Consider the following 226,491-nt stretch of genomic DNA (forward strand, 5'->3'; position numbering starts at 1 on the left):
TGGCTGCTGGTCAGAACGATGGTCGCCGTCCGGCGTCCGGCAGCCATTGCCCTCCTTGATGCGGTCCTGCAGTGGCGGAGGATAGGGGATTTGAACCCCTGAGGGCTATTAACCCAACCCGCGTTCCAGGCGAGCGCCATAGGCCACTAGGCGAATCCTCCGTCGGTCATGGTAGCGGACTGGACTGGGTGCTTATGTCCACCACCGGTTTGACCGGCCCCGATGCACGTCGTGAGCTGGCCACGAGAGCTGCTCCGCCGATCAGCGCGGCCACCAGGATGCCCAGTAGTGGACGGAATCCGAGGGCATGTGCCAGGTAGGGGGCCGAGCTGGCGCCCAGGAAGACGGTGAATCCGTACAGGGCGGTGCCCGCACCCCGCCGCGGAGCGGCTCGATCGCCGAACATAGTGACCATCGCGGTGGAGGAAACAGCGATCCCGGCGACAAAGATGTTGCTGCCGGCGATGATGATCGGCACCGAGCCGGCACCCAGGGCCTCAACGGCAAGCCCGGCCGCGGCCAGCAGGTAGCCGACCAGTGCCCCGGTTTCGGTACCGACCCGGCCCACCCATGACCCCACAAAGGGGGCCACCAGCATGCCGGGAACACCGGCCAGCCGGATGGTGGTGCCCATGGATTCGGGTAGGTGCAACGCATCCACCAGCTCGGTGGCCAGGCTGGTGTACATCGCGACGAACGACAACATGAGTACGAAGACCGCGACCAGCGGAACCGCGATGTCCGCGCGGGCCAGCAGACGCGCCTGGGCGGCGAAACCGGACACCACCCGCGTCGACGGGTCACCGGCGCGCTCCTCATGCATGACGAGTGCCAGCAGCGCCACATTGACCGCGAGCCCGGCCGCGCTCAGCCAGAACAGCCACTGCCAGCCCCATGCCTGAGTGATCACCGACGCCATCACCTGCCCCAGCACCCCGGCCATCAGGTACGCGGTGGACACCGCGCCGATCGCGGTAGTGGCGGCACGGCGCGGCAGCGCCTCCCCGAGATAGCTCAGTGCAGACGGCGAGAATGCGCCTCCGGCGAAACCCTGGATTACCCGGAACAATCCTGAGAGCACGGGTGTCGGGGCAAAGGGCACCAGAAAGGTGAGCACGGCCATCACTGCCACCCCGGCAAGTAGCACACGCCGCCGTCCGAACCGATCGGTGACGGGACCGAACAGCAGAAAGCCTGCCGCATAACCGAAGAGCGCAGCGGACAGCGCGGGCGTCATGTCCTGCCCGCCGTAGGACGCGGACACGATGTCGTGGATCGGGATCCACACGTAGAGCTGCATGGTGACCTGCAGCGCACACAGCACGATCAGGACAACCCGTGTCATCTCTGCACTATTGGCCGGTCACCGGGACGGTGGCAATGCTCGGCGCCATTGTCCGTCACGTTGTGGGGCGCCCCCGCATACCGCAAGATGTGTGCATGCGCGCCGCCTATATCCAACAGCGGGGACCAGCCGAAAACATCCGGTATGGAACACTTTCCGAACCTGTCGCCCAGCCAGGCGAGGTCATCGTCCAGGTTGACGCGGTGGCGGTCAATCCGGTCGATACCTTCGTCCGGTCTGGTTCGTACCCGACCGAGATCCCGCTGCCGTTCGTGGTGGGACGCGATCTGGTGGGCCGGGTGGTACACGGTGCCGCGGGGTTTCAGGCCGGCGAAAAGGTCTGGTGCGGCAGCCTCGGGTACGACGGAAGGCAAGGTGCCACAGCAGAATTGGTTGCTGTTCCGGCCGAGAGGCTGTACCGGCTGCCTGTGCAGGTAGATCCATTGGCGGCCGTGGCGGTGCTTCATCCCGCCTCGACCGCGTATCTGGCGACCGTCGAATACGGCGAAGTCAGGTCAGGGGAAACGGTATTGATCCTCGGTGCGGGTGGAAACGTGGGATCGGCTGCCGTCGCCCTGGCCGTCGGGTCCGGCGCGATGGTGATTGCGGTGGCGTCGCGCCGTAGCCTGGACAGGTGCGCGCAACTGGGCGCACACGAGGTGTACGACTACACCGCGGACTGGGTCCCGCAGGTCAGCAAGGCCCACCACGGCGCCATCGATGTCTGCATCGATACCTCGGGTGTCAACGACGTCGCCATGGCGGTGGATCTGCTTGCGCCGCACGGCCGGATCGTCTTGCTCTCGGGCGACGGCACACCGGAAACCCAACGTGCGGTGCCGCTGGGACCGCTGTACCGCAAGAGTGGTTCCCTGCGAGGGTTTGTCATGTCCAGGGCGACGGTCCGCCAGCTCACCGATGCGGCTCAACGCATCGCGATGTTGCTGGGTACCGGCGAGATCACACCGAATATCATTGATTTGATGCATTTTTCGGAGACGGCGCGGGCACATCGGCGTATCGAAACCGAGGTAATGGGCGGCACCCGCCTCGTGTTGCTCCCCGCCTGATTTCTCGGCCGCAACCAGGCATTTACCGGCACCAGTGCACCGACTTGACGGACCCGAAAACCAACTTGACGGACCGTCCGCGGATACATCGCTGCCCCCTATTGGCCGGTGCCAGCCTGTGATGCGTGACCCTCTTCGAAATCGAAACCAGCGCCTTCTGCACCGCATCCCCCGACGAGCTGTACGCCTTGGTCAGCGACCTCCCCGAAAGCGGCCGATGGAGCCCTGAATGCATTGGCGGACAGTGGATATCCGGCGAACCTGGCCAGGTTGGCGCCCGCTTCCGCGGAAACAACAACCGCGCGACCGATGTCGTCGCCTGGGCGCCGGTGGTGCGTGGGGGCTGGCAGACCGAGAGTGAGATCGTCGCCGCCGAAGCGCCAAGACAGTTCAGCTGGTCCATCCTCAACCGTTCGGGCGAACTGCAGGAGAGCGTTTGGAGCTATTTTGTGGAACCGGTCGAGGGCGGATCTACCCTGCGACACCACTACCGGATGGGCAAGCCCACCGAAGGAATCACCGAGATCATGTCGCACCTCGACGAAGAGGGCAAGCAGCGCTTCGTCCGTGAATGGGGCGACAAGCTTCGGGCCGATATGCAGGCCACCGTCGATGCGATCGCGCGTATTACCCAGGAAGCGGGCGTTCCCCAATGATCCTGCAGCGCATCGGAAACCGCGGTATCAAACTCGGTACGCTGTTCGAGCGCGCGGCCCGGCGGCACCCTGACAACACCCTGACCCTGGATCATCGGCCGTCGCTGGCCCCTCAGCTGGAGGGCACCGCGACCATCGCCGCGGTGGCGTCCGCCGTCGACGACATCGCGCGGCGGCTGCGGGCCGCCGGAGTTGCTCCCGGTGAAAAGCTGGTCATCCACAAGTCGGACGGTTTCGACATTACCCTGGCGGCATGCGCCGCCGCGCGTGTGGGCGCGATACCAGTGCTGTTGTCTCCCAAGCTCGATGGTTCAACGGTGGCAACGCTGATCGGACGGGTGGGCAACCCTGCGCTGCTGACCGACGCGGCCAAGCTCGACGGCGAACTGGCCGACGAGCCCATCGCCGAGATCACCTCGCGTGTTCTGCTCGCCGAAGGCGTTCACCCACAGGCGGTGACACTTTCGGCGCTCACCCCCGCGTGCCCGGCACCGGCGGTCATCCCCAGCCCCCATGATCCTGCGCTCATCACGCACACCTCAGGTACCACCGGAGTGCCCAAACTGGCAGTGCACACCAACTTCACCTTCGAGGCGAGATATCGTCCGCAGGCCGCCGTCGCCGCACTGGTGCGCCGCCGCGAACCCATTGTCATCCATGTCTCGTTCGTGCATTCGCGTCTGGTAACCGCGTTGGCCATCGCCATCTTGCGCGGCTTCCCCGTGGTAGTGCTTGTCGACGACGCACCTGAGCGCGCCGCGGAGATCTTCCTGCGCGTTAAACCGGGAATCCTTGAGGCTCACCCGAATACGTTCATCAACTGGGAGGTATTGGCCGAGGACCCGCGTCGCCCGCTGGCCTCGGTGAAGTACTTCAGCAGCACCTTCGACGCGATTCACCCGCGCACGGTGCGCACACTGCTCGCCGCCTCGCAGCGCCGACGCCCGCTGTTCGGCCAGCTGTATGGCCAAAGTGAGGTCGGTCCCATCGTGGCGCGTGGTTTCAGCCGGTTCCGCTCCGCGGACTCCGATGGTCGTTGCGTCGGCCATCCGTTCCCGGGCATGACCGACGTGCGGATCGTTTCGCGTAACGGACAACTGCCTTCTGCGGACAATCCCGGGTACATCGAGGTGCGCACCGATGGCCGGATTCGCACGTATCTGGGCGAGCAGGAACGCTACGAGAAGCAGCTCGACAACGGCTGGTGGCGGATGGGTGATGTCGGCTACCGCACCCGTTGGGGATGTATTCACCTACTGGACCGCGAGGTCGATCTGATCGACGGTTTCGGCAGTACTCTGGCGGCCGAGGATCGCTTGTTCCTAGCGGTCGATGAGCTCACCGAGGTGATCATCGTTGCCGGCCCCAACGGACTTGCCCAGCCGGTCGTCTGCACGAAAAACAATGTGCCGCTGAATCGTAACGCATGGGATGCCGCTGCGGCGAAATTGCCGCCGATGGCGCCGCCACTGCACCTACGCCTCGATGAACTTCCGCAGACCGCCACCACGAAGATCAAGCGGCTGGAACTGTCGGCACGTATCGGAGCGGGGTCCCTCTGATGAGCCGGCTCATCGTCATCGGTGGAGGCATCGGCGGATTGGCTGTCGCACTGAGCGTCGCCGCGTCCGGTAACGAGGTTGTGGTGTTGGAGCGGGCGCGCGAGTTCGCCGAGATAGGCGCCGGTATTCAACTCGCTCCCAACGGGTTACATGCTCTCAAGCTACTGGGCGTGGGCGACAGGGTCGCCGGCATCGGCGTGCAGGTGGATTCACTGCGGTTGTTCGACGCCACCGTCGATCGCTTGATCAACACCATGAGCCTGGGGGTGGACTACCAGCATCGGTTCAACAGTCCGTATCTGGTGGTGCATCGGGCCGAGCTACACAGAATCCTGGTCGACGCGTGCGCCGCCGATGAGCGCATCGAACTGCGCAGCCGCAGTGAGGTGATCGGGTATCAGCAGGATGCGTTGGGAGCGCGTGCCCAACTTGCCGACGGCTCCAGTCTCGGGGGTGACGGGCTCGTCGGCGCCGACGGCATCAATTCCACCATCCGGCGCACGCTGCTTGCCGACGGCCAACCGCGAGTATCCGGGATCACGGTGTATCGCACCACGGTGCCCATCGAACAGGTCGATGCGAGCCTGCGATCCAACTCGGTTACCTGGTGGACCGGACCGGGATGTCACCTGGTGACCTACCCCATCGCCGGAGGCTCACTGCTCAACCTGGCGGCGAGTCGTACCGATGGCGCCACGGAGGCGTTCTCGGGAGTTTCGGTGAGCGAGGCCCGGGTGCTCAGCGAGTTGGCGCCGTTGCGCGGCACGGCACGTGCCCTGCTGGAACTGGGCAGGGATTGGAGATCCTGGGCGCTGGTAGACCGTGACCCGGTGCGGCAGTGGTCCGATGGCCGCGTCGTGCTGTTGGGCGATGCGGCGCACCCCATGCTGCATTACGCGGCGCAGGGCGCTAGCCAAGCGCTCGAAGACGCTGTCGTCTTCGGCGCAATCATCGGCACCGATCCCGACCGTGTTCCGGGCCGATTCAGCCGCTTCGTGGAGGCTCGATGTGACCGCACCGGTGACGTGACATTGGCGGCCCGGGCCAGCATCGGTCTGTGGCACGCGGCCGGGGAAGCAGCTGTTGAACGCAACGAGAAGCTGGGCGCGATGCGCGATTCCGATCTACACCAGGCGCTGGCCTGGATGCACGGGGACACCGATTTCGGGCTGGCCTCGGTGACGTCGGCGGTGGGGGTGCGGTAGATGTCCGATCACCAGATTTGCATCATCGGCGCGGGGCCGCGTGGGCTGGCGGTCCTGGAGCGCCTGTGCGCCAATGAACGCCACGCACCCAGCGCGGACCGGATTGTCGTGCATGTGGTGGATCCCTACTCGCCGGGAGCCGGATCGGTGTGGCGCACCGATCAGTCCTGGCACCTGTTGATGAACACTGTCGCATCACAGATCACCGTCTTCACCGACGACAGCGTGGCCATCGACGGGCCCATCGAGCCCGGGCCGACGCTCTATGAATGGGCGCAAAGCCTTGCGTTGCTGGGAGATCCATCGCACAGTGGGCCGCGGGCGATCGAAGAGGCGCGAACATTGCGCCCCAACTCCTATCCGACGCGCGCCCTCTATGGGCACTATCTCAGCGATAGCTTCGCGCGCGTTGTCGGCTGGGCGCCCGAGCATGTGACCGTTCGCGTGCACCGCTCGCGTGCGGTGGCACTGGCCGACACCCGTGGCGACATCGAGGGGCCGCAGGGCGTTCGGCTGGAAAATGGAACTCGGCTGCACGATCTGAAGGCCGTTGTTCTTGCCGTCGGACATGTGCCGGCCGGGCTGCGCCCCAGCGAGGCACGGGCTGCCTCGCTGGCCCGTATCCACGGATTGACCTACGTGACGCCGGCCAATCCCGCCGATATCGACTTATCTGCCATCAAACCGGGTGAGCCGGTGGCGGTACGTGGACTGGGCCTGAACTTCTTCGATTACATGGCTCTGCTGACGGTGGGCCGCGGCGGAAGGTTCGTGCGGGCGGGCGCCCGCCTCGTGTACCAGCCTTCGGGCCAGGAACCCGTCTTGTACGCCAGCTCGCGGCGCGGCATCCCGTACCACGCGCGCGGGGAGAATCAGAAGGGATCGGCCGGTCGTTACTTCCCACGGCTACTCACCGTGGAGCGTATCAACCGGATGCGCGAGGATCTGGGTGCTCTGCTGCAGTTCCGCCGCGACCTCTGGCCGCTCATCGCGCGTGAGGTGGAATGTGTCTACTACGAGCGGCATCTGGCCCAGCGTGGAGTTTCCGTCGAGGAATTCGCCGAGTGCTACCTCAATGCGGCACCGGAGGAGCTGCCGTCCATCCTGTCCGAACATGGTCTGGTCGATATTGCCTGGAAATGGGACGATCTCGATCGCCCATGGGGTGATCGCAGGTTCACCGGCCCCGATGATTTCACCGCCTGGATCCTGGCACACCTGCGCGCCGATGTCGTCATGGCGAGGGAGGGCAATGTCGACGGGCCGGTCAAGGCCGCGCTGGACGTGCTGCGCGACTTACGCAATGAGATCCGCCTCGCGGTGGACCACGGTGGCCTGGACGGAAAGTCGTACCGGGACGAGTTGGAGAGCTGGTACACGCCGCTGAATGCCTTCTTGTCCATAGGTCCTCCGGCGCAGCGGATCGAGGAGATCATCGCGCTGGTGGAGGCGGGCGTCATGCATTTGGTGGGGCCGCAGATGCAGGTGCGCTTCGACACCCAAGATCCGGCGGTGGTGGTTGAGTCGCCGCTGGTGCCGGGGTCGGCGGTGCGTACGCGCAGTCTCATCGAGGCACGATTGCACGAACCCGACCTGCGCCGCAGTAACGATCCGCTGCTGATCTTCCTGCAGGAGACTGGGCAGTGCCGCCAGTACGAGATTCCGACGGGAGACAACAAGACTTACCAGACAAGGGGATTGGCGGTTACCGCGCGCCCGTACCGATTGATCGGTGCCGATGGGCGGGCGCATCCGCGCCGGTTCGCCTATGGGGTTCCCACCGAATCCGTGCACTGGGTGACGGCGGCGGGTATCAGGCCCGGCGTGGATTCGGTGACACTGGGTGACGCCGACGCTATTGCTCGTGCCGCCCTGGCGAGTGCGCCCACTGCGGCTGCGGATGTGGGCGATCACGGGGTGCTGGTGTGAGCGGTTACGTGGACACCGGGCTGCTGTCTCCGGTCAGCGCGGGGACAGCAGCTGAGGCGGAACTGAGCGATGCGGCGTGGTTACAGGCCATGCTCGACGCAGAGGCCGCGCTGGCCGCTGCCCAGGCGGACATCGGTGTACTGCCGAGGGCGGCGGCAGATGTCATCGCCAGGGCGGCAGCCGGGCACGGCATCGACGTCCGTGCGGTGGCGCTGTCGGCGCGGGAGACGGCCAACCCCGTCGTCGGGCTGATCAAAGAACTGTCCCGCGCCGTGGATGAGATCGAGCCGAGTGCAACAGATTACGTGCATCGCGGATCAACCAGTCAGGATATTCTCGATACCGGCGCGATGATTGTGGCCAAGCGGGTGCTGGGGATCGTCGCGACGGATCTGGGGTACACGGCCGATGCCCTGGCAGAGCTGGCGGGCGCGCATAGCGGCACCGTGATGGCGGCCCGCACGCTGGCGATGCAGGCCGTACCGACGACGTTCGGGCTCAAGGCGTCCGGATGGCGTCAGCTGATCTTGGAGGCACGCGCGCGTGTGGTCGCGCTGGCGGATGCGCTGCCGGTATCTCTTGGTGGGGCGGCCGGAACTCTTGCCGGATACCTGGAATATGCGGGGCAGCACGGAGCCGATCCGGCAGTGTTCGTCGAGAAGCTGAACGCGGCATTCGCACACAGGACAGGGCTGGCCGCGTCCGGCCTGCCGTGGCATGCGCTGCGTACTCCGATAGCGGATATCGGCAGTACGACGGCATTTGTGACGGGTGCACTCGGGAAGTTCGCGGTCGATGTGCTGACGTTGAGCCGCACCGAGATTGCCGAGGTGGCGGAGCCGGCTCCGCCGGGGCGTGGGGTGTCCTCGGCTATGCCACATAAGCGTAATCCGGTGTTGGCGACAATGATCCGGTCGGCAGCGCTGCAAGTCCCGTCCCTGAGCGTTGTGCTGACGCAGTCGTTGATGAGCGAGGACGAGCGGTCGGCCGGAGGCTGGCATGCGGAATGGCTGGTGCTGCGGGAGTGTTTGCGTCTCGCCGGGGGTGCGGCACAGACCGCGGTCGAGCTGAGCCGGGGGCTACAGGTGCGTGCCGACCGCATGGCGGAGAACCTTGCGCTGCTCGGCGGTCAGCCGTCGGCGGAGCGACTGGCGGCGGCGCTCGCGCCGCGGCTGGGCAAAGGCCCGGCAAAGGCCGTGGTCACCAACGTGGTGGATCAGGTGATTGCACGTGGCCTGAGTTTGCGCGAGGCGACTCGGGCGCGACCCGAGATCATCGCGTGGTTGAGCGAGGCCGAGATCGATGAACTGCTGGACCCTGCCACCTACACAGGAGCAGCAGGTCAGCTTGTTGAGGAGGCCTTGACGCACCTCTCCTGAGCGAGTCACCTGCGCGAACTTTCGCTCGGGTTGATTCTTTGCGAACTGTTCGCGCGTAAGAGTCTTGACGGTGCCTTACCCCGCCCTTAGCGTTGCCACGCACACACGGCAGACGGGTAGTTGGTATTGACTGACATTCAGGTGGGCGGGGCGCGCGAGGGGGTTCCCAGCGCGGGCCCCTCAGCGCTATCCGTGCTGCGGCTACTCGCGTCGGGGACGGCTCCCGACGTGTTCGAGGCCCGTCTGAAGGAAATGGCACGGGAATCCTCGCCGCCGTGGAGCGCCGCCGACCTGCACCGTGCCCGCGGATACGCTGAGCGCATTTATGGTCTCATCGAAGGGCAAAACCAGCGCGAGGCGCGTCTTTCCAACCTGGTCGGCATCGGCATCGACTTACTCGGCTGCCACGGCCTCGACGAGGCGTCCACGACATTGGTCAAACGCGCACGGATCATGCTCGACGCCGATTTCTCGTTCATCTCGGTGCGCGATGATTCGGAGCCGGAGACGCGGCATCACGTCCGGTACGTCGATGGGCCCACGACCGCGATAAACCACGGGCTCTACTTCCCGATCGGTGACGACGTCGGGCTGGTCAGTTTGTACCGGCCGGGGCAAGGGCCGGTCTGGACAGCGGATTACCCGTCCGACACCAGGTTCAGCCGTGCCAGCGATGGTGATGCCGCCATGCGTTCGGAGGGCGTACACAGCTTGATGGTTATGCCGATGGAGCATGAGGATCAGCACTTCGGCAACCTGTACGTTGGATCACGCACGGTGCGCAGCTTCAGCGCCGCCGAGCGGTCCTTGTTTGCGAGCCTGTGTTCGTTCGCGGGCATCGCACTGGCACGGGCCAGCGAATTCTCCAGTAACACAGAACAAATCAGCGCTCTGGAGCGTCGTCTTGAGCTGCGGTCCATACTTCTGGATACCGGGGCCGGCCCGGGTGGCATGGACGGCTTCGTACTCACCGCAGGCGAACAGCTCGGCGTCGCGATGCGTGTGACCGGGCACGATGGATCCGAGATCGCCTCCTACAAATGGGAGCCTGACACACAGAATATCCTGACCACTGCCTTGACCGTGGGCGACGACTATCACGGCGAGCTATCCGTGGCCAGTCTCGACGACCAGCCAGTTTCGGTGTACCCATTGAAGATTGAGGATCTTGCCACTACTGCCGCGGTGGTCATGTGCGGTGACAACCGGATGTCGCTGTCGGTCTCGCAGCTGCGTAACGACCTGCTGCATGACGTGTTGGACTACCGCCAGCGCGACAGCCGATTGGTTCAGATATACGCCCGGCGTTTGGCTTTGGATCTCAACCAACCACATGTCGTGGTCATCGTGAGGCCAGAACGCGGGGGGCTGGATCGTGCGTCGCTGTGGTCGGCGTCATTCGCCTCACGGGTGGGCGGGCTGCGGGCCACTCAGGACGAGGTGGTGGTGCTGCTCATCCCGGGATCGGACGCGGGGCGCATCGCTCAGACAGTGTGGGACGAAACCACCGCACATCTGCGGATGCCGGTCACGGTGTCTTCCGCCGGACCGTCGGAACGGATCGAGTCCATCGAGGACACCTATCAGGACGCGATGCGTTGTCTGGATGCGATGAGTGCACTGGGTGCACTCGGAACAGCGGCTGCTGCACATGAACTCGGCTTCTTGGGGGTGCTGTTATCGCGCCACCAGGATGTGGAGGGTTTTGTGAGATCGATGGTCGGGCCCGTCATCGATTACGACGAGGACCGCGACACCGATCTGCTTCAGACACTCGACGTGTACTTCTCCGTCGGCGCCAGCCCCACCCGGGCAGCGAAGATCCTGCACACACACCCCAACACGGTGGTGCGCCGTCTTGACCGGGTGAACGAACTACTGGGTGACGGGTGGCAGGACGCCGAGCGCCTCTTGGACACGCAGCTCGCCATCAAGCTGTGGAAAGTGAGAGGCTCGCTGCTCACTCGCCAGACCGGGTGACACCAGGCAGCCCACCGTCGCCGCGATGGACACCAGGGTGGAGTGCCGATGCCACCCGGTGAACGACCGTCCCGCGAAGTCCTGCATACCCATGCGATTGGCCAGGTGCAGGTATCCCTGTTGCACGTGATCGGCCAGTGCCACCTGGTGTGCCTGCGACGACGTGGAAAACTCGGGATCGTTGGTCAACCAGAGTTCGGTGCGGGCACGCGGGTGATCCAGGGGCATCATGCCCACCAGAGTCAGGGGTGTCCGCGGCCGGGCCGCCGCCGGATCGGCCAGCTGGACCTTGGCAATACTGATCAGGTGGCGGCGTCCCTGATAGACGTACTGCTCGGTGCGCCGTGAGCCCTTGGTGGCCTGCACAATCTGCGCGGCGGGAAGTACCCGCCCCTGGTAGCCGGCGAAGGCCGGGTCAATGACCTGAAGCTGTAGGTCGCTGGGCACGCGCGTGGTTGCCACCTGATGGGTAAGTGTCCCGAACACCTGCGCGAGGTCCGCGGCACTGGCGCCCAGTAGGTCGAAGATGACAGGCGCCTTGGCCGGGCGCGCGATCCGGACGAACTCCTGGAACGACGAAAGCGCGCAGCCGCTCACCGATTCCAGCGGGTAGTCCTCGGGGATCGACGTCTTGGACTTCTTGGTGGCGGATTCCAGCCAGGGCTGGGACAGGTGCAGCCGCCAGCTCACCGGCACCGCGAAACCGTCGGCAGCGAGCCACACGCTCAGCGCCAGCTGGCCGTTGACCGCGCGACCGGCACGAGGGCAGTAGCGCCGGTCCACACCCACCGAGTGCACGCCGGCCTTGGGGATCAGCATCGGCGTGACCACCCATGCCGCCGGGTGGTGGGCGCTGGTGAGGTACGACGTCAGATCCCGGCGCACCGCCCACCAATCCCAGGTGGAGCTGTTCACGAAGTGATGCAGGTTCTGCTCGCTCACCTCCCGGCCCATCGATTGCCCCATGGTGGCCGCCATGTTGCGTGCCGACTTACGCCCGCGCACCTTCAGCAGGCCGGTCACATAGTCCTCACCCTTGGCGCGCTGATCGCAGCGCGGCAGCGATCGCAGCACTTCCGGGCATACGTGCGCGGCTACGGACGCCATGGCGTCGACCGAACTGACACGCGGGCGCGTATCGAACAGCTCGGTCGCGGCCCGGGTCTTGGTCGCAGAAGTCATGCTGAAGCACCTCGATGAATTAGCGGATGTTCAATGTCGACCCAAGAATGGGCGAGATGCGGGCCGGAGAACAGGTATTGGCGCCACACAAAGTGACGGACTATGCGGGTGCCCCGCTACACCCGGATTGGTGGACTAATAGGAGATGACCGATTGGTAAACAACCCGCTGACCTGGGCAGTGCATCTCTTGGCTCGAGTGCGGAGGTGGCGCAATGGGGCCTCAAGCGGGCCAACCTGACGGATTGTCTCCTAACTGACGAATTGAATTCGCGATTGTTTGGTGCTCGATGCCGCATCCCGAAGATAGAGAGGTGATCACCCGGCGGGCGTTGCTAGGAACAACTTTTGCGTTGGCTGGCGCCGCAGTGCTTGCCGGGTGCGGCTCACCGGCCCGCGCCGCGGACCCGCAGGTGTCGGTAACCGGCGGGGCGATCCGCGGGACGACCGCAGGCAAGGTTCACGTGTTCCGCGGCATCCCCTATGCGCAACCGCCGACAGGAGAGAATCGCTTCCGGTCGCCGCGGCCGGTGAATCCGTGGGGAGGCACATTGAACGCCACCCGGTTCGGGTCCGACTTCATACAGCCCGCCGGTGGCGATCCAGCGCGTCAGGAAGACGCGCTGTACGCCAATGTGTGGACACCGTCGGTGGACGGCGGCGCCAAGCTGCCCGTGATCGTCTATATCCATGGCGGCGGCTGGTCCCGGGGTGCGGGCAGCCTTCCGGTCTATGACGGTGCCGCGCTGGCCGAACGTGCCGGTGCCGTCGTCGTCAACTTCAACTACCGACTGGGTGCCTTCGGCTTCAGCGGTCATCCGGCCCTCGAAGACCCCACCACCGGACTGCACACCAACTGGGGCCTGCAAGACCAGATTGCCTTGTTGCATTGGGTTAGTGACAACGCCAGGGCATTTGGTGGCGATCCAAAGAACATCACTCTGGTAGGGACCTCGGCAGGAGGTGCCAGCACCTGGCAGCTGTCCTTGCTACCGCAGACGCGTCCGCTGCTGCGCCGGATTATCAGCATCAGCCAGGCGCATGTCTGGAGCCCATATCTGAGCCTGACTCAGGACGACGCCACCGCGGTGTTCGATGCACTGGCCGCGGCCCAGGGAGTCTCCGTGAAGGATCTGAGAAAGGTACCCGCGGATCGGATCCGTGATTGGTGGGTCGCCCAGTTCGCGCAGCCCCGGCAGCAGCGGGTGGTCGGCAGCGGTCGTCAATATCGCGGCCCGGTGCGGGATCCGGTGCTGCTGCCGGCCTTCGATGTCCATCAGCCCTTACCGGATATCCCCGCCATCTCCGTCTACACCAGCACCGAGGGTTCGTTCTTCACCGGACCCAACGCACCCGAACCACAGGCGCCGCCCACCGACGGTGCCTCCCTGCACGCCGCCTTCCGTGACATCCTGGACCAGGGGATGCCGTCGGTATCAGATTCTACAGTCTCCGATGCCGTTGCCTTGTATACGGATTCGGCGAAGCGGGAGGGTAGGCCGAGCGATCCGCTGGCGCTGTGGACGGAGCTATGGGGCGATGCTCTGATCCGCCACGACATCCTTGCCTTCACCCGGCGTGCGGCCGCCCAGCGGCGCGCACCGCTGTATCTGATGGAGTACGCACACCCGGTGAAGTCTCCGTACTTTGGGGTGCCGCACGAGTCGACATCGCCCTTCCTGTTCGGCACTTACGCTCATCCGGCCAATGTGGCCAAGTTCGGCGATGGGTCGAAGGAACGGGAAACCTCGGCCGCCTTCATGGACCTGGTGGCTGAGTTCGTTCATGGCAGGCCGCCTGCGAGTCCACGGTTGCCGCAATGGGATCCGGTTGGTCCAGACCTGCGACAGCTGGTGTTGCGTGACGGATCCGGAACGATCACCACACCTACCAAGACCACACAGCTGGGCGTTCTCGACGCGGTCCAGTGGGGCAAGTGAATCAGAAATCAAACGAATGGAGATCACGGGAATGACTGCGCCATCACTGCTGCTCGATACCGGACGCGCTGTGCAGCAGCCGGTCTGGGAGAACCATGTACATCTGGAGCGGGTGCGCTCCGAACTCAGCGAGCTGCCCGCGTTGGTCGGTGCGGACGAGATCAGGACCCTGCGCACATTGCTGAGCACCGTCGCTCAGGGCCGCGCCACCATTATCCAGGCGGGCGACTGCGCCGAGGATCCGCAGGAGTCCACGCCCGTGCACGTGGCCCGCAAGGTCGCGTTGCTCAATATCCTGGCCGGCGCCATGCGTATGAAGACGCACCGGCCGGTGCTGCGGGTCGGCCGTATCGGCGGGCAGTACGCAAAGCCGAGATCCAAGCCCACCGAGATGGTTGGCGGTGTTGAACTGGCCTCCTTCCGTGGACATCTCGTAAACGGTCCGCAGCCGCATCCGGTGCACCGCCGCGCCAATCCGGACCGGATGCTGGCCGGATACTGGGCCGCGAACCGGGTGATGGGTCACTTGGGATGGCGGGTGCCCTCCTCGCTGTCGGTCATCGAGCCACCCGTGTGGACGTCTCATGAGGCGCTGCTGCTCGATTATGAGGTGCCTCAATTGCGTCGCGACGGTGAGAACCGCATGGTGCTCACCTCGACGCACTGGCCCTGGATCGGCGACCGGACGCGGCATCTGGATGGCCCGCACGTCGAATTGTTCTCTCGGATCGCCAATCCCGTCGCATGCAAGGTGGGGCCGTCGATGACGACCGAAGACCTCCTCGCGCTGTGCGAGAAGCTGGATCCGCAGCGGGAGAGCGGGCGGCTCACTCTGATCGCGCGGCTGGGCGCGGCGGCGGTGCGGTCCACGCTGCCGGAGCTGGTCGCGGCGGTACGCGACTCCGGCCACCCGGTGATCTGGCTGTGCGATCCGCTGCACGCCAACACGGTGTCCACCGATTCGGGCTACAAGACCCGTCACGTGCAGACGGCGATCGACGAGGTGCGCGGCTTCCGGGCGGCACTCGAAGAGGCCGGCGTGCACGCGGGCGGGCTGCATCTGGAGGCCACACCGGACGACGTGGTCGAATGCGTCTTCGATAGTTCGCAGAACGATGAAGTGGGCCAGCGGTATTCGACGCTGTGCGATCCCCGTCTCAACACTGCGCAGGCCACCGAGGTGGTGTCGGCATGGTAGCCGTCGTCACCGGCGCCGGTGGGGGGGTTGGGTCGCGGGTGGTGACCACCCTGGCTCGCCGGCACGAGCGGGTCGTTGCGGTGGACATCGACGAGGTGGCCATCAAGCAACTCGTCGAATACGCCGCCGATGAGGGGCTTGACGTTATCGGGCAGATTCTGGATATCACCGACGACACCGCCGTCGCGGTGGGAGTGTCCGATATCGAGTCGAGAGTGGGACCGATCACCGCGCTGGTCAACGGCGCGGGGGTGTTGAGGACCGGTGCGGCAGTGGAGTTCTCTGACGCGGACTGGGCACGTACCTTCGATGTCAATGTCCGTGCGCCCTTCGTGCTGAGCCGAGAGGTGGCCCGGCGTATGATTCCGCGCCGCGCGGGATCCGTCGTGACGGTCGCCTCCAACGCCGCCCTGGTGGCGCGCAAGGGCATGACGGCCTACGCGGCATCCAAGGCCGCCGCCAACGCCTTCACCAAGAGCCTCGGCCTCGAGCTGGCCGAGTACGGAATCCGTTGTAACGTGGTGGCTCCGGGATCCACCGACACACCCATGCTGCGGGCAATGCTTGGCGATTCCTCCGACGCCGGACTGGTTGCCGGAAGCCTTGGCGACTACAAGCCCGGCATCCCCCTGGGGCGTGTCGCCCAACCACAGCACATCGCCGATGCGGTGGCCTTCCTGCTCTCCGACCAAGCCGCTCACATCACCATGCACACGCTGGTGGTCGACGGTGGCGCGACACTAGGAGTCTGAACAATGACGACCGCCACTCGCGGTATTCCCATGATCGCCGAATATGACTTGCCGACAGTCGACCTGCTGCCGTCTAACACGGCAACCTGGCGGATCGACCCCGACCGGGCCGTGCTGCTCATTCACGATATGCAGCGCTATTTTCTGGAGCCACTTCCGGTTTCCTTGCGCCAGGCATTGGTGCGTAACGTCGCCGCCATCCGTGATCGCAGCGTGGCGGCAGGTATCCCGATCGCCTACACAGCGCAACCCGGCAGCATGACCCAGGAACAGCGGGGCCTGCTCAAGGATTTTTGGGGCCCGGGGATGCGCGTTGACGAGGAGCACCGTCAGATCGTCGATCCCATCGCTCCGGACGCGGGTGACTGGGTGTTCACCAAGTGGCGCTACAGCGCATTCCACCGCTCGGCGCTGCTGGAGCGCATGCATGCTGCCGGGCGCGACCAGTTGGTGATCTGTGGCGTCTACGCACATGTCGGTGTGCTGATGACGGCGGTAGACGCGTTCACCCACGATATCGAGACCTTCTTGGTCGCCGACGCGATCGCGGACTTTGACGACGAATCACATTGGATGGCATTGGAGTACGCAGCACGGCGGTGTGCCGTGCTGACCGTTGCCGGAGAGGTGCTGACATGAGCGATCTGCTGGGGCGCGTGCTGGCCGGAGGCGCCGGACCGTTCGCGCTGCTCTACCGGCCGGAATCCGGTGCGCCCGACACCGTCGACGTCGTGAGCGGTGCGGTGACCGCCGTCGAGCGGATTGCCGACCTGCCGCTTCGAGATGCGCACCCTGGGCATGATCTATTGGCCTTGGTGCCGTATCGGCAAATCGTCGAGCGTGGATTCGTAGCGCCTGACGACGGTGCCCCGCTCTTGGCCCTGGTGATCGAGGAGCAGGAGTCGGCGGCACTGTCCGATGTGCTGGACCGTATCTCCGAACATCCGGTAGTGGTGGGACACAGTGATTTCGATATTGATGACGAGGAGTACGCGCGGCTGGCCTCAGGGATTATTTCCGAGGAGATCGGCCAGGGCGCCGGCGCAAATTTTGTGCTGAAGCGGAACCTGCTTGTTCAGCTGCATGATTACTCGATCGACACCGCACTGACCCTGTTCCGCAGACTGTTAGAGCGCGAGAGGGGCGCGTATTGGACCTTCTTGGTGAGCACCGGGAACCAAGTATTCATCGGAGCCACACCGGAACGCCATATCAGCGTGCAGGATTCGCTGGCGGTGATGAACCCGATCAGTGGCACCTATCGCTATGACGCCAATGGGCCGAGTCTGGATGCCGTCATGGAATTCCTTGCGGACACCAAGGAATCCGATGAGCTCTACATGGTGGTGGACGAAGAACTGAAGATGATGGCTCGCATTTGCCCCGAGGGTGGCCAGGTCCAGGGACCGTATCTCAAGGAGATGGCCCGGCTCGCCCATACCGAGTATCTGATTTCGGGTGTGACGGATCGCGATCCACGAGAGATCCTGGCCGAGACCATGTTCGCACCCACCGTGACCGGAAGTCCGCTGGAGAACGCGTGCCGCGTGATCCAGCGATACGAGCCCAAGGGCCGCCGGTACTACAGCGGGGTAGCGGCGTTGATCAGTGCGGATTCGGCCGGCGTGCGGCAGCTGGATTCGGCGATCCTTATTCGTACCGCGGAGATCTCGGCGGACGGTGCGCTGACGGCGGGTACCGGCGCCACCATCGTCCGGCATTCCAATCCCGCGAGTGAGGCAGCCGAAACCCGCAGTAAGGCAGCGGGATTGCTTTCGGCGTTGACGACGCGCCGTGAGTTGCGTAGTCATCCCCGGGTGACGGAGGCTCTCGCCAGTCGCAACACCGGCATCGGCTCCTTTTGGCTGGGGCATGGGTCCGGGGAGAGTGCCGCGAACTTGGCGGGCCGCACCGCGCTGGTGATCGACGCGGAAGACACCTTTACGTCGATGATCGGATTACAGCTGCGGGCCCTGGGATTGCGGGTGGACATCCGCCGGTTCGACGAGGAGATCCATCCCGGATCGCATGATTTCCTGGTGCTCGGTCCCGGTCCTGGGGACCCGACTGCGATCGATATGCCCAAGATTGCCGCGCTTACCGCATTGACGAAGGCGGCACTGACGCAGCGTGTGCCGTTCTTGTCGATCTGCCTGAGCCATCAGGTGTTGTGCCGTCAGCTCGGTCTGCCCATCCGGCGCAAGGAGCAGCCGAATCAGGGCGTACAGCGGCAGATCGATTTGTTCGGTACCGAGCGGCACGTCGGGTTCTACAACACCTTCGCCGCCGTCACCGGCAGCGAATGGCTGGATACGCCGGCGGGCCGGGTGCAGATCAGTTCGGACGCGGTGACCGGTGAGGTACATGCGTTGCGTGCGAAGCGATTTGCCTCGATTCAGTTCCATGCTGAGTCGATCTTGACCCGCGACGGGGTGGGGATATTCGCTGAGCTGCTCACACCGCTGGCAACGGGCGTTCCGGTACTAGCATGACAAGTGTGCGCATCGACATTCACGCTCACCTGTGGTCCGATGAGTATCTTTCGCTGTTGGACGGCTACGGGCGTCCCGCCACCGATGTCCATCGTGGGCTCGGCGCAGGGGCCACGCGTGACGATCTGGATGGGCGTTTCGAGCTGATGGATGAGGCGGGGGTTGACTTGCAGATCCTCACCGCGACACCGGCATCGCCGCATTTCGAGGATCAGGCGGCGGCGGTGGCGAGCGCCCGTTTTATCAATGACGAGTACGCGAAGCTCTCGAGTGAGTATCCGGGGCGGTTCGGGGCGCTGGCGTCCTTGCCGCTGCCGCATGTGCCGGCTGCACTGGAGGAACTGGCACGGGCTATCGACGAACTGGGTATGTATGGCGCCTCGATCACCACCTCGGTGCTCGGTCGATCCATTGCCGATCCGATCTTCGATCCGTTGTATGCGGAGCTGAACCGCAGGCGGGCAGTCCTTTTCGTGCACCCCGCGGGGTGTGGCGCGGAATCGTCGCTGATCACCGACCACTCCCTGACGTGGTCTATCGGGGCGCCCATCGAGGACACCGTCGCGATCATGCACCTCATTGTGGCGGGTGTTCCATCGCGGTATCCGGATATGAAGATCGTGACGTGTCACCTGGGCGGTGCGCTGCCGATGGTGTTGGAGCGTGCGCACCGACAGGTCACCGAGTGGGAGGCGACGCAGTGTCCGGAGGCGCCGAGGGATGCCGCCCGCCGGCTCTGGTACGACACCGTCGGGCATGACCACACGCCCGCACTGCGCGCGGCGGTTGCTTCGTTGGGGGTCGACCGGCTGATTTTCGGTTCGGACTTTCCGTACCAGGCAGGCCCCAGGTACGTCAGTTCCGCGACCTATATCGAAGAAGGCCTGTCGGCTGAGGATGCGTCGGCGATCCTGGACCACAACGGCGCCGAGTTGTTGGGATTGACCGGTGTTTAGCGGCCCGCGCTGACGCCGTCGATAATCAGGTCGACGAGTTCGTCCAGCGCGAGGTCATCTGCTGTTTGGCCTAGATGTGCGGCCCACAGGTGTACGTAGCCGCCAAGGGTCAGCACGACGGTGCGTGCGTCGACGCCGGGACGCACCTCGCCGCGGACCAGGGCACGCTGCACGATCGCCTCGACGGCAGTCAATCGCCGGTTCCAGAATTCGCGGCGTGCCTCGGCGACCTCAGGATCGTCGCTTACCTGGACGGTGCCACGCATCAGGGCATCACCATGGGGCGTCTCCAGAAACTGCGCCAAACCGCGGGCCAGGCTCATCAGGTCTTCGCGGAGTGAGCCGGTGTCGGGGATGGGGATGTCCGCGTCGATGTGAATGATCAGCGCGTCCGCCAACAGTCTCGGCAGCGTTTTCCAGCGCCGGTAGATGGACGTCTCATGAACCCCGGCCCGGGCTGCGATCTCGGCGATCCGTGTTTGTTCGATGCCGACGGCTTCTATCTGAGCGAGTGTCGCGGCGAGCACGGCGCGCTCAAGATTTACGCCGCGGATCTGTGGTTTCTTCTCGGTCGACACCTTCCAATTATCGCAAACTGACTTGCGTTGTCGATGCGACAAACGTAGTGTCCCCATATCGCAAGTCGACTTGCGATATGGAGGTGAGGGTCGTGGACGTCGTCGTTCATCGAGATATTCGCTATGCGCATGCCGCGCGGTTCTGTCCACCCGAGCCGTGTGCTGCCGGTGAACGTGGGCAGGTGGCGGGCATCGCGCCGCAGAATCCGTCGCGCTTGGAGACCGTGATGGGACGTCCTGAGGTGCGACCGATGTCGGAGGACTGTCTCGGGCTGACGATCACCGCGCCGGCCCGGCCGTCGCCGGCGGGCCACCCGGTGCTGGTGTGGTTGCACGGTGGGGCTTATGTGACGGGCAGCGGTTCATGGTCCTGCTATGACGCGAGTCGGCTCGTGGCAGAGACGGGGATTGTTGTCGTCGCGGTCAGTCATCGCTTGGGTGTGTTGGGATATATGCGCGCACCGGGCATTTCCCAGGGCAACCTAGGATTGCGTGATCAGATTGCCGCGCTTGAGTGGGTGCGGGAAAACATTGCTGAATTCGGTGGTGATCCCCAGGTGGTCACCGTTGCCGGACAGTCCGCAGGCGCCCATGCCGTCGTGGCCATGCTATCAATTCCGGCTACCCGTGGCCTTTTTCGCCGCGTAATCCTGCACAGTGCTCCGCTCGGCTTGGCCTACCAGGCGGTTGCTGACGCCGAGCGGGTTGGGGAAGTCGTGCTGCGTCATCTGGCTGTTCCGATAGGGCAGGCTTCCGTTGAAGAGATCCTACGTGCCCAGGGGGCGGCGGCGTCCGAACTCGCTGCTTCTGGAGTGCCATTCGCTCCACCTTTCCTTCCCATCGCTGGTGTCGATCCGTGGCCCTCCGAAGGTGCGGCAGAGCCGTGGGACGGTGTGGGCGACCTCGACGTCATGCTGGGCAACACCACCGACGAGTTCGCGGCATTTCTCGGTCGACGTACTGGGCCGGAGTTCATCGACGGATTCTTCGACAGCGCGACAACGCGGTTTGCCGACAAGCTGGCGGTCGCGGGAGCAAGGGTCTTTCGGTTTCGGGTGGGCGAGCTCGACCCGGGTGCGCCGTTGGGCGCCTGCCATTGCATTGATCTGCCGCTGCTATTCGGGGATGAGGCGGCATGGCGCAATGCACCCATGTTGAGCCCGCCAGGCGCAGCGGCCGCGATTCAACTCGGTACGTCGATGCGCGCCGATTGGGCAGCGTTCGCACGGTCGGGCGTGCCGGAGAGCGAGCGCTGGTCGGTACACCGACCGGGCCAGGCAGCGTTTGCCCAACTTCCTTGAAGCGCTGAGAGAAACGGGAGCGGTATGAGCAGCGGGCACGCCGAGGTGGTCGGCGGTGGAATTGGTGGCCTCACGGCTGCCACTGCACTGGCGTTGCGGGGATGGACCGTGCGCCTGCATGAGCGCGACACCCGAATCCGGACGGTAGGCGCTGGGATCTATGTGTGGGACAACGGCCTTGAAGCACTTGACACCATTGGGGCGGCGGCAGAGGGGCTTGACGATGCATATGAGGCACCGGCGATCACGGTTCGCGCATCCGATGGCAGACCGTTGTACCGCATTGACGTCAATCAGCCGGGAGGTGCGCGGTGCGTGACATTGTTGCGTGACCGGCTTATCGGCGCGTTGCATGTGGCGGCGGAACATGCGGGCGTCGAGGTGTGTACAGGATCGGCGGCTGTCTCCGCCACTGCGGACGGCACTGTCGAATTCAGCACGGGTACAAGCACCCGAGCCGATCTGGTGGTTGCGGCGGACGGCGTGCACTCGCTGCTACGTGATCGGCTCGGAATCTCGTATCGGCGCATCCGCATGCGTCAGGGCGCCGCACGCGTCATGGTGTCGGGGGAGAGGCCATTCATCCCAGGGATGGACGTCGATCAACATCACGAGTTCCTAGGGGGCAGAAGACGTCTGCTGTACACGCCGTGCACGGCCACACAGACATATTTGGCGTTTGTTGCCGACAATGACGATACCGCGACCGTCGGCCCTGAACTGGACCTTGCCGCTTGGGCACGAGCATTCCCCCTTCTTGTGCCGGTGTTCGACGCAGCCCGCGGCCGCGCGTTGATCCGTTGGGACAATTTTGAACTCATCAGATTGAGCACCTGGTCCCATGGGCGGGTAGCTGTACTCGGTGACGCCGCCCATGCGCAGCCGCCATATGTGGGCCAAGGTGGTGGGACCGCGATGAATAGCGCCGTGGGCCTGGCCGCCGCCGTATCAGAGAGCGCCGATGTCGAGGACGGCCTGAATCGGTGGGAGCAAGCACTTCGTCCGCCCATCGAGAAGGCTCAAACCACTTCGTACCGAATGCGTCTCATCGGCTCCGTACCGGAGGTGCTTCGTGGGCCGCTGCTGGGCGCACTGGGCCGCAGCCGCAGTTCCGCGACTTCCCAATTGATCAAGAAAAGGAGTGCCGCATGATCACCACAAAGACTGTCAATGGCGTGCAGATCGCCTTCGATGACCAGGGGCATGAACCAGGCCCGGTGTTCGTCACGCTGAGCGGTTGGGCGCACGATCTTCGCGCGTATGACGGCATGCTGCCGTATCTACGGGCAGCGCAGCGGACGGTCCGCGTATGTTGGCGCGGGCATGGGCCCGATCGGAATCTAGTTGGCGACTTCGGTATTGACGAGATGGCGGCAGACACGATCGGCCTGCTGGATGCGCTTGAGGTGGACAGTTTCGTACCAATCGCCCACGCGCACGGTGGATGGGCGGCGCTCGAGATCGCTGATCGGCTCGGCGCTCAGCGGGTCCCGGCCGTGATGATCCTCGATCTCATCATGACGCCAGCACCGCGGGAGTTCGTTGCCGCGCTGCACGGTATCCAGGATCCAGAGCGCTGGAAGGAAGGGCGTGATGGCCTCGTTCAGTCGTGGCTGGCGGGGACCACCAATCAAGCGGTGCTGGATCACGTGCGATACGACAGCGGCGGTCACGGTTTTGACATGTGGGCTCGTGCTGGCCGGGTGATTGACGAGGCCTACCGAACCTGGGGATCGCCGATGCGGCGCATGGAGGCTCTGGCGGAACCGTGCGCGATCCGGCACGTGTTCTCACATCCCAAGATCGGGGAGTACGACGCACTTCACGACGATTTCGCCGCCCGCCATCCATGGTTTAGCTACCGTCGTCTCGGGGGCGAAACACACTTCCCCGGCATTGAGCTGCCTCAACAGGTGGCGGCCGAAGCGATCGATCTGCTTGCTGGCGCGCGCATCTGAGTGTCGGCGATGGCTGTCGGTGACAGTCGTTGGTGTTCGAACATGGGTTCGATTGGGGTGGTGGAGGCGGCGGTTGATGCTGTCTGCGCTGAGTCGATCGAGGATTTGATCGCCGGTGAGGCGGCTGCACCCACCCAGGCTGCCACGTCCCCGGATACCTCTGCGAGGCCCACCACATCACCGAATGGGCCCACGACGGCCCCACCGACATCGACAACCTCACCTTCGCCTGCGCACCGCATCACCGTCTCCTCAACCACGGCTGGACCACCCGAAACACCCCAACGGCGCCACCCAATGGATACCCCCACCACAGTTAACGCTGGGGGAGGAAAGGCAGCTGACCCCGTCCTATTAGACTGGGAGGCCGGACCCCGCGCGGCGTCCATCCTGTGAACTCCCCCAGGGCTGGAAGGCAGCAAGGGTCAACGGGCTCTGGCGGGTGCGCGGGGTCCCCTTTCCGAAGATCGCGCCTCCGGATGCCCCACTGGGACGAATAGGGGAAAGCCGTGTCATTCCTGTCGCTCGGTTCCGACGAACTCGCAGCTCAGCATCGCTTGCAACAGGAGAACTACAGTCAGCTCAAGGCCAAGGGCCTATCGCTGGATCTCACCCGAGGCAAGCCCGCGCCCGAGCAGCTCGACCTGTCCAACGGTCTGCTGGCGCTGCCTGGTGAAGGCGACTATCTCGACGGCAATGGCACCGATACGCGCAACTACGGCGGCGGCAACGGCCTACCCGAGCTGCGGGCCATCTTTGGTGAGTTACTCGGTATTCCTGCGCCCAACCTGATCGCGGCCAACAACGCCAGCCTCTCGCTGATGCATGACGTGATCGTGTACTCGCTGCTGCACGGCAACGTCGACTCGCCGCGTCCTTGGCGCCAAGAGTCAACACTCAAGTTCTTATGCCCAGCCCCGGGCTACGACCGCCATTTCGCGATCACCGAATCCTTCGGCATCGAGATGATTCCCATCCCGCTGCGCGAGGACGGCCCCGACGTCGACCTCATCGAGGAACTGGTCGCCGCCGATCCTGCGATCAAGGGCATGTGGACCGTTCCCGTCTTCTCCAACCCGACGGGCACTGTCTACTCGTGGGAGGTCGCCCGTCGGCTGGTTCAGATGAATACAGCGGCACCGGACTTCCGATTGTTCTGGGACAACGCCTACGCCGTGCACACGCTCACGCACGACTTCGTCCGGAACGTGGATCTACTGGGGCTTGCCGAGACTGCGGGACACCCCAACCGTCCGTTGATCTTTGCTTCCACCTCGAAGATCACTTTCGCTGGTGCGGGAGTCAGTTTCTTGGGCGGATCGTTGGCCAACATCGCGTGGTATCTGCAGCACGCCGGCAAGCGCAGTATCGGGCCCGACAAGGTGAACCAGCTGCGGCACCTGCGCTTCTTCGGTGACGCCGAGGGTGTCAAGCTGCATATGCAGAAGCATCAGCAGATCCTTGCGCCTAAATTCCAACTGGCACTTGAGATCCTGGACGATAGGTTGAGTGAGAGCAAGATCGCGTCGTGGAGTGAGCCCAAGGGCGGATATTTCATCAGCCTCGATGTGCTCGACGGCACCGCCAAGCGCACGGTTGCGCTGGCCAAGGAAGCCGGCATTGCGCTCACCGAAGCGGGGGCCACGTTCCCGTATCGAAACGACCCAGACGACAAGAACATTCGTCTGGCACCCACGTTTCCGCCGCTGGAGACAGTTGGCGCCGCCGTTGACGGCCTGGCGACCTGCGCGCTGCTAGCGGCGACCGAAAAGCTTTTGGAGCGTGGCGCTTAGGGTGCGTTCTGCACCTTGGCAACCTGCTTGTTGAGCAGTGTCAGCGCCAGTTTGTCATCGTCACTGGACCACGGCTCCATGGCGCGTAGGACTTTGACGGTCACCGTGGCGCCGCGCGGATGCGCTGTGAGCGTCTTGATGGTGATTTCGACGGTCTGCTCACCACCCAGGCCCAGGCCTCCGCTGAAGACGGATTCGGTCGTGTCTACGGTGGCCCCGGAAGCCTTCCCCATCTTGACACTGCCCGTCCCCTCAACTCCGTCGAGATCCAGGGTGACGGACTTGCACCGCCCGGCCTTTTCTTCCAGTGCCGAGAACGAGTCGGTGATGCCCTTGCCGACCACCACGTCCACCCGGATGGCTCCATCCTCGTATTGCGCGGCGGCCTGCTCGAAGGGCACGGTGTCGTGATTGACGAAAATATTGCACTCAACCGGGCTCACGCTGGGGCCATCGTCGCCGGGCTGCTTGAGCACCTCGTAGGTGCCGGCACCGGCCGGAAAGTCTTCGCGCGGTAGGAGCAGACTTTCCGGGTCGCCGTTGGGCAGGCCGGGCGAGCCGTCTGTCTTCGCCTCGCCCTCCACGACGCTGGTGCACGCCGAGACGATGATCAGCGCAGCGGATATCGCGCCGATGGGCAGTATGCGCGTCACAGGACTTCCCCCAACTTGTGTGCAGACCGGCTTACGGGGCGTTCTGAACCTTGGTGATCTGCTTGTTGAGTAGATCCAACACCAACGTGTCTTGTTCGGGTGTCCACGGATCGATGAACCGGTCGACTTCGATCCTGACGGTCGTTCCGCGAGGATGCGCGATCGCGATATGCGATTCGACACCTATCTGGTCGCCGTCGGGCCCGAGAAGACCGCCGACCTTGACCAATTTGGACGCCACTGCGGCCCCGGGTAAATCAGCGATGGAGACCTTCGCTTTCATCGCCACCCCATCACCTTCCATCTGAACCGAGGCGCATTCTTGAGCACGCTGGGCAAGCTCGTCGAACGATTGCTTGATCCCCAGCCCGACGCTGCTCTCCGCCATCACGGTGTCGGCGTCGTACTTGGCGCGCGCCCTGTCGTAATCGCCGTCGCCCTCGGAAATGAACTCGTAGCACCCGGGCGGATCGACCTTCTCCGGCTTGGATTTACCAGTTTTTTCCTGGTCCAACTTGGGCTTGTCCTCGATGGTGAACGTGCCATTGCCGGCGGGGAAGTCTTCCCGGGTGAGCAGCAATGCGGTCGCCGGGCCGATGGGCAGTTTTACGGTCGGTTCGGCCGACTGTTGCGAACTCGACGACGATGCCGCCGGATCGTTCGGCGTCTCCCGGGATTCCCGGGAGCAAGCGGCGGTGAATGCGAGCGCGATGACACTCGCGCCGACCGCTAACGCAGTGCTCATATCAACGCAAGGTGTCTTCATGCGCGGACTTTAACGAAGATTACCGCCGTCTACGGCGCTTCTTGGACTTTGGCGATCTGCTTATTGAGCAGGGCCAGCGCCAGGGCGTCATCCTCGGCGGTCCACGGCTCGGCGGTCCGAGTCACCGATACCTTTACCGACGTCCCGCGAGGAAAAGCGCCGAGAATGCTGCTTTGGATGGGAACCTGCTGCCCGGCGGCTGTCGCGTGGCCCACCAGCACGAGCTTCTTGGCTTCCACCGCTGCCCCGGGAACATCGGCGAAGGTCACAGTGGCGTTGACGGTGATCCCGCTCATCTCAAAGGTCACTGTGGGGCACTTCTTCGCGCCCTCTTCGGCTTTGGCGAAAGAACCGTCTGTGCCGAGCGCGACTGTGCTGTCCGCATCTAGGGTCTCGGTCGAATACTTGGTGCGCGCCTCGTCGAGCTTGTCATTCTTCTTGTCCTCGTTGACCACATCAGCGCAGATGGCCGGGGTGACCACCGGGTCGGGCCGCTCCGCATCGTCCTTCTGGATGGCCGCCTTGTCCTGGACAAGGAACTTGCCGTTCCCTTCGGGGTAGTCGGTCCGCGCGAGCATGAGACTTTCCAGCGCGGCGGTAGGTAACTTCGCCTCGAGTGTGGACGCAGTCGGAATACTCGTCGAAGGCGAACTTTCTGTTGGCTGTCCATCGGTTGAGTCATGAGAACAAGCCGAGGTAAAGGTCATGACTAGGGCGGTTGCTCCGGCGGCCAGCACAGTTGTGGCGCTCACCTTATTGGTAGGCATGAGCGGACACTAGCAAACAATATGACCGGCGGCGACCGCTGGGCTCATGGCGGGCGCACGTAACCGTCTGTGGGCGCCGGTACCCTTGCTCTCCGTGGCCCTGTACCGCAAGTATCGCCCGGCGACCTTCGCCGAAGTCGTCGGCCAGGAGCATGTCACCGGACCGTTGACCACTGCCCTGGATGCCGGCCGGATCAATCACGCCTATTTGTTCTCGGGGCCCCGCGGTTGCGGCAAGACGTCTTCTGCCCGCATCCTGGCCCGCTCCCTGAACTGTGTGCAGGGACCCACCTCGACGCCGTGCGGAACGTGTGAATCCTGTGTCGCGTTGGCGCCCAACGGTTCGGGCAATGTCGATGTCATCGAGCTCGACGCCGCCAGCCACGGCGGTGTCGATGACACCCGTGAGCTACGCGACCGTGCCTTCTACGCGCCGGCTCAATCGCGCTACCGCATCTTCATCATCGATGAGGCGCACATGGTCACCACGGCGGGCTTCAACGCGCTACTCAAGATCGTCGAGGAGCCGCCCGAGCACCTGATCTTCGTCTTCGCCACCACCGAGCCGGAGAAGGTGCTGCCCACCATCCGGTCGCGGACCCACCACTATCCGTTCCGTCTGCTGGCACCCAAGACGATGCGTACGCTCGTCGAAGGCATCTGCGCGCAAGAGAACGTGTCCGTTGACGACCCGGTGTACCCATTGGTGATCCGGGCCGGCGCCGGCTCTCCGCGTGACACCTTGTCGGTACTCGATCAGCTGCTTGCCGGGGCCGATGAGGAACGCGTCACCTATCAGCGGGCACTCTCGCTGTTGGGTGTCACCGATATCGCGTTGATCGACGATGCGGTGGATGCGCTTGCCGCCGGTGACGGCGCCGCGGTGTTCGGTGCGATTGAGGGTGTGATGGATGCCGGGCACGATCCACGCCGGTTCGGCACCGATTTGCTTGAGCGCTTCCGCGACCTGATTGTGCTGCAGGCTGTTCCGGATGCGGTGGAGCGTGGGGTGGTGGATGCGCCGCAGGATGTGCTTGAGCGCATGCGTGAGCAAGCCGAGCGCATCGGTCCCGCCACCTTGACCAGGTATGCCGAGGTGTTGCATGCGGGTCTGGGGGAGATGCGCGGTGCGACAGCGCCGCGGCTGCTGTTGGAAGTGGTGTGTGCGAGGCTGCTACTGCCCTCGGCTACCGATGCGGAATCGGCGGTGCTGCAACGTGTCGAGCGCATCGAGAAGCGGCTGGACATGTCGGTGCCGGAGGCGGACGGCGCCAGCGCCGCGCCACGCTTTGTCCGTAAATCTCAAGCGGCTGCTGCCCCGGCCGCGGAAACTGCTGCGTCACCCGCTCCGGCGCCCCAACCTCCCCGCCCGGCCCCTGAACCACCCGCGCCGATACCCGGCCCGGCGCCTGAGCCGCCCGCGCCACGTCCGGAACCCGAGCCGGCCCCTGAGCCCGAGCCGGCTCCGGAACCCACGCCAATCCCTGAGCCACCCGCGCCGGAACCAGCTCCCGAGCCAGAGCCGGAGCCGGCCCCAGTACCGGAGCCCGAACCTGCTCGTGAACCGCGTCAGCCCGGTGCGCTGGACACCACCGCTGTGCGCAATGCCTGGGCGGAGATCCGCGCCAAGGTGCGGGATCGGAGCCGCACCACCGAGGTCATGCTGTCGGGCGCCACTGTGCGCGCCATCGATGGCAACACCCTTGTGCTGTCGCACGATTCGCCGCCACTAGCCAAGCGCATCACCGAGTCGCGCAATGCCGAGGTCATCCGCGAGGCGTTGAGGGATGCGCTCGGTGTCAACTGGGAGATCCGCTGCGACGTGGGCAGCGCCGAGGCCGCCGCGCCCGCTGCGTCGCGTCCCGCCAAGGCCGCCCCACGCGTGGTGACGCGGCCCAGCCGTCCCACGCCCGATCCCGAGCCGGTTCCGGAGCCTGAGCCCGAGCCGCCGTCGCCCGAGGACGAGGAGGAGCAGATGCTCGCCGAGGCCGGGCAGAGCGAGGCTGGGCCTCGGCGCGATCCGGAAGAGGTCGCGCTGGAGCTACTTCAGAACGAGCTGGGCGCCCGTAAGATCGACCCCAATTAGGGCTGCCACCATGGGCGCAGCGGCAACTCGGAGCCGCCTCGCTCGTCGAGTTTCGTGGCCAGCACCTGGTGCAGCTGAACCACGTTGCGCTCGAAGCCCAGCCGCGACCCGGCCATGTACAGCCCCCACACCTTCGCGGTGGCCTCACCCACTTCGGCAACGGCCTCATCCCAATGCTCGACGAGGTTGGCGCACCACTCCTTGAGCGTCAGTGCGTAGTGGTGGCGCAGGTTCTCCTCGTGCAGCACCTCCAGCCCGACGTTCTGTATCTCGGTGATAATCCGCCCAGATCCGGTCAGCTCCCCATCAGGGAATACATAGCGATCAATGAAATACCCTGCGACGGCAGATGTTCGATTGTCGGGCCGCGTGATGCAGTGGTTGAGCAGCAGACCGCCGGTCTTCAGCCGTGACTGCAGAAACCGGAAGTACGCGGGATAATTCGCGATGCCGATGTGCTCCGTGAGGCCGATCGATGAGACGGCGTCGAACTCACGCTCGGTGGTGTCGCGGTAGTCGGCGTGACGAACTTCGGCCAGGTCCGCGAGGCCCTCGTCGGCGATGGCTTTCTGCGCCCAGGCCGCTTGCTCGGCCGACAGCGTGACACCGGTGGCCCGCACACCGCGCCGGGCCGCGTACCGGACCATCGACCCCCATCCACAGCCCACGTCCAGTAGCCGGTCGCCGGCCTTGAGTGCCAGCTTGTCGAATACCAGCCGGTACTTGTTCTCCTGCGCCTCTTCCAATGTGGCCTCGGCATCGGGGTAGCAGGCACACGTATATGTCATCGACGGGCCAAGCACCCACTCGTAGAACGTGTTTGAGACATCATAATGGTGGTGGATGGCTTCGGAATCGCGCGTTTTGCTGTGCCGGAAGCCCTCGACCATCCGCCGCCAACGGGGCAGGGCCTCCTGTGGCGGCGGGGCGATGGGGCGCAGATGCTCAAGTCCTATCGATCTGACGATATTGGCCAGCACCCGTGCCGGTGGGCGCTTGAAGTCCAGCCGCTCGGCCATGGCCTTCAGCAGCTCGTAGGGGTCTCCGGGGTGTACCCCCTGCATTTCGATATCACCGGAGACATATGCGCGTGCCAGCCCTAGATCCCCGGGTGCTGTAGCCAGATACGTTGTGCCGCGCGGCGTCAGCAGGTCGAGCCCCAGTTCGGCGTTCTCGGGCCCTGCGGTGCTGCCGTCATACGCGCTGAAGCGCAGCGGCAGGTCACCGGCTGCCATGAGTTCCAAGATTTCGGCCAGCGAAAGCTTGCCGTTTTCGCCCCGCGCATTCTTGGCCTGTGTCGTTGTCATTGTCGCCGCACCGCCTTCGCATAGAGATCCAGCAATCGGTTATCCGGGTCGTACGTCTTCTTCAGCGTCTGGTAGTGCTCGCCACCGTAGAGGGGCTCGAATTCATCGCGTGTATAGAAGGATTCGGAATACAACGACTTGTGTCCTCCTAACTCACTGACCTTGCGTTCGATGAGCCGATTAGTCGCTCCCTCGACGGCGCCCGCGGGCACCGATGACCAAAACCCGATGTTGACATATGTCTGCCCCGGCCGTATCGGGTACAGCGGCCAGCCTTCGCTGTCACGTAACCGCAACGGACACACCCACACCGGTTCGATCGGTATTTCATCGAGGAACCAGCGCAGAAACTCCGGGGTGCGCGAGATCGGTACCTCGACGTCCTGAACCACACGTTCCCGGGCGGGTCGCCCGTTAAACCTCTCGATACGGTCGGCGATGTCATAGCGCTGGTCCAGGGCGATCAGCTTCCAGTACACGCTGCTGCGCCGGTACTTCCGCGGCCACAGCCGGCGGATACCCGGATTCTGCGCCCCGAAGGCCCGGGAACACCAGAACCAGTCGGTATCCCAGCGCCATAGGTAGTCGTGAATTGTCAGGCGGTCGTTGCTGATTCCGTCGGGGTGCTGAATGGATCGGTAGTAGACGCGTTGCCCCGTGTAGTCGCTCACTGGGCCTGGCGCAGCCGTCAGAGCACCTAAGGATAGGTAGCACTCGTCGGCGGCGAACACCACGCCATCGAGATAGTCCACGGACTCGCCCTCGTAGGCGGCGGTGTTCACGATCGATTCCATGACCGACACCAGTTCTTCGAGGCTGTGGAATCTTATGTGCCGCAGGGCCACGAATGGCTTGACGGGTTCTAGTTGGATGCGCAGGCGCACCGAGTAGCCCAGTGTGCCGTATGAGTTGGGAAATCCCCGGTACAGATCCGCCAGACGATCCGGTGCTGCCGTGACTATCTCACCGGAGCCGGTGAGGATGTCCATCTCCAGAACCGACTCGTGTGGAAGCCCATTGCGGAAGGACGCCGATTCGATGCCGAGTCCAGTTACCGCTCCGCCCAGCGTGATCGTCTTGAGTTGCGGTACGACCAGTGGTGAGAGTCCGTGGGCAAGCGTGGCGGCCACCAGGTCTTCGTACGTGCACATGCCGGCCACCTCGGCCGTCCTGTTGACGGGGTCCACGTCGATGACACCGGTAAGCCCCGAAGTATCCAGGCCCGGTGTAGTCGGCTTTGCCCTTGCGCGGAACAGATTTGACGTGGGCTTAGCCAAGCGGACAGTCGCCGTCGTGGGAATGGCCCGGTAACTTCGCAGTAGCCGGTTCACTCCCTCGGCGTGCGCCGATCCCGATGCGATAGGCACAGTTTCTACGCTAGCCCGCTTCGGGGCGGTCCGCACCCGAGATCTCGATTAGGCGACCAAAACGTGCCTAGCCGAGGGACAATCGTCCTAGCCGAATCGGTGCTCCGCCAAGCTGTTCGTCGATGCGGAGCAGCTCGTTCCACTTGGCGGTGCGTTCGGATCGGGTGATGGAGCCCACCTTGAGTTGCTCGGCTCCCCATCCGACCGCCAGGTGCGCGATGGTGACATCCTCGCTTTCGCCGGATCGCGCGGACACGATGGTGTCCCATCCGCAGTCGTGAGCGGTGTCGTGTGCGGTCTTGGCGGCACTGAGCGTGCCCGCCTGATTCGGCTTTACCAGTAAGCCGTTGCATGCGCCGGACTCGGTTGCTCGCCGCACCCGGCCGGCGTCGGTCACCGTGAAATCGTCTCCGACAACCAGGACACGATGTCCCACTGCTTGAGTGAAGGCTGCCAGCGCTGCCGGGTCATCCTCGGCTAGCGGGTCCTCGATGGAGGCGATCGGGTACTTATCGATCCAACCGATCAGAACCTCCGACCATGCGTCGGAGTCGAGCTCGGTGCCATCGAGCCCCAGGCGGTAGCGGCCGCCGCTACCGAACTCAGTCGACGCGATATCCAGGGCGATTGTGGCCTGGGTCCCCGGCTGCAAACCAGCGCGTTCGATGGAGGCCACCAGTAGCTCCAGGGCATCCTCGTTGGAGTCCACCATCGGCCACCAGCCACCCTCATCGGCAACGCCGGCGAGTCTGCCTCGGTCGGAAAGTATTGCTCCGCAGGCGCGGTGAATCTCCGCTAGCCAGTTGAGGCCTTCTTCTATCGTGTTCGCCGCAGCGGGTACCACCATGAAGTCCTGGACGTCGGTCCGGCGCGCCGCGTGCGCGCCCCCACCGATCACTTGGATCTCGGGCAGCGGCATCGCGGCCGGTTTGTCACCGATCAGATACCGCCACAACGGGATTCCGTGTGATGCGGCCGCGGCGTGGGCGGCCGCCATGGACATCGCCACCGCGGTATTGCCGCCGATGGCTGCGAACTCGGCCGATTGGTCGGCAGCCGTCAGCGCCGCATCCACGGCCTGCTGATTCGCGGCGTCGACGTCTACCAGATGGTGCGCCAGCCCGCGGGCCGCGGCCACGGCCGCTGTCACGTCGTACCCCGCGAAAGGCCCGCCGCCGTCCCGTAAATCGGTAACCTCACCGCTGCCGCGGGACGCGCCTGCCGGGGCGATTGCGCGCCCGGTACTGCCGTCGCTCAGCAGCAACTCCGCCTCGATGGTCGGACGCCCCCGGGAGTCCCATACTCGTCGGGCGTGGACTCTGCTGATTCGTGTTCCGGTCATAGCCCTTCCAACTGTTGTGCGACGGCCAAGGGGTCCGTGGCCGATTCGTGTAGCGCCCTCCCGGCCCGTGTACGCAATGATTCACGTTGCGCGGTAGACAAGTAGTCCACGGGTGAACGCCCGTCGATACGGGCGAGCGCCAACGCGGGCAGCAACCGCGCGATGCGGGCGGCCACCGCATCTGGCGGCTCCCAGGAAACGCCTCGCAAGTACGCGGTGAGCAGCCGAGTGCTCGTTTCCTGTAGTAGCGCACGGTGCTGTGGCTTCCATATCCGCTTGAGTAGTAGATGATTGAGGCAGAACGCGAGATCGAAGGCGGGATCTCCGTACCAGGCGCATTCGGCATCGGTGAGCACCGGTCCGTCGCGGGTCACGATGATGTTCTTTGGGCTGACGTCTCCGTGGACGAGCGCGATGTGTGTATCCGCTAGATCGTGCGCGAGCTCCGACAAGGCGGCAGCGTGCGCGGGGGAACGCACTGCCGAGTAACGCAGATACGGCTCGATCCGCAATGCCTCGAATAGATGGTCTGACGCGAATTCGCGTGCTGTCGAGTCGTTACCGGCGGTTTGGGCGTGTATCGCGGCAAGGCGGTCACCCAGCACGGCGCCCACGTCCGCATCGACGCGGCCGGCCGCCAGATCATCTCGCCAGGACGGAATTGGGCCCAGATCGGTCATCGCGAACGCGTGCAGATCGTCGTCGGCCACCACGATCTGCGGGGCGAATGCCGGAACGATCGTGGCGGCGGCTGCGAGGTAGCGCGCCTCGAAGGTATTGCGCTCCAGCGGAACCACCCACTGCGCTTGCACGCGTAGCCGTTCGACGGCGCGCTTGACCACCACCGATTCCCCAGAGCTGAGCCGGACCCGCCATACCTCAGAGGACACCCCTCCGGTCAGTGGCTGGGCCTGCACTGGCGTGAGTCCGGCGCGGGACAGAAGTGTGACCACCCAGTCAGGTAGCGCCATGGGCGCCTTCGGATTTCCACCACAGCGCGTTGAACCAGATGCGCGCCAATGTGTCGATGGCCTCCTCGTCGGTGACCGCGCTGCGCCCTCTTTCGCCGCCTTCCACCAGCCAGACGTAACAGAAGTAGTCCAGCATCGCTCCGATCGCCGAGGCAGTGATGTCGGGATCCATGCCGGGGCAGTACCCGCGCGCCTGCAGGTGTCGGATGTTGTTGGCGATCATCGTGCGTGCCGGTGCCCGCAGGTTGCGCCAGTAATCCACGAATGTGGGGTCGACCTGTGCCGCCTGGAACACGCCGGAGAGGACCGGTGCGTGCTCGCGATAGGTGGTCCAGTACACCGTCACGATGTCCCTGATCACCTCATGGGGCGGGCGATCACTGGTGGCCACCGTGTCCCCGCGCGCATAGGCGTCATCGCGGAACTCATCGACCATGGTGCGCAGCAACTCGGCCTTGTCGGTGAAGTAGTTGTAGAAAACTCCGACGGATTTCCCGGCCTCGGTGGTGATGTCGATAACCCGCGTCTCGGCGTACCCGACTCTGGAGATGACCACGCGCGCGGCGTCCATCAAGGCACGTCGGGTACTGCGGCCGCGTTGTGTCGACGGCTGATCGGGGCCGGAGGGTGGGATCGATGAATCGCTAGACATCACCACGCCGCCAAGGCTACATTAAACCTGAATCGTGATTCAGTTTCGGTCCGATCGCATGTCATCCACTAATGATTGCGCAGGTTGCGAGGTTTTGATGACGAGTTCGACAGCAGTGCAGCCAGATGCCGTACAGCGTGCGCGTGAGCTCGCTCCGGCGATCGCAGCCCGGGCGCTGGAGGCCGAGCGGCTGCGTCGAATGCCCGATGAGACCATCGCCGAGTTGTCGCGATCGGGACTGTTCAGTTTGATGGCGCCGCGGCGATACGGTGGCGATGAGGCAAGCCTGGAGACCTTGGTCGGTGCGGTCATCGAGGTGGGCAAGGTCTGTGGATCGACCGCCTGGACCTTCTGTATCTACGGGATTCACAACTGGCTGGCCGGACTGTTTCCCGAACAGTTGCAGGACGAGATGTTCGGCTCGGTGCCCGCCGGCTCTCCCTTGCTGTTTCCGGGCAGCTGGTCGCCCTCGGGTATCGCCACCCCGGTCGAGGGCGGCTACAAGATAACGGGGCGTTGGCAATTCGGCAGTGGTGTCTGGCACTCGTCGTGGGCGTCCGTCGCGGCAGTCGTCCAACACGAGGAGCCGCCGAAGTATCCGGACCTGCGTACCTTCATGATCCCCAGGTCTGATCTGGAGGTCATTGACACCTGGTTTACTTCCGGCCTGCGAGGCACAGGAAGCATGGACATCGCGGTCAACGATGTCTTCGTTCCAGAGCACCGGGTGCAGGAATTCGGCCCACTGGCACGAGGGCAGTCGCCGTCCGCGGAGCTGCACGGTTCCGCTATTTACCGGATTCCGTTGTTCTGCGCCTTGTCCAATGTCGCCGCCGCGCCTGCGGTGGGTATGGCTCTGGGCACGGTGGAGCTGTTCACCGAGAAGATCAAGACCCGGGTGATGCGGTACTCGATGCAGGAACAGTCCAAGCTCGCTACGGCGCATAGACGGATGGGACATGTTGCGGCGCAAGCAGAGTCGGCGCGCACCCTACTGCTACAGACCGTGCGTGACGTAGAGGACAAATTACGTTCCGGAGAGGGACTGACCACCGGGGACCGGGTGGCGGTACGCCGCAACTGCGCCTACATCGTCGAGGTATGCAAGCAGGCCATCGGTGAGGCGGTTGAGGCGTGTGGGGCCTCCGCGCAGTACGAGGATTCGCCGCTGCAGCGACACCTGCGCGACGTGAATACGTTGTCCACTCATGTTGTCTACGACACAGATTCGGCTTACGAGCTGTACGGGCGGGTGGAACTCGGGCTGCCGCCGGGATCCGTCGCGTTCTGATGGGTGTCGGCTCGTGAACGCTGGGATACCGGAGCTCACCGGGTTGCGTTGTGCGCTCGATGACCGGGTGCTGACGGTCCTGTTCGATCACGGCCAGCTCAATCTTCTTGACGGGCCGCTCATGTCGAGCCTGTCGCGGCTTGCACGGTGGCTTTCTGGGAGCGACGACGTGACCGTGGTGCTGTTCGGCAGTGCCAACCCGGATTTCTTCATCGCTCACCTGAATGTCGAAATCCTGCAATCGGCCACGGCTCGTACGGCGGAATCGGTCGCGTCCTTCCAGCGCCTGGTCGGCAGGTTTCGCGCACTGCGGCAAGCCACCATCGCCCTGGTGGAGGGCAGGGTCGCGGGTGGGGGCAGTGAGTTCCTGCTGAACCTGGACATGCGGTTCGCGGTACGCGGCAAGGCCCTCTTCAACCAGGTGGAGACCGGCCTGGGCATTGTGCCCGCCGGATCGGGCCCGCAACACCTGGTTCAGGGCATGGGGCGGGCGCGGGCACTCGAGGTGATTTTGGGTCATGAGGATTTCGGCGCCGACCTGGCGGAACGATACGGCTGGGTGAACCGCGCCCTGAATCCCGATGAGGGGTGGCGGTTCGTGAATCGGCTCGCCCGGCGTATCGCTGCCAATCCACTCGACCTGATCGCGGGGGTCAAGAACACGGTGGACGCGCTGGCCAGCGACCTGGAGCCGGGGCTGGCCGCTGAGCGGGCAGCGATCGTTGCCGCGTTCGCCGATGAACACAGCGCCCGACGAATCGCACACTTTCTACAGCGCGGCGGTCAGACTGTAGAGGGGGAACGCCGCCTGGGCGATCTGGTGAGCGAGCCCTAGACTGCGACTACAACCAGTAGTAGAACCAAGTAGTAGCGAGGGAGAACTCATGGGTCAGGTCAGTGCGTCCAGTTCGGTGTTGATCGACGCGGCGCCGGAGGCAGTGCTCGCCGCGGTCGCCGACTACCAGAATGTGCGCCCGCAGATCCTGTCCAGCCACTACCGCGACTACCAGGTGCTCGAGGGCGGTCAGGGTGAGGGCACGGTGGCGTCCTGGAAGCTGCAGGCCACCGAGTCGCGCGTGCGGGATATCAAGTCGGCCGTGAGCGTGGCTGGGCATACCGTCATCGAGAAGGACGCCAACTCCACCCTGGTGACCACGTGGACTGTGGCACCCGCCGGGCCCGGCTCATCCGTCACCACCAAGACCGCGTGGACCGGTGGCGGCGGCATCAAGGGATTCTTCGAGAAGACCTTTGCCCCGTTGGGACTCAAGAAGATTCAGGCCGAGGTACTGGCCAATCTCAAGCAGGTGGTGGAAAAGGGTTAGCCGCCGGCGGGCGCGGCCTCGGGCGCCGGGGCCGCGGCGGGCGCCGTACCGCTGAGGTACGCGACGATGCCCTGGACAACGGCTTGCGCGTACTTTGACCGGCCCTCCGGGCTGGTCATCATCGCGGAGTCCTGGGCGTTCTTCATATTGCCGAGTTCCACGAGCACCTTCGGGTGCTGGGCGAGGTTGAGACCCGCCAGATCGGAGCGGCCGTAGAGTCCGCCGGTGCCGATGTATGTCGCCGGGGTGAGGCCCGCGGCCTGCAGGCTGTCGCGCATGGTCTTGGCGAAGCGCAGTGTCGGCTCACCCTGCACGGCGTTCACGGGAGGGTTCGAGTAGTTGACGTGGAAGCCGTGGCCGCCGGCCGGACCGCCGTCGGCGTGGATGCTCACCACCGCGTCCGGGTTGTAGCTGTTCTCGATCTCCGCGCGCTTGTCGATGCAAGGGCCGAGCTTATTGTCGTCTCCGCGTGTCATGGCGGTACGCACGCCCAGTTGGGTCAGCTGCTGCCGAATAAGCAGCACGGTGTTCCACGTGAAGGTGTGCTCGGGGTATCCGCCGTCGGTGGCGGTGCCGCTGGTCTGACAGCTCTTGGTGCCACCGCGGCCGTCGGGCACCTGATTGTTGATCGAACTGTCATTGGCGCCGTTGTGCCCGGGATCGAGCACAACGATGCGTCCGGCGATACCGGGTGCCGCGCCTGCGGTGAAGGTGGTAGGTGCCGATGGCGTGGCGACCGGCAGCACCGTCACCGATGCCGCTGTTAGTAGCGCCGTCCCAGCTAGACCCGCGGCGCGCCAGAAACTCACTCGCACGTCGCCACGGTAGCCCGCACGGCGGCTACCCTTGTTGACGACCCGCCGAGGCCCGGCGAGCGTGACCAAGTTGATACCCGCCTGTTAAGGAGACACATGCAACCCGGAGGCGCCCCGGATATGTCGGCCCTGCTCGCGCAGGCACAGCAGATGCAGCAGCAGTTGATGGCTGCTCAGGCGCAGATCGCGGCGGCCGAGGTCACGGGGGAGTCCGGCGGCGGTCTGGTGCGGATCACCGGCAAGGGCAGCGGTGAGGTGACCAGCGTCCAGATCGATCCCAAGATCGTCGACCCGGAGGACGTGGAAACCCTGCAGGACCTGATCATCGGCGCACTTGCCGATCTGACGTCGAAGACCCAGGAGCTGGCAAGCCAGCGGCTGGGCCCGCTGGCGGGTGGTCTCGGCGATCTTGGCGGAGGGCTGGGATTGCCCGGTGTTTGAGGGCCCGGTCCAGGACCTCATTGACGAGCTGGGCAAGCTGCCCGGGGTAGGGCCCAAGAGCGCGCAGCGCATCGCATTCCATTTGTTGGGTGTCGAGGCGCCCGATATCGATCGACTGACCGCTGCACTGACGAGGGTGCGCGACGGCGTTCAGTTCTGCGAGGTGTGCGGGAACGTCTCCGATAAGGAGCGTTGCCGCATTTGCGCTGATCCGCGCCGTGACATCGCGCTGGTCTGCGTTGTCGAGGAACCCAAGGATGTGCAGGCGGTCGAACGCACCCGTGAATTCCGGGGCCGCTACCACGTGCTCGGCGGCGCGCTGGATCCGCTCTCGGGAGTCGGGCCCGATCAGCTTCGGATTCGGGAACTGTTGACCCGCATAGGAACCGAGGAGGATGGGGTGTCCATCTCCGAGGTCATCATCGCTACCGACCCGAATACCGAGGGCGAGGCCACCGCGACCTACTTGGTGCGGATGCTGCGCGACTTCCCCGGGCTCACCGTCACCCGATTGGCCTCCGGCCTACCGATGGGCGGAGACCTGGAATTCGCCGATGAGCTGACGCTCGGACGTGCCCTCTCGGGTCGCCGCCCCCTCTGACTTCTGGGGCTCAGGGGACGATCAGGAACTGTGCTTGACCCGGATTGCCCTGCGCTCCCGACACCGCCACCGAGGTCCCAGGATCGCCTGGTGAGCCCGGATTGGGCTGAGGCCCGGGCCCGCTGCAGTCTGAGGAGGACGAGAAAACCCCCGTCGTCGCACCGTTGGCGCCCACCGATCCGCCTCCTCCGCCACCGCCGCCTATCCCACCATTGCCGCCCGTGCCGGCCGACACGTCCATCGGGTGGGTGCCCAGGGACAGGTCGTGCTGGCATTTGACGAGGATGGCGCCGCCGTTGCCGCCGGTACCGGCGAAATTTCCGTCTCCGCCGCGCCCCCCGGTGCCGCCGTTGCCGCCGGTTCTGCCGAATTCGCAGTCGTCCCCGTCGCCGCCTTTGCCGCCGGTGCCTCCGGTTCCGCCTGCTCCTCCGTGCCCGCCGTTGCCGCCGCGGCCACCCTTGGCTTGCAGCGTCACGCCATCCATGAAGGTTTCCACCTCGAAGTCGATCACGCCGCCGTGGCCGCCGGGACCGCCAGCACCCCCGGGCCCGCCGTTACCGCCGGTCCCACCCGTGCCACCTCGGGTGGCGCAGTCGTCGTCAATCCAGTTGCAGTTGGCCATCGCCCCTGCCGCGCCGGTGGCTCCTTGGGAACCTTGCGCACCTGTCGCTCCGGCGTCGCCGTCGGGACCATTGCTGATGATGTTCGCCATGGTTCTACTCCTTCTGCTTATGCCAGATTGCCGCGGACGGATGCGGCACGGATTTTGATGTAGCCGGAGGTGATAACGAGTCGACCCCCGGAATGGATACGGATATCGTTGGCCCATAGGCTCTTTGCCTTCGAGCTCAATGTCAGCGTGGCGTTCTTCCCGATCTCGATGTCTTTGAACAGCACGATTACCAGCGGTATCCGGGTTACGTGGACGGCGAATCGTTGGGTGAACGAGTGGGTGATCTTCGCCTGTAGGCTGTCGGCCGTAAGCGGCACCCCAAGCGCATCACCAACGGCGCGTGAAAGATTCGTATGCATCGCCGGGCGGATTTCGCGGTAGAGCCGACCGAGCCGCACTGGATAACTCGCTCGGCTGTCGTTCTTGCTCGCGCACGGTGCGCAGCACGAATCTTCGGCATCGGCGTGCCGGTCGCCGGTTTCAGCTATGCGGCGGGCGATTTCGCGTGCCTCGGTGTCGTCGGCCGCTATGGCTTGCCGCGCGACGCGCTCTTCCAAACGCTCTGGGACCAAGCGCAGCGCCTGCAGGTCGTCGAATCCGGTGATTTCCAGGCGATGTGTCACGCCCGCCCATTCGCGGTCGCCGGGTTCGACTATCACTGATTTATCTTCCGGCACAGTAATACTGCGCTGCTCGGCCTTTAAGAACCGTGCTACGGATTCGCTTGTCACAATCGCTCCTTTGGGCGTTCGGCGTTCATTTTGAATGCCCACGGAACGTATTGCGGGTATGGCCGGACCCGCGTGAGTAGTGAACTACTCGAATAGGGACCGGCGGGTGCGCTCTAGGAGTCCGAGCTGGTCGCGAGCCGCCGCAGGAGAACGTGCGTGCAGATCAAGACTTCAGTCGTTCCCTACGCAGCCGCGCTACCTCGTCCAGGTCCAGCGGGGTCAGCTCAGGCACGTTCATGGCGCGTGCCAGCAGTAGGTCGGCCAGCTCGGGGTTGCGTGCCAGACACGGGCCGTGCATGTAGGTGGCGATCACGCTGCCCTGCACCACGCCGTCGCTACCGTCGCCGGTGCGGTTGCCGGCTCCGCGTGAAACCCGGGACAACGGTGTCGCAGCGGGTCCTAAAACTGTTCCCCCACGGTGATTCTCAAACCCGGTCAGGGTGTCCTCAAGCTCGTCCATGATCGGCACACCGGCTAGTTCGCCGATGGTGCGCTGGTGCTGGGGGCTGGTGGTGACGTCCAGCAGCCCCACACCCTCGACGCGCTCTCCCGAGGAGGTTTCATACCAATGTCCCAGCACTTGGATGGCCGCGCAGATCGCCAGCACCGGCGCGCCGCGCTCGGCGGCACGCTGCAACCCCGGGTGCGCGATGAGGTGGCGGGTGGCCAGACGCTGGGCATAGTCTTCTGCACCGCCCAGCGTGTAGACGTCGAGGGAATCGGGCACCGGGTCGGCCAGGGTGGTTTCCACGATCTCGGCGTCGATACCCCGCATTCGCAACCGCTGCCGCAGTACGACGGCGTTGCCCGAGTCGCCATAGGTGCCCATGACGTCGGGGAGGACCAGGCCTACGCGGACAGTGGATTCACTCATGCCGCACCGCCTTTGGCCAGCGCTCGATTCAGATTCAGAAAGGCCGTGTAGTTCGCGATCACATCGACCCTGCCGGGCGGGCAGGCCTTGATGGCCTGGACCGGGTCATGCTGCAGGGTGTGTGTAACGCTGGCGTAGGTGAGCCGGACCGCCAAGTCGGTGCCGCGCTCGCCGGCCGCGACGACGGGAGGCACCGGCGATTCCCCGTTGTCGCAGGCGAAATGCTCGAAGTTGACATCCCACAGCCAGGACAGGTCTTCGCCATCGGGCACTTGGCCGTTCACCGCGATGACGAGCCCGTCGGCGTCGGTATCGACCATCGACAGGGCCTCCTGCCAGCCGGCCGGATTCTTGGCCAGCAGTAGCCGAATGGTGTGGTCGCCGAGGTTGATGCTGCGATAGCGGCCCGCCACCTGGTCGACAGCCGATACCGCGTCGACGGCCGGACCCGGACGGGCGCCGAGTTCAACGGCGGCGGCGACCGCCAGCGTGGCGTTGCCGCGATTCGCGGTACCGGGCAGCGTCAGCGACATCGGCAGGCTGATTCCGCTGGGGCCGTAGATGCGGTCGTCGTCGAACCACCAGTCCGGATCAGGCCGTGCGAAGTCGGTTCCCGTGCTGTACCAACGGTTTCCGTCGCGCATGATGAGCTCCCCGCTGCGTGGACAGCTCACCGAGTCGCCGGCCCAGCCGCCGCCCGCCGCCACCCAGACCACGTGGGGGCTGTCGTAGGCGGCCGATGCCATCAAGACGTCATCACAATTCGCGACGATCACCGCATCGCGGTGGCGGGCCAGCCCCTTGCGCAGAGTGCGTTCGATGTTGTTGATCTCACCCACGCGGTCGAGCTGATCCCGGCTGAGATTGAGGAGCACGATGACCGCCGGGTTGACCGCGTCGGCGACGTGTGGCACGTGCATCTCGTCGACCTCGAGCACCGCGACGTCGGCCTCTCGGGTCCCGGCCAGGGCGGCAACCAGACCGGCGTCCATGTTGGAGCCCTCGGTGTTGGTTGCCACTGGCCCCACGGTCGCCAGGGCGGCGGCGGTCATCCGGGTGGTGGTGGACTTGCCGTTGGTGCCGGTTATCAGGACTGTCCGACGACCTCGGCCCAGCTGCGCCAGCACCGAGCCATCCAGCTTGAGTGCGATGAGCCCGCCGATCATGGAGCCCGCGCCGCGACCGCTGATCCGGGATGCCCACCGCGCGGCGGAGCCTGCGGCGAGTGCGATCCGGCCACGCGGCGATAGATGCTCGATGGGCATCCGCGCAGTTTATGGGAGGCGATGGATCGCCCGTGCGGCTGGAGGGGAGGGCCGCATGGGCGATCCGAGCCGCACTCAGGCGACGGCGCTCTGTAGCGACCTTTTGACGTCGTTGACCGTGGCCAACAGGGTGGCGCCGGCCTCGGCCAGTTTTTCCTTCTGCTCGTCGGTGCCGGTGATGGCGATAACCCGCGCCAGGCCGGCGATCTCCGCCAGTCCCGAGCGGAGCTTGAGAACGTTGACGAGCTTGGGGAAGACCTTGGCGCGGAGTGCCTGTGCCGTCTGGCTGGTGATGCCCCGCTTCGCGAGCACCTTCCGGCCGAAGTCGGTCAGGGTGGCCACGCCGTCTTCTGTCGTGACGACGCCCTTATGCGCCAGCCGCTCGAGGACACGTTCTACGACGGGCTCCGGAAGCAGGATCTCGTCCTCGGTTGCGTCGGAGACGCGTTGCACGATCTGCGCGGCACTCGCCGGGCCGTCGAGCAGCAGCGATGCGGTGACGGCGCGCTTGATTCGGAGGCCGAACCCGGCGGGCCCTCCTGGGCCCAGTCCGGGCCCACCAAAACCGGGCCCGCCAAAACCGGGCCCACCAAAACCGGCCCCGCTAAATGCGCCGAAACCGGAGCCGGGACCTTCGAAGCCTGCGAATGAACCAGACATCTAACTCTCCTTTTCTGATGATCAGGCAGTTGGCCTGTCGCCGACTGAACCTGTATCAATTTCCTTGATACCTGCGCCGGATCGGACATGTCAAGGTTCTTGATATGAGGCTGCTGAGAATTGTCTATGAGTTGGTAAACCATTGCCGTGCAACGGATCGGTCCTCGGGTGACATCGAATCGATCGACCGTGTTCCGGCCATGGGTTTCTGCACGCGCGCTGGAACGTTCATGCCAGGATGCTTGCGATGAGTGAATCCGATGAGATCGAGCCGCTCGGTTACCTGATGTTCCGGGCCGGGGCGGTGATGCGCCCACGGGTTCTTGCCGTGCTGCGGCCGCTGGGGCTCGGGATGCCGGAGTTCATGTGCCTGCGGATGCTCAACGAGAACCCCGGCCGTACCAGTGCGGAGCTGGCGCGCGAGAACAACGTCTCGGCGCAGGCGATGAATCAGGTGCTCAACGGATTGCAGAACATCTCGCTGGTTTCCCGGCCGGCCGTGCCTGCCTCGGGGCGGGCGTTACCGGCGAAGGTCACCGCCAAGGGCAAGGCGCTACTCAAACGTGTGGAGTCGGCCATTTGGGCAGCAGAGGATGAGATGTTCAGCCGGCTGGGCGTCGATGATCAACGAGAGCTCCGCCGGATACTGGGCCGCCTTATCGACGCTGCCAGCGAAAACGAGTGAGGATCCCCACCCAACCAGTCGGTTGGTTAAACGGTTAGGGTGAGTGCTGTGTCACAGTCGACCGGCCAATTCCGCGCTCATCACCAGAGCACGTCGCAGGATTGGGCGGCGCTCTCGGCCTGGGTGGCGCGGCAGGGGCACACGCTGGAAACGTCCGGGGCCCGGCAGTTCGCCGGCGGCAAGGCGAACCTCAACTACTTGGTGGTCCTCGACGGGCAACCTGCCGTGTTTCGCCGCCCGCCCGCGGGGCCGATCGCCGAAGGCGCCAACGACATGGCCCGCGAGTGGCGGGTGCTGTCCCGGCTGGGCGATGGCTTCGCGCTGGCGCCGCGCGGGCTGTTGTACTGCGACGACCTGGATGTGCTGGCAGCCCCCTTCCAGTTCCTGGAGTACCGCGAGGGGCTGGCAATTGGCGGAGAGCTACCGGCGGGCTTGCCCGTCGATGCGCCGTCACGCATCACAGCGACTCTCATCGAGGCCATGACCGCCCTGCACCGGGTGTCACCCGAGCGCGTGGGACTGGGCGAGCTCGGCAGACCGGAGGGTCTGCTGGAACGTCAGCTCACCGGCTGGACGCGCCGTGCTCACGTGGTCTGGCCTGATGGTCTGCCGGACGTCGTCACGTATCTGACCTCGCGACTCGCGGAGGAGATCCCCGAGCCCTCGGCAATCTCCTTGCTCCACATGGACCTCAAGCTCGACAACATGCTGATCGATCAGGAAACGCTGTCGCCCAATGCGATCATCGATTGGGACATGGCCACTCGCGGCTGCCCGCTGTTCGACCTGGCGATTCTGGTGTCGTACTGGATGGAGCCCGATGATCCGGCCGGCGTGCGCGCTGTCAATCAGATGCCCACTACAGCACAGGGTTTCGGGAAGCGCGCGGATGTCATCGACTCCTATTTCGCTGCGGCCGGGATGCCGCCGCGGCCTCTGCACTGGCATGTGGCCTGTGCGCGCCTCCGTCTCGCGGTCGCCTGGATGCAGTTGTACCGCAAGTGGCAGTCCGGCGACCTCATCGGACCCGGATACGCAGATTTCGAAAACATTGCCATGTCCGTCCTTGACTGGGCAACAACACAATTCACCGAGGGAGAAATATGATCGACTTCAGCATTCCGGAAGAGCTGGCCGCGAAGGCGCAGCGGGTGCGTGAGTTCGTCACCGAGACCGTGATTCCGTACGAGCGCGATCCTCGCCTGACCGCGCACGGACCCACCGAGGAGCTGCGCGACGAGTTGGTCGGTAAGGCCAGGGCGGCCGGTCTGCTGACCGTTCAGGCGCCAGAATCCTATGGTGGGTGGGGTCTTTCGCACATCGGCCAGGCGGTGATCTTCGAGGCCGCGGGCTGGTCGACCCTGGGGCCCATCGCCATGAACTGTGCGGCACCCGATGAGGGCAACATGTTCCTGCTCGGCAAGATCACCAACGAGGAACAATCCGAGAAGTTTCTGCGTCCCGTCATCGAGGGGTATCAGCGCTCGGCGTTCGCGATGACCGAACCCGACGGGGCCGGTTCCGATCCGTCGCAGTTGAAGACCTCGGCGACCTTCGACGGGCAGAATTTCGTCATCAACGGCCGTAAATGGCTCATCACCGGAGCTCGCGGCGCCAAAACGTGGATCATCATGGCCAACCTGGAGGCCAACGATCACCTGCCGGAGGGGCCGACACTGTTTCTCTGCGACGGCGAGACCGAAGGCATTGTGATCGAACGCATCATGAACACCATGGACCGCAACTACGCCGAGGGGCATGCCGTGGTGCGGTTCGACAATCTCACCCTGCCGCGGGAGGCGTTGCTCGGTGAGACCGGGCAGGCGTTCCGATACGCGCAGCTGCGGCTGGCCCCGGCCCGGTTGACGCACTGTATGCGCTGGCTCGGTGCCGCCTCCCGGGCCCAGGACATCGCGGTCGACTATGCGCGAACCCGGACCTCGTTCGGTAAGACGATCGGCGAGCACCAGGGGGTTTCCTTCATGCTCGCCGACAACGAGATCGCGTTGCATCAGTGTCGACTGACCATCTGGCATGCCTGCTGGATGATGGACAACGGCGCCAAGGGCCGGCACGAAAGTTCGATGGCGAAGTCCTTCGTGTCCGAGGAGTTGTTCAAGGTGACCGACCGGTGTGTTCAGGTGCTCGGCGGCATCGGCATCAGCGATGAGACGCCGGTGGAGATGATCTTCCGTGATATGCGCGCCTTCCGTCTGTACGACGGTCCCACCGAGGTGCACAAGTACGCCATCGGACGCCAGGTGCTTCGGACTCCGCGCGCCTAGGGCGGGTTGTCGGTCCCGCGTGCCATCCTTCAGTCATGCCGATCTGGGGGCAGACGCCCGACCACAGCCCCAAGTGGGTGGTGGTTGACCTGGAGACTTCAGGTTTCCAGCCGGGGCGGGCGCGTGTCATCAGCGTTGCGGCATTGGCGATGGATGCCGACGGGACCATCACCGACAGCGTGGTGAGTCTGCTCAACCCCGGTGTCGATCCGGGCCCCACGCACGTCCACGGCCTCACCCCGGAGATGCTGGAGGGCCAGCCGGAGTTCTCCGATATCGCGCCCGATCTGATCGCGCTGCTGCGCGGGCGGACGTTGGTCGCGCACAACGTCGGCTTCGACTACTCGTTCCTGGCGGCCGAGGCCGAGCTGGTGGGAGCCGAACTGCCCACCGAGGCCGTCATGTGCACCGTCGAGCTGACGCGCCGTCTCGAACTGGACACACCCAACCTGCGCTTGGAAACCCTTGCCGCGCATTGGGGTGTCGAGCAGCTCAAGGCTCATGACGCTTATGACGATGCGCGGGTGCTGGCCGAGGTGCTGCCGAAGGTGCTGGAGCGCGCCCGCGAGCGTGGCACCTGGCTGCCCATCCGCGAGACCACACGTAAGCGCTGGCCCAACGGCCGCGTTACGCACGATGAGCTGCGTCCACTCAAGACACTGGCGTCGCGCCAGCCGTGCCACTGGCTCAACCCCGGCCCGTATACCGCGGGCCAGCCGCTCGTGCAGGGCATGCGTGTGGCATTGAGCTCGGAGGTCTCGCGCACCCACGAAGAGCTGATCGAGCAGATCATGCAGGCCGGTCTCGCCTACGCCGATGCGGTCGACGAGGACACCTCGCTGGTGATCTGCAACCAGGAAAACCCAGAGCAGGGCAAGGGTTTCCATGCCCGCTCATTGGGCGTACCGCTGCTCGATGACCGGACGTTCATGACCGAGGTGCGCCGCGTTGTCGGTGGCACCGATATCGAACAATTCACGGTTCCCAGTCGTGCCGGAGCTCAGTACTCGCTGTTTTGATGAGTCCAGCCTGATGCGCCGAATCCTCGCTGTAGTGCTGACGATTGCGCTGCTGGTCAGCGCATGCGGGAAGCACTCGGCGATCGTGGTGGCCGAGCTGGATCCGCAGACCACGGCCAAGCTGGACTCTGCCATCAACGAGATACTGACGAGCGCCGCGGTCCCGGGTGCGATCGTCGGAGTATGGGGGCCCAAAGGGCAATACGTGCGGACGTTCGGAGTCGCGAACACGGCGACTCGCGCGCCGCTGCGGCCGGACTTCTACCACCGGATCGGCAGTGTGACAAAGACCTTCACCGTCACGGCGGTGCTGCAACTTGTCGATGAGGGCAAGGTCGAACTTGACGACCCGATCGCCAAGTATGTCGACAAGGTCCCGAACGGCAACAAGATCACCCTGCGTGAACTCGCCCGAATGCAGAGCGGACTCTTCAACTATTCGATGTCACTGGCCTTCAGCCGAGACCTGGAGGCCGATCCTCGCCGCCAGTACAGCACCCATGAGCTGCTCGACTATGCCTTTGCGCAGCCGTCCAATTTCGTCCCAGGGCAGGGCTACGAGTACAGCAACACCAATGCGGTGCTGCTGGGTCAGGTGGTGGAGAAGGTCAGCGGGCAGACACTGCCCGCATTCGTCCAAGAGCACATAACCGGTCCACTGGGTATGCGCCGCACCAGCTTTCCGGAGACCAGTGCCATTGCAGATCCGCACGCGCGGGGTTACACGCAGCTGACACCGACCGGGTCGCTTGTCGACAGCACCGATTGGAACCCGTCATGGGCGTCGTGGGCGGGCGCCATGATTTCCACACTCGACGACCTTCGGATCTGGGTGCCCGCGCTGGCGACGGGCGTGCTCCTGAAGCCCGACAGTCAGCAGCAGCGGCTACAGACTGTGGCGATGCCCCCCGTACCTGACGATATCCGCTATGGCTTAGGCATTTTCGACGCGCGGGGCTGGATCGGTCACAGTGGCAGCATTCCGGGCTATCAGACACTTGCCATCTACTCGCCGGCCGAGCAGACCACGGTGGTGGCCCTGCTCAACACCGATGTGGCCAAGCAACCTGCACAGCCCAGCACACTGTTCGGCACCGCGATCACCAAAGTGATCAGCCCGGACCATGTCTTTCTGCTGGAAAACGCGATTCCGCAGCCGCGTTGATCAGGCGTAGGGCAGCAGCGCCATCTCTCGCGCGTTCTTGATCGCGTTGGCAACCTGGCGCTGCTGTTGCACCGTCAGGCCGGTCACCCGGCGGGACCGGATCTTGCCGCGCTCGGACAGGAACATGCGCAGCGTGTTGGTGTCTTTGTAGTCGACCGATGAAACGCCGAGCTTGGCAAAGAGGTTGGGCTTGGCCGGCTTGGTGTCGACGAGTTTGGCGCGGCGATTGCGCGGGGTCTTGGGGGCCATCACCAGCTCGCTTTCCGCACGCCGGGCAATGACCCGTCGTGCACTAGTTCACGAACACGTACACGGGACAAACCGAACTTGCGCAGGTAGCCGCGTGGTCGGCCGTCCACCGCGTCGCGATTGCGCAGCCGCACCGCACTGGCATCGCGCGGCTGGCGGTTCAGCTCGGACTGTGCGGCAACGCGCTGCTCTGGGCTGCTGGCGGGGGAGCGAATGATCTCCTTGAGTTCCGCTCGGCGCTCGGCGTAGCGCTCGACGATGGCGCGGCGTTGTTCGTTCTTGGCGATCTTCGACTTCTTGGCCATGTCAGCGCTCCTCGCGAAAATCGACGTGCTTGCGCACGACGGGGTCATACTTGCGCAGCACCATCCGATCGGGGTCGTTGCGCCGGTTCTTGCGGGTGACGTACGTGTATCCGGTACCCGCGGTGGATCGCAGCTTCACAATGGGGCGAATCTCATTGCGTGCCATCAGAATTTCCGCCCCTGCGCGCGTAGCCGGGCCACCACGGCCTCGATACCGTCGCGGTCGATCACCTTGATGCCCTTGGTGCTCACCCGGAGCTTGATACGCCGGTCCTCAGAGGGCAGGTAGTAGGTCTTGAGTTGGATGTTGGGTGACCAGCGGCGACGGGTGCGGCGGTGCGAATGCGATACCGCGTTGCCGAAGCCCGGCGACCGTCCGGTCACCTCGCAATGTGCGGACAAGGGGAGCTCCATTCATACCCATTCGGTAATGGGAATCATTTTCGACAAGTGCTGCTCGGGACTGTACCGTGAACCTTGTAGTAATGAAAATCGTTTGCATTTAGCTGCACAAGGGCTGGAAAAGGGAGAGTCATGCGCACGCCGGTGCTACTCGTGTCCGGACAGACCGATACCGACGCGGTCACTCAGGTCTTGGCGCGCGACCCGGGCACAGTCGTCGTCACGCACCGCTTTGACGGACACATCGTCATGCGGTCCGTCGCGGGTATTCGGGGAGTCACCGAGACCGTGCTGGAGCTGGCCCACGGCTGCGTCTCGTGCACGATCCGTGACGATTTGCTCGTCTTGCTGCGCAAACTGCATCGGCGCGACGACGTGGGAAGAATCGTCCTTCATCTCGAACCGTGGCTCGAGGCCGACCCGATCTGCTGGGCGATCAACACCGTGCCTGTGCGGGTGGGGCCCGGATTCGTCGATGGTCCGGCCGCGCGTGACGTCCAGATCGCCGGAGTGGTCAGCTGCGTGGACAGCGCTAACTGGCTGGAACAGGCGCTCGGCGATGACGAACTTGCGGATGGCCGGACGGTGGCGCAGGTGGTGATCGGTCAGGCCGAGTTCGCCGACGTGTTGCTGGTGCGAAATCCGGAGCCGGAGGTCCTCTCGGTGTTGCGGCGTTTGGCGCCGCGGGCGCGCATCACCGCGCGCGTCGGTCGTGTCGAGCAGGCTCTCGACCATCTGGAAGAGGATGCGCGGTGCGGCCGGGCCGATAATCCCCATGGCGCATTGCTGGCCGGCCAGCCATCCCTGGCCGCCGACGGCCGGGTCGAGTTGGTGGAGTTCAACGCGCGCAGGCCCTTTCATCCGCTACGGCTGCATGCCGCGATCGACATGCTGCTCGACGGCGTGATCCGTACTCGTGGCCGGCTGTGGCTGGCGACCCAGGGCGAGCAGGCAATGTGGCTGGAGTCCGCCGGGGGCGGGCTCAGGGTGTCGGCTGCCGGAAAGTGGCTGGCAGCAATGGATTCAGTAGAAGTGCAACGGGTAGACCCGGAGCGCAGGGCATTCGCCGACCTCATGTGGGACTACCAGTTCGGGGATCGCCACAACGCGATGACAGTGCTGGTCTGCGGCGCCGACAGCCGTGAGGTCCTCGACGCGCTGCGCGGTGCGCTGCTCACCGATGACGAAATGGCAAGCCCCGCAGACTGGGACGAGTTTGACGACCCGTTCGGCGACTGGCACGAGGATCCATGCGAGCACCTGTCCGAGGCAGAGGCTTTTCTCGCCTACGGCGACCACAACACAGAAGGGAACCACTGATGAAACCCGGAATTCACCCCGACTACCACCCCGTCGTCTTCCAAGACACCACCACCGGGAAGATGTTCCTGACCCGCTCGACGGCGACGAGCACCCGCACCGTTGAGTGGGAGGGTAAGGAGTATCCGCTGATCACCGCCGAGGTGACCGCGGATTCGCATCCGTTCTGGACAGGCGATCGCCGGATTGTGGACTCCGCCGGTCAGGTCGAGAAGTTCCGCAGGCGCTACGGGACTAGATAGCCATGTCGGGTGCGACCCTGGTGCGGAATGCCGAGGGAATTCCGCACCAGGGTCGCTTTCGCTGAAAGGGACTAGGCGCGAGCAGCACGGTTGACCGCCGACACCACTGCCCGCAGCGAGGCGGTGGTGATCGACGGCGCGATGCCGACACCCCAGACGGTCTGCGCCTCACCGCCGCCGGGGCTGACAACCGTGGCCTCCACGTAGGCGGCGGCCTGCGCGTCGTCGCCTGCGCTCAGCGCGTGCTCGGAGTAGTCCAACACGTTGACGGTGTAGCCCACGGTGGACAGGGCGTCCACGAAAGCTGCCAACGGACCGTTACCCGTGCCGTTGACCTCGGTTTCCTTGCCGTCGATCTTCACCACGGCGGCAATGGAATCCGTGCCACCGTCCTCTTCGGAGGCGGTCACCTTCTGGCGAATGCGCTCCAGCGGGGTGATTGGTGCCAGGTACTCCTCGGCGAAGACATCCCAGATCTCCTTGGGGTTCACCTCGCCGCCCTCACCGTCGGTGATGCGCTGGATCGACTGTGCGAACTCGATCTGCAGACGGCGCGGCAGCACCAGTCCATGATCGGACTTCATGATGTAGGCGACACCACCCTTGCCCGACTGCGAGTTGACGCGGATCACGGCCTCGTAGTTGCGCCCGACATCCTTGGGATCGATGGGCAGATACGGCACCTGCCACAGGATGTCATCGACATCCGAATCTGCTTCGTCTGCATCGCGTTTCATCTGATCCAGGCCTTTATTGATGGCGTCCTGGTGACTGCCGGAGAAGGCGGTGTAGACCAGATCGCCACCGTACGGGTGGCGCTCGGGCACCTTCAGCTGGTTGCAGTACTCGACCGTGTGCCGGATCTCATCGATGTTCGAGAAGTCGATCTGTGGGTCGACGCCTCGACTGAACAGGTTCAGTCCCAGCGTTACCAGGCAGACGTTTCCGGTGCGCTCACCGTTGCCGAACAGACAGCCCTCGATGCGGTCCGCGCCCGCCTGGAAGCCCAACTCCGCTGCGGCGACCGCTGTTCCGCGGTCGTTATGCGGATGCAGGCTCAGGATCACCGAATCGCGGCGGGCCAGATTGCGGCTCATCCACTCGATGGAGTCGGCGTACACGTTGGGGGTGGTCATCTCCACCGTCGACGGCAGGTTGAAGATGATCGGATTGTCCGGCGTCGGCTCGACGATATCGCCGACGGCATTACACACCTCCAGCGCGTACTGCAGCTCGGTCCCGGTGTACGACTCGGGGGAGTACTGGAAACGCCAATGGGTGTCGGGATATTTCGCGGCTTCTTCGACGCATTTGTGTGCGCCGTCGGTGGCGATCTTCTTGATCGCGTCCTTGTCTTCGCGGAACACGACCCGCCGCTGCAGGATCGAGGTCGAGTTGTAAAAGTGCACGATCACCTTGGACGCGCCCTCACACGCCAGGAACGTCCGCTCGATCAGCTCCGGACGGCACTGGGTCAGCACCTGGATGGTGACATCGTCGGGAATCGCGTTCTCGGTGATCAGCTCGCGGATGAAATCGAAATCGGTCTGGCTGGCCGACGGGAAACCGACTTCGATCTCCTTGAAGCCCATCCGGATCTGCAGATCGAACATCCGGCGCTTGCGGGCGGGACTCATCGGATCGATCAAGGCCTGGTTGCCGTCGCGCAGGTCGACGGCGCCCCACTGCGGTGCACGGGTAATTACCTTGTCGGGCCAGGTGCGGTCCGGCAGCTCGATCTTTTCGACCTCGTCGGTGAAAGAGCGGTACCGGTGTACCGGCATCGAGCTGTTCTTCTGGGTGTTCCATGCCGGCTGATCGGCGGGAATGGGTCCATTCGGGGTAACGACGCTGCGAGGGGTGTAGTTGAACTCGTCTGAGGAGAAGCTAGTCATGGGAAGGCTCCGGGAGTTTGAATGGGGATCTCGACCGGCACGCCAACAACCCGCGACAGGAAGCCGGTCTGGATCAGACCCTGTCGCGGCGTCGGAGGAGGAGCGTCCGCTGCATAGCAGGGGACTCTACCAGCCGCGAGGAGCCCATTCATCTGGCAAGCTCGCAGAGCATGTGGGTACGACGGGGGATGGCGGCGCTGGTGATCCTGCTGGTGGCCACCGGCTGCACGCGCACGGTCGCCGGGCAGGCCCGAGGCGGCGAACCCGTTCCCGGGGCCGACTTTTTCTTTCAAGGTGAACAACCGGACTACGGCCAAAAGCTCGATGCTCAGGAGAAGGCGACACTGATCTATGCGCGAGCGCTGCGCCGGGTGGACCCCTGCGGCTTCGCGAGCGCTCTCAAGGAGTACGGCGATCCGGGACAAGTCGTCGGCGACTTTCAGATGTGTTATGCCAGCGTGAAGGTCACGGGTGACCCCAGTCTCACCGAGGTGTCCTACGAATACTCGATGCAGGACAAGCGCGACGCCTCGGCTGCCTTCCGGGTGGGGCCTGTGCCGGTCTATGAGACCGGAGAAGAGTGCGAATACGAGGTACCTCTGGGTCTCGAACGGCTGCCGGGTGCGCCGTCCAGTCCCCCACTGCACGCCATGTTGTCGGTCTCCGCGTACCTGTACGGGTCGGACGAGTATTCCGATCCCGACTGTCGGGTGGCCAAGCAGGTGGTGACGGCGATCGCCAAGCAGCTTCCCTCGGGGTTGCAGCCGCGTTCCGCGCTCAGCACCTACCCGATCAAGCTCGCCGAGCGGGATCCGTGCGAGATTCTGCGGGAGTATCCGGGCAAGGCGCGCGGGGTGTCGATTGACCTACTGGGTGATCCCTTTGGCTGTGACTTCTCGCTGCCGGACTCCGATATCGACTACACCGTGCAGCTCACCAGCAGCGTGAACGACTTCCCGGATGAATACACGAAGTCCACGCGTGACGGGGTGACGTACTTCCACAATGAGGACCCGTCGCAGTTGACCGGGTGCCATGCTTTGGCTTTGGTGGGAGACCCGCTGTATCCCAAGGACATTGGTGGTGGCGCGGCCAACACCGACGCGGACGCGTACTTTCCCGCCATTGTTGCCAGCGCCTTCACCGGAAGGGACCGGAAGGATTGCGGGCACATGCGGGAGATTCTGGATAAGGCGGTGCGACTATTCGCAAACTCCGCTCGGTAGCGCTGATTGGCGCCGCTCTGCTGGGAATCGCGGGGTGCTCCACCATTGTTTCCGGCACCGCGACTGGACGCCTGCCCGCACCCACGGCAGAGAAGCTGTTCGAGGGGGTGGTGCCGGCCTACGGTCAGAGCTTCACCGAGAAGCAAACCGCTCAGCTGGCCTATTTACGGGCGCTACGGCGGGTGGATCCGTGTGGTCTTCTATTGATGCTCAAGGACATCGGTGCGCCCACATACATTTCCGGGGATGTGGGCGGCTGCTTCGGGTCCATCAAGGTCGCGGGTTCGGCGAACCCGTCGAGTGTGGGGCTGTCACTGATGTTGGGCGACTATTCGCGCGCGAAACCCGAATTCAGGGTCGGTGACGCGCCGGTCTATCACACAGCAGGCACGTGCGTGTTTGAGTTTCCGGTCGCGTTGGGCACGCTCCCGGACGCGCCAAAGTTGCCCAGGGCGGGCACACCGGCAGTGCGGGTTGTGGTCGTCGATGGTTCGCGAAGCGAGTTGGCGCCCAACTGCAAAATGGCACAACCTGTTATCGGTGTGCTGGCCACGATGAATCCGGCCGATATGCCCGTGCGTGACGCGCTGAGCGCATATCCGATCAAGATCGCCGAACGTGATCCGTGCGAAATTCTCGGTGAGTATCCGGGCCAGGTGAATGATGTGCGGCCCTCGCTCTTCGGCGATCCGTTCGCGTGCCGGTTTTCCTTACGGGACAACGATGCTCAATTCGAGCTGACTATCAGAACGGGTGTCGATCCGCCGTCGAGGGCGCGCGAAGAAATCCGGGACGGTGTCGAGTACTTTCACGGCCAGGACGGCAGGATGTGCACCAGCATGGTGCGTCTTGGCAAGCCGCTCTACGCCCGTGATGTTCCGGGTGGCGCCATCCAGGAGACCAGCACGCCCGAGCGCGTTTTCATCGAGGTGCTCAGCTTCTCGTTGAAGAACGGAGATTGCGGATCCACCCGGGAGATGATCGACAAGGCGGTGCGGATCTTCCGCGATTCATTCGACTGAAAGGAACTCTCTGATGCCATACGTCGAATCGGCGCAGCGCACCAAGGAGGCGGTCGCCGCCGCGCGGATCGTGTTGATGCGCGAGGGAGTGGGGCGCACCACGATGCGTGCCGTCGCCGCCGAGGCGGGTATCCCGTTGGGAACCCTGCAATACGTCTTCCCCAGTAAGCAGGGCCTGCTCAAGGCGGTCATCGAGGACGTCGTGGACGAGATCGCGGGAGTCCTGCGCGGTGCCGCGGACACCAAGGCCGGCCTGAATGACGCCGTCCGCCGCGGCACGCGGAATTTCTGGTCGCAGTTGGTTGACGAACACCGCAACCTGCAGCTGGTCCAGTACGAGTTGGTCACCCATGCGCTTCGCACATCCGGCTTGGAGGATTTGCCTGCCTGGCAGTACGAGCGATACACCGGGGTCGTCGCGGACTGGTGCCGGGAGGCGGCGAGTCGGGCCGGCGAGCGCTGTGCGGTGTCGTTCGAGCGCTTGGCCCGGGTGCTGGTCGCCGGTATCGACGGGCTGATCCTGCAACATGTCGTCAATCCGGATCCCGCGCGTTCGGAGGAAGATCTGGAGTCGCTCACCGCGATGCTGATTGCCCTGGCGGCGGTGACTCCCGCCTAGGGCACCCTTGCCCTGAGTTCGGCATCGGCATACCCGGGATAAGTCATACGACTGACTTACAAATTATGGAGTGTCATGCGGAAAGTGGATGTCGTCGACGCGCTGGTGAAGTACTTCGGTCCGCAGGCGGCAAACCGTTTGACATCGTCGAACAGGATTGGACGGCAGAGGAATTCACGCGGGGCTGTTACGGCGGACGCCTCGGTGCCGGGGTGTGGACTCAATACGGTCGGGCACTCGCGGCGCCGGTGGGGCGCATTCACTGGGCCGGTGCCGAGGTGTCACACGTCTGGAATGGCTATATGGAGGGCGCCATCCTGTCGGGCAGGCAGGCAGCGGACGAGGTTCTTGGCGCCCTGTCGAATACGTAGGTACCGGAATCACCCCGAATAACTGTTGCCCCAGCGCTCCGTGAACGCGATATCGCCGAGCGCGGGGCGCTGCCGTGGGGCGTGGTCGCGCTCCACGGTCGACTCCTCCGCGCCGTCGTAGTTGTCCAGCACGGGCCCGATCGCGACGATGGCGAGGGGCCGCACGTTCCCGGGGATGCCGAAGACGCTAGACGCCTCCTCGACGCGGAAACCGGCCATCGGATGCGTATGCAGCCCGTGGGATCGCGCCTCGACACCCAGCTGGGCGATCGCGAGCCCGGCGTCCACGGTCGCATAGACCGCGGTGTTGTCATCATCACCGAGGTCGGTGCTGACCAGGACGAGCGCCGCCGCAACTTTCGCGTAAGTGTTTCCGCGATTCAGCACGTCGGCGAGGGCCTCGTAGGTGGCGTCACCGCGGCGCCCCACGATGTACCGCACCGGGAAACGCTTTCCCCAACTCGCAGCCCAGCGACCGGCTTCGAGCAGGGCCGTCAGCGTTTCCGGAGCGAGATCGGCGTCCGGATCGAAGTTCCGCGGACTCCATCGCGAGGCGATCAGCGGCTGGATCGGAACCGTGGTGTTGGCAATGCGTTCGGTGGGGTTGCCCATGCGGGCCAGGTTATCGAGTTGTCCGACCCTCTATCCTGATGAACGGGGTCTGACCGATCTTGACCGAACTGCAGGAAGGTATGCCGTGGCGCTCGTCGTCCAAAAGTACGGCGGATCGTCGGTCGCAACGGCCGAACGTATCCGCAGGGTCGCCGAACGCATCGTCGAGACCAAGAAGAATGGCAACGACGTCGTCGTTGTCGTCTCGGCAATGGGTGACACCACCGACGAGCTGCTTGACCTGGCCCAACAGGTCTGCCCGGCGCCTCCGCCGCGTGAGCTGGACATGCTCCTGACAGCGGGTGAGCGGATGTCCAATGCCCTGGTCGCGATGGCCATCCACTCGCTGGGAGCCTCGGCGCGTTCGTTTACCGGCTCACAGGCCGGCGTGATCACCACCGGCAAGCACGGCAGCGCCAAGATCATCGACGTCACGCCCGGCCGTCTGCGCACCGCGCTCGACGAGGGCCAGGTTGTCCTGGTCGCCGGATTCCAGGGTGTGAGCCAGGACAGCAAGGATGTGACGACACTCGGGCGGGGTGGCTCCGATACCACCGCCGTCGCGCTGGCCGCCGCGCTGAACGCCGATGTGTGCGAGATCTACACCGACGTCGACGGGGTCTTCACCGCCGATCCGCGGATCGTGCCGAACGCGGCCCGGCTCGACAAGGTCAGTTTCGAGGAAATGCTGGAGATGGCGGCGGCCGGGGCAAAGGTGCTCATGCTGCGCTGTGTGGAATACGCCCGGCGATACAACGTGCCGGTTCACGTGCGCTCGTCGTATACGGACAAGCCCGGCACGATCGTCAGCGGATCAATGGAGGACATTCCCGTGGAAGAAGCAATTCTCACCGGTGTCGCGCACGATCGCGGCGAGGCCAAGGTCACTGTCGTCGGCATTCCCGACGTGCCCGGATATGCCGCCAAGGTATTCCGCGCGGTCGCCGACGCCGAAATCAACATCGACATGGTGCTGCAGAACGTCTCTAAGGTCGAGGACGGCAAGACCGACATCACCTTCACCTGCCCCAAGGAGAACGGTCCCACCGCCGTGGAGAAGCTGGACTCGTTGAAGAATGAGATCGGCTTCTCGCAGGTTCTTTACGACGACCACATCGGCAAGGTGTCGCTGGTTGGTGCGGGTATGCGTAGCCACCCCGGCGTCACCGCCACCTTCTGCGAGGCGTTGGCCGAGGCCGGCGTGAACATCGAACTCATCTCGACGTCCGAGATCCGGATCTCGGTGTTGGTGAAAGACGACGAGCTGGACGCCGCCGTGCAGGCGATCCACAACGCCTTCGATCTCGGGAGCGAAGAGGAAGCCACCGTGTACGCGGGGACCGGGCGCTAGGGCGAGCGAAGCGACGGGAGATAGATATGACCTCCATTGGTGTAGTCGGTGCCACCGGGCAGGTGGGTGCCGTCATGCGGAAGCTTCTGGAAGAGCGTGAGTTCCCGGCTTCGTCGGTGCGCTTCTTCGCCTCGGCTCGGTCCGAGGGCAAGAAGCTGGCATTCCGCGGCCAGGAGATCGAGGTCGAGAACACCGAGACGGCCGATCCGTCCGGGCTGGACATCGCGCTGTTCTCCGCCGGGGCCACCATGTCCCGGGTGCAGGCCCCGCGGTTCGCGCAGGCCGGGGTCACGGTCATCGACAACTCGTCGGCCTGGCGCAAGGATCCGGACGTGCCGTTGGTGGTCTCGGAGGTCAACTTCGACCGCGACGTGCGCGGGGTGAAACTGCCCAAGGGCATCATCGCCAACCCGAATTGCACGACCATGGCCGCGATGCCGGTTTTGAAGGTACTGCACGACGCGGCCGGGCTTACCCGGCTGATCGTGTCGACGTATCAGGCGGTGTCGGGTAGCGGTTTGGCCGGCGTCGAAGAATTGGCGACCCAGGTGCGGGCCGGTATCGACGGCGGTGAGCAACTGGTACATGACGGCACTGCGGTCACCTTCCCCGCTCCCGTGAAATACGTTGCGCCCATTGCTTTTAACGTGATCCCGCTGGCCGGTTCGTTGGTTGACGACGGCTCCGGTGAAACTGATGAAGACCAGAAGCTGCGCAACGAGAGCCGCAAGATCTTGGGCATTCCGGAACTTTTGGTGAGCGGGACGTGCGTGCGAGTGCCGGTCTTCACCGGACATTCGCTGTCGATCAATGCCGAGTTCGAACGTGAGTTGACCCCGGCCCGGGCCACTGAGCTGCTGAGTGCCGCGGCTGGTGTCACGCTCGCCGACGTTCCCACTCCTTTGGCGGCCGCTGGTGCGGACGACTCTCTGGTCGGCCGGATCCGCCAGGATCCGGGCGTTCCGGGTAATCGTGGTCTGGCGCTGTTCATTTCCGGAGATAATCTCCGGAAGGGCGCGGCGCTCAACACGATTCAGATCGCGGAACTGCTCGTCGCGGGCTGACTCACGGCAAGTTCACAGGATTTTCGGCGGCGAGCCCAGGCTTACCGGGTCATCCTCGGAGCATGACCAATCCAGAAAAATCCGAAAACCCGACCGAACCGGTTCCCGCCGTGCCGCCGGTTGCCGCGCAGGCGCCGCCGCTGAAGAAGGCTCGCAACGTCGGCAAGGTGCTGTCCATAGCGACGGTGGCGGCCGGTGCCGCGTGCGTGCTGGCGGCGACCTTTGGCGCCGGCCTGATGGTGGGTGCGCATACCCATCGCCATGGTGAGCACCGCGACCGCGCGGCGGTGATGATCCTTCGAGGTGGGCCCGAAGGCGGCATGCAGCGCGGTGGCGGAGACTGGAACCGCGACCGCGATCGGGGCCGAAGCGGTGATCATGGACGTGATTGGGACCGTGACAGAGATCGCGGCGGACAAGGGGATCGTGATCAGCGCGGCGATCGTGACAGCGACGGTCCCGCGAGCCCGGGTTGGCAGCGCACGCCGCCCACCGGCCAGCCGCCGGGCGTGACCATCACGGTGCCGCCGGGGCCCGGCCCGGGGCTGGGTACGCCGCCTCCGCCCCGGCCGTAGTTGGCCCGTAGCGACCCGCGCCCGGTGCCACTGACTACCCTGTGAGCTTTGAGGCTCAGTGGCGCCGGGTGGTGCCGGACGGGAGACGCGCGTGCGGCTGGTCGCGGTGTTGGTAACCGCCGCAACGCTTGTCGTCGCCGAGCTGTTGGGTGACGCATCGGCATCGGCGGACCCGCTGCGCCCCGTTTCGCCACCGCTTGATCCCGGCGAGGTGGTGCGCATCGGGCCCGTCGCGGGCACCGGCACCGCGACCGCCGAGTACAACCTGGGTGCGACCGATTTATGCGAGTTCATGGTCTTCACCGGCGGCATGCTGCAGGTCTGTGGTGACAGCTTCGCCGGTCAGGGCGTGGGGTATGGCGGGTGGCACTCGCCCGTCGCGCTGCGTGTGGACACCGAGTCCGTGCCGGACGCCACCGGCGTCCGGCACTCCGGCGTCCTGGGCACCGACCGGCCGCTGCTGGCCGACGCGGCCCCGCCGGGATTCTCCCAGCTGCCTTCGGGTGTGATCGATATCAACGGAACCAACTGGTTGTTGGTCGCCGTCACCAAGAATCTGGTTCCGCAGTCGACACGCTTGGTCAAGCCTGACCCATTTCGGGCCGGATGGGCGACCGTACCCGGGTCGGTGCGTCCGGGTGACTATGAGGGCGGCCGGCAGACACAGATCAGCGGCTACTACGACCCGCTGTGGACCCAGGACTCGCCCAAGGGCTGGGTGTACATCGTCAGCGATGGATTCGACCGTAGTCATCCCGCGGTGCTGTATCGGGCCAAGCCGGACACCTTCACCGACCGTGCGACGTGGCAGGGCTGGGGCGTGGACGCGCAGGGTAAGGGAGCGTGGGGGCGTCCCCCGACGCCGCTGTGGGGCGATCACCTGGGTGAGATGAGCATGAAGCTGGTCGATGGACAGGCGGTGCTGTCGTACTTCAACCAGACCACCGGCAACGTCGAGGTGCGGGTCGCCGACAGCCCGACACGACTCGGCGCGGTACCGGTGACGACAGTGGTCAATGCCGGGGCCTGGCCCGCCGTCGCCGACGAACTACCGGAGTCTTGGGATAACACCCTGGCTCAGCCCTATGGCGGCTACATCGGTCCGGATTCCACTCTGGACCGTCTCAGCATCTACGTCAGCCAGTGGAACACCGACTCGCGTGACCATGCCCCCTATCGGGTGATCGAATTCGCAGTGAACCCGCTGCGTGCCGGTGTGGGCTAACTAATACTCACGTGAGATCGATGTTCTCGACGTCGGTACGACCGCCTGGTTACGATGGCATCCGCAGACGATAGCGCGTGCTTACGTCTTCCAACGCTGCCCGGTGCGGAACGCAGGAACGCGCGGTCATATCGTCACCGAGCGAACTAACGCAGGGGGAATTCCGTGGCCAACGACGCCGTGATCACCGAGATGCTGGCCGCGGTGGAGGCCAGTCCCGACGTTCTCGCGCTGCGATTGCGTGTCATCGAGCTGCTGATCTCAAGCCGCCGCTTTGCCGAGGCGCTGAATCACTGCACCGTGGCGTTGCAGCAGGCGCCGGGAGACGCCAGGGCGCTGGAATTGCTCGCCGCATGTTCGGCCGGCCTGAACTCTCCGGCTCCTGAGCCGGTAGCGGCCTCGGCGGGCTTTGACTGGTCGGCGGCCGAGGATCAAGTGGCCGATATCGTCCGGCCCGCCTTCGTCGAGGAAGAGCCCGAACCATTGGGGCCGAACGATGTGGGGGCGTTGGAGAAATCCGATGTGCGGCTCGCGGACGTCGGCGGTATGGCCGATGTCAAACGACAGTTGGACCTCTCATTGTTCGGGCCGCTCCGCAATCCCGAGTTGGTCAAGGCCTTTGGCGTCTCGGCCAGAGGCGGCCTGCTGCTGTATGGGCCGCCGGGATGCGGCAAGACCTTCCTGGCCCGTGCGGTGGCCGGTGAACTGGGCGCCAATTTCTATCCCGTCGGTATCGCGGATGTCATGCATCCGATCTTTGGCCAGAGCGAACAACGGATGCATGAGATCTTTGAGATCGCACGGCGCAATGCGCCGTGTGTGCTGTTCTTCGATGAACTGGACGCTCTGGGGCATCGCCGTTCGCAGCTGTCGGGAAGTTCGGGGCTGCGGCCGCTGGTGAATCAGCTTCTGGCAGAGCTAGACCCGGCGACTGAGAGTAACGAGGGGCTTTACGTCCTGGGTGCTACCAACCACCCATGGGATGTGGACGCCGCGCTGCGCAGGCCCGGACGGTTCGACCGGATGATCTTGGTGGCGTTGCCTGACGAGGAGGCGCGGATCGCCATCGTCAAGTACCACCTGCGAGATCGGCCGCTTGAAGGCATCAATCTGAAATCAATCGCCAAGCGCACCGAGGGGCGCTCGGGCGCCGACCTGGCCCATATCTGCAACACCGCTACTCAATTCGCGATGGCCGACTCGATCAGTACCGGGCAGGTGCGGCCGGTACGGATGGCAGATATCGACACGGCCATCGCACAGGTGGGTGCCAGTGCGGGCGGCTGGTTCGACACCGCGCGCAATGTTGTCGAATTCTCCAACTCGGACGGCACCTATGATGAGTTGGCAAAGTATCTGCGCCATAGGCGATCTCGGTGACTTCAGCTGACGATACCCCGTTGGCTCGTGCGCTGATGATCGAAGAGCTGATCGGGATACGCCAGTACGACACCGCACGGATTCAACTTGCCGAGGCGCTGACTACCTGGCCCGATGAGCCGGATCTGTTGTCGACCGGCGCATACCTGGATCTGCAGCTCGGGCACTACGCCGGGGCGATGTGGTACGCGGATAACGCGTTGCGTTTCGATCCCGGTAACGGCCAGGCCCAGCGGATCCGCATTTCGGTGCTGCTTCGCGGCTGGAACAAGATGCCGGCCATGGCGGCCGCGCAACACCTGGTGCGGACACACCCGAATCGGGCATCGAGCCACTACATGATGGCGGTGGTGCTGTACGCCCGACGGCACAAACGTGCGGCGCTGGCTGCTATCGACGAGGCGCTGCGCATCGATCCGGACGACTCGTCCTACCGGAACCTCCGAGGTCAGATTGTCGGGATGCGCAGTTGGAAAGGTAAGGCGCTCAAGGAGTTCCGAACGGCCCTGCGAATAGACCCGGGCAATGCCTCGGCGATGGAGAACGTTGGCAAGGCGCAGTCGCGCCGATGGCGGTTGTCGAGTGCGCTGCGTGCATACCTGGATCTGGGTGCCATGGACATCCGGCGGGCCGATGATGTCCGGGCCGGAGTTTCCGAGGTATTCAACCGCGTGGTCAGTGTGATGATGCCGGTGAATTTCCTGGCGTTGGTGATTCTCGGCGCGTCCGCGGGGGTTGCCACGCGGTATGGCAATCATCAGCTGCCCATACCCGCGCAAGTGATCGCGGCCCTGCTGGCGATCGGCGTGATCGCGCTGCCCGTGTGGATGGTGCTGACCGTCCCGCAGCGCTCGGCTAACGCGCTGTGGGCCAGCCTGCGGCGATCGAAACTGATCAGCCTGTGCGTGGTGCTGGGTATGGCGATCGCGCTTTCTCTGCTGGTCGTCGCGGTCATCGGGTCGCGGGCCGCTGCCGAGGCCGCCTTGCCGCTCATCGCATTGCCGGTACTGATCGTCTTCGCGCTGCGCCTGGTCGCGGATTTCGTGGGTTAGTCCTCGATCGGGTGCCGTTTGAGGAAGTCGTCGATCAGGGCATTGACCTCTTCGGGGCGCTCCAGCGCCGCGAGATGCCCCGTGTTCTCCATGATCACCAATTCGGCGCCGGGAATCGCCTCGGCCATGAGCTCGGTCTCGGCGACCGGAAAGGTTGGGTCCTCGCGTCCCGCGATCACCAGAATCGGTGTGGTGATGCGACCCAACAGCTCGCGTTGATCGGGTCGTGCCGGAACAACGCTGTTGACCGCCCAGTACACCGAATCGACCCTGAGATCGCGCAGTTCCGCGCGGATGGACTGCTCGACGTGCGGGCGCTCGCGCATGATGGTGGGCCCGACGAAGGCCTTGACGGCACGGGTGGTGAGCGGCTCACGGAATCGGCCGAGAATCCGGACAATCTCGGTGAGCAGCCGAAACTCGACCCGTTGGCGCATGCTTGCCCGCGACGCGGTGGCGTTCATCAGCACCGACGCTCCCGCTCTGTGTGGGTACATGGCCGTGAAGGTCCCCCCGATCATCCCGCCCCAAGAATTGCCGACGACGTGGGCGCGCTCGATACCGAGGGAGTCGAGGATCTGTGTGATGGCATGTGCGCAGTCCTCGAAGCGGAACATCCGGGTGAGCGACTGGCTGTCGCCGTGGCCGGGCGGGTCGACCAGGATCACGGTGTAGCGGTCGGCGAAGTATTCGGCCTGGGCGGCCCACATCGATCCCGTCATCAAGAGGCTGGGCCAAAAGAGGATGACGGGTCCTTCGCCTCCGATCCGCACATGCAGCCCACCGAGGCAGCTCTGGAGGTATCGGTCCTGCAATGCGGCGCTGCCCATGCGCAGCAGGCTAGCGGCTGTGGACGATTGACAGGGAAGATCTACAGAATGTGGACATGATCGCCGCCAGGTTGCTACCGCCAGTGCTGCTCATCTGTTCGAACATCTTCATGACGTTCGCCTGGTACGGACATCTCAAATTCAAGGACCACCCGCTATGGGTGGTGGTGCTCGTGAGCTGGCTCATCGCGTTCTTCGAGTACTGCCTGGCGGTGCCTGCGAATCGCCTTGGCAGCGAGGTATATTCCGGCGCCGAACTCAAGGCGATGCAAGAGGTCATCACCTTGACCGTGTTCCTGGGCTTCGCCGTCTGGTACCTGGGCGAGAAGCTCACCCTCAACCACTTCATCGGCTTCACGCTCATCGCGGCTGGGGCCTACTTCGTCATCAATGGGCCCCTTGGCTGAAACCTTTTCTTGACTCAGTCTAGAAAATGGGCATACTGGGGTGGTGACCGCAGTACGGCCCCCCGCCCCCGGCGCAGGCACGCGCCGGGCGGGACTGCGGGTCACGGCGCCGTCTATCGCGGTGCTTGATGTGCTTGGTGCGCAACAATATTCGACTGCGGAGCAGTCGCAGCCCAGGTGCGTACCGGGCTTATCTGGTGGTCGACGAGGTGGAAGTCGCCTTCGGGGACGTCTGTCCCCGGTGTCAGTCCAAGTAGTCCGCTAACGGAGAGGTTTTCTCATGTCCAACCGCACCACAACGAATACCGGAATCGCGGTCGAGAGTGACGACGAGTCGCTGACCGCGGGTACGCAGGGCCCGGTGTTGCTGCATGACCATTACCTGATCGAGAAGCTTGCCCAGTTCAACCGGGAGCGGGTTCCCGAGCGCATCGTGCACGCCAAGGGCGCCGGGGCATACGGGGAGCTCGTGATCACCGCCGACGTCTCGAAGTACACCAAGGCGAAGTTGTTCCAGCCCGGAGCAAAAACCGAATCTTTGGCTCGCTTTTCGACTGTCGCCGGGGAGCAGGGCAGCCCCGATAGCTGGCGCGATCCGCGCGGATTCGCGGTCAAGTTCTACACCGAAGACGGCAACTACGATCTCGTCGGCAACAACACTCCGGTGTTTTTCATCCGCGATGCCATTAAATTCCCGGACTTCATCCGTTCGCAGAAACGGCTGCCCGGTTCCGGGTTGCGTGACCACAACATGCAGTGGGATTTCTGGACGCTACGGCCCGAGACTGCGCATCAGGTCACCTGGCTGATGGGGGATCGCGGCATTCCGAAGACGTACCGGCACATGAACGGCTACGGCTCGCACACCTACCAGTGGATCAATGCCGAGGGCGAGCGCTTCTGGGTCAAATACCACTTCAAGACGGACCAGGGCCATGATTTCCTCACGCAGCAAGAAGCGGATGAGCTTGCGGGCTCGGACGCCGACGCGCATCGCCGCGATCTGTGGAATGCGATCGAGGACGGCAACTTCCCGAGCTGGACCCTGCACGTACAGGTCATGCCGGTGGACGAAGCGGCGGGATATCGGTTCAATCCCTTTGATCTGACCAAGGTTTGGTCAAAGAAGGACTACCCGCTGATCGAGGTCGGCAAGTGGACGCTCAACCGCAACCCGCGCAACTACTTCGTGGAAATTGAGCAGGCGGCGTTCGAGCCTTCGAATATCGTGCCCGGGATCGGTTTTTCGCCGGACAAGATGCTGCTGGGCCGGGTGTTCGCCTATGCGGACGCACACCGATACCGCATCGGCACCAACTATGCGCAGCTGCCGCCGAATGCGCCGCGCGCCGCAACGGTGAACTCCTATTCCAAGGAGGGGCCGATGCGCTACCACTTCAACGATCCGGAAGTTCCCGTCTACGCGCCCAATTCCTTTGGCGGCCCGCACGCCGATCCAGAAGCTGCCGGTGACGGCGGCGTGTGGGAGTTCGACGGTACGGCAGTGCGCGCCGGGTACATCCAGCATGCGGAGGACGGCGACTTCGTGCAGGCGGGAACGTTGGTGCGTGAGGTGCTCGACGACGAGCAGCGTGCGCGACTGGCGGGCAATATCGTCGGACACGTGTTGGACGGAGTCTCCGAGCCCGTGTTGTCCAGGGTCTTCGAGTACTGGAAGAACGTGGACCCCGAGCTGGGTAAGGCGGTTGAAGAGGGAGTTCGCGCAGGTCTGGACGCCAAGTAGTCGGAGTGCGGTGAGGTGCCGGTTCCTTCGTTGGGGGACCGGCGTCTTCCGTATGCTCGTTGCATGTCCTACGGCGTACGTGTGCTCCTCGCGGCAGTTTCGGCGGTCGCATTGGCTTTGGCGCCCGAGGCGCATGCGATAGGCCCAGAGGTCATCGGCAGTGTCCTGCAGGAGCCGGCGGCGCTCAGCAGAATAGTCGGGATTGAGCTACAAGCCTCCCGAACGCTCAAGGCGCCGTCCACGGCCGTTCGGGTGAGCGAGCCCAGCTGTGTGGACTTCGCCGATGTCGGGCTATCCCAGGTCTTCAACGGAAATGAGGGAACACTCGTCGCCTACCAGGGCACGTCGTCCCAGAAGTCTGCCTCGGACGCGCGGTATTCGGTGAAACAGGCTGTGGGGGTGTTCAACAGCTCGATGGCGGCGGTCGATCCAGTGGTGGCGTTGCTGTTCATGTCGGACTGTTACGGGCATCCGATCAAGGTCACCGATGATCAAGGTACAACGGACACTTGGACATTCACGCAGGGAAGCTCCGGTGACGGTGGAGCAGGCTGGTCGATGACCAATAGTGCCAACGACCGTACCTGCTATATCGAGATGCGGGCGCGACAAGAGGTCATGTTCCAGGTGAAGGTGTGCTCGCCCCGCGACGCAGAGCGCGCTGCGACGCGTATTGCCGATGCGATGGAGGCTGGTGTGTGATGAGGACTGCCCGGACTGTGCTGACCTCGGTGGCGGCAGCCGCCTTTGGTCTGACAGCGACCCCGGCGGCGGGCGCGGTTCCGTCGGACCCGGGCGTCGTCAACTATGCGGTCCTCGCACGCGGATCGGTAAGCAATGTCATCGGCGCACAACTTGGTTCGCATAGCGAGTTCACGCAGCCGTTCCAGGCGTTCTCGGTGGACGTTCCGGACTGCAACAACTGGTCCGATATCGGCCTCGACGAGGTGTACGCGGATCCGGACCTGGCATCGTTCCGTGGGGCGACAACACAAGATTCCGCCACAGACGCAACACATTTGGTAAAACAGGCGATCGGGGTGTTCGCCAATAGCGACGCCGCCGACCGGGCCTACCATCGGGTGGTGGACCGCACCCGGGGATGCTCCGGACAGACGGCCACCTTGATACTGGACGACGGCCGGCGTGAGGTGTGGACATTCACCGGCCCGGCTGCCGGCGCCACGGATGCGGCCTGGATGAAGGAGGAGGCCGGCGTCGACCGCCGCTGCTTCAACCAGACCCGGCGGCGCGAGAACGTGCTACTGCAGGCCAAGGTCTGTCAGCCGGGTAATGGCAGCCTCGCCGTCAATGTGCTGGCCAACACCATGCAGAACGGCCTGGGTCAGTAAGGGGTAGCTATGGGGGGATTGCTTCTTTTTCTGGGGTTGATCGTCGTCCCGTTTTTGTTGTGGTCGATTTTTGATCCGAAGAGCCAGTGGCAGGTGCTGTCTTCCTGGAAATACCGGAACCCCGAAGCCAACGAGCCCAGCGAGGCCGCCTACGCGATGATGCGGATCGGTGGCGCGGTGGGCCTGGTCGTGCTGGTGGTGGTCGGGTACAAGATGGTGCAGGCGGACCGCAAGTATCGAGAGCTGACGCCGCCGGCCAGCTCTGCGTCGATCACAAGCCCGCTGGATAGTCGAGCGTGCGGATCGTGTCGACATCCGGCCGGAAAACGACACGATCCGCACACTCGATCGGTCTCTACACCGACGCCGCTGCCTCGTTGAGCTCGTTGAGCGTGTTGGTGGCTTCCAAGTACTCCTGCACCCAGCGCTCGATGACGGCCGCCGACTTCTCGACCTTGGTGAACTGCCCCACGACCTGACCGATCGGGTTGAACGCGACATCGATCGTTTGATCGGGGAACTTGTGCGTGGCGGCCACCGCCATGCCGGACACCATGTACTGCAACGGCATTCCCAGCGGCTCGGGGTTGCCTTCAGTCTGCCAGGCCTCGGTCCAGTCGTTTTTGAGCATGCGACAGGGCTTGCCGGTGAACGAGCGGCTGCGCACGGTGTCGCGGCTGGTGGCCTTGACGTAGGTCTCCTGCTGCACGGCGGTGTTCTCGGCCTCTTCAACCATCAGCCACTGGGAGCCGCTCCAGGCCCCCTGCGCGCCCATGGCCAGCGCTGCGGCGATCTGATAGCCGCTGCCGATGCCCCCGGCAGCCAACACCGGCACGGGGGCGATCTCCTTGACCACCTGCGGCCACAGCACGATCGAGCCGACCTCCCCGCAGTGGCCGCCGCCCTCGCCGCCCTGGGCGATGACGATGTCCACGCCGGCGTCGGCATGCTTGCGGGCCTGCTTGGGCGAGCCGCACAGCGCCGCGACCTTACGGCCGGCGTCGTGGATGTGCTTGATCATGTCGGCCGGGGGCGTGCCCAGTGCGTTGGCGATCAGCGTCATCTTGGGGTGGCGGAGCGCGATCTCGACCTGGGGTGTCGCGGTGGCCTCCGTCCAGCCCAGCAGCTGCAAGGCGTTGTCGTTACCCTCCTCGACCGGCACGCCGTGGTCTGCCAGCAGCTTGCGGCCGAAGTCCAGGTGTTCCTGCGGAACCATCGACTGGAGCATCTTGGTGAGCTCCTCGGCAGACATGTTCGCGTCCATGCCCTCGTATTTATTGGGGATGACGATGTCGACGCCGTACGGGTGATCGCCGATGTGCTCATCGATCCAGTTCAGCTCGATCTCGAGCTGCTCCGGGGTGAATCCGACGGCGCCCAGGACGCCGAAGCCTCCGGCTTTACTTACCGCGACGACAACATCGCGGCAGTGGGTGAAGGCGAAAATCGGGAACTCGATGCCGAGTTCGTCGCAGATGGGGGTGTGCATGGCCACTCCTTGGGTGGGTGGTGGGAACGGGTCAGTGGGCGTCCTAAAACTGGAACGTGTTCTAGTTTAGATCAGGTCCTGCGCACGCGGGCGGCGGCTTCCCTACACTCACGCTGACCTAATCGCACGAGCCGGGAGTAGCCAGCGCATGTTTCCGCATATGGGAGTGCCGGACGCGGCCAATACGGCCTGGGTGTTGACGAGTGCCGCGCTGGTGCTCCTGATGACCCCGGCACTGGCCTTCTTCTACGGCGGCATGGTGCGCGCCAAGAGCGTGCTCAACATGATGATGATGTGCTTTTCGGCCGTCGCCGTGGTGTGGCTGCTCTGGGTGATCTTCGGATATTCGATGGCGTTCGGAACCGATATCGGCGGTGGACTGCTCGGTGATCCGTTCCAGTTCGCCGGGCTGCAACATTTGTTCGAGGGCGACTACAAGGCACCCTCGGTTCCGTTGTGGGGGCCGACGAATATCCCGGCGCTGGTGTTCGTCATGTTCCAGGCCGGGTTCGCGATGGTGACGGTAGCGCTCATCGCGGGCGCAGTGGCCGACCGTATGCGCTTCCTGCCGTGGATAGCCTTCACCGCGTTGTGGGCCACGCTGGTGTATTTCCCGGTCGCGCACTGGATATTCGCGGTCGAAGGCACCACTGCGGACAAGGGCGGATGGCTTGCCAACCTCGGTGTGCTCGATTTCGCCGGTGGCACCGCGGTGGAGATCAACTCGGGTGCTGCGGGCTTGGCGCTGGCCATTGTCCTGGGTAAGCGGCGCGGGTGGCCGCGTGAGGCGATGCGCCCGCATAACCTGCCCGCCGTCATGCTGGGAGCCGGGCTGTTGTGGTTCGGCTGGTTCGGCTTCAACGCCGGATCGGCGTTGGCGGCCGACGGCACCGCAGCGCTTGTCATTGCCAACACCCTTGGGGCGGGGGCGATATCGATGGCCAGCTGGCTGTTGGTGGAGAAGGTCCGGCATGGCAAGCCGACCTCGTTTGGCGCCGCATCGGGTGTGGTCGCGGGCCTGGTGGCCATCACTCCCTCGTGCGCGGCGGTCACCCCGATCGGTGCGCTGATTATCGGTGCCGTGACCGGTGCCGTCAGCTCACTTGCCATCGAGCTGAAATACCGTTTGGGATATGACGATTCGCTCGACGTAGTGGGCGTGCACCTGGTGGGTGGCGTGGTCGGCACGTTGATGATCGGCGTCGTCGGCAGCGCCGCGGCGCCTGCTGGTGTCAACGGGCTGCTGTACGGTGGCGGGCTGCATCAGTTCTGGTTGCAGCTTGTCGGCGTCGTCACGGTGCTTGTCTACTCGGTCGCGGTCACCGGACTCATCGGCCTGGGCTTACGTCATTCCCTGGGTATCCGGTCGCATCCGCAGCACGAGTCGGATGGGCTCGATGACGCCGAGCACGCGGAGTCGGCGTATGAGCTGGCCACCACGCGCGGCGGCGGTCTTATCAACCCTGGACGTTGAACCTGCCGATCCCGGGTATGAAACGTCCAACTCGCGCTCCGTATTCGCGATAGGTGGTGCCGTGCGCCGCTAATAGATAGGGCTCCTCGACGTCGCGTACCTGCAGCTCGATGGATGCCACCAAGAGTGCAAATCCGCTGAGGGCCAGCGGGTTAGGTGTCATCAGCGCGGACCCGGCAGCGAATGTCAACATCGCGGTGAAGATCGGGTTCCGCACCCAGCCGAAGACGCCGGTACTCACCAGTGCGGTGGTCTCTCGGGTATCGACGCCCACCCGCCAGGATTCGCCCATTGCTCGTTGCGCCCAGACCGTCGCGATGATTCCGCCCACCGCGAGCACGGTTCCGGCCGCCTGGGTTGGTCGGTTGTCAAGGGCGGCAAGGGCAGCGGCGACCCCGGACAATTGAGCCAAGGGTGCGAGCAGTGCCATCGCTATTGCCGCGCTGAATCCCACGCCTGCCAGCCATTCGCGTGAACCAGGGCGGCCGTGGAATCCGCGGAAGCCGGTGGATCCGGTCGTGCGCCACTGCCGGTAGCTCTTCCAGCCGAATCCTGCGGCGATGAAGACCACGTACAGGGCGAGTGCTGCCACAGCCATGGGGCATCCTCTCTATTAATGCATACATTCGCATAGAACAATATTCGAGGCGGGGTGTCAACACCGGTGCGGCATGGGTGCGGGGCTTACCCGACTAGCGGGACCACAGCCGCCACATGTGTGTGGCGGCGTCATATCTACGCGCCCGCTGTGCGGCCTCCACCGCGGCCATGCCCCCGGTCAGCTCGTAGAAGAACAGCAGCGCAACGAGAAATGCGACATGCCCATCGGGTGCTTCTTGCGGCGCGAAGTAGCCGACCGCACCTGCGTCCAGGAATGCTTCCGCGAGTTCGGGTCTCCCTGTTTCACATCCGATGGAAACCACGAAACTCCCGGGAAGCCGTAGGTGCCGGCGTACTTCGTCAGGACCCAGTAATCCATTGAACGGCTGATCGGAGGCGATCGGCTCGCCGAGCTCGGGGAGCAGGATCCGGCCTTCGTCGCCGTGGCAGCCAAGGACCACAAATGGGGCGACAGTTCGGTCGCTTCCTAGCGCAGTGACGATGTGGCGGGGTTGTCCGACCGGGTGGTAATGCACCCTGATCCCGAACTCCTCCAGCGCATCCCGTAGTGGCCGGGAAGACGAATCGTCGATGTTGACGAGGTCCACCTCGGTCCACGTCAGGGCGCCTGCGACAACGTCATCGATTCGGGACTGTGACACGGGTGGCAGCCTAAACGCCGATTTGTAAGCCGGCCACCGAGTTTTATCTGGGGGATTCCGCCGAAAGACAGTGCGATAGAGCACTTCTTGGCAATCCGTGTGTCCCCCGGAAGCCCTCATCTAGGCTCCTGCAGTTATGAGGACTGTTTTGGGGGTGGCGTCGTACCTTTGCGTGCTGGCGATGACAGTGGCGTCCGCGGGCACCGCCTCGGCGAATCCAGATGAGCTGCCTGTGCAGACAGAGGCGTTGTCCAGCCTGATGCTCGAGCCCGGGGACGTGGCACCCGTCATGGGGGCCGGCATGTACGTGGCCGGAGATTGGGCCGCGTTGGTATCGGATCGGACCGACAGGCCCGAATGCGGCAGCGTGGTACTCGCGTCGGGCGCGAGCTATGAATCGTCCAATTATCTGTCCGGGCGGTACCGGTCATTGATCGACAGCCCCAACTGGACGCGGCTGGTCGACCAGAGCATGGTGATTTTTCCCGAGTGGTCGGATGCCACGGACTTCGCGCTCGCCGAGGCCGATCGCTGGCGCGCTTGCGAGAACCAGCGAGTCACGTCGCTCTTGCCGCAACCCGACGGAAGCACGCGTCGCGAGTGGGTGCAGCTCCGCAAGATCGTCCAGGTCCAGGAGGTTCTGGTGGTCGGCTACACGTGGCCGACGGATTTCGGTGGAGTCATATATTGCCAGCACGCGCTGGCGCCGTTGCGAAATGTGGCTATCGACGTGCGGGCTTGCGCGGAACGGGACGGCAGCCGCGCCCTCGATCTCATCCTAGGGCTGCTGCCCCGCGTGGCCCGGGCATAGCCATACGGAAGGCGCTGTCACCAAACTGGTCTCGGGTAGCCTCGGACGGGTGGCCGATGGAGGCGGCATCCTTGTCTGTGGCGAGACGCTCGTCGATCTGGTCCCGGTTGCCGGCGGGTTGCGGCGCCCGGTACCCGGTGGCGGTCCGTATAACACCGCGATCGCGGCGGCGAAGCTGGGTGCGCCGACCGCTCTGCTCACCCATGTGTCCCACGACGCGTTCGGTAGTCGGTGCGTGCAGGACCTTGCCGCGGCGGGAGTCGATGAGTCATTGGTGATGCGCCATGACGTTCCGACGACATTGGCCGTTGCCGACGTCGACGAACACGGAGCCGCCCGTTACCTGTTCTATTGGCAGGGAACTTCCAATGATGTTGCGATCCAATCGTTTCCAGATCCGGTGCGGACTCCGGTGGCAATCTGGGCGGGTTCGATCGCCAGCGTGCTCTGGCGTGAACGTGACGAACTGCGCGCGTGGATCGCCCGGCACTACGCGGACATCCCGCTCACATTCGATGTGAACGTTCGCCCCGCGCTCATCTCGCACCGGCAGACCTATGCCGCACGGATCGTTCCGTGGCTCTCCGTGGCGCGTGTGGCACGCGCCAGCACCGACGACTTGGAGTTCCTATATCCGGGTGTATCGGTGCGGGACGCGGTAAACGCTTGGCTCGATGCGTACCCGCGCATCGAGATCGCGGTGATCACCTGCGGTGCGGCGGGATCGCTGGCCTTCCGCAGGGGTGAACCGTCGCCCCTGCGTATCGCCGCCCACAAGGTCAGTGTCGTCGACACCGTCGGCGCCGGTGACACTTACACCGGCGCCTTCCTTGACGGGTTCTATCGGCATCGGCTCGATCTGCCCGAGGCTCTGCGTCGTGCGGCGGTGGCCGCGGCCATCACCTGCACCCGCCCCGGGGCACAGCCGCCCGATGCCACGGAGCTGGCCAACGAGCTGCGCCGTGTGACGTCCTAGGGTTCAATACACAGGAATCGGAGGGCCGATGCGAGGGGGCGAGGGGGCGAGGGGGAAGGTATGCGATCGGTGATGGGGGCATTGTCGGTGGCGCTGGGTGTCATGACCCCGGCCACCGCCACCGCCGACCCTTCGTCCAACGTGCCGCCCGCGGCCATCGACCGCCTCATGTTCAGTCAGCGGGAAGCTGAGCGGGTGATGGGCGCCGGGCTGCCCAATGTGCAACGGCAGAGCGCCACCTTCGCCTTGGACACCGATCGGCCGGACTGTGGGAGCGTCGTGTTGGCCTCGGTGTCGAGCTACGACCGGTCGCCCTACATGGCAGCCCACTCGCAGGCGCTCTGGGATCACCCGGGCTGGTTCACCCTGGTTGATCAAAGCGTGGCGGTCTTCAGCACCGACCAAGAAGCCCGCGGCTTCACGCGCAGTGAGGCCGATCGTTGGCGCACGTGCGAAAACCAGACGATCAATGTCTCCGAGCAGGCGGTCGACGGCTCCGTGTTGCAAGCAACGGTGGACATCCGGGACATCACCCAGGTCGACAATGTGCTGGCTGTCAGCTACGGAAGGAACGATTCGGCGTACGCCTTCTGCCAGCATGTGCTGCTCGGCGAACGCAATGTTGCCATCGATATCCGCACGTGTTCAACGGTTTCCAAGAGTGACGGGGAGCGGGCGTTCGAATTGATGAAGATCGTGGGTCCGCGGGTGTGGGAGGCATAGGCCATGAGAATGTCGGCAATGACGATCGTGCTGTCGGCGGCATTGGCTTGTGCCGCACCTGCTTTGGCTGAGCAAGGCTCGCCGATACCGCCCGCCGCGATCGACGATCTGATGGTCACACCGGATGAGGCGTCCTCGGTGATGAAGACGGGCTTTCCGGTGGTTGATCGGTTCAACGCGCTCTCGGCCCTCACGACGGACAGGCCGGACTGTGGCAGCGTGGTGCTGCCGTCGGTGGCCACCTACGACCGCGGGCCATACATGGCCGCGCACCAGCAGTACCTACAGGACAGCGCTCCCTGGAACGTCCAGCTTGCCCAGAGCATCGCTGTTTTCCCCACGGACGATGAGGCCCGCGACTTCGCGTCCACGGAGATGGACATGTGGTTGAAGTGTTCGAAGCACACCGTGCACGATTCCGCCCAGTGGAGGTACGCGATCGGGTCATTGCATCGGGATGACGACGCGGTAGTTGGTTCCTACGTGATGATCACGAACGATGGTGCGCGTATGTCCTGCTCCCGGCTGCTGGCCAGAGTCCGGAACACCGCCACCGACCTGCGCGCATGCTCGGCCGGACCCGAAAGCTACCAACGTCTGCTGGGGATCGCGAAGATCATCGGCCCCCGCTACGACGCCGCCTAGCAACCCACCGCGCGCCGGGGGTTCACGGATGTTTGACGGGTGGCGATATCGGTTCCTGCCTGCGCCGCCGCGAACCGGTGTAGATCCGCCATGCTCGCGGTGCTGCCCGCGATCGTGCCGTTGGGCAGCCGTGCTTCACCGCCGGCGACGGTAACCGGGAGGTCGCCCAGCTGGTAGGCCCCGTCGGGCATCCCAGCCGCGCACATCGCATCGGTGACAAGAGCGATCCGGTCGGGGCCGACCGCGGCCAGCACCGTGCGGTAGATCGCGGGATGGATGTGCACCCCGTCGGCGATCAGCTCGATGGTCACGTCCGGGCTCTCCAGAAGTGCGGGGATGGGGCCCGGCTCGCGGTGGTGGATCGGCCGCATGGCATTGAACAGGTGGGTGGCCACGGTTGCCCCTGCCGAAATCGCCTGTTGTGTCTGCTCATAGGTGGCATTGGTATGCCCCACGGCGGCCACCACTCCCCGCCCCGAGAGCATTTCGATCGCCGATATCGCGCCCGGCAGCTCGGGTGCGATGGTGACCATCTTGATGTGCCCACCCCCGGCGTCGAGCAGCCGTTCCAGCTCGCCAAGGTCCGGTTCGCGAAGCAGCCGCGGGTCGTGTGCCCCGGCATATTGTGGGGACAGCCAGGGGCCTTCGAGATGAATTCCGGCGATACCCTCTGCTCCGGTCATCTCGGCGAGCACACGCACGGCACGGAGCAGGTCATCGGGAGCCAGGGTGACCAGACTGGCCAGCAAGCCATCGGTGCCGTGTGATCGGTGCCAGGTGGCGGCAACCAGATTGGCCTCGGCGTCGCGTCCGAATGATGCGCCGCCCCCGCCGTGTACGTGCATATCGAAAAATCCGGGAGCGGTCACGGACATTTCACAGTGTCTCGGTTACCTTGGACAAACCTCTTGGCACATCCGGGTTTTCGCCGCGGCCGATCGCCAGCTGCATGGCCAGCAGTTGCAACGGAATGATGGCCAGCATGGGTGAGAGCTCCTCAAGCGTGGGTTCCAGCGTCACGCCCAGGCCCGTCGCCGCCACCGCGTCCGCCGAGCCGATGCAACAGACGTCGGCCCCACGTCCGGCCAGCCTGTGCAGCACGTCGTTCATGGCCCGGCCACCGACGCCGTCGGGCACGATGGCGATCACCGGCACCTGATGGTCGACCATTGCCAGCGGCCCGTGCAGCAGATCAGCCCCTGAGAACGCTTGAGCGGAAAGGTAACTGGTCTCCATCAGCTTGAGGGCAGCCTCGCGGGCAGTCGGATAGGAGTAGCCGCGTCCGGTGGTGACCAAGCGTGAGGCGAATCGGTAGCGAGTCGCCAGCTGTTGGACGACGGCGCTGTGCAGAATTTCTTCGCCACGCTCGGGGAGCAGCGCGGCCGCTGTATTGTCGCGACCGGCCACGTCGGTGAGCAGCAGATACAGCGCCAAGAGCTGCGCGGTGTACGACTTGGTGGCCGCGACAGCGAGTTCGGGTCCGGCCAGTACGTCTATGTGGTGTTCGGCTGCTGTCGCCAACGGGGAGCGCGCGGCGTTGGTTACCGCCACTGTGCACGCGCCTTGCTGGCGCGCCACCGTGAGCGTCTGGACCAGATCCGGTGAGCCGCCGGATTGGCTGACCCCGATGACCAGCACGCCCGAAAGATCCGGCCGTGCACCGTAGGTCGTCATGGTCGACGGCGAGGCCAGGCCCGCGGGGAGCTGCCAGATGATCTCGGTGAGGTACTTTCCGTACAACGCGGCGTGGTCGCTGGTTCCCCGTGCGACGAAGAGCACGAACCGGGGGCTGTACTCGACGATCTTCGCCGCTACCTCCGCTATCGCGGAACGCCCGTCGGAAAGTAGCCGCCCCCATACGGTTGGCTGTTGGCGAATCTCGTCGGCCATGTGCGTGCCCGCGGTCATGCGCTCTCCAATCCCTCGACATCGACCCCGGCCAGGGCCAGTGCTCCGAATACCGGTTCACGTTGCAGCACAGCAACATCCGAAACACCGGAGGTTCTTGTGCGTTCGATGATATCGGCGACCAGTCCGGGTTGGTTGACCAACAGACCACCGCCGAGCACCACCGGCAGCCCGGGCCCCAATCGTAGACAGACACCTTCGATCAGGGCGGCCAAGTCGATGGCTGTTTGCCTAGTGATCACCTGAGCGGCCTTGTCACCGGTGGCGGCGAGATCGAAAACAAGCCCCGCCATCTTGGCCCAATACCGCCGCTCGGAGTGGGCGTAGAAATGGTCGAGTAGTTGTGCGGGTTCGGTGACGCCGCATTCCGCGGCGAATTTCCGGGACAGCGCATCCGGCGCATCGCCCCGGTCGGATAGAGAAAGTGCGTGTCGGACAGCAGATCTGGAAACACCGTAGCCACTGCCGTCGTCCCCGAGGAGGTATCCCCAACCCCCGACGCGTGCCACGGCGCCGTCGGCACGTTTACCCCAGGCCACCGATCCGGTGCCGGATATCACCGCGATGCCGGCCGTCAGGCCGCCCGCGGCCAGGACCAATTGGGTGTCGTGCACGGCCGTGATCTCGGCATCGGGCGCATACGGTCGCAGCAGCCGGATCAGGGTTTGGGCGCCCTCCGCGGTATCCACACCGGCGGATCCGGCGCTCACACGAGAGATATCGCTGCGATTCAGCCGGGAAAAGATATCGGTAAAGACTGCTTTCGCCTGCTCTTCGGTGACCGACTGTAGGTTGGCGCTGCCGGCCAGTGCATCCCCGATCACCCTGCCACCCGCGACGGCCACGGCGCGGGTCTTGGACCCGCCGATGTCGATCCCCACCGTGACGCCGAACTTCACGTCTCGGGCCACGTGCCCCCGCTTTCCCAGAAGTGCCTGATTTCCTCAAGGTTGCGCCCCTTCGTTTCCGGGGCCAGCACGTGTACGAACACCAGAGCCGCCGTCGCGAGCACTCCGAACACACCGAAAGCGACCACGCCGCCGAGAGCGGTTAGCAATGTCAGGAAGTACATGGAGACAACGGCGTTGGCCACCAAATCAGATGTCAGCATGGCGCTGGCACCGTAAGAGCGCAGCCGCGCGGGGAAGCTCTCACCGGCGTACACCCACACCAGAGACCCGAAGCCAAAGGTGAAGCCCACCGCGATGAGCACGATGCCCAGGAACCCGAGGAATGTCAGCAGTCCACCGAACGAGGATCCGCCCACGGCGAAGACGCCCACCAGCAGCGCGTCGGCCACGATCATGATGCCGATTCCGATCATGAGGATGGGCCGACGGCCCATCCGGTCGATGCTCGACATGGATATGAAAACCGCGAGCAGCGCCGCTACCTGGACAAGCGCAGGGAGGCCTAGCTTGGCGAAGTATCCCGACATGCCCATGGCCTCAAAGATCCGTGGTCCGTAGTAGACAACGGCGTTGATACCCGTGATCTGGATGAAGAATCCAAGGCCAACAACGAAAAATGTTGCTCTGCGGTAGGGCGCGGTGACCATCTCCCGCAACCGGGCCCGCACCGACCCGCCGCCCTCGGCCCGCAGTGCCTCGGCGATCTCGTCCAACTCATGGTCGATGTCGACATCCCGATCGACCATGCTCAGGACCTCACGTGCGCGCGCCCGGTCACCGCGCATCATGTACCAGCGGGCGGTATCGGGGAGCTTGAGCAGCGCAATGAGCACCAGCGCCGCCGGTACGGCGGCCAGACCCAGCATCAGCCGCCAACTGCCGGTGGATGACAACGCCCAGGCGATGAGGTAGCCGGCAATGATTCCGGTCACACAGGCCAGCTGATACAGCACCAGCATCGAGCCACGGATCTTGGTGGGGGAGGACTCGGCGACGAAGACGGGTACCACCACAACCGAGACACCCACCGTCAGACCGAGTAGAAACCGTGCGGCCGCAAGGGTGTTCAGGTCGACAGCGAGAGCCGAAAGCAACGAGAAGATGCCAAACGTTGCCGCCACCAAAACCATTGATCGCTTGCGGCCGATCTTGTTGGACAGTGGCCCGCCGATGAGGGCGCCAAAGATCTCTCCGATCACCACCGCGGTGGCGGCCACCTGCTGATCGTGGGTGGAAAGGTGCAGGTCTTCGGTGAGGAACAGCAGCGCACCCGCGATATTGGAGGAGTCGTACCCGTAGATGACCCCGACTGCCGCGGCGGTCACGGCCACCATCACGCCCAAACGCGACGTCGACCGGAGGTCGGTGATCAGGCTCATTTGCGAGATCCTATGGTGACACCTGATGTCAGGAGGCTGCTTGTGAAGATCGGTGTCGTGGCTCCGGTGGAGCTCGGGGTAACCGCGGAGCCCGACAAGATCCTCGAATTCGCGCGTGCCGCAGAGCGGCTGGGGTTCAGTGAGATCTCCGTGGTGGAGCACGCGGTTGTCATCGGAGATACGCAGAGCACGTATCCCTATTCGCCGACCGGACAGTCGCATCTACCCGACGACATTGATATCCCCGATCCGTTGGAGCTGCTGTCCTTTGTCGCGGCCGCTACTACCACCCTGGGATTATCCACCGGCGTACTGGTGCTACCCGATCACCACCCCGTGGTGCTGGCCAAACGTCTGGCCACCCTGGACCGGCTCAGTCGCGGGCGGTTGCGGATCTGCGCGGGCGTCGGATGGATGCGTGAGGAGATCGAGGCGTGCGGCGGTGATTTTGACCGCCGGGGCCGCGCAGCCGACGAAGCCATCGCGGTGATGCGCGCGCTGTGGTCCACCGATGGCCCCACTAGTCACGACGGGGAGTTCTACAGCTTCCGGAACGCCTATTCCTATCCCAAACCGGTTCGACCACAGGGTGTTCCGCTCTACATCGGCGGGCACAGCAAGGCGGCGGCACGACGGGCCGGGCGCCTGGGTAGCGGATTTCAGCCGCTGGGACTGGTTGGCGACGATCTGACCGCCGCGGTGGGCGTGATGCGGGCGGCCGCCGTGGATGCGGGACGCGATCCGCGGGGCCTCGACCTGGTACTGGGCCATGGCCTGCACCGAGTGGACCAGGCGGCGCTGGATCAGGCCGCGCACGCGGGAGCCGGGCGGATGCTGCTCTCGGCCTCTCGACGTGCCACCACCCTGGAGGCGGTTCTCGAGGAGATGGCCGGGTGCGCTACCCGACTCGAACTGGGCGGTCCTCGCTGAAGACCACCACCGGTTCGCGGCGGGTGAAGACCCAACCCGTCGGCCCGCGCTGGTAGTTGTCGAGGTACCGCACCGCCATGGTGTTGTCGCGGTACTCCTTGCCGCGGAGGTAGATGTGATGCGCCATGCAGTACACCTTTCCTGCCGCGGTATCGCTGTCGATGCTCACCGTGTGTTGCCCGATGAGATGGTACGTCGCGTATAGCGGCTTGAGCGCCGCGACAATCGAATCCGCGATGGTCACGCTGCCCCGCACAACTGCCGAATCGCCCGTGCGGAGCAGGGCGGGCGGCCGCACCAACTCGGCATCCGCGGAAAACAGGGCGACCAGAGCATCGACGTCGCGGTCATCGGCCGCAGTGGCATAGCGGGCGACGAGATCTTGGATGGCGAGTCGGTCATCGGTCACGGATACAAAGCCTATGGGCCCTCCAGCTCCCAACCAACCGATCGGTTATGGTGCGGCTCATGGATATCAATGGTGTGTCTGCAATCGTCACGGGTGGCGCCTCAGGTCTTGGTGCCGCAACTGCTCGCCTGCTCGCCGCACAGGGCGCCAAGGTCGTCATCGCCGACGTCCAGGACGAAAAGGGTGAGGCTCTGGCCAAGGAACTCGGTGGCGCCTTCGTGCACACCGACGTCACCAGCGAGGCCGACGGTATTGCTGCCGTCGACGCCGCCAAGGAGCTCGGCCCGGTGCGCGTCCTCATCAACTGCGCGGGCGTCGGCTGGCCCGGCCGCACCATCGGCAAGGACGGCCAGTACGCCTCGGCGCACTCGCTGGACATCTTCTCCAAGGTCATCGGCATCAACTTGATCGGGTCGTTCAACCTGATCCGGCTGGCGGCCACCGCGATCAGCCAGGAAGAGCCGGTCGATGAGTTCGGCGAGCGTGGCGCCATCGTCAACACCGCATCCGTGGCGGCCTTCGACGGCCAGATCGGGCAGGCCGCCTACTCGGCGTCCAAGGGCGGCATCGTCGGCATGACCCTGCCGATTGCCCGCGATCTGTCGGTTGTCGGCATTCGTGTGAACACCATCGCACCCGGTCTCATCGATACCCCGATCTACGGTGAGGGCGAGTCCGCGCAACAGTTCAAGGACCGGCTGGCACCGAACGTGCTGTACCCGCAGCGCCTGGGTAACCCCGAAGAATTCGCCTCGCTGGCTCTGGAGCTGGTCACCAACAGCTACATGAACGCCGAGACAATTCGCATCGACGGTGGGGCCCGGCTCCAGCCGAAGTAGAGCAACTTGTCGGTGGCCTATGGAACATTGGAGAGATGGCCACCACGGCGACGGAGGCTGACACAGGCCGAACCCTGTCGGGGCACGACGAGGCTGCCGAGCACATCGCTCGGCAGGCCTTCGCCGACGCGCAGGTCGGTGCGGTGGGTCTGGAGCTGGAATCTCATACCGTCGAGCTGACTGCTCCGCACCGCAGAATCACCTGGAACCGGTTGCGTGAGGTCGGGGACTCGGTTCCTGACCTGCCCGGGTCCAGTGCGATTACCTTTGAGCCCGGCGGTGCCGTCGAGCTCTCCGGCCCCCCATGTTCCGACGTCTGGTCCGCCATCTCCTCGATGCGGGCCGACCACGAGATCTTGACCGCGGTGTATCGCGGTGCCGGGATCGCGCTCGCCAGTTTGGGCACCGACCCGCTGCGCAGACCCGAGCGCGTGAATCCCGGAGCCCGGTATGTGGCGATGGAGAGGCATTTCGGCGCCGCCGGATATGGCGAGACCGCGCTGCAGATGATGACCTGCACGGCGTCACTGCAGGTCAATGTGCAATCCGGGACTCCGCGCCAGTGGCGGGACAGGTTTGTCCTGGCGCAGCGGATCGGTCCGACGATGGCGGCGCTATCGGCATCCTCACCGATGCTCACCGGTCGCCCTACCGGTCGCCGGAACACCCGGCAATGGATCTGGGACAACTTGGATCCGCGGCGCTGCGCCCCCGTCGAGATCGGTGTCGACCCCACCGAATCCTGGGTCGAATATGCCCTGCGGGCGCCGGTTATGTTGGTGCGAAACAAGGATGGCGCCGACGCGGTTGTCACCCGTGTGCCCTTCCAATCCTGGGTCGACGGGACTATGCCGCTTGCGGGACGCGCCCCGACGACCGAAGACCTCGACTACCACCTGACCACATTGTTTCCCCCGGTACGGCCGCGCCGCTGGTTGGAACTGCGCTATCTGGACGCCGCACCGGACTGGTGGTGGCCCGCCCTGGCGTTTACGGCGGTCGCCGCGTTGGATGATCCGCAGGTCGCGGATATTGCGGCGGAGATAGCAGAACCGGTGGGCAACGCATGGGGCGTGGCCGCACGAATCGGCCTGGAGGATCCTGCCCTGCACGCCGCCGCGCACAGACTGGTGTCGGCCGCGTGCGCGGTGGCGCCGCCCGAGTTGGCCACCGACATGGAGTTCTTGCTCGAACGAGTCGAGCAAGGTCGATGTCCGGCAGATGATTTCATCGACAATGTCACAGAATACGGTGTGGAGAAGGCCTTTTCGGGGGCAATCGGATGAGTCGTGATGAGTTGGCGCGCGACCTTGAGGCGGCGCGGATGCGGACGCTGACGATTACCGACCACGACGACGCCGAGTTGCATCGCCAATACGACCCGCTGATGAGTCCGTTGGTGTGGGACTTGGCGCATATCGGGCAGCAAGAAGAGCTGTGGCTGCTGCGCGGCGGAGATCCCCGCAGGCCGGGGATGCTGCCCGGTGAGATCGAGTCTCTGTATGACGCATTCCGTCATACCCGGGCCAGCAGAGTGCAGCTACCGCTGTTGTCGCCGGCGCAGGCGCGCGCCTTCTGTCATGAGGTACGGGGCCGGGTCTTGGACAGGCTTGAGGCGCTGCCTTCCGACGGTTCGGCCCGGGCAGAAGAGTTCGTGTACGCGATGGTGCTGAGCCATGAACACCAACATGACGAAACTATGATGCAGGCCTTATCGATTCGCCATGGGGCCGCGCTGCTGGAGGCCGTCGACCCGGTGCCGCCGGGGCGGCCCGGTGTCGCGGGAACCTCGGTGCTGGTACCGGAGGGGCCGTTCGTGCTGGGCGTCGACGCCGTTGACGAGCCGTTCTCGCTGGACAACGAACGGCCGGCACATGTGGTGCATCTCAGGGGTTTCCGCATCGGCACGGTCCCGGTAACCAATGCCGAGTGGTTGGCATTCATGGCAGACGGCGGATATCGCCGTCAGGAACTTTGGACCGAGATCGGGTGGGCGCATCGGTGTGCCGAAGCACTGACGGCGCCCAAGTTCTGGAACCAAGGCGGCACGCTCACCCGTTTCGGGCGCGAGCTACAGATCGTGCCCGACGAACCGGTACAACATGTCACCTTTCACGAGGCGCAGGCCTACGCATCCTGGGCCGGGGCCCGGTTGCCGACAGAGGCCGAGTGGGAGAAGGCGTGCGTGTGGGATCCGGAAATCGGTGCACGACGGCGGTTTCCGTGGGGTGCGGAGGCCCCGGCCCGTGATCGGGCCAATCTCGGCGGCGGTGCGCTGGGGCCGGCGCCGGTAGGTGCGTATCCGGAGTCCGCATCGGCCTATGGTGCTGAACAGATGCTCGGCGATGTGTGGGAGTGGACGACGTCCCCGCTGCGGCCGTGGCCTGGATTCACCCCGATGATCTATCAGCAATACAGCGAACCGTTTTTTGACGGTGACTACCGTGTGCTGCGCGGGGGTTCATGGGCAGTGGCGCGCGAGATCATGCGGCCCAGCTTCCGGAATTGGGATCACCCGGTCCGGCGCCAGATCTTCAGTGGTCTTCGTCTGGCCTGGGATATCTAGCATGTGCCGTCATCTAGGCTGGCTGGGCGCGCCGCGTTCGTTGTCTTCGCTCATGCTTGAGCCCCCGCATGGGCTTGTGGTGCAGTCATATTCACCACGACGCCAGAAACACGGACTGGTGAATGCAGACGGTTGGGGCGCCGGATTCTTCGCCGAAGGTGCGTCTCGCCGGTGGCGTAGCGCACGGCCGCTGTGGGGCGATGCGTCCTTCGCCTCGGTGGCACCGGTACTGCGGAGCGGATGTGTAGTGGCCGCGGTCCGGTCCGCCAGCGTGGGAATGCCCATCGAGGAGACGGCGGCGGCGCCTTTCACGGATGGGACATGGCTCCTGTCGCACAATGGAATAGTCGATCGGGGTGCGGTCGGCGAGGCGTTCGGTGCCGAATCGGTGGTGGACAGTGCGATCCTGGCGGCGCGGATATTCGCCTCGGGTGTGCAAAATCTGGGGGAGACGGTGCGGCAGATCGGCGCCGCGGACCCGGGCGCACGATTGAATATCTTGGCGGCCAACGGAAATGAGTTGGTGGCCACGACATGGGGTGACACCCTGTCGATTCTGGAGGCTGCCGACGGTGTCGTGGTGGCTAGCGAACCGTACGACGACGACCCGTCCTGGGTCGACATCCCGGACCGGCGACTGGTGCGGGTGCGCGATGGGAAGGTGGAAATAGAAGGATTATGACTCCGTTGCCCCCCATGACTCTCGAGAATCACCTGGCCTCCGGTGCGGCCGCAGCGGCGCTGCGGCGCGACGTGCGGCAGGGTTTGACCGCGAAGGCGAAATCGCTTCCTCCTAAATGGTTTTATGACGAGGCAGGTAGCGATCTGTTCGACGAGATCACCCGCCTCCCGGAGTACTATCCGACGCGGACCGAGGCGGGGCTGCTGCGCGCCCACGCCGCAGATATCGCGGCGGCGTGCGGTGCCGACACCCTGGTCGAGCTGGGCAGCGGCACCTCCGAGAAGACGCGGATGCTGCTGGATGCGTTGGACCCCAACACGTTCATACCGTTCGATGTGGATTCCGGGGTATTGAGGGCGGCGGGTGATGCGTTGGTCGCGGAGTATCCGGGGATGAGTGTGCGGGCTGTCTGCGGCGACTTCGAGAAGGATCTCGCGCGCATACCGCGGGAGGGGCGGCGCCTGGTGGCTTTTCTCGGATCGACGATAGGGAATCTGACTGCAGAACCACGGGCGCGCTTCCTGGCGGACGTCGCGGCGACACTGCAATCCGGTGAGATGCTGCTGTTGGGAACGGATTTGGTCAAGGACGCGGAGCGGCTGGTACGCGCCTACGACGACAGCGCGGGTGTGACCGCCGCCTTCAACCGAAACGTGCTGGCGGTGATCAACCGCGAACTGGACGCCGACTTTGATCTGGACGCGTTCGATCATGTGGCGCGGTGGAACGGCGACGAAGAACGGATGGAGATGTGGTTGCGCTCGGTACGCGATCAGCGGATCACCATCGAAGCTCTGGATTTGTCGGTAGATTTCGAGGCGGGGGAGATGATGCTGACCGAGGTGTCCTGTAAGTTCCGGCGCGAGGGTGTGGCGCGCGAACTGGCCGCCGCGGGCCTGCGACAGACACATTGGTGGACCGACGATGCCGATGATTTCGGGCTGTCGCTTGCGGTGAAGGAATGAGCCTGCGCGACCGGTGGCGGCACGCCCGTCCGCCGGTGCTGGGTGTACACCTCGATTCGGCTGCCTGCTCGCGCCAGAGTATCGAGACTCTTCGTGCGGTGGCCCAGCACGCCGAGCATGAGGCGCAGATCGGCGGATACGTCGCGCAGGAGGCGGCGACACCGGTTCTGGAGGCGGGGCGTGCCGCGGTCCGTCAGCTGACGGGTATGCCCGAGGCTCACGTGCAGTTCACCACCGGAGCGGCCGACGCACTGCGTACACTGTTGCAGGCCTGGCCCGCCGATTCCGGGCGGGTAGTTGCCTGCCTGCCGGGGGAATTCGGTCCGAATCTGATGATCATGAACCACTTTGGATTCACCCCGGTGTGGCTGCCGGTCGACGGGGATGGCCGGGCCGATGTCGACGGGATCGAGGTGTTTCTTCGGCACGAGAAGATCGACCTGCTGCATCTCACCGTCGTGGGCAGCCACCGCGGCACCGTACAGCCTGCCGCCGAGGTGGTGGCGCTGGCGCGCGCGGCCGGGGTGCCCGTCGTCGTCGACGCCGCACAGGCCCTGGGGCATATCGACTGCACGTATGGGGCGGATGCCATGTATGCACCGTCGCGTAAATGGTTGGCGGGTCCGCGCGGGGTCGGTGTGCTTGCGGTCAATCCTGTTCTTGAGCACCTGCTTCCGCAGTGGGCGGGCCATGTCGAGGCGCATGTCGCGGGCTGGGTGGGATTGTCGGTCGCGGTCGGCCAGCATTTGGCCGCGGGCCCGGGGCAGATTCAGGGGGCTTTGGCCGAACGCGGACGAGCGGCCCGAAAGATACTGGGGGAGTTGAAGGATTGGCGCGTCATCGAATCCGTCGACGAGCCCAGCGCCATCACCACGCTGGAGCCCGTCGGGGACATCGACGTTATTGCCGTGCGGGCGCGTCTTATCGAGGAACACGCGATCGTGACCACGGGGGCCGAGATGGTACGTGCACCGTTCGAGATGACCAAGCCGGTGCTGCGGGTCAGTCCGCACGTCGATGGGACCGACGAGGAGCTGGAACTGCTGGCAGGGGTGCTTGCCTCAGCTCGTCGAGTGTGACGGCACGCAGAGGATCTGGCCGAAATGTCTGCGTGGGGTTACATTCGCGTTGTTAGATCAGCTCCCAGGTGTGTACCGGTTCGTTGGAATGCATGTGCGCGCAATACTTCCGGAGCATCTCGGTGAGAGCTTGTTTGCGGTTCAGTCCGCGCCTCTCCAATGCGCTGACCGTCCGCGTCTGCCACGCGGCGCCGTTGATGCCCGACTTCGCACGTGCCTCGATGACGCCGAGATAGCGGTCACGCACTTGCGGCGCCACTCCCCAGCGCCGCAACCCCTCATGAGCCATCGGCAGCAGGTATCGCAGCGTCAATTCGTCGGCGGTGATCTCACCAACTCCGGGCCAGTAGAGCTTGGCCGACGTGCCGTGCCGCGCTCCTGACAGGAAATTGTCATGTGCGGCACTGAAAGTCATCTTTGTCCACACCGGGCGGTCATCCTCGGACAGCGACCGCAGCGCGCCGTAATAGAACGCGGCATTGGCCATCACATCGATCACCGATGGCCCGGCGGGTAGCACCCGATTTTCCACACGCAGATGCGGGGTGCCGTTGACCACGTCGTAGATCGGCCGGTTCCACCGATAGACGGTTCCGTTGTGCAGCCGCAGCTCCTGAAGCCGGGGCGCCCGCCCGGCCGCGAGTTCGGCGACAGGGTCCTCGTCGGAGATCTCGGGTAGCAGCGACGGGAAATAGAGGACGTTCTCTTCGAAGAGGTCGAAGATCGAGGTGATCCAGCGCTCGCCGAACCACACCCGCGGCCGTACTCCCTGCACCTTGAGCTCCTGTGGCCGGGTGTCGGTGGATTGGGTGAAAAGCTCGATACGCGTCTCGGCCCACAAGGACTTGCCGAAGAAGAACGGAGAGTTGGCAGCCAGCGCCAGCTGCGGCCCCGCCAGTGCCTGGGCGGCATTCCAATTGGCGGCAAAGTCGTCGGGCGCCACCTGCAGGTGCAGCTGAATGCTGGTGCACGCCGATTCCGGGGCTATGGACGGTGACCTGACGCTGAGCCGCTCCGTGCCGGCGATGTCGATTTGCATGTCCTCACCGCGGGCGGAGAACACGGCATCGTTCAGTGCCCGATACCGGGAGGAGGGGCTCATCCATGCGCCATCGAGATTTTCGGGCATCACCGTCGGCAGGATCCCGATCATCACGATATGCGCGCCGCGCTCACCGGCCCGCTGCTCGGCGGCGTTGAGGCTGGCCCGCACGTCCTCCTCAAGTTCGAGGGCCGCCGAACCCGGCAGGGCGCGGGGCGGCACATTCATCTCGATGTTGTAGGCGCCCAGCTCCGTTTGAAAGGCGGGGTCGGCGATCGAGGCGAGTACCTCGGTGTTCGTCATCGCGGGCTGATAATTGCCGTCTACGAGGTTGAACTCGATTTCCAAGCCGGTCAACGGCCGCTCGAAGTCAAACCGGGACTCGGCGAGCATCGTCTCGAACACGTCCAGACAGTTCTGCACCTTGGTGCGATAGGCCCGGCGGTGCTCACCGGTGAACTGGGTGCGCGCCACTTCGTCGCCCATGGTCATATTCTTCCCCAACCGGCGGCGTGCACCGGGTGGTTTGCTCGCACCCGGCCTCGAGGATTAGCCGAAAAAAGGTTGAAAAACATGGAACCGAATCAGCAGTAGCGCCGTCGTATCTGATCAGAGGCACATTCCGGCGATGAACCGCGCCGTCACGTGCGCGCAGGACCGGTTCCTTGGGGAGGTATCTATGAACGACACCATGAAGGCCAACGGTGCCGAGATGGCGCGGTTGGCCAGCCGGGTAGCAGGACGCGCCAAGGACGCATTTCCCGAGGTCGACTTCGAGGCGGCGGCCAACGCCGTGGCGGGCACCGAGTTCGCCGAGGTGCTGCGCGCGGTTAGCGCGGCCCTCAAGCGCGCCGGGGGCGGGGCGTCCGCGCGCATCGAGAGCATCTCGAACTTTGTTCAGAACAGCTCGGGTTCGTTGACGACCCAGGATGCCATCAACGGTCGTCAGGTAACCAGGGCCGGGGAGGTCCGGCTGTGAGACCGACAATTTCGCAGCTGCGCGCGTGGGACGTCGCCAATCTGGACGCGGCCGCCAAAGCCATCGAAGACGCCAGCAAGAACCTGGATCTGTCCATTGACGGAGTGGTCCGGGACCTGGACTCGGCCGAGTCCTTCTGGAAGGGCAAGGCCTTCCAATCCGCCTACGACCAGGCGTCGAACGAACAGTCCTCGACCAACCGGCTCTCGTTCGCGATCAGCAATGTCGCCGAGGCCGTTCGTGGCGGGCACTCGGCGCTTACTGCGGCGCGCGACAAGGTGATGTTGCTGGTGGATGAGGCAACCTCCAAGGGGCTGCACGTTGCCGACGACGGCACCGTCACCGCGCCCGAGGGCAACAGGGAGCTGCAGGCGGAGGCCCGGCGGTTGACCGACGCAATCCGGCAGGCGCTGAAATCACTGGAAGAAGCCGATCGCACCTCGTCGAACGATCTGCGTAAGGCCTCGGCGAGTGTCGATGCGGAGCACAACTCAGCCAGCACCCAGCCCGCGGCATTCATGCCTGCCAGCAGCGGAGGCGCGGCAAGCGGTTCCATGAAGGCCGGTAGCGGTGGATTCAGCGGCGGAGGTTTCGGCGGTGGCAGTGGGGGCGGCCACGGTGGCGGTTTCGGTGGTGGCCATGGTGGAGGTGGAGGTGGAGGTCACAGCGTGCCCGATGGCAGCTACTCCAATACCGGTGCCCCGTCGCTGCGCCCGTCGGGCCCATCGGTGTTCATGAATCTCGACGCCGGTCAGATGGAAGTGGCTCGCAAGATCATCGAGGAAGGCCTGCGCCGCGGGCTCTCGCCCGAGGCTATTCAAATCGCCCTGGCCACCGCACTGACAGAATCGGGTCTGCGCAGTCTCGCGAACTCCTCGGTACCCGACTCGATGATGTTCCCCAATGACGGTGTGGGACATGACCATGACTCCGTCGGGCCCTTCCAGCAGCGCCAAAGTTGGGGTGCGACAGCAGATTTGATGGATCCGACGAAGTCGGCCGGTAAGTTCTACGACCAGCTGGTCAAGGTGTCGGGCTGGCAGGACATGAGCGTTGCCCAAGCCGCGCAGTCAGTTCAGCGTTCCGCCTTCCCCGACGCCTATGCCAAGTACGAGGCACAGGCGGCCCAGATCTTCCATCAGGTCACCGGCCGATAGCCACCTGTCGACTCTCCTGACTGTGGTGCAATGTGGGCATGCCCACGCCGCGACGCACCCAGGAGGAGCGTTCGGCAGCGATGCGGGCGCGGTTGCTTGAGGCGACCATCGACTGCTTGGTCGAGTTCGGCTACTCCGGCACCACCACGTCGCGCATCGCGAGTCGCGCCGGGGCGACGCGCGGGGCCCTGATTCACCACTTCCAGTCCAAGTCGGAGCTGATGGCTGAATCGGTGCGCCACCTCGCGTTCAAGCGCACCCAGGCGGTGCTCGAAGAGCTGATGGCCATGGATCAATCGGCGGATCCGATCGAGCGGTATCTCGACGTGCTGTGGCGGATTCACCAGGGACCGTTGTTCATCGCGGTGGTGGAACTGCTTATCGCGGCACGGACCGAGCCGGATCTACGTGTGCATCTGGACCAGTTCGAAAAGATAGTGCTGCACAACCTGTCGGCGCTCAACGTGCTCGGCGACGATGACGTGGGCTCGCCGAAAGAGCGGCGTGACCTCGGCCTGCTCGCCATGGACATCATTCGTGGCCTGCTTGTCAGCAGCCTGACCGCATCCCAGGAAACCCGCGACCGCCGCTGGTCGCGCGCTAAGCACATGCTGGAGCTGCGACTTCGCGCACCCTCGCCCGAAGCATAGAAACAAACCGCACTGCAGGTAAATGTGGCCGCCGTTCCGGTCGTGTTTGACGGGCATTCATCAAGGACATCGTCCGGCGCGCGCACCCTTCGAGGCACGGACAATACATTTGTACTGGACCCTTACATTCAGGATAGAACGTATGTTACGTTGGCGAAGCCCCCATCGAAGTGTGTGCAAAAGGAGCTTGTAACCATGCCCCCAAAGGGATCGTCAAAGGTTTTGGAAAAGGTCTACGTCATCGGCGTCGGGATGACGAAATTCGAGAAACCCGGACGACGTGAGGGCTGGGACTACCCGGCCATGGCCAAGGAGTCGGGCACCAATGCACTGACCGACGCCGGCATCGATTACGGCAAGGTGGAAGCCGCCTATGTCGGGTACTGCGCGGGGGAGTCCACCTCCGGCCAGCGGGCGGTGTATGAGCTCGGCATGACCGGTATCCCGGTCACCAACGTCAACAACAACTGTTCGACGGGTTCGACCGCGCTGTACAACGCCGCGCAGGCGATTCGTGGCGGGCTCGCCGACGTCACCCTGGCGCTTGGTTTCGAGAAGATGCAGCCCGGCTCGTTGGGTGCCACCTTCACCGACCGCGAGCAGCCGATGCAGCGACACATCGAGGCGCTCGCCGGGGTGTTCGATTTCGCTTTCCCGCCCGCGCCCTGGATGTTCGGCGCGGCCGGGCGTGAGCACATGCAGAAGTACGGCACCACCGCCGAGCACTTCGCCAAGATCGGCTACAAGAACCACAAGCATTCGGTGAACAACCCCTATGCCCAGTTCCAGGAGGAGTACACGCTCCAGGACATCTTGGATGCCAAGGAGATCTACGCCCCGTTGACCAAGCTGCAGTGCTCGCCCACCTCCGACGGTTCGGGTGCCGCCATCTTGGCCTCGGAGCGATTCGTCGAGCAGAACGGGCTCGGTGACCGTGCGGTGGAAATCGTCGGTCAGGCCATGACCACCGATATCCCGGGAACCCTGGAGTCCAAGTCGGCGATCACCCTGGTCGGATTCGATATGGCCAAGCTTGCGGCGCAGAAAGTGTATGAGCAGGCTCAGATTTCGGCCGATGACGTCGATGTCATCGAGCTGCACGACTGCTTCTCGGCCAACGAGCTGATCACCTACGAGGCGCTTGGGCTGTGTGCCGAGGGCGAAGGCGGCAAGCTGGTCGACAACGGCGACACCACCTACGGCGGCCGTTGGGTTGTCAACCCCTCGGGTGGCTTGATCTCCAAGGGACACCCATTGGGTGCGACGGGGCTGGCGCAGTGCGCCGAACTCACCTGGCAGCTGCGCGGCGATGCCGACAAGCGTCAGGTGGCCAGTGCGTCCCAGAAGACTGGCGTGGCGCTGCAGCACAACCTCGGCCTCGGCGGTGCCTGCGTGGTTACCGCCTACAAGCCGGCTAATCGCTGAAAGAGGCTGGCAGATAATGGCTGATACCCAGTACCCCTTCAACAACGACGGCCTGGATCAGTGGGGCGCCGAGGAGACCATCGAGGTCGACAAGGACCGCCTGATCGCCTACGCCGAAGCCACCAACGACCCGATCGAAGAACACCGCAAGGGACAAGTGGCAGCTCCGGTCTTCGCGATCGTGCCCATCTTCCAGTCCCTCGTCGGTACCACCATGAGTGTCGTTCCCTACCAGCTGATTCCGCGTGTGGTGCACGGCGAGCAGTTCTTCAAGTTCCACCGGCCCATCAAGCCGGGCGACACCCTGGTGGCCAAGTCGAAGATGACCGGCTACGAGGGCATGGAGAACGGGACTCGCGGCACGGTGTATGCCGAAACGCGGGATGCTGCTGGCGATCTGGTCAACGAGCAGTACGTCACGTTCTTCTTCCGCAAGTACGACGTGGGTGAGACGCGCGGCGAACTGGGCCCGACTTTCGTGCTGGACGAGGCGGTCAAGGTCAACTCGCCCACCGCGTCGTTGACTCAGCACGTCGATGACGACCAGACTTTCCGGTACGGGCCGGCAGCCGGCGATCCGATGCCGATTCACCTCGACAACGACGCCGCGGTGGCGGCCGGATTGCCGGGCATCATCGCGCATGGGTTGTGCACCATGGCATTTACCTCATGGGCTGCGCTGACGGAGCTGGCCGACTCGCGTACCGAACGCCTCAAAGAGCTCGCGGTGCGCTTTGCCAAGCCGGTGCTGCCGGGGCAGGACATCACCACCAATTTCTGGACCAACGGTGCGGCAGGCACCTTCTCGTACGAGACCAACGTCGGCGAGGACCTCGTCATCAAAAACGGCCACGCCGTTATCGCCTGAGACATCGCAGCTGAGACATCGCATAAGGAGAGGGAAATACATCATGGGACAACTTGACGGGCGGGTGGCGGTCATCACCGGTGCCGGGCGCGGCATCGGTCGTGAGCACGCCCTGCTCTTCGCCAAGGAAGGTGCTTCGGTGGTCGTCAACGACCTCGGTGGCGCCAATGACGGCTCCGGCTCGGATGCCGGGCCCGCACAGGAAGTGGTGGACGAGATCACCGCGGCGGGAGGCAAAGCCGTTGCGAATACCGACAACATCTCCACGTGGGCCGGCGCCTCGAACCTGGTGAACCAGGCCGTCGAGACCTTCGGGCAGCTGGATGCCGTGGTGAACAACGCGGGCATCCTCCGTGACGGTTTCATCGCCGGCCTTGAGGAAGAACAGTGGGACGCGGTTATCCAGGTCCACCTCAAGGGGCATTTCGCGGTGCTACGCCACGCCGCCGAATACTGGAAGGGGCAGGCCAAGGCCGGCGCCGATATCAAGGCCACCGTGGTGAACACGGCATCGGACTCCGGTGTGACGCTGCCGAACCCGGGCCAGGGCAACTATGGTGCCGCCAAGGCGGGCATCGCGGCCCTGTCCTGTGTCGCGGCCGCCGAACTGGAGCGCTACGGCGTCAAGGTGAATGCCATTGCGCCGGTTGCCCGCACCCGCCTCACGCTGGCGACCCCCGGTATGGGTGCCATCTTCGCGGCTCCGGTGGAGGAGGGGGCGTTCGATATGTTCAGCCCCGCGAACATATCCCCGCTGGTGGCATACCTGAGTACCGAGAAGAACCCGTGGACCGGGCAGGTCTTCAAGGTCACGGGCGGTTCGATCCAGCGGCTCAAGGGCTGGTCGGTCACCGACACCGCCGAGACCGACGGGCCGTGGAGCATCGACCTGGTGCGCGACAGCATCGAGCCCTGGAAGTAGCCAGTCGGTAGCGAATAGCCCTCCGCGCGCGGAGGGCTATTCGGCGTTTCGGGGCGTGCCCAGCGCAGCTCGCACCTAGATTCGGTGATATGCGGAACATGGGTCAACTCGCCGCGGAGTTCGTCGGCACCCTGATCTTGATCCTGTTCGGGGTGGGCGTCGTCGCGCAGGTGGTCACGGCGGGCGACGAGGATTACGGCAACCACAACTCCATCGCCTGGGCCTGGGGCATGGGAGTCACCTTCGGCATCTTCGCGGCCGGGCGGATATCCGGCGCGCATCTCAACCCGGCGGTCACGGTGGCCCTGGCCGTCTTTCGCGGATTCCCATGGAAACAGGTAATTCCATTCATCCTCGCTCAGGTCGGCGGCGCATTTGTCGCGGCGCTGCTGGTCCGGTGGAACTATGGAAGTGTGCTGGCGGCGATCGATCCCGGGCACACCATCGCGACGCAGGGCGTGTTCTCGACATTGCCGGGTAACGGCGCGCTCGACGTCAGCCTGTGGGGCGGCCTGCGTGACCAGATCATGGGCACCGCCATTCTGCTGTTTCTGATCTTCGCCATCACGGACCGGCGGAATATTCGCATGCCCGAGATATTCGCCGCGCTTTCGATCGGTGCTGTGGTCGTCGGATTGGGTATGGCATGGGGGTCCATCGCCGGGTACGCGATCAACCCGGCCCGTGACTTCGGTCCACGGCTCGCGTCCTATCTCACCGGTTTCGATACGGCCTTTCTGGACCAGCACGGTGCCCAGTACTGGTGGGTGCCGATCGTCGGGCCGTTCATCGGTGGTCTGGTGGGCGCCGCGCTATACCGGTACCTGGTCGAACCATTCCTACCCGCAGATGATCCTGTAACCCAATCACCTTCGCATACCGAGGAGTTCGCCAATGGCTGATTTCGTGGCATCGATCGACCAAGGCACTACCAGCACACGCGCCATGATCTTCAACCACAGGGGCGAGGAAGTGGGCCGCCATCAGCTGGAGCATCAGCAACTGCTGCCACGGGCGGGCTGGGTGGAACACAACCCGGTGGAGATCTGGGAGCGCACCTGGTCGGTGTTGGCCACGTCTCTCAATGTGACCGGGCTATCGGCCGGTGATCTCGCTGCCGTCGGGGTGACCAATCAGCGTGAGACCACCTTGGTGTGGAACCGCCACACTGGTAGGCCGTACTGCAATGCCATCGTGTGGCAGGACACCCGCACCGACAAGATCGCCGCGGCACTGGACCGCGACGGGCGTGGTGACATCATTCGGCGGAAGGCCGGACTACCTCCCGCCACTTACTTTTCGGGCGGGAAGCTGCAATGGATTCTGGAGAACGTCGAGGGGGTGCGGCGGGATGCGGAGAATGGTGACGCGCTCTTCGGGACGCCCGACAGCTGGGTGATCTGGAATCTCACCGGCGGTGTCCGCAGCGGGGTACATGTCACCGATGTGACAAATGCCAGTCGCACCATGTTGATGAACCTGGAGACCCTGGACTGGGATGACGAGCTGTTGTCGTTCTTTTCCATTCCGCGCCAGATGCTTCCGCCGATCAAGGCGTCGTCGCCGGTGGAGCCGTTCGGCTTCACGACGCAGCTGGGTCCGCTGGGCGGAGAGGTTCCCATCGCCGGCGATCTGGGTGATCAGCAGGCCGCGATGGTGGGGCAGGTGTGCCTGAACCCCGGCGAGGCCAAGAACACCTACGGCACCGGAAACTTCTTGCTACTCAACACCGGTGAGGAACTGGTCCATTCGAGCAATGGGCTGTTGACCACCGTCTGTTATCAATTCGGCGACAACAAGCCGGTGTATGCGCTGGAGGGATCGATCGCGGTGACGGGCTCCGCGGTGCAGTGGCTGCGCGACCAGCTGGGCATCATCAGCGGTGCCTCGCAAAGCGAGGACCTGGCGCGCCAGGTCGAGGACAACGGCGGCGTCTATTTCGTGCCGGCCTTTTCCGGGCTGTTCGCGCCGTACTGGCGATCGGATGCACGCGGCGCCATCGTGGGTCTGTCCCGGTTCAACACCAACGCGCACCTGGCGCGCGCGACACTCGAAGCCATCTGTTACCAGAGCCGGGAAGTGGTCGAGGCCATGGAGGCGGACTCGGGTGTGCGGATGGAGGTGCTCAAGGTCGATGGCGGTATCACCGCCAACAAGCTCTGCATGCAGATCCAAGCCGACACCCTGGGTGTGGACGTCGTCAAACCCGTTGTCGCCGAGACTACTGCGCTGGGCGCGGCGTACGCGGCGGGCTTGGCCGTGGGTTTCTGGAAGGACGCCGACGACCTGCGGCGCAACTGGCAGGAAGACGAACGCTGGAGCTCGTCGATCACGGACGAGAAGCGCGCCGAGGGTTTCGCGGGCTGGAAGAAAGCCGTGCAGCGCACGCTGGACGGGGTGGACGTCTAAAGCAGTGTGCCGAGTGTCGGCTTTTCGGACAGTTCTCGAACTGTCGCCCGAAAAGCCGACACTCGACGGCGTTGAGCTAGTCGGTTTCACCCAAGATGCCGTAGATCTGCTTGCGTGCAGAATTTACGATCTCGATGATCCGCTGCTGTTGTTCGGGCGAGGCGGCGTGCGCCGACTGCGCGACGGCGCCCATCAGCTGGCCGAGGGCTGAACGAAGATCGAGCACCGACGGGTCGGCGTCTTCGTTGATCTTCTCCCAGGGCGGGGTGTCCAGCTTCTCCGCTGCAGCCGTGCCTTCTTCGGTCAGCTCGAACTGCTTGCGGCTACTGCCGCCTTCGGTCTCGGTGATGAGTCCCTCGTCGACGAGCAGTTGCAGGGTCGGGTACACCGAACCGGGGCTCGGCCGCCAGATGTTGTTACTGCGCTCGGCGATCTCACGAATCATCTCGTAGCCGTGCATGGGGCGCTCGGCGAGCAGTGCCAAGATCGCGGCCCGGACATCGCCACGCTGGCCACGCCCCCGCCCGCGTCCGCGAGGTTGTTCACCGAAACCGAAGCCGAATCCCGGGCCGAAGCCACGCCCGAATCCCGGCCCGAAGCCACGGTCCATGAAGGCGCCGGGGCCGCGACGGCCCGCCCACGCCTGCTCGTGAAACTCGCCGCGAGGATCGCATTCGTGCCGGCGGCTGCCGTGGCGACGGCCCCGCAGGCCCGGTCCGCGACCGGTGGGGTCAAAACCGAATCCAAAACCAAATGGTGTGTCGGGCCGAAACTGTTCGGCCCTTTCTTCATGGGAAGTCATGTGTCTCTCCTTGAGTACTGGGGAGGGCTAGTTCGCCTCTCGATAGATAACGATATATCGGAATCGATCGTGATGCAACGAAAACTTTCGACACTGATTCACGGACATTTGGGGCCCCCTCCCAGCTAGCCGCCGTAGGGTGACCGCCATGACGGTGAAGTGGCTGGATAAGCCCGAGGATCACGACTACCAAGCGGCCACGGATTACCTGACGCTCGTCGGTGAGGCGGATCTGGTGAAGCGGACGGTGAAGGCGCTGCGCAATGCGACGCTGGAGTATCGCAAGGCCAAGGACATCTTGCGGGCGGCACGCCTGGAGATGCTGCCCAAGACAAATGCCCATGTGGCCCGTGACCTGGCGAAGATAGCCAAGGACAAGGCGCTGTCGCCGATCCTGCTGGTGCGCGGCGACGCGCGCAGCGGAGCCCGCCTGGAAATCGCCGATGGTTATCACCGGGTGTGCGCCAGCTATATATCCGACGAAAACACTGACATTCCTTGCCATCTCGTCTCGTGGCAGTAGTTCCATGAGTGGATTTGGATTCCCGACCCTGGCGATTGTCGTTATTGTCGGGATGATCGGGCCGCTGCTCGCGCTCAACACGCGACTGCGGATTCCAGTCGTCATCGGGGAACTGCTCGCTGGAATTGTCATCGGACGCACCGGGTTCGGTTGGATCGACGCCTTTGACCCGACCTTCAAAATGTTCGCCGACGTGGGGTTCGCGCTGGTCATGTTCGTGGCGGGCACCCATGTTCCGGTGCGTGACAAGACCATGCGGGCATCGCTACCTCAGGCGGCGCTGCGCGCGATCGTGGTCGGTGCGGTGGCCGCGGTGCTGGGTGTGCTGTTGGCCAACGTGTTCCATACCGGGCATGCACCGCTGTACGCGGTCCTCATCGCCTCCTCGTCGGCGGCGCTGGTGCTGCCGGTCATTGACTCGCTGGGACTCGGCGGCCCCAAGGTGCTGATCACCACCGCGCAGGTGGCCATTGCCGATACTGCCTCGATTATCTTGTTGCCGTTGGTTATCGACCTCAAACATGCGCCGCGCGCGGCGGTCGGCGCGGTCGCCGTGGCCGCCTGCGCGGGCATCGTCTTCGTGATCCTGCATGCGTTGGATCAGGCCGGGAAGCTGGATCGGTTCCACGACTACTCGAAACAACGCCGCGTCGCGATGGAACTGCGCATCAGCCTGGCCATCGTCTTCGGCCTCGCCGCCCTGGCCGTGGAAACCCACGTCTCGATCATGCTGGCGGGTTTCGCGCTCGGTCTGGTCGTAGCCGGTATCGGGGAACCACGCCGCCTTGCCAAGCAGCTCTTCGGTTTCACCGAAGGTTTCTTCTCGCCCCTGTTCTTCGTGTGGCTGGGGGCGTCGCTACACGTGCGCGAGCTCGGTGAAAATCCCAAGCTCATCCTGCTGGGTGTCGGTTTGGGTGTCGCGGCGGTGCTGGCCCATCTGGTTGTACGGATCTTTGGTCAGCCGCTACCGCTGGGCGCGTTGGCGGCTGCCCAGCTGGGGGTGCCCATCGCCGCGGCGGCGATCGGTGAACAGCAGCAGTCACTGATTCACGGCGAGGCTTCCGCGCTCATTCTCGGTGCGTTGGTCACGATTGCCGCGGCGACGGTCGGTGGCTCGCTGTATGCGAAGACGTCCCAGGGCAATCAGCCGGGCGTGGCGAAACCCGAACGTCCCGTGGACGATTCGGAAGGCTCCGGTGCCGGTGGTGGTGCGGAGGGCGCCGGTGGTGGTGTCGCCGGATAGTCCGGTCGCATCTGTGCCAACGCGCGTCGGTGCCGCTCGGCCAGCACCGCGGCGAGCATGAACTGAGGCGGCGTGCCGGGCGGCGGTGGCGGCGCGATGCTGGCGAGCACGTCGGTGGAGATCTGGTAGAGCATCTGGTCTCGAGTGTGCGGTGCCAACTGCCCCGCGCGGTTGAGGAACTGACGGGCCAGATCGGCCTGGTCGCTCGTCAGCCCGGACAGCTGCAGGCTCTGAGCCCACTGGGCCAGCTGCGGCGGCATCATCGGCGGCGGAGGAAGTTTGGGGCCGCGCTCGCTGATCACCATGGTGCCCGCGAAGATGTCGCCGAGCCGCTTGCCCTTGGTCGAGGCCAGGCTGGCGATGACCGCCGGCGCACCCATGAACATGAAAATCTCCACCACGGCGGACAGGGCACGGATGACGGCCTGCCGCAGGCGCTCCGGGCCACCGTCGTCGGACACCACGCGTAACCCCATGGCCATCTTGCCCAGTGAGCGGCCCCGGGTGGCCATTTCCCAAATAACCGGATAGCCCACCAGGGCCAGCACCGAATAGACGATGCTCAGCGCACCGGTCAGGGCCGCGTCGAACTGAGAGAGCGAGAACGCGACCACGAAGATGCCGCCGTACAGCACGATCATCTGGACAAAGATGTCGATGAACGCGGACACCACTCGCACCGGAAGCTGGGCCACCTTGACGTCCAGGACAACCGCATCGCCCGTCACCAACTCCGACATCACTCGAGACTACTAGTATTTGCCAGATGGACGTGGACGCATTCGTCGCCACCCACCGGGGGACATGGGATCGGTTGGAAGAGCTGCTCAAGCGCAGGCAGCGGCTGAGCGGTCCCGAGATCGATGAGCTGGTCGACCTGTACCAAAAGGTGTCGACTCAGCTGTCCACGGTGCGGTCGGCCTCGGGCGATCCGGCGTTGGTCGGACGGCTCTCGACGTTGGTTGCCCGGGCGCGCTCGGCGGTCACCGGTGAGCATGCCCCGCTGTGGCGTCACTTCATCCATTTCTGGACGGTGTCCTTTCCTGTTGTCGCCTATCGCAGTTGGCGCTGGTGGCTTGGTGCGACGCTCGGCTCGATGGCGGTGGCCGTGGCCGTCGGTGTCTGGGTGATGCATTCACCGGAGCTGCAATCGGTGATCGGGACACCCGATGAGATCGCGCACCTGGTCAACGAGGACTTCGAAAACTATTACAGCGAGCACCCCGCCGCAGCCTTCGCGCTGCACGTGTGGATCAACAACTCCTGGGTGGCGGCCCAGTGCATCATCTTCGCCATATTGCTGGGCCTTCCGATCCCGTACGTCTTGTTCATGAACGCGGCGAACGTGGGCGTGGCAGGTGGGCTGATGATCGCGGCGGGACGTGGCGACGTGTTCTTCGGCCTGATCCTTCCGCACGGCCTGTTGGAACTGACCGCCGTGTTCCTGGCCGCAGGTGCCGGAATGCGACTGGGATGGAAGGTGATCGATCCCGGCGACCGGCCGCGCGCTCAGGTGCTCGCCGAGCAGGGGCGCGCAGTCATGTCGGTCGCAGGCGGCCTGGTGGCGGTACTGCTGGTCAGCGGTCTCATCGAGGCGCTGGTCACCCCGTCCCCGCTACCGACCTTCGCCCGCATCGGAATTGGTGTGAGCGCCGAGGCGCTGTTCCTGGCGTATGTGCTGATTCTGGGCCGTCGCGGGGTAGCTGCCAACGAATCCGGCGACATCGAGAACGCCCCGGACTACGCCCCGGCCGCGTGAGCGTTATAGGCGCCCGGAAGCCTTCAACGACAGATAGCGGTCGGCAAGCGCCGGTGCGATCTCGTCGGGCGGTGCGTCGACGACCTCGACACCCTGGCGCCGCAACAGCGTGACGATGCGGCGGCGACCGCCGCGTGTCCGTTCCGCGGCGGCAGCGTCATACACCTGCTCGGCATCCAGTGACCGGATATTTCCCGGACCGGTGGCATTCGCGGGTGTCACCATGTCTTCGACACGCGGATCGCTGACAGCTGCCACCAGGAGGTGATGATGAGTGGTCAACTGGGATAGCAGTGGCAGCAGTCCCTCTTCCAGAGCAGCCGGATTCAGATCGGTCAGCAGCACGATCAGCGAGCGGTGGCGTGATCTGCGGCGGATGGTGGAGACCAGGCCGCGGGCATCGGACTCGACAAGGGAGGGCTCCAGCGGAGCCATCGCGTTGACCACCAAGGGAAGCAGCTCGTTGCGCGAGGCCCCGGATACTTGGGCGCGCACCCCGCGGTCGTGAGCCAGGAAGTCCACCCGGTCGCCCGCACGAGACGCCAGTGCCACCAACAGCAATGCGGCATCCATAGCCCAATCCAGCCGGGGCCAGCCCGATGGATCGCCCGATGTCGGATCGACGCCGATGCGGCCCGCCGAGGTACGACCGGTGTCCAGCACCACCAGGATGCGGCGGTCGCGTTCCGGCCGCCATGTGCGCACCACCACGTCGTTGCGCCGCGCACTGGCGCGCCAGTCGATGGACCGGACGTCGTCGCCGACGACATATTCACGCAGGGAATCGAATTCGGTGCCCTGACCGCGAATCAGGACCGGGATGGCGCCCTCGAGCTCGCGTAGTTTGGCCAACCGCGACGGCAGATGCTTGCGACTCAGGAAGGGCGGCAGCACCCGTAACTGCCACGGGACATCGTGACGTCCCTGCCGCCCCGCTATCCCGAGTGGTCCGATCGTGCGCACCGTCACGGTCGCGGGCTTGTGGTCACCACGGCGTAACGGACGCAATGTCGTAACAATCTGAGTGCGCTCGCCGGACCGCAGATCCACGCGGTGCGCGCGCGGTGCGGCCCGCATGCTCGGTGCCCAACTGTCGCGGACCCAACCACGCAGCCGGCGGCCGGGATTCTGGGCTAGCAGCACGATCTCGGCGGATTCGCCGAGCCGGATGGAGTCGGGACCGGATCGGGTGAACGTGAGTCGGCGCGGGCTGGCGGCGGCAGCGATATCGACGGCAATCAATAGCGCGAGGGCCAGCAGTAGTAGCCAGAACAACCGAACCGGCCAGGGCGACACCAGGATCAGCAGCGTACTGAGTGCCGCCACCAATCCCGCGCGTCCGGTGAGAACCACTAGCGCGGCACCGGAACAGTGACGAGGATTCCGTCCAGGACCCGATCCGAGGTGGCGCCCTCCAACTCGGCCTCGGGACGCAGGCCGATGCGATGGCGCAGGGTCGGGCGGGCCATGGCCTTGACATCGTCGGGGGTGACATAGTTACGGCCGGAGAGCCAAGCCCAGGCACGCGATGTCGCCAGCAGGGCCGTGGCAGCGCGCGGAGATGCGCCGAGCTGCAATGAAGGTGACTGGCGGGTCGCCCGGATCACATCGACCACGTAGGCAAGTACCTCGGGTGCCACCAGCACCTGACCAACTGCCGCGCGGCCTGCCGCCAGATCCGCGGCGGAGGCCACCGGGGTGACATGTGACAGGTTTCGGGGATCGAAGCCGTGGGCGTGCCGGTCCAAGATGGCGATCTCTTGATCGCGTTCGGGCAGAGAGACGTTGAGCTTCATCAGGAAGCGATCGAGCTGGGCTTCGGGCAGCTGATATGTGCCCTCGTACTCGATGGGGTTCTGGGTGGCCGCAACGATGAACGGATCGGGCAGGGGACGCGGGGTGCCATCCACGGTGACCTGACGTTCCTCCATGGCCTCCAACAGTGCTGCCTGTGTCTTCGGCGGGGTCCGGTTGATCTCGTCGGCGAGCAGCAGATTGGTGAATACCGGGCCAGCACGGAACTCGAACGCCGCGGTGCGCGCGTCGTAGACCAGGGAGCCGGTGACGTCGCCCGGCATGAGGTCGGGGGTGAACTGCACACGCTTGAAGTCGAGGGACAGCGCGGCCGAGAGTGTGCGCACCAAAAGGGTTTTCGCGACACCGGGCACACCCTCCAGGAGCACGTGGCCGCGGCACAGCAGCGCGACAACCAGGCCGCTGACCACCGAGTCCTGTCCGACGACCACGATGGCTATTTGTTCACGCAATGCGGCCAGGGCGTTGCGTGCGGTCTCCCCGGAACTCCCGGTGGTAGTTGCCTGTGTCACGATTCGCGGACCTGCCTTTCCAGAACGTCGAGTTGCTGAGTCAGATTGGTGAGCTGCTGATCGTCCGAGGGGGCGGGACCGAACAGCACATGGTGAACTTCCGTGGGATCGCGGCCGATTCGTTGTGCGATGGTGGCGGTCACGACCTGGGGTGCTCCGTCGACCGGAAGCCCGAGGCGGCGCACGATTCGGTACGTGGCCGCTTCGCGCAGTGACTCGGAGGCAAGGTCGCGGGCCCGGCGGGACCGATAGAGCCGCCCGCGTCCCTCTGTTGTTTCCGAGGCCCGCACGATCACGGGAAGTTTTTCGGCGATAACGGGACCCAGACGGCGGCCGCGCCAGATGGCGAGCAGGAGCACCACAATGCAGAGCTGCCAGATGGCCATGTTCACCTGATCGGGAATCAGGTCGCCCATTGATTTCGGTTTGGCGCTGGCGCCGACCTTCGGCCGCTCGGGAACGTACCAAACCAGGTGGGCGCTTCGACCGGCCAGATTCATGGCGAGCGCGGCGTTACCCTGTTTGTCCAGCTGCTTGTTGGAAAGCAGGGTGTCGTCGCCGAGCACGGTGATGGTGCGGTCGCCATCCCGGTAGCGCAGCAGCGTGCCGCCGTAGCAGCTGATGCGGCCGGGACCAGGGTCGGTGAACGTGTACTCGGGGCCCAAGTATGTCTGAATCGCACCGGCCTGCCTGGCCTCCCGTAGATCGCAGCCCGGCTCCACGAGTTCGTCGTCCTGATACGAGCGGATGCGCACCTGCGCGGCCAGCCGCTCGCGGGTGTCGGAGTAGGGCGCGAGCATCAGGCGATCGCCCGGTAGTTCGGCCAGGGAGTCCAGGATGTTGTCGGAGAGGTAGCCGTTGTCCAGCACCATGAGTTGGCCGTCGGGGCGCATAGCGGCGCGCACCTCGCCGATGGTGGTGGCACGTGTGACGGTGACGCCATGGTCGCGAAGCAGTTGAGCCAGGGCGTGCCCGCCGCGTTGCGTTACGGCATCCGGATCCAGGTAGCCCTCGGGCCGAGGCGGTTTGGACAGGATAAGCCCGGTGATGACGATGGCGACCAGGGCGGCCAGGGCCCATGCCAAGGTGCGCCAGCGGTCTCGCAGGCGCGGCGATGTGGCAGTACTGATCGTCACCGCACCGCCTCCCACCCCGTCGTGCCTGATTCTGCGGCGGATGCGAGGACCGGGGCGTCACGGATGTGATCATCCAGGTCTGCGATCTTGCGATAGGACTGCTCTGTGCCCGGCCTATCGCCGTAGCTCACGTCGTTGAAGATTTCCGCTGCGGCGCGGAACTCCGCTGCCAATGAGGGCAATTCACGCCCGGCATCGGCTGCCAGCTCGTTGGCGGTACGACCCGGTACCGGTGTGAGGATCGTGCGCTCTTCGAGCTGGCGGGCCACGGCACGCAGTCGGTGGCGGATCGCCGAGGACCAATCGCCTTGGGACGCGGCGAGTTCGGCGGCCGCCCGATGCTCCGCCGCGGTGAGCTCACCGGATTCAAAGAGCCCGAAGTCGGCGCCACCCCTGGTCCGTACCGCGCGGCGGGCAATGCGGACCAGCAATACGGCGGCCGCGATCACGACGAGTGTGGTCACGAGAATGGTGAACCAGCCGCCGGGCAACTCGCCGGCCCGGAACTCCAGATAGTCCAGCTGATCGAAGATCCAGTTGATCAGGCGGTCGATCGGTGACGGGTGTTCGTAGATCGGTTTGGCCAGTTCGCGATGGGCGGCCTCGGCCGCAGAGTCGCGGTCGATATCGATGGCCGGCATTACACCTGAACCGGGGGACGCATGGGCAGCCACAGGGAATCGGGATCGATACCCGGCTGGCCGAGTCGCTCGCGCGTTCTGGCCTCGGTCTGCAATACCAGGTCCAGCGCCTCGGTACGCATCCGCTGGTCGGTGTAGAGCAGCACGTTCACCGCCGCCTTGAACGGCAGGGAGATGATCTGCGCGATCACGGCCCCGACTGCGGCGAGCGCGAAGATGAGCAGCATCTTGGGGCCGAGATTGTTGGGATCACTGCCGGCGAATGCCGCGACTTCCCCGACGAGGATGAAGGGCATGCCGATGATCATCGAGACGAATCCCACGATGAATCCGGTGAGTACCAGGATGCCCAGCAGCCGCCAGAAACCCTTGCGTACCAGCGAGACCGAGCGGCCGATCGCGCCGAAGACGCTCTGTTGTTCCAGGATCAGCACGGAGGGAACGAGACTGAACACGGGGATGAGATAGAGGTAGAACAAGAAGTAGGCCAGGGCCAACAGCAGCCCGGCGGGAATCGCGCCCGCGGGACCGACGGTGAGCGCCAAGCCGACCACCACCGCAACGCCGAATCCGAGAACCACGGCGAACAGCACCAGCTCGACAACGGCGACGCCAAGGAGAGCCCAGATGCGCGGCTTGGCACGCTGCCAGGCTTCCTTGATGGTGGTGCGCTCACCGAAGACGGATCGGCCGATGGTGACGGTCAGCATTCCGCTCAAGATGATGGTGACCAGGGAGGTGACCACGGCACCGATCAGCTGGCCCCCGATGTAGCCGAGGCCGAACGCTGCGCCGAACGAGTCTTCGGTGTTCTTGTCGAAGGACGCCGCACCCGTCAGGACTGCCGTCGCCGGTGCCGCCTGGATTCCGAAGATCAGGAGCTGACTGACGATGACGACGATGGCGGTAAGGCCGAGTGTGGTCTTGGGGTTGGCTCGGATGGCCGCGATGGCGCCGTTGTAGAGCGAGGATAAATCCAGCGGCCGTAGCGGGATGACACCCGGTTTCAGGGCCGGCGGCTCCGGCGTCACCCAGTAGGGCACTGCCGACGGATTCTGGTACCCGGGCGGCGGGGGTTGATATGCGAAACCCGGTGGCGGATACCCGGCTGTGCCGGCAGGGGGGTAGCCAGGGGCAGGCGGAGGGTAGGCGGGTGAGGGTCCCGGGGGTAGCGGAGACGGAGTGACGCCCCCCTCGTCGTTGCTCATTTCTCTATTTTGGCGGTTGAGGACGTTTCTGGCAATTGCCTCCCATTTCTCATGTCAATACCCTTGACATATGTCAGGCGGGTTGACACTCTGGGGATATGACTGACAAGACCGCTACAGAGGAATTCGACCTCGCGTTTGACGCCGCGTACCGCGGCGAGGCGCCCGACGGTCGGGGTGCCCGGCCGCCGTGGAGCATCGGTGAACCGCAGCCCGAGATTGCGATGCTGATCGCCGAGGGCAAGGTGCGCGGGGAAGTGTTGGATGCGGGTTGCGGCGAGGCGGCGACCTCGTTGTATCTGGCCGAGGTGGGGCACACCACCGTGGGGCTGGACTCAGCGCCCAAGGCCATCGAGTTGGCGAAAGGTTATGCGGCGGAGCGCGGTTTGACCAATGCGAGTTTTGCCGTCGCCGATATCTCGTCATTCACCGGGTATGACGGGCGCTTTGACACCATCATCGATTCGACGCTGTTCCACTCGATGCCCGTTGGGCTGCGTGCGGGCTACCAGCGTTCGATCGTCCGTGCTGCCGCGCCCGGTGCGCGTTACTACGTGCTGGTATTCGACCGGGCCGCGTTCCCCGCGGAGTCTCCCGTCAATGCCGTCACCGAAAACGAACTGCGGGATGCGGTTTCGAAGTATTGGGCCATCGACGAGATCCGTCCGGCGAAGATCTACGCGAACTTCAACGGGTTCGAACCCGGGGTAGCGCGGGGCTTCGCCCGGCACGAGATCGAGCCCGACGGCCGGGCGTCGGTGGCCGCGTGGTTGCTCTCGGCACACCTGGCGGGCTAGAAGCGGCGGATGAACCGCTCAGGATGGTGGTGATCATTCGTGCGGGACTGGCCGGTGTCGAGGTGCGGTGGCGGAATCCATTCGGTAATCCCGTCACTGCGGCGCTTTCGGGTGGTCCAGCCCTGTTGGAGCAGCCGATGGTGTGGGCCGCAGGCGAAGGTCAGATTATCGATGTCGGTGGGCCCGTCGTCGCGCCAGTCGTCGACGTGATGAACCTGGCAGAGGTAACCGGGCACGGTACATCCGGGCGCTGAACAGCCACGATCCTTGGCGTGTAGCACAATTCGTTGATCGGGGGTGGCGATCCTTTTGGACCGCCCGAGGTGGAGTGGGCGACCGTCGTCGCCGAATATCGTGAGGTAGTGGAAGGCGTGGGTAGCCATCCGGATCAGATCGGGGATAGGCACCAGGTTGCCGCTGCCCGATATCGCCCGCCCGGCCGCGCTTTGCAGCTCGCGCAGCGTCGTCGAGACCACCACGGTGACGGGCAGTCCACGGTGTGCGCCCAGCTTGCCCGAGGCCAAGGTGCTGCGCAGGCATGCGCGTAGCCCATCGTGGTTTCGTTGGGCGGATGTTCGTGTGTCTCGCTCGGCGGCCGCCGAGTCGGGTTCACCTTCGGTCATGGGGGATTCATCGCGAGGATCACACATGCCTGGCGCCGCGAGCTTGCTCAGCACCGCGTCAAAGTAGGCCCGGGTCTCTGGATCCAGCAGGCCGCTGAGGGCGCTCATCCCGTCGGCTCCCTGGCGTCCGATCGATATGCCCCGCCTGCGGGCGCGGTCGATGTCAGAGAACCGCCCATCGGGATTGACCAGAGCCGCGATCCGATCGGCGCCTGCGCGGAGTTGTTCCGGGCCGAATTCGGTTCCCATGGATGCCAGCTGCTTCTCGGCGGCCTCGCGGGTGTCGGCGTCGACCGCGTCGGGCAATACATCGAAGAACCTGCGGATGATCCGCACGTGCTCATCACCGAGGCGGCCCTCTCGCAATGCGTGGGCCACATACGGAAGTGCGGGTCGCAGGGGCTCGCCGGTCAATGCACGCCGTGGGCCGAGATGTGCGGCGTCGGCGAGGCGGCGCCGGGCGGTCGCGGTAGTTATCGAGAGGTACCGTGCCAGCACTTCCGCGAATGACGTACCGCCCAACGCGACCGGTGAACCGCGTTGCACCAGCCTGGCGGTGAGTGTGTGTGAGGCCGCAGTGATCTTGCGCTGTGCGATCTCCAGTTGCCTTAGTGCCGAAAGCAACTCGGGATTGTTGAGCTCATCGAACGACGACTCGACGACAGCCGTTGCCGTCGTCAGTAGATCGTCGATTGGACTCACGCCTGAAGGCTATGCACGACGACCGACAGCTGGCCGGGGTTATCCACAACCACGATGGCTATCCACAAATTGACCGGACAGCTTGTCGGATCTTAGAAGTTGCGGTAGTCGCGCACGGGCATCCGTGATCCACGCCGGGCGGGCTTCGGGGCGACCAGTTCGATGAGCCGAATGATGCGATAGCGTTGCCCGGCATAGGGTTCCAAGAGTTCGAGCATGCCGGCGTCATCGGTTTTCTGGCCGGTGAGGGCGAAGCCCACCTGTGCGGGGATGTGATAGTCGCCGACGGGCACGGCATCGGGGTCGCCCAGCGCGCGGATCCGTATCTCGGCCTCGGTCCATGGTCCGATGCCGTGGACGGCGGTCAGGTGCTCGGGTTTGGTTTCCACGTCAATGGTCGCGGCGGCGCGAATGGTGCGCATGCGCACGGGTTCGGCTCCGGACTTGTGCCACTCCCAGGACGGAATGTCGAGCCATTGCCGTTGCGGTGGCGGCGTCTTGGCGCCACCCAGGTCGATGCCGACGTTGTTGATCAGATACCGCCAGGCGCGCCACGCCTCCGCACCGGGCACCTTCTGTTCCAGGACAGCGGGCACAAGGGCTTCCCACACACGATCGGTGGCGCCGAGGCGCACACCCGTGCCGCCGTGGACCAGCCGGGCGACGGTGTCGTGTTTGGGGGTGAGTGCTTCCGGCTCGTCGTCGGCGCCGAGGAGACGGGGCAGACGGTCGAGCAGCCATTCGGCACCGTCGCCGTACGCGCGGCCGACCACGGTTTTGTCCGCACGCGAGATCGCCAGCACCCCGGGGCCATCGGGGGTGTACGAGCCCCGGATGATGGACCCGCCCGGGGAAACACGATAGGCCGGGTCGCCCGAGCCGCGGCGGTGGATGCCGAGCGTTCGGCGAATATCCAACGGCCACGGTGGAATCCACTCACGGACGAGTGGAGCTGCTAGGCCCTGGGGCAGAACTTCCAGCCGCCGGTCTCCTTCTTGAACTCGATATCGTGCTTGCCTTTGGCGTCGGTGATGTGAATGACCGCCGTGTCGCCGTTGATGTCCAGGCCGGTAATTTTCGACGGGCCGTTGTCGGACTTGGTCAGGGCGTTGAGATCGGGTGCCTGACCGCTGCCGGCGATGTCCTTGAACGCCTCGCGATACTTGGCGCAAAAGAAGGTGAGCATCTTCTTGAAGTCGTTCGCCTTGGCGGCCTCGGCCATCCCGGAGATGGTCTGCTTGATCGCCTTGATGTCCTGCTCGTCGTTGGAGCCGGAGGAGCGGGGCGAATCGATGATCTGGTCGCTGGCATGCGTCCGGACACTCTCGGTGCTGGAATTGTTGGTGGTGAGGCCCAGGACGAGCAGGGCGATCAGGAAGACGCCGAGCGAGCCGCCGACGATGGCCAGCGCCTTCTGCTGCGGGGTCAGCGGCGGCCGGGGCGGCTTGGGGGCAGGCGCGTAGCCGCCCGGAGGCATCCCGTACGGGCTGGGCTGCTGATATGTGGGGAACTGCTGGGGCTGAGTCTGCTGGAACTGGCCTTGTGGGTACTGCGGTTGCGTCATCTGTGTATCTGTCCTAGCACGGCTGCGGTCATGGCGTTCCCTGCCAGTGTGCCGGATGGGGGCGGTGCAGGGGGTCTGATGGTCAGCTGGCTGCACAGAATTCGTCGAAACGCTCTGCTAGACGATCTTTAGACGGACGGTCGGTCACGCGTTTAGGGAGAGCTAATGTCCTCCCGTCCATCTCTTGAAGACCGTGCCGCAGCATGGGGCCATCAACCTCGTCCATCAGCTCGCGGTTGATATGCACTGCATAGTCGGGCGATATGCCTAAGAGGTTCGTGTCGTATGCGGCATGGTGGAGCTTGCAGAGACTAAGTCCATTCTGGACGAGTGGCAATCCGTTGGGCTTGTGATCTCCGATGATGTGCGCGGCGTCCAGAAGCTTGCCGTGCCTCAACGTGCAAACGGTGCATTGTTGTTGATAGGCCAACAGGATTCTTCCGCGAAACTCGGGCTGGTGAAGACGGAGTTTGGTTGTTCTTTCGGCGTAGGCGCGTTCGACAGGGCTCAGATGTAAGGGGTCGGAGACGGACCTCAGGCTCTCGTCCAGCGCGAGGATAAACCTCCGGTTGGCCATATCGTCGGCTACAACGTATACGGGAAAAACAGGTACGAACACGCCGGCCCGGATGGTTCGCAACAAAATGATAGGCAATTCGAGTTCGTAGGCTCGCCGCAACTTGCGATTGGCGCCATCTGTACTCCTTGCCTCGTAGTCGTACGAAAAAAGAGAGTCACCAACGTGTGTATCTGTATATGGCCCTTTTGGATTGGAAACCACGGAAAGTGTTGCATTGAGGTCGCTCGGGTTCCATATCCCGCGGTTCCGACCGATGACCCGCCGCACCTGGTTGTCAACCTCAAGGGATTCCAACTCTTCGCGGGTAATTGCCCCGCGGTCGGCAACGATCTCAGTAAGTCGATCGAAGACCATCTGGCGGAGACGTCGCTCCACCTCGCTGTCCATGATGAGAGTCTGCCATGGGCGAGATCGTATGTGTGTTGGGATGGACTACTAACGCGCGCCTCGATGAGTGATTGTTCTATTCGCAAATGCATCGATTGGTCGACATCAGTTCGGGCTGTGGCGCAGTCGCCGCCCCAACCCCGACGCCCGCACCGCCTGCCGCTGGATCGCGGCCCGCACCTCGGCCTCCGAGCCCACCACCCGCACGCGCTGCTTGGCGCGCGTGACCGCCGTGTAGAACAGCTCGCGTGTCAGCAGCCGGGAATCTTCAGACGGCAGCAGCACCGTCACTTCATTCGCCTGGCTGCCCTGGGACTTGTGAATGGTCATGGCGTGCATGGTCTCCACCTCAACCAGACGGCTGGTCGCAAACGATGCTGCGCCGATCACCGCGCGCAGCCCGTCAGGTCCGGCCACCGTCACGCCGGTGTCACCGTTGTACAGACGCAAGCCATAGTCATTGGCGGTGACCAGGATCGGTCTTCCCGCATACCAGGGTGCCCAGTGCGGCTCGCCCGTCTCCTCGGTGATCCACCGCTCCACCTGGCGGTTCCAGTGCGTCACCCCGAACGGCCCGTGGCGATGCGCGCATAGCATCCGGTGCTCGTCGAGCACGGCCAGCGCCGCTGTGGCATCACCGGACAGGCTTGCCGCACGCAATGCAAGTGCCTGGGGGACAAGCACATCGCGTAACCCCTCTGAATCCGTCGACCACTCCACATGCGGATCGCCAGATGCCAGCACCTCTAGCGCGCGATCCGCGTCTCCGTCACGCACCGCCGCCGCCAACGCGCCAATCGCCGCACCGAAACGGTGCGACGTGCGCAGTGCCGCCACCCGTTCGGACTCCAGGCCCTCGACCAGATCGGCCAGCACCGCGCCCGCCTCCACCGAGGCCAGCTGATCAGGATCACCCACCAGCAGCAGTCGGGCCTGCGGGCGCACCGCCTCCAACAGTCGCGCCATCATGGTCAGCGACACCATCGACGTCTCGTCCACCACAATCACATCGTGCGGCAACCGGTTTCCGCGATCATGTTTGAACCGGGACGACGTGTCGGGGCGCGATCCCAACAGACGATGCAGCGTGGTCGCCTGCAACCCGGCCAACCGCGACCGGTCGACGGCATCCAGCTGGTTGACCTCCAGCTGCACCGCTTCCTGCAGCCGGGCCGCGGCCTTGCCTGTCGGTGCTGCCAGCGCGATACGCAACGGCGCGGCGCTCGCCGATGATGCCTGGTCGGCCAGCAGCGCCAACAGCCGTGCCACCGTGGTGGTCTTGCCCGTGCCCGGCCCGCCCGTCAGCACGGTCAGGCCCTGTGACAGCGCAATATCGGCAGCGGCGCGCTGCTCTTCGAATCCCTGCGGGAAAAGTCGCTCATAGGTGGGCACTTCGGTGCGTGGTTGGGCGGCGGCCATCAACGCTTGCACATCTGTGCACACCTGTTGTTCCTCGCGCCAGTACCGATCGAGGTACAGCAGGTCGCCGAAAAGCCGCAGCACGGGCGGCTCACCCGCCAAGGGGCTGGCCCGCACCGCCGCCAGCCAGTCATCGGCAGCGGGCCACGGCAGCGAGGGCATATCCACCTGCGCCGCCACCGCGCGCAAATCCACACACACCGACCCGCCGCGCAGTGCCCGCACCGCCAGCGCGATTGCCAGCTCCACCGACTCATCGGTCTCGGATGCCAACGCCGTCAGCCGCTGCGCCACATGCACATCCGCGGGTTCGAGGATCTCGCCGAACGCCTCCACCAAGCTCATGACAGCAGCTCCGACAGCGCGACCACCAGCGCCGAGGGCGGCTGCCAGCTGAACACCCCGGCCGGATGCCCCTCTACCACCGGGGTAGTCGCGCCACACATTCCGCGCACAAACAGATACACGGCGCCGCCCAGGTGTTCTTCTGGCCGGTATCCCGGCAGCCGCCAGGACAGGAACCGATGCAGTACAACGCTGTACAGCAGCGCCTGCAGCGGATAGTCCGAATGCAGCATGGCCTCGACCATCCGTGGCCGCGAATAATCAGCGGCCGTCAGCGGAGCGTCGCCGGTCCCCAGCCAGTTGGTCTTGTAGTCGACCACCACGTACCGAGAGCCAACCCGCAGCACCGCATCTACGGAACCGGACAGATATCCGCGCAGGCTCTGCCCACCCAGCCCGGGACCGGTGAGACGTGACGCGTACACCCCCAGCGGATCATCGGCCGCGAGATGCTCTCTCAGCAGCATGCCCACATCCGCCAGCCGCGCGAACGAGTCCGCGGCCGCATCTCCGCCGGCCAACGGGAACTCGAAATCTAGCTCGCACAACCGATCCCGCAGTCCTATCTGACGCAGCGTCACACCCGGCAGCAGCGGGCCCAGCGGAGTGTCGTGCATCGGCTCCAGTGCGGCGGCCAACTCTGCCGCCGGAATTTCGACCGGCCAACGCTCCCGGTGCCGGATGATCTGTGTCTGTAGTTCCGCCACCAGGTCCGGCGCCAACGGATCCGTGGTCTCCAGCACTGCGTGCACCAACGAACCAAAGGCCGCGCCGGCGGGCAGCTGCGCCATCGGCGAGGGCACATCGGCACCGGCCGGCATTGACCGCAAGGGAATCTCATCCACCTCGTCGTCCAGCTCGGCGATCTCCGGTTCGCTCGATACGCCCGATTCTTCGGCGGCCCGCAGCAGCCCCGAATACGACGTGCGCCGCCAGGCGGTATCGATCGGCCGATCGAACACCCGGACCGCGAGATTGTCGGAAGGTGACGATGTGGCAGCAGGAACGAATCCGGTCACCAGCGCATCCTCGACCACCGGGCCGCCCTGGGCTTCCCAGGCCCGCAGCCGCTTGAGCACGTCCGCGTCGGAAATCTTGGCCGGAGAACACTTGTCGGGCACCGACGGATTCCCGGGTGCACGTCCTCGCAACAGCCGGGACAGCCCGCCGTTGGGTTCATCGAAGGACGGTGCCCACCACGCGACCACCTGGGACTGTGCCCGTGTCAGCGCCACATAGGCGAGCCGGCTGGCATCACGGGCCGCCTCGGTGCGGCCCGCTAAATCGGCCATCGAATAGTCCGGGTCCTCCCGGCCGCCGATGTGCAGGCAACGCAGCCCATCCTCGTGGTACAGCACGTACTCCCGTTCCGGTACATACCGATTGAAGGAGAAAGGCAGATATACGACGGGGAATTGCAACCCCTTGCTCACCCACACCGTCATGATCTGCACTGCCGCGGCGTCGCTGTCCAGGCGCCGGTTGCGTTCGGCCTCAGCCCCGCCCTCCGAGCACTGGGTGCGTAACCAGTCGCGCAGCGCGGCCGGCCCGAAGCCATTGCGGTGTGCCGTCTCCTGCAACAGTTCCGTCAGGTGGGCGAGATCGGTCATCATGCGCTCGCCGCCGCGCCACGACAGCACCCGCTTACCCATCCCGGCCAGTTGTGCGGCCTCGAACACCGCCGCAACCCCGCGCTCGCGGGCTCGTGCCGCCCAGGTGCGCAGGGTGCCCGCTATCTCGTCGGTCAGCGATTCACCGCCCACGGCAAGGGTTTCCGCCGTCTCGCCGAAGAACACGGTCGCTGCCGCCGCGCGCACCAGACCGGGGCGGTGCGGCTGATCGAATGCCTCCAACAGGTACAACCAGTCCTGTGCCGCATCGGAACTGAACACGTCGGTGTCACCGGTATAGACGGCGGGAATGCCTGCCTCGGTCAGCGCGGTATGGCACGCGCGAGCATCCTTGTGCGCCTCGACAATCACCGCGATATCTCGGGCCCGCACCGGGCGGCCGTCGAAGGTGGCGCCACTGGACAACAATGCCCCGATATCGGCGGCCAGATCTCTACCGATGCTGCGCCGCAGATCGGCAATGGGAATCACCTTGATACCGTCTCGATTTCGCGACACCACCCGTAGCCGAAACGGATCGTTGTGGGGAGCGCCCGCCAGCCGATGCCCTTGATGGTGTGCCTGCACGTCGTGAACCACGATGTCCGGGCCGCCGAGCTGCGCCCCCCGCAGCACCACCTGCAGCCGATCGACCAGCGCGGCGTCGCTACGCCAGTTGGTACCCAGCGTCTGCTTGTCGCCAGCCGTGGCTGCCGCGCGCAGATACGTCTCGATGTCCCCGCCGCGGAACGCGTAGATGGCCTGCTTGGGGTCACCGATCAGAACCAACGTGGAGTGGCCCGAGAAGGCCCGTTCCAGTACCTGCCACTGCACCGGATCGGTGTCCTGAAACTCATCCACCATGACGATGGGCCACCGCTGGTGCATCCGCACCCGTGCGGGAGAGTCCGTTGCGTTCAGTGCGTCGGCCAGACGGGTCAACAGATCATCGAAGCCGAGGATGCCGCGGCGGCGCTTACGGATTTCCAGCTGCTCCAGTACATCGCGGGCGAAGCCCAGGGCCGCAAACGCATACGAATCGGCCTCGGGCTGCAGCGGGCGCAGCTGCGTCGCCGGGTTGCGCACCACCTCCCTGGCCAGGCGCAATGCCGCCGGATAGCTCAGCGGCGGGGCGTCACGGTCCTTGCCGAAATGTGTCAGGTACCGGTCGTTCACGATCTCGCACACCAGCTCGTCCAGGTTTTCCACGAGCGTCACACCGGAATCGCTGTCGCCCGCCACACCCAGGGACTTCAGCACGATGTGGCAGAACTGGTGTGTGGTGGCGATGGTCGCCGCGTCGAAGCCGGCGAGCGCATCCCGCAGCCGCCGTTGGCGTGTGTCCTGCTCGGCCGAGATCAGATACTGCGTCAGATCCGTGCGTGCCGTCGACGGATCCGCGAAAGCCCGCAGGGCGTCCACGATCTGGCCGCGCACTCGATCCCGGAGCTCCTGGCTGGCCGCACGCCCGAAGGTGATGAGCAGCATCTGGTCCAGCGTCGCGACGCCCTCGGCGACGTACCGGGTGACCAGACCCGCCAATGCGAAGGTCTTGCCGGTACCCGCGCTGGCCTCCAATACCGTGGTGGAGCGATCCGCGGGCAGCGGCCCCAGCAGGTCGAAACGCTTCATGCGCCCCGCTCCGCCCGTAGCAGCGGCAACCATAACCGCGCGGAATACGCACCGAGGCGGTTCGTTTCCCCCTCGGTCTCTTCCCCGGGCCGCAGCGGCTGCATCAGATGCCGCAACCAGACCCCCTGGCCGAAGGCGCGCTCGACGGCAGGGTCCGCGTCTTCGCCCGGAAAGTTGCCGGAACGCCAGCGGTATCCGGCCTGCAGCTCGGGGTCATCACGATCGCGGCGAGCCTGCGCCCACGCGTAGGAGGTCTTCAGCGGTAAGGGCAGCGGCTCCCGGCGGCCCGCGTCGTAGATGGCCACTAGGCCACGCAATACGCCCAGTGGATCCATGGGGCGTCCGAGGCTGCGTACCAGCGGTTGCGGACCTCGGCGGGCGCGGCCGATGCATACGGCCGACCAGTCCCGCTGATGATCGTGGGCGCTCAACGCCACCAACGGAATCCACGATTGCAGCAGATGCTTGGCGTCGAGCCGCGAATAGGTGACCGACACCAGCCGCTCACCGAACACCGGGGACACGGTGCCGGCGAGGCGGCGCCCGTCACCGAGATCGATATCGATGTCAAAGGCTCGGCTGTCATCGGTTTGGTAGCCCCTGGTCTCCGCGGCCAGCGCCGCGCAGCGCTCTCGCAACTCGGAGACCCGCCGCCAGCCGAGCTGTCCGGGAGGCAAAGTGCCACGGCGCCATTCGGCCTGCTGTGCATCGGCCGGTGTCATACCGCGCAGCATGTCGGCCAGTAGGCGATCGCCCACCGTCCACTCTTCGAGGGCGTCGATCTCGACCGGCATGTCGTCGGATACCCCGTCCACATCCCACGGCAGGGTGTAGTCCAGGGCGCGGAAGAAGCCCTTGATGGGATGATTGAAGAAGGCAGCGAGATCGGTCAATGCCACGTCGGTGACATCGAGGGCGGGCAGTGGGCCGCAGATGAACGGCGGCCGCTCAGCCCGTGCTCCCGCGGCGGCGCGGGCCGCGATCAGCGCGGTGCTATCAAAGGTGAACGGATGCCCGGGAATCACGCTGCCGGGCGTCACATTGCGAATATCAAACGGCTGCAACGGGTGTGTGATGTGGATCCGATCACGGACCGGCTGCGACGTGGTGATGTCCAACGTGTCCAGCAACTCGGCCAGCGGTACGGCGGGGGGACGCGCCTGTCCCGAGTACTCGTTGGCTCCGGTATAGGTGAGTACCAGGGTTTCGGTAGCGGCACCGATCGCGTCCAGAAGCAACTGTCGATCTTCGGAACGGATATCGCGTTCACCGGTCATCGGGTCGCGAGCCAGGGCGTCGTCTCCGTCGACGGCGCCGAGCCGCGGGAACACGCCGTCGTCGAGCCCGACGAGACAGACGACCCGATGCGGGACCGACCGCATGGGCACCATGGTGCAGACCGTGAGGGTGCCGGTGCGAAAGTTGGCGCGCGTGGGGCGGCCCGCCAGGTGGCGATCCAGGAGTGCGCGAATATCGCTGAGCCGCAAAGAGACCGGCACGGCCGCATCCTGGATCTCGGCGAACTCGCGTAACATCTGGGCGCGGGGCCAATCTTCCGAATCCGTGGCGAGAGCATCGATACCCGTCGACAGAATGGTCAGCCACTCGGCCAAGGGCCGGGTGCCGCTCAACGCGGTCACCGTGGTGTGGAGCTGAGAGACGAACTCCGCGAAGCGGCCGGCCAGCTCGACCCGATTGCTGCTCACATCGTCGAGCGGCAGCGTGGCACCCAGCCAGGCATGCGCGTCCTCGGACAGTGCCACCCCGGCAAGTACCCGATCGATACCGAAACGCCAGGTGTTGTGCAGGAAGTCGACGCCGTACGGCGCGCGATGTTCCGGGTCGAAACCCCATCGGATGTTCGCCTCGCGCACCCACGCGGTGATCGCGTCCAGATCGTCGTCGGTGAAGCCAAAACGCATCCGCACCGGCGACGACTCGGCGAGGTTCAAGACCTCGCTGGCGGTGGCGCGCCCACTGGCCAGACTCAGTATCTGCCCGGCCACCGTCAGTAGCGGATTGGTTTGCACCAGAGCACGATCGGCGAGCCGGACCCGTAACTGATGGGCCGGGTGCGCGCCCGGTACAGACTCGCCGAGACCAAAACGGGCCGATATCAACGGCGCATAGGTTTCGATGTCGGGGCACATGACGAGGATGTCGCGCGGCTCCAGTGTGGGGTCGTCGGCAAGCAGGCCCAGCAGCACCTCGCGCAGCACATCGATCTGACGTGCCGGGCCGTGGCAGGAATGCACCTGCACCGTATGATCGTGCGCCGCGAGCGCCCGGCCCTGCGGACGCACCTCGTCGGCCGCCAGGTCGGACTGCAGCCAACCCAACAGTGAGTCTGAAAATGTTGTGCCACTGAGATATTCATCTGACGTTGGTTCGGGCAGGGCGCGCTGCAATTCACGGACATCGCGTCCCAGCGTGGCCAGTAGCGGATGACGCACCGAACGATGCGCGATGTCCTCGCGCCGCGGGACCGGGCCGTGGTCGCTCGCCAACGTCTGCCATAGCGCATCGCTGGGGTGCGGTAGCCACAAGTACAGGTCGTGATGCGTCGCCAGGGCATCGAGCAGTTCGATATCGGTGACCGGGAGCCGCGTATGCCCGAACAGGGATATGCGCGGCGGCAGATCCGATGGCGCCTCCCGCAAGCGAGCACGGACCCGGTCGTGTCGAACATGCGGGGGAACCGCGTCGACCCGCGCCACCAGCGCGCGCCACAACGGCGGCTGCCACGCCAGATCCGGTTCCGCCGGGTCTCCGTCGAGCCAGGAGACCAATAGCTCCGGACGCTGGCGCGCATAGGACGCGAACAGCCCCGCAAGGCGCCGTGCCACCGCGTAGCGGCGGCCCTGGCGCAGCTCACGTTCTTCGCCGGCCTCGAAAGCCCCGAGGTGCGAGGCGAGCGGGACGGCCCAGGACTGGTGCAGGTTCTCGTCGATCACCGTCAGCAGCGGCCACACCAGCGCATCGGGTGACCACGGGTCGTTGTCGACGGTTCCGGTGATCTCGGCGATCAGTGAGCGTGGGCTGCGAAATCGCACGCCCGCACACACCCCCAGCCTGTCGGATAACCGCTGGCTGAGCCACCGCTCGATGCCCTTCGCCGGTACCAGCACCAACTCCTCGGCAAAGGGATCCGGAGCGGGTACGGCCAGCAGCCGGGCGAGCCCGTCGGCGAGCATGTCGGTCCGCTCGGCCCGGCGCAGGTGAAGTGCCATCGCCGCAACGATAGAACCAGGCGCGGGCCGGCCAGTGGGGACGTGCGGCCTGGCGGCGCGTCGCAGATTCAGGCTTTGGCAGCCTGCGCTGTTAGTCTCCGAAAGAACGCCGGAATTGAGTCGCGGGGAGGCGTGCTCGACCGGTTGATCGCAAAGAAGCGCGAAAGAGCTGGTAGCGAGCTTGACGGAGAGAGTTGTGCGCGGCGGAGAGATCAAGGCCCTCACGGGTCTGCGCATCATCGCTGCGTTCTGGGTGGTGCTCTTCCACTTTCGCCCACTACTCGAGCAGGCAGCCCCCGAATTTCGGACCGCGCTGAACCCCATCCTCAACTGCGGCGCTCAGGGCGTCGATCTCTTTTTCATCCTCAGCGGATTCGTGCTGACCTGGAACTACCTGGACAGGATGGGGCACCGCTGGTCCACCCGGGAAACCCTGCACTTTCTGTGGTTGCGCCTGGCGCGAGTCTGGCCCGTCTACCTGGTGACCATGCACCTGGCGGCCCTGTGGGTGATCTTCACCATGCACGTCGGGCACGTGCCCGAACGCATCGACACCTTTGACGCCACCAACTATGTGCGCCAACTGTTCATGGTGCAGCTGTGGTTCCGTCCGTACTTCGACCTGTCCAGCTGGAACGGCCCGGCTTGGTCGATCAGCGCAGAATGGCTGGCGTACCTGCTCTTCGGCGGCCTGGTCTTGGTCATCTTCCGGATGGCGCATGCGACGCGCGCCCGCAGCCTGATGGTGCTGGCCGTGCTGGCCTCCCTGCCGCCCGTGATGCTCCTGCTGCTGACCGGGCAGTTCTACACCCCGTGGAGCTGGCTGCCGCGCATTGTCATGCAGTTCACGGCCGGCGCGCTCGCCTGCGCGGCGGTGAGCCGGTTGAAGCTCTCGCATCGTTCCCGCCACGTCGCCGGCTATGCCGCGCTGTTGATCGTCGCGAGCATCGTGGGCGCGCTGTACTTCCTGGACGCACACCCGATCTCCGGGGTCGTCGACAGCAGTGGTGTCGTGGATGTGCTGTTCGTGCCGCTGGTGATGGCGCTGGCCGTGGGCATCGGCCCGCTACCGACGGTGCTCTCGACCCGCATCATGGTCTACGGCGGACAGATCTCCTTCGGCTTATACATGGTTCATGAGCTCGTGCACGTCTCATGGACATGGGCTACCAAGCAGTTCGAACTCTCGCTGCTCGACCCCGGCGGTGGGTGGATCGTCATCGGGCTACTCGTGCTTGCGGTGATCCTGTCCATGGCGTTGTACCACTGGGTGGAGGAACCCGGTCGACGGTGGATGCGGCGCATGATCGGCGTCACCAAACCTGCCATCACCGACCATCACGCCTCGCATAACGGTCACAAAGCTCGGGTGCCCGAGAACCTGACCGAGCCCGAACGCGAGCCCGTCGTGACCGGTGTAACGACTCGTTAGTTTCAAACGAATAACGCTGTGCCGCAGCCGGGTTTGGTGCCCGTAAAATGCTGGGGACAGTGGAGGTAGCAGTGGTCCGTCTGGCCGCGTTCATCATCGCATTTGCGTTTCTCTTTGGCGTGGCCGCAGAGCGGCCGGCGCCGGTGCGGCCGTACCGGCTCGCCTACTCCGGATCGGGGCTGAACCATGTCGCGGTGGTCAGTGATTCGTATACCACCGGCACCAAGGAAGGCGGCCTGGGCGCCAAATCTTGGACGTCCATTGCCTGGCGGATCCTGAACCGTGAGGGCGTGCGCGTCAGTGCCGATGTTGCCGCCGAGGGTCGCGCGGGGTACGGCGTGCGTGGCGACCACGGCAGCGTCTTCGCCGACCTCACCGGTCGTGTCGTGCATCCCGACGACGAGCTTGTCGTCTTCTTCGGCTCGCGTAACGACCAGGGCGTCGATCCCGAGACGTATGCCGAGGTCACGCGCAACACCCTGGAATCGGCGCGGCGCATGGCGCCCGCGGCCAAACTGCTCGTCATCGGTCCGCCCTGGCCGACAGCCGATGTCCCCGAGGTGGTGACTCAGCTGCGGGACATCCTGTACACCGAGGCCCGCGCGGTCGGCGCCTCCTGGGTGGACCCGCTGGCCGAACGCTGGTTCGTCGGGCGCCCGGAGCTGATCGGCTCGGACGGTGTGCACCCGAACGACGCGGGGCACGCCTACCTGGCCGACAAGATCGCCCCGCTCATCGGTACCCGGCTGACCCGCAGGCTCTGAGCTGGACAACGACTGTAGCCAATTCGCGGGTACGGTCTGAACATGACGCGGTTCGTGTTGTTCGCCGGAATTACCTTGGCGGCGTGTGTTTTTGCGGGCTGCGGTGCCGCCCCGAACTCGACCTCGAATTCGATACGGCAGACGTCCACGCCGGCAGCAGCGGCCTCGCCGGGCCGGGCCGAGCCGTCGCGTCGGGTGGTGCCGCCGGGTGGCGTCTACTGGAACCCGGTGACGCAGCAGCCCGAGGTCAAGCCCGTCGAGATTGTGCTGACCCCCGCCGACGCCGGAGACATGCTCGTCGACATCACCTGGGACAGCTGGACTGAGCAGCAGGCCGGCGGGCACGCCATCCGCGCCACGAAGGACTGCGTGCCCGATTGCGCGACGGGCGGGACAACCCGGCGGGACGTGACACTGACCTTCCACGACGCGCGGTCGCTTCCCGACGACAGCGGATGGTGGCAGTACACCAAGCTGGTCATCACCGGCCGTGACGGCACATCAGAGACCATCGACATGCCGGTGACGGCGCGGTAGCGCTAGCTCGCGATGACGTCCAGGGTGCCGAACAGGGTGAGCCCCGCAATGGGCGCCAGCGCGCTTGATGCCGCGTTATCCAACTGGCAGCGGTACTGCGGCTCGTAGCCCCGGGTGCAGGCATACCGGAACGCCGCGCGCACCAACCGTTGGGCATGCCTCTTGCCGCGGAAGATCGGCAGGACCAACACCCCGAGATCCATGATGGGTGCGTCTTCCCACTGGTACATGCTGGCTACTCCGACCAGACGGCCATTGTCGAACGACCCGAACACCGCCCAGTGATCCAGCTCCACCTGGGCATCGTCCAGATCTTCTTCTGTTGCAGCAGATTCGAAGGCATTGAAGATGGCCGCGTCGTCCGCGGTCAGTTGCCGGATGTCTCCGGTGGGCAGCTTGGCCAGGAGTGTGGCGCGGGCTTCATCGGTGAAATAGAAAAGATTATCGGCGCCATGCAGGCTCAGGCCGGCCTTGTCGAGCCGGGTCCGGAGCTCGGTGTCTGAAACTGGTGGGAAGCCATCGAATCCCGCGCGATCGGCAAGCTCGGGCGTGACGACGGCGCTGGTCTTACCGGCAACCGTCTGGAGCATCATCAGCTCGGTGTCTTCGTGGAGTTCGGGGCTGACGGCGAGTTGGAAGTCCACTGCGTCCCTCAGAATGGTGCCGCGGCGGAGATACGTGCGCCAGAAATCGGTGATGATCGGAGAGAAGCTAGGCATGGGCTCTATCTGTTCGGTTACGGCACAAACGGATCCAGGCTAGAGATCTGGCCGGGGCGGCGCCACCGAATATTGAGGGGGCAGTGACGAAACAGGCCGCCCGCATCCCGAAGGACGCAGGCGGCCTGTTCTACGTGCTGGTGCGTGTCAGTTCAGCAGCGACGTGAGCAGCGGGTTGCCCGAGGTCTGGGCGCGCTTCTCCGGATCGGTGCAGTCCTTCCACTTTCCGTTTTCCTGCACGAACTCACGCTGCTGGTTGGCAGTGACATCGTGGCCCTGCGCGGTGACATCCGCGGTGGCCGTCGGTGCGGTGACGTTGACGTCGGAGACGTTGTAGGTCACACCGGAGAGCACCTCGCGGGCCGCGTTGTGGAACGAGGACCGGTAGGCCTTGTCGTCGTTGTTCTGGATCGCAGTGGTCAGCGCCTGCGTGGTCGGCCCGGAGACACCCGCTGCCGAAGCCACCGCGCTGATCATCTGAGGCCCGTAGCCGGCCACCTGGCTCAGCGGGGGAATCTGGTCATCGGCGGTCTTGGAGGCCACCACGCCGCGGAACTTGTCGCAGAAGAACGTCGAGAGCTTGGCATTGTCGAGCGACTTGATGGCCGCCGCCTCACCAGCGACGATGTCCCTGATCTGCTGTTCATCGGCCGGGGCTGCGGCGGCCAGGGCAGCAGGCCCGCTGAGTGCGGCGGCCAGCGCGATCACGCCGGCGCTCACGAGGCGTTTCTTCATGTAAAGCTCCCATTCGTCGGGTTTTGACAAACCTTACCGAAAGAAATGTCGCGCGCTCCGCCTTAGCTGTTACCGATACAGGGCAACTAGCAGGACTACCGCTGCCAGCACACCGATCAGCATCACGGCCTTGCGCAGCTTCCAGGCGAAAAGCAGCGCGATGGCGACCGCCGCAAGGGCAACGGGATGCGACGCGAGCGCAGAGACATCCATGCCTCCACCCTGTCATGCCAATGAAAAAAGGCCCGACCGGGAGTCCCTGGCCGGGCCTTAACTTCTAGCGTCGGGGTATTCGGCGCTATGCGCCTCCTACCCTCTCCCTCGCCTCGGGTGAACGAGCGGGATCGCTCACCTCTCAGCTCAGTCGGGGTGGCGGGATTCGAACCCACGACCTCTTCGTCCCGAACGAAGCGCGCTACCAAGCTGCGCCACACCCCGCTTTGAAGCCTCGCAAGGGTATCGCATCGGGGCCGTTGGTCGCGAATGCGTTGGTCAGCAGGCCTGTGACCTGCCGTCGAGTGCGGCGTCGCGCACGGAAACACGCCGCACGTCGCGTACGCAACGTGGCGCCCGGGCTAGTCCCAGCGCCCGGCATCCTCGAACTCGGCCAGCCGTACCGACGGCCCCAGCAGATCGAACCCCTGCTCGGTCACCCAGTCGTCGTTGAAATAGGTGTCGGCGTATCGGTCGCCGCTATCGGCCAGCAGCGTCACCACCGAACCGCCGAGGCCGGTGGCGGCCATCTCCGAGATCAGCCGGAACGCGCCGCACAGGTTGGTTCCCGTCGACGCACCCACCCGGCGGCCCAGTACCGCGCTGGCATGCCGGGTGAGCGCCACCGAGTAGGCGTCGGGTATCTGCTCCATGCGGTCCACCACCGACGGCAGGAACGACGGCTCGACACGGGGCCGGCCAATGCCCTCGATTCGCGACGAAATCCCTGTCACCACATCACGTCTGGCGAGATACGAGGGATAGAACGCGGAGTTGTCCGGATCCACCACGCATAACTGAGTGGGGTAGCGCCGGTACCGGATGTAGCGGCCGATGGTTGCGCTGGTGCCGCCGGTGCCCGCGCCGACCACGATCCACGTTGGCAGCGGGTGCTTTTCGTGATGCATCTGGGTAAAGATCGACTCGGCGATGTTGTTGTTGCCGCGCCAGTCGGTGGCTCGTTCGGCGTTGGTGAACTGGTCCAGATAGTGGCCACCGGTCTCGTCGGCGAGCCGCTGCGCCTCGGCGTACACCTGTTGCGCTTCATCGACGAAATGACAACGGCCACCCTGTGATTCGATCAATGCGATCTTACTGGGGCTGGTCGAGGCCGTCATCACCGCGATGAACGGCAACCCGAGCAGCTGTGCGAAATAGGCCTCCGAGACCGCCGTCGACCCGGAAGAGGCCTCCACGATGGTGGTGTTCTCGCCGATGAACCCGTTGCACAGTGCGTACAGGAAAAGTGAACGCGCCAAACGATGTTTCAGGCTGCCGGTGATGTGCGTCGACTCGTCCTTGAGATACAACTGCACATCCACGGTGTCGGCCCATGCCGCGGGCAGCGGATATCGCAGCAGATGGGTATCGGCACTGCGACGGGCGTCGGCCTCGATCAATCGAACCGCGTTATCGGCCCATGCACGGCTCACGTCACTGCACGGTGGCGCTGGGCGAGCGATCGCCGGATTCGGCGTCGGCCCCGTGGCCGCTGGTGCGAGCCGGAACCAGGGTCAGCAGTGTCGCCTCCGGGCGGCAGAAGAATCGCATGGGCGCGAACGGCGACGTTCCGATGCCCGCCGACACGTGCAGCTGCATGTGTGAACCCCACTGCGAGGGGCCTTTCACCCGAGAGCGGTCCAGCTCGCAGTTGGTGACGATCGCGCCGTAGAGCGGCAGGCACAGCTGACCGCCGTGGGTGTGTCCGGCCATCACCAGCTGATAGCCGTCCTCGGCGAAGCGATCCAGCACCCGCGGTTCGGGGGAGTGAGTCAGGCCCAGTCGCAATGTCGCCAGGGGGTTCGGCATGCCGGCGATGGTGTCGTATCGGTCCCGGTGCAGATGCGGATCATCCACCCCGGCAGCCGCGATGCGGACACCGCCGACCTCGATCTCGCGGCGGGTGTGGGTCATGTCGTGCCAACCACGCTCGGTGAACGCAGCGCGCAGGTCCTGCCACGGCAGCGGCTCGCCATGCTTGCGCTCATGGCTCTTGTACAGATATTTGGCCGGGTTCTTGAGGCGGGGGCCGAAGTAGTCGTTGCTTCCGAAGACGAAAAGCCCGGGGATGGAAAGCAAATCACCCAGGGATTGCACCACCGACGAGACCGCCTTGGGGTGTGCGAGATTGTCGCCGGTGTTGATCACCAGGTCCGGTTGCCACTGCGCCAACTCACGCAGCCAAGCCTGCTTGAGACGCTGACCGGGCCGCATGTGGATATCACTGATGTGCAGCACCCGCAGTGGAGACGCGCCGGGATCGAGCACATCCATCGTCGCCTCGCGGACCGTGAACGCGTTGCGTTCGATGATCGACGCGTACCCGATGCCAAGCGCGGCCGAGCCCGCCGAGTAGGCAGCCGCCCGCTTGATAACCGTGTTCAACGACGTGCTCATCATCCGAGGGTAACTCCGAATGCTGAGGGACCCCGGATCACCTGCACAAAACGTGGCGCATTTCTCGTCACGGATGAGCAGCCTGGTGCGACGACCGAGAGCTAGATCACGGGGGTGGCGCCAGCACCGGCACGGTGATGGGCGGCAGGCCCGGGATGTTGACGATCGTGGTGGTCATCTCGCCAGGCGGAGCGCCGGGGATACCCGGAATGACAAGGGGTGGTGGCGCCGGCGGGATGCCATTGCTCATCAGGATGGTGATCACGGAGCCAGGAATGGTGGTCCCGGACGGGCTGGTGCCCACGACCTCGTTGAACGGTGCCGTGCTGTTCACCGAGCTGGCCTGATCGGCCACCCTGAAGCCCGCCTTCTTGAGAACGTCACGCGCCTCGGGCTCGCGCAGACCGTTGATGCTGGGCACCTTCGATCCCGGGCCGCCTTCGACGTATCGGGGTTCGGTGGGCGGCAGCACCGTCGGGCCGTAGTTGTCGGCGATCGGCTTCATCGCCTCGAACCAGGCGCGCGCGGGCTCATTACCGCCGTACAGATTTCCGTCGCCGCACTTGCGCAGCGGGAACGAGCACAGATCGCCCGGGGTGGTCGAGTCGTCGTAGATGTAGCTCGCCCCGGCCAGGTTGTTGGTGTACCCCAGGAACGCCGATGAGCGGTGCGCCTCGGTGGTACCGGTCTTGCTGGACAGCGGCAGGTTCCATCCGACCGATCCGGCCGAACCGGCGGCAGTACCGCCGGGTTGATCGTCCTTGCTCAGGGCGTTGGCCAGGGTGTTGGCCAGCCCGGTAGGCACCACCTGCTCACAGGCCTCGACCGTCGTCGGTACTTCCTTGCCGTGACGATCGAAGACCTTGTCGATGGGGTTCGGCGGGCACCACTTGCCGCCGGAGGCCAAGGTGGCCGCCACGTTGGACAGCTCGAGCGGGTTGATCTGAATCGGGCCGAGGGTGAACGATCCCAGGTTGTACTTCTTGATGTATTCGGCCAGGCTTTCGTCGCCTTCGGGGTCATACGGCTTGGCGGTACCCGGCTCCGCATAGGAGCGCATCCCCAACTTCACGGCCATATCGACCGCCTTGGACACGCCGATCGACTGAATCAGCTTGGCGAACGCGGTGTTCGGGGAGGTCGCGAGGGCGTCGGTGACGCTCATCGGGGAGCGGTAGTTGCCGACGTTCTTGACGCACCAGTTGTCCTTGGGGCAGCCCTTGGAGCCGTCGCTGCTGCCCAGGCCCTTGGCCGCGAAGGTGGGCGGCACGTCGAGCACGGTGTTGATGCCCATGCCCATATCCATGGCCGCGGCAACCGTGAAGATCTTGAAGATCGACCCGGCACCGTCACCGACCAGGGAGAAGGGCTGCGGCTGCATGGTTTGGAAGGCGTTTCCGTCCAGACCGTAGGTGCGGCTGGAAGCCATCGCCAAGATGGGGTGGCTGGTCTGTCCCGGCTTGATGACGCTCATGACGTTGGCGATGCCATTGAGGCCGGGATCGGCGACATGCGAGACCGCCTGCTTCACCGAGTTCTGCACATCCGGGTCCAGGGTGGTGCGGATGAGGTATCCGCCCTTCATCACCTGGTCCTTGCTGATGCCGGACTTGGCCAGGTAGTCGAGCACGTAATCGCAGAAGAATGCGCGGTCACCAGCGGCGATGCAGCCGCGCGGCAGCTCGTTGGGCTGGGGCAACACGCCGAGGGGCTGTGCCTTGGCGGCCAGCAGCTCGCCCTTCTTATCGGGAGAGTTGGCGATCATGGTGTCGAGCACCAGGTTCCGCCGGGCCAGGGCGCGTTCGGGGTTGACGTAGGGATTGAGCCCGGAGGTGGACTGCACCATGCCCGCCAACAACGCGGCCTGCTGCCAGTTCAGGTCCTTCGCGTCGACGCCGAAATAGGTCTGTGCGGCATCCTGCACGCCGAACGAGTTGTTACCGAAGGACACCAGGTTCAGGTACCGGGTCAGGATTTCCTGCTTGGTGAAGGTCTGGTCCAGCCGCAGCGCCATCCGGATCTCGCGTAACTTGCGGGCGGGAGTGGTCTCGATGGCGGCCTTGCGCTCGGCGTCCGTCTTGGCCACCACCAGCAGCTGGTAGTTCTTCACGTACTGCTGCTCGATGGTCGAACCGCCGCGGGTGTCCTCATCCCCGGAGGCGTATCCGGCCAGTCCGCCGAGCGTGCCCTTCCAGTCGACGCCGTTATGTGAGGTGAAGCGCTTGTCCTCGATGGACAGCAGGGCCAGCTTCATGGTGTCGGCGATCTCGTCGGCCGACACCTCGAAGCGTCGTTGGGTGTACAGATAGGCGATCTTGTTGCCCTTGGCGTCCTCCACCGTGGTGACGGCGGGCACCTCACCCTGAAGCAACTGAGTGGAGCCATTGGCCACCACGTCGGATGCGCGATTGGAGGCCAGCCCGAATCCACCCGCGAAGGGGAACATCAGCCCGGCCAGGATCACCGCCGCGACAAGTCCGCAGCCCGCGAGCTTCGCGAGGGTCACGGAGGGGGGTATCTGGGGGGACAGCCGCTCTGGCATAGGCACAGGGTACGTGGCATCCCCAGAGGTGTCTGCGGGGTAGTTGATTGGTAACACGGGGCTCGCTCGGGGCGATGAAAAGACGTTGTCGGCACAACCGTCCCAAAAAATTACGACCAGGTGTTGCGTTGAGGACCCCTGACCACTAACTTGATCTCACGGTGTGATTCAAGTTACACACCAAGCGGACTGTGGCCCACGCCTCTTGGTGGGCCGCTCGTGACAGAAGGGATTGCCAGTGTCAGCTTCACGGCCAGCCATGAGTGCTTTGCATACGGCGGTATCGATCGATGGTGGAGAAGCTCGCATTGCTTGGGTTTCCCAGGCCAGATGCAGACAGGGCGACCCTGACGAGTTGTTCGTACGCGGCGCGGCGCAGCGCAAGGCCGCGGTCATCTGCCGGCACTGCCCGGTGATGATGGAATGCGGTGCCGATGCGCTGGATAACCGCGTGGAGTTCGGTGTTTGGGGCGGTCTGACCGAACGGCAGCGTCGGGCGATGCTGAAGGCTCACCCCGAGGTGGAGTCGTGGGCTGACTTCTTCGCCGCGCAGCGCAAGCACAAGAGCGCCGTCTAACGAGGTTCTTTTCCGTCGAGTGTCGACATTTCGGGTAGTTCTCTCGAACTTCTAGCCGAGAAGTCGACACTCGACGTGTATCTGGCTCAGGAAGCGACGCCGGTGATCTGATCGGCGATGGCGCGCAGCGCTTCGACGTCGGAGACATCGAAGGGGAGCGACGGCACTCCGACGATCGGAACTGTCGGGTTGGCGCTGGTGAAGCGCGACAGCAGCCGGATCTCGCGCTTGGCGGTCGCCGCGCGCTCGGCGTGAATCCTCAGCACCGCACCGGGCAGGCTGTATTCACCCGATTCATCGAGGTTGTCGGCGAGATCGACGGCCCGTTCGACGGTGAGGCTCGACAGCGTGGGGTGGGTGCGGTTGAGGATCAGGCCCGCCAGCGGCATGCCCTCCTGCGTCAGCCGCTCGACGAAGAAGGTGGCCTCACGCAGGGCGTCCGGTTCGGCGGCAGAAACCACGACGAACTGAGTGCTACGCCGGCGCAGCAATTCATAGGTGCGGTCTGCCTTTTCCCGGAATCCGCCGAATGTGGAGTCCAGTGACTGCACGAACATCGAAGCATCGGAAAGCAATTGGGAGCCCAGCACTGTGGACAGGGCCTTCATGGCCAGGCCGACCGCGCCCGTGACAATGCGGCCCAGTCCGCGGCTGGAACCCAGTAGCATCTTCCAAAGACGTCCATCCATGAAGCTGCCCAACCGCTTTGGGGCATCCAGGAAGTCCAACGCGTTACGGGACGGGGGCGTGTCCACCACGATCAGGTCCCACTTGTCCTCGTGGAGAAGCTGGCCCAATTTCTCCATGGCCATGTACTCCTGCGTGCCCGACATGGAGGTGGCGACGGTCTGATAGAACTTATTATCCAGAATCGATTGCGCGCGATCGGATCCCGCGTGCTGAATCACCAGCTCGTCGAAGGTGCGACGCATATCCAGCATCATCGCGTACAGCTCGCCCTTGAGGCCCTCGATCTGCACCTGCTGCGGGGTGTTACCGAGTGCCTCGATGCCCAGCGACTGTGCTAGCCGGCGCGCCGGGTCGATCGTCAGCACCACAACGGTGCGGCCATACTCCGCGGCGCGCAGCGCGACCGAGGCTGCCGTCGTCGTTTTTCCGACACCGCCTGCACCGCAACAGACTACGACGCGATTCTTGCGGTCTTCGAGGATGGCCGCCATGTCCAAAACGGCAGGTGTGTTGCTCATCGGACTCCCTGCTCGGCCAGGTGATCGGCCAGTTCGTAGAGGCTGCCCAGGTCGACACCGTCAGCCAGAGTGGGCAATTCCAGACGCGGAATGTGGAGCTCGCCGAGGAGTTCTTCGCTCTCAGCGCGCGCCCGCATCCGGGTCGCGTGCTCGATGGTCTCGGTGAGCAGACCGGCGAAGTCGGCATCGGAGAGCGTTACATTGTTCTCGTCCAACGCCTTACGTACCGCGTCCGCGTCGATGACGCCCTCGGCGGCCTTGTCAAGATCCGCGGGAGACAGATGCGCCACCACGGTCCGATTGACGATGACACTGCCGACCGGCAGGCCCATCTCGCTGAGTTCTGCGATGGCCTCGGCCGTTTCCTGCATGGGCAGGGCCTCGAGGAGGGTCACCAGGTGGATGGCGGTCTGATCCGAGTGCAGCAACCTGCGCACGCCCTCGGACTGCGAATGGATCGGGCCGCCCTTGGCGATATCGGACAGCGCGGACGTCACATCCAGGAAGCGGGCGATCCGCCCGGTGGGTGGAGCGTCGACCACCACCGCGTCGTACACATGCCGCCCGGACTTGTCGGTGCGGACGATGCACTCCTTGATTTTTCCGGTCAAAATCACGTCACGCAGGCCCGGTGCGATGGTGGTGGCGAACTCGATGGCACCGATGCGCTTCATCGCACGTCCGGCCAGGCCCAGGTTGTAGAACATGTCGAGGTATTCCATGAACGCCGTCTCGATCTCGATGGCGAGTGCGTTCACCACCCCACCGCCTTCGGCGGTCGCGATCTTGAGTTCCTTAGGCGCCAGCGGTGGCACATCGAAAAGCTGGGCGATGCCCTGCCTGTTTTCGACCTCGACCAGCAGCACCTTGCGGCCGCCCGCGGCCAGGGCGAGAGCCAGCGCCGCGGCGATGGTGGACTTTCCGGTCCCGCCCTTGCCGGTCACGAAGTGCAGTCGTGCATTCGCGACTCGCGCAGGCCAGGTAGTTAAAGGGGGCCCCGCCGCCGCGTCGCTGGGGGAGTCAGGGGAAGTGTTCACCACGCGAGCATGCTAACTGTCCGCCATCGACTGGCAATCGCGAACGCCCTAGGGTGCGTATATGACCGAACGCACCGCGTGGGAGTACGCGACCGTCCCGCTGTTGACACACGCCACCAAGCAGATCCTGGACCAATGGGGAAGCGATGGCTGGGAGCTGGTGAGTGTGCTGCCCGGGCCCACCGGTGAACAGCACGTCGCCTACCTGAAGAGGTCGAAATGAGCACGCACAGCGCCCGCCTGGCCGAGCTGGGTATCGAGCTGCCGGCCGTCGCTGCGCCGTTGGCGGCGTATCAGCCCGCGGTACGCAGTGGTAACCACGTCTACACCTCCGGACAACTGCCCATGGTGGACGGCAATCTGGCCACCGCGGGCAAGGTGGGTGCCGAGGTGTCGCCGGAGGATGCCAAGGCCCTGGCGCGGATCTGCGCGCTCAACGCGGTGGCAGCCGTGGATGCCCTCGTCGGGATCAACAATGTCGTGAAGGTGGTCAAGGTTGTCGGATTCGTCGCATCGGCACCGGGATTCACCGGCCAGCCGGGTGTGGTGAACGGGGCCTCGGAGCTGCTGGGGGAGATATTCGGGGAAGCGGGCGTGCATGCGCGTTCGGCGGTTGGTGTTGCCGAGTTGCCGATCAACGCCCCCGTGGAAGTCGAGATCGTGGTGGAGGTCCGAGAGGAAGTGTCCGCATAGTGCACCCCGCCTACGGGCAACTGCGGCCGGTCACCGAGACCGCCTCGGTGCTGCTGGCCAATAACCCGGGGATGATGACGCTTGAGGGCACCAACACCTGGGTGTTGCGTGCACCGGGCAGCGACGAGATCGTGATCGTCGATCCGGGCCCCGGAGTGGCCACCGGTGATCCCGACGTGCACGTCGAGCAGCTCGCCAAGATCGGCAAGGTGGCCCTGGTACTGGTGAGCCACCGGCATTTCGATCACACCGGTGGTGTCGACCGGCTGGTCGAACTGACCGGCGCCCCGGCGCGTGCGGTGGATCCGGCATGGCTGCGTGGCGACTCGGTGGCGCTGACAGACGGCGAGCGCATCGACGTCGCGGGGTTGTCGATCTCGGTGCTGGCCACGCCCGGGCACAGCGACGATTCGGTGTCCTTCGTTCTGGACGACGCGGTGCTGACGGCCGACACCATCCTGGGTCGGGGTACCACGGTGATCGCACAGGACGGCGGGGGTCTCGGTGACTACTTGGAATCTTTGAAACGCCTTGAGGGTCTGGGTAAGCGGACCGTGCTGCCCGGCCACGGCCCGGAACTGAGCGATCTGTCGGCGGCATCGGCCGAATACCTGGCCCACCGCGAGCAGCGTTTGGACCAGGTGCGCGCGGCGCTGGCGGCGCTGGGAGAAGACGCCTCGGCACGGCAGGTTGTCGAATTCGTGTACACCGATGTGGACCCGTCGCTGTGGGGTGCGGCCGAATGGTCGGTCCAGGCGCAACTGGACTACCTGCGTACTGTTTAGCCAGCGGTGAACTCGATTCCCCTTGCCCTCGCGGGCTCACTGAGCTGGGGCATCAGTGACTTCATCGGCGGGCATGCGAGCAAGCGGCGGTCGACCCTGGCAGTACTCGCGTTGAGTCGGCCCGTCGGGCTGGCGGTGGTCGGGCTGGTGTCCGTGCTCACCGCCTCCACGCATTTCGATGGCCGCACCCTACTCGGAATGCTTTCCGGTCCAGCCGCTTTCGCGGCTCTGTACGCGCTGTATCGCGCCCTTGCGATTGGGCCGATGGGTGTGGTGTCACCGATTGCGGCGGTCGGTGCGGTGGTACCGGTGCTGTGGGGCACCGTGATCGGGCAGTCGCTCGCGGGCCTGACGTATCTGGGGTTGGGCGGCACCCTCGTCGGGGTCATGCTGGCCTCGGCCTCCGAAGGACTCGACGGGCAGCGGCCGGGACGACAGGTGCTGGTGTGGTCGTTCTTCTGCATGGTGATGTTCGGGATCTGCATGATCCTGCTGGCCGAGGCCGGTAGGTATCACCCCGTGGAGGCGGTGGTGGTCTCCCGCGCTACCGAGGTCGTGCTGATCCTGATACTCGGGGCGCTGAGCTGGAACAACCTGCGCGAAAACCTGCGTCCACCGTTCGGGGTGGTGCCCTTCGCCGGTGTGCTCGACACCTCGGCCATGCTGCTGTTCGCCTACGCCGCCGGGCACGGCAGCCTGGCTGTCGCCGCCGTGCTGTCCTCGCTATACCCGGTGGTGACGGTCCTCATCGCCCGGTTGGTACTTCATGAGCGCCTCAGCAGGGTTCAACAGACCGGTGCGGTGCTGACGCTTGTGTGCGTAGCTGTCGTGGTGTTCAGCGCGGCGCGCTGACATACACGGGAAATCAACGCGCGCGGCGTGCCAGACGCTCGGAGTCCGAGATCAGGACGCTCTTGCCCTCCAGGCGGATCCAGCCGCGGTGCGCGAAATCGGCCAGGGCCTTGTTCACGGTCTCGCGGGACGCACCTACCAGCTGGGCGATCTCTTCCTGCGTCAGGTCGTGCGTCACGCGGAGCGCGCCACCCTCCTGGGTGCCGAACCGCTGAGCCAGCTGCAGCAGTTGCTTGGCCACGCGGCCGGGCACATCGGTGAAGATCAAATCGGCGAGATTGTTGTTGGTGCGGCGCAGGCGGCGGGCCAAGACGCGCAGCAGCTGCTCGGCGATCTCCGGGCGGTCGGCGATCCAGGCGCGCAGTGCGTCCCGGTCCATCGACACGGCACGCACCTCGGTGATGGTGGTGGCGCTCGACGTCCGGGGGCCGGGGTCGAAGATCGACAGCTCACCGAACATGTCCGACGGGCCCATGATCGTCAGTAGGTTCTCACGGCCATCGGGTGATCGGCGCCCGATCTTCACCTTGCCGGTGATGATGATGTACAGACGGTCGCCAGGCTCGCCTTCGGCGAACACCGTGTGTCCGCGCGGAAAGTCAACCGGCTGTAGCTGCTTGGTCAGCGCCGAGACGGCGCTCGGTTCGACACCCTGGAAGATTCCGGCCCTGGCCAGGATCTCGTCCACGTTTGCCCCTTACCCAAATTGTTAGTCATGCTTGCGCAGGCCTGCTTGCCTCGACATGAGTCTAGAGGCCAGGTCGCCAAAGAACGTGATCCAAGCTACACCGCTGCACCACCGGCACGCAGTGAATCCACCACCGAATGCCGTGAGCGCATCGAAGAAATGCTCTCTTCACGCAGGCTGGGGCCATTTCCCCGCGAGCGTGCGGTGCTTGTGCCCGTGCGCGAAGTCGGATGGTTGTAGCTGTTTGTGGTGGCCTGGTAGACCGCTTCCAGAGACGGCTCGATGCGTTGCAGTTGCCGCCGGTGCAAACCCTCGATGGCCGACGGCATGCCGTCGCGGGCGAGACGATTCATGTCCGACGGACTCGCTTGGTCCAGAAAATCGGCGACTTCACTCGGCTGCAAGGTATGCCGCATCAACCCGGCTTCCAGCTTTCCCAACCCAAGGCTGGCAAGCATGAGAAGTCCGGGTACCAATAAACCGAATAGGCCCGACACGGGTTGAAGTAAACACGTTCAAGGTCTCGGCGAGGTCACGAAAAACAACCGGTTTGTCCTGCGCACGGGGCGAAATGGCGTGCGGGCCGACCCAGCCCTTGTCCTGGCCCGCGGCTACCCTGGGATTGTGCCAACAACCGGATCAGCCGCTAAGCCCAGAGCGAAATCGTCGGTGAAGGCCCCAGCGCCGGTCCGTGCTTGGAAGCCCGAGACGCACACAGGATTGGTCCGTCGCGCCCGGCGGATGAATCGCACTCTGGCGCAGGCGTTTCCGCACGTCTACTGTGAGCTCGACTTTACCAACCCGCTGGAGCTGGCGGTGGCGACCATCCTGTCGGCCCAATGCACCGATGTCCGCGTCAACATGGTGACGCCCGCGTTGTTCGCCAAATATCGCACCGCCGAGGACTACGCGGGTGCCAACCGCGCCGAGCTCGAAGAGATGATTCGCACCACCGGCTTCTATCGGAACAAGGCCAACTCGATCATGGGGTTGGGCACACAGCTGGTGGAGCGCTTCGGCGGAGAGATCCCGCCGCGGTTGAAGGATCTGGTGACGCTGCCCGGCATCGGGCGCAAGACCGCAAATGTGATCCTGGGCAATGCCTTTGATATTCCGGGCATCACCGTCGACACGCATTTCGGTCGGTTGGTGCGCCGCTGGCGCTGGACCGAGGAAGAAGACCCGGTGAAGGTCGAGCACCTCGTCGGTGAGCTCATCGAGCGCAAGGAGTGGACGTTACTCAGCCACCGGGTGATCTTTCACGGCCGTCGCGTGTGCCATGCGCGCAAACCCGCCTGCGGAGTCTGCGTGCTGGCCAAGGACTGTCCGTCCTATGGCCTGGGCCCGACGGACCCGGAGGTGGCTGCGCCACTGGTGAAGGGCCCGGAGACCGAGCACCTGCTGGCGTTGGCCGGGTTGTGACGTGGCCCGACTCAACACCGGGGCCCGGTGGACGATCGCCGGGGTGGTGCTGGTCGCGGCGCTGATCGCCGTCATGTTGTCGCAGCAACACGATCAGCAGCGGCGCGGACCACAGGGGCAGCAGCAGGTAGCAGCCCGCGAGCGCCGAGATGCTGAGACCCCCGAAGCCCTGGCGGAGTTGCGGCGTCAGGCGCAATTGCCCTCGTGTCCGGCGGCGAATCCCGATCCGGGCACGCCGGCACTGGCCGGGATAACGCTGGAATGCAGCGGCGTGCGGGTTCCGGTGGGGCCGGTACTTGCCGGGCGACAGGTGGTGCTGAATCTGTGGGCCTACTGGTGCGGACCCTGCGCAGATGAGCTGCCCGCCATGGCCGAATTGCAGCGCCGCGCCGGTGACAAGCTAACCGTCATCACGGTGCACCAGGACGAGAACGAGGCCGCCGGGTTGAACAGGCTCGCCGAGTTGCACGTGCGCCTGCCAATGATCCAGGACGGCGCTCGTCGTATCGCGGCCGCGCTGAAGTCACCGAATGTCATGCCCACCACGATTTTGATACGCGCGGACGGTAGCGTTGCCCAAGTGCTACCGCGTTCGTTCACTTCGGCGGATGAGATCGGTGCTGAAGTGGAACAAGCGTTGGGAATGAGGTTCTAGGTCGTGACAGCCGATGAGCCATTCGCGCGAAGAGGATTGGCGACAGCGCCGCTGAGTCCCGATGCCGCCCCGGACTGGATGCGCCCCTTGGTGGACAACGCCGCCAGTGTGAAGGACATCTACGGCAGGGGCGTGCACCCTGCGGTCAAAGCGATCCTGCAAGCGCGCAAGTTGCCGTCTTCCGGCCGTCCGGCCGCCGTTCTGGTATTGGTGTCTGCCGATGGCGCCGTGACCGACCCGACCGAGGCGGACCTGCTGCTGACGGTGCGGGCATCGACCCTGCGCCAGCACAGCGGACAGGTGTCGTTCCCGGGCGGCGCCACCGACCCGGGCGACGGCGGCCCGGTAGGCACGGCCTTGCGTGAGGCTCAGGAGGAAACGGGCCTGGACCCCGCCCGCGTACAACCGTTGACGGTGATGGAATCGCTATTCATCCCCCCGTCCGGTTTTCACGTCTCGCCGGTGCTGGCGTACTCGCCCGACCCCGGCCCGGTGCTTGCCGTTGATCCCGGCGAGACCGCGGAGGTGTCGCGGGTAAAGATCGGTGACCTTGTCGACCCCACCAATCGGATCATGGTGACCAAGAAGACATTTGGAATTCGCTATAGCGGCCCGGCCTTCCTGCTGCCGGGGATGTTGGTCTGGGGTTTCACCGGGCAGATCATCTCGGCGATGTTGGAGGTGTCCGGCTGGGCGCAGCCATGGGACACTCATAACCTCCGTGATCTTGATGAGCTGCTGGCCGAGCACCTGGGAGGGTCGGTATGAATCTGAATCCGTCGCAGTGGCTCGATATCGGTGTCATCGCTGTCGCTTTCATCGCCGCGGTATCCGGATGGCGTTCCGGCGCACTGGGCTCCCTGATGTCTTTCGTCGGGGTGATCTTGGGTGCGGTGGCGGGCATCATGCTGGCGCCGCATGTGGTGGCCAATATCGAGGGTTCGCGCACCAAGCTCTTTGCCTCGCTGCTGCTCATCCTGGTACTGGTGGTCATCGGCGAGGTCGCCGGCGTGGTGTTGGGCCGGGCGATGCGTGGCGCCATCAGAAATCGAGTGCTGCGCACCGGCGATTCGGTGGTGGGTGTGGTGCTGCAGGTGGCCGCGGTTCTGGTGGCCGCGTGGCTGCTCTCCATCCCGATGCAGAGCTCCAATCAACCGAATATCTCTGCGGCAGCGCGTGAATCGAAGGTGCTGAGCCAGGTCGACAAGTACGCCCCCGACCAGCTGCGCAAGGTGCCCAACGACCTGTCGAAGCTGTTGGACACCTCCGGGTTGCCCAGCGTGCTGCAGCCGTTTGGCAAGACACCGATCGCCGCGGTGGACGCACCCGACGCGACGCTTGCCGACGGTCCGGTGGTGCGGGGGTCGGAGCCGAGCGTCGTCAAGATCAAGGGCATCGCACGCAGCTGCCAAAAATCGCTGGAGGGAACCGGATTCGTCATCGCGCCGCATCGGGTCATGTCGAACGCTCACGTCGTGGCCGGCACCAACAGCGTGACCGTCGAGTCGGCGGGGCAGACCTACGACGCCAGTGTGGTGTCCTATGACCCGAACGCCGACATCTCGATTCTCGCGGTGCCCGATATGCCCGCGGCGCCGTTGGTGTTCGCGTCCAAACCGGCCAAGACCGGTGACGACGCGATCGTCCTCGGGTACCCGGGCGGTGGGGATTACAAGGCGTCACCGGCGCGGGTGCGCGAGATCATCGAACTGAAGGGACCGGACATCTACCGCTCCATCACGGTGACCCGCGAGGTGTACACCGTCAGGGGCTCGGTGCTACAAGGTAATTCGGGCGGTCCGTTGATCGATACGGAAGGCCGTGTGCTCGGTGTGGTCTTCGGGGCGGCGATCGACGATGACGACACCGGTTTCGCGCTCACTGCCAAGCAGGTCAAGGATCAGCTCGCCAAGGCGGACCTAGCCGACCCTGTGGCCACCGGCAGTTGCGTCTCCGCGGCCGAAGCCAATAGGCCGACCGAGCAGCCCGTCAACGGCCCGCAGTCACCGGTGCCCGGTAAAGCGCCGTAGATGTTCGTTCACAGCGGCGGGGTCTTCCTCGTGGACGTAGTGGCCCACCCCGCGTAGCGCGACGAACTGCCCGTTGGGCGCGTACGGCAGTGAGCGATGCACCGGGTCGGCGAGCACATACGGATCCGACTCGCCGCGCATGTGCAGCACCGGAACCGACAGCTCGCGATTCATGGACCGCATGAAACGCCAACCTTCGCTGCGCAATTGGCTGCGCACCGCCCAGCGCTGATATTCCAGCGCACAGTGGGCCACCCCGGGAATGCAGATTGCGGTGCGCAGGTGCTTCATGCTCTGCGCAAAGTCGTCGGTGCTGGTCCAGCGGGTGCCCGCACGCGAGCGCACCAGACGCTCCAGCTCGGCGGCGCGATGACGGGTTAGGGTGCGCTCGGGCAGGATCGGCACTTGGTAACGCATCAGTGAGGGCAGCAGTGCCCCGCCTTGTCCGGTTCCGCGGAACGTCGAGGTGCGCAGGGCGATCGGATGCGGTGAGCTGATCACCGCAATGGCATTGACCAGGCGGGGATGCAGGTTAGCAGTGGCCCAGCAGACCAGTCCGCCTTCGGCATGCCCGACCAGCGTGGCCGAGGTGTGGCCCAGAGCCCGAATCAATCCGGCGGTGTCGCCGGCGAGGGTCCATCCGTCGTATCCACGTGGCGGCTTGTCGCTGCCGCCGTAACCACGCAGGTCGACAGCCACCACCCGGGCACCGGGAAGAGCGCCGAGTTGATGGCGCCATGACCACCAGAAGGAGCCAAACCCGTGGAGCAGCAGCACCAGTGGACGGCTTGTAACGGGTGCGGTCGGTGCGTCCTGGGCGTCGGCTTCCACCACGTGGAACCGAATCCCGTTGGCATGTACGTCGAAGTGACGCCACGGGCCACTGATACGGACCACGGATGGATCGGGGTGACGAGCTGTCTGGTCGAACAGCATGGAGGTGTCGGTACCGGGCCGACGTCAGACGGCTACCAGCCCGACGGGTCTACGGGCTTGATGGCTTTGGTGTCCGAGGGTGCCTCATCCTCGCGGCTGAAGACGTTGGCCGTCTCCTTGACGCTCTCGATGGTTGCCTGTGGTCCGCGGATGCGTCTGACTTGCAGATAGCCGATGAGAACCGCCAGCACCGCGACGAACACCATGGCGGCGAAGATGATCAGGTAGGCAGCCCAGGCGGGCAGCCAGATCTTGAGCACTTCGGCGGCGAAAAAGAAGAAGAAGAACGTCGAGTAGAAGAGAACCACCAGAGCGGCGATGAAGAAGATGCTGCCCGCCACGCCCTTCTTGACGTCCCGGATGACCTCGGCGCGGGCAAGCTCGACCTCGGCACGCACCAGGGCGGAAACCTGGGTGGTGGCGTCCCGGACGAGATTGCCGATGGTGGGTTCGCCGGTGCCGGTCGCGTTCGGATCAGACAGCGGGATGGCGGCGACGGTGATCGGAACGCCATTGCTGTCCGTGCGGTAGTTGCGGCTTCCAGGGCTGCTCACTGTGCTCCCTCCGTGTCCCTCGCGGGTCCGGTGTGCTTCCGGTGAAATCTAGTTGCGGCCTATGTTGCCACGTCGGCGGCGCCGGGGCTGCGGCGCGTCTGGCCTGGGGGCGTTGTTACCCAATCGATAGCACTGTGACAGAAGTGGCCAGTGTGAATCTTGATTAGAATGGCGTACGCGTGGCCGACCGGGGGAGAGATGCGGCCGGAGTGAGAAGGGCTGCTGGACATGAGGTCATCTGGGCGACGGATGCGGTACGGGTTGCCGGTCCTGATTGCGCTGTTTGGCCTGTTCGCGGCCGCGATACCGGCCGCAGCGGCTCCGGCGGCGGGTGCCGACGACAAGGTGCCGATGGGCGGCGGAGCCGGGCTCATCATCAACGGCGACACCCTGTGCACGCTGACGACGATCGGCCACGACGGCAAGGGCAATCTCGTGGGCTTTACCTCCGCACACTGCGGCGGCGCCGGCTCGCAGGTGGCCTCCGAGGACTTTCCCAAGAAGGGTGTGCTGGGCAAGTTCGTCAACGGAAACGAGCAGTACGACTACGCCACCATCCAGTTCGATCCGGAGAAGGTACAGCCGGTGTCCACCTACAAGGGCTTCACCATCACCGGAATCGGGCCTGATCCTCAGCCGGGTGATATCGCCTGCAAGCTGGGACGCACCACCGGCAACTCGTGTGGGGTGACATTCGGGGCAGGAGCCGAGCCGGGCACATTCATCAACCAGGTTTGTGGCCAGCCGGGTGACTCGGGAGCTCCGGTGACTGTGAACGGACAGCTGGTCGGCATGATCCATGGCGCGGCCACCAAGCTGCCCGTGTGCGTCATCAAATACATTCCATTGCATACGCCGACCACCACGTACTCGATCAACACCGTGCTGGCCGATATCAACGCCAAGAACCGTACCGCCGGAGTGGGTTTCACCCCGGTCGGCTAGTTCTCATGCATCTTCTTATGCATCGACACGCCGTTTTGTGATGCATTTCGCGAGTAAGGCTCGCAAAACGCGGCGTGTCGACGCAGTATGGGGAACGGCGGCTACTTACTGGCCCTGATCGCCTCGAAGACGCTCGGATCCACCAGCGTTGAGGTGTCGCCCAGTTCGCGTCCCTCGGCCACATCACGCAGCAGCCGCCGCATGATCTTGCCGCTGCGTGTCTTGGGTAGCTCCGGCACCACGTGAATCTCTCGCGGCTTGGCGATCGGCGAAATCTCTTTGGAAACCTGAGCTTTCAGGTGTGAGACGAGTTCGTCGCCTTCGACGGTGTGGCTGGCCTTCAGGATCACGAAGGCCACGATCGCCTGTCCGGTCGTTTCGTCGGAGGCGCCGACGACGGCCGCCTCGGCGACACCGTCGTGTCCGACCAGTGCGGACTCCACCTCGGCGGTGGAGATCCGGTGCCCGGAGATGTTCATGACGTCGTCGATGCGCCCCAGGACCCAGATGGCACCGTCGCTGTCGTAACGTGCGCCGTCGCCGGCGAAGTACCAGCCCTGCTCGGCGTAGCGGGACCAGTACGTCTCCTTGAACCGCTCCGGGTCGCCCCAGATCCCGCGCAGCATCGACGGCCACGGCTTGTCCAGCACCAAATACCCGGTGACCGGTTCATCGCCGCTCGCGGGCTCCAGCTGATTTCCTTCGTCATCAACGATTTTCGCGGAAATGCCGGGGACCGCGCGCATCGCGGAACCGGGTTTGGTCTCGGTGACGCCGGGCAGCGGAGAAATCATGGCCGAGCCGGTCTCCGTCTGCCACCAGGTGTCCACGATCGGTGTGCGGTTGCCGCCGATGACCTCGCGGTACCAGCGCCAGGCCTCGGGGTTGATCGGCTCGCCGACACTGCCGAGCAGCCGCAGGCTGGACAGATCATGCGCGAATGGGATCTCGCGGCCCCATTTCATGAATGTCCTGACCAGGGTGGGCGCGATGTAATAGATGGTGACGCCGTACTTTTCGATGATCTCGAAGTGACGATGTTCGTTCGGGGAGGTGGGCGTTCCCTCATACACCACCTGGGTAGCGCCGTTGGAGAGCGGGCCGTAGACGATGTAGGTGTGTCCGGTAACCCAGCCGATATCGGCTGTGCACCAGTACACATCGGTCTCGGGCTTGAGGTCGAAGATGTTGAAGTGGGTGTACGACGTCTGCGTCAGGAAGCCGCCCGAGGTGTGCACGATGCCCTTGGGCTTACCGGTGGTTCCGGAGGTGTACAGCAGGAACAGCGGATGCTCGGAATCGAAAGGTTCAGCAGTGTGGGTGGTGTCAGCCTTGTCGACCGTCTCGTGCCACCACAGGTCCCGGCCCTCGGTCCATTCGACCGGAATCTCGGTGCGGCGCACCACCAGAACGTGCTCGACAGAGCTCGGCTCACCGCCCAGGTCTGATGTCGCCGGCCCCGCGGCTCCCAGGGCTTCGTCTACCTGACTCTTCAAGGGGGCGGCGGTGCCGCGGCGCCATTGGCCGTCGGAGGTGATGACCAGCTTGGCCTGTGCGTCATCGATGCGGGCGCGCAGCGCTGCCGCGGAGAATCCCGCAAAGACGACGCTGTGCATCAGACCCAGCCGCGCACATGCCAGCATCGCCACGATGGCCTCGGGCAGCATCGGCATGTAAATGGCCACCCGGTCACCGGATACCAGGCCGAGTTCGGTCAGGTAGTTGGCGGCCTGACTGACCTGAGCCAGCAGCTCGGCATAGGTGATGGTGCGGGTGTCGCCCGGTTCGCCCTCCCAGTGGATGGCGACCCGATCGCCGTTGCCGGCCTCTACATGCCGGTCGACGCAGTTGTACGCGACGTTGAGCTTGCCGCCCACAAACCACTTCGCGAAGGGCGCGTCGGACCAGTCGAGAACCTGCCCGAAGGGCTCGTCCCAGTGCAGGCGGCCGGCCTGTTGCTCCCAGAACCCGAGCCGATCTTCCTCGGCCGCCTGGTAGAGGTCGGCGGTCGCATTCGCTGTCGCTACGAATTCCGGCGACGGCGGATAGCTGTCCGGCTCGATGCTGGTTTCGGTCATCTGATCTGGCCTTTCTGCCCTAGACAGGTCCGATCCAAAAGCCTAGTGGGCGGTCATGGTTACCGAGAAGTAATTGGAGTTGTCGTTCAGAAGCGGGCGCGCTGGTGTGTCGATGGAGAGACATCGGCGCGTTACCCGCCTATGGTTCGTCCTACCTATTCAGCTACCGAGGAAAGGGCGAGGATGAGGTTGCGCCGACTGGCCATCGTGTTGCTTGTCGGCATTGTCGCCGTCCTGCCCGCCGGCTGCGGTGACCTCGTCACTCCGGCGCCTCCCGGCTACTTCAGCATGTACATCACCGAACCTGAGCACACCTTGGTGCCGGGAAACACCACTGAGAATCAGGGTGGTCGGATCCTGCGCTCGCTATTCACCGCGCTGGTCGAGTTCAACAACGAGACCGCTGCGGTGGAGTACACCGGGGTGGCCGAATCCATCACCAGTCACGACAACGTCAACTGGACGATCAAGCTCAAACCCGGGTGGACGTTCCACAACGGGGAACCGGTCACCGCCCAGTCCTACGTCGATGCCTGGAACTACACCGCCCTGAGCACCAATGCCCAGGGGTCCTCCAGCTTCCTCGCCAATGTTGACGGCTTCGATGATCTCCAGGGTGACCCGGCACACAAGATCGCGCCGCGGGCCACACAGATGCGCGGGTTGCACGTCGTGGATGACGTCACCTTCACCGTGCGCCTCAACACGCCGTTCGCGATCTATCCGATGACCTTGGGGTACACAGCGTTTCTGCCCCTGCCCAAGGCGTTCTTCCGGGACCCGGTCAAGTTCGGGGTGCACCCCATCGGCAATGGCCCGTTCAAGGCCGACGGTGATTGGGTGCGTGGTGTCGGATTCACCCTCAGCCGGTACGACCAGTACGCCGGGGAGAAAAAGGCCAAGGCCAAGGGTCTGATTTGGCGGGTGTACACCGAGGGCCTGACCGCCTACACCGATATGCAGGCCGGGGCACTGGACATTCAACTGGACCTTCCCGACGCCGCCTACGAGAACGCCAAGGCCGAATTCGGGTCGGCGTATCTGGAACGACCCCGCCCGGATATCACGTCGTTGGGATTCCCGATGTACGACCCGCGATATCGCGATGTGCGTGTGCGGCAGGCTATTTCCATGGCCATCGACAGGGAGGCGATCACCCAGGTAATCTTCTCCGGCACTCGCACGCCCGCCACCTCGTACGGCTCGGCGGTGGTCTACGGGTACCGCAAGGGGGCGTGTGGCAAGCTTTGCGAACTGCACGTGGATGAGGCCAACAAGCTGCTCGACGAGGCCCATTTCGATCGGAACAAGCCCATTGAGCTGTGGTACAGCTCGTCGAGCACGGGGGCACTGTCCTGGGTACAGGCCATCGGCAATCAGCTGCAGTCCAATCTGAAAGTTCCGTACCTGCTCAAAAGCCTGCCCTGGTCACAGTTCCTGCCACTGCAGGACGGCAAGGGGATGACGGGGCCGTTCCGGTCCGGTTGGGTCATGGATTATCCGTCGATCTATAACTTCCTGGAGTCGCTGTACGGCACGGTAGCCCTGCCTCCGAACGGTTCCAACTATGTGTTCTACAGCAATCCGGCATTCGATGAGCTGCTGCGCCAAGGCAACAACGAGCCGACGGTAGAACTCGCGACCAAGGCGTATCAGAAGGCGGAAGACCTGTTGTTCAAGGATCTTCCGGCCGCGCCGCTCTTCTATGAGGTCAACCAGGCGGTGCATTCCAAGCGGGTGCGCAATGTCAAGATCGGCATCCAGGACTGTATTGAGTACGCAGACGTGGAGGTGGTGCAGTGACCACCGTGTTGGGCAACGTTCGACAGTTCTGGCAGAGCGCCGGTCTCTTCCGCTACATCGCCAAGCGGCTGCTGCTCGCGATACCCGTTCTCATCGGGACGTCGCTGCTCATCTACAGTCTGGTGTACGCGCTGCCGGGTGATCCCATCCGGGCATTGGCCGGTGACCGTCCCTTCACTCCCGAAGTCATGGCGCAGCTGCGCGAGCGGTTCCATCTCAACGATCCGTTCTTGGTGCGATACGGTAAGTACATCGTCGGGTTCCTACACGGCGACTTCGGCACCGACTTTCAGCAACGCCCTGTCGCACAGACTGTTTCGCAGCGTCTGCCGGTGACCCTGCGGCTCACCGTGGTAGCCGTGGCGTTCGAGACGATCATCGGTATCACCGCCGGCGTCTTGTGTGCGGTGCGCCGGGGATCGTTCTACGACAACCTGGTCCTGGTCACCACCACGCTCCTGGTCTCGATGCCGGTGTTCGTGCTGGGCTTCCTGGCGCAGTACCTATTCGGCTTCAAACTCGGCTGGTTCCCCATTGCCGGCATCCGCGACGGGTGGTACAGCTTCCTGCTGCCGGGATTGGTGCTGGCCTCGCTGTCCATGGCGTACGTCGCCCGGCTGACCCGGACATCGATGCTGGAGACGATGGATGCCGAGTTCGTCCGTACCGCACGTGCCAAGGGCATTTCCGAATCGCGCATCCTGCTGCGGCACACCCTGCGTAACAGCCTGATTCCCGTCGTGACCTTCATCGGTGCGGACGTGGGGGCGCTGCTGGCGGGCGCCGTCGTCACCGAGTCGGTGTTCAACATCCCCGGGCTGGGCCGTGCGACATTCGACGCGGTCCGAAACCAGGAGGGCGCCGTAGTGGTGAGCATCCTGACCCTCATTGTGTTTTTCTATATCTTCTTCAATCTCGTCGTCGACATTCTTTACGCGCTGCTGGATCCGAGGATTCGCTATGAGTGATCCCGTAAACACTCCGGGCCCGGTGTCCGGCCCGGACGCCACCGCCGAGTCCCTGGCGGAACAGGCAGACCTATGGGGCAACGCCTGGAAGTATCTGCGCCGCAGCGGCTTCTTCATCACCGGGTCGATCCTGCTGACGATCCTGGTGTTGATGGCGCTTGCTCCGCAGCTGTTCACCTTTGGCAAGGATCCCCGCGCTTGCGACCTGTACCAGGCGCGCAAGGGGATCAGTGCGGCCCACTGGTTGGGCACCGATCTGCAGGGCTGTGACTACTACGCCAATGTCGTGTACGGGGCCAGGGTCTCGCTGACCATCGGGCTCATCGCAATGGTGGGTGTGTTGATCATCGGTGTCATCGTGGGGGCACTGGCCGGATACTTCGGAGGCATCGCCGATTCTGCGCTCTCCCGGCTGACCGACGTCTTTTATGGCATTCCAACGATTCTGGGCGGGATGATCCTGCTGTCGGTGGTGGGGCATCGCACGGTGTGGAGCGTCGCCGGTGCGCTCATCGCCTTCGGCTGGATGACATCGATGCGGTTGGTTCGCTCCAGCGTGATGAGCATCAAGCAGAGCGACTATGTGCAGGCCGCCATAGCTCTGGGTGCGCCGACATGGCGAATCCTGCTGCGGCACATACTTCCGAATGCGTTGGCCCCGGTTCTGGTGTACGCCACCATTGCGGTGGGCAGCTTCATCGCGGCGGAAGCCACTCTGACCTATATGGGCATCGGGCTGGAGCTGCCTGAGATCTCGTGGGGATTGCAGATCAACGACGGGCAGTCGCGATTTGCTTCCACGCCGCGGCTGGTCATCGTTCCGGCGTTGTTCCTCTCGGCGGCCGTGCTGGGCTTCATCATGGTCGGCGATGCCCTTCGCGACGCACTCGACCCCCGGAGAAGGTAGGTGGAGGTGCCCACAAGTGATTCCGTGGTCGACATCACGGGCCTGACTGTCGATTTCGAGGTGGACAAGCAGTGGGTTCCGGCCGTCAAGGGTGTCTCGTTGTCGGTCGCCAAGGGTGAGGTGCTGGCGATCGTCGGTGAATCCGGGTCGGGGAAATCGACTACCGCCATGGCCATCCCGGCCTTGTTGCCGCCCAGCGCGCGCGTTCGCGGCAGCGTGAAGCTCAACGGTGCCGAGCTGCTCGGAGCCACCAACGACGAGTTGCGCGCTGTGCGCGGCAAGGACGTCGCCGTCATCTTCCAGGAGCCGATGACGGCGCTGAATCCGGTGTACACCATCGGTTGGCAGATCGCCGAAGCCGTTTGTGCACATAAGAAGATGTCGCGCAGGCAGGCGCGCGACCGGGCCGTTGAATTGCTTGATCTGGTCGACATGCCCGAGCCGGCTAAGCGGGTCAAGCATTACCCGCACCAGCTTTCCGGCGGGCAGCGGCAGCGTGCCATGATTGCGCAGGCCCTCGCGTTAGATCCCGGGCTGCTCATCGCCGATGAGCCGACCACCGCTCTCGATGTGACCGTGCAGGCCGAAATACTGGATCTCATGCGTGATCTGCGCCATCGTATCGACGCCGGCATCATCCTGATCACCCACGACATGGGCGTGGTGGCCGATATGGCCGACCGGATCATGGTGATGAAGGACGGTGAGGTCGTTGAGCAGGGCGATGCCGAGGGTATTTTCCATCGGGCTCAGCAGCCGTACACCCGGCAGCTGCTGGCCTCGGTGCCGCACCTGGGCGCCACCTTGCATGGTCGCGACGAAAGCAACCCACCACCAACAGATCTGGCGCTGAGTGTGGAACACGCGGTCATCGAATATCCGGGAAAGAGTGGGAGCTTCCGGGCTGTCGATGATGTGTCGTTCACCATCGGTAGGGGTGAGGTGGTGGGCCTCGTTGGTGAGTCAGGGTCCGGAAAGTCCACTATCGGCCGGGCGGCGGTAGGTCTACTGAGGGTGGCATCCGGAACTATTTGTGTTGCTGGACAGGATATTTCGACTGCCAACCGCAAGCAGCTGCGAGATATTCGGAGCAAGGTGGGGGTGGTCTTCCAGGATCCCGGATCCTCGCTGAACCCGCGATGGCCGATCGGCCAGTCGATTGCCGAACCATTGACCCTGCACACCGATATGGATCGCACCCAACGAGAGGGCAGGGTCAAGACGCTGTTGGAGCAGGTGCAGTTGCCGGCCGCTATGCGAAACCGCTTCCCCCATCAGCTCTCGGGTGGGCAGCGCCAGCGTGTCGGCATCGCGCGGGCGCTGGCGCTGGAGCCAACGCTGTTGATCGCGGACGAGCCGACCTCCGCGCTGGATGTATCGGTGCAGGCGACGGTACTCGACTTGTTTGCCGAGCTGCAGCGCGAGCACGGGTTCGCCTGCCTGTTCATCAGTCACGACTTGGCGGTAGTCGAGTTGGTGGCGAGCCGTATCGCAGTGCTCAACCGCGGCCGGCTTGCCGAATTCGGCTCGGATACACAGGTATTGACCGCGCCCAAGGACGACTACACCAAGCGCCTGTTGGCGGCCGTGCCAGTGCCGGATCCGGAGCAGCAGCGGATCCGGCGCGAGGAGCGCCAGGCACTGCGCTGAGCATGTGAGTACTGTTTATCGATCATGACTGACCCACTCGCACCATTGGCTTCCCTGCCGGGAGTGCCCGAAGCCGCCGAAGCCGCCCGCGACGCGTTGACCAAGGTACATCGTCACCGCGCCAATCTGCGTGGCTGGCCGGTGACCGCGGCGGAGGCAGCGGTACGCGCCGCCAGGTCTTCGTCGGCACTCGATGGCGGCACGATGAAGCTCAGCGCCGATGGGGCGGTGGAAGATCCGATACTCGCCGGCGCGTTACGGGTGGGTCAGGCGCTCGATGGTGACGCGCTGACTCAGCTGGCCGCGGTATGGTCACGCGCGCCACTGCAGGCGCTGGCGCGGTTACATGTGTTGGCAGCCACCGGCATGGCAGATGAGGACACCCTCGGGCGGCCTCGCCCCGGCGCAGACACCGATCGGCTGGAACTGCTGGCGCAGCTGATCTCGGGGGGGACCTCGGTGCCCGCGCCGATTCTCGCGGCGGTGACGCATGGTGAACTCTTGGCGCTGAACCCATTTGGATCTGCCGATGGTGTTGTCGCGCGTGCCGCGTCCCGATTGGTGACGGTGTCGCGGGGTCTTGATCCGCATGCGCTCGGCGTGCCCGAAGTGATGTGGATGCGTCAGTCCGGGCGCTACCGGGAGCTGTCCTCCGCCTTCGCCCAAGGCACACCCGAAGCCATCACCGCGTGGATTGTCTTCTGCTGTCAGGCATTAACTGCAGGTGCGGCCGAAGCGACATCGATCGCCGATACCGCAGCCGGCTGATTCGAACTCGGCTGGGCCGGACATAAAAACGGGCGACGGTCCGAGTGAATCGGCCCGCCGCCCGTTAGCACGGATCCTCCGGTTACCAAGCGTGCAATGTGGGTTGTGTGGGTGGCCTCGGCGCTTTCACGACGCATCTAACTCGGACTTCACCCAAGAAGTCTGATGAGTTTTCTCTCTTCGCGATTACGCAGGCCCACAACGCTTCTGCCCTTGTCGCGGCGTGCTCCGCGTGGGTGCCGTGGTCCGTGCTGGGACTCCCGCTTCGGGAGATCGGTCCTTCTCTTCCGGATCGACCTTGGCCTCGTCGGGCTTCCGTACCTACTTTCTACACTGAGCGGACGGTCACATCAAGGGGCAATTCTCAAGGTCATTACATTGTTACCTGCGCGCCAAAAGTGACACGTGTGCACTACTACGGACGTAGCTTGCGAATCAGTGAATAGGTAAGCGCCCCAGCAGCTATCGCACTCAGGCCGACGGCCGCCGTGGTGGCGGCCGCGGCGCCGGAGGGAACGGGTATCCGATCGCCGAGCGATACGGGTCGTGAGAATGTCAGCACTGGCCAGCCGCGTGCCATGGATTCCTTGCGCAGCGCGCGATCTGGGTTCACGGCTGTCGGGTGACCGACAGATTCGAGCATCGGTAGATCGGTGATCGAATCGGAGTAGGCGTAGCAGTGCTCCAGCGGATACCCCTCGCGCTTGGCGAGTTCCTGGATCGCGGCTACCTTCCCTTCTCCGTAACAGTAGAAGGCGACATCGCCGGTGTACTTGCCGTCCTCGACGACCATGCGCGTGGCCATGGCGTGGGTGGCTCCGAGGGCGCGCGCGATGGGCGCGACGATCTCTTCGCCCGAGGCGGAGACCACCACGACGTCGCGGCCGCAGAGCTTGTGATCGGCGATCAGATCGGCGGCCTCGGCGAACACCAAGGGGTCGACGATGTCGTGCAGTGTCTCGGCCACGATCGCCTTCACTTGTTCCACATCCCAGCCTGTGCACATGTTGGTGATGTGTGTGCGCATCCGATCCATCTGGTCGTGGTCGGCGCCGGACAGCAAGAAGAAGAACTGTGCATAGCTCGATTTCAGGACCGCGCGTCTGTTGATCAGGCCTTGATCGAAGAACGGCTTGCTGAAGGCGAGGGTGCTCGACTTGGCGATCACGGTCTTGTCTAGGTCGAAGAAGGCCGCTGTTTTGGGGGCCGGTCCGGCGCTCGCGGGTTGTGTGCTGGCCGCGGCGTCCCGGTCTTCAATCGAAGGGGAGGACCCGGGTGCCGTTGCGTGATCGGTCACAGGTCGAGGATAGATCTAGCCGCCTGTGTCGTCGTGTCCATCTGGAAAGTCGCAGCTCAGCCGGGGTGGTCTGGTAACGCGGCGGTGCCAGAAGAAGGCTTGCCTTTCTTTCCCTTTTTTCAGCCGATTGGTCTTGCCACCCTCACCCGGTTCGTGTGTATAGTGGGGTTACTCGGCTATGCCGAGTGTGTCTCAGCCCGACCCCCCGGGGCTGATGCACGACGACCCTCGCCTCCTCCCCCCCTGGCGAGGGTCGTCCTCTTTTCTGGGGACGTTCATCACCGATTTTTGCGGTCACCTCAGATCTATCCACAGAGTTGTCTCCATCCCCAATCTCGATATGACCTCTGGCTCGTCGGCGGCGCAACGCCGATGGTGGAGTTGTGGAGGCAAACACCGGGCAGCCGATCGTCGTCGCCGTCGGTGATCGGCAGCTGAGCAATGAGATCGAACGAATCGTCGCCGCGGCCGGTAAGCCGTTGGTCCTCGCTACCGATGCCGGTTCCATCAGCAGGCAGGCATGGACCCGGGCGGGCGCGGTGGTTCTTGATGGTGCCGATACGTCGATGGCTGCACTTGCTCAGTTGCCGCGGCGTAGCCGGGTCCTGCTGATCTGCAGAGACGAGCCGACCAACGAGGTATGGCGCCGGGCGGTCGAGGTGGGTGCCGAGCAGGTGCTTGCCTTGCCGGAGGATGAGGCCACACTTGTTGCTGCTTTGTCGGCGATGCCCTCCACCGCCTCGGCGGGCCGTGCTCCAGTGATTGTCGTAGTAGGGGGATGCGGTGGGGCGGGTGCTTCTGTCTTGTGTGCGGCGATCGGTCTTCGCGCCCCGAGTGGGGCAATGATCGTGGATGCCGACCCCTATGGCGGCGGTATGGATCTGCTGCTCGGCTGGGAGGACATTCCGGGTCTGCGCTGGCCGGACGTAGATATGCGCGGCGGCAGGGTGAGCTTCGATGCCCTTCGCCGTGCGTTACCGCACCGGCGCGGACTTGTTGTCTTATCCGGGGATAGGACAGGCGGCGGGGGCAACGTTGAGACGATTGCGGGGGTAATCGACAGCGCGCGTGAGGCCGGAGTTGCGGTCGTCGTGGATCTCCCGCGGCGTCTAGGGGCAAGCGGTGTGGCAGCGCTGGAACGCGCCGACCTGGTGGTGGTCGTGACCACCGCTGAGGTACGTGCGTGTGCAGCGTCGGCACTTGTGGCGCGTGCGGTGCGGACCACCAATCCGAATGTCGGTGTTGTGGTGCGTGGTCCGGCCCCTAGTGGGTTGCGTGCACCAGAGGTCGCCGAAATCGTCGGAGTTCCGCTCATAGCGGCGATGCGGCCGGAACCAAATCTGGCCAGTCGCCTGGACAAAGGCGGCCTGCGACTGTCACGCCGCTCACCCTTGGCGGCCGCCGCGCAGTCCGTGTTGTCGCTGGTGTCGCAGGATGGGAAGGCGTCGGCGGCATGACCGGATCATTGATCGATCGGGTACGTGAGCGCCTTGCCGCGGACAACGTGGCGCTGCGCCCCACCGCGGTCGCGGCCGCGATACGCGCCGAATCCGGTGGAGTGCTTGGTGATAGCGATGTGTTGCACAACATAAAAGAACTGCAGAGTGAGCTGTCCGGTGCGGGCATTCTGGAACCATTGTTGTGCGCCGACGACACAACGGACGTGTTGGTCACCGCGCCGGATCGTGTCTGGGTCGATGACGGCCACGGATTGCGTCTCACCGCGGTGCGCTTCACCGACGAGGCCGCGGTACGCCGACTGGCACAGCGATTGGCGCTCGCGGTGGGACGCCGTCTCGACGACGCGCAGCCTTTTGTCGACGGGCAGCTGCTGGACGTGGGTCCGCCGCGCTCGGTGGTGCGCCTTCACGCGGTGCTCGCCCCCATCGCCGCAGCTGGCACATGTATCTCGCTACGTGTGTTGCGCCCCATGGCCAAAGGCCTGGACCAGCTGATCGCCGACGGCACCGTCCCCGAGGATGCCGGCAGATTACTGCGCGGGATGCTGGCGGCCCGGCTGGCCTTTCTTGTCACGGGCGGCACGGGCGCGGGCAAGACTACGTTGTTGTCCGCGCTACTCGGGGCGGTCGACCCGACCGAGCGCATTATCTGTGCCGAGGATGCCGCAGAGCTCGCGCCGCGTCACCCGCATGTGGTCAGCCTGGCCGCGCGCGCTGTCAACATCGAGGGTGTTGGCGAGGTGACGTTGCGTCAGTTGGTGCGTCAGGCATTGCGGATGCGTCCGGACCGAATTGTGGTGGGTGAGGTGCGTGGTGCCGAGGTGGTTGAGCTGCTCACCGCACTCAACACCGGCCACGACGGTGGCGCGGGCACCGTTCACGCGAACGCCCCCGCGGAGGTGCCGGCGCGGTTGGAGGCCCTCGGAGCGCTCGGTGGGCTCGACCGCGCCGCACTGCACTCGCAGTTCGCCGCGGCCATTTTATCTGTAACAGATGCCAGGGTGTGTATGACTGTCACCGACGTGACCTATCGGGTCGGCAAGGACCGTTGTTCACATGGTTATCTGTAGTGGTGTTACTAGTGGTAACGGCCGTTTATCAGTTGGCGTGATGAAGTGTTGAGTATCTATGTATTTCAGGGTTTTTGAGCACATGCCGCCAGCGGAAGTACGTTTGTGGCGGTCATTTGATTCGGCCGCCGACTTCAATCCGGTGTGGTGGTGCGGTCAGACGTACACGAGTGCGGGCTGCCGGGATCTTCGGTACTCACTGATTCTGTGATGGGTGGCGCGCATTGATCATTGAGGTCGGGCCACAGCATCGGTTGCCGGATTTGGGACTGGGGTGCCGCTGTTTGTTCGGCCAGTCTAGTTTTGGGCAGTTCGAGGAGTCGGCGGCATTGGTTGTTGCGGTGAGCGGTTAGCGGTGTGCTGCGCTGCTGTCGGCAGATGCGGGAGCATCGGTTGCGGTTTGTGCGTAGGGCCCGCCGATGAGGAGGTTTCGTGTGTTTGCGAGGTGGAGGTTGTACTGCGACGACAGTTCGTATGCCTCTCGTAAAGTTGCGGGGTCGAATCCGGCCCGCGCTAGCAGGACAGTCCTGAGTACCCAGGGTATCGAGTAGCTCAGCGCGATGAGCACATCGTGGAACTGGTCTAGGGTTTCACTGTGTGGCTCAGTTCCCTGATGAGCCAATATGTTTCGTATATCCTTTACTGCAGCTGGCCAGTCGTTGAACGCCCCGACGATACCGGGGATGATGCTTTGAGCTTCAGCGACGAAGTCCGCCATTCTGGATCGATACGTGGGTTTGTTGATGAAACTGAAGCTGTCATTCATGGCTTGGCCGAATTCGGTGAGATCTGCTGGCGATAGCGGCTCTCGGCCGGTTCGGTCTATCTGGCGGACTTTTTCCAAGGCGGCTTTGCGTGCTGCGCGGCGGGCCTGTTGCATGTCGCTGCGCGAAAGGGCCGGAATCCTACTGTCTGCGTCGTAGATTCGCTGATGGAGGCCTTCTGCGATCGCTGCCAGGGCGAGTACTTCTGTTTGGATGGCGACACCGGGCAGCCGGTCGATGGCCGCGGTGTCCAGGCCGTCGGTGATTCGCTGGAAGTCGATCCAGGCGGCGTATTGCTGCGGGCTGATGAGCCGGGCGGGTAGAAGTTCATGGGATCGTGCCGTTGGCGCTGATTCTCTTCGGTGCACCGCCATCCATGGTGACTTTTCGGTGCGGCGAACTCGAAGCTGAATCGCACCAGTGGGGTTATGCGTTGCAAGCGAGACCAGGCTAGCCACAGGAGAAAGCACCTGCCAGTCCAGTTCTCTGATCGTTTGGGGCTCCGCTGGCGTGTAATGAAACGTGAGTTGGTCACCGTCGGTCTCCAGGATCAGAGTTCCGCCGCACTGGGCCTGTGCCTGACCGCCGGTGGTGCCCCACCAATTCGCGCCGGCAATCTGGAATCGACAGTCCTGGTATGTCTGTCGATCTCCCTCGACATGCTCGCCGACAAGGACGTGACGAGTCGAACGGAACTGCTGGCGATACTTCCAGTCATAGAAGCTGCCAGCATGCTTCTTTCCGCCTTGCGCGCCAACGATTGACACCGCAGTTCCATCCTCCAGCACGCCGTGGATGTCCCGGGGCTCAAAATCGGCCACCGAATCTTCGGGATCGCCCGTATAGGAGATTGTTGTGCCCCCGTGTTCGGATATCGTCACCCGGTTCGAACGCTCATCAAAGATGCGGCCCAGGATCTCCAGAATCGGACTATCGGTGAGCATCAACTCTCCTGGCACCCGACGATGGGGTGTATCTGCCTGCCAGAAAGTGCCCTTCACGGGTTGGATCTGGTCTGCTGCGCTCATGCGGTCTCCATTCCGTGGGCCGAATGGGTCTCGACACTAGCCGAAGCTGTCAACGAAAACCTGGTATCCAGCGCGCGCACGTCGCGGCGGCTGCTCGGCAGAGAAACTGGGGAACACCATGTCCTGCAACTGCTTTGTCAGTCCTCGTGCAGGAGTGCGCCAACGGTGACCTCGAGTGCCGCGGCGATGTCGAAGAGCCGTTCGTAGAGCAGCCCGCGCCGACCATGCTCGACATCGATCAGCACATTGCGGGTCACCCCCGAACGAAGGGCCAGCTGCTCTTGCGTCATGTCCTGAGAGGTACGGATCTGCCGAATGCGAGCACCCACCGTCTGCCGAATACGATTCCATGCCACCACACGCTCGGGATCGTTCTGACTCGGTCGCGTGGGCACGCACCCAAGTAATGAGGCGCCCGTACCAAAAGTCTGCCCTACTAGTAGTACATTGCTGCATCGTGTTCGAAACTGATTCTGACTTTGATCCCGATGAGACGGTGTCCACGCTTGCCCTGGATGTCATTGATGAGCTGCGCATGAAAATGCTCGAATGCCTCCTGGTATTGCACACCTTGCCTGATGAGGCTGATCTGAATTTCACGGATTTAGCCAACGACATCTTGGCCGCGCACCGCGGCAGCCTGGAGGCCTACCAGGCGGCCAGCATCGTGCATCAGGGCGCCGAACTCGATGAGCGGTGGGGCAACAGTTTGTCGAGGCCGAAGGCTATTTTTGCACGGCACAACGCCGCGGTACGGCGCGGTGCCGTGCAAGTGGCGCCGCTGCCGGCGTTATGCGATCGGCTAGAGCGTCACCTGTATCAGCTGCCGCGACCCGACCGGACCCAGACAGTGGCTGGGCAGCGTCCCAAATGCGCGGCCGTGGTCAAGACAACGGGCCAGGACTGCACCAACTCGGCGATCTACCTTGGTTCGGGAATGTTTGGCGCACATTGTTATTCGCACGCCACTGCTGCCGAGCGTGAGCAGTATCGGGATCACCACGAGCGAAACGACGCCCTGCAGGCCCGCTCCCACACCGACCTGCGCAACCTGCAGCGCGCGGTCGGCCAGAAGATCGCTGCTCACTGGATTGCTACCCGCGAGCAACGCGTGCAATGGATCAACGATATCGTGCTCAACTGAATAGCTATCCCAATGCTGCTGGCCTGCAGCCACTTCGGGCAGCAGCGGGCACGCCCCTAGCGATCTGGCTAACGTGGTCGAGCCCGGATAAGCAGTGGCGGGAAGGCCCTGGCCGAGCCTTCCCGCCACTGTAGGGTTTGTTAGCGCTTGGGCAGCGCCAACAAATTGTTAGTCCACACACCGTCGGCGTAGGTACGCAGATACTTCGGACCGGACGCGGGCGTCACGATGCCCACATCGACCCGATTACCCGCGGCGTCCTCCACGTAGACCTTGCCGTGCTGGGTTTCCATCCAGGCAATGATCTCCGCGCGAGAGTTGTCGCCGGTATCACCGCTGGACGGATCGGTCCACCACAAGCGCACGATGTGCTGATGAGAGTTGCCACCGGACAAGCGGATGGCAGTAATACGAATAGACACTTTTGTAAGGCCTTTCTATCGATGAGGGTTTTCTCGTCAGAAGGCGGGCCGTACACTGATGTCTGTAGGACGGGTTGCGCAGCGGCCCGCGGCGGGGCAGGTATTGACGTACCTGTCCCGCCATTTTGGTCTCTCTAGTCGGTGTTCTCCTCACTGTCGTCGCCGGAATCGTCACCGTCGGCAGCCGAGGCCGCCGGCGGAGTCTGAGGATGCGCCGCGCTGTACTCGGTAAGTAGATCGAGGACCTTGAAGAAGAACTCGCGGTCTTCGCCGACCAGCGTGATCGGGTTGACATCAACGAGCAGCTGCAAGGTGCCACCGGTCTGTAGCCGCACGTTCACCGCAGGGTTCGCCGTCGGCGGGGGCGCCGGCGGTACGACAGGGGTTGCCGGCGCCTTCTTGCGGGGCTTGGCCCTGGCCTTGGCCCGCGCCTGCCCGGGCGCACCCGACCCGGACCGGGTGTTCGGGAAATGCTGGCTCAGCGCTATCCCCGCTTCGCGCGAGGCATGCAAAAAGAATGTCACCGATTTGCGCAGCGTATCTGCGCCCACAATGCCGTAACCGTTACGGAAACTGTCGTTGAGCTGCTGCTCAGTGCCATTTTGGGCCGAGACCGCCAACTGCGGCTGGTAGTACGTCTGAACCAGCTCGCGCAGCAGTTGCTTGCGTTCCTCGCCAGAGGCGGTTACCAACGCGTTGAATGTCGCATTGACGGTGTTGTCGTCATTGATGAGATTGAACGACCGCAACGCCGTCACGAGATTGGCCTGATCGGTGCCCGACTTACTGCTCATCAGCGACCGGTCGATTACCGGTGGCAGACCCGGACCGGACAGCTCGTCGATGAACCGCCAGAAGGTCTGAAATGCCATATAGGGAGGCTTAAAACCACTCACCTCGTCGACGCCTGCCATAACGGTCTCCTACTTGCCATAGTGAGGCTGGCCTGTTTCTGTTGTGGACAGTACGCTGCCGCAGGCGCTTGCGGCAAGGCATGCCATAAAGATTTTTCTTTACCAGCCTTGTGGCAGGGATCAGGCTAGAGGTGTGGAGATACATGAGGGAACGCCGGTGGAGGTGACGACGGCCGGTGGCGATCAGGTGTCGATGGTCGCGCTCACCGCCGTGGTGGCGGGCCGGGACATGCCCGTGATCTGGGTGGCTACAATCGACGAATACAAGCGTAAAGGTAGTGCAGCACACCGCATTCCGTGGCCCGCGCAGTACGTGCGCGTGCCCACCTCGGCGTCGACGCGGGATCGCTAAAACGAGCCCACACCCCCCTGTGGATGCGTGCGGAACCGCCCTATGGGGACAGCTCGGCACCCAGTTCAGATGCAGTAACCGCAAAGCAAATGGTGCGCAGATTCTTACGCATCTGCCACAAGACGATAGGGACGGCAGATGTTGGGTATGTGGCCAGTGATGCTGACGGTACGCAGGAGAACGAAGATGTCGAGACATCCTCACACCGCCGCCGCGAGGAAGGTATGCCGCCTTGCCCTACACGGAACACCGGGCAGCGATCCGGTGCACCGCGAGCCTTTTGTCGGGGCCGGCGGGTATTCCTGCTGCAGACCCACGCAACGCCCGGGGCCGCTCCGAAGCAGTGCGGCCGGGCCGGCATCAACCACACCACCGCGACACACCCCATTCACCTCACCAATCACACCGGAATCAGACACCACAATAGGAACATCCGTTCGAGTTGCTGCGCGGCAAGAATTTTCTGGGCGTGACAGCGGAAGAAAGACGCGAAACACGTTTGTGTATAAAGATTTTGACGCATTACACATGTATAATTTTTGTATGACTAAGGGTTTGATAAGGCTGCCCGACACACCGTCCAGATACGTGATGTTGTAGGAATAACCGTGCAACATTTCTTGCATGCTTCAGGAGTTGGTCGAGCGGCTGGTAGCGCAGCATCGCGTTGCGCTGGCGCTGCTGCACGGCGAGATTCAAGTGGCCTTCGAGGAAGCCGCCGCAGCACTGGCCGCACGGTTTCCCGATCTGCGGCAGGTCCATGGCGGGGTGTTCAGCGGACACCTGCGTGCAGTGCTGCTGGCCATGAACGGGGTCGACAGGCTCACCCGGCGGGGAGAATCGACACGCAAAGTGCCCGAGGGCGCCTCCTGCGGCCCGCAGTCCACCTTGCGTATGTCCATGGGCCTGAACTCGTCGGTGCGGCTGGGCGACCCGTCGATGATGTGGACACGGGTGCGCAAGCTCACCCCGCAGATCGTCGAGACGCTGGCCTCGCTGACACCTCAACCGATGCCCGCGCCGAAGGCGGGCGCGCAGATGACCTTGGATGCCGGCCAGCAGGATCGGGTGTTTGGGCCCGAGGGCATCGGGGAGCAGTACGAGCTGGTGCTGTATTGGTGGCCGCGGGCCGATCTGTCGGGAGTGGAGAACGCGATCCTGGCGGCGGTGGCCGATCTAGGGGTGTCCGGAGAAGAACGGATTTTGGCTTTCGCCCCGCTGCCGGCGGCCGTGCGGCCCGAGAGGGTTTCGGATGTGGACACCGGCGAGGACTACGAGCCAGCCGGCGACTACGAACAGTTCCTGCCCAAGAAGTCTTCCGATACTGGGGATCCGGGAGCGTAGGCAGTGATGTCGGGGTACATGCCGGGGGTCGCCGGGAACGAGGTGACCGGTAATGGCGACGGTAGAAGTGTTCGGAGCCCGGGTCCGTCAGGCCCGGGTGCTGCGCAGGATGTCCAGTACCGCGGTGATGGAACATATGGGTTGGCGATCGCCCCGCCAGACCCGGCTGGAGCAATCCGAGACCGCCGAGCTGGACACCGCGGAATTCTCTCGCCTGGTTGCGCTGCTGCGTTTCCCGGCAAGGTTTTTCACCAGCGCGCCGATCTCGCGAGTCAGCGCCCAGGACTTACTGTTCCGGGCACCCAAGTCCACGACCGTCTCCGAGAAGGAGTACTTGGCGATGTTCGCCAACGTGGCCGGTGACCTGCTCGATGAGCTGAACAAGCACACCAAGTTGCCCGGTGTGCAGCTCGAACCGGTCCCAGTGGGCACCGATGTGGTGACTGCCGCGGCCAAGGCCCGCAGCTGGCTGGCCCTGGAACCGAGTGCACCGGTCAGGTATCTGACCTATGACCTCGAATGTGCCGGGGTACCGGTCATCATGCGCTCGCGCCATAGCCGATCCTCGCGGTATGTGAACTGGGACAATGAGATCGATGACGAACCGGCAGGCCTGCTAACTGAAAGGCACCTGGGATGTTCGGCCCGCACCGGAGAGTTCCGGCAGCGGCCGCTGGTGCTGGTGCGTGGCATGGACTCGTGGGAACGCACCCGGTGGACCATCGCCCACGAGATCGGGCATCTGGTGTTGCATCGTTACGGAGCTGTCAGCGATGAGGAGGAACGGGCGGCATCACGGTTCGCCTCGGAGTTCCTGGCGCCCGCGGCGGTGATCGCCGATGAGCTGCCGGCGGCGGTGACACTGAACAGCCTGATTCCACTGAAACTGCGTTGGGGAATCTCCCTGGGTGCGCTGATCATGCATCTGCGCCAATCTGCTCTCATCGACCAAGACCGGGCCGAAACCCTGCAGCGCCAGCTCTACACCCGCATCAACACCGAGACAGGCTGCACGTGGGGAAAAACCGAACCTGGCTGGGATGCAAGGAAACCCGAACGGCCCCGGCTGCTGCTGAAATGGATCGAGGAATGCTTCGGGGCGAGCTCTGCGGTGGAGTTGGCTGTCCATGACCTGATTTTCCCGACCGACTTGCTCGCCGATTTCCTCACCGGCCAGCGCGGAACACCACCGAAATCGGCGGCGCAGTCTGCGCGCGAGCGTGATCTTGTCAACGCCGGCGCGCGCGGTCAGGTCCTCAAGCTGGATCGAGCCCGATCCTGCCGGCAGGCATAAGCAGGCAGGATCGGGCTCGGCGGTGGCACGCACTCAACGGATCACCCTGACCGGCCGCGCGCACACCTACACCGTCCTGGGACAAGACCACCTGCCGATCGCGCCGGTGACCGAGTACCTGCAGTTCCTGCGCGATGATCAAGCATCCCCGAACACCTTGCGTGCCTACGCCGCAGGCTTAGCGGCGTGGTGGAATCTGCTGGAAGAGACCAACACCGGGTGGACCGACGTTACGACCGCACTGTTCGGAGAATTCCTCACTTATCTACGTACCGGGGACCTGCCGGGCACCAGCCGCATCGGGCCACCAGCGGTGTGGCTATCGGCAGCCTCAGTGCAGCAGCGGGCCGCGGCGGTGCTTTCGTTCTACCGCTACCACGCGCATGCGCACAATCTGGACGCTCCGTATCAACGCCTGTACGGCACCTTGGGTAAGCCGGGACGCGCGCGATATATCCCGCTGCTGGCCGGGGTGGGACGCCCCGTGCGCAAACCACGGCCGATCTACCGGGTACGAGGCGGAAACACCAGCCGCACACCGGTGCTGCTACCAGAGCAGGTACGCACAATTTTGGACTTGTGTGCTGTGCAGGACCGCAGTGGGCAATGGAGCGGGTCACCGGCGGCGCTGCGCGATCGGCTGCTGTTCGCGCTGCTGGCCGAGACCGGGATGCGAATGGGTGAGGCATTGACATTGCGGCACCACGACGTACATATCGGTGCCGGCGGCACCCCCTGGGTGGAAGTCGTTCCCCGTCAAGACCATCCGGCCGGGGTGCGGGTCAAAGGCGGACACCGCCGTATCTACGTGGGTGATGATCTGGAAGCGCTGTATTCGGCGTACGTGTGGCATCTGGTCGACACCGGCGCCCATGAGCACGTGCCGGACCTTGATACGCACTTCGTGTTCGTCAACCTCGCCGGCGGCCAACTGTACGCGCCGACACGCCCCGAGACCGTGTACGCCAAGGTCCGCAGCATCAGCCACAACGCCAAAGGCGCCGTGCCGAAGGACTGGTCTCCGCACTGGATGCGCCACACCCATGCCACCGCGCTGCTGTTATCAGGTGTGCCACCGCACGTGGTGATGCGCCGGCTCGGGCACCAAGACATCCAAACCACCTTGTCCACCTACGGCTGGGTGACCGAGGACGCCGAAATGCGCAGCGTGGCCGAATGGAGAAACTTCGTCGCCGGATGGAAGGGCCTGCACGATGACCCCCACTAACCCTCCAGAAGACCTCACACCGAAATCGGCGGGACCAGATACATCCTGGGCTCACCAATGGGCACAAGTGCCCCCGCGATGGCGCACGCCGATCTACCGGATCGATACAGCGCCAGCCTCTGAAGTCTTCACACTCAACAACTACTACCGCACCCGCAGCAACGGGCAGGGCTATGACTTCACCCCGGCAGGCCCGCCCAGATTCGCCGACGAGCTGGCCTGGTGGGTGTACATCTGTTGGCGAGAAGGGTTGTGCCGCATCGATCCCGGAGATCTCAAATGGTTCCTGCGGGCCCTGCCGGCAGTCATCGAGGACTACCAGCGCCGACATGGCCGCCCCCCGCACAGCTTGCTCGATTTGACCGCCTCCGAGATCATGCGACACGCCGTCGTGTCGTTTGAGCGCCGCAACGGCCGTCTACCCACCGCCGGCTACCGCCGCAACCTGGGCTACACGATCGACAAATTGTTCGTGCTACTGGCCGTGCGCTGCAGCGAGGCACCCTGGTGGTCCCGTGATCTGTGGGACCTGCGTATCGACCCGCGTATCCCGCAACGCGAACATGAACCACGCCACGAACAAGCACTCAAACTCGCCGGAATAGAACCTGATTGGCTGCGGGAAGGGGTGCGCTTTTGGATGCGTACCGCCTTGACACATCAACTGTTCACCTGGACAACGGTCATCAGCCGCAGCGGCAACCTGGGCCGGCAACTGGGCACCTTCTGTGTCGCACGCGGCCACCTGCACGATCCGCTGATCAGCACCGACCCCGACACGCTGCGCGATGTGTTTCTCGATTTCCTGGACCACCTGCGCAGCCCGCAAGCCTCAGCCAACAAACGCGGATTGACCGACTACATGGTCGCCGAGATCCAATACGAGGTGCAGTCCTTCTACACCTTCATGTACGACCATGCCGCCGAAGCTGCCGCCGCAACCTCAAACATGCGCTGGAAAGACATCACCGTCGGGCACACCCGCCTATGGGCTCCGGCCTACCAACCCCGTAGAGCCAAGAAATACCGCGAACTAACGTGGTACAGCACCGCCGATCTGCAACGGATGCTCACCTATTTGGATGTGCTGGCCGCACGCACCAGCCAGAGGATCATTCTCAATCAGCCCGACGGCACCATCACCGTAGCGCCAGGTCTGGGCGATCCGCAGGCGGCGCGAATATGGCTGCTGCAAGCCATGACCGGGCGCCGGGCCTCGGAAATCTTGATGCTTGATCATGATCCGCTCTCAGCCATTCCCGGAGTGGATCGGCCACCGGATTCTGACAACGAGACATTCGTGGCCCGGCTGCGTTACCAGCAGACCAAAGTCGAGGGCGTCGACCCCACGATCTTGGTCGAACAGCCCGTGGTCGACATCATCACCGAACAGCAGCGCTGGCTCGCCGAACACCACCCGGACATACGTCCCAAGTACCTGTTCGTCGGAATGCTGCATCAGCATCAAGGCCAACGGCCCCGCGCCTACAGTTCCTATCTAAACGCGCTGCGCAGACTCGATGCCATCCACGCGTTGACCGACTCAGCCGGACACAAGCTGCGGTTCACCCAAACCCACCGGCTCCGGCACACCCGTGCCACCGAACTACTCAACGACGGAGTGCCCTTTCACGTCGTGCAGCGCTACATGGGGCACAAGAGCCCCGAGATGACCGCCCGCTATGCCGCCACCCTTGCCGCGACCGCCGAAGCAGAATTCCTCAAACACAAGAAGATCGGTGCCCACGGCGCCGACATAGCGATCAGCCCCAATGACATCTACGACATGACCCAACTCGGCAAGCGTACCGACCGAATTTTGCCGAACGGGGTGTGCCTGCTGCCGCCGCTAAAATCATGCGACAAGGGCAACGCCTGTTTGTCCTGCGGGCATTTCGCCACCGACCGTACGCATCTTGAGGAACTTGTCGCTCAGCGTGCCGCAACCCACACACTGCTGGAGCAACGCCGGGCGCAGGTACTTGCCCGAACCGGACGTGAGCTGACCGATGAGAACGTTTGGGTTGCCGAACGACTCCGCGAAATCACGTCCCTGAATGCGATTATCGGCCGCCTGAGCTCAAAGGAACTAGGTGAGGCCCAGGCCGTTGGCGGGCCAGCCACTGCCGAGCGGATACCGCTGTTGCCCATAGTCACTCGCGGGTCCCATCAGTCAGCACTCGACAAAGCCCGCCGACCGGACCACCCGACCGGATGAGCACACCGCGTTCCACCGAAGGCCTGCGACGGCACACCACTCAACTACGGGCCAGCACCGCCCGAAAGATCAAACAAGCGATCCGGGAGATGAAGAAGAAGGGGTTGCCTATAAACCCCAACAGCGTGTCCCGCTACTCGGGGGTGTCCCGCAAAACCATCTACAACCACACCGACCTGCTCACCCAAATCCGTGCCGCCGCAAATAAACCCGTCATCCGGCCAGCCGATCAAGGCGAGGGTCCGCCCACAACTGAATCGGGGATAATCGCGGCGCTGCGCAATCAGATCACGGCCCTCAAGACCGGCCATCGGGCCGACATCGCTGAACTGAAAGCAACCATCAAAGGGCTCAACGAGGACCTGGCTGCAGCTCACGGTGAGATCTACACGCTCGCAGAGCAGCTCCGCCATCGTGGCAAGTCCTCCATTGACAAAGGTTCAGGTACGGCATCGCCGGGGTAGTCGTCGAATGTGGGTGCTCAGCCCTGGTGCCAAAAGTCCGCCGCACAGGTGTGGCCTGGCTTTCGGATTCGCGGTGCTGTGTTCGAGCAGGAGCGGGTTGACATCGGGGCTCGCAGTCGTGTGCGCGCCGAAAAACTGTATGTCACGCGCACCCGCACAATCCGGGAGTCTTTTGGTGTAGCGGCGTAACATTGCTGGTCAAATCGAATACCGGCACCACCGAATCGGAGGGTAGTGGTGGCCAAAGGCACATCAGCGGGGCTTCTTGATGAAGCGCGGTCTCAGTCAGTCTTCAAGCATGCGATTCTGCAAAGCTATCTTCCGCGCTTCGCTGCGATGACCGGTAAGTGGGCGCAAGGCAATCGTGTGGTGCTGCTCGATGGTTTCGCCGGGCGTGGCCGGTATCCAGATGGAAAGCCAGCATCAGGCGAGCAGATGTTACTGGCTGCCCGCAAGATTCAGCGGACCACACACGTGGAAGTGATGCTCGTCGAGCGCGAGCACAAAGACTTTCTCACCCTCTCCGACGTCGCCGCCGAATACAGCCGTCTGGGCATCACCGCCGAGGCGTTCCACGGCGAAGTCGAGAACTACCTCGATGAGGTCGTTCATCGAGCTACCGGGGTACCCCTGTTCCTTTTCCTGGATCCGTGCGGCGCTAACGTGCAATATGAAGCGATCACCAAGACCCTCAGTCAGGATCGCAGGCTTCGGCGGCCCGCGACCGAGGCACTGATGAACATCAGCGCGGATCTGATCCGCCGCGCCGCTGGATGTGTCTCCAAAGGGCAGTTACACAACGGCTCGATCACCAAACTCGACAACATGTGCGGTGGGCGGTGGTGGCAGCCGATCGCCTTGGCGGCTTACGAACAGAACCCGAAAAGAACATGGGAAGCAGCCGCCGACGCGGTGGTAAACCAACATGCGCAGCGACTTGCCGAACAGTCCGGTATGCGCCCCGTCGTGGTACCGGTGCGCCGCAAGATTCATCACCAGCCCGTCTACTACTTGGTCTTTCTAACCCGCGCGCCGCACGGCCGGTGGATCTTCGGTGATGCACTAGCACATGCTCGTCAACAGTGGCTTCGGGTACTTGGGCCCGACGACGAAGAAGCCGAAGGGATGCTGTTCAACTTCGTTGAGGATCAGATCGAATCGGAGAGTCAGCGTGCATATGCACAGCTCAAGGAGAACATCACCGCACTGGCAGACAGGGGCAGAGCCAAGTTGGTTGATCATCCCGAAGCGGTCTTCGGTTCAGCGTTTGGCCTAGCCCAAGAAAAACAGGTCCGTCAGGCTGTGCGGGAACTGAACAAAGCCAACGAGGTCCAGCTAGACGATACTGCCCCACAACCCAGAGACTGGATTATTTGGCGCTAGCGAGCTTCCCTGGAACCTTTCCACCCGAAGGCATTTCGTCCCACCGACGCCCATCGAGTTCACGGCCCAAAGCTTTAGGCGTCCTGCCTCCCCACTGTTTGAAGAAGAACGGCACATCGGCCTGCACGCAAGCATCGCGGATCTCACGAGCCCACGCCAACTGCATCGGCCGATAGCGCGGGCCAGACTCGCCACCGGCAATTACCCACGAAATATCCTGTAAATCAATGCCTTTGAGTGTTCCTAAAAGCGGCTCGCAAGACAGGAACCGAACCGCAGCAGGTACAGATCGCAGATCGTCAACTCGCGATAGCGCATCGGAGTTCTCGACAGACACGCCCATCCATAGGTTTGGCGGCCAGTCCAGCTTGTCGGCGACCCGCCGCAGCCGTACCGACCGTTTCGTCAGAATCTGGTAAGTGTGCCGTGGCGTGTCGGCGATAACAGCGAAGACATCGCGCACGAATTCCACGGGCACCTTCGCATGGAACAGATCGGACATTGAATTCACGAACACCACCCGCGGGTTACGCCACCGATAAGGCTCATCGAGCGAATCAGGGTGAAGACTGAGCCCGAACCCGGGCCCAGAGGTCGCTGGGTGGCCATCTTGTTGATACTTCGGCGAGCCCATCGCTTTGAGCCGCGCCGCCAGCGCCAGCGCGTAACACGAGTCGCAGCCCGCCGAGACACGGTCACACCCCGTCGTGGGGTTCCATGTCACCTCGGTCCACTCGATCGCCGAATTTTGTTTAGCCATCGTGCTCGATCCTTTCGCGCTCGGCTGCCTCCTGGGCCCTGCCGAGGCGCTGCCATTCGGTGACCCGCTCAACAGGCACGATCAACAAGGCGCCTTCCACGTGATCGTCAGCGAGTGCATACACCGAGTCGTCGGGCCGCAGACTAAGCCGCTCCATCAGCGCCTTCGGCAAGGCGATCTGCCGGTTGCCGCTGATCTTGATCGGACCGTGCGGTTCAGACATTCTCACTCCAGTACAAGTATTTGTATTAATTGTACTCAGTAGTCACAAGGATTGACCAGGGCTTCTGCAGGGACGGGACCACGGTCGTGGTGCGAGCCGATCGCAGTATTTGCCGCAACATGGGGTCACTGAGCGCAAGCCCACAGCTTTTGCCGATTATGACTCGATTGCCAACCCCGCAACACATGCTCAGCGCCTGTCATCTGCCGGGTCGGGGAAATGCCCGTTGGACACCAACTCGGCACCGCCTGGAACCAACAGCGCTGAAAGGGGTACGTGATGAGAGGAGTAGTGGCCATCGCTTACGCGGTGATCAGCTACGTGCTCTTTCTGGCATCGTTCCTTTATCTCATTGCATTCGTGGGGAACATGATGGTGCCGTGCACCATCGACAACGGCCTACCCGCACCGACTCTAGAAGCCCTTGTAGTCGACGGGGTCTTGCTGTCGTTGTTCCTTGCGGTCCATAGTGTGATGGCCAGAACCTGGTTTCAAGTGTTGGTGGACCCAGTTTGTGTCGCAGGCAATCGAACGCAGTACCTATGTGCTGGCGTCGATATCGCCTCAGCCAAAGCCCAAGAGCTGCGCCGTATAGCTAAAGAAGCCCAACAGTTTTCGGAACAGCAGGACCAAAGCTGCACGAAGCCCTGGCCTCTATCGCGCATCACAGCCGTAGCGAGCTTCAATGGCGCCACGGACGAGAACTGCCCGTTAGGCCGTCTCCACCACCCAACGCACGTCTGCGTGCCCTGGTCCGCGCCCGATCTGAAAGGGCGTGACCACCGGATGACATTCGCGGCCCACGGTCACACCGACAACAACACGCGGATCCACATCGGCCACCATCAGCACGTATGCGGGGTCGTCCTCATCGTGGCGAATCATGTGGGCACGATTCCATGAGACCGAGGACACCGGCTTGACGCGATGCTCGATCTGCTGTGCGGCACGATCGGCGCGGAGCCTGCGCCACACCCGAATTGACTTTATTCCCAGCGAATTTGCCAGCCGCCCGAAAGCCTCGCTGTACAGGTGCATTCCGCGCAACAGCACCTCGGGGACATCCTCAATGCGCCAGCGGTGATCATGCCCCTGGTACGGAAATTCGGGAAATGCCTTCTGCACAGCCCCATCCCAGCTGTACATCCCGCCGCCCTCGTAGTGGGTCAAAAACACACCCTGCCGCTCGATGGCGTCATAGTCGGCCGCCACCAGCATGTCCGGAACGACCCTCCGAAACCAGCGACCCAGATGCTCGGCAACCACCTCCGGTTCGTAAAACGAATGATCATAAGGATCATCGACGCCGCAGGCCGTCAGAACCTCAAAACGCAGCCTCGCCACAACCGGATCGGTTGGATGCCAGTCCTGGATCAAGGACGCCCCTCTAATGCGTATTTGGGGACAGCTAACTCAGGTGCATACATGTCAATGTCTGGCCATCCTTTGTCCTTTTCGCTTTGCCTACCGAGACACCGCTGACATGGACCGACTTCGGCGACCGTGTCGCCGGGGTGCATTTTGTCGACCAAGATGAAGTGCGGACCAGCCATGCCGGCCCCGAGCACTGGAGTACCAGCATCGACCACGGCGGTACGGCATCGCCGGGGTGGTCGTCGAATGTGGTGCTCAACTCTCTCGGTCGATATTGGGAGCCCTGACCCAGATCCAGCGAACAAGCAAATCGGTGTGTGGTCGTATTCCCACCCTAGTCCGTCGCGCGGGCAGGACACCCGATCGATGGGATCGACAGTGACAGATGTTGTAGAGCTGTACTTGCCGTACCGGTGAGCAAGGAGCACACGACACTTGAACATATACCCCCTAGGGGTATATGTTGGGTGGGTGGATACCGTACCGAAGCATTCCGGGCACCATCAGGAACACCCGTCGGGCATGCCCGGCCATACCGAGCATGAGGCAGCCGCACATCAGTGTGATCAGCATGCGGGCCATCAGGAAGGCCACCGCGATCACAGCCAGGATCATGGTCAGGGCCATGGGGGCCATCACGGCCACGGCGATCATGTTGGGCAGTTCCGCAGATTGTTTTGGATCATGTTGGTTGTCGCGGTCCCGGTGGTGGTTTTCGATCCTATGTTCGCGATGCTTCTCGGCTATCAGTTACCTGACGCCGGCTGGGCGCGGTGGGTCTTTCCGGTGCTGGGCACGGTGGTGTATTTGTGGGGTGGCAAGCCGTTTCTTGTGGGTGCGGTCAGCGAGATCCGTAGCCGCACACCGGGAATGATGCTGCTGATCGGTTTGGCTATTACGGTGGCTTTCACCGCCTCCTGGGGTGCAAGTATCGGGGTGCTCGACCATCAGCTCAGTTTCTGGTGGGAGCTGGCGCTGTTGGTGGTGATCATGCTGGCCGGGCACTGGATCGAGATGCGGTCTTTGGCGCAGACGACCTCGGCGCTCGATTCGCTGGCTGCGCTGCTCCCGGATACCGCTGAGCGTGTCCAAGGCCAGCAGGTAGTGACCGTACCGCTGGCTGATTTGCGTGTTGGTGACATTGTGGTGGTCCGCCCCGGCGGGTCGGTGCCAGCCGATGGCCGGGTCGTCGAGGGCAGTGCCAGCCTGGACGAGTCGATGGTGACTGGTGAGTCAGCGCCCGTGCGCCGTGGGGTCGGTGAGCAGGTAGTAGCCGGTACGGTGGCCACAGATTCTGGGTTGCGCGTGCAGGTCAGTGCCGTGGGCGCCGACACTGCGTTGGCCGGTATCCAACGGCTGGTTGCCGATGCACAGGCCTCCACGTCGCGGGCTCAGCGGGTCGCTGACACCGCGGCCGGCTGGCTGTTCTGGTTCGCGCTGGCAGCGGCCATCATCACCGCAGTTACCTGGACGGCGCTGGGGCACCCCGATGCCGCGGTGGTGCGAGCCATTACAGTGCTGGTCATCGCCTGCCCACACGCGCTGGGGCTGGCCATCCCGCTGGTGGTTTCGATCGCCACTGAGCGCGCCGCCCGCGGCGGCGTTCTGGTCAAAGACCGCCTGGCCCTGGAACAGATGCGCACCGTCGATGTGGTGCTCTTCGATAAGACTGGCACCTTGACCAAGGGCACCCCGACCCTGACCGGCATCGAAGCGGCCCCCGGACATGACGGCGATGCGGTGCTGGCCCTGGCCGCAGCCGCCGAGACCGACAGTGAACACCCGCTGGCGCGCGCCATCGTGGCCGCCGCCAGGCAACGCGGCCTGGATATCCCGGCAGCCAGCGGGTTCACCTCCGAACCGGCACTGGGGGTCAGCGCGCAGGTCGCCGAGACCCGCGTGCAGGTAGGTGGTCCGGCGCTGCTGGATGCTCGCGGCAGCCGTGAGCTGGCGGTGGCCGCGCAATGGCGCACCGAGGGCGCCATCATCTTGCATGTGCTGCTCGATGGGCAGGTCGCCGCGGCGCTGCGCCTGGCCGACGATATCCGCCCCGAATCCGCCGACACCGTCAAAGCCCTGCATAAGCTTGGGGTCAGGGTCGTGATGATCACCGGCGACGCTCAAGCGGTGGCCGATACCGTGGCGGGCCGGCTAGGGGTGGACCGTGTTTTTGCGCAGGTGCGCCCGCAGGACAAGGCGGCGGCCGTGGCCCAATTGCAACAGGAAGGCCACACCGTGGCGATGGTCGGCGACGGCGTCAACGATGCCCCGGCCCTGGCCCAAGCCGATGTGGGTATCGCCATCGGCGCCGGAACCGACGTGGCCATCGCCTCGGCCGGGGTCATCTTGGCCAGCTCGGATCCCCGCTCGGTGCTCTCGGTCATCGAGCTCTCCCGCGCCAGCTACCGCAAGATGAAGCAAAACCTCTGGTGGGCCGCCGGATACAACCTCATTTCGGTGCCCTTGGCTGCAGGAGTGGCAGCCCCGATCGGCTTCGTCATGCCCATGAGCGCAGGAGCGGTCCTGATGTCGCTATCGACAGTGGTGGTCGCCTTAAACTCCCAGCTGCTGCGCCGCCTGGACCTGCGCCCACAAACCAGCGCCCGTAACATGCTGAACTCCTAACCCGGCCGGGGCATTGACGGGCCGACAGCACGTGGGGCCAACGGATTCAGGCGCTTGCCTAAACGGGTCCAGCACCTGCGGCGGCGCCGACATGCGGCCCGGCAGCGGTTGCGTTAGCGCGCAGCTGCCGCGCCGCCTGCCGATCACCGCAGCAGCGCTCATCGGTCCCCGCCGACACCGCTTGCCCGGCCCGGGTCCAGGAGCCCGGCGCGCCGCAACGCCAAGAGCGCGGCAGCACACACCAGCGCGACAACCTCCAGTGACACCCACAATAACGAGGGCACACCGTGCTGCTGGCTGTAGCCGAACACCGAGCCGGTCAGCAGATTCCCCGCGAGAATGCCGATACCGACGATGGTGTTGTACAGCCCGTAGTGGGTGGCCACCAACCGGTTGTCGGCCAGCCTGACCACGGTGTCCATCTCGAAGGGAAAAGTCGCGATGGTCCCCACGGCCAGCAGCGCCGCCGAGAACAGCAGCGCGGCGATCGCGGCGAGTTGCCCTGCCGACGCCGCTGTGGGCAGCAGCGCCAGCGGTACGAACGCCGTTCCGATGACCAGCATCCCGAGTACCAGACTGCGACTGGGACCAAAGCGTGCGGAAAGCCAGCCGGTCAGGCGCACCTGACCCGCGATGGCCACCAGCCCCGACACCACGAAGATGCTTGTCACCAACGCTGTTTCGGATTTCTTGTCGTCGGTGAGCAGCGCCGCCTGCAGCGGAAGTGCGAGGTACACCTGGAACGTCAGCACATACGAACCGATCATGGCTCCCGAGAACAACAGGAAGGCCTTGTTGGACACCACCGAACGCCAGCTGGTCAGCACCGGAGCACGGTCGGCGTTGCGCTCCGACTCTGCCCGGTTCGGCGGCAACGCCATCAACTGAATCACCGTCAGGAATGCGAAAACCGCCGCGGCGACAGCGCAGGTGATCCGGAAGTCCCAGGCCGTCAACGCCAAGCCGACGATCGGTCCGAAAAGGATGCCCGCCTGGTAGAAGACGTTGAACACCGCGAAGGCCTCTACCCGGCGCTCACCGGAGTCGGCGGCCAGGTAGGCACGCACCGCCGGGTTGAAGAGAGCACCGGCGAAACCCGTTGCCGCCGAGGCGATCAATATCGCCGGAAGAGTACCGACGAACGCCAGCATCGCAAATCCGGCGGTCCGCAAGAAGCATCCGGCGACAATCAGCGGCTTGTACCCGAACCTGTCGGCCAGCGTGCCACCAACCAGAAACATGCCCTGCTGAGAGAAGTTGCGGACCCCGAGCACCAGTCCCACCATCCACGCGGCCAAGCCCAAGGGCCCGGCCAGATATCCGGCGAGATACGGCATCAGCATGTAGAAGCCGACATTGATGGCGAACTGGTTCACCATCAATATCTGGCTGGGCCGATCGAAAGACCGGAACTGGCCAAACACGGTCTGGCCAGTTCCGGGTGCTCTCAGGTGCGCATCGGTCACGCCGTGCGTCCGAGCGGGTCGATCACATGGGTGAGCCTGGTCCATCGGTCCACCACCCGCTGCGACGGATCGTCAATCACGTCGGGATCTTGCGCCGGCGGGCGGTCCAGCAGATCGTGGCTGCGGCAGTAATCGTCATCGTAGATCGTGCCGTGATAGCGCATCGGGCCGTCGGGGAAGATGGCGGCCACCCGGGTACCGGGCTCTGAGGTGCGTGCCACCCAGCCCGCCACCAACGCGACTGCTCCGACGCTCCATCCGCCGCTGGCGTGATAACTGGCGGCCAGCGTGCGGGCGGCCCAGACAGCCTCATTGGGCGCAACCCAATGGGCTTCGTCGAACGCCCGATAGTCGACATTGCCCGGGTAGATGCTCGAACCGAGCCCGCGCATCAGCCGGGTGCTGGCAGGCTGCCCGAATATCGTCGACCCGATGGTGTCGACACCCACCAGCCGCAGGTTCGGATTATGTTCGCGCAGTACCCGTCCCACCCCCGACGAGTGTCCACCGGTACCCACCGAGCACACCAGCGTGTCGACGGTGCCGAGCTGGTCGATCAGCTCCTCGGCCACGCCGCGGTAGGCGTCGACGTTATCGGGATTCTGATACTGATCGGGGCACCACGAATCCGGTTCGGCGGCTAGTATTTCGGCGACGCGATCCTTGCGTGCCTGCTGCCAGCCCCCGATCGGGTGCGGTTCGGTCACGATGTCCACCACGGCGCCGTAGGCGGTGAGCATCTGCACGATGATCGGTTCTAGTCCCGGGTCGGTGACGAGTGTGACCGGGTGACGGTAGATGATGCCGGCCAGCGCCAGCCCCAAACCCAATGTTCCGCTGGTTGATTCGACAATCATGGCGCCGGGCTTGAGGTCGCCGCGCTCGCGGGCACGCTCGACCATGTAGAGGGCGGGCCGGTCTTTCATGCCGTTGGGGTTATGGGCTTCGAGTTTGGCCCAAAAACCGGTCCCTGGGCCCGAGAAGGGTTCGGACACCCACAGCACCGGGGTGTTGCCCACCAAGGTGTTGGGGTCGTGAAACTTCGGGCCCAGGTGGGTGCAGCTACGGCGAGAGGACAGCGCAATGTTGTTGTTCATGAAGGAAAAGTCCCTGCGTGAGGGGCCACCAGGAAGCGGCCGCAAGATGGTCACGGGCGTATGGGCAGCCCTCAGCGACACAGGTCGCTGCGCCAGCCCAGCAGGTGATCCTCAGCGGCGGATAATGCACAGATCGGTCAAAAGGATCCGCCCGAAGCGCGGGGTTATGCGGTGGCTGCGCTGCGGAGGCCCCCGTCCGGTATGGGTGGACCACCACATCGCGCCAACACCGGCGCCCAGAACGACAGCGACCACCCACAACGCACGCAGCGGATTATCGGCGCGGGCGCTGATCGCCGCGGCCAGGTCCATAACCGAGCACCACGCGGCGTGGATGGCAGTACCGGCGTGCGGATGAGCCGATATCGCAGCAGGATTGGGTGCGGCAATGCCCGAGACGGTGATCAGTACCTGATGGTGATGTTCGGGACGCACGTGTTGGTTGGCATCGGCAAGACAATGCGCCACTGGCACACCCAGGGCCACCGCGATACCGGCCAGCAGCGCCACCAGCCCCAGCCGTACCCGGCCAGAGCGAGGGCGCCGGCCCCAGATCCTCATAGCATCAACCTACCACAGCAATCATATACCCCTACCGGGTATGTGATCAGATCGTGATGCGTCGGGGCCGCTAGGGAGTCTCGGCGGGGGCAGGGGGCTGCCCGTGCGGGTCTTCCAGGACGGGTGGCGTCGGTGCGCCGGGCATGACAGTGGGTGCGACGGCCTCGGTACCGGCGATGCTCTGTGGGGGGCGCCCGTAGGGATCTTCCAGCGCGGGGTTTTCATTGCCTGCCGCGAACTGCACACCGGTGGTGCTCGGCGCCGAGGCCGGCCGCACGCCCCCGGCGATTCCATATCGGGTGCTGGAGGAGGTTTGGATGTTCGGCGGATGCGCGGCATTGCCGAGCTTGCTGCCTGGAAGCCCTGCAGCGGTGGCCGCCGGATCGGCGTTGGTGGAGATCTTGATCCCGCGCGCGTCCACCGCGGCTGGCGCCACCGCCGGGAAGTTGTAGTAGCTGTAGGTGTAGCTGCCCGGAACAGCCGGCAGCGGCGCGGGCACCGCCGGGATGAACGGGATCGGCGGTGCCGGGTCTGCCGCGGCCACGGAGGCGGTGAGCGCGGCCAGCACGCCGGCCAGGATGCTTGCTGCGCCCACCGCGGGCGCCAGGAGGCGTGTCGTAATCATCTAGATGTCCTTCACAGGTTTCGGGGATTGACAGGGGTGGCGGCCTTTAGCTGGCCAGTGCGTAGCCGGCGGCGCGGATCGCGGCGTGCACCGCCTCGGCGGGCAGCGGCCCGCTACTGGTCACGGTGACGGTGCCGGTAGCCACGTCCACCTGCACGCCGGTGACACCGGGCACGGCAGCCACCTGTTCACGCACCGCCGCCACGCAGTGCCCACAAGTCATGCCCGAGACCTTCAGCGCCGTCGTACTCATTGAGAGACCTCCTTGCTCGCGCCAACGTATCGACAGGCTACCCCCGTAGGGTTATGACTGCAGGGCGTAGAGGAACAATCCGGTCCGGTCTTGTGCGCCAACAGTGATCCGGATGACCGAGCCTCTGTTCATCTTCTGGCCATATACCCCCTACGGGTAGCGCGCTGGGGTGTACGGTGGGGTGATGGCGCTCACCGGCGATCGTGCCCGCGCCCGCAGCGGCCGCGCCGCGGCGGCGCGATGGGTGGTGCCGTTGACGCTGCTGTTGACACTGGCTGCCGCACTCTTCCCGGCGCTGCGGTGCTCCCCGGCGCTCGATGCGCACGACCCATACGGTGCGGGTGTATCGGCGGCGCGCGCCGCGGCGGCGGCCCAGGCCGTGCGGGCCCCGCAGATCGCGGTACACGCGATGCACAGCACCGCGGCACAGGGCGTGAATGTTCACTCCGGGTGCCAGCTGCCGGCGGCGGTCCTTGCGACCATGGCCGCCGCCGGCCCCGGCCACGGGTGGTGGACCCTGGTGGTTGCGGCCACCGCACTGCTGGCTGCTGCCGCCGCGGCATGGGTGCCCGCCTCGCGCGGACCACCCGAGCGTGGCCAACTCGGCTCTTTGTGCAGTGGACGTGCACGTTTGCACCATTTCTGCGTGCTGCGGCGCTGACCAGCTGTCCGCCGGTGCCAACGCGGCTCCGGCGCACGGTCAACGCATCCACTCGTGGCCACCGTGCGGTGGCCCCTTCACGCAAGGAATCACCCATGCTCATCAACTCTGTTCACCGCGTACCTGTTCGCCGTGCCCTGGCGGCAATGGCCGCACCCCTGGCCGCCGCCGCGCTGACCCTGTCAACTCCGGCACTCGGCTACGCCGCTGGCCCGGACCCGGCATCGCCGGCAACGATCAGCGCCGCCGGGCCCGCACCGGCCGGCCCCGGCTGCCGGCACCACAACTGCTGGCCCCGCCCTGGCTGGGGCGGCGGACACGGCGGCGGCTGGGGCCACGGCAGCTGGGGCGGACACGGCGGCTTCGGCGGGCACCGCTAACCCCCGAACCGGTGCCGCCCCCGCCAACTTGCGTCCACGCGGGGGCGGCACCTCCTCACCGACATCCGCCAGCGGCCCCGCCGACGGCGTGTCCCTGACCTTCGCAGGCCTACCGACACCACCCCGTACCACCAATGCTGCTGCAATCCAAGGACATTCACTCATGACGCCAGCTCTCAGAGCATCCACGATCGGACCCATGGCGACCGCGCTGAGCGCACCGCCGCGAACATCACGGCGCTCACTCAAGGCGCCCCCTAGGCACCTGGCCGTAGGAGCGCTGTCCGCGGCCGTGAGCGCGGTGATGCTGGCCGCCCCGGCCGCTGCCGGGCCAGGCGAACCTGGACCGCAAGCCCCTGGCAACGCGCAGATCATCATCACTGAGTTGAAGACCCGCGGCGATCAGGTCATCATCAACGGCGATACCACCGGTAAACCGTTAGCCAAGTGCACCGCCACCGCGGTGCGGGTCGGGCGGCACATCTACAACCAGGTGCCGCAACGCAAAGGCCCACCGACGCGCACCCTGGCCGCGCACGTCATGTACGTCACGGTGCAGTGCTAGACGCCGCCTGCGGGGGCCGCGGGCGGCTACTTGCGTTGGGCTACAACGGGTCTTTGGCCGCGGTGGCCGGCTACGTCAATTCGGTGGCGCTGTTGGTGTGGGTGTTTCCGGTGGGCAATCTGACCGCGCTGACCACCCGGGTGGGTATGCATGCGAGCAATCCGCTGCTGGATTCGGGCCGCATGATCGCGGCGATCGTGGCTGGCTTTGGTGCCGGTGTCATCGCCGCCGGTGCGGTGCTGGCCCCAACGCGGACCCACACCGGCTCACGCCAGGCTGCGGTGCTGGTGGCTGAGGCGGCGCTGCTGGTGGCGGCTGCGGGAATCGAGCACCCGCTGATCCGGGCGCCGCTGGCCGCCGCCGCATGCGGATTGCAGAACGGGATGACGTCGGGATTTCCGTCGATGGCCGTGCGGACCACACATTTCACCGGGACGCTTACTGATCTGGGGCTGCTGCTGGCCCGCAGCTACCACCACGGAGTGGATCGGTGGCGGGCCGCGATCCTTACGGCCACGGTGTCAGCCTTCATCGCCGGTGCGGCTGTAGGGGTGATCATCGCCGGACGCATCGGTGATCACGCGCTGATCCCAGCCGCCGCGGTCTGTGCCGCGCTGGCCGCCGCCAATCTGCATCACCACCGCGGCCGGCCGCGACGGGCGGCGTCAGCCAGCCAACGCGGCGAACCCGAGAACACCGGTGAGGACACCGGTGCGGACACCTTGGTGGCGCCCGGGGGCGCGGCCGGCCGCAGCGAGCAGCCATGAGGACTGCCGAATCAGCTGGTTTACGCCCCGATCATTGGGGCCCGCCGGGGTTTTGGCCTGCGATGTCGGTGATCGGCAGATTGGGTGCTGGTTGGGGTGAGGGCGTGGCCGGCAGAACAGGGATCTGGGCGGGCGGAATGTCGTGAATGTCGTTGACGGGCGGACCGTTTTCGCGGCCCCCGTAACTGGTGCCGGGAGCGCGGTCGCCGAGCAGGTGGCTGACGGTGACCATGTGGTAGCCATTGGCAATCAGCACCGGCAGGAACTGGTAGACGATATCGACGGTGCTCGAGTAGGTGTCGTGCAGCAGCACCACCGAACCGGGTTTGATCTGGGTTTTGAGCATGTACACGGTGGCGGCGGTATCGGCGTCATTGATCCAGTCGAACGGTATGACATCCCACAAGATTTCGGCCAAATGCTGACGGCCCGCCTCGGCGCGCACCGCCGCATTCGATACTCCCCCAGCAGGCCGGTACAGATGCGGGGCGATCCCGGTGGCCGCCGCGATCGCCTCGACACCTTTGCTGAGCTGGGCGCCGATATCGGCGGTGGGGATGGTGGCCATATTGGGGTGCTCCCAGGTGTGGTTGGCCACCTCCATCCCCGCCGCGGCGATGCGCCGGGCCGCAGCAGGGTCAGCGGCGACCTTGTTACCGATCAGGAAAAACGTGGCCTTGGCGCCGCGGTCAGTCAGCGTCTGCAACAACCGGTCGGTAAACGGCGTGGGGCCATCGTCGAACGTCAGTGCCACACATTTGTAACGGGAGCAGTCCACCGTGTCCGGGCCCAGCAACAACCGGTGGCGCACCCCGATGCCGACCACCCCGGCCGCGGCCACCAGCACCACCGCGACCGCCGCTATCTGAAATCGCACCGAATCGAGCACTGTACCCACAGATCCACCTCCTGCACCTATTCGGCAAGCGCCGGCCGCGCCCTGTGCACCGCAACCGGGCCATACCCGTGGGGGGCATCCTTGCACGCGTTCCTGGACATCATCTGCCCACCCGCCAATAAGCCAGTACCCGGTAGGGGTAGTGGCTAGGATGGGGTGCATGCGGATGCGCCCGGTCCGGGGGTATCGTCGCCGCCGCCAACGGGGTGCGGCAGCGTTGGTGCTCGTGGCCGCCGTGGCGGTGGTCGCCGCCCTGGGGTGCCTGACCGGTGCGCCCCGTTCCTGGTCAACTGCGGGCCCAGGCGGGACGGCCCATGTCGCCCGAGGCCCCGTCAGCGAGATGGCGCTGCCATTTTTGCGTGCGGCGGCTGACCCGGTGGGGGCAGATCTGCACGCGCCGTGCCCGCACGCGCAGCTGAGCGCGACGACGCGTGCCGGGGGCAACATGCCTTTGATGGGGGCCGTGCCGATGGTGCTCGGCGCCTTGGCCGCCGCAGACGCGGAGGCCGGGGCACTCGTGCGGGGGCCGCCGCCCCGGGCCCGCGTGGCAGCCGCCGGCGGCCCGATGTCTTTACATCAGCTCTGCGTTATTCGGCGCTGAGGAAACACCTGCCGATGTCTGGCCATTGTGGCCGCGAGGCATCGGCTTTCTGGTGTCCTTCGACAGCTCCTGCCGCCTGCGTGCGGCACCCCAACGTAGGGAATTCTCATGGGCAACAAACGTTTTCTTCGCCGCACCGGGACCGCTGTCGTGGCCGCTGTTGCTGCGGCGACTGTGGCCGGGGCCGGTAGCGCCTGGGCGGGACCTGCTGCCCCCAATGCGCTGCAGGTCATCATGGCGCTGCAGCGCCAAGGCGACAAGGTCATCGTCAACCGCCGCGGGGGCAAGCCGCTGCAACTGTGCACCGTGACCTCGGTACGCCAAGGCAGAGCCGAGTATTGGTGGACCCATCCGCAGGTGGTGGATCCCAACCGTGCCAAACGCGCTAACGGGGTGGGCACGCAACTGCTGTACCGCACCATGTACGTCGACGTGCAGTGCTGATCGGCCGCTGCCGCCACCGACTGCCAGCGGCGTGTAGCGGGGCCGGCCGGTGGCGGCAGCGGGTTCTCGGGCTTGCGGTGCTGGGTTAGGCTCCGGCAGGGGTTGGCCCGCAGCACGGGCAGTCGGTGCCGGGTGCGGCGGCGGGCAGGTCCTTACAGCACGGGCAGTCGGCCTTCATGGCCTTCATGTTGGCTTGCATCTTGGCTTTCATCGCCGGGTCCATGGCCGTGTTCGCAGACGTTCCCATCGCGGCCTCGCAGCACCACATCATCGCCGGCGCACCGGCGCCCACGGTGTAGACCACGGCCACCGGATCTGGCCCGGTGACATCAAAATATATGGTGCCCGAAGATGATTGGCCCTCAGCGAGCGTGGTGGCGGGCAGGCCTTGATCGGTGGCCACTTGCCAGAGCACCGGGTAGTGCCCGCCCATGGCGTGGGCGGCCAGATTAGGGATGAGTGGGGTGATGGTGCCCCGCTCGGCGCGCACGGTTGCCGAGGCTTCCCACAGCTGACCGGCCGGGGCGTAGCCGGGCAAGACGGCGGCCGACTTCTTCAGGCCGGTGACGGTCCATTCCTGGCTGCCGCCGGCGTCGGCCAGTTGTTGGGCGGCCCCGAAGCGGTGCGGACAGGACCCGGCGGCATGCCCTAACGGTGGGGCCAGCAGCCCACCGAGGAAAAACCCGGCCGTGGCCAGGGCCAGTGCGAGGGGACGCAGTGCACCCATGGTGATCTCCTTATGCGTAGTCGTGTAGTCGATGGCACTTTCCCGCTGATCGACACCGATGGCCGGGCAGCGACACCTTTGGTGTTCAGGGCTATTGGCGGTAGGAGACGACGGTCATCATTCCGGCTTCGCCGTGATAAATGTTGTGGCAGTGGGTCAGCCACTGGCCCGGGTTATCCGCATCGAAGTCGACTTCGACGGTCTGCATGGGTGCCACCAGCACGGTGTCTTTGCGGGCGCCGTAGGCCCCGGATGCGGTCCGCACGGCGAAGGTGTGCCCGTGCAGGTGCATCGGGTGAAACATCATGGAGTTGTTGATGAAGCGCAGCCGCACCCGCTGGCCCTCGCGCACCGGCAGCCCCTCGGCCGGGTTGTAGGTTTTCTCGTTGATCGTCCAGGAGTATTTGTTGCCCGGCCCCGCCAGGCGCAGATCGTAGGTGATGTCGGGTTCACCGACAGCCAGCGTGACCTCCTCAGTGGCGCTCAGGGACGCGGTGTCTAATGCCGCCAGCTTCGGTAGCGCCGCGGCCGCCTCGGCGGCCGAACCGGACACGGGTGTGCCGCTCGAGCGCAGGACCAACTGGGCGTAGCCGTCCTTGCCGTAGGGGGCTGCCAGCAGCGGCACCGAGACCTCACCGACAGTGATGATGGCATCGATGCGCTCACCCATACCGATCAGCAGTGCATCGGTTTGCCGCGGCTGCACGGGGAAGCCGTCGGTGTGAGTCACCGTCAGCGGTGTCCCGGGGATCGCGACCCGAAATGCGCTGTCGCCGGCGGCGTTGATGATCCGCAGCCGCACCCGGGTCCCGGGCCGGTAGTCGACGCTCTGCGGATCGGCGGCCACCCGCCCGTTGATCAGGTAGTACGGGTAGGTGACGTCGCCGCCGTCGGCCCCGAGAGGCGCCTGCGCACTGACGCCCATCGAACCAATCGACATCCCCGGCATATCGCCCATCGAGTGCCCCATCCCGGGCATGCCTTTGTCCCGGAGCCCGGCCAATACTTTGTCGGGGTCGGTGCCGGTGCCATCGATCCAGTCATCGAGTGCCACGACCAGTTCGGTGTCGTAGTCGGCGCGCTCATCGGGGTCTTCCACGATCAGCGGCGCATACAGACCCCGATCCAGCTGGGTGCCCACATGCGGATGAAACCAGTACGTGCCCGCGTGGGCCAGGGCGAATTCGTAGGTGAACGATCCCGCTGCCGCGATCTGCGGCTGCGTCAGATCCGGCACCCCGTCCATGTCGTTGCGCAACGCGATCCCATGCCAGTGCACCGTGGTGGGCGCCGGCAGCCCATTGGCCACGGCCACCCGCAGCACCTCGCCCTTGCGGGCCCGGATCGTGGGCCCGGGAATCTGGTCGCCATAACCCCACGTGGAAACGGTCGTGCCGGCCAGATCCAGCTGCAGCGGCCGCGCGGCCAAATTCACCGGCACCAATCGGCCGCCCCCGTCGCGGCGGACCGCTTCGAGCGCGCCCACTCTCGGTGAGCTCGGCCCCACCGGCTGCCCGCTGGGCCCGCGCACCGGCCGCGTGCCGCAGGCGGCCAGCACCCCGGCCGCCGCGGTGGCCGCACCCAGCTGCAAGAACCCGCGCCGACCCCATTGCGATCGCGACACCGCCATGAACCGCTCCTTTCATGTCCTTTCATGCCGCCTGAGTCAGCTGCGGAAAACACATGTCAAATACCGGGTAAGGGTATGCGCACATCATGTTATGGTGAACCTGTGTTGCCGTCCACAGGCGAGCTGCAACCTGGCGGGAAACCCTCGCTCAGGTGGCGGGCGATGATCGCCACCGGTGCCAGCACCCGGCAGGGTGCGTCGTGGCTCGGTGCCCTGATGGTGGCCGCGATGATCGCCTTGGTGCTGCTGGTGCAGTGCGTGGGGGCCGGCCACCACAACACCACGGTGGCCGCGCCGCCGCACCACGCGGTGGCCGCCGGATCGCCGGTGCAGCGCAGCGCGGCCGTGATCGCGCCGCACGACCACCTCTCTGCCCCGGTTGCCGCCGTGTGCGCCGCGGCGGACGTTGTTGTCGCACAGTTGTCGGCGCCTACCGCGGCCCGCGTGCTGTGGATCGCCGCGGTCGCCGCGCTGGCCTGGACGGCGATGATCGCACTGGCCCCGGCGTTGACGCGGGGCCCGCCGCCACATACCCGGCCGGCGGTCATCACTGCTGGCGCCACCCTCGTACATCGCCTCGGCGTGCTGCGTCGCTGATCGCGGCTTGGCCCGGTGTATCGCGCTGCCGTGCGCGGGCTCGGGTCGTTTTTGCCGACCGTCAGCTATTGCTGCGCCCTGTCAGGGGTGTGGCCTCGCACGTACAGAGGTTCTTTACCATGAACAACATTTTGCGCGGCCGTGTCACGGGATTGGCCGTGGCCGCTAGTGCCGTAACCGCTGCTGTGACAGTGCTGTTGGCTCCGGCCGCTCATGCCGGGCCTGGTGGTCTCGGGGACGCCGATGATGTCATTAACAGTCTTAAAGCCCAGGGCAACAAGGTTATTGTCACCAAGACTGGCAACAAGCCGATGCCGCAATGTGTGGCCACCCGGGTCCGCAAGGACCTGGATGTCTACGGCGGTACCCCTTCGACGAACTGTCCCAACTGCAATGGGGCATCGCGCCGAAATCAAGTTGTGCGGCTCTACAGCGTTTACCACGTGGACATTCAGTGCTGACCGGCGCCGCCGGGGCCTGCGCGCCGGTGTATGTCTGTGGTGAGGTCACCGCGACACTGGGCGCTGAGGACACGGTGTGGGGTCTGCTCAATGTGCTGCTGGAACGCACCCGTTACGACCCGGGCAATCTGGGCTACGAAATTTTCCGGGACGCCGGGGACCTCGGCCATTTCCTGATACAGCAGACCTGGAAAACACCGCAGCTGGCCGAGCGTCACCTGCGTTCGGCGGCGGTGAGCTGGTGCATCACCAGAATCCAAGAGGCGGCCCACATCCCGCTGCGCCTGACGGTCTGCGATGTGCATCGGGGACACAGCAAGCCGGCGCCGCCGCCACTGCGGTCACCCTTGAGCACCCCTGCCGGTGTGTGGGCACCCTCCCCGGGCTCCTCGTGTTGAACTGCACCGCCCGCGGGCACACCCCGAACGTGTACCGGCTAGGGGTACCCGTGGCCGGTGATAGCGTGCCGGCCATGACAACCGGCAGGCCCCGGGCCCGCCGGCGGGTGCTGGTGGCGCTGCTGATCGGTGTGCTCGCTGCGCTTCCCGCAGGAATGCATTGCCTGCACGGGCCGGGCCAGCCCGGCCGCAGCCCTGTCGTTCAGGGGCGCCCCAGCATCACCTCGGCAGCGGCACCGCAGGTCGGCGCCAACGGCGGGGTCCTGACGCATCGACGCGCCGATAACGCCAGGCATACCGCGCTGTGCCACAGCGTCGAGGTGCTCGTTGCCACGGTGCGCGCCGACCCCGGGCTCGGACTGCTGGCCGCGTTGACTGCGGCGATCGCGGCCGCCGCAGTCGCGGCGCCGCTGTGGGCCCGCGTCGATCGGGGCCCTCCCGTGCGCGCCGCGGCGAGACCGCGGTCAGGGCGTGTCCTACTCAACGATTTGTGCATCATCCGGCGGTGACCGGCCGGTGCAACCTGGTGATGGCGTCATCGGACACCGGATGTGCAGCGCTGTGATCGACCCGTCGGGTCGGGTGCCTCGCTGTGTCTGCGTGTCATGGGCCGCCGCCGGGCTTGTTTGCCGATTCGCCAACCTTCCATCCGGCCCGGCATGCCACCGGTGTGCTGTGTGCTGCTTCCCGATTGGGGCACCTTTATGAACTCGTTCCTGGCCACCGACACCACGGCCTACCCTGACGCGCTGTACCTGACCTGCTCGGATTGGCCTGTGGGACCACCGGCCGACGGCTGCGCACCGCTGTACACAGTCCGTAATGCCGGCAACCTGGTACCCACCGACCCGGCCGAAGGATCAGTGGATGCCGCACTGGATTTCGCGCTCAACCACCTGCACGTGCGTTCGGTAGTGGTGTGCGGACATTCGGGCTGCGGCGCGATGGGAGCGTTGCTGTCCGAACCGATCGATGCGCCCACCAGCGCGGTGGGCCGCTGGCTCGACAATGCCCGCGACACCCTGGCTGCCTATCACGAGCATCACCTGGCCCGCGTGGGCGCCGCAGCCAGCGGCTTTAACCAGGTCGACCAGCTCGCGGTGGTCAACGTCGCGATTCAAAGCCAGCGCCTGGTGCGCCATCCGCTTCTGGCCGCCGCGGCACACTCGGGGCGCCTGCGGGTGGCGGGCACCTTCTACAGCCTCGGTGCCCAGCTCCTGTATGAAGTCACCGCGACCGGTCTCCCCGCGCCAGGAGCCCGCTGAACGCCGCAGCGTCTGGCAGGTTGTTGCGGCGCAGGGAAACAAAGGTGGCTTGGCCTAGCCCGCGTTGTTTTGGTTCGTGCCGTACGGCACCAGTGGATTGGTGCCGTACGGGACCAGCGGATTGGCTCCGCCGTAGGTCGGCTGATGTATTCCTTGCGAGTACCGCACTGAGCCGGGGGCTACGCACGGGGTCTGCTCGATCGCATTCACGCTTGGCCTGTTCGCATAGCAAACCGGAGGCGGCGGCGGATCTGCGGCCGCGGTCGCGGCCGGCGACACGCCGAGGGCACCGGCGACGCTGAATGCAGCGGCTGCCGCCAACATCGCTATCTTCGTCATATCGCAACCTCCTTGCCGCACGCCAGGGCAGCGCGACAGCTTTCCTTGGAAGCGGTGTGGCATATACATAGTCCAACGAAAACTGCGATGTATAAGTTCACGGATGAGACGGCTATCAGCAAACTTTAAGCCAAATCTTCTCAGTTTCACAGCGGTGCTGCTCGACGAGAGTGATGCACTGTGGTGCAGTGCGTGCGGGCAACTCTGCGTACCGCTGCTGGCAGCTAAGTTTCTGTCGAGTGGCGTCGGTGGCGCGTGTGAGGGCTGCGGCCGGGAGGATGTGCAGGTGCGTGGCGGGTGTCGGCGTAGCCGCCACGCGGGCCGAATGTGGTTGCTGCACCAGCGAACTGGGTGGCACGGTGGCGGGCAGGGGCGGGCTGAGTTGATTGGTCGCGGGCTCGGTGTCGGCGTTAGGCTGCGGCCGCGATACGCTCAGCGATACGCCGGATTTCGTCGGCCACCAGTTGCGGTTCGGTGAAAACCACGAGGTGCCCGGATTTTTGGGCCAGCACGTGCCGGGCACCCAGACGTTGGGCGGAGCGGCGGTGGGCGGCCAGGAACGCGGCGCGGATCGAGCGGTCCAATAGCGTGGTCTTGACACCGGAGATCACGGTGACCGGGATGTTCCCGAGATCGCGGCGATGTTGGCGCATGCTGGCCAACCCGGACAGAAAGAACCGTTCTTCGGCATCGGCGGCCTGCTGAGCACTGACGGTCAAGTCCTCGGCGATCAGATCGCCGAGGACGTCGTCGGGGAGCCCCGAAGCGGCCCGGCGTACCACCCATCCGAGTAGATGTAGCCAGCGCAGCACACTCATCGTCCATCGGCCGGCCAGCACCAGTCGCCGCAAATGTTTGAGCGATGACCCGCAGCACACATCGAGCTGCTCATCGGAATGATCAACCAGCACCAATCCGGCAATACAGGACTGGTCGCGGTTGGCGGCGGCCAGCGCGATCGTGCCCCCGTAGCTGTGACCGACCAGGATGTATGGGCCGGCATCAAGAGCTGCCAACAACTCACCCAGATCGCCCGCCAGATGCTCCAAGGTGCGGGGGGCCGGGTCTGGGTCGCTGCGCCCCAGATTGGCCCGGTCATAGACGACTGTCGGGAAATGTTGCGCTACCAGCGGCGCCACCAAGCCCCATTCCGAGCGGGAAGCCCCCAAACCCGACTCGAACACCACCGTCGGACCCGGACCGCCCCCGGCGCGCATGTAGTGCAATGCCCGCCCATCGGGCAAACCCAACATCGCGCTTGCACCCAAAGTGTGTGCCATCTGCGCCCCTTCGTATCCCAGAACGATGCTCGTTATCTTCTGACCTTCTTGCTGCGACGAGACCCTGCCACAGACGACTATACCCCTACGGGGTATATGCATAAAGTCGTTCAGGCCATCTTCGCAGGCACCGTGGAGCCGCTCCGGCCGCGCAGTTGGCCCATCAGTTAACGGATTTTGCCCCTATGCCGCCGTCAGCGCGGCACCGCGTTAGCGGATCGTGCCAGGCAATTCAGTGATCTGTGCACCTTCACACCCACTGCACGGGGCGATGTGTGCCTCGATCTAAGCGAGACATGACATCGGTATCCCCGTGGCCTAACCCACGTCAGTGACATGTGTAGAACACCGGATTAGTTGGGCCACACCGTATACATGTAGCGAATGTGCCGAAGTGGAATCTCCAGAGATTCGCAGAAACTTATTACTGATAACGGCCACAATGTGTCTGTCACATCAGGAGATTCACAAACTTCCGAAGACTGACCGAAATCGCGGTGGTGCGCAAGGGCGATGACGGGATCGCGCGAGTGATACCTGCGTGGAATATCGACGGCGGGCGCTGCCCCGGTGCGGAGCAGTTGGACGGATTGATCGCTCGGGGTGCGGTATGACGCCGCAGGCCTTAGTGCTGCTCGCCGCCGCGTTGCTTCTGGTGCCGCAAAGGTATCGGCGGCTGGACCAGCCCGGGATGAGTCCGGTGCGCTGGACGGGGAAGCTGGTGGCGGCACCGCTGAGTGCGCTGGTGCTGACGGCTCTGTGGCTACTGCCACTGTCGGTGGTCGTGTCGGCTGTCGTGGTGGCCGGGACCGGTGCCCTGCGGTGGCGTAGGCGCCGCAGATCTCGCGTCGAATCGGAGGAGTTGGACTGCACGGCGTCCGGGCTCGATGTAGTTGTCGGCGAACTCAGGGTCGGGGCGCATCCTGTGCGGGCCTTTGAGATCGCCGCGGTCGAGCTGAACGGCGCGGCCGGCGAGGCATTCGCGGCGATCGCGGCACGAGCCCGCTTGGGAGTGAACGTAGATCGGGCCCTGCCGAGATCCGTTCCGGCGAGAGCGCAATGGAATCGGATCACCCGTAGCTGGTCACTGGCCCAGCGTCATGGTCTCGCGGTTGCCGACCTCCTCGACGCGTGCAGGGCGGATTTGCAGGAAAGACAGCAGTTCACCGCGCGCGTGAACGCCGGACTCGCCGGTCCCCGTGCGACCGCGGTCGTGCTGACGGGTCTACCGGTCGCGGGAATCGGGCTGGGACAGATGATCGGAGCCAGACCCCTCAGCGTGCTGTGCGCGGGTGGCGTGGGCGGCGCGTTGCTCGTTGTAGGGGTGACGCTGGCGTGTGCCGGCCTGCTGTGGGCCGACGCGATCACCGGGAAGGCGTTGCGGTGATCGCCGCGCTGCTGATGCTTGCCGCGGCGGTCTTGACCGCGCCCGGGGCATTGCGGGCCCGGGCGAGGATGTCACCCCATCGGCTTCCTGCTTCTTTCGAGCGGGACGACATCGAAAAGGGTTTGTTGGGAATGGCATTCAGCCTCGACATGTTCGGTGTGTGTCTGCGGTCCGGGATGCCCGTCGCGACCGCGGCACTGGTGGTGGCTGCCGCGGCACCGGTGGAGCTGGCCCGAATCCTCCGTCGAGCGGGGGAGATGCTTGCGCTGGGTGCACCGGCATCGACGGCATGGATGGACGCGGGCTCACCCGATGATCCGGGATACGAACAGCGCCAGGCGCTGACCAGACTGGCGCGGCGATCCGCCGACTCGGGAGTGGTCATGGCCGACGGCATCGCCTCATTGGCGGTGCAATGTCGTCGAGACGCGCTGGATTCCGCGGTGGCGACCGCGGAACGAGCCGGTGTGCTCATCGGGGCGCCACTGGGGCTGTGCTTTCTGCCATCTTTCATCTGCCTGGGCATCGTGCCTGTCGTCATGGGCTTGGCACGCGATGTGTTCCACAGCGGTGTGCTGTGACCTGCGGAGGGGCCGCAGGCCAACAAGGGAGGGAATCCATTGATACACAACGGTATGTTGACCAAGGTGCGTCGGCGGCTCGTGGTAGTCGTCGAGTCAGAGGATGGCATGTCCACGGTCGAGTACGCGATCGGGACTATCGCGGCCGCGGCCTTCGGGGCAATTCTCTACACGGTGGTCACCGGAGACTCGATCGTCAGTGCGCTCACCAACATCATTGCGCGTGCACTCAACACCAGCGTCTAGACGGAGATGCGGGAGCCGTCACGGTCGAGGCCGCGTTCGGCGTCGCGGCGTTGGTGGCGGTGCTGGTGATGTGTGCAGCCGGAATTCAGGCGGTGTCGATGCAGGTGCACTGTGTGGATGCTTCTCGTGAGGCAGCGCGACTGGCTGCGCGTGGTGACGACGCCGATGCGCGAACGGTGGCGCGTCGCCTCGCGCCACCGGGGGCGACGGTTGAGGTTCGCCGCGACGGCGGCTATGTGGTGGCACGGGTTGCGGCGACGAGCAGGTTGCTCCCTGCTATTGCGATTGCCGCCGAGTCAATTTCGGCGATGGAACCCGAGGGCTGACGGCGGCGCGGCGACCATCATCGCGGTGGCGATGATTGCGGTGCTGTTGGCGCTGACCGCCGGGGGTGCCGCGGTGGGATCGGCCGTGGTGGCGCGGCACCGGGCTCAGGCCGCCGCAGACCTGTCGGCGCTGGCGGGGGCGCAGCACGCCCTCTACGGCGTCACGCCCGCGTGCGCGGAGGCCGGTGCGGTGGCCCGGCGGATGGGCGCGGTGGTGGCCGGCTGCACGGTCGAAGACCTGGATGTTGTTGTTGCCGTCAGTGTTCCGGTGATGCTGGGCCGTTTCGGCGCACGACCTGCCCGGGCGGCAGCCCGCGCGGGGCCGATCGGCGAGGGTGGGTGACGGTAGTACCGATCAGCGCTTGGCTGTCTACCGCGAGTCTAGATAAGGAGCTACCGCGGCGTAGAAGATCTCGACGTGGATATCGACCATGTGCTGGCGGTCCAGATCGGGGCGGGAGCGCCACCAATGTCCCAGCCGTTCGGCTGCCCCGGACATTGCATGCGAGAGTCCTTCGGCGAAAAGCTTGGGTATGTCGGGATGATCCTTGGTGATCAGTGCGTAGGTCGTCTCGATGTTGCCCAGGCGCAGCGCGGACAGTTCGTCACGTGACTCGGCGGGCAGCACCGCGGCGCTGCCGTAAATAAGCTCCCAGCGCTCGGGATGAGTCTCCAAGAGTTCATAGAACAGGTCGGCGGCGGCGGCGAACTGCTCACGCACGGCCTGCGTCGGATCCGCTCGCTGCACCAGGGCCTGCGCGAAGTCGGCTTGGGCTCGCCGGGCACAGGCCAGATAGGCCCCGTCCTTGGTTTTGAAGTGGCGGTAGGCGATGGGCTTGGTGACGCCCGCGGCTTGAGCAATGTCACTCAACGACACTGCGGCGAAGCCGCGTTCAAAGAACAGCTGCTCAGCGGCGTCCAGCAAGTGCGCGTGGCGCTCTGCCCACGGTCGGCGCGATGCCGCGCCGGACGTTGGGCCTTTCTGCATGAGTCAACATCCTAGCCGACTTGTTACTTCGGGTAACAAGAGCTATGTTACCGAAGGTAACAACGAGATGTGTGCCGTTCAACCCTGAGGAGCCTGCGATGAGTGGGGGATTCCGTGTACGGGGATACCTCCCCGGGCAGGTAACGAGCGCCGAGGAGGATTGCGTGTCCGCTGTTCTTACCGTCCCGGCCGGAGGTGCTCAGCGATGAGCCGACGCAAGCGATCAAAAGGTCAAGCCGGCCGAATTCTGGGCGCGTTGTGGATGCCCCTGGTGGCAGTGATCGTCATCGCGGTCGTGGGTTTCGGGGTCAACCGGATTCGGGAGAAGTCGCAGGCCATAAGCCATCCGCCGACGACGCGTCCGATTCCGGCCACGGTGGTCCAGATCAATCCCAAGAACGTCACCTATGAGGTGTTCGGCAATCTGGGAACTAGCGGGAAAGTGTCCTATGCCAATCTCAATAGCGAACCCGTCGACGTCGTGCTGACGTCACTGCCATGGTCGGTTTCGGAGACCACGATGTCGTCGGCGGCTTCATTGAGCCTGGTCGCACAGGTGGATGGGGATTCGCTGGGATGCCGTATCCGCGTCAACGGTGAGGTCCGTGAGGAACAGGTCGTCAACCACACCGGCGCCGCGGTCGCATGCACGGTGACGGCAGCATGACCTCGGGACAGCAGCCGCCGCAGGATGCGGACACCGGGCCGGTGCTGGTGCCGCCCACCCCGCCGGTAGTGAAGGAACCTGAAAAGCGCCCTGGGCCAGCGCGATTGCTACGTGTACTGGCGATCCCGGTGGTGATCTTCTGGGTCGCCGCCGCCGCTGCCCTGAATATTTTTGTGCCCACCCTGGAAGAGACGACCGCGGCCAACGCCAAAGCGATGATTCCGCGGGATGCGCCCTCGTCTGCCGCCGCCATCACGCAGGGGCAAGACTTCCAGGAGTCCGATTACACCAGCATGGCCGTGGTGGTACTGGAGGCGCAGGGTCGTCAGCTCGGCGAGCAGGACCACAAGTATTACGACGAGATGGTTCGTCGGCTGCTGGACGACAAAGAGCACGTGCAATCGCTGATGAACCTGTGGGGTGACCCCGTCACCAGGTCGGGCCAGCAGAGCGCGGACGCACAGGCCGCAACGCTGACAGTGCGGCCCACCGGCGATCTGGGGGACGCCGACTCGAACAGGTCCATCAAGGCCATCCGCGGCATTATCGAGAAGCTCGACAAGGACAAGCCCGAGGGACTCACGGTCTACGTGAGCGGCCCGGCGCCCCTGGCCTCCGACACGCTCAACGCCGCCGACGAGAGCATGGTCACGCTGACCATCGTCACCATCGTCGTGATCATCGCGATGCTGTTGATCGCATATCGCTCTATCACCCGGGCGATCATTCCGCTGTTCGGTGTGTTGATCACGCTGGCCACCGCTCGTGGCGTGGTCTCGCTGCTGGTCGAAAACCACGTCATCGGCATCTCGTCGTTCGCCATGAATATGGCGGTGTCTTTGGTTCTCGGTGTGGCTACCGATTACGGCATCTTCTATCTCGGCCGCTTTCAGGAGGCCCGGCGTGCCGGAGAGGACCGCGAGTCCGCGTACTACACCTCGGTGCGCAGTGTGGCCCACGTTGTGCTGGGGTCGGGCATCGCGATATCCGGTGCGTGCTTGTGCCTGAGCCTGACCACTCTGGACTACTTCCGGACCTTGGGCCCACCGTGTTTCGTGGCAATGGTTGTCGCCGTGATCGCGGCGCTTACGCTGGGTCCGGCACTGCTGACACTGGGTAGCAAGGTGCCCTGGCTGTCGGAGCCGGCCAAGACCAGTCCGGCCTGGCGCAAGTTGGGTACGGCGATCGCCAAGTGGCCGGCGGCGATGATCGCGGTTGCGGCCCTGGTGATCCCGCTGTGCATCGCCAACCTGGCCAACTACACGGTGAGCTACAACGATCGCGATTACGCGCCCAAGAGCGTCGAGTCGTCTCGTGGGTATGACGCAGCGGATCGCCATTTCCAGCCGAGTCAGCTCTCCATCGATACGCTGTACATCAAGGCCGACCACGATATGCGCAACACCACCGACATGATCAGCCTGGATCGCGTCGCCAAAAATATCGTGCGCACACCGGGTATTTCGATGGTGCAGAGCATCACCCGACCCAATGGCCGGCCCTTGGAACACGCCTCACTGCCGTATGCGATGGGTTCGATGGGAACCAAGATCGGTCAGAACCTGGGATTTTTGAAGGACCGTGTGGCCGATATCGACACCATGGCTGCCCGGATGGGCGACATGATGGAGTCGAGCAAGAAGATGGCGGACATCACCGGTCAGCTTTCCGCGGGAACGCAGATGTCCGTTGAAGCGTCCAGGGGCCTGAAGGCCGCGATGGAGAAGACGCGCGACAACTTGGCCAACTTCGACGACTTCTTCCGTCCGATACGTAATTACTTGTATTGGGAGCCGCACTGCTTCGATATCCCGATGTGTTGGGCCATGCGCTCATTGAACGAATCGGTCGACAATATCGATGAGGCGACCTCGCAGCTGGGACCGATGGTCGATGGTTTGAGCATGGTCGATGCGGCCACTCCGCAGATGATTACTCAGCTCAACGCGATGGTGCAGAACATGGCCGTCATGCAGCAGCTGACGCTGACCATGCAGAGCCTATTTCATGCCACCATCGCGCAGCTCGAGCCGATGATCAATCCGATGGTCGACATGGGCAAGGCCTTCGACAACGCCAAGAACGACGATTTCTTCTTCATGCCCCCGGAGTCCTTCAACACCAAGGACTTTCAGACTGGAATGAAGTTCATGATGACGCCTGACGGCAAGGGCGCCCGCATCTTGATCTACCACCAGGGCGAGGCCATGAGCCCGGAAGGCATCGATCAGATCCAGCGTGCCGAGGCCGCCGCACACGAGGCAATCAAGGGGACGTCGCTGTCGAATGTCGATCTGCTGGTGGCTGGCGCGTCTGCGAATTACCGTGATGTTCAAGCTTTTTCCATGAATGACATCCTCACCATGATGCTGGCCACATTCGGGCTGGTGTTCCTGATCGTCATGGTCATCACGCGGACCCTGGCCGGTTCGGTGATCGTGCTGATCACTGTGGTGCTGTCCTTCCTCGGGTCGCTCGGGCTGGCAGCGTTCATCTGGGAAACCCTGATCGGCATCGAGTTGCATTGGCTCACACTGCCCATCGCATTCATCGTGCTCGTCGGGGTGGGGTGCGACTACAACCTGCTGCTGCTCTCCCGGTATCGCGAGGAGCTATCTGCGGGTATTCGTACGGGCCTGATCCGCACCATCGCCGGATCCGGCAACGTCGCCGTCACCGCCGCGTTCGTACTCGCCGGAACCATGCTCGCGATGCTCTCCAGCGATGTGGTCAACATCGGGCAAGCCGGATCCACCATCTGCATCGGACTGATCTTCGACATGATGATCGTGCGACTGTTCTTGGTCATGCCGTTGGCCCGAATCCTCGGCCCGTGGTTCTGGTGGCCGCAAAAGCTGCCCACTCCCAAACGTGCCACGTTCAGGGATAAGCCCGAAGCCGGCGAGCCGGTGACCACACGGATCTGACGGACCATCAGTCGCGGGCCACGGCAGAAAGTGGTCCGCGACTGGGGCGTTTGCGATCACCCCGCAGCACCTTTCGGCGCCATTGCCGGGACGGTGATGTATATGCAACAATAGTTCCATGGTCACTGACGCCGTCGATGAGATCGTGAGCAACTGCCTGGCGGTTCGGGTCCGGCTGCTCGGCCGGGCCATCACGAGTGTCTATGACCACGCCCTCGAGGGTCATGGTGTGAGCATTGCCCAGATCAATCTGATGGCCGCTCTGGGCAGGATCGGCCCCTGCTCACCGGCGCGCATCGGCGAGGTTTTACAGCTGGAGCGGTCGACGGTCAGTCGCAACGTGGGTCTGTTGATCAGGCGCGGTTGGGTGGAGGCCGTGGCATCGGATGCCAAGGGAGTCCGCGAGGTAGCGCTGACCTCGTCGGGGGGCGAAAAGATCGAGACCGTGATGCCCGAGTGGCGGCGAGCGCAGGAAGAGGCCGCCCTGATCCTCGGGTCCGGTGGTATCAAATCCGTCCGGACTCTGGCGGCCAATTTCGGACTACCGTCCGGCGATTAGTGGTCAACAGGGGCCGCCCCTGCTGCCGCATCTAAATGTTGTATATACACCTTAGGAGCACACCGCAATGTCATCACATGCCACCTCAAAGATCTTCATGATCGGTGCCACGGGTGCCCAGGGCATTCCCGTCACACGGTCGCTGGTTGCCGATGGGAAGTACTCCGTCCGATTCCTCACTCGCGATGCCACCGGTGCGCGGGCGAGAGCGCTGCTCGAACTGGGTAACACGTCGGCCCTGGAAGGCACTTTCACTGACGAAACCATTCTGCGCGAAGGGTTTCGGAGATGTGACGGTGCCTTCATCAATATCGATGGATTCAATACCGGTGAGAAGACCGAGATGTACTGGGCCATCCGCGCGTACGAGATCGCAATGGAAGAGGGGATCAGATTTCTCGTATACGGAAATCTCGACTACGGGCTCAAGAAGGCTGGTTACGACTCCAGGTACCGTGTCGGCCACTATGACGGCAAGGGGCGTGTCGCCGAATGGATCCTGCTTCAGAATCAGTCAAACGCGGAGCGGATGGGTGCGGCGATCTTCACATCCGGCCCGTACATTGAGATGACAATCTCGCCGCTGACTCCGATGGCGCCCACCGTCGAGGAGGGCGTCGTCACCTGGCGGGTTCCGCTGGGAGGCGGAGCTGTACCCCATGTGTCCCTTGAGGATTGCGGTTACTACGTCAGGTGGCTCTTCGACAACACCGATCGGTCCAACGGCATGGACCTCGAAGTGGCTATCGACCACATTCCGTACAGTGAGCTCGCCCGGGCGTTCGAGAAGGTCACCGGGCATCCCGCGCAGTACATAGACACGGACGTGGACACCTACTGGCAGGGGCCACTTGGGGGGATCGCCGATAGGCCGGCCGGATATAACGCGGCCCCGGATGACCCCAGCACCATGACATTTCGAGACAACTTCACGGGTTTTTGGAACTTGTGGAAAGACGGAATCGTCAAACGTGATTACGTACTGCTGGATGAAATCCATCCGAACAGGATCCGTACGGCCGAGCAATGGTTCAGGCGCGAGGAGGAACTGGGCAGGAAGCGCGGGAGAGGCGGCCTGTGGGAGCGGGTCCAACCGGAAAACTGGAGTCTCGACGCGGCTGTTCTGAAGAGTAGCCAAGACCTGCGGACCGGAAAGCTATGAGCAAAGGCGAACCTATTGGACCGCGACCAGTACCAGGCTGCCGCTCATCGCCACGAATGAGGTGAAGGTGGCAACCTTGAAACTGGTGTTGGAGGTGACGTTCTGCTTGAACGCCATCGGAAGGAACAAGGTGGGGTTCAGGAGCGCGCCATAGACCACCACGGCGGCCAGCCAACCGGGCAGATCGGGTACCGCAAGGCCCACCGCGATCAGCAGTATCCCCATGATGATGTAGTCGAGATGGGCCTGCAGAAACCTGCGCCCATTTGTCACGCCAGCCCTCCTGAGTAATTGTGGCGCAAGAAAGTTGGCTGCTACTACCCATCCCAAGAGCGCGCCGAGAGCCAGCTCGGCCAACCCGATGCGGACGACGATGCTCATGTGGTCACCATGTTTCTGCGATACCACCTACGGCCGTGCCACCTTTGGTAATGCCATGCCGCGGTGGGTAATGCGCCCCGGCTGTGTAGCCAGAATCGGTCGGGAACCTCGGCCGCGGGTGGCAGGCGCCCAAGGTGGATATCGCCGAGAACGATGCCTGGGCCTTCTTCGGGGCGGCGTTCGGCGACGATGCTGCCGGTACCGTCGGTGATGAGGGTGGAGCCTTCAAAGTGGCCGCGATATTTGAGGGGGATCCAGGGCATGGCACAGTGGAATTCGCCGACGTGCGCGGCGTGAACAACCGGGGCACCAACATATTTGGCGAACGTGGCGGCCGCCGCCCTGGCGGTTTGGTGATTGCGGCGCTCCATGGCCGCGAAGGTGGCGCGTGGCCGCCATGGAGGTATCGACCACCAACCGGAGCCCGCCATCACCAGATCGACGTGAGCGCGCATGCGCCGCGCCGTGCGGGTACGCATCAGCTCCCAGCACACCGCCGCACCGACGTTGAGTGTGCCGGCGCGAAATACCCCGTCGTCCTGACCTCCGATGTAGAAGGCGTTCTCCCACATGGTCGGTAGATCCTTGTCGTGCCGGCCGACCATCCCGGTCGCGTCCGCGGCGAAATAGGCGTTGCGGACATGCCCATCTTTGTCGCGGCACAGGAACGAGCCGCCGACCAGCGCGTCGTAGTGGTGAGCCAGGGTCCGCAACAGCTCGGTGGCAGCTCCTTCGGGAGGTAGTGCGGCGTCTCGGAGTGCCGGGTCGAACGCGATCCCGGTGGTGAAGAACTCGGGGAGCGCGATGATTTTTGCGCCGGCACGCCCGGCCTCCGCGGCCAGTTGTGCGCACTTGCCCAGATTCGCGGCCACATCGCCGATGACTGCCTCGAGTTGGATCGCAGCTGCCAGCACCATAAACCGAACGCTACTATAAAACTGAGCGCTACTACAAGACTTTATGTGCGGACGAGCCCGCGCTCGATGATGTCGCGGCCCAACTCCAGTACGCGCTGCATTTCGGCGGGTTCCAGCCGCAGCCGGTCGGGGCGCAAGTTGAGCGACAGCACGCCATTCCACGCGCCCCACAAGAAGATTGATACGCGTACCGGATCTGGGCAGTGCACTTCACCTGCTGCGTCGGCCCGGCGCAGCACATCGGCGATGTCGCCGACCAGAGCCTCGACCTTGTCCGCGATGCGCCGCTCGACCTCGTCGGCCATATCGCCGGGAGGTACGTCCAGGGTGCGCAACGCGATCATTCGGAAGTACCCGGGATTCTGTAGGTGGAAATCGCAATAGGCGTCGCTGGCTGCGCGCAGTTCCTCCATGGGGGTGCGCCCCTGGCCAAATGCCACGGCCATCGCCTGCTCATTGACCGACAAGGCCCGCTCGACGAGTGCGAGGTATAGGCGTTCCTTGTTCTTGAAGTGGTGATAGATGGAACCCACCGCGAGGCCGGCGGCCTCGGCGATGGCATCCACCGTGACCGCGTGGAACCCGCGTTCCGCGAAAAGGCCTTCGGCCGCGTCGAGTATGGCCGCGGTGGTGACAGCCGTGCGACGGTCTTGACGGCGGGCCTTGGTCTCAGACACCCACCGAGGTTACGGGTTTTTTGCCGCGGTGAAGGCGAACGCCTCGGACCTGGTCACCGGAGAGGTATGTCCCGGCACCCCGCGCCGACGATGCGTGCCAACCGGCAGCCCCGCAGTCGACGGCAAGTGCCTGGTTGTAGCGTGATCTGATGGTCGTCACGCTGCACCCAAAGTCGGGTCTCAAGGCACGCTTGTCGTTTCTGCTAGTGATGCTTTTCGTCAAGCCATTGCTGATCTTGTTCCCGATCTTCGACGCAGGCCTGCGGCAGCTCAAGTGGCTGGATCGCGGGGCGCAGCGCGGACCCGACGCACCAGGCATCCAACGGTCTCGGGTCAGCCTGGCCAACAGGCCCACCGACCTCATGATTCCGGCAGGCACGACAGTCGCGGAAGCCGATACCGCCATCCTTTACCTGCATGGCGGCGCTTTCATCGCGTGCGGTCCGGCCACGCACCGCAAGATCACCGGCCTGCTGGCCCGCCAGCTCCGGGTACCCGTCTACGTGCTCGACTACCGGCAGCTGCCGGAGGTCGGCGTGGGCTCCTCGGTCGCCGACGCGGTGCAAGCCTATCGTGAACTACTCCAGGACTACGCGCGCGTGATTGTCGTCGGCGACTCGGCCGGCGGGTTCCTGAGTGGCAAGGTCATCGAATACGCACACACCCATGGGTTGCCGAAACCGGTTGCCTATGTGGGTTATTCGCCGTTGCTGGATCTGGACTTGGCTGCCAATCCGGCCAGTACCAGCCGCCACGACGCGTACCTGCCCAAGGGCAAATTGAGGAAGCTGGCCCCCAAGTTCGACAGGGGGCCAGTGGAATTCGCCGGAGAGCGTCGCGTGGTTGCCGTGCCGGTCGAGGCGTACCCGCCCACATTGCTCATTACCGCGCAGGATGAATTCCTGGAGCCGGACGCCATCGCACTTGCCGAGAAGCTCTCCGCGGCGGGTGTGGTGGCCAAGGTGCACAGCTACTCATGGCAGCTGCATGCCTTCCCGGCCATAGCCGTCTCGCGTGATACCGCAGAGGCTGTGGTGCTGTCTGCCGACTTCATCAACGAGGCGCTTTCCGCCGCTGAGCAAGGCCCGGCGACAGAGCAGGCTGGCTGACCAGCCGGGGAAGCATCCCGGCGATATCTGCGTTGGACTGTGCCGGGCCAGCCATGCTGGCCATCGACCCGACGCGAGGAGCCATCGCACCATGAGTCTGTTGTTCGAGCCGTACCGGCTGCGCGACATCACCGTTCCCAATCGGATCTGGATGTCGCCGATGTGTCAATATTCGGCGGCCCCGGCCGGGCCGCTGCTCGGCACCCCGAACGATTGGCATCGCACCCACCTGATCAGCCGCGCGATCGGCGGCGCCGGATTGGTGTTCACCGAGGCCACCTCCGTGAATGCGCAAGGGCGGCTTTCCCCATACGACACCGGTCTCTGGAACGACACCCAGGAGCAGGCCTGGGCAGCCATCGTGGACGGTATCAAGCACTTTGGCGCCGTCCCCGCGATACAGCTCGGGCATGCCGGGCGCAAGGCATCCACCGTCGCTCCGTGGGACGGGCACCGCTCGCTGGAGCCCACGGACCCGTTGAGTTGGGGGACCGTCGGGCCCACCGATGCGCCATACGGTGATTTTGTACCACCCGTGGCCGCCACCACCGCCGACCTCACCGCGATCATCGAGGACTATGTCAGCGCCGCCCAGCGTGCCCTACGCGCAGGTTTCCAAGTGCTCGAGGTGCACGCTGCCCATGGATACATCCAGCACCAGTTCCTTTCTCCGGCAAGCAATACCCGCACCGACGAGTACGGCGGCTCGTTCTCCGGACGGGCCAAACTCACTCTCGACACCGTCACGGCGGTCCGCACCGTCTGGCCCGAACACCTACCGTTGTTTGTCAGGGTTTCGGCGACCGATTGGCTGTCCGAGGAACCGGGACACGAGGCGGACAGCTGGACACCCGATCAGACAGTCGAGCTGGCCAGAATGCTGCAGCCGCGTGGCGTAGACCTCGTGGACGTGTCGACGGGGGGCAATGTGCCGCACGTGCACATACCCACCGGGCCCGGATACCAGGTGCGTTTCGCTCGGCGCATTCAGACCGAAACACCGCTTCCCGCAGCGGCAGTGGGCATGATCACGGAGCCGCATCAGGCCGAATCCATCCTCGCCGCGGGCGATGCCTCCGCGGTGCTCTTGGGCCGTGAACTATTGCGCGATCCGTACTGGCCGCGGCGGGCGGCGCGCGAGCTGGGTGCGGATCTGAGCCCCGCGGTGCCCAAGCAGTACGCGCGGGCGTTCTAGCCCGGCAGTCGCGAGAGCACCAGCCGTAGTACCTTGACGGCAGCGCGCTTGTCCAACGGGGAATTTCCGTTGCCGCACTTGGGTGATTGCACACATGATGGGCATCCCGCATCGCATTCGCAGGCGTCGATGGCGTCGGCCGTGGCGCCCAGCCAGGTCGCGAGTTTGTGGTATCCCCGCGCGGCGAAGCCCGCACCGCCGGGGTGGCCGTCGTACACGAATACCGTCGGCAGACCGGTCTCCGGTTGAAGCGCGGTAGACACACCGCCGATATCGCCGCGGTCGCAGCTAGCTACCAACGGCAGCAGTCCGATCGCGGCGTGCTCAGCAGCGTGTAGGGCGCCGGGGGTCGAGAGCGGATCGATATCGATGCCCGCCAATGCTTCCGGCGTGACGGTGTACATCACCGCCTTGGTGCTCAGCGTCGACGAGGGCATGTCGAGCTCGACGAAGTCGAGGATCTCCCCGGTTGTCAGCGTGCGTAGATAGCCGATCACCTGATGGGTGACGTCCACGGGAACCAGCCCAATCTGTATGTCACCCAGGTCGATCCGCTCGCCCTCGCCGGTGATGGCAATATCGATGGTGGAGCGCGCGAACGTCGAATAGTCGGGCCGGTCGTTGTGCACCAGGGCGATTCCGTCGCCGAAGTCCAGTGAATCGACGACGTATGTCTCGCCGGAATGCAGGTAGACCGCACCCGGATGCACTGTCGCCGGAGCGCGTCCGGTGTCGACCGTGCCCAGCACCCGTCCGGTGTCGGCTTCGAGGATCATGACCTGCCCGCCGATCGACCCTCGGATGTCCACCGCGGCATATGGGTTGAGGCCCGGTGCTGCGAAATACCCGCCGGGCCGCTTGCGGAGCAGCCCGTCGTCGACCAGATCGGATACCACCTGCCCGGCGTCGAGAGAGCGTACATCATCCTCGGTGAGTGGGAGTTCTGTTGCCGCACAAAGCAGATGAGGACGCAGCACATGTGGATTGGTAGGGTCGATCACCACCGCTTCGATCGGTTTGTCCAGCAGGGCTTCTGGATGGTGCACCAGGTAGGTGTCCAGTGGATCGTCGCGTGCCACCAGCACCACCAACGAGCCCTGTCCACGACGCCCGGAGCGCCCGGCCTGCTGCCAGAATGACGCCACGGTACCCGGGAACCCCGCCACCACCACGGCATCAAGCCCGGCGATATCGACGCCCAGCTCAAGGGCATTCGTCGTCGCCGCACCGGTCAACGTGCCGCTCGACAGCGCCTGCTCCAGCGCACGCCGGTCCTCCGGTAGGTAACCGGCCCGGTACGCCGCCACCTGCGATACGAGGCCCGGATCGACCTCGGACAGCCGATGCGCGGCGCCTAGTGCTGTCATCTCCGCGCCACGCCGCGACCTGACGAAGGCAAGCGTGCGCGCGCCCTCCTGGACAAGGTCGGCCAACAGCCGCGACGTCTCGGTACTGACTGGGCGGCGCACCGGTGCCCCGTTCTCGCCGGTAATCGGCAGCAGGGGTGGCTCCCACAGGGCGACCGTGCGCATCCCGTGCGGTGATCCATCCGCGACTACCTCTTCAACGGGCTGACCGATCAAGGCCTGCGCCGCCGCACCAGGATTGGCAGTCGTGGCACTGGCGAACACCACCGTCGGATGTGAACCGTAGCGCTCGCATAGGCGTAGCAGACGTTGCAGTATCAGTGCTACGTTTGACCCGAAAACGCCACGGTAGTAATGGCATTCGTCCACCACGAGATAGCGCAGGCCGCGTAGGAAGGCCGACCAGCGGGTGTGGTTGTGCAGTAACGAGACATGGATCATGTCGGGATTGGTGAAAATCCAGCGGGAGCTTTCCCGGGCGAACCGTCGCAACTCGTTGGAGCTATCGCCGTCGTACGTGCACGGCTGTACTCGCTCGAAATTGTCAACCCCCGTGATTAATTCGCGCACTGCGCGCAACTGGTCGTGACCGAGAGCCTTGGTGGGCGCCAGATACAGCGCCCGTGCGCGCGGTTCTGAGGCCAGGGCGGTGAGGATCGGTAGTTGGTACGCGACCGACTTGCCAGATGCGGTTCCGGTGGCCACCACCACGTGGCGACCCGCGAAGGCCAGGGTGGCGGCGGCGACCTGGTGTGACCACGGCGCCGTCACACCTTGAGCCGCGAATGCGGCTATCGCGTCGGGATGTGCCCACTGCGGCCAGCTGGTCACCTCGGCGTTTCGGGCAGGGATATCGCAAATATGCCGCACCGGAGTCTCGCCGCTCGGCGTGCCGGCGACAATAAGATCCAGCAGTTCACGGCCGTAACCAACGGTCACCGCAAAACCCCTTGTGACCTGCACACTTGTGCCAAAACGGTGTCGATCCCGCTACCGTAAATGGCCATAATGCCAGGGTAAGGCAGGGCTGAAGGGGGCCGAAGTTTCGCCACTGTTCACCGAACTTCCTATCAATTATGTGGCACACCGCTATCGCCAACGGCCCAAACATGCTCTACTTAGGGCGGTCGCAGCTTCTGTGTTCGTGTTTTGCACTCGCAGGATCGACGTTGCGGTCGCGGTTCCTGCGAGGGTCATCTTCACGGGGTATGGCGGTCGGAACGGGGCCCGACGTACCGAACGGCGCGTCGCACCCGGTGTAAGAGAAGGAAAATCAAGAAATGCCACAGGGAACTGTGAAGTGGTTCAACGCGGAAAAGGGCTTCGGGTTCATTGCGCCCGAGGACGGCTCCGCTGACGTCTTCGTCCACTACACGGAGATTCAGGGCAACGGATTCCGTACCCTGGAAGAGAACCAGAAGGTTGAGTTCGAGGTAGGCCAGAGCCCCAAGGGCCCGCAGGCTACCGGCGTCCGCGCCGTCTGACCCACATCCGTCGTAGGAACGCCCCTGGCCCTGTGCCGGGGGCGTTTCTCGTCTCCAACAGCCCCGCGGGCAGGCATACATGTCTCTCGACACGCGGGTGATCGGGTGCTTTTGCGTCTGCTCGCGGAGGAACCCGAGAAAGTACTGTCAGTGACTGTGAGCCAGCTGTCCTTCTTTTCCGCCGAGTCGGTGCCTCCCGAGGTCACCGATCTGGCGGGACTGCTGGCCGGGCCTGGTCAGGTGGTGGTCAGCGGAGCGGGCGCGCGCATCTCGGTGGTCGTGGATCAGCCGTGGCGAGCCCTGGCGCTGGCCGAGATGATCACCGAGACCGGTCTGCAGGCCGAGATCGGTCATACCGAGACCGGCACAGAGAATCATCCGCTGGTGCGCACCGCCATAGATCCGGCGATACTGCCGATCGCGCGTGAGTGGACCCGAGGTGCGGTGAAAACCGTTCCCGCGCAGTGGCTACCCGGTGCGCGCGAGCTGCGGGCGTGGGTGCTCGCCGCGGGCTCACCGGAGGCGGACCGGTACCTGCTGGGTTTGGACCCGCACGCCCCCGATACACATTCGCCCTTGGCAGCGGCGCTTATGCGGGTGGGCATCGCTCCGACACTGATCGGAACACGCGGTGCCAATCCCGCGTTACGGATCAGTGGACGTCGCCGATTGGGGCGGCTATTGGAGAACATCGGAGAACCACCCGGCGACACCGATGCATTCCGGGTCTGGCCGAGGGTTTAAGAGGCATTCGGCAGCGGGTAGGCGAGGACTCGGACATGCTTTTGGACACCCTGACATCCGGAATACCCGCGCCTATATGCAAGGCTAGGTTTGCGCAATTGGCGCGGGGGTGTCATCTTGTGACCACGGTGGACCGCCCGTACACCGTACATATGCGGCTGAATGCGCAGGTAAGGAGACGAAGCATTGCGACGGCTCGTCATCGTCGAATCACCGACGAAGGCCCGCAAGATCGCTGGCTACCTCGGCGACGGATACGTCGTCGAATCTTCGCGTGGCCACATCCGGGACCTGCCCCGTGCCGCTGCCGACGTTCCGGCCAAGTACAAGTCCGAACCCTGGGCTCGCCTCGGGGTGAACGTCGATGCGGATTTCGAGCCCCTCTACATCGTCAGCCCGGATAAGAAGGGCACCGTCACCGAGCTCAAGGGCCTGTTGAAGGACGTTGACGAGCTCTATCTCGCGACGGACGGTGACCGCGAGGGTGAGGCCATCGCCTGGCACCTGCTGGAGACCCTCAAGCCCAAGGTGCCCGTCCGGCGCATGGTGTTCCACGAGATCACCGAGCAGGCCATCCTCGCGGCCGCTCAGGACCCCCGTGACCTCGACAACAACCTTGTCGACGCGCAGGAGACCCGCCGCATCCTGGACCGGCTCTACGGCTACGAGGTCAGCCCCGTGCTGTGGAAGAAGGTTGGACGCAACCTGTCCGCCGGACGTGTGCAGTCGGTGGCCACCCGGATCATCGTGCAGCGCGAACGTGACCGCATGGCGTTCCGTAGCGCTGGTTATTGGGATCTGGGTGCCGAGCTGGATGCCGGCAAGGACAACCCGGCGGCAAAACCCCCACGTTTTCATGCCCGGCTGGTCAGCGTGGACGCCCTGCGGGTGGCCTCGGGCCGCGACTTCGACTCGCTGGGCCAGGTCAAGGAGACCAGTAACGGCCCGGGGGTGCTGGTCCTCGATGAGACCCGCGCCAACGCTTTGGTCGCAGGGCTGTCGCAGGCGACGCTGACGGTTGTCTCCGCCGAGGAGAAGCCCTACACGCGTAAGCCCTACCCCCCGTTCATGACCTCGACGCTGCAGCAGGAGGCCGGGCGCAAGCTGCGGTTCTCCTCCGAGCGCACCATGAGCATCGCGCAGCGGTTGTACGAAAACGGTTACATCACCTATATGCGTACCGACTCCACCACGCTCTCGGATTCGGCACTGCAAGCGGCGCGATCACAGGCCGCGGAGTTGTACGGAAACGAATATGTGCATCCTTCGCCACGGCAATACACGCGCAAGGTGAAAAATGCGCAGGAAGCGCACGAAGCCATTCGCCCGGCGGGTGAGACTTTCAAAACTCCGGGCCAATTGCATTCGTCACTCGATAACGACGAATTCCGTTTGTACGAGCTGATTTGGCAGCGCACTGTCGCCTCGCAGATGGCCGACGCGCGCGGTACCACGCTGAGCCTGCGGCTAGCCGGTACCGCTACCTCCGGCGAGCAGGTGGTGTTCACCGCAAGCGGTCGTACCATTACCTTCCCCGGCTTCCTGTCCGCCTACGTGGAGACCGTTGACGAACTCAGCGGTGGCGAGGCCGATGACGAAGAGCGTCGTCTGCCGCAGCTCAGGCAGGGCCAGAGCGTCACCGTGGCGGAACTTTCCGCGGACGGGCACACCACCAACCCGCCTGCCCGTTACACCGAAGCCTCGCTCATCAAGGCGCTGGAAGAGCTGGGTATCGGGCGTCCGTCGACCTACTCGTCCATCATCCGGACGATTCAGGATCGTGGATACGTGCACAAGCGGGGTAGCGCGCTGGTCCCATCCTGGACGGCATTCGCGGTGATCGGACTGCTGGAACAGCATTTCGGGCGCCTCGTCGACTATGACTTCACAGCCGCCATGGAGGATGACCTCGATGAGATCGCCTCCGGAAACGAGCGCCGCACAAATTGGTTGAACGCGTTCTACTTTGGTGGCGACCATGGTGTGGAGGGCTCGGTGGCACGCGCCGGCGGGCTCAAGCGGCTGGTCGGTGTCAACCTCGAGGAAATCGACGCGCGCGAGATCAACTCGATCAAGCTTTTCGACGACGACCAGGGGCGCCCCATCTACGTGCGGGTCGGAAAGAACGGTCCGTACCTGGAGCGGATGGTGGCCGATCCGGACGGTGAAGCCGGGGCACTCATTCCGCAGCGCGCCAACGTCAAGGATGGCGTCACCCCCGACGAGCTGACCGTCGAGATGGCCGAGCAGCTGTTCGCAATCCCGCAGGAGGGGCGGACGCTGGGTGTCGACCCGGAGACCGGACACGAAATCGTCGCCAAGGACGGACGTTTCGGCCCCTACGTCACCGAGGTGTTGCCGGCCCCGCCGGAACCTGTCGAGGCCGAGAAGCCGAAGCGGGGAGCCAAGAAGGTCGAGGGCCCCAAGCCCCGCACCGGCTCGCTACTCAAGTCCATGACCTTGGAGACGGTGACGCTCGAGGATGCGCTGAGGCTGCTCTCGTTGCCGCGTGTGGTCGGGGTCGATCCCGCCAGCGGTGAGGAAATCACCGCCCAGAACGGCCGCTATGGCCCATACCTCAAGCGTGGCACCGACTCTCGCTCATTGGCCACCGAGGGCCAGATTTTCACCGTCACCCTCGACGAGGCGCTGAAGATCTATTCAGAGCCCAAACGCCGTGGTGGACAGGCGGCTTCGGCTGCGCCGCTGCGCGAGCTGGGGGTGGATTCGGCGACTGGCAAGCCGATGGTGATCAAGGACGGCCGTTTTGGCCCCTACGTCACCGACGGTGAGACCAACGCGAGCCTGCGTAAGGGTGATGACGTGCTGTCGATCACCGATGAGCGGGCCTCCGAGCTGCTCGCCGACCGACGTGCACGCGGGCCGGTGAAGCGGGCCAAGAAGGCACCGGCGAAGGCTGCCAAGAAGGCCCCGGCCAAAAAGGCGCCCGCGAAAAAGGCCGCGAAGAAGGCGACTTAGCCGTGACGCGGGCGCGCAACCTGCGTTGAGACCGTGCGGCCGCGCAGTTCGACGGTCTCGCCGACATCCCAGCGCAGTGCCTCCTCGTCGCGCGCCTCCATGACTGCGGAGGCCGACGCGAGCACGTTGCCCGGCTCGTTCTTAGCCAGCTCGGTGAGTCGGGCCGCTTCGTTCACCGGGTCGCCGATCACGGTGTACTCGAATCGGGCCTGTGCGCCGATATGCCCGGCGATCGCCCGTCCGGCGGAGACTCCTATGCCGAAGTCATTGGAGCCCAACACATTGGTCAGCTCGCCCGACAGCTCACGAGCGGCCGCAAGTGCCGCTGCGGCGCCGTCCGGGTGGTCGATCGGGGCACCAAAAATCGCCAGCGCCGCGTCACCCTGGAACTTGTTCACGAAGCCGCCGTGCTTGTTGACGGTGTCGACGATGACCCGGAAGAACTCGTTGAGCACCCGTACGACCACCGCAGGCCCCCGAGTGGACGCCAACTGGGTGGACCCCACCAGGTCGACGAAGAGCACCGCGACGCTGCGCTCCTGGCCTCCCAGTTCGGTGCCGTATTCGAGCGCCCGGCGCGCCACGTCCTCGCCGACGTAGCGGCCGAACAGGTCGCGTAGGCGTTGCCGTTCACCGAGATCGCGCACCATGTCGTTGAACCCGGCTTGCAGCAGTCCGAGCTCGCTGGCGTCGTAGATGGGCACGTGGGCGTTGTAGTTGCCGCGCTGCACTTCGCTGAGAGCCCAACGCAACTGGCGCAGCGGATCGGCGATCGAGGTCGCCACCAGCAGGGTGCCCATGAGTCCGATGGCCAGCGCGATGATGGCCAGGATCAGTATCGACCCGGTGAGGTTGTCGGCATTGGATTTCAGGTACCCCGCCCGCTGCCCCACCACGGTCAGCACGATCGCCAGGATCGGCACGCCGGTGCTCAGTGCCCAGGTGAGAATCTGGCGGACGATAACGCCTGGGGCGGTGACGTTTTCGGGAACACCGCGACGCAGGGCCTGAATGGCGACCGGGCGCAGCACGCGCTCGGACTGCAGATAGCCGATGATGCTGGTCGTGGTCGCGCCGAGCACGGTCGCGAATGCCGCGACCAGCACCGAGCTGTGGGTGGATGACCAGGTGACCGCGACGAAGATGGCCCCTCCGACGAGCCACGTCGCGACACTGATGACGGTCCGATAGAACGGCATCTGCAAGGCTCGTACCCGGACCGCTTCGGAGCCTTCGGACTCGAAGTCGGGGGACCGATACTGCCAGCGCAGCACCGGCAGGAGCAGATAGGTGCTGACGATGGCCCCCACGACGAACAGGATGAACAACGAGAAGCCCAGGATGATGAGCCGCGTCGGGCCAAGTTCGGTGAGTTCGACACGATCACTCGGTGGCAGACCGAACCGCAGGAACCCCAGTACGAACAGGGCTCCGACCAGGTTCGACTGGGCAATACCCATGATGAAGAGGGGCCATGGCGTCCGCATGACCCACCGCGAATACCGGGCTGCGCGTGCGAGCGGGCGCCGATCGGGCCTACCCTCCGCGCCAGTCACCCGTTAACCGTAGCTGTCGGCGGTGACGGAGGCGTTTCACACGCCTGTGTGGAGGCGGTTGGAGTCGGTGCCGGCGACTAGGGTTGGTAGGCGATGAGCGGGGTTTTCGGGCGCCTGGTGGATCAGGGAGCGGTGGTTTCCACGCTCTCGTCCTCGGCATTGGCTGCACGCGGTGACGATGCGGGGCGAATGACGCACGCATGGTTGTTTACCGGTCCGCCCGGTTCGGGCAGGTCGGTGGCGGCTTTGTGTTTTGCCGCCGCACTTCAGTGCGAATCGGAGGACGTCGCCGGCTGCGGTGCGTGCCGTCCATGCACGACCACGATGGCGGGCACCCATGCTGACGTGCGCAGAGTGGTGCCGGAGGGGCTCTCGATCGGTGTGGACGAGATGCGTGCCATCGTGCAGGCGGCGTGGCGCAGACCGAGCACGGGACGTTGGTTGGTGGTGCTCATCGAGGACGCCGACCGGTTGACCGAGGGCGCCGGCAATGTGCTGCTGAAGGTCGTCGAGGAGCCGCCGCCTCGGACGGTGTTCCTGTTGTGCGCACCGTCGGTGGACCCCGAGGACATCTCGATTACCCTGCGGTCGCGCTGCCGTCATGTGGCACTCGTCACTCCTTCGGTCGCGGCCATCGCGCAGGTGTTGGTGGACCGCGATGGCATCGATGCCGAGCAGGCCCAGTGGGCGGCCTCGGTCAGTGGTGGCCACGTGGGCCGGGCCCGCAGACTCGCCACCGATGAGCAGGCGCGTGCGCGTCGGCTTAAGGCGTTGGGGCTGGCGCGGGAGGCAGCCACTCCGAGCCGGGCCTACGCGGCCGCCGAAGAGCTGGTCACCAGTGCCGATGCCGAGGCCAAGGAGCTGACGGCCGCGCGTAACGAGGCCGAAGAGGAAGAGCTGAAAACCGCGCTGGGGGCGGGCGGCACCGGGAAGGGCGCGGCGACGGCGCTGCGCGGATCCGCCGGCGTCTTGAAAGATCTTGAGCGGAAGCAAAAATCTCGCCAGACCCGGGCCTCACGAGACGCGCTGGACCGTACGCTCATCGATCTGGCGACCTACTTCCGGGACGCCTTGGTGTTGTCTTTCGGCGCCGCAGGCCAGGGTCGGGTGGCCCTGCATCATCCCGATATGGCCGACAGGCTCGGTCCGATGGTGGACAGAGTGCCGCCCGAGCAGCTGCTGAAGTGCATCGAGGCGGTCCTGGAATGCCGAGAAGCGCTGGCCGTCAATGTGAAGCCCAAGTTCGCGATCGACGCACTGGTCGCGACGGCAGGTCAGGCGTTGCGGCCTTCGGAGTAGGTAACGCGATTGGGTCTGCCAGGGTGTCTGCCGTAGACTCTCGGGCGCCGGGTTCGCCCGGCGCGCCACCCTAGCTCAGTCGGTAGAGCAATTCACTCGTAATGAATAGGTCAGGGGTTCGATTCCCCTGGGTGGCTCCATCCCTTCGCCGTGGCCACGTTCACCCCTGCTGCGGTGGTCAGCCCTTTGACATAGATCACTCTGTCGCGGGGCTCGCGGGCGCTGCTTCTGCTGTGCGTGGAGGACCCGGTCGCTAGCATTACCGGTCATGTGGTTTGCGCGACGCGATGCCAGTGGTCATGGCGCAGTCGTCGCTGCCGTGGACCAGGTGCTCACTATTAGCGGTCAGGGATCGGTGGTCGAGGTCGCGCGCAATTGGGCGCAGGCGAACGGCCGGGTGATGGAGATCGAAGACGCGCCGCTGGCGGCCGGCGTTTTTGGCCAGTGGATCTCGTTCCCGGATCGCGACCTTGTGCAAATCGGCCAGGGAGTCGTGGGCAGGGACCGCACGATCGCTCACGAGCTCGGGCATATGGTGTTGGGTCACCGCGGACTGCCCATCGCAGAGTTCGCCGCAGAACATGTCCAGGTGGTGACCCCCGACCTCGTCGCCCGCATGCTGCAGCGTAGTTGTGGCAGTGATGATTTGGCTCATGCCGAGAACGGCTGGCCCGAAGACGAGCTTGCGGCCGAGCGGTTCGCGGGAATGCTACTTCGCCGTCTGGGGTCGGGACGAGGAACCCGCTCGCGGTGGAGCCACTACTTGGACGACGCGCTGGGGTGACCATCCCCGCCGCGTGGGAACGTCAGGCAGTCGGCGCTGAAGTCGGCATTATGGCCATCGTCGACGGATGCGGACGACAGAAGGCCCCATCGGTCCTCGATTCCGGCGCCATGGGGACTCTCACGGGGTATGCCGCCGCATGATCACCCATGCGGAATGGCAGAGCATGCAGACCGTACGCGTTGCGGTCTTGGTGTGCTTCGTTCCTGTTCTTCTGTACCGGATTTGGCGGCTGTGGCGATACCCCTCGCTGCTTCCGGGCAAGGCGGTCACGGGCTTCGGGGTGTTGCTGTGGTTGTGGTTGCTGGCCTTCACCGACTCCGTGTGGTCGGTTTTACCCACGTGGCTGCGGGCTGTCAGCGCGGGCGGGTGGGCTGCGGTAACCCTGGCTGCCTGCCTACAGGCTTTCGTCCTGGGCATCAGCGGCCACACCACACCCGCACGGGTTCGGCGCCACCTCTGGATCACATTCACGACGGCAGGCTGTGTGCTTGTCGTGGTCGCCACTGCCACCCTCGTCAGCGATACCTCGGCTGTGCTGCAAGACCCGTACGTATTCACCAATTCATTGATGGAGGGCAGAGACCCCGGCCTGCTCGTGTCTTCGGTGACGAGCACGGCCTATGTTGCTTTGATACTCGTGCAACTGATCTGGACCGGGGCGCGGAACGTCAGCCGGACCCCGGTGGGGATCGGTTTGGGTCTGTTGGCAGCGGCGTCGGCGGTAGAACTCGTGGTGCTGGTCTCTGGCGGTATCTGGGCACCGCTTGCTCATGGAGAGGTGTGGGAGGGGCGCCGTTTCGGGCCCTGGTTTTTCATTGTTCCGGCGTTTGGAGTGACCGCGCTCGTGATGGTGGGCTTTCTCTATCCGCCGGTATCACTGCATCTTCAGGCGCGGCGAGCTGTGCATGCGCTCACACCGCTGCGTGATGCGCTCGCCGCGCAATTCCCGGGGTTGGGGCCACCTGTCGATCCCGCGACGCGACTTCCCGATCTGGCTTTTGAATGGACCACGCACATTCAAGATGGGCTTACCTTGCTGGCGCAGGCCCGTGGCGTGCCGCTGAGTACGTATGCCCCCATCCCGGCTGATGCCGCAGCACGGTCCGCTTCGGTGGCCAATTGGATTACGGATCAGGTTGTTCCGGGATTCAGTTGTGAGTGGCTACAACCGCCGGCGTCCACGAGCGACGAGAGGTGGGTGCATGAGTTAGCCAAGGCGTATCGGGTGCGTCAGGAAATGTCGGGGCATCACTTCAGTGGGCAGGTGGTGGCGAACGGGTGAGTGCCGCCGCAGAGGCATGGGGGAACCTGCAAGCCATCCGGGTGGCGGTGCTGGTTGGCTTCATGCCGGTATTGCTCTACCGGATCTGGCGAGTCGCGCGATTCCCGGCGTCTGTGCCGGCCCTTGCCGCAACGGCTTTCGGAGCATCGGCCTGGTTCTGGCTCCTGATTTACTCCGACTGGGTGTGGCCCTCGTTGCCGCCCGTGGTGCACGCTGTCAGCGTGGCGGGCTGGCCGCCCATCACGATCGCTGCCTGTTTGCAGGTCTTTGTGGTGGGCATCGCCGGGGATGCGTCGCCGGCGCGGATCCGACGTGCGTTACGTACGGCTTCCGTGATGGCTGTTCTCGCGCTGATAGCGGTCACGGTGCTGGTAACCCGCAGTCGGCTGCCCATGAGCTCAGATGACGTGTACGTGCTTGCCGAGGCGGTCTTCACCGAGGGCGATCCGGCAGCGGTCACGGCGGTGGTGATCAGCAGCGCGTACGTGATATTCGTGGCGGTCCAGTTGGCGTGGCATGGTTTTCGACACATCGACCGCACCCCGGTCGGGGTCGGTCTAGGGCTGATGGCGGTGGCGTCCATCTTTCAGATTGTTGCGTGCGTCTTCGGGGGTATCTGGCAGCCGCTGTCGCGCGGCCAAGGGGTTATGGGTAGTGCGTATGGAGTGTGGCTCGATACCTGGCCGGGCTGCATCGCGGAGATCTTGATGTTCACGGGATTCCTGTGGCCTCCCGTGGTATCGCGCGTGCAGGCGCATCGGGACGTACGGCGGCTTCGTCCGCTGCACAACGCCCTCGCGGATCTCTTTCCGGCGCTTTTTCCGCCAATGGAATCGCGCATAAGGTTGTCCGACAAGGTGTTTGAATGGGGCTTCCATATTCAGGATGGTCTTACCTTGCTGGCACAACGGCGCGGTGACCCGCTTGTGGCCGGGCGCCCGGCTGCCGAAGAGTCATCAGCGCGGGCGGGGGTAGTGGCAAAATGGCTTGTCGGCCAACCAGTTCCGGGGTTCAGCCGTGAATGGCTGCACGCCCCTGATGGCGTCAGTGACGAATCCTGGATGCTCGCGATAGCCGACGCCTATCGGGAGCGTCAGGAAGACGCGGAGTTCCCGGCTTCCTTGTCGGGTATGCCCTCCACCTTGCGGAGGTGATCGACCATGTCGGCAATCGCCTGCCGGCTGTGCTCGGATAATGCGTAGCTGCGCTGCGCTATCTCTCGTACCTTCGAGTCGCGCAGCTGCACAAGCCAATCCAGGTCGCGGTTGACCGATTCGGCATAGTCGGCGTCATAGAAGTAGGCGGGGCTCACTTGGAAGAACTCCGCCAGCGCCGTGACGATTTCCGGTGCGGGGTTGGAACGCTCGCCCTTGCGCAGGAGTGATAGGTACGGTGAGGACACCTCGACACCGCGCTTACCGAGAGCAGCTACCACTTCGTTCAGTGAGTACGGGCCACGCCCTGCCGGATGCACCGTGGCAAACAGATGGCTCAGTCGTTTCGAAAAGTCCGGCATCGCACCCCCTCACGTACTCCCATTCTGCTGCCCAACCATACACGCCGATGCTGTGCTGCTCATCGTAGGTTCCGGGGCGTCCGGGGGCACGTGATCGGGCGAGGAGGTAAGTGATTGACAAGCACTATTTACTGACAGTAATGTCATCGGTGTTCGTTCGGCTAATTGCATTCGGACGCGTCAGCTGGTCAATCGTTGTGCTCATCGTGGGGTTGGGCACAGCGAGCGGTCAGCCGATTTTGTCGGAAGTGCTGTCGCCTAGCGCAGACCCAGTGCGCTGTGGTGCACAAGCGCACTGGTGATGAGAACGACTCCGAGGCAAAGGAAAATTACCCGGATCGCGGTGGGTCCATATCTCGTCACCGTCCGAACCAGGCCGCGTTGCATCCGGCGTGCGCGCGGAGAGCGCCTCGTCGAGAGCACCAGAATCAGCAGGCTCGGGAGTATGGCGACGACGCCGTAGCCGACCAACAGCAGCGGCCAGAGGGTAGGCAGCGGGTGGCGGGAGGCGAGCATCGCCAGCGCGCTCAAATACGGCACAGAGGTTGGGGCCTCGGCATATCCGAGTGCGAGGCCGACAAAGGCAAGCAGCCACGGATGACGCCGCGCCACACTGCGGATCCACGGCGGCGTCACCGGCTCGGAGAACCACGTCAACGCGGCGACCGCGATCAGCAAGACCCCGATAACCAGTTGCGCCCAATATCGTGTCGACGGAGTGATCTCGGCTCCCGCGGCCACATCCGTCAGCGAGCGCACGCCGAGCACGGTTGCCACCCCAAACGTGAACAGGGCCACAAATAAACCGGTGACGAAGCTCAGGCCCCCGGGGAACACGGATCTGCGTTCCAGGCGTGTCACGTAGACGATCGTGGTGGCGACACCGATGTTGAGCACGTTGAGGGCATCCAGGCAAGCGAATCCCGCGAACGCCAGCAACAGGGTGAGCACGATTGCAAAACTTACGGGAAGGTCGATCGTGTTCCGTCTCACGCGGCGTTGTGGGCACTGCCACAGTTGGCTGCTCGCTCGGGCCCAAAACTGCGTCGTGATCGGTATGGATACGACTGGATCACACTCTGAGCTGGGCCAACAAGACCGCCGGTACTCTGGACCGGTGCCTACTCAGACCCCGGCGGCCGTTGCGCCCCTGCATGGATTGCGAGATGTGCGCACTTATATCGATATCGCTGTCGTGGTCGCGGTACTTGTTGCCACCAACCTGATCGCCCACTTCACAACGCCGTGGGCCAATTTCGTGGTGGTCCCGATTGCCGCGATCGGCCTGCTCGCTCTCATCCGCTACCGCGGTCACTCCTGGGCCGAGCTGGGCTTGGGTCGCGACCATTGGCGGTCCGGTGCCAAGTACGCGGCTGTCGCCGTGGTCATTGTCGGTGCGGTAATCGGTATCGGCTTGTTGCTGCCGATCACCCGCCCCATGTTCCTGAACAGCAGCTACGCCACCACGGTTTCGGGTGCGCTGCTCGCCTCCTTCGTGCTGATCCCACTGCAGACGGTGATCCCCGAAGAGCTTGCGTTCCGCGGTGTGCTGCACGGAACCATGGCGCGTGCCTGGGGTTTTCGGGGCGTGGCGGCAGTCGGCTCCTTGCTGTTCGGTTTCTGGCATATCGCCACCTCGCTGGGGCTGACGACCGGCAATGTCGGCCTTACCCGACTGCTCGGCGTGGGATTGTGGGCGCAGATCGCGGGTGTGGCCGGGGCGGTGGTCGCCACCGCGATCGCCGGATTTGTCTTTACCTGGTTGCGCAGGCGTAGCGGCAGCCTCTTGGCGCCCATCGCGCTGCATTGGTCGCTGAATGGCATGGGTGTGCTGGCCGCCGTCCTGGTCTGGCACTTGATCTAGCCGCATGCGGCGGTTGCCGCCGCCGCGAGGAAGAGCAATTGCTCAAGGGTCCTCCATCCCAGCGGAGTCGACAGCGGATTGGACCGCTGGCTCGCGGCATACACATTGGCGGGAAACATCGCCACCAACAGGGCGGCCAGACTCGCCGCCGCCACCACTCTGGTTGCGGGAATCAGCACGCCGGCCGCGCCGAGCAGCTCAAGAGCCCCTGTCAGCGCCACCAAGAACCCGGGCGCCGGGATCCGCGGCGGCACTATCGCGATCATGGCATCACGCATCTTCGGCACGAAATGCGCGATACCGGTCAGCGTGAACATGGCGGCGAGACCGACTGCCACGGCGGCGGGCCAGGAGTCGGCGGGTGCGAGTCCCAGAATGCCGGCTAGCCGCGCCGACAGGGTTCCGACCACAAGGGCGATGAGCGGAGCCATGATTGCCCTCCGATCTTGACAGTGGCTAGATTGACGGTACTCGATATCTAGCCACTGTCAAGATTCTGGTTATGCTGGTGCTGTGTCGTATCACCATGGCGATCTGCGAGCAGCGATACTGACGAGCGCCGCCGACATGGTGGCCCGGCGCGGCGCCACCGAGTTGTCCCTGCGGGAGTTGGCCCGCGAAGCGGGTGTCTCGCATGCCGCACCCGCGCACCACTTTGGCGACCGCCGCGGGTTGTTCACGGCATTGGCCGCCGATGGGTTCACGCGACTGGCCGATGCGCTCGATGGCGCCCATCCCGACTTTCATGCCGCGGCCCTGGCCTACGTTGAGTTCGCATTGGCCAATCCGGGCCACTATTCCGTGATGTTCGAACCGGCGCTGCTGGATTTGGCCGATGGACGGCTGGCCGAGGCGCGCGACCGTGCCGCCGCCGCCCTGGACTCCGGGATCGCGACACTGACACCGCAGCAGACATCGGCCGACAGGATCACCGCCGCGCGTGCGGCGTGGTCCTTGGTGCATGGGTTCGTATCGTTGTGGACCACGGGGGCGCTTGCTGATTCACGCGATGACGCCGATCCGCTGCGCATCGCGTCGCAGATCGCTTACGTGTTGTTTCCCGAGGCTGGTTAGCCCAGAACGACTTTCGCTCCCTTGGAGCTGTAGCCGCTGTGTAGATCGATTTCCTTGGGCACAGTGCCCCGCGGCACGTCGTAGACGAGCACCGACCTTTTCTGCGCGCCAGGTCCTAGTTCGGCTCCCGGCTCGAGCTGTTCGGCGTTGCGGGCCAAGATGTTCGCCATGCTGTCGGGCGTGTACTCCTTGCCCGTCGCGTCCTTGAGCTTCTGTTCGTCGCCGAGGAACGAGCGTGTTGCCTGCCCGAGGTTGAGCACCTCAAGATGTACGACGACGAATGTCCCGGTCGCCGTTGCCTGCAGCGCCGGATTCGCCACGTCGCCGACGGTTCCGGCGTCGCTTACCCGGGTGACGACGAAGGCCAGATCGCCGTCGTGTACCTGTTGTCCCACCGCGCCGGGTTTACCGTCCTCCGCCGTTACCACCTTGGTCTCGGCGCCTCCCCCGGTGCCGCCGACATGGATGAGGGTCGGATGGCTTTCCGATGGGCCGCTGCCTCCGCAGGCGCTGACGAGAGTGCCGATAAGTGCAAGGGGAGTAAGGTATTTCGTGATCATGAAGAGTGCATCACCGGAAGTGTCACCGAGGAGGGGTGTTCCTTGTCGTGGCGCACCTCGAAGTGGATCGGAACGATTCGGCTGGCGGTGGCCAGTGGCTCGCCCGATCCGGTGTTGCGGGCGTGATTCGGAAATCCGCCACCGCTGACCTGTAACCGCAGACGGTGTCCACGGGCGAAGCGGTAGCCGGTGGGGTGCATGATCACCTGAATCGGGGCGTCCGTGACGCCGTCTAATTTGATTATCCCGTCCGTGACATTGTGAGACCGTCCCTTACGGTCGACGTCGCAGAGTCTGACGAAGAGATCGCCCTGGCCGCTGTCGGTGGTCGCGTAGATGGAGGCTGAGACGGGGCCGATGAGGTCCAGGTCGCTGGTCAACGGCTGGGATGTGAACACCAGGACATCGGGCCGCTTCTCGATAGCGGAATTGTCGCGTTGGCCGGCGGCCCGGGTGTCCAGCAGTGGCCCGCCGACCGTCGGGGTGGGGTCCTTGGGGTCGTAGGTAAAGTTGTCGGCAGAGCTATCGCCCTGTGGCGCTTCCCAATCCAATGCGCGATCCGCGTGCAGGTATAGCGCGGTGGATGTGGATTGCCGGGGAGGCCAGTGGTCGAAGTCCAGCCATTGACCGGCTTTCTGTAGATAGATACGGACTTGAGCCCGGTGCGTCGCCGAGGCGTCACCGTGCAGGTGGGCCGCAAGCCACGAGAAGCTATCACCGATCACCGCCTTGAGGGACTTCATGTGGTCCCACGGGCCTATGGTGATCCGTCGCGGGCAGTCCGTCTTCTGCAGTTCCTCGTAATCGCGTAACTGTCCGACCAGAAGCAGGTCCCACCAGCCGGTCACCATGCTCACCGGTGTGTTGAGGGTCGCGAGGGCCGGCGTGTGATTGATCTCGTCCCAGTGGTCGTCTTCGGTGTGATCGATTACTGTGCGCCAGAAAGGTTCTGGCTTCCCGATGGCGATATTGTCGGCATTGCCTAGGGGTAGGTGATCCATGGCCCGGCGTACTCGCTTGGCGATTGCGCCGGCCCGCAGCAGACGGGTCAGCTGGGAGGTTTCCGGTGAACCGATCGACGACGACCACGTCAGCAGGTTGTGCAGATTGAATGACCCGCCCGGATAGAAGAGCTCTCTGAAGTTACTGGTGGTGATGGCGGGGCACATGGCGGCCAGGGGCGGCTCGATATACGGCGCCACCGCCCATTGGGTGTGCCCGAGGTATGAAGGCCCGGCGGTTGCCAGGGTGCCATCGCACCACGGCTGCTCGCGAACCCATGCCGCCGTGGCCAGGCCGTCCGCCCGCTCCTGCCGAAACGCGTCGAATTTGCCCTGGGATCCGTACTGGCCTCGGGTGTCTTGCACGATCACCTGAAACCCCTGACGCGCCAACAGCATTGCCCACAGTTGGCTCACCATGCCGCGCTTGTCGTATGGGGTGCGAAAGATGACGGCCGGCAGCGGGTGCTGACCGGGTGGGCGGAAGTGGTCGGTGGAGAGTCGCACCCCGTCGGGCATCCGCACCGTGATGTCCCGCTGCGTCTGTATATCGGTGGTGAGTGGTTCGGGCAGGTCGAGTAGCTTCTCGAGGACGGGTGCGGACAGTCGTCCGGTCCACGTCAAAGCCAGTTCTTCGAGCATGGCGCCCAATCTACCGGGGGGCGAGCGCACCTACCGGCCCGACGGCGACGCACAGCGACAATGACTGTGTAATAGGTTGCAGGATAATCGCATTCCCTGAACCTGGGAGTCTGATGAAGACCCGGTTGAGCCCGGGGCGCACCGGGACCCTGACCTTCGGGCCATTGGTGAACGATGCCCACACGGCCCCCTCGGTATTGGCCAGGTAGTTCAGCTCGACAATCCAGTCCGCGGGTAGCAGCGGACCGTTCAACGGCAGGGTTTGTGTGGACTGCACCAGGTATCCGCATCCGGATACCGGCCCCTCGGTGATAGCACGAACCCATGTCACCTGGGCGTCCAGCAGGTGGCCGTTGCGGTCGAGCATCCGTAACTGTGTTGTGGTGGAACCGATCTCCGGCCTGGGGTGCACCAGCGCGAACATGTGGCTGAGCAGATTCTCCGGCCGAACCACATTCTGCAGAACCAGCGGGTCGACCTCCTGGTCGAGTACCGCAGGCCCGGTCGCCACCGCGGCAAGGGATGCTTTCACGGTTGCGATGTAGGACGAGGCGGGGTTGTTGCGCCAGCTGCGCAGGTAAGCGACCGTCGAGACCAGGCTGCTCGCCACGAATAACGCCAGCACCAATGCCACCGCTGTGGTGCGCTTGGCCGAGCTGTCCAGCCGTCCACTGCCCGGCCGGTTCGGCGCGGTGAGGCCCACCGCGGCCAGTAGCGCCGCGACCACCACCAGGTCCGGCAGATATCGCAGTGTCTGTGCGAGCAATAGCGCAGTAAATGCCGATGCGCGCATCAGGTAGATCGGCACCTCGCTGGCCACCAGGTAGCCGAGCAGTGTCACCCACACCAGACCAAGCCGCTGCTTGCGGTAGCAGGTCAGCAGGATGGTCGTGCCGAGGGCGAGCGCACCCAGTCCGATCACGAACGACGACGGTTCGGCCCAAGGCGAGCTCGGCACCCAGCGATCCCAGCGCCACGGCCCACCCACCAAACCGGGCAGCACCCCATGCGTGAACGAGCGTTGCAGCAGCGACCATGTCATGGACAGATCGGTGCTCCACCGTTTCTGATCGACCACCACCAGGTAGAGGACAATCCACGCCCCGGTGAGTGCTCCGGCCGGGATCCAGACCAACGCGCCCCGCCGCCACGTTCGGGTCAGTGACGACCACCCGTGCCCACGTAAGTAGGCCAGCAGGGCCAGCACGGCGAACGCCACGAAGGGGATGACCACGGACTTCTCGAAAAACAGCAGTCCGGCGAGGAACACGCCCATGGCTGCTGCGGCATATCTGCGGTCGCCGGTGCGATCCAGCAGGACCACGTCGGCCACGAACCAGCACATCGCGGCCAGCATCGGCAGTGAGTTCAGCGCCGCTGCCCACCACGTAAACCCGGGCACCGCCAGGGGTGTGAACAGCGTGAAGGTTAGTGGGACCACGAGCACCGGCCGCCAGCCGAGGATTGCCCATAGCGCCCGCAGCAGTGCCAGCGACGCCAGTGCCTGCAAAACCACCAGGCTTACCGCGGGCCAGAACCAATTGAGGGGGGCGAACTTGGTGATCATGCCCGCGAGCAGGAAGGCCGCAGGCATGACGTGCCCGTCATGGTCATCGAACAGATACGACGGCGCGAACAGGTCCTGTGTTCCGGCGCGGCCCACCAGAATCAGGTCGTCCCAGTAAAAATCTCCCCCGAACGCCAACACGCCCCGAACCGCTAGCTGCGCCACGATGAGAGCTGCCGCGGCGGCGGCAACGGGGTTCAGGTGGGGGAGTCGGGCTCGCACTGCAGAAGGCATTTGGGCCCGACCCTATCTGTAGGGTGGGGCCGAATGCCGTGAGCTATGCGAACACAGAGGGAGTCGCCACGTGCGGGCAATGGTTACCGGAGCTGCAGGATTCATCGGGTCGACGCTGGTTGATCGCCTGTTGGCGGACGGGCACGAGGTAACGGGACTGGATAACCTGGCCACCGGCAAGGTGGCGAACCTGGAGGCCGCCGAGGCGAATGCCAAGTTCACATTCGTCAAGGACGACATCGTCGAGGCCGACCTGGACGCTGTAGTCGCCGAATACTCCCCTGAGGTGATCTTCCACCTGGCCGCGCAGATCGACGTACGTCACTCGGTGGCCGACCCGCAGTTCGATTCCTCCGTCAACGTCGTCGGTACGGTCCGGCTCGCAGAGGCCGCGCGCAAGGCGGGCGTGCGCAAGATCGTGCACACCTCGTCGGGCGGATCGATCTACGGCACCCCGAAGCAGATTCCGACCAGCGAGACAGTTCCCACCGACCCGCACTCGCCATACGCGGCGGGCAAGGTGGCCGGCGAGATCTACCTCAACACCTTCCGGCACCTGTACGGGCTGGAGTGCTCGCATATCGCCCCTGCCAATGTGTATGGGCCTCGACAGGATCCGCATGGTGAGGCCGGGGTTGTCGCGATTTTCGCGCAGGCTCTGCTCTCCGGCCGCTCCACCAAGGTGTTCGGCGATGGTGGCAACACTCGCGACTACGTGTTTGTCGACGACGTGGTGGAGGCCTTCGTGCGGGCCTCCGGCCCTGACGGTGGCGGGCAGCGTTTCAATGTCGGCACCGGTGTGGAAACCAGTGACCGGCAACTGCATTCGTTGGTGGCCGCGGCGGCGGGCGCACCGGATGATCCCGAGTTTCATCCGCCGCGGCTGGGCGACCTGCGTCAGTCGTGCCTGGACGTCGGTCTGGCCAAGAGGGTGCTGGGCTGGGAGCCGCGGGTGCCGCTAGCGGACGGGATCAGAAGGACCGTTGACTTCTTCCGGAGCTAGCTCCGGAGCAATATCGCCGGACGGGGGCTCGGCACCGCGTAGCGCGACCGCCCTGGTCAGCCGTGAGTAACGCAGCTCGAGGTCCTTGAAGCGCAGATACGTGCTCAGGGTGGTGAATGCGAACGCGATAATCAGCGCGTAGAGCATGAGGTCGGTGCCACGGCCCAGCCCGAGCCAATGCGCCAGTGTGGTGGTGTCGTTCGGGCGCAGGATGGCGTAAATGCCGGCGACCACAAACACCACGAACCCGAGTTTGACCCATGCCTTGGCCTGCGCGGTGCTGCGTGAACGCAGCAGATAAACCAGCAACAGCAGCACTGCGACGATCAGTAGCGGCTGTATCCAGGTGATCACGGCAACCTCCGGCGGAATGCGGTGTCGAACATGATGTTGACCCCGTTGATCAGCGACTGGCCCTTGGCCATCGAATACTCGGTGTACAGGATGTCGACCGGTTGTTCTGCTACCCGCCAATGGTTTTCGGAGATCATCGCGATGAACTCGCTGGCGTGACCCATGCCGTTCATGGTGATGTTGAGGCCATTGGCGACCGTTCGGTTGAACACGCGCAGACCGTTGTGGGCGTCGGTCAGGTTGAGGCGCCGGGTCCGGGGGCTCAGCAACACAACGGTTTTCAGCACTATGCGTTTGATAAGAGGCACATGTCCGGGACCCGAGCCCGCGCCGAAACGAGTGCCGACGATGATATCGAGGGGCTCCAGACGCAGTCTGTCCACCATGGCCACCACGTCTTTGACTTGGTGCTGGCCGTCGGCATCGAATGTCACGAAGATCTGCGCACCCGGCTGCGCGCGGGCGTACTCCACGCCGGTTTGGATCGCCGCGCCCTGCCCGAGATTGACCGGATGCCGGACCACATGCGCGCCGGCGCCATGCGCGAGCGCGGCGGTCCGGTCGACGCTGCCGTCGTCCACGCAGACGATATTGGGGAAGGTGCCGAGTGCCGCGGCGATGACGTCGGCGATGACTGGTCCCTCGTTATAGGCGGGGATGACCAGCCAGACGTCGGTGTTACCGGTGTTGCTCACTGGGATCAAGGTAGCACCGGGACCGGCTGTGCGACTGCTGTGCCAGTCCTGTGCCGGTTCTACCGGCGTGACTGACACCCAGGACCGCCAGGATTTGGCGGAGATTTGGCGGGCTCATCTGCTTCTTTGTCAAGGGTATGTGGCAAAAGGGCCTCACCCTGGCCGGAGTGTGGTTGGTGCTCAACATCGTGTGCGCAGTGGTGGACCTTCCCCATGGGGCCGTGCAGGGCGCCAGTGTCGGCGTCGCGGCGGCAACGATGAGCGTCGCCAACTATGCCCACTACCTGCACTACGTCAGGGCAGCCAGTCGTGGAATCTGTTCGAGGGCTACGGCAAGTGGCGCTGATCAGATCGAGATCCAACGGTTCGTCGCATTCCTCACAGCGGGAATGCGGTCGGGGCTAGTGTTTCCGCCATGCAACGGCTGTCTGGGGTAGATGCGGCGTTCTGGCACGCCGAAACGGCGGGCTGGCATATGCATATTGGGGGACTGTCGATTTACGACCCCACCGATGCGCCGGACTACAGCTTTGAGCGGGTACGCGCCCTCATCGTGGAACGTCTGCCGTCCATGCCGCAACTGCGCTGGCGGGTCACCGATGTTCCGCTGGGACTGGACCGGCCGTGGTTCGTCGAAGACGAGGAGCTCGACCCCGACTTTCACATCCGGCGGATCGGCGTACCCGCCCCTGGTGGCCGCAAGGAGCTGGAAGAGCTTGCCGGACGGCTGATGTCGTACAAACTCGACCGGTCGCGGCCGCTGTGGGAGCTATGGGTCATCGAGGGTGTCGAGGGCGGGCGGGTGGCCACGCTGACCAAGATGCATCATGCGATCGTCGATGGGGTGTCCGGTGCGGGCCTGGGCGAGATCCTGCTCGATATCGCACCCGAACCGCGTCCCGCCCCGGACGACACCGTCGGGTCATTGGTGGGGCTCGGGCTACCGAGTCGCGAGCGCATCCTGCTGAGCGCGCTGGTGAATGTCGGTGTCAAGACGCCCTATCGCGTGGCCCGGTTGGTCCAACAGACGGTCCGTCAGCAGCTGGCGGTCTTTGGTATGGAGCGTAAATCGCCCGGGTACTTCGAGGCGCCGCATACCCGATTCAATGCGCCGGTCTCGCCGCACCGGCGCATTTCCGGGGCACGGCTGGACCTTGCGCGCGTCAAGGCACTCAAGGACGCATTCGGTGTCAAGGTCAACGATGTGGTACTGGCGATAGTCGCGGGTGCCGTCCGCGACTACCTGGCCAAGCGCGACGAATTCCCGGACAAACCACTTATCGTGCAGATTCCGGTCTCGGTGCGTACCGAGGAAACCGATGGCGTGGTCGGCAATCAGGTCAGTTCGATGACTGTCTCACTGGCCACTGATATCGACGACCCAGCTGAGCGGATCCAGGCGATCTACGAGGGCACCCAGGGTGCCAAGGAAATGGCGCGTGCTATGTCAGCACACCAAATCATGGGGCTGACCGATACCACGCCGCCGGGGCTGCTGCAGTTGGCGGCACGCGCCTACACCGCCAGCGGATTGTCCCGGAACCTGGCGCCCATCAACCTGGTGCTGTCCAATGTTCCCGGCCCGTCGTTCCCGCTCTACATGGCCGGAGCGCGGCTGGAGTCGATGATCCCGCTCGGCCCACCGGTCATGGACGTGGCGCTGAACATCACCTGCTTCTCCTACCTGGAGCACATGGATTTCGGATTTGTCACCACACCGGAGGTGGCCGCTGATATCGATGAGATGGCCGACGGTCTGGAAGCCGCACTCGTGGAGTTGGAGCACGCCGTGGGGATCTGAGTGCCGATCAGTCAAAGATGTCTTCGGCGAGCTGTGGATCCCGCCAGAACGCGAGCGCGATCAGGTGCACCACTATCCCGACGACGGGTCCGCCGAGCAATGCGATCACCGTGCGTTCTTCCAGTCCCAGCGGCAGCAGTAACAGCAGCGCGGAAACCACAGTCGCGCCAACCCATCCCGCGGAGTACGCACGGTGGCGGGCGTGTGCCACGGTGGCCGCTCCGGTGAGTGTCAACAGCGCGATCATGACCGCACCGGCGGTCAGCCAGCCCAGGAGTGGGCCGCCTGCCTGGTATGCGGGATCGAACACCGTTCGCAGCAGCCAGGGGCCGATCGACGCCGCCAGGGCGATACCCGCAGCGCCGACACCTAGGATGATCGCGGCGGGGGTGGCCAGGGCGCGCAGGCGCCGGTCCTGCTCATCCACGAAGTGAGCGATGAGGTTGCCTTGCAATGCTGTTAGCGGCACCAAAAGGGGTGCGCGGGTCAGTGTGACTGCCAGGATCACCACACCGCCGGTGGTGCCCAGGTCGCCCGCCGTCGATTGCAACAGCACCGGGAAGCCCATCACCAGGACCGCGCTGGCCGCTGCCGCCGCGATCGAATGCCGGGCGCCGCGCAGGAACTCCATGGTGTCCACGAGTGCCGGCACCTTGAGCGCGTCGCGGGTTGGTTTCGAGACCAATGTGAGCAGCAACCAGGACATCGAGCCTGACACGGTCGCCCACAAGTATCCGACGAGTCCGAGGGTGGCTGCGAAGGTGACGATGGCGACCACCAACCGGATGCCCGCATCGGTCACCATGAGAACGCCGTACTGCGTCCAGCGACTTGACCCGGCCAGTGCGCCCAGAGTGGTGGCGTGCATGCAGAAGCCGGCGAGTCCTCCTGCCAGTAATGCCACACTCAGCCAACGGAACTCGGTGAATACATGCGATGCCCACAGCGGTGCGGTGCCGACGATCAGGACGGCGGAGGCGATCGCGAAAGCGGACGCGATCCTTACCGGCAAGGTGGTGGCCAGCGGGGAACGGTCCCGCTGCGCCAGCGACAGCCGCACTTCGCGCGTGGTCTCCTGCAGCAGCCCGTTGGCGGCACCCGTCACCAAACCGAATGCGCCCCAGAAGACGCCGAATACCGAGAACAACGCGGGACCCAGCTCGCGGGCTGCCAGGTACAGCACGGCGTATCCGCAGATCGCGCTGACGGCGGTGGCGGCACCGATGCGCGCGACGCTGGAGCGGGTGCTGGGACCGGCGTCGGTCACTTCCGGTCCAAGGGCGGGAGCTGCTTCTCGTAGAGCCATGCCGTCCACAGCGGGCGCAGGGATTCATCGGAGTACCCGGCGGCCAGGCCGGTGAAGTCGTCGGTAATGACGGTGCTGTGCCGATATCGGGTGGTCCAGTCCTGCAGCAGTGCAAAGAATTTCGTATCACCGAGGCGCAATCGCAGGGCGTGCAATGTCAGTGCTCCGCGCTTGTATACGCGATCGTCGAACATCAGTTGTGGGCCGGGATCGGCCAGAATCAGGTCTTGCGGTAGATCTTTCAGCTTTTGATGGTAGTGGCGGGCGCGCGCGTCGGCGGTCGGCCCGCCGGATTCCTCGGACCACAGCCATTCGGCGTAACAGGCAAATCCTTCGTGCAACCAGATGTCGCGCCAGCGGCGCGCGGTAACGCTGTTGCCGAACCACTGATGGGCCAGCTCGTGCGCCACGAGTCGTTCTGAATGCCGGGAACCGTCGCAATGGTTGGCGCCGAATACCGAAATTCCCTGTGCCTCCAGTGGGATATCGAGGTCATCATCGGTCACCACCACGGTGTATCCCGCGGCGAACGGATAGGGACCGAACTGTTTGATGAACAGCTTCATCATCTGCGGCTGTCGGCCGAAGTCGTGCTCGAACCTATCGCGTAGCCGTGATGGCAGCGCAGCGTTCATCGAGATGGGGTTCTTGGCAAGCTTGACCAGCTGGTAGTCGCCGATCTGTAGTGTCGCCAGATACGGCGCCATGGGCTCGGGCTGTTCGTACGTCCAGGTGGTATGGGCGGCCCGGACGCGTCGGGATATCAACTCTCCATTGGAGATAACGCAATATGGGCTGTCGCTGGTGATGACAAACCGATAGCTCGCCTTGGAGCTGGGGTGGTCGTCGCAGGGGAACCAGGATGCCGCACCGTTGGGCTGTCCGGCCACCAGCACCCCGTTGGACAGCTCCTCAAATCCGACATCACCCCACATGCTGTTGATCGGGCGTGGTGACCCGCCATAACGAATCACGATGGTCATCGCGGCACCCGCCGGGATCGCGGATGCCAGTTTTATGGTGATCTTTCCGGCGCGATGACCGAAATGTGTCGGACGTCGACCGTTCACTGTCACCTTCGCGACACCGAGGGTGTCGGCGAGGTCGAGGGTGAACTCCTTGATGGTGGCCAGGGTGACGGCGGTGATGTTCGCGGTGCCGGTCAGCCGGTTGATGGCCACCTTGTATTCGAGGTCCAGCTCGTAGCGGGACACCCGGTACCCGTAGTTGCCGTTTTGGGGCAGATAGGGATCGATGACCGGAGGCCGCGGGGGGAGCCGTTTGGCTGCCTTTTTGCCGGGTTTGGTCATGCGGCCCCGGAATTCTTGTTTGGGGAGACCTTGCCGCTCTTGGGCTTCTTCGGTGCCATCGGATCCAGCTTGCCCCATGGCGAAATGGGATTGCCCTGCCACCTGGTGGACGGGGGTACCACGTCACCGCGCACCACCAGGGACGCGGGGCCCACGGTGGCGCCGGCACCGAGCTCGGCCGCGGGTAGCGCCACGCAGTGCGGCCCCAGCGTGGCGCCTTCGCCCAGGACCACGGTGTCCATCCGCATGATCCGGTCGTGGAACAGATGTGTCTGCACCACGCAGCCGCGATTCACGGTCGCGCCCCTGCCCAAGGTCACCAGGTCGGCCTCGGGCAGCCAGTACGTCTCGCACCACACGCCCCGGCCGATCTTGGCGCCCAGCCCGCGTAGCCACCAGTTCTGCATGATCGTTCCCGACGCGGCACGTGCGAACCAGACGGCGGCAACGGTTTCCACGAAGGTGTCGGCAACCTCGTTGCGCCAGACGAACGAGGACCAAAGCGGCTTCTCGACGGCCTTGGTGCGGCCCACCACCAACCATTTGGCCACCACACTGACAACACCTGCCACGGCGCCGGCAATCAGCAGCACCACACCGCTCAGCGCCCCGGCCACCCAGAAATTGAACCCAATGGCGATGTTTTGCAGTGTCAGCAGCACGCCGACGCCGATACCGAAGGTCACGATGATAGGGATGATGCGGCAGGTCTCCACGATGCCGCGCATCACCTTGAGGCGGAACGGCGGCTCGAAGGTGAGCGTAGAGTCTGCGCCATCAGCCTTGCGTCGCAACCGCTTTGGTGGGCTCCCGATCCATGAGGAGCCCGACTTAGCCTTATGTGGAGTCGCGGACAGGACGGCGACCAAGGCGTCGTTGGGCACTTTGCGTCCGGGCTGGGTGATTCCTGAGTTGCCCAGAAACGCGCGCTTGCCGATCCGGGCCTTGGCGATGTGGATCCAGCCGCCGCCCAATTCGTAGGAGGCCACCATCGTGTCGTCGGCCAAGAACGCGCCATCGTCGACCTCGGTGAACTTCGGCACCAGCAATGCTGTCGAAATCTCGGTGTCCTTGCCGATCTTCGCGCCCAGAATGCGCAGCCACCAAGGCGTGAGCTGGCTGGCATAGATGGGGAACAGGTAGTTGCGCGCGGCGTCCATCAGGCGTTCGGTGGCCCACAGCTGCCAACCCTGTCGGCTGCGGACAGGGTGGTAGCCCTCGTGGACGCCGAGTGAGAGCAGTCGCACCAGGACAACGGTGATGGCGGCGTACACGACAACACTGACCAGCGCCGCCGCGGGCGTCCACATGAGGGCGGGTACAACGGCTCCGCAGATCGTCGCGGCATCGCGGATGCCGTATGCGACCACGGCCAAGCCCGCT

Annotated in this window: 232 protein-coding genes, 3 tRNA genes, 1 other RNA gene and 2 pseudogenes (2 of these 238 cut by a window edge); 137 read left to right on the forward strand and 101 right to left on the reverse strand. The window is 64.6% G+C overall.

Translation table 11 applies throughout. From position 1 onward, the window contains the following. The 3 genes from lucA to MAB_RS01580 all read right to left on the reverse strand — a co-directional run. A protein-coding gene (lucA, locus tag MAB_RS01570) for a lipid uptake coordinator LucA (RefSeq protein ID WP_005112959.1) crosses the window boundary here: on the reverse strand, nt 1-47 show its 5' end (the start). 604 nt of this gene lie to the left of the window's left edge; the window shows 47 of its 651 coding nt (coding positions 1-47); the start codon lies at nt 45-47; its stop codon lies beyond the left edge, outside the window. A gap of 25 nt (nt 48-72) precedes the next feature. Then, nucleotides 73-161, reverse strand: a tRNA-Ser gene (locus MAB_RS01575). Nucleotides 162-166: 5 nt separating this feature from the next. Further along, complete coding sequence (locus MAB_RS01580; RefSeq protein ID WP_005112960.1) at nt 167-1,345, reverse strand: MFS transporter; 1,179 nt, start codon at nt 1,343-1,345, stop codon at nt 167-169. Nucleotides 1,346-1,440: 95 nt separating this feature from the next. On the opposite strand from MAB_RS01580, the gene MAB_RS01585 reads away from it, so the two are divergent. The 7 genes from MAB_RS01585 (at nt 1,441) to MAB_RS01615 (ending at nt 11,126) form a co-directional block, all read left to right on the forward strand. Next, nucleotides 1,441-2,415: an NADPH:quinone reductase gene (locus MAB_RS01585; RefSeq protein ID WP_005090588.1), complete on the forward strand. Its 975-nt coding sequence runs from the start codon at nt 1,441-1,443 to the stop codon at nt 2,413-2,415. Nucleotides 2,416-2,540: 125 nt separating this feature from the next. After that, nucleotides 2,541-3,071, forward strand: a complete 531-nt coding sequence (locus MAB_RS01590; RefSeq protein WP_005083718.1) for an SRPBCC family protein — start codon at nt 2,541-2,543, stop codon at nt 3,069-3,071. Continuing rightward, nucleotides 3,068-4,633 carry an AMP-binding protein gene (locus MAB_RS01595; RefSeq protein WP_005112961.1) on the forward strand — a complete coding sequence of 522 codons (1,566 nt, stop codon included), beginning with the start codon at nt 3,068-3,070 and terminating at the stop codon, nt 4,631-4,633. The genes MAB_RS01590 and MAB_RS01595 overlap by 4 nt, the downstream gene beginning before the upstream one ends. Next, nucleotides 4,633-5,838 (forward strand): FAD-dependent monooxygenase, encoded by a 1,206-nt coding sequence (locus MAB_RS01600; protein WP_005090586.1) that lies wholly within the window; start codon nt 4,633-4,635, stop codon nt 5,836-5,838. The genes MAB_RS01595 and MAB_RS01600 overlap by 1 nt, the downstream gene beginning before the upstream one ends. Next, nucleotides 5,839-7,767 (forward strand): FAD/NAD(P)-binding protein, encoded by a 1,929-nt coding sequence (locus MAB_RS01605; RefSeq protein WP_005083709.1) that lies wholly within the window; start codon nt 5,839-5,841, stop codon nt 7,765-7,767. Further along, on the forward strand, nt 7,764-9,146 hold the full coding sequence (locus MAB_RS01610; RefSeq protein ID WP_005090583.1) for a nitrosuccinate lyase: 1,383 nt from the start codon (nt 7,764-7,766) through the stop codon (nt 9,144-9,146). Before MAB_RS01605 ends, MAB_RS01610 begins: the two co-directional genes overlap by 4 nt. A 228-nt stretch (nt 9,147-9,374) precedes the next feature. After that, complete coding sequence (locus MAB_RS01615) at nt 9,375-11,126, forward strand: helix-turn-helix domain-containing protein (protein ID WP_005083705.1); 1,752 nt, start codon at nt 9,375-9,377, stop codon at nt 11,124-11,126. Here the strand turns inward: MAB_RS01615 and MAB_RS01620 are convergent. Beyond that, complete coding sequence (locus MAB_RS01620; protein ID WP_005083703.1) at nt 11,022-12,308, reverse strand: IS701 family transposase; 1,287 nt, start codon at nt 12,306-12,308, stop codon at nt 11,022-11,024. The two genes, MAB_RS01615 and MAB_RS01620, sit on opposite strands and share 105 nt — an antisense overlap. 313 nt (nt 12,309-12,621) lie before the next feature. Between MAB_RS01620 and MAB_RS01625 the strand changes: the two genes are divergently transcribed. Genes MAB_RS01625 through MAB_RS01650 form a run of 6 tightly spaced genes read left to right on the forward strand, consistent with a single transcriptional unit; the run spans nt 12,622 to nt 19,645 of the window. Beyond that, nucleotides 12,622-14,247, forward strand: a complete 1,626-nt coding sequence (locus tag MAB_RS01625) for a carboxylesterase family protein (RefSeq protein ID WP_005112963.1) — start codon at nt 12,622-12,624, stop codon at nt 14,245-14,247. A gap of 16 nt (nt 14,248-14,263) precedes the next feature. Next, the gene (locus MAB_RS01630) at nt 14,264-15,445 is read left to right on the forward strand and encodes a 3-deoxy-7-phosphoheptulonate synthase (protein ID WP_005083700.1); all 1,182 of its coding nucleotides are present in this window, start codon (nt 14,264-14,266) and stop codon (nt 15,443-15,445) included. Beyond that, nucleotides 15,439-16,197 carry a 2,3-dihydro-2,3-dihydroxybenzoate dehydrogenase gene (locus MAB_RS01635; RefSeq protein WP_005092036.1) on the forward strand — a complete coding sequence of 253 codons (759 nt, stop codon included), beginning with the start codon at nt 15,439-15,441 and terminating at the stop codon, nt 16,195-16,197. The genes MAB_RS01630 and MAB_RS01635 overlap by 7 nt, the downstream gene beginning before the upstream one ends. A gap of 3 nt (nt 16,198-16,200) precedes the next feature. Next, nucleotides 16,201-16,836, forward strand: coding sequence for an isochorismatase family protein (locus MAB_RS01640; protein WP_005083697.1), 636 nt, complete (start codon nt 16,201-16,203; stop codon nt 16,834-16,836). Continuing rightward, nucleotides 16,833-18,689: a phenazine-specific anthranilate synthase component I gene (locus MAB_RS01645; protein WP_005112964.1), complete on the forward strand. Its 1,857-nt coding sequence runs from the start codon at nt 16,833-16,835 to the stop codon at nt 18,687-18,689. Before MAB_RS01640 ends, MAB_RS01645 begins: the two co-directional genes overlap by 4 nt. A 5-nt stretch (nt 18,690-18,694) precedes the next feature. Then, the gene (locus tag MAB_RS01650; protein WP_005112965.1) at nt 18,695-19,645 is read left to right on the forward strand and encodes an amidohydrolase family protein; all 951 of its coding nucleotides are present in this window, start codon (nt 18,695-18,697) and stop codon (nt 19,643-19,645) included. Here the strand turns inward: MAB_RS01650 and MAB_RS01655 are convergent. Beyond that, complete coding sequence (locus MAB_RS01655) at nt 19,642-20,223, reverse strand: TetR/AcrR family transcriptional regulator (protein WP_005083692.1); 582 nt, start codon at nt 20,221-20,223, stop codon at nt 19,642-19,644. The genes MAB_RS01650 and MAB_RS01655 overlap by 4 nt on opposite strands. Nucleotides 20,224-20,315: 92 nt before the next feature. Here MAB_RS01655 and MAB_RS01660 point away from each other — a divergent pair, with 92 nt between their 5' ends. The 6 genes and pseudogenes from MAB_RS01660 to MAB_RS01685 all read left to right on the forward strand — a co-directional run bounded on the left by MAB_RS01660 (nt 20,316) and on the right by MAB_RS01685 (nt 25,275). Continuing rightward, on the forward strand, nt 20,316-21,524 hold the full coding sequence (locus tag MAB_RS01660; protein ID WP_005083690.1) for a carboxylesterase family protein: 1,209 nt from the start codon (nt 20,316-20,318) through the stop codon (nt 21,522-21,524). A 24-nt stretch (nt 21,525-21,548) separates the two neighbouring features. Continuing rightward, nucleotides 21,549-22,676: an FAD-dependent oxidoreductase gene (locus MAB_RS01665; protein WP_005090569.1), complete on the forward strand. Its 1,128-nt coding sequence runs from the start codon at nt 21,549-21,551 to the stop codon at nt 22,674-22,676. Further along, a complete protein-coding gene (gene aqdC, locus MAB_RS01670; RefSeq protein ID WP_005112966.1) occupies nt 22,673-23,482 on the forward strand; it encodes an alpha/beta fold dioxygenase AqdC in 810 nt (269 codons plus the stop codon). The genes MAB_RS01665 and aqdC overlap by 4 nt, the downstream gene beginning before the upstream one ends. Nucleotides 23,483-23,604: 122 nt before the next feature. Continuing rightward, nucleotides 23,605-23,840: pseudogene (locus MAB_RS25340) on the forward strand (HNH endonuclease signature motif containing protein); the annotation flags it as partial. A gap of 8 nt (nt 23,841-23,848) precedes the next feature. Next, nucleotides 23,849-23,943, forward strand: an RNA gene (gene ffs / locus MAB_RS01680) — signal recognition particle sRNA small type. Between the two features lie 48 nt (nt 23,944-23,991). Continuing rightward, complete coding sequence (locus MAB_RS01685; RefSeq protein ID WP_005083681.1) at nt 23,992-25,275, forward strand: aspartate aminotransferase type Ic; 1,284 nt, start codon at nt 23,992-23,994, stop codon at nt 25,273-25,275. Here MAB_RS01685 and MAB_RS01690 read toward each other — a convergent pair. The 3 genes from MAB_RS01690 to MAB_RS01700 are packed head-to-tail and all read right to left on the reverse strand — an operon-like array spanning nt 25,272 to nt 27,272. Further along, nucleotides 25,272-25,928 carry a hypothetical protein gene (locus MAB_RS01690; RefSeq protein ID WP_005090565.1) on the reverse strand — a complete coding sequence of 219 codons (657 nt, stop codon included), beginning with the start codon at nt 25,926-25,928 and terminating at the stop codon, nt 25,272-25,274. The genes MAB_RS01685 and MAB_RS01690 overlap by 4 nt on opposite strands. Nucleotides 25,929-25,959: 31 nt before the next feature. Next, nucleotides 25,960-26,694, reverse strand: a complete 735-nt coding sequence (locus tag MAB_RS01695; protein ID WP_012296292.1) for a hypothetical protein — start codon at nt 26,692-26,694, stop codon at nt 25,960-25,962. 29 nt (nt 26,695-26,723) lie between these two features. Then, nucleotides 26,724-27,272: a hypothetical protein gene (locus tag MAB_RS01700; RefSeq protein WP_005072456.1), complete on the reverse strand. Its 549-nt coding sequence runs from the start codon at nt 27,270-27,272 to the stop codon at nt 26,724-26,726. A gap of 283 nt (nt 27,273-27,555) precedes the next feature. On the opposite strand from MAB_RS01700, the gene MAB_RS01705 reads away from it, so the two are divergent. After that, nucleotides 27,556-29,547 carry a DNA polymerase III subunits gamma/tau gene (locus MAB_RS01705; protein ID WP_005092044.1) on the forward strand — a complete coding sequence of 664 codons (1,992 nt, stop codon included), beginning with the start codon at nt 27,556-27,558 and terminating at the stop codon, nt 29,545-29,547. On the opposite strand, the gene MAB_RS01710 is transcribed toward MAB_RS01705, so the two are convergent. The 5 genes from MAB_RS01710 to MAB_RS01730 form a co-directional block, all read right to left on the reverse strand. Then, the gene (locus MAB_RS01710; protein ID WP_005083673.1) at nt 29,544-30,854 is read right to left on the reverse strand and encodes a class I SAM-dependent methyltransferase; all 1,311 of its coding nucleotides are present in this window, start codon (nt 30,852-30,854) and stop codon (nt 29,544-29,546) included. The two genes, MAB_RS01705 and MAB_RS01710, sit on opposite strands and share 4 nt — an antisense overlap. Next, on the reverse strand, nt 30,851-32,221 hold the full coding sequence (locus tag MAB_RS01715; RefSeq protein WP_005121857.1) for an FAD-binding oxidoreductase: 1,371 nt from the start codon (nt 32,219-32,221) through the stop codon (nt 30,851-30,853). Before MAB_RS01715 ends, MAB_RS01710 begins: the two co-directional genes overlap by 4 nt. A 67-nt stretch (nt 32,222-32,288) precedes the next feature. After that, nucleotides 32,289-33,563, reverse strand: coding sequence for a phosphopyruvate hydratase (gene eno, locus MAB_RS01720; RefSeq protein WP_005083669.1), 1,275 nt, complete (start codon nt 33,561-33,563; stop codon nt 32,289-32,291). Beyond that, nucleotides 33,560-34,534, reverse strand: coding sequence for a phosphotransferase family protein (locus MAB_RS01725; RefSeq protein WP_005083666.1), 975 nt, complete (start codon nt 34,532-34,534; stop codon nt 33,560-33,562). The genes eno and MAB_RS01725 overlap by 4 nt, the downstream gene beginning before the upstream one ends. Continuing rightward, the gene (locus MAB_RS01730; protein WP_005087056.1) at nt 34,521-35,192 is read right to left on the reverse strand and encodes a TetR/AcrR family transcriptional regulator; all 672 of its coding nucleotides are present in this window, start codon (nt 35,190-35,192) and stop codon (nt 34,521-34,523) included. The genes MAB_RS01725 and MAB_RS01730 overlap by 14 nt, the downstream gene beginning before the upstream one ends. A gap of 91 nt (nt 35,193-35,283) precedes the next feature. On the opposite strand from MAB_RS01730, the gene MAB_RS01735 reads away from it, so the two are divergent. From MAB_RS01735 to MAB_RS01745, 3 genes are read left to right on the forward strand one after another with little or no spacing between them, the layout of a single operon-like run. Beyond that, entirely contained in the window at nt 35,284-36,477 is a 1,194-nt protein-coding gene (locus MAB_RS01735; RefSeq protein WP_005083663.1) for an acyl-CoA dehydrogenase family protein, read from the forward strand. A gap of 13 nt (nt 36,478-36,490) precedes the next feature. Further along, a complete protein-coding gene (locus MAB_RS01740; protein WP_005087054.1) occupies nt 36,491-37,312 on the forward strand; it encodes an enoyl-CoA hydratase/isomerase family protein in 822 nt (273 codons plus the stop codon). Nucleotides 37,313-37,361: 49 nt separating this feature from the next. Further along, a complete protein-coding gene (locus MAB_RS01745; RefSeq protein ID WP_005083660.1) occupies nt 37,362-37,802 on the forward strand; it encodes an SRPBCC family protein in 441 nt (146 codons plus the stop codon). Here MAB_RS01745 and MAB_RS01750 read toward each other — a convergent pair. Continuing rightward, nucleotides 37,799-38,548 (reverse strand): Rv3717 family N-acetylmuramoyl-L-alanine amidase, encoded by a 750-nt coding sequence (locus MAB_RS01750; RefSeq protein WP_005092049.1) that lies wholly within the window; start codon nt 38,546-38,548, stop codon nt 37,799-37,801. The genes MAB_RS01745 and MAB_RS01750 overlap by 4 nt on opposite strands. A gap of 165 nt (nt 38,549-38,713) precedes the next feature. Here MAB_RS01750 and MAB_RS01755 point away from each other — a divergent pair, with 165 nt between their 5' ends. Continuing rightward, nucleotides 38,714-39,058, forward strand: a complete 345-nt coding sequence (locus tag MAB_RS01755) for a YbaB/EbfC family nucleoid-associated protein (protein WP_005083655.1) — start codon at nt 38,714-38,716, stop codon at nt 39,056-39,058. Beyond that, nucleotides 39,051-39,659 (forward strand): recombination mediator RecR, encoded by a 609-nt coding sequence (gene recR, locus MAB_RS01760; protein WP_005063138.1) that lies wholly within the window; start codon nt 39,051-39,053, stop codon nt 39,657-39,659. The genes MAB_RS01755 and recR overlap by 8 nt, the downstream gene beginning before the upstream one ends. A gap of 10 nt (nt 39,660-39,669) precedes the next feature. Here recR and MAB_RS01765 read toward each other — a convergent pair whose 3' ends face one another. Together MAB_RS01765 and MAB_RS25345 are read right to left on the reverse strand one after the other, a co-directional pair. Next, nucleotides 39,670-40,371: a hypothetical protein gene (locus tag MAB_RS01765; RefSeq protein ID WP_005072469.1), complete on the reverse strand. Its 702-nt coding sequence runs from the start codon at nt 40,369-40,371 to the stop codon at nt 39,670-39,672. Nucleotides 40,372-40,388: 17 nt separating this feature from the next. Continuing rightward, on the reverse strand, nt 40,389-40,649 hold the full coding sequence (locus MAB_RS25345; RefSeq protein WP_005092051.1) for a hypothetical protein: 261 nt from the start codon (nt 40,647-40,649) through the stop codon (nt 40,389-40,391). 36 nt (nt 40,650-40,685) lie between these two features. On the opposite strand from MAB_RS25345, the gene MAB_RS25350 reads away from it, so the two are divergent. Further along, nucleotides 40,686-40,994 (forward strand): hypothetical protein, encoded by a 309-nt coding sequence (locus MAB_RS25350; protein ID WP_005112971.1) that lies wholly within the window; start codon nt 40,686-40,688, stop codon nt 40,992-40,994. A 232-nt stretch (nt 40,995-41,226) separates the two neighbouring features. On the opposite strand, the gene MAB_RS01775 is transcribed toward MAB_RS25350, so the two are convergent. The 3 genes from MAB_RS01775 to MAB_RS01785 form a co-directional block, all read right to left on the reverse strand. Continuing rightward, nucleotides 41,227-41,937 carry a type 1 glutamine amidotransferase gene (locus MAB_RS01775; protein WP_005083649.1) on the reverse strand — a complete coding sequence of 237 codons (711 nt, stop codon included), beginning with the start codon at nt 41,935-41,937 and terminating at the stop codon, nt 41,227-41,229. Further along, on the reverse strand, nt 41,934-43,202 hold the full coding sequence (locus MAB_RS01780; protein WP_005072474.1) for a Mur ligase family protein: 1,269 nt from the start codon (nt 43,200-43,202) through the stop codon (nt 41,934-41,936). The genes MAB_RS01775 and MAB_RS01780 overlap by 4 nt, the downstream gene beginning before the upstream one ends. 75 nt (nt 43,203-43,277) lie before the next feature. Next, nucleotides 43,278-43,862, reverse strand: coding sequence for a hypothetical protein (locus tag MAB_RS01785; RefSeq protein WP_005083648.1), 585 nt, complete (start codon nt 43,860-43,862; stop codon nt 43,278-43,280). 238 nt (nt 43,863-44,100) lie between these two features. Here MAB_RS01785 and MAB_RS01790 point away from each other — a divergent pair, with 238 nt between their 5' ends. The 5 genes from MAB_RS01790 to MAB_RS01810 are packed head-to-tail and all read left to right on the forward strand — an operon-like array spanning nt 44,101 to nt 49,016. Further along, nucleotides 44,101-44,547, forward strand: a complete 447-nt coding sequence (locus MAB_RS01790; RefSeq protein WP_005113838.1) for a MarR family winged helix-turn-helix transcriptional regulator — start codon at nt 44,101-44,103, stop codon at nt 44,545-44,547. Between the two features lie 48 nt (nt 44,548-44,595). Next, nucleotides 44,596-45,654, forward strand: a complete 1,059-nt coding sequence (locus MAB_RS01795) for a phosphotransferase family protein (RefSeq protein ID WP_005112973.1) — start codon at nt 44,596-44,598, stop codon at nt 45,652-45,654. Beyond that, nucleotides 45,651-46,832 carry an acyl-CoA dehydrogenase family protein gene (locus tag MAB_RS01800; protein WP_005083642.1) on the forward strand — a complete coding sequence of 394 codons (1,182 nt, stop codon included), beginning with the start codon at nt 45,651-45,653 and terminating at the stop codon, nt 46,830-46,832. Before MAB_RS01795 ends, MAB_RS01800 begins: the two co-directional genes overlap by 4 nt. Nucleotides 46,833-46,867: 35 nt before the next feature. Next, complete coding sequence (locus tag MAB_RS01805; RefSeq protein ID WP_005063148.1) at nt 46,868-47,851, forward strand: DEDDh family exonuclease; 984 nt, start codon at nt 46,868-46,870, stop codon at nt 47,849-47,851. 13 nt (nt 47,852-47,864) lie between these two features. Continuing rightward, nucleotides 47,865-49,016, forward strand: coding sequence for a serine hydrolase domain-containing protein (locus tag MAB_RS01810; protein WP_005112974.1), 1,152 nt, complete (start codon nt 47,865-47,867; stop codon nt 49,014-49,016). On the opposite strand, the gene rpsR is transcribed toward MAB_RS01810, so the two are convergent. From rpsR to rpmB, 4 genes are read right to left on the reverse strand one after another with little or no spacing between them, the layout of a single operon-like run. Beyond that, nucleotides 49,017-49,265 (reverse strand): 30S ribosomal protein S18, encoded by a 249-nt coding sequence (gene rpsR, locus MAB_RS01815; RefSeq protein WP_005063151.1) that lies wholly within the window; start codon nt 49,263-49,265, stop codon nt 49,017-49,019. It lies immediately after the preceding gene. Beyond that, on the reverse strand, nt 49,265-49,570 hold the full coding sequence (rpsN, locus tag MAB_RS01820) for a 30S ribosomal protein S14 (protein WP_005063153.1): 306 nt from the start codon (nt 49,568-49,570) through the stop codon (nt 49,265-49,267). The genes rpsR and rpsN overlap by 1 nt, the downstream gene beginning before the upstream one ends. 1 nt (nt 49,571) lies before the next feature. Next, nucleotides 49,572-49,736, reverse strand: a complete 165-nt coding sequence (gene rpmG / locus MAB_RS01825) for a 50S ribosomal protein L33 (protein ID WP_005063154.1) — start codon at nt 49,734-49,736, stop codon at nt 49,572-49,574. Beyond that, entirely contained in the window at nt 49,736-49,972 is a 237-nt protein-coding gene (gene rpmB / locus MAB_RS01830) for a 50S ribosomal protein L28 (protein WP_005083638.1), read from the reverse strand. Before rpmB ends, rpmG begins: the two co-directional genes overlap by 1 nt. A gap of 132 nt (nt 49,973-50,104) precedes the next feature. On the opposite strand from rpmB, the gene mrf reads away from it, so the two are divergent. Together mrf and MAB_RS01840 are read left to right on the forward strand one after the other, a co-directional pair. After that, entirely contained in the window at nt 50,105-51,292 is a 1,188-nt protein-coding gene (mrf, locus tag MAB_RS01835; protein WP_005072487.1) for a ribosome hibernation factor-recruiting GTPase MRF, read from the forward strand. Then, nucleotides 51,292-51,534 carry a type B 50S ribosomal protein L31 gene (locus MAB_RS01840; RefSeq protein WP_005083634.1) on the forward strand — a complete coding sequence of 81 codons (243 nt, stop codon included), beginning with the start codon at nt 51,292-51,294 and terminating at the stop codon, nt 51,532-51,534. Before mrf ends, MAB_RS01840 begins: the two co-directional genes overlap by 1 nt. 71 nt (nt 51,535-51,605) lie before the next feature. Here the strand turns inward: MAB_RS01840 and leuA are convergent, their stop codons facing one another. Continuing rightward, nucleotides 51,606-53,429, reverse strand: coding sequence for a 2-isopropylmalate synthase (gene leuA, locus MAB_RS01845; protein ID WP_012296295.1), 1,824 nt, complete (start codon nt 53,427-53,429; stop codon nt 51,606-51,608). 188 nt (nt 53,430-53,617) lie between these two features. On the opposite strand from leuA, the gene MAB_RS01850 reads away from it, so the two are divergent. The 4 genes from MAB_RS01850 (at nt 53,618) to MAB_RS01865 (ending at nt 56,667) form a co-directional block, all read left to right on the forward strand. Further along, nucleotides 53,618-54,655, forward strand: coding sequence for a hypothetical protein (locus tag MAB_RS01850; RefSeq protein WP_005072490.1), 1,038 nt, complete (start codon nt 53,618-53,620; stop codon nt 54,653-54,655). A 107-nt stretch (nt 54,656-54,762) separates the two neighbouring features. Beyond that, nucleotides 54,763-55,677 carry a hypothetical protein gene (locus MAB_RS01855; protein ID WP_005083630.1) on the forward strand — a complete coding sequence of 305 codons (915 nt, stop codon included), beginning with the start codon at nt 54,763-54,765 and terminating at the stop codon, nt 55,675-55,677. A 13-nt stretch (nt 55,678-55,690) separates the two neighbouring features. Beyond that, a complete protein-coding gene (locus tag MAB_RS01860; RefSeq protein WP_005112976.1) occupies nt 55,691-56,296 on the forward strand; it encodes a TetR/AcrR family transcriptional regulator in 606 nt (201 codons plus the stop codon). Between the two features lie 65 nt (nt 56,297-56,361). Next, complete coding sequence (locus MAB_RS01865; RefSeq protein ID WP_005113842.1) at nt 56,362-56,667, forward strand: FAD-dependent oxidoreductase; 306 nt, start codon at nt 56,362-56,364, stop codon at nt 56,665-56,667. Nucleotides 56,668-56,676: 9 nt separating this feature from the next. Here the strand turns inward: MAB_RS01865 and MAB_RS01870 are convergent, their stop codons facing one another. Next, nucleotides 56,677-57,279, reverse strand: a complete 603-nt coding sequence (locus MAB_RS01870; RefSeq protein ID WP_005087036.1) for a nitroreductase family protein — start codon at nt 57,277-57,279, stop codon at nt 56,677-56,679. Nucleotides 57,280-57,364: 85 nt separating this feature from the next. Here MAB_RS01870 and MAB_RS01875 point away from each other — a divergent pair, with 85 nt between their 5' ends. From MAB_RS01875 to MAB_RS01900, 6 genes are all read left to right on the forward strand, one after another. Next, nucleotides 57,365-58,630, forward strand: coding sequence for an aspartate kinase (locus MAB_RS01875; protein ID WP_005063166.1), 1,266 nt, complete (start codon nt 57,365-57,367; stop codon nt 58,628-58,630). 26 nt (nt 58,631-58,656) lie between these two features. Continuing rightward, nucleotides 58,657-59,694: an aspartate-semialdehyde dehydrogenase gene (locus MAB_RS01880; protein WP_005087033.1), complete on the forward strand. Its 1,038-nt coding sequence runs from the start codon at nt 58,657-58,659 to the stop codon at nt 59,692-59,694. A 62-nt stretch (nt 59,695-59,756) separates the two neighbouring features. Further along, complete coding sequence (locus MAB_RS01885; RefSeq protein WP_005112978.1) at nt 59,757-60,269, forward strand: hypothetical protein; 513 nt, start codon at nt 59,757-59,759, stop codon at nt 60,267-60,269. 211 nt (nt 60,270-60,480) lie between these two features. Then, complete coding sequence (locus MAB_RS01890) at nt 60,481-61,494, forward strand: DUF4185 domain-containing protein (RefSeq protein ID WP_005112979.1); 1,014 nt, start codon at nt 60,481-60,483, stop codon at nt 61,492-61,494. Nucleotides 61,495-61,659: 165 nt separating this feature from the next. After that, entirely contained in the window at nt 61,660-62,874 is a 1,215-nt protein-coding gene (locus MAB_RS01895) for an ATP-binding protein (RefSeq protein ID WP_005083617.1), read from the forward strand. After that, nucleotides 62,871-63,926 (forward strand): tetratricopeptide repeat protein, encoded by a 1,056-nt coding sequence (locus MAB_RS01900; RefSeq protein ID WP_005112980.1) that lies wholly within the window; start codon nt 62,871-62,873, stop codon nt 63,924-63,926. The genes MAB_RS01895 and MAB_RS01900 overlap by 4 nt, the downstream gene beginning before the upstream one ends. Here MAB_RS01900 and MAB_RS01905 read toward each other — a convergent pair. Continuing rightward, nucleotides 63,923-64,756 (reverse strand): alpha/beta fold hydrolase, encoded by an 834-nt coding sequence (locus MAB_RS01905; RefSeq protein WP_005113846.1) that lies wholly within the window; start codon nt 64,754-64,756, stop codon nt 63,923-63,925. The two genes, MAB_RS01900 and MAB_RS01905, sit on opposite strands and share 4 nt — an antisense overlap. A 56-nt stretch (nt 64,757-64,812) precedes the next feature. On the opposite strand from MAB_RS01905, the gene MAB_RS01910 reads away from it, so the two are divergent. From MAB_RS01910 to MAB_RS01930, 5 genes are all read left to right on the forward strand, one after another. Beyond that, complete coding sequence (locus tag MAB_RS01910) at nt 64,813-65,163, forward strand: DMT family protein (protein ID WP_005112983.1); 351 nt, start codon at nt 64,813-64,815, stop codon at nt 65,161-65,163. Nucleotides 65,164-65,443: 280 nt separating this feature from the next. Next, a complete protein-coding gene (locus MAB_RS01915) occupies nt 65,444-66,907 on the forward strand; it encodes a catalase (protein WP_005083610.1) in 1,464 nt (487 codons plus the stop codon). Between the two features lie 63 nt (nt 66,908-66,970). After that, a complete protein-coding gene (locus MAB_RS01920; RefSeq protein ID WP_005115203.1) occupies nt 66,971-67,609 on the forward strand; it encodes a sensor domain-containing protein in 639 nt (212 codons plus the stop codon). Then, nucleotides 67,609-68,259 carry a sensor domain-containing protein gene (locus MAB_RS01925; RefSeq protein ID WP_005087019.1) on the forward strand — a complete coding sequence of 217 codons (651 nt, stop codon included), beginning with the start codon at nt 67,609-67,611 and terminating at the stop codon, nt 68,257-68,259. The genes MAB_RS01920 and MAB_RS01925 overlap by 1 nt, the downstream gene beginning before the upstream one ends. Before the next feature lie 9 nt (nt 68,260-68,268). Next, entirely contained in the window at nt 68,269-68,640 is a 372-nt protein-coding gene (locus MAB_RS01930) for a DUF6199 family natural product biosynthesis protein (RefSeq protein ID WP_005112986.1), read from the forward strand. Here the strand turns inward: MAB_RS01930 and MAB_RS01935 are convergent. Beyond that, nucleotides 68,615-69,748 (reverse strand): nitronate monooxygenase, encoded by a 1,134-nt coding sequence (locus MAB_RS01935; protein WP_005112987.1) that lies wholly within the window; start codon nt 69,746-69,748, stop codon nt 68,615-68,617. The genes MAB_RS01930 and MAB_RS01935 overlap by 26 nt on opposite strands. A gap of 148 nt (nt 69,749-69,896) precedes the next feature. On the opposite strand from MAB_RS01935, the gene MAB_RS01940 reads away from it, so the two are divergent. Next, nucleotides 69,897-71,222, forward strand: a complete 1,326-nt coding sequence (locus MAB_RS01940) for an ammonium transporter (RefSeq protein WP_005063182.1) — start codon at nt 69,897-69,899, stop codon at nt 71,220-71,222. Here MAB_RS01940 and MAB_RS01945 read toward each other — a convergent pair. Both MAB_RS01945 and MAB_RS01950 read right to left on the reverse strand, forming a co-directional pair. Further along, nucleotides 71,206-71,820 carry a methyltransferase family protein gene (locus tag MAB_RS01945; RefSeq protein ID WP_005083597.1) on the reverse strand — a complete coding sequence of 205 codons (615 nt, stop codon included), beginning with the start codon at nt 71,818-71,820 and terminating at the stop codon, nt 71,206-71,208. The two genes, MAB_RS01940 and MAB_RS01945, sit on opposite strands and share 17 nt — an antisense overlap. A gap of 94 nt (nt 71,821-71,914) precedes the next feature. Continuing rightward, nucleotides 71,915-72,484, reverse strand: coding sequence for a hypothetical protein (locus MAB_RS01950; RefSeq protein ID WP_005092069.1), 570 nt, complete (start codon nt 72,482-72,484; stop codon nt 71,915-71,917). Nucleotides 72,485-72,638: 154 nt separating this feature from the next. Here MAB_RS01950 and MAB_RS01955 point away from each other — a divergent pair, with 154 nt between their 5' ends. From MAB_RS01955 to MAB_RS01970, 4 genes are read left to right on the forward strand one after another with little or no spacing between them, the layout of a single operon-like run. After that, entirely contained in the window at nt 72,639-73,295 is a 657-nt protein-coding gene (locus MAB_RS01955) for a sensor domain-containing protein (protein ID WP_005083595.1), read from the forward strand. Nucleotides 73,296-73,344: 49 nt separating this feature from the next. Further along, entirely contained in the window at nt 73,345-74,271 is a 927-nt protein-coding gene (locus tag MAB_RS01960; RefSeq protein WP_005112989.1) for a PfkB family carbohydrate kinase, read from the forward strand. A gap of 60 nt (nt 74,272-74,331) precedes the next feature. After that, nucleotides 74,332-74,994 carry a sensor domain-containing protein gene (locus tag MAB_RS01965; protein ID WP_005113855.1) on the forward strand — a complete coding sequence of 221 codons (663 nt, stop codon included), beginning with the start codon at nt 74,332-74,334 and terminating at the stop codon, nt 74,992-74,994. Nucleotides 74,995-75,012: 18 nt separating this feature from the next. After that, nucleotides 75,013-75,639, forward strand: coding sequence for a sensor domain-containing protein (locus MAB_RS01970; protein ID WP_005087004.1), 627 nt, complete (start codon nt 75,013-75,015; stop codon nt 75,637-75,639). Here MAB_RS01970 and nagA read toward each other — a convergent pair. Genes nagA through MAB_RS01990 form a run of 4 tightly spaced genes read right to left on the reverse strand, consistent with a single transcriptional unit; the run spans nt 75,636 to nt 79,837 of the window. Beyond that, nucleotides 75,636-76,514, reverse strand: a complete 879-nt coding sequence (gene nagA, locus MAB_RS01975; protein ID WP_005113857.1) for an N-acetylglucosamine-6-phosphate deacetylase — start codon at nt 76,512-76,514, stop codon at nt 75,636-75,638. The genes MAB_RS01970 and nagA overlap by 4 nt on opposite strands. Nucleotide 76,515: 1 nt before the next feature. Beyond that, complete coding sequence (locus tag MAB_RS01980; protein WP_005092074.1) at nt 76,516-77,529, reverse strand: SIS domain-containing protein; 1,014 nt, start codon at nt 77,527-77,529, stop codon at nt 76,516-76,518. 14 nt (nt 77,530-77,543) lie between these two features. Beyond that, nucleotides 77,544-78,458: an N-acetylglucosamine kinase gene (locus MAB_RS01985; protein WP_005112992.1), complete on the reverse strand. Its 915-nt coding sequence runs from the start codon at nt 78,456-78,458 to the stop codon at nt 77,544-77,546. Further along, nucleotides 78,443-79,837 carry a sugar porter family MFS transporter gene (locus tag MAB_RS01990; protein WP_005112993.1) on the reverse strand — a complete coding sequence of 465 codons (1,395 nt, stop codon included), beginning with the start codon at nt 79,835-79,837 and terminating at the stop codon, nt 78,443-78,445. Before MAB_RS01990 ends, MAB_RS01985 begins: the two co-directional genes overlap by 16 nt. 42 nt (nt 79,838-79,879) lie before the next feature. Here MAB_RS01990 and MAB_RS01995 point away from each other — a divergent pair, with 42 nt between their 5' ends. After that, on the forward strand, nt 79,880-80,767 hold the full coding sequence (locus MAB_RS01995) for an LLM class F420-dependent oxidoreductase (RefSeq protein ID WP_005112994.1): 888 nt from the start codon (nt 79,880-79,882) through the stop codon (nt 80,765-80,767). Here the strand turns inward: MAB_RS01995 and MAB_RS02000 are convergent. Then, a complete protein-coding gene (locus MAB_RS02000) occupies nt 80,736-81,176 on the reverse strand; it encodes a nuclear transport factor 2 family protein (protein WP_005112995.1) in 441 nt (146 codons plus the stop codon). The genes MAB_RS01995 and MAB_RS02000 overlap by 32 nt on opposite strands. A 59-nt stretch (nt 81,177-81,235) precedes the next feature. Here MAB_RS02000 and MAB_RS02005 point away from each other — a divergent pair, with 59 nt between their 5' ends. The 6 genes from MAB_RS02005 to egtE are packed head-to-tail and all read left to right on the forward strand — an operon-like array spanning nt 81,236 to nt 87,307. Continuing rightward, entirely contained in the window at nt 81,236-82,015 is a 780-nt protein-coding gene (locus MAB_RS02005; protein ID WP_005063198.1) for an SDR family NAD(P)-dependent oxidoreductase, read from the forward strand. A 35-nt stretch (nt 82,016-82,050) separates the two neighbouring features. Then, entirely contained in the window at nt 82,051-83,301 is a 1,251-nt protein-coding gene (gene egtA, locus MAB_RS02010) for an ergothioneine biosynthesis glutamate--cysteine ligase EgtA (RefSeq protein ID WP_005112996.1), read from the forward strand. Then, entirely contained in the window at nt 83,298-84,581 is a 1,284-nt protein-coding gene (gene egtB / locus MAB_RS02015) for an ergothioneine biosynthesis protein EgtB (protein WP_005086989.1), read from the forward strand. Before egtA ends, egtB begins: the two co-directional genes overlap by 4 nt. Nucleotide 84,582: 1 nt before the next feature. Next, nucleotides 84,583-85,263, forward strand: coding sequence for an ergothioneine biosynthesis protein EgtC (egtC, locus tag MAB_RS02020; protein ID WP_005086987.1), 681 nt, complete (start codon nt 84,583-84,585; stop codon nt 85,261-85,263). Between the two features lie 14 nt (nt 85,264-85,277). Further along, nucleotides 85,278-86,228 (forward strand): L-histidine N(alpha)-methyltransferase, encoded by a 951-nt coding sequence (gene egtD, locus MAB_RS02025; RefSeq protein WP_005083580.1) that lies wholly within the window; start codon nt 85,278-85,280, stop codon nt 86,226-86,228. Then, nucleotides 86,225-87,307: an ergothioneine biosynthesis PLP-dependent enzyme EgtE gene (egtE, locus tag MAB_RS02030; RefSeq protein ID WP_005112999.1), complete on the forward strand. Its 1,083-nt coding sequence runs from the start codon at nt 86,225-86,227 to the stop codon at nt 87,305-87,307. The genes egtD and egtE overlap by 4 nt, the downstream gene beginning before the upstream one ends. Before the next feature lie 52 nt (nt 87,308-87,359). Here egtE and MAB_RS02035 read toward each other — a convergent pair whose 3' ends face one another. Then, nucleotides 87,360-88,835 carry a glutamate-cysteine ligase family protein gene (locus tag MAB_RS02035; protein ID WP_005083578.1) on the reverse strand — a complete coding sequence of 492 codons (1,476 nt, stop codon included), beginning with the start codon at nt 88,833-88,835 and terminating at the stop codon, nt 87,360-87,362. Nucleotides 88,836-89,028: 193 nt separating this feature from the next. Between MAB_RS02035 and MAB_RS02040 the strand changes: the two genes are divergently transcribed. From MAB_RS02040 to glpK, 8 genes are all read left to right on the forward strand, one after another. Then, nucleotides 89,029-89,328, forward strand: a complete 300-nt coding sequence (locus MAB_RS02040) for a hypothetical protein (protein ID WP_005063205.1) — start codon at nt 89,029-89,031, stop codon at nt 89,326-89,328. Continuing rightward, nucleotides 89,325-90,485 carry a hypothetical protein gene (locus MAB_RS02045; RefSeq protein ID WP_005092084.1) on the forward strand — a complete coding sequence of 387 codons (1,161 nt, stop codon included), beginning with the start codon at nt 89,325-89,327 and terminating at the stop codon, nt 90,483-90,485. Before MAB_RS02040 ends, MAB_RS02045 begins: the two co-directional genes overlap by 4 nt. 38 nt (nt 90,486-90,523) lie before the next feature. After that, complete coding sequence (locus MAB_RS02050; RefSeq protein WP_005115206.1) at nt 90,524-91,135, forward strand: TetR/AcrR family transcriptional regulator; 612 nt, start codon at nt 90,524-90,526, stop codon at nt 91,133-91,135. 222 nt (nt 91,136-91,357) lie between these two features. After that, entirely contained in the window at nt 91,358-92,560 is a 1,203-nt protein-coding gene (locus tag MAB_RS02055; RefSeq protein ID WP_005092086.1) for a lipid-transfer protein, read from the forward strand. Between the two features lie 16 nt (nt 92,561-92,576). Beyond that, the gene (locus MAB_RS02060; RefSeq protein ID WP_005083571.1) at nt 92,577-93,428 is read left to right on the forward strand and encodes a MaoC/PaaZ C-terminal domain-containing protein; all 852 of its coding nucleotides are present in this window, start codon (nt 92,577-92,579) and stop codon (nt 93,426-93,428) included. A gap of 43 nt (nt 93,429-93,471) precedes the next feature. After that, nucleotides 93,472-94,350: an SDR family oxidoreductase gene (locus MAB_RS02065; protein WP_005083569.1), complete on the forward strand. Its 879-nt coding sequence runs from the start codon at nt 93,472-93,474 to the stop codon at nt 94,348-94,350. Nucleotides 94,351-94,448: 98 nt separating this feature from the next. Further along, nucleotides 94,449-95,252 (forward strand): MIP/aquaporin family protein, encoded by an 804-nt coding sequence (locus tag MAB_RS02070; protein ID WP_005083567.1) that lies wholly within the window; start codon nt 94,449-94,451, stop codon nt 95,250-95,252. After that, complete coding sequence (gene glpK, locus MAB_RS02075; protein ID WP_012296300.1) at nt 95,245-96,759, forward strand: glycerol kinase GlpK; 1,515 nt, start codon at nt 95,245-95,247, stop codon at nt 96,757-96,759. The genes MAB_RS02070 and glpK overlap by 8 nt, the downstream gene beginning before the upstream one ends. 76 nt (nt 96,760-96,835) lie before the next feature. Here glpK and MAB_RS02080 read toward each other — a convergent pair whose 3' ends face one another. Then, nucleotides 96,836-97,561: a PadR family transcriptional regulator gene (locus tag MAB_RS02080; RefSeq protein WP_005083564.1), complete on the reverse strand. Its 726-nt coding sequence runs from the start codon at nt 97,559-97,561 to the stop codon at nt 96,836-96,838. Here MAB_RS02080 and MAB_RS25355 point away from each other — a divergent pair. Genes MAB_RS25355 through MAB_RS02090 form a run of 3 tightly spaced genes read left to right on the forward strand, consistent with a single transcriptional unit; the run spans nt 97,451 to nt 99,327 of the window. After that, nucleotides 97,451-97,690: a hypothetical protein gene (locus MAB_RS25355; RefSeq protein ID WP_306766741.1), complete on the forward strand. Its 240-nt coding sequence runs from the start codon at nt 97,451-97,453 to the stop codon at nt 97,688-97,690. The genes MAB_RS02080 and MAB_RS25355 overlap by 111 nt on opposite strands. A 19-nt stretch (nt 97,691-97,709) precedes the next feature. Continuing rightward, nucleotides 97,710-98,084, forward strand: a complete 375-nt coding sequence (locus MAB_RS02085; RefSeq protein ID WP_005083563.1) for a hypothetical protein — start codon at nt 97,710-97,712, stop codon at nt 98,082-98,084. Nucleotides 98,085-98,088: 4 nt separating this feature from the next. Beyond that, nucleotides 98,089-99,327, forward strand: coding sequence for a cation:proton antiporter (locus tag MAB_RS02090; RefSeq protein WP_005086973.1), 1,239 nt, complete (start codon nt 98,089-98,091; stop codon nt 99,325-99,327). Here MAB_RS02090 and MAB_RS02095 read toward each other — a convergent pair. Next, a complete protein-coding gene (locus tag MAB_RS02095; protein WP_225580846.1) occupies nt 99,228-100,007 on the reverse strand; it encodes an RDD family protein in 780 nt (259 codons plus the stop codon). The genes MAB_RS02090 and MAB_RS02095 overlap by 100 nt on opposite strands. 86 nt (nt 100,008-100,093) lie before the next feature. Between MAB_RS02095 and MAB_RS02100 the strand changes: the two genes are divergently transcribed. Further along, nucleotides 100,094-101,086, forward strand: coding sequence for a stage II sporulation protein M (locus MAB_RS02100; protein ID WP_005083558.1), 993 nt, complete (start codon nt 100,094-100,096; stop codon nt 101,084-101,086). 3 nt (nt 101,087-101,089) lie between these two features. On the opposite strand, the gene MAB_RS02105 is transcribed toward MAB_RS02100, so the two are convergent. Genes MAB_RS02105 through MAB_RS02125 form a run of 5 tightly spaced genes read right to left on the reverse strand, consistent with a single transcriptional unit; the run spans nt 101,090 to nt 106,233 of the window. After that, complete coding sequence (locus MAB_RS02105) at nt 101,090-102,439, reverse strand: DUF58 domain-containing protein (protein WP_005072542.1); 1,350 nt, start codon at nt 102,437-102,439, stop codon at nt 101,090-101,092. After that, nucleotides 102,439-103,413 carry an AAA family ATPase gene (locus MAB_RS02110; protein ID WP_005113004.1) on the reverse strand — a complete coding sequence of 325 codons (975 nt, stop codon included), beginning with the start codon at nt 103,411-103,413 and terminating at the stop codon, nt 102,439-102,441. The genes MAB_RS02105 and MAB_RS02110 overlap by 1 nt, the downstream gene beginning before the upstream one ends. After that, nucleotides 103,410-104,549 (reverse strand): DUF4350 domain-containing protein, encoded by a 1,140-nt coding sequence (locus tag MAB_RS02115; protein WP_005113005.1) that lies wholly within the window; start codon nt 104,547-104,549, stop codon nt 103,410-103,412. The genes MAB_RS02110 and MAB_RS02115 overlap by 4 nt, the downstream gene beginning before the upstream one ends. Next, on the reverse strand, nt 104,546-105,190 hold the full coding sequence (locus tag MAB_RS02120; RefSeq protein ID WP_005092089.1) for a DUF4129 domain-containing protein: 645 nt from the start codon (nt 105,188-105,190) through the stop codon (nt 104,546-104,548). The genes MAB_RS02115 and MAB_RS02120 overlap by 4 nt, the downstream gene beginning before the upstream one ends. Then, nucleotides 105,190-106,233: a DUF7847 domain-containing protein gene (locus tag MAB_RS02125; RefSeq protein WP_005063229.1), complete on the reverse strand. Its 1,044-nt coding sequence runs from the start codon at nt 106,231-106,233 to the stop codon at nt 105,190-105,192. Before MAB_RS02125 ends, MAB_RS02120 begins: the two co-directional genes overlap by 1 nt. Nucleotides 106,234-106,496: 263 nt before the next feature. Here MAB_RS02125 and MAB_RS02130 point away from each other — a divergent pair, with 263 nt between their 5' ends. Beyond that, a complete protein-coding gene (locus MAB_RS02130; RefSeq protein WP_005092090.1) occupies nt 106,497-107,195 on the forward strand; it encodes a class I SAM-dependent methyltransferase in 699 nt (232 codons plus the stop codon). Here the strand turns inward: MAB_RS02130 and MAB_RS02135 are convergent. The 7 genes from MAB_RS02135 to recC form a co-directional block, all read right to left on the reverse strand. Then, nucleotides 107,192-108,520 carry an HNH endonuclease signature motif containing protein gene (locus MAB_RS02135; RefSeq protein ID WP_005092091.1) on the reverse strand — a complete coding sequence of 443 codons (1,329 nt, stop codon included), beginning with the start codon at nt 108,518-108,520 and terminating at the stop codon, nt 107,192-107,194. The two genes, MAB_RS02130 and MAB_RS02135, sit on opposite strands and share 4 nt — an antisense overlap. Before the next feature lie 92 nt (nt 108,521-108,612). Then, nucleotides 108,613-109,437, reverse strand: a complete 825-nt coding sequence (locus tag MAB_RS02140; RefSeq protein ID WP_005098665.1) for a DNA-3-methyladenine glycosylase family protein — start codon at nt 109,435-109,437, stop codon at nt 108,613-108,615. Between the two features lie 38 nt (nt 109,438-109,475). Next, on the reverse strand, nt 109,476-110,084 hold the full coding sequence (locus MAB_RS02145) for a hypothetical protein (protein WP_005063235.1): 609 nt from the start codon (nt 110,082-110,084) through the stop codon (nt 109,476-109,478). An 82-nt stretch (nt 110,085-110,166) separates the two neighbouring features. Continuing rightward, nucleotides 110,167-111,051, reverse strand: coding sequence for an HNH endonuclease (locus tag MAB_RS02150; protein WP_012296303.1), 885 nt, complete (start codon nt 111,049-111,051; stop codon nt 110,167-110,169). Nucleotides 111,052-111,156: 105 nt separating this feature from the next. Next, nucleotides 111,157-112,815: an exodeoxyribonuclease V subunit alpha gene (gene recD / locus MAB_RS02155; protein ID WP_005113007.1), complete on the reverse strand. Its 1,659-nt coding sequence runs from the start codon at nt 112,813-112,815 to the stop codon at nt 111,157-111,159. Next, nucleotides 112,812-116,057: an exodeoxyribonuclease V subunit beta gene (gene recB, locus MAB_RS02160; RefSeq protein WP_005092099.1), complete on the reverse strand. Its 3,246-nt coding sequence runs from the start codon at nt 116,055-116,057 to the stop codon at nt 112,812-112,814. The genes recD and recB overlap by 4 nt, the downstream gene beginning before the upstream one ends. Further along, the gene (gene recC / locus MAB_RS02165) at nt 116,054-119,287 is read right to left on the reverse strand and encodes an exodeoxyribonuclease V subunit gamma (protein ID WP_005113008.1); all 3,234 of its coding nucleotides are present in this window, start codon (nt 119,285-119,287) and stop codon (nt 116,054-116,056) included. The genes recB and recC overlap by 4 nt, the downstream gene beginning before the upstream one ends. A 196-nt stretch (nt 119,288-119,483) precedes the next feature. Here recC and MAB_RS02170 point away from each other — a divergent pair, with 196 nt between their 5' ends. From MAB_RS02170 to MAB_RS02180, 3 genes are all read left to right on the forward strand, one after another. Further along, on the forward strand, nt 119,484-120,719 hold the full coding sequence (locus tag MAB_RS02170) for an acyltransferase family protein (protein ID WP_005072555.1): 1,236 nt from the start codon (nt 119,484-119,486) through the stop codon (nt 120,717-120,719). Between the two features lie 71 nt (nt 120,720-120,790). After that, complete coding sequence (locus MAB_RS02175) at nt 120,791-121,483, forward strand: Rv0518 family GDSL lipase (RefSeq protein ID WP_005065397.1); 693 nt, start codon at nt 120,791-120,793, stop codon at nt 121,481-121,483. Between the two features lie 42 nt (nt 121,484-121,525). Further along, complete coding sequence (locus tag MAB_RS02180; RefSeq protein ID WP_005113010.1) at nt 121,526-122,020, forward strand: hypothetical protein; 495 nt, start codon at nt 121,526-121,528, stop codon at nt 122,018-122,020. A 2-nt stretch (nt 122,021-122,022) separates the two neighbouring features. Here the strand turns inward: MAB_RS02180 and MAB_RS02185 are convergent, their stop codons facing one another. From MAB_RS02185 to ponA2, 7 genes are all read right to left on the reverse strand, one after another. Further along, nucleotides 122,023-122,739, reverse strand: coding sequence for a GNAT family N-acetyltransferase (locus tag MAB_RS02185; RefSeq protein ID WP_005083541.1), 717 nt, complete (start codon nt 122,737-122,739; stop codon nt 122,023-122,025). A 147-nt stretch (nt 122,740-122,886) separates the two neighbouring features. Further along, entirely contained in the window at nt 122,887-123,474 is a 588-nt protein-coding gene (locus MAB_RS02190) for a hypothetical protein (protein WP_005083540.1), read from the reverse strand. Nucleotides 123,475-123,543: 69 nt separating this feature from the next. Next, nucleotides 123,544-123,687: a hypothetical protein gene (locus MAB_RS02195; protein ID WP_005092105.1), complete on the reverse strand. Its 144-nt coding sequence runs from the start codon at nt 123,685-123,687 to the stop codon at nt 123,544-123,546. 151 nt (nt 123,688-123,838) lie between these two features. Further along, nucleotides 123,839-123,912: transfer RNA gene (locus tag MAB_RS02200), tRNA-Pro, on the reverse strand. 137 nt (nt 123,913-124,049) lie between these two features. Beyond that, entirely contained in the window at nt 124,050-125,120 is a 1,071-nt protein-coding gene (gene cds1 / locus MAB_RS02205) for an L-cysteine desulfhydrase Cds1 (protein ID WP_005115213.1), read from the reverse strand. 1 nt (nt 125,121) lies between these two features. Continuing rightward, the gene (locus MAB_RS02210; protein WP_005083536.1) at nt 125,122-126,084 is read right to left on the reverse strand and encodes a metallophosphoesterase; all 963 of its coding nucleotides are present in this window, start codon (nt 126,082-126,084) and stop codon (nt 125,122-125,124) included. A 106-nt stretch (nt 126,085-126,190) separates the two neighbouring features. Continuing rightward, nucleotides 126,191-128,626 (reverse strand): transglycosylase/D,D-transpeptidase PonA2, encoded by a 2,436-nt coding sequence (ponA2, locus tag MAB_RS02215; RefSeq protein ID WP_012296304.1) that lies wholly within the window; start codon nt 128,624-128,626, stop codon nt 126,191-126,193. Nucleotides 128,627-128,885: 259 nt separating this feature from the next. On the opposite strand from ponA2, the gene MAB_RS02220 reads away from it, so the two are divergent. After that, nucleotides 128,886-129,203: a WhiB family transcriptional regulator gene (locus MAB_RS02220; RefSeq protein ID WP_005086942.1), complete on the forward strand. Its 318-nt coding sequence runs from the start codon at nt 128,886-128,888 to the stop codon at nt 129,201-129,203. An 86-nt stretch (nt 129,204-129,289) separates the two neighbouring features. Here the strand turns inward: MAB_RS02220 and MAB_RS02225 are convergent, their stop codons facing one another. Together MAB_RS02225 and bagA are read right to left on the reverse strand one after the other, a co-directional pair. Then, the gene (locus MAB_RS02225) at nt 129,290-130,411 is read right to left on the reverse strand and encodes an ATPase BagB (RefSeq protein WP_005083535.1); all 1,122 of its coding nucleotides are present in this window, start codon (nt 130,409-130,411) and stop codon (nt 129,290-129,292) included. After that, nucleotides 130,408-131,451, reverse strand: coding sequence for an ATPase BagA (gene bagA / locus MAB_RS02230; protein WP_012296306.1), 1,044 nt, complete (start codon nt 131,449-131,451; stop codon nt 130,408-130,410). Before bagA ends, MAB_RS02225 begins: the two co-directional genes overlap by 4 nt. A 58-nt stretch (nt 131,452-131,509) precedes the next feature. Between bagA and MAB_RS02235 the strand changes: the two genes are divergently transcribed. From MAB_RS02235 to MAB_RS02250, 4 genes are read left to right on the forward strand one after another with little or no spacing between them, the layout of a single operon-like run. Then, complete coding sequence (locus tag MAB_RS02235; RefSeq protein ID WP_005063257.1) at nt 131,510-131,671, forward strand: Sp36 family protein; 162 nt, start codon at nt 131,510-131,512, stop codon at nt 131,669-131,671. Continuing rightward, a complete protein-coding gene (locus MAB_RS02240; RefSeq protein WP_005092109.1) occupies nt 131,668-132,141 on the forward strand; it encodes a RidA family protein in 474 nt (157 codons plus the stop codon). Before MAB_RS02235 ends, MAB_RS02240 begins: the two co-directional genes overlap by 4 nt. Then, complete coding sequence (locus MAB_RS02245) at nt 132,141-132,926, forward strand: MBL fold metallo-hydrolase (protein ID WP_005063262.1); 786 nt, start codon at nt 132,141-132,143, stop codon at nt 132,924-132,926. Before MAB_RS02240 ends, MAB_RS02245 begins: the two co-directional genes overlap by 1 nt. A gap of 6 nt (nt 132,927-132,932) precedes the next feature. Continuing rightward, a complete protein-coding gene (locus MAB_RS02250; protein WP_005083532.1) occupies nt 132,933-133,778 on the forward strand; it encodes a DMT family transporter in 846 nt (281 codons plus the stop codon). Between the two features lie 13 nt (nt 133,779-133,791). On the opposite strand, the gene crp is transcribed toward MAB_RS02250, so the two are convergent. Both crp and MAB_RS02260 read right to left on the reverse strand, forming a co-directional pair. Continuing rightward, nucleotides 133,792-134,466 (reverse strand): cAMP-activated global transcriptional regulator CRP, encoded by a 675-nt coding sequence (crp, locus tag MAB_RS02255; protein WP_005063269.1) that lies wholly within the window; start codon nt 134,464-134,466, stop codon nt 133,792-133,794. A 95-nt stretch (nt 134,467-134,561) separates the two neighbouring features. After that, nucleotides 134,562-134,924 (reverse strand): hypothetical protein, encoded by a 363-nt coding sequence (locus MAB_RS02260; RefSeq protein ID WP_005113011.1) that lies wholly within the window; start codon nt 134,922-134,924, stop codon nt 134,562-134,564. A 211-nt stretch (nt 134,925-135,135) separates the two neighbouring features. Between MAB_RS02260 and nth the strand changes: the two genes are divergently transcribed. The 4 genes from nth to marP are packed head-to-tail and all read left to right on the forward strand — an operon-like array spanning nt 135,136 to nt 138,573. Next, the gene (gene nth, locus MAB_RS02265; RefSeq protein WP_014850225.1) at nt 135,136-135,888 is read left to right on the forward strand and encodes an endonuclease III; all 753 of its coding nucleotides are present in this window, start codon (nt 135,136-135,138) and stop codon (nt 135,886-135,888) included. A 1-nt stretch (nt 135,889) separates the two neighbouring features. Further along, nucleotides 135,890-136,543 (forward strand): TlpA family protein disulfide reductase, encoded by a 654-nt coding sequence (locus tag MAB_RS02270; RefSeq protein WP_005113013.1) that lies wholly within the window; start codon nt 135,890-135,892, stop codon nt 136,541-136,543. 3 nt (nt 136,544-136,546) lie between these two features. Beyond that, nucleotides 136,547-137,311: an NUDIX hydrolase gene (locus MAB_RS02275; protein ID WP_005083528.1), complete on the forward strand. Its 765-nt coding sequence runs from the start codon at nt 136,547-136,549 to the stop codon at nt 137,309-137,311. Then, on the forward strand, nt 137,308-138,573 hold the full coding sequence (gene marP / locus MAB_RS02280; protein WP_005083527.1) for an acid resistance serine protease MarP: 1,266 nt from the start codon (nt 137,308-137,310) through the stop codon (nt 138,571-138,573). The genes MAB_RS02275 and marP overlap by 4 nt, the downstream gene beginning before the upstream one ends. Here marP and MAB_RS02285 read toward each other — a convergent pair. Beyond that, complete coding sequence (locus MAB_RS02285) at nt 138,547-139,509, reverse strand: alpha/beta fold hydrolase (protein ID WP_005083526.1); 963 nt, start codon at nt 139,507-139,509, stop codon at nt 138,547-138,549. The two genes, marP and MAB_RS02285, sit on opposite strands and share 27 nt — an antisense overlap. Before the next feature lie 32 nt (nt 139,510-139,541). After that, nucleotides 139,542-140,063, reverse strand: a complete 522-nt coding sequence (locus MAB_RS02290) for a phage holin family protein (RefSeq protein WP_005072577.1) — start codon at nt 140,061-140,063, stop codon at nt 139,542-139,544. A 249-nt stretch (nt 140,064-140,312) separates the two neighbouring features. Here MAB_RS02290 and MAB_RS02295 point away from each other — a divergent pair, with 249 nt between their 5' ends. Beyond that, a complete protein-coding gene (locus MAB_RS02295; RefSeq protein WP_005072578.1) occupies nt 140,313-141,008 on the forward strand; it encodes a chymotrypsin family serine protease in 696 nt (231 codons plus the stop codon). A gap of 101 nt (nt 141,009-141,109) precedes the next feature. On the opposite strand, the gene acs is transcribed toward MAB_RS02295, so the two are convergent. Then, the gene (gene acs, locus MAB_RS02300; protein ID WP_005086931.1) at nt 141,110-143,086 is read right to left on the reverse strand and encodes an acetate--CoA ligase; all 1,977 of its coding nucleotides are present in this window, start codon (nt 143,084-143,086) and stop codon (nt 141,110-141,112) included. A 183-nt stretch (nt 143,087-143,269) separates the two neighbouring features. Between acs and MAB_RS02305 the strand changes: the two genes are divergently transcribed. From MAB_RS02305 to MAB_RS02325, 5 genes are read left to right on the forward strand one after another with little or no spacing between them, the layout of a single operon-like run. Beyond that, nucleotides 143,270-144,889, forward strand: coding sequence for a peptide ABC transporter substrate-binding protein (locus MAB_RS02305; RefSeq protein ID WP_005086928.1), 1,620 nt, complete (start codon nt 143,270-143,272; stop codon nt 144,887-144,889). Then, nucleotides 144,886-145,857: an ABC transporter permease gene (locus tag MAB_RS02310; protein ID WP_005113014.1), complete on the forward strand. Its 972-nt coding sequence runs from the start codon at nt 144,886-144,888 to the stop codon at nt 145,855-145,857. The genes MAB_RS02305 and MAB_RS02310 overlap by 4 nt, the downstream gene beginning before the upstream one ends. After that, a complete protein-coding gene (locus MAB_RS02315) occupies nt 145,850-146,764 on the forward strand; it encodes an ABC transporter permease (RefSeq protein WP_005113015.1) in 915 nt (304 codons plus the stop codon). The genes MAB_RS02310 and MAB_RS02315 overlap by 8 nt, the downstream gene beginning before the upstream one ends. A gap of 24 nt (nt 146,765-146,788) precedes the next feature. Beyond that, complete coding sequence (locus MAB_RS02320; protein WP_005113016.1) at nt 146,789-148,414, forward strand: ABC transporter ATP-binding protein; 1,626 nt, start codon at nt 146,789-146,791, stop codon at nt 148,412-148,414. Between the two features lie 24 nt (nt 148,415-148,438). Next, nucleotides 148,439-149,182 carry a Fic family protein gene (locus MAB_RS02325; RefSeq protein WP_012296309.1) on the forward strand — a complete coding sequence of 248 codons (744 nt, stop codon included), beginning with the start codon at nt 148,439-148,441 and terminating at the stop codon, nt 149,180-149,182. Nucleotides 149,183-149,597: 415 nt separating this feature from the next. Here MAB_RS02325 and MAB_RS02330 read toward each other — a convergent pair whose 3' ends face one another. Next, nucleotides 149,598-150,479 (reverse strand): HAD-IB family hydrolase, encoded by an 882-nt coding sequence (locus MAB_RS02330; protein WP_005083519.1) that lies wholly within the window; start codon nt 150,477-150,479, stop codon nt 149,598-149,600. 383 nt (nt 150,480-150,862) lie between these two features. On the opposite strand from MAB_RS02330, the gene ssd reads away from it, so the two are divergent. Beyond that, nucleotides 150,863-151,936: a septum site-determining protein Ssd gene (gene ssd, locus MAB_RS02335; protein WP_005113018.1), complete on the forward strand. Its 1,074-nt coding sequence runs from the start codon at nt 150,863-150,865 to the stop codon at nt 151,934-151,936. Next, nucleotides 151,933-153,009 (forward strand): TadA family conjugal transfer-associated ATPase, encoded by a 1,077-nt coding sequence (locus MAB_RS02340; protein WP_005113019.1) that lies wholly within the window; start codon nt 151,933-151,935, stop codon nt 153,007-153,009. The genes ssd and MAB_RS02340 overlap by 4 nt, the downstream gene beginning before the upstream one ends. A 349-nt stretch (nt 153,010-153,358) precedes the next feature. Here MAB_RS02340 and MAB_RS02345 read toward each other — a convergent pair whose 3' ends face one another. Together MAB_RS02345 and MAB_RS02350 are read right to left on the reverse strand one after the other, a co-directional pair. Then, entirely contained in the window at nt 153,359-154,801 is a 1,443-nt protein-coding gene (locus tag MAB_RS02345) for an ApeA N-terminal domain 1-containing protein (protein WP_005113881.1), read from the reverse strand. A gap of 137 nt (nt 154,802-154,938) precedes the next feature. Next, nucleotides 154,939-155,196 carry a helix-turn-helix domain-containing protein gene (locus MAB_RS02350; RefSeq protein WP_005117920.1) on the reverse strand — a complete coding sequence of 86 codons (258 nt, stop codon included), beginning with the start codon at nt 155,194-155,196 and terminating at the stop codon, nt 154,939-154,941. A gap of 62 nt (nt 155,197-155,258) precedes the next feature. On the opposite strand from MAB_RS02350, the gene MAB_RS02355 reads away from it, so the two are divergent. Next, nucleotides 155,259-155,945: a hypothetical protein gene (locus MAB_RS02355; protein WP_005113024.1), complete on the forward strand. Its 687-nt coding sequence runs from the start codon at nt 155,259-155,261 to the stop codon at nt 155,943-155,945. A gap of 140 nt (nt 155,946-156,085) precedes the next feature. On the opposite strand, the gene MAB_RS02360 is transcribed toward MAB_RS02355, so the two are convergent. Further along, the gene (locus tag MAB_RS02360; RefSeq protein ID WP_005113025.1) at nt 156,086-156,367 is read right to left on the reverse strand and encodes a DUF3892 domain-containing protein; all 282 of its coding nucleotides are present in this window, start codon (nt 156,365-156,367) and stop codon (nt 156,086-156,088) included. A 134-nt stretch (nt 156,368-156,501) separates the two neighbouring features. Then, the gene (locus MAB_RS02365) at nt 156,502-157,281 is read right to left on the reverse strand and encodes a hypothetical protein (RefSeq protein WP_005113027.1); all 780 of its coding nucleotides are present in this window, start codon (nt 157,279-157,281) and stop codon (nt 156,502-156,504) included. A gap of 157 nt (nt 157,282-157,438) precedes the next feature. Here MAB_RS02365 and MAB_RS02370 point away from each other — a divergent pair, with 157 nt between their 5' ends. Continuing rightward, nucleotides 157,439-157,633 (forward strand): hypothetical protein, encoded by a 195-nt coding sequence (locus MAB_RS02370; protein WP_005113885.1) that lies wholly within the window; start codon nt 157,439-157,441, stop codon nt 157,631-157,633. A gap of 200 nt (nt 157,634-157,833) precedes the next feature. Here the strand turns inward: MAB_RS02370 and MAB_RS25450 are convergent, their stop codons facing one another. Continuing rightward, nucleotides 157,834-158,055 (reverse strand): hypothetical protein, encoded by a 222-nt coding sequence (locus MAB_RS25450; RefSeq protein WP_005113031.1) that lies wholly within the window; start codon nt 158,053-158,055, stop codon nt 157,834-157,836. A gap of 202 nt (nt 158,056-158,257) precedes the next feature. On the opposite strand from MAB_RS25450, the gene MAB_RS02375 reads away from it, so the two are divergent. The 6 genes from MAB_RS02375 (at nt 158,258) to MAB_RS02400 (ending at nt 165,564) form a co-directional block, all read left to right on the forward strand. Further along, the gene (locus MAB_RS02375) at nt 158,258-158,977 is read left to right on the forward strand and encodes a hypothetical protein (RefSeq protein ID WP_005113033.1); all 720 of its coding nucleotides are present in this window, start codon (nt 158,258-158,260) and stop codon (nt 158,975-158,977) included. A gap of 52 nt (nt 158,978-159,029) precedes the next feature. Then, nucleotides 159,030-160,271 carry an ImmA/IrrE family metallo-endopeptidase gene (locus MAB_RS02380; protein ID WP_005113034.1) on the forward strand — a complete coding sequence of 414 codons (1,242 nt, stop codon included), beginning with the start codon at nt 159,030-159,032 and terminating at the stop codon, nt 160,269-160,271. Nucleotides 160,272-160,293: 22 nt separating this feature from the next. Beyond that, nucleotides 160,294-161,499 carry a tyrosine-type recombinase/integrase gene (locus MAB_RS02385; RefSeq protein ID WP_005113036.1) on the forward strand — a complete coding sequence of 402 codons (1,206 nt, stop codon included), beginning with the start codon at nt 160,294-160,296 and terminating at the stop codon, nt 161,497-161,499. After that, a complete protein-coding gene (locus tag MAB_RS02390) occupies nt 161,486-163,717 on the forward strand; it encodes a tyrosine-type recombinase/integrase (RefSeq protein ID WP_005113038.1) in 2,232 nt (743 codons plus the stop codon). The genes MAB_RS02385 and MAB_RS02390 overlap by 14 nt, the downstream gene beginning before the upstream one ends. Beyond that, entirely contained in the window at nt 163,714-164,181 is a 468-nt protein-coding gene (locus tag MAB_RS02395) for a transposase (protein WP_005113040.1), read from the forward strand. Before MAB_RS02390 ends, MAB_RS02395 begins: the two co-directional genes overlap by 4 nt. Nucleotides 164,182-164,415: 234 nt before the next feature. After that, entirely contained in the window at nt 164,416-165,564 is a 1,149-nt protein-coding gene (locus tag MAB_RS02400; protein ID WP_005113887.1) for a three-Cys-motif partner protein TcmP, read from the forward strand. On the opposite strand, the gene MAB_RS02405 is transcribed toward MAB_RS02400, so the two are convergent. The 3 genes from MAB_RS02405 to MAB_RS02415 form a co-directional block, all read right to left on the reverse strand. Continuing rightward, nucleotides 165,551-166,324, reverse strand: a complete 774-nt coding sequence (locus MAB_RS02405) for a DUF5131 family protein (protein ID WP_005113043.1) — start codon at nt 166,322-166,324, stop codon at nt 165,551-165,553. The genes MAB_RS02400 and MAB_RS02405 overlap by 14 nt on opposite strands. Beyond that, complete coding sequence (locus tag MAB_RS02410; protein ID WP_005113044.1) at nt 166,317-166,547, reverse strand: AbrB/MazE/SpoVT family DNA-binding domain-containing protein; 231 nt, start codon at nt 166,545-166,547, stop codon at nt 166,317-166,319. The genes MAB_RS02405 and MAB_RS02410 overlap by 8 nt, the downstream gene beginning before the upstream one ends. 711 nt (nt 166,548-167,258) lie before the next feature. Continuing rightward, nucleotides 167,259-167,924 carry a hypothetical protein gene (locus MAB_RS02415; RefSeq protein ID WP_005113045.1) on the reverse strand — a complete coding sequence of 222 codons (666 nt, stop codon included), beginning with the start codon at nt 167,922-167,924 and terminating at the stop codon, nt 167,259-167,261. Nucleotides 167,925-168,007: 83 nt separating this feature from the next. On the opposite strand from MAB_RS02415, the gene MAB_RS02420 reads away from it, so the two are divergent. Then, a complete protein-coding gene (locus MAB_RS02420) occupies nt 168,008-168,208 on the forward strand; it encodes a hypothetical protein (protein WP_005113046.1) in 201 nt (66 codons plus the stop codon). A gap of 163 nt (nt 168,209-168,371) precedes the next feature. Here the strand turns inward: MAB_RS02420 and MAB_RS25360 are convergent, their stop codons facing one another. Then, nucleotides 168,372-168,575, reverse strand: a complete 204-nt coding sequence (locus MAB_RS25360) for a hypothetical protein (RefSeq protein WP_005113048.1) — start codon at nt 168,573-168,575, stop codon at nt 168,372-168,374. Nucleotides 168,576-168,605: 30 nt separating this feature from the next. Here MAB_RS25360 and MAB_RS02430 point away from each other — a divergent pair, with 30 nt between their 5' ends. Then, nucleotides 168,606-170,546 carry a heavy metal translocating P-type ATPase gene (locus MAB_RS02430; protein ID WP_005113050.1) on the forward strand — a complete coding sequence of 647 codons (1,941 nt, stop codon included), beginning with the start codon at nt 168,606-168,608 and terminating at the stop codon, nt 170,544-170,546. 158 nt (nt 170,547-170,704) lie between these two features. Here the strand turns inward: MAB_RS02430 and MAB_RS02435 are convergent, their stop codons facing one another. The 5 genes from MAB_RS02435 to MAB_RS02455 form a co-directional block, all read right to left on the reverse strand. Beyond that, nucleotides 170,705-171,925, reverse strand: a complete 1,221-nt coding sequence (locus MAB_RS02435; RefSeq protein WP_050546853.1) for an MFS transporter — start codon at nt 171,923-171,925, stop codon at nt 170,705-170,707. Between the two features lie 83 nt (nt 171,926-172,008). Beyond that, a complete protein-coding gene (locus MAB_RS02440; protein WP_005113052.1) occupies nt 172,009-173,034 on the reverse strand; it encodes a PLP-dependent cysteine synthase family protein in 1,026 nt (341 codons plus the stop codon). A 186-nt stretch (nt 173,035-173,220) separates the two neighbouring features. Further along, a complete protein-coding gene (lpqS, locus tag MAB_RS02445; protein ID WP_012296314.1) occupies nt 173,221-173,670 on the reverse strand; it encodes a putative copper homeostasis (lipo)protein LpqS in 450 nt (149 codons plus the stop codon). A 70-nt stretch (nt 173,671-173,740) separates the two neighbouring features. Further along, entirely contained in the window at nt 173,741-174,295 is a 555-nt protein-coding gene (locus MAB_RS02450) for a hypothetical protein (RefSeq protein WP_005113054.1), read from the reverse strand. A gap of 46 nt (nt 174,296-174,341) precedes the next feature. Further along, complete coding sequence (locus MAB_RS02455) at nt 174,342-174,548, reverse strand: heavy-metal-associated domain-containing protein (RefSeq protein WP_005113056.1); 207 nt, start codon at nt 174,546-174,548, stop codon at nt 174,342-174,344. A gap of 184 nt (nt 174,549-174,732) precedes the next feature. On the opposite strand from MAB_RS02455, the gene MAB_RS02460 reads away from it, so the two are divergent. Together MAB_RS02460 and MAB_RS02465 are read left to right on the forward strand one after the other, a co-directional pair. Next, complete coding sequence (locus tag MAB_RS02460; RefSeq protein ID WP_005113057.1) at nt 174,733-175,209, forward strand: hypothetical protein; 477 nt, start codon at nt 174,733-174,735, stop codon at nt 175,207-175,209. 95 nt (nt 175,210-175,304) lie between these two features. Continuing rightward, on the forward strand, nt 175,305-175,589 hold the full coding sequence (locus MAB_RS02465) for a hypothetical protein (RefSeq protein WP_005113058.1): 285 nt from the start codon (nt 175,305-175,307) through the stop codon (nt 175,587-175,589). Nucleotides 175,590-176,028: 439 nt separating this feature from the next. On the opposite strand, the pseudogene MAB_RS25455 reads toward MAB_RS02465, so the two are convergent. Next, nucleotides 176,029-176,157, reverse strand: a pseudogene (locus MAB_RS25455) (hypothetical protein); the annotation flags it as partial. Nucleotides 176,158-176,189: 32 nt separating this feature from the next. Between MAB_RS25455 and MAB_RS02475 the strand changes: the two are divergent. Then, nucleotides 176,190-176,921, forward strand: a complete 732-nt coding sequence (locus tag MAB_RS02475; protein ID WP_005113060.1) for a DUF1275 family protein — start codon at nt 176,190-176,192, stop codon at nt 176,919-176,921. 31 nt (nt 176,922-176,952) lie between these two features. On the opposite strand, the gene MAB_RS02480 is transcribed toward MAB_RS02475, so the two are convergent. Next, nucleotides 176,953-177,819, reverse strand: coding sequence for a polysaccharide deacetylase family protein (locus tag MAB_RS02480; RefSeq protein ID WP_005113061.1), 867 nt, complete (start codon nt 177,817-177,819; stop codon nt 176,953-176,955). Nucleotides 177,820-177,979: 160 nt separating this feature from the next. Here MAB_RS02480 and MAB_RS02485 point away from each other — a divergent pair, with 160 nt between their 5' ends. Then, nucleotides 177,980-178,420, forward strand: coding sequence for a hypothetical protein (locus MAB_RS02485; protein ID WP_005125351.1), 441 nt, complete (start codon nt 177,980-177,982; stop codon nt 178,418-178,420). 108 nt (nt 178,421-178,528) lie between these two features. Further along, complete coding sequence (locus MAB_RS02490) at nt 178,529-178,864, forward strand: hypothetical protein (RefSeq protein WP_005113063.1); 336 nt, start codon at nt 178,529-178,531, stop codon at nt 178,862-178,864. Nucleotides 178,865-178,949: 85 nt separating this feature from the next. Here the strand turns inward: MAB_RS02490 and MAB_RS02495 are convergent, their stop codons facing one another. Beyond that, nucleotides 178,950-179,591, reverse strand: coding sequence for a DUF1942 domain-containing protein (locus MAB_RS02495; protein WP_005113064.1), 642 nt, complete (start codon nt 179,589-179,591; stop codon nt 178,950-178,952). 91 nt (nt 179,592-179,682) lie between these two features. Then, nucleotides 179,683-181,221, reverse strand: a complete 1,539-nt coding sequence (locus MAB_RS02500; RefSeq protein ID WP_005113065.1) for a multicopper oxidase family protein — start codon at nt 181,219-181,221, stop codon at nt 179,683-179,685. A 162-nt stretch (nt 181,222-181,383) separates the two neighbouring features. Here MAB_RS02500 and MAB_RS02505 point away from each other — a divergent pair, with 162 nt between their 5' ends. The 5 genes from MAB_RS02505 to MAB_RS02525 all read left to right on the forward strand — a co-directional run bounded on the left by MAB_RS02505 (nt 181,384) and on the right by MAB_RS02525 (nt 183,942). Then, nucleotides 181,384-181,818 carry a hypothetical protein gene (locus MAB_RS02505; RefSeq protein WP_005113066.1) on the forward strand — a complete coding sequence of 145 codons (435 nt, stop codon included), beginning with the start codon at nt 181,384-181,386 and terminating at the stop codon, nt 181,816-181,818. A 119-nt stretch (nt 181,819-181,937) separates the two neighbouring features. Next, nucleotides 181,938-182,279 (forward strand): hypothetical protein, encoded by a 342-nt coding sequence (locus tag MAB_RS02510; RefSeq protein ID WP_005113067.1) that lies wholly within the window; start codon nt 181,938-181,940, stop codon nt 182,277-182,279. Continuing rightward, entirely contained in the window at nt 182,273-182,677 is a 405-nt protein-coding gene (locus MAB_RS02515) for a putative quinol monooxygenase (protein WP_005113069.1), read from the forward strand. The genes MAB_RS02510 and MAB_RS02515 overlap by 7 nt, the downstream gene beginning before the upstream one ends. Before the next feature lie 65 nt (nt 182,678-182,742). Beyond that, nucleotides 182,743-183,186 carry a putative copper homeostasis (lipo)protein LpqS gene (gene lpqS, locus MAB_RS02520; protein ID WP_005113070.1) on the forward strand — a complete coding sequence of 148 codons (444 nt, stop codon included), beginning with the start codon at nt 182,743-182,745 and terminating at the stop codon, nt 183,184-183,186. A gap of 150 nt (nt 183,187-183,336) precedes the next feature. Next, nucleotides 183,337-183,942 carry a carbonic anhydrase gene (locus MAB_RS02525; protein ID WP_021269287.1) on the forward strand — a complete coding sequence of 202 codons (606 nt, stop codon included), beginning with the start codon at nt 183,337-183,339 and terminating at the stop codon, nt 183,940-183,942. A 54-nt stretch (nt 183,943-183,996) separates the two neighbouring features. Here MAB_RS02525 and MAB_RS02530 read toward each other — a convergent pair whose 3' ends face one another. Further along, nucleotides 183,997-184,281 carry a hypothetical protein gene (locus tag MAB_RS02530; RefSeq protein WP_005113073.1) on the reverse strand — a complete coding sequence of 95 codons (285 nt, stop codon included), beginning with the start codon at nt 184,279-184,281 and terminating at the stop codon, nt 183,997-183,999. Nucleotides 184,282-184,691: 410 nt separating this feature from the next. After that, the gene (locus MAB_RS02535; RefSeq protein ID WP_005113074.1) at nt 184,692-185,561 is read right to left on the reverse strand and encodes an alpha/beta hydrolase; all 870 of its coding nucleotides are present in this window, start codon (nt 185,559-185,561) and stop codon (nt 184,692-184,694) included. A 610-nt stretch (nt 185,562-186,171) separates the two neighbouring features. On the opposite strand from MAB_RS02535, the gene MAB_RS02540 reads away from it, so the two are divergent. From MAB_RS02540 to MAB_RS02560, 5 genes are all read left to right on the forward strand, one after another. Further along, nucleotides 186,172-186,948, forward strand: a complete 777-nt coding sequence (locus tag MAB_RS02540; RefSeq protein WP_005083514.1) for a type II secretion system F family protein — start codon at nt 186,172-186,174, stop codon at nt 186,946-186,948. Further along, nucleotides 186,945-187,529, forward strand: coding sequence for a type II secretion system F family protein (locus tag MAB_RS02545; protein ID WP_005113077.1), 585 nt, complete (start codon nt 186,945-186,947; stop codon nt 187,527-187,529). Before MAB_RS02540 ends, MAB_RS02545 begins: the two co-directional genes overlap by 4 nt. A 54-nt stretch (nt 187,530-187,583) precedes the next feature. After that, the gene (locus MAB_RS02550; protein WP_005083512.1) at nt 187,584-187,775 is read left to right on the forward strand and encodes a DUF4244 domain-containing protein; all 192 of its coding nucleotides are present in this window, start codon (nt 187,584-187,586) and stop codon (nt 187,773-187,775) included. Between the two features lie 68 nt (nt 187,776-187,843). Continuing rightward, a complete protein-coding gene (locus MAB_RS02555) occupies nt 187,844-188,101 on the forward strand; it encodes a TadE family type IV pilus minor pilin (protein ID WP_178051506.1) in 258 nt (85 codons plus the stop codon). Then, the gene (locus tag MAB_RS02560; RefSeq protein WP_005083510.1) at nt 188,055-188,444 is read left to right on the forward strand and encodes an Rv3654c family TadE-like protein; all 390 of its coding nucleotides are present in this window, start codon (nt 188,055-188,057) and stop codon (nt 188,442-188,444) included. Before MAB_RS02555 ends, MAB_RS02560 begins: the two co-directional genes overlap by 47 nt. A 27-nt stretch (nt 188,445-188,471) precedes the next feature. Here the strand turns inward: MAB_RS02560 and MAB_RS02565 are convergent, their stop codons facing one another. Continuing rightward, a complete protein-coding gene (locus MAB_RS02565; RefSeq protein ID WP_005130889.1) occupies nt 188,472-189,089 on the reverse strand; it encodes a TetR/AcrR family transcriptional regulator in 618 nt (205 codons plus the stop codon). A gap of 205 nt (nt 189,090-189,294) precedes the next feature. Between MAB_RS02565 and MAB_RS02570 the strand changes: the two genes are divergently transcribed. From MAB_RS02570 to MAB_RS02585, 4 genes are all read left to right on the forward strand, one after another. Next, nucleotides 189,295-189,756: an MmpS family transport accessory protein gene (locus MAB_RS02570; protein ID WP_005113101.1), complete on the forward strand. Its 462-nt coding sequence runs from the start codon at nt 189,295-189,297 to the stop codon at nt 189,754-189,756. Next, the gene (locus MAB_RS02575; RefSeq protein WP_005113103.1) at nt 189,753-192,683 is read left to right on the forward strand and encodes an MMPL/RND family transporter; all 2,931 of its coding nucleotides are present in this window, start codon (nt 189,753-189,755) and stop codon (nt 192,681-192,683) included. The genes MAB_RS02570 and MAB_RS02575 overlap by 4 nt, the downstream gene beginning before the upstream one ends. A 118-nt stretch (nt 192,684-192,801) precedes the next feature. Further along, on the forward strand, nt 192,802-193,242 hold the full coding sequence (locus tag MAB_RS02580; protein WP_005092129.1) for a MarR family winged helix-turn-helix transcriptional regulator: 441 nt from the start codon (nt 192,802-192,804) through the stop codon (nt 193,240-193,242). 67 nt (nt 193,243-193,309) lie between these two features. Further along, entirely contained in the window at nt 193,310-194,404 is a 1,095-nt protein-coding gene (locus tag MAB_RS02585) for an NmrA family NAD(P)-binding protein (RefSeq protein WP_005086907.1), read from the forward strand. 12 nt (nt 194,405-194,416) lie between these two features. Here the strand turns inward: MAB_RS02585 and MAB_RS02590 are convergent, their stop codons facing one another. From MAB_RS02590 to MAB_RS02600, 3 genes are read right to left on the reverse strand one after another with little or no spacing between them, the layout of a single operon-like run. Then, nucleotides 194,417-194,785 carry a hypothetical protein gene (locus tag MAB_RS02590; protein WP_005083500.1) on the reverse strand — a complete coding sequence of 123 codons (369 nt, stop codon included), beginning with the start codon at nt 194,783-194,785 and terminating at the stop codon, nt 194,417-194,419. Then, a complete protein-coding gene (locus MAB_RS02595; protein ID WP_005113106.1) occupies nt 194,782-195,702 on the reverse strand; it encodes a carbon-nitrogen hydrolase family protein in 921 nt (306 codons plus the stop codon). Before MAB_RS02595 ends, MAB_RS02590 begins: the two co-directional genes overlap by 4 nt. A 41-nt stretch (nt 195,703-195,743) precedes the next feature. After that, nucleotides 195,744-196,379 (reverse strand): TetR/AcrR family transcriptional regulator, encoded by a 636-nt coding sequence (locus MAB_RS02600; RefSeq protein ID WP_005083497.1) that lies wholly within the window; start codon nt 196,377-196,379, stop codon nt 195,744-195,746. 149 nt (nt 196,380-196,528) lie between these two features. On the opposite strand from MAB_RS02600, the gene MAB_RS02605 reads away from it, so the two are divergent. Next, complete coding sequence (locus tag MAB_RS02605) at nt 196,529-197,488, forward strand: alpha/beta hydrolase (RefSeq protein WP_005083496.1); 960 nt, start codon at nt 196,529-196,531, stop codon at nt 197,486-197,488. A 91-nt stretch (nt 197,489-197,579) separates the two neighbouring features. Further along, on the forward strand, nt 197,580-198,683 hold the full coding sequence (locus tag MAB_RS02610) for an NADH:flavin oxidoreductase/NADH oxidase (protein WP_005113107.1): 1,104 nt from the start codon (nt 197,580-197,582) through the stop codon (nt 198,681-198,683). On the opposite strand, the gene MAB_RS02615 is transcribed toward MAB_RS02610, so the two are convergent. After that, complete coding sequence (locus MAB_RS02615; protein ID WP_005113919.1) at nt 198,680-200,989, reverse strand: DEAD/DEAH box helicase; 2,310 nt, start codon at nt 200,987-200,989, stop codon at nt 198,680-198,682. The genes MAB_RS02610 and MAB_RS02615 overlap by 4 nt on opposite strands. A 341-nt stretch (nt 200,990-201,330) precedes the next feature. On the opposite strand from MAB_RS02615, the gene MAB_RS02620 reads away from it, so the two are divergent. The 3 genes from MAB_RS02620 to topA all read left to right on the forward strand — a co-directional run bounded on the left by MAB_RS02620 (nt 201,331) and on the right by topA (nt 205,257). Beyond that, nucleotides 201,331-201,534, forward strand: coding sequence for a cold-shock protein (locus MAB_RS02620; RefSeq protein ID WP_005064941.1), 204 nt, complete (start codon nt 201,331-201,333; stop codon nt 201,532-201,534). Between the two features lie 156 nt (nt 201,535-201,690). Continuing rightward, the gene (locus MAB_RS02625; RefSeq protein ID WP_005083493.1) at nt 201,691-202,278 is read left to right on the forward strand and encodes a hypothetical protein; all 588 of its coding nucleotides are present in this window, start codon (nt 201,691-201,693) and stop codon (nt 202,276-202,278) included. Nucleotides 202,279-202,464: 186 nt separating this feature from the next. Continuing rightward, nucleotides 202,465-205,257, forward strand: coding sequence for a type I DNA topoisomerase (gene topA / locus MAB_RS02630; RefSeq protein WP_005113110.1), 2,793 nt, complete (start codon nt 202,465-202,467; stop codon nt 205,255-205,257). Here topA and MAB_RS02635 read toward each other — a convergent pair. Then, entirely contained in the window at nt 205,254-206,744 is a 1,491-nt protein-coding gene (locus MAB_RS02635) for an adenylate/guanylate cyclase domain-containing protein (protein WP_005064937.1), read from the reverse strand. The genes topA and MAB_RS02635 overlap by 4 nt on opposite strands. 162 nt (nt 206,745-206,906) lie before the next feature. On the opposite strand from MAB_RS02635, the gene MAB_RS02640 reads away from it, so the two are divergent. From MAB_RS02640 to MAB_RS02660, 5 genes are all read left to right on the forward strand, one after another. Further along, entirely contained in the window at nt 206,907-208,112 is a 1,206-nt protein-coding gene (locus MAB_RS02640) for a DNA polymerase III subunit delta' (protein ID WP_005083491.1), read from the forward strand. A gap of 64 nt (nt 208,113-208,176) precedes the next feature. Further along, nucleotides 208,177-208,252, forward strand: a tRNA-Thr gene (locus tag MAB_RS02645). Between the two features lie 128 nt (nt 208,253-208,380). Then, entirely contained in the window at nt 208,381-208,896 is a 516-nt protein-coding gene (locus MAB_RS02650) for a hypothetical protein (RefSeq protein WP_005065500.1), read from the forward strand. 139 nt (nt 208,897-209,035) lie between these two features. After that, entirely contained in the window at nt 209,036-210,181 is a 1,146-nt protein-coding gene (locus MAB_RS02655) for a hypothetical protein (RefSeq protein ID WP_005083489.1), read from the forward strand. Continuing rightward, on the forward strand, nt 210,178-211,335 hold the full coding sequence (locus tag MAB_RS02660; RefSeq protein ID WP_005083488.1) for a hypothetical protein: 1,158 nt from the start codon (nt 210,178-210,180) through the stop codon (nt 211,333-211,335). Before MAB_RS02655 ends, MAB_RS02660 begins: the two co-directional genes overlap by 4 nt. Here MAB_RS02660 and MAB_RS02665 read toward each other — a convergent pair. Both MAB_RS02665 and MAB_RS02670 read right to left on the reverse strand, forming a co-directional pair. Beyond that, complete coding sequence (locus MAB_RS02665; protein WP_005083487.1) at nt 211,275-211,697, reverse strand: helix-turn-helix transcriptional regulator; 423 nt, start codon at nt 211,695-211,697, stop codon at nt 211,275-211,277. The two genes, MAB_RS02660 and MAB_RS02665, sit on opposite strands and share 61 nt — an antisense overlap. Before the next feature lie 258 nt (nt 211,698-211,955). After that, entirely contained in the window at nt 211,956-212,648 is a 693-nt protein-coding gene (locus tag MAB_RS02670; RefSeq protein WP_005086892.1) for a GAP family protein, read from the reverse strand. Between the two features lie 217 nt (nt 212,649-212,865). Here MAB_RS02670 and MAB_RS02675 point away from each other — a divergent pair, with 217 nt between their 5' ends. Next, complete coding sequence (locus tag MAB_RS02675) at nt 212,866-213,561, forward strand: CPBP family intramembrane glutamic endopeptidase (RefSeq protein WP_005064918.1); 696 nt, start codon at nt 212,866-212,868, stop codon at nt 213,559-213,561. On the opposite strand, the gene MAB_RS02680 is transcribed toward MAB_RS02675, so the two are convergent. Then, nucleotides 213,558-213,992, reverse strand: a complete 435-nt coding sequence (locus MAB_RS02680; RefSeq protein ID WP_005092142.1) for a DoxX family protein — start codon at nt 213,990-213,992, stop codon at nt 213,558-213,560. The genes MAB_RS02675 and MAB_RS02680 overlap by 4 nt on opposite strands. 82 nt (nt 213,993-214,074) lie before the next feature. On the opposite strand from MAB_RS02680, the gene MAB_RS02685 reads away from it, so the two are divergent. Then, nucleotides 214,075-214,635 (forward strand): TetR/AcrR family transcriptional regulator, encoded by a 561-nt coding sequence (locus tag MAB_RS02685; protein ID WP_005083483.1) that lies wholly within the window; start codon nt 214,075-214,077, stop codon nt 214,633-214,635. Here MAB_RS02685 and MAB_RS02690 read toward each other — a convergent pair. From MAB_RS02690 to MAB_RS02700, 3 genes are read right to left on the reverse strand one after another with little or no spacing between them, the layout of a single operon-like run. Next, nucleotides 214,632-215,195, reverse strand: a complete 564-nt coding sequence (locus tag MAB_RS02690; protein WP_005083481.1) for a DUF4352 domain-containing protein — start codon at nt 215,193-215,195, stop codon at nt 214,632-214,634. The two genes, MAB_RS02685 and MAB_RS02690, sit on opposite strands and share 4 nt — an antisense overlap. Next, a complete protein-coding gene (locus tag MAB_RS02695; RefSeq protein WP_005083480.1) occupies nt 215,192-216,838 on the reverse strand; it encodes a CocE/NonD family hydrolase in 1,647 nt (548 codons plus the stop codon). Before MAB_RS02695 ends, MAB_RS02690 begins: the two co-directional genes overlap by 4 nt. Before the next feature lie 10 nt (nt 216,839-216,848). After that, entirely contained in the window at nt 216,849-218,639 is a 1,791-nt protein-coding gene (locus tag MAB_RS02700; protein WP_012296325.1) for a hypothetical protein, read from the reverse strand. A gap of 70 nt (nt 218,640-218,709) precedes the next feature. Here MAB_RS02700 and MAB_RS02705 point away from each other — a divergent pair, with 70 nt between their 5' ends. Beyond that, nucleotides 218,710-219,642 (forward strand): GDP-mannose 4,6-dehydratase, encoded by a 933-nt coding sequence (locus MAB_RS02705; protein ID WP_005113113.1) that lies wholly within the window; start codon nt 218,710-218,712, stop codon nt 219,640-219,642. Here MAB_RS02705 and MAB_RS02710 read toward each other — a convergent pair. Further along, a complete protein-coding gene (locus MAB_RS02710; RefSeq protein WP_050546854.1) occupies nt 219,598-219,993 on the reverse strand; it encodes a DUF2304 domain-containing protein in 396 nt (131 codons plus the stop codon). The genes MAB_RS02705 and MAB_RS02710 overlap by 45 nt on opposite strands. Then, on the reverse strand, nt 219,993-220,691 hold the full coding sequence (locus MAB_RS02715; protein WP_005113115.1) for a glycosyltransferase family 2 protein: 699 nt from the start codon (nt 220,689-220,691) through the stop codon (nt 219,993-219,995). Before MAB_RS02715 ends, MAB_RS02710 begins: the two co-directional genes overlap by 1 nt. A gap of 137 nt (nt 220,692-220,828) precedes the next feature. Between MAB_RS02715 and MAB_RS02720 the strand changes: the two genes are divergently transcribed. Beyond that, nucleotides 220,829-221,128 (forward strand): DUF2628 domain-containing protein, encoded by a 300-nt coding sequence (locus MAB_RS02720; RefSeq protein ID WP_005113117.1) that lies wholly within the window; start codon nt 220,829-220,831, stop codon nt 221,126-221,128. After that, entirely contained in the window at nt 221,107-222,492 is a 1,386-nt protein-coding gene (locus tag MAB_RS02725; RefSeq protein ID WP_005113119.1) for a WS/DGAT/MGAT family O-acyltransferase, read from the forward strand. The genes MAB_RS02720 and MAB_RS02725 overlap by 22 nt, the downstream gene beginning before the upstream one ends. Nucleotides 222,493-222,499: 7 nt before the next feature. On the opposite strand, the gene MAB_RS02730 is transcribed toward MAB_RS02725, so the two are convergent. The 3 genes in view from MAB_RS02730 to MAB_RS02740 are tightly spaced (each overlapping or abutting the next) and all read right to left on the reverse strand, a layout consistent with a single transcriptional unit that may run on beyond the window. Continuing rightward, a complete protein-coding gene (locus tag MAB_RS02730) occupies nt 222,500-223,759 on the reverse strand; it encodes a lipopolysaccharide biosynthesis protein (protein WP_005083474.1) in 1,260 nt (419 codons plus the stop codon). Then, nucleotides 223,756-225,108 (reverse strand): M1 family metallopeptidase, encoded by a 1,353-nt coding sequence (locus MAB_RS02735; RefSeq protein WP_005086878.1) that lies wholly within the window; start codon nt 225,106-225,108, stop codon nt 223,756-223,758. The genes MAB_RS02730 and MAB_RS02735 overlap by 4 nt, the downstream gene beginning before the upstream one ends. Beyond that, nucleotides 225,105-226,491, reverse strand: the end of a protein-coding gene (locus tag MAB_RS02740) for a Pls/PosA family non-ribosomal peptide synthetase (protein WP_005113120.1). It continues 2,642 nt past the right edge of the window; the window shows 1,387 of its 4,029 coding nt (coding positions 2,643-4,029); the start codon falls outside the window, past its right edge; its stop codon occupies nt 225,105-225,107. Before MAB_RS02740 ends, MAB_RS02735 begins: the two co-directional genes overlap by 4 nt.

The organism is Mycobacteroides abscessus ATCC 19977 (assembly GCF_000069185.1).
GTDB classification, from domain to species: Bacteria; Actinomycetota; Actinomycetes; order Mycobacteriales; family Mycobacteriaceae; genus Mycobacterium; species Mycobacterium abscessus.

Excerpts from the sequence above, each read along its gene's own strand:
- MAB_RS01775 (WP_005083649.1), bottom strand. The coding sequence starts at position 41,937 with ATGAGTGAATCCACTGTCCGCGTAGGCCTGGTCCTCCCCGACGTCATG.
- MAB_RS02150 (WP_012296303.1), bottom strand. The coding sequence starts at position 111,051 with ATGGACAGCGAGGTGGAGCGACGTCTCCGCCAGATGGTCTTCGATCGA.
- MAB_RS02410 (WP_005113044.1), bottom strand. The coding sequence starts at position 166,547 with ATGTCTGAACCGCACGGTCCGATCAAGATCAGCGGCAACCGGCAGATC.
- MAB_RS02365 (WP_005113027.1), bottom strand. The coding sequence starts at position 157,281 with ATGGCAGGCGTCGACGAGGTGAGTGGTTTTAAGCCTCCCTATATGGCA.
- MAB_RS01905 (WP_005113846.1), bottom strand. The coding sequence starts at position 64,756 with ATGGGCAGCGCCGCATTGCAGGACCGATACCTCCAGAGCTGCCTCGGT.
- MAB_RS02180 (WP_005113010.1), top strand. The coding sequence starts at position 121,526 with ATGACGCGGTTCGTGTTGTTCGCCGGAATTACCTTGGCGGCGTGTGTT.
- MAB_RS01990 (WP_005112993.1), bottom strand. The coding sequence starts at position 79,837 with ATGAGCCTGATCACCGACCTCCGGTCGACGTCGCGTTTGGGCGTGATG.
- MAB_RS02550 (WP_005083512.1), top strand. The coding sequence starts at position 187,584 with ATGTTGACCAAGGTGCGTCGGCGGCTCGTGGTAGTCGTCGAGTCAGAG.
- MAB_RS02655 (WP_005083489.1), top strand. The coding sequence starts at position 209,036 with ATGATCACCCATGCGGAATGGCAGAGCATGCAGACCGTACGCGTTGCG.
- MAB_RS02395 (WP_005113040.1), top strand. The coding sequence starts at position 163,714 with ATGAGCACACCGCGTTCCACCGAAGGCCTGCGACGGCACACCACTCAA.
- aqdC (WP_005112966.1), top strand. The coding sequence starts at position 22,673 with ATGATCACCACAAAGACTGTCAATGGCGTGCAGATCGCCTTCGATGAC.
- MAB_RS01925 (WP_005087019.1), top strand. The coding sequence starts at position 67,609 with ATGAGGACTGCCCGGACTGTGCTGACCTCGGTGGCGGCAGCCGCCTTT.
- MAB_RS02405 (WP_005113043.1), bottom strand. The coding sequence starts at position 166,324 with ATGGCTAAACAAAATTCGGCGATCGAGTGGACCGAGGTGACATGGAAC.
- MAB_RS02535 (WP_005113074.1), bottom strand. The coding sequence starts at position 185,561 with ATGGCACACACTTTGGGTGCAAGCGCGATGTTGGGTTTGCCCGATGGG.
- MAB_RS01580 (WP_005112960.1), bottom strand. The coding sequence starts at position 1,345 with ATGACACGGGTTGTCCTGATCGTGCTGTGTGCGCTGCAGGTCACCATG.
- MAB_RS01725 (WP_005083666.1), bottom strand. The coding sequence starts at position 34,534 with ATGGCGCTACCTGACTGGGTGGTCACACTTCTGTCCCGCGCCGGACTC.
- MAB_RS02050 (WP_005115206.1), top strand. The coding sequence starts at position 90,524 with ATGCCCACGCCGCGACGCACCCAGGAGGAGCGTTCGGCAGCGATGCGG.
- MAB_RS02195 (WP_005092105.1), bottom strand. The coding sequence starts at position 123,687 with ATGGATGTCTCTGCGCTCGCGTCGCATCCCGTTGCCCTTGCGGCGGTC.
- MAB_RS02570 (WP_005113101.1), top strand. The coding sequence starts at position 189,295 with ATGAGCCGACGCAAGCGATCAAAAGGTCAAGCCGGCCGAATTCTGGGC.
- MAB_RS01945 (WP_005083597.1), bottom strand. The coding sequence starts at position 71,820 with ATGGCTGTGGCAGCACTCGCCCTGTACGTGGTCTTCATCGCCGCAGGA.
- MAB_RS01940 (WP_005063182.1), top strand. The coding sequence starts at position 69,897 with ATGTTTCCGCATATGGGAGTGCCGGACGCGGCCAATACGGCCTGGGTG.
- MAB_RS02295 (WP_005072578.1), top strand. The coding sequence starts at position 140,313 with ATGCGGTACGGGTTGCCGGTCCTGATTGCGCTGTTTGGCCTGTTCGCG.
- MAB_RS02345 (WP_005113881.1), bottom strand. The coding sequence starts at position 154,801 with ATGAGCGCAGCAGACCAGATCCAACCCGTGAAGGGCACTTTCTGGCAG.
- MAB_RS02005 (WP_005063198.1), top strand. The coding sequence starts at position 81,236 with ATGGATATCAATGGTGTGTCTGCAATCGTCACGGGTGGCGCCTCAGGT.
- MAB_RS02735 (WP_005086878.1), bottom strand. The coding sequence starts at position 225,108 with ATGACCAAACCCGGCAAAAAGGCAGCCAAACGGCTCCCCCCGCGGCCT.
- mrf (WP_005072487.1), top strand. The coding sequence starts at position 50,105 with ATGCGCACGCCGGTGCTACTCGTGTCCGGACAGACCGATACCGACGCG.
- MAB_RS01765 (WP_005072469.1), bottom strand. The coding sequence starts at position 40,371 with ATGGCGAACATCATCAGCAATGGTCCCGACGGCGACGCCGGAGCGACA.
- MAB_RS02620 (WP_005064941.1), top strand. The coding sequence starts at position 201,331 with ATGCCACAGGGAACTGTGAAGTGGTTCAACGCGGAAAAGGGCTTCGGG.
- MAB_RS02525 (WP_021269287.1), top strand. The coding sequence starts at position 183,337 with ATGCCACCGGTGTGCTGTGTGCTGCTTCCCGATTGGGGCACCTTTATG.
- MAB_RS02595 (WP_005113106.1), bottom strand. The coding sequence starts at position 195,702 with ATGGTGCTGGCAGCTGCGATCCAACTCGAGGCAGTCATCGGCGATGTG.
- MAB_RS02465 (WP_005113058.1), top strand. The coding sequence starts at position 175,305 with ATGCTCATCAACTCTGTTCACCGCGTACCTGTTCGCCGTGCCCTGGCG.
- MAB_RS01640 (WP_005083697.1), top strand. The coding sequence starts at position 16,201 with ATGACGACCGCCACTCGCGGTATTCCCATGATCGCCGAATATGACTTG.
- MAB_RS02690 (WP_005083481.1), bottom strand. The coding sequence starts at position 215,195 with ATGATCACGAAATACCTTACTCCCCTTGCACTTATCGGCACTCTCGTC.
- MAB_RS02085 (WP_005083563.1), top strand. The coding sequence starts at position 97,710 with ATGACGGTGAAGTGGCTGGATAAGCCCGAGGATCACGACTACCAAGCG.
- MAB_RS02305 (WP_005086928.1), top strand. The coding sequence starts at position 143,270 with ATGAGGTTGCGCCGACTGGCCATCGTGTTGCTTGTCGGCATTGTCGCC.
- MAB_RS02605 (WP_005083496.1), top strand. The coding sequence starts at position 196,529 with ATGGTCGTCACGCTGCACCCAAAGTCGGGTCTCAAGGCACGCTTGTCG.
- MAB_RS02640 (WP_005083491.1), top strand. The coding sequence starts at position 206,907 with ATGAGCGGGGTTTTCGGGCGCCTGGTGGATCAGGGAGCGGTGGTTTCC.
- MAB_RS02225 (WP_005083535.1), bottom strand. The coding sequence starts at position 130,411 with ATGAGCAACACACCTGCCGTTTTGGACATGGCGGCCATCCTCGAAGAC.
- MAB_RS25360 (WP_005113048.1), bottom strand. The coding sequence starts at position 168,575 with ATGATCGCCGTGGCCGTGATGGCCCCCATGGCCCTGACCATGATCCTG.
- MAB_RS02380 (WP_005113034.1), top strand. The coding sequence starts at position 159,030 with ATGGCGACGGTAGAAGTGTTCGGAGCCCGGGTCCGTCAGGCCCGGGTG.
- MAB_RS01665 (WP_005090569.1), top strand. The coding sequence starts at position 21,549 with ATGAGCAGCGGGCACGCCGAGGTGGTCGGCGGTGGAATTGGTGGCCTC.
- MAB_RS02325 (WP_012296309.1), top strand. The coding sequence starts at position 148,439 with ATGACTGACCCACTCGCACCATTGGCTTCCCTGCCGGGAGTGCCCGAA.
- MAB_RS01620 (WP_005083703.1), bottom strand. The coding sequence starts at position 12,308 with ATGACTTCTGCGACCAAGACCCGGGCCGCGACCGAGCTGTTCGATACG.
- acs (WP_005086931.1), bottom strand. The coding sequence starts at position 143,086 with ATGACCGAAACCAGCATCGAGCCGGACAGCTATCCGCCGTCGCCGGAA.
- MAB_RS02450 (WP_005113054.1), bottom strand. The coding sequence starts at position 174,295 with ATGATTACGACACGCCTCCTGGCGCCCGCGGTGGGCGCAGCAAGCATC.
- ponA2 (WP_012296304.1), bottom strand. The coding sequence starts at position 128,626 with ATGCCAGAGCGGCTGTCCCCCCAGATACCCCCCTCCGTGACCCTCGCG.
- MAB_RS01645 (WP_005112964.1), top strand. The coding sequence starts at position 16,833 with ATGAGCGATCTGCTGGGGCGCGTGCTGGCCGGAGGCGCCGGACCGTTC.
- MAB_RS02120 (WP_005092089.1), bottom strand. The coding sequence starts at position 105,190 with ATGCCGGCCATCGATATCGACCGCGACTCTGCGGCCGAGGCCGCCCAT.
- MAB_RS02460 (WP_005113057.1), top strand. The coding sequence starts at position 174,733 with ATGGCGCTCACCGGCGATCGTGCCCGCGCCCGCAGCGGCCGCGCCGCG.
- MAB_RS02435 (WP_050546853.1), bottom strand. The coding sequence starts at position 171,925 with ATGGTGAACCAGTTCGCCATCAATGTCGGCTTCTACATGCTGATGCCG.
- eno (WP_005083669.1), bottom strand. The coding sequence starts at position 33,563 with ATGACCGGAACACGAATCAGCAGAGTCCACGCCCGACGAGTATGGGAC.
- MAB_RS02695 (WP_005083480.1), bottom strand. The coding sequence starts at position 216,838 with ATGCTCGAAGAACTGGCTTTGACGTGGACCGGACGACTGTCCGCACCC.
- MAB_RS02065 (WP_005083569.1), top strand. The coding sequence starts at position 93,472 with ATGGGACAACTTGACGGGCGGGTGGCGGTCATCACCGGTGCCGGGCGC.
- MAB_RS02340 (WP_005113019.1), top strand. The coding sequence starts at position 151,933 with ATGACCGGATCATTGATCGATCGGGTACGTGAGCGCCTTGCCGCGGAC.
- recC (WP_005113008.1), bottom strand. The coding sequence starts at position 119,287 with ATGGCACTTCACCTGCGCCGGGCCGAGCGGACCGACATGCTCGCCGAC.
- MAB_RS02485 (WP_005125351.1), top strand. The coding sequence starts at position 177,980 with ATGCGGATGCGCCCGGTCCGGGGGTATCGTCGCCGCCGCCAACGGGGT.
- MAB_RS02575 (WP_005113103.1), top strand. The coding sequence starts at position 189,753 with ATGACCTCGGGACAGCAGCCGCCGCAGGATGCGGACACCGGGCCGGTG.
- MAB_RS02540 (WP_005083514.1), top strand. The coding sequence starts at position 186,172 with ATGACGCCGCAGGCCTTAGTGCTGCTCGCCGCCGCGTTGCTTCTGGTG.
- MAB_RS02610 (WP_005113107.1), top strand. The coding sequence starts at position 197,580 with ATGAGTCTGTTGTTCGAGCCGTACCGGCTGCGCGACATCACCGTTCCC.
- MAB_RS02530 (WP_005113073.1), bottom strand. The coding sequence starts at position 184,281 with ATGACGAAGATAGCGATGTTGGCGGCAGCCGCTGCATTCAGCGTCGCC.
- MAB_RS02185 (WP_005083541.1), bottom strand. The coding sequence starts at position 122,739 with ATGCCTAGCTTCTCTCCGATCATCACCGATTTCTGGCGCACGTATCTC.
- egtD (WP_005083580.1), top strand. The coding sequence starts at position 85,278 with ATGACTCTCGAGAATCACCTGGCCTCCGGTGCGGCCGCAGCGGCGCTG.
- MAB_RS01630 (WP_005083700.1), top strand. The coding sequence starts at position 14,264 with ATGGAGATCACGGGAATGACTGCGCCATCACTGCTGCTCGATACCGGA.
- MAB_RS02070 (WP_005083567.1), top strand. The coding sequence starts at position 94,449 with ATGGGTCAACTCGCCGCGGAGTTCGTCGGCACCCTGATCTTGATCCTG.
- MAB_RS01800 (WP_005083642.1), top strand. The coding sequence starts at position 45,651 with ATGATCGACTTCAGCATTCCGGAAGAGCTGGCCGCGAAGGCGCAGCGG.
- MAB_RS02455 (WP_005113056.1), bottom strand. The coding sequence starts at position 174,548 with ATGAGTACGACGGCGCTGAAGGTCTCGGGCATGACTTGTGGGCACTGC.
- MAB_RS02375 (WP_005113033.1), top strand. The coding sequence starts at position 158,258 with ATGCTTCAGGAGTTGGTCGAGCGGCTGGTAGCGCAGCATCGCGTTGCG.
- MAB_RS02635 (WP_005064937.1), bottom strand. The coding sequence starts at position 206,744 with ATGCGGACGCCATGGCCCCTCTTCATCATGGGTATTGCCCAGTCGAAC.
- MAB_RS01920 (WP_005115203.1), top strand. The coding sequence starts at position 66,971 with ATGTCCTACGGCGTACGTGTGCTCCTCGCGGCAGTTTCGGCGGTCGCA.
- MAB_RS02315 (WP_005113015.1), top strand. The coding sequence starts at position 145,850 with ATGAGTGATCCCGTAAACACTCCGGGCCCGGTGTCCGGCCCGGACGCC.
- MAB_RS02260 (WP_005113011.1), bottom strand. The coding sequence starts at position 134,924 with ATGCTTGCCAGCCTTGGGTTGGGAAAGCTGGAAGCCGGGTTGATGCGG.
- MAB_RS01910 (WP_005112983.1), top strand. The coding sequence starts at position 64,813 with ATGATCGCCGCCAGGTTGCTACCGCCAGTGCTGCTCATCTGTTCGAAC.
- MAB_RS01585 (WP_005090588.1), top strand. The coding sequence starts at position 1,441 with ATGCGCGCCGCCTATATCCAACAGCGGGGACCAGCCGAAAACATCCGG.
- recD (WP_005113007.1), bottom strand. The coding sequence starts at position 112,815 with ATGAGCTTGGTGGAGGCGTTCGGCGAGATCCTCGAACCCGCGGATGTG.
- MAB_RS01840 (WP_005083634.1), top strand. The coding sequence starts at position 51,292 with ATGAAACCCGGAATTCACCCCGACTACCACCCCGTCGTCTTCCAAGAC.
- MAB_RS02285 (WP_005083526.1), bottom strand. The coding sequence starts at position 139,509 with ATGCTGTTCGACCAGACAGCTCGTCACCCCGATCCATCCGTGGTCCGT.
- MAB_RS01600 (WP_005090586.1), top strand. The coding sequence starts at position 4,633 with ATGAGCCGGCTCATCGTCATCGGTGGAGGCATCGGCGGATTGGCTGTC.
- MAB_RS02555 (WP_178051506.1), top strand. The coding sequence starts at position 187,844 with ATGTGTGCAGCCGGAATTCAGGCGGTGTCGATGCAGGTGCACTGTGTG.
- MAB_RS01965 (WP_005113855.1), top strand. The coding sequence starts at position 74,332 with ATGCGATCGGTGATGGGGGCATTGTCGGTGGCGCTGGGTGTCATGACC.
- rpmG (WP_005063154.1), bottom strand. The coding sequence starts at position 49,736 with ATGGCACGCAATGAGATTCGCCCCATTGTGAAGCTGCGATCCACCGCG.
- egtE (WP_005112999.1), top strand. The coding sequence starts at position 86,225 with ATGAGCCTGCGCGACCGGTGGCGGCACGCCCGTCCGCCGGTGCTGGGT.
- MAB_RS01780 (WP_005072474.1), bottom strand. The coding sequence starts at position 43,202 with ATGCCCATCGAGCATCTATCGCCGCGTGGCCGGATCGCACTCGCCGCA.
- MAB_RS01605 (WP_005083709.1), top strand. The coding sequence starts at position 5,839 with ATGTCCGATCACCAGATTTGCATCATCGGCGCGGGGCCGCGTGGGCTG.
- MAB_RS02495 (WP_005113064.1), bottom strand. The coding sequence starts at position 179,591 with ATGGGTGCACTGCGTCCCCTCGCACTGGCCCTGGCCACGGCCGGGTTT.
- MAB_RS01880 (WP_005087033.1), top strand. The coding sequence starts at position 58,657 with ATGACCTCCATTGGTGTAGTCGGTGCCACCGGGCAGGTGGGTGCCGTC.
- MAB_RS01710 (WP_005083673.1), bottom strand. The coding sequence starts at position 30,854 with ATGACAACGACACAGGCCAAGAATGCGCGGGGCGAAAACGGCAAGCTT.
- MAB_RS25350 (WP_005112971.1), top strand. The coding sequence starts at position 40,686 with ATGCATCGCCGGGCGGATTTCGCGGTAGAGCCGACCGAGCCGCACTGG.
- MAB_RS02680 (WP_005092142.1), bottom strand. The coding sequence starts at position 213,992 with ATGGCTCCGCTCATCGCCCTTGTGGTCGGAACCCTGTCGGCGCGGCTA.
- MAB_RS02500 (WP_005113065.1), bottom strand. The coding sequence starts at position 181,221 with ATGGCGGTGTCGCGATCGCAATGGGGTCGGCGCGGGTTCTTGCAGCTG.
- rpsR (WP_005063151.1), bottom strand. The coding sequence starts at position 49,265 with ATGGCCCCCAAGACCCCGCGCAATCGCCGCGCCAAACTCGTCGACACC.
- MAB_RS01865 (WP_005113842.1), top strand. The coding sequence starts at position 56,362 with ATGGAGTGTCATGCGGAAAGTGGATGTCGTCGACGCGCTGGTGAAGTA.
- MAB_RS02510 (WP_005113067.1), top strand. The coding sequence starts at position 181,938 with ATGAACAACATTTTGCGCGGCCGTGTCACGGGATTGGCCGTGGCCGCT.
- MAB_RS01745 (WP_005083660.1), top strand. The coding sequence starts at position 37,362 with ATGGGTCAGGTCAGTGCGTCCAGTTCGGTGTTGATCGACGCGGCGCCG.
- MAB_RS02190 (WP_005083540.1), bottom strand. The coding sequence starts at position 123,474 with ATGAAGAAACGCCTCGTGAGCGCCGGCGTGATCGCGCTGGCCGCCGCA.
- MAB_RS01805 (WP_005063148.1), top strand. The coding sequence starts at position 46,868 with ATGCCGATCTGGGGGCAGACGCCCGACCACAGCCCCAAGTGGGTGGTG.
- nagA (WP_005113857.1), bottom strand. The coding sequence starts at position 76,514 with ATGTCCGTGACCGCTCCCGGATTTTTCGATATGCACGTACACGGCGGG.
- MAB_RS02580 (WP_005092129.1), top strand. The coding sequence starts at position 192,802 with ATGGTCACTGACGCCGTCGATGAGATCGTGAGCAACTGCCTGGCGGTT.
- MAB_RS02235 (WP_005063257.1), top strand. The coding sequence starts at position 131,510 with ATGACCGAACGCACCGCGTGGGAGTACGCGACCGTCCCGCTGTTGACA.
- MAB_RS01790 (WP_005113838.1), top strand. The coding sequence starts at position 44,101 with ATGCTTGCGATGAGTGAATCCGATGAGATCGAGCCGCTCGGTTACCTG.
- MAB_RS02590 (WP_005083500.1), bottom strand. The coding sequence starts at position 194,785 with ATGAGCATCGTCGTCCGCATCGGGTTGGCCGAGCTGGCTCTCGGCGCG.
- MAB_RS02145 (WP_005063235.1), bottom strand. The coding sequence starts at position 110,084 with ATGACGCAACCGCAGTACCCACAAGGCCAGTTCCAGCAGACTCAGCCC.
- marP (WP_005083527.1), top strand. The coding sequence starts at position 137,308 with ATGAATCTGAATCCGTCGCAGTGGCTCGATATCGGTGTCATCGCTGTC.
- MAB_RS01930 (WP_005112986.1), top strand. The coding sequence starts at position 68,269 with ATGGGGGGATTGCTTCTTTTTCTGGGGTTGATCGTCGTCCCGTTTTTG.
- MAB_RS01860 (WP_005112976.1), top strand. The coding sequence starts at position 55,691 with ATGCCATACGTCGAATCGGCGCAGCGCACCAAGGAGGCGGTCGCCGCC.
- MAB_RS02725 (WP_005113119.1), top strand. The coding sequence starts at position 221,107 with ATGCAACGGCTGTCTGGGGTAGATGCGGCGTTCTGGCACGCCGAAACG.
- MAB_RS02080 (WP_005083564.1), bottom strand. The coding sequence starts at position 97,561 with ATGACTTCCCATGAAGAAAGGGCCGAACAGTTTCGGCCCGACACACCA.
- glpK (WP_012296300.1), top strand. The coding sequence starts at position 95,245 with ATGGCTGATTTCGTGGCATCGATCGACCAAGGCACTACCAGCACACGC.
- MAB_RS02505 (WP_005113066.1), top strand. The coding sequence starts at position 181,384 with ATGATCGCCACCGGTGCCAGCACCCGGCAGGGTGCGTCGTGGCTCGGT.
- MAB_RS01980 (WP_005092074.1), bottom strand. The coding sequence starts at position 77,529 with ATGGCCGACGAGATTCGCCAACAGCCAACCGTATGGGGGCGGCTACTT.
- MAB_RS01595 (WP_005112961.1), top strand. The coding sequence starts at position 3,068 with ATGATCCTGCAGCGCATCGGAAACCGCGGTATCAAACTCGGTACGCTG.
- MAB_RS02130 (WP_005092090.1), top strand. The coding sequence starts at position 106,497 with ATGACTGACAAGACCGCTACAGAGGAATTCGACCTCGCGTTTGACGCC.
- MAB_RS02430 (WP_005113050.1), top strand. The coding sequence starts at position 168,606 with ATGTTGGTTGTCGCGGTCCCGGTGGTGGTTTTCGATCCTATGTTCGCG.
- MAB_RS01735 (WP_005083663.1), top strand. The coding sequence starts at position 35,284 with ATGACGAGTTCGACAGCAGTGCAGCCAGATGCCGTACAGCGTGCGCGT.
- MAB_RS02090 (WP_005086973.1), top strand. The coding sequence starts at position 98,089 with ATGAGTGGATTTGGATTCCCGACCCTGGCGATTGTCGTTATTGTCGGG.
- MAB_RS02650 (WP_005065500.1), top strand. The coding sequence starts at position 208,381 with ATGTGGTTTGCGCGACGCGATGCCAGTGGTCATGGCGCAGTCGTCGCT.
- MAB_RS01885 (WP_005112978.1), top strand. The coding sequence starts at position 59,757 with ATGACCAATCCAGAAAAATCCGAAAACCCGACCGAACCGGTTCCCGCC.
- MAB_RS01850 (WP_005072490.1), top strand. The coding sequence starts at position 53,618 with ATGGCGGCGCTGGTGATCCTGCTGGTGGCCACCGGCTGCACGCGCACG.
- MAB_RS01935 (WP_005112987.1), bottom strand. The coding sequence starts at position 69,748 with ATGCACACCCCCATCTGCGACGAACTCGGCATCGAGTTCCCGATTTTC.
- MAB_RS02060 (WP_005083571.1), top strand. The coding sequence starts at position 92,577 with ATGGCTGATACCCAGTACCCCTTCAACAACGACGGCCTGGATCAGTGG.
- MAB_RS02565 (WP_005130889.1), bottom strand. The coding sequence starts at position 189,089 with ATGCAGAAAGGCCCAACGTCCGGCGCGGCATCGCGCCGACCGTGGGCA.
- rpsN (WP_005063153.1), bottom strand. The coding sequence starts at position 49,570 with ATGGCCAAGAAGTCGAAGATCGCCAAGAACGAACAACGCCGCGCCATC.
- MAB_RS01695 (WP_012296292.1), bottom strand. The coding sequence starts at position 26,694 with ATGAAGACACCTTGCGTTGATATGAGCACTGCGTTAGCGGTCGGCGCG.
- MAB_RS01755 (WP_005083655.1), top strand. The coding sequence starts at position 38,714 with ATGCAACCCGGAGGCGCCCCGGATATGTCGGCCCTGCTCGCGCAGGCA.
- MAB_RS02390 (WP_005113038.1), top strand. The coding sequence starts at position 161,486 with ATGACCCCCACTAACCCTCCAGAAGACCTCACACCGAAATCGGCGGGA.
- MAB_RS02040 (WP_005063205.1), top strand. The coding sequence starts at position 89,029 with ATGAACGACACCATGAAGGCCAACGGTGCCGAGATGGCGCGGTTGGCC.
- MAB_RS02035 (WP_005083578.1), bottom strand. The coding sequence starts at position 88,835 with ATGGGCGACGAAGTGGCGCGCACCCAGTTCACCGGTGAGCACCGCCGG.
- recB (WP_005092099.1), bottom strand. The coding sequence starts at position 116,057 with ATGAAGCGTTTCGACCTGCTGGGGCCGCTGCCCGCGGATCGCTCCACC.
- MAB_RS02490 (WP_005113063.1), top strand. The coding sequence starts at position 178,529 with ATGGGCAACAAACGTTTTCTTCGCCGCACCGGGACCGCTGTCGTGGCC.
- MAB_RS02585 (WP_005086907.1), top strand. The coding sequence starts at position 193,310 with ATGTCATCACATGCCACCTCAAAGATCTTCATGATCGGTGCCACGGGT.
- leuA (WP_012296295.1), bottom strand. The coding sequence starts at position 53,429 with ATGACTAGCTTCTCCTCAGACGAGTTCAACTACACCCCTCGCAGCGTC.
- MAB_RS02100 (WP_005083558.1), top strand. The coding sequence starts at position 100,094 with ATGGACGTGGACGCATTCGTCGCCACCCACCGGGGGACATGGGATCGG.
- MAB_RS01635 (WP_005092036.1), top strand. The coding sequence starts at position 15,439 with ATGGTAGCCGTCGTCACCGGCGCCGGTGGGGGGGTTGGGTCGCGGGTG.
- MAB_RS01785 (WP_005083648.1), bottom strand. The coding sequence starts at position 43,862 with ATGTCTGGTTCATTCGCAGGCTTCGAAGGTCCCGGCTCCGGTTTCGGC.
- MAB_RS01810 (WP_005112974.1), top strand. The coding sequence starts at position 47,865 with ATGCGCCGAATCCTCGCTGTAGTGCTGACGATTGCGCTGCTGGTCAGC.
- MAB_RS02220 (WP_005086942.1), top strand. The coding sequence starts at position 128,886 with ATGAGTGCTTTGCATACGGCGGTATCGATCGATGGTGGAGAAGCTCGC.
- MAB_RS01970 (WP_005087004.1), top strand. The coding sequence starts at position 75,013 with ATGACGATCGTGCTGTCGGCGGCATTGGCTTGTGCCGCACCTGCTTTG.
- MAB_RS02700 (WP_012296325.1), bottom strand. The coding sequence starts at position 218,639 with ATGCCTTCTGCAGTGCGAGCCCGACTCCCCCACCTGAACCCCGTTGCC.
- MAB_RS02210 (WP_005083536.1), bottom strand. The coding sequence starts at position 126,084 with ATGAGCACGTCGTTGAACACGGTTATCAAGCGGGCGGCTGCCTACTCG.
- MAB_RS01870 (WP_005087036.1), bottom strand. The coding sequence starts at position 57,279 with ATGGGCAACCCCACCGAACGCATTGCCAACACCACGGTTCCGATCCAG.
- MAB_RS02665 (WP_005083487.1), bottom strand. The coding sequence starts at position 211,697 with ATGCCGGACTTTTCGAAACGACTGAGCCATCTGTTTGCCACGGTGCAT.
- egtB (WP_005086989.1), top strand. The coding sequence starts at position 83,298 with ATGAGTCGTGATGAGTTGGCGCGCGACCTTGAGGCGGCGCGGATGCGG.
- egtC (WP_005086987.1), top strand. The coding sequence starts at position 84,583 with ATGTGCCGTCATCTAGGCTGGCTGGGCGCGCCGCGTTCGTTGTCTTCG.
- MAB_RS02720 (WP_005113117.1), top strand. The coding sequence starts at position 220,829 with ATGTGGCAAAAGGGCCTCACCCTGGCCGGAGTGTGGTTGGTGCTCAAC.
- MAB_RS01700 (WP_005072456.1), bottom strand. The coding sequence starts at position 27,272 with ATGCTCGCGCGGACCGACTACCCCGAAGGGAACGGCAAGTTCCTTGTC.
- egtA (WP_005112996.1), top strand. The coding sequence starts at position 82,051 with ATGGCCACCACGGCGACGGAGGCTGACACAGGCCGAACCCTGTCGGGG.
- lpqS (WP_012296314.1), bottom strand. The coding sequence starts at position 173,670 with ATGAGGATCTGGGGCCGGCGCCCTCGCTCTGGCCGGGTACGGCTGGGG.
- MAB_RS02240 (WP_005092109.1), top strand. The coding sequence starts at position 131,668 with ATGAGCACGCACAGCGCCCGCCTGGCCGAGCTGGGTATCGAGCTGCCG.
- MAB_RS01915 (WP_005083610.1), top strand. The coding sequence starts at position 65,444 with ATGTCCAACCGCACCACAACGAATACCGGAATCGCGGTCGAGAGTGAC.